Source organism: Clostridium sp. AF28-12, assembly GCF_003435225.1.
In the GTDB taxonomy this organism is placed as follows: Bacteria; Bacillota; Clostridia; order Lachnospirales; family Lachnospiraceae; genus Pilosibacter; species Pilosibacter fragilis.
The window spans coordinates 173,014-403,699 of the sequence record NZ_QWGJ01000001.1; the positions used below are offsets into that span (position 1 = coordinate 173,014).

General features: G+C 49.8%; 210 protein-coding genes, 1 tRNA gene, 1 pseudogene, 2 riboswitches and 2 other annotated features (1 of these 216 cut by a window edge). Of the genes and pseudogenes, 170 read left to right on the forward strand and 42 right to left on the reverse strand.

The window, feature by feature from the left end; genetic code table 11:
• The first annotated feature begins 161 nt into the window (after nucleotides 1–161).
• From DWY93_RS00815 to DWY93_RS00940, 25 genes are all read left to right on the forward strand, one after another.
• Nucleotides 162–1,262, forward strand: a complete 1,101-nt coding sequence (locus DWY93_RS00815; RefSeq protein WP_015553089.1) for a cell wall-binding protein — start codon at nucleotides 162–164, stop codon at nucleotides 1,260–1,262.
• A gap of 184 nt (nucleotides 1,263–1,446) precedes the next feature.
• A complete protein-coding gene (locus DWY93_RS00820; RefSeq protein ID WP_330579494.1) occupies nucleotides 1,447–2,445 on the forward strand; it encodes a rod shape-determining protein in 999 nt (332 codons plus the stop codon).
• A 2-nt stretch (nucleotides 2,446–2,447) separates the two neighbouring features.
• Nucleotides 2,448–4,712 (forward strand): ATP-dependent RecD-like DNA helicase, encoded by a 2,265-nt coding sequence (locus DWY93_RS00825; protein WP_117469072.1) that lies wholly within the window; start codon nucleotides 2,448–2,450, stop codon nucleotides 4,710–4,712.
• Nucleotides 4,713–4,746: 34 nt separating this feature from the next.
• Nucleotides 4,747–5,457, forward strand: coding sequence for a ComF family protein (locus tag DWY93_RS00830; protein WP_117469073.1), 711 nt, complete (start codon nucleotides 4,747–4,749; stop codon nucleotides 5,455–5,457).
• A 160-nt stretch (nucleotides 5,458–5,617) separates the two neighbouring features.
• Entirely contained in the window at nucleotides 5,618–6,541 is a 924-nt protein-coding gene (locus DWY93_RS00835; RefSeq protein WP_117469074.1) for an ABC transporter substrate-binding protein, read from the forward strand.
• Between the two features lie 111 nt (nucleotides 6,542–6,652).
• The gene (locus tag DWY93_RS00840) at nucleotides 6,653–7,363 is read left to right on the forward strand and encodes an amino acid ABC transporter permease (protein ID WP_015553094.1); all 711 of its coding nucleotides are present in this window, start codon (nucleotides 6,653–6,655) and stop codon (nucleotides 7,361–7,363) included.
• Entirely contained in the window at nucleotides 7,347–8,132 is a 786-nt protein-coding gene (locus DWY93_RS00845) for an amino acid ABC transporter ATP-binding protein (protein WP_117469075.1), read from the forward strand. The genes DWY93_RS00840 and DWY93_RS00845 overlap by 17 nt, the downstream gene beginning before the upstream one ends.
• Nucleotides 8,133–8,665: 533 nt before the next feature.
• The gene (gene rpmG / locus DWY93_RS00855; RefSeq protein WP_008726232.1) at nucleotides 8,666–8,815 is read left to right on the forward strand and encodes a 50S ribosomal protein L33; all 150 of its coding nucleotides are present in this window, start codon (nucleotides 8,666–8,668) and stop codon (nucleotides 8,813–8,815) included.
• A gap of 27 nt (nucleotides 8,816–8,842) precedes the next feature.
• Nucleotides 8,843–9,049 carry a preprotein translocase subunit SecE gene (gene secE / locus DWY93_RS00860; RefSeq protein ID WP_117469077.1) on the forward strand — a complete coding sequence of 69 codons (207 nt, stop codon included), beginning with the start codon at nucleotides 8,843–8,845 and terminating at the stop codon, nucleotides 9,047–9,049.
• A 15-nt stretch (nucleotides 9,050–9,064) separates the two neighbouring features.
• Nucleotides 9,065–9,580, forward strand: a complete 516-nt coding sequence (nusG, locus tag DWY93_RS00865) for a transcription termination/antitermination protein NusG (RefSeq protein ID WP_015553096.1) — start codon at nucleotides 9,065–9,067, stop codon at nucleotides 9,578–9,580.
• A gap of 117 nt (nucleotides 9,581–9,697) precedes the next feature.
• Nucleotides 9,698–10,123, forward strand: coding sequence for a 50S ribosomal protein L11 (gene rplK, locus DWY93_RS00870; RefSeq protein ID WP_117469078.1), 426 nt, complete (start codon nucleotides 9,698–9,700; stop codon nucleotides 10,121–10,123).
• A gap of 93 nt (nucleotides 10,124–10,216) precedes the next feature.
• The gene (gene rplA / locus DWY93_RS00875; protein ID WP_015553098.1) at nucleotides 10,217–10,912 is read left to right on the forward strand and encodes a 50S ribosomal protein L1; all 696 of its coding nucleotides are present in this window, start codon (nucleotides 10,217–10,219) and stop codon (nucleotides 10,910–10,912) included.
• A 136-nt stretch (nucleotides 10,913–11,048) separates the two neighbouring features.
• Nucleotides 11,049–11,186: a sequence feature (ribosomal protein L10 leader region), on the forward strand.
• A 54-nt stretch (nucleotides 11,187–11,240) separates the two neighbouring features.
• Nucleotides 11,241–11,753, forward strand: coding sequence for a 50S ribosomal protein L10 (rplJ, locus tag DWY93_RS00880; RefSeq protein WP_015553099.1), 513 nt, complete (start codon nucleotides 11,241–11,243; stop codon nucleotides 11,751–11,753).
• 123 nt (nucleotides 11,754–11,876) lie between these two features.
• The gene (gene rplL / locus DWY93_RS00885) at nucleotides 11,877–12,251 is read left to right on the forward strand and encodes a 50S ribosomal protein L7/L12 (RefSeq protein WP_015553100.1); all 375 of its coding nucleotides are present in this window, start codon (nucleotides 11,877–11,879) and stop codon (nucleotides 12,249–12,251) included.
• Between the two features lie 328 nt (nucleotides 12,252–12,579).
• Complete coding sequence (locus DWY93_RS00890) at nucleotides 12,580–13,206, forward strand: SIS domain-containing protein (RefSeq protein ID WP_242990491.1); 627 nt, start codon at nucleotides 12,580–12,582, stop codon at nucleotides 13,204–13,206.
• 24 nt (nucleotides 13,207–13,230) lie between these two features.
• Complete coding sequence (locus DWY93_RS00895; RefSeq protein WP_117469080.1) at nucleotides 13,231–15,504, forward strand: hypothetical protein; 2,274 nt, start codon at nucleotides 13,231–13,233, stop codon at nucleotides 15,502–15,504.
• Nucleotides 15,505–15,515: 11 nt separating this feature from the next.
• Entirely contained in the window at nucleotides 15,516–17,477 is a 1,962-nt protein-coding gene (locus DWY93_RS00900; RefSeq protein ID WP_117469081.1) for a hypothetical protein, read from the forward strand.
• Between the two features lie 113 nt (nucleotides 17,478–17,590).
• Complete coding sequence (locus DWY93_RS00905) at nucleotides 17,591–19,129, forward strand: hypothetical protein (protein WP_117469082.1); 1,539 nt, start codon at nucleotides 17,591–17,593, stop codon at nucleotides 19,127–19,129.
• Entirely contained in the window at nucleotides 19,119–20,705 is a 1,587-nt protein-coding gene (locus DWY93_RS00910) for a hypothetical protein (protein WP_117469083.1), read from the forward strand. The genes DWY93_RS00905 and DWY93_RS00910 overlap by 11 nt, the downstream gene beginning before the upstream one ends.
• 4 nt (nucleotides 20,706–20,709) lie before the next feature.
• The gene (gene rfbF, locus DWY93_RS00915) at nucleotides 20,710–21,483 is read left to right on the forward strand and encodes a glucose-1-phosphate cytidylyltransferase (protein WP_117469084.1); all 774 of its coding nucleotides are present in this window, start codon (nucleotides 20,710–20,712) and stop codon (nucleotides 21,481–21,483) included.
• 88 nt (nucleotides 21,484–21,571) lie between these two features.
• A complete protein-coding gene (gene rfbG, locus DWY93_RS00920; RefSeq protein WP_117469085.1) occupies nucleotides 21,572–22,630 on the forward strand; it encodes a CDP-glucose 4,6-dehydratase in 1,059 nt (352 codons plus the stop codon).
• A gap of 141 nt (nucleotides 22,631–22,771) precedes the next feature.
• Nucleotides 22,772–24,112: a lipopolysaccharide biosynthesis protein RfbH gene (rfbH, locus tag DWY93_RS00925; RefSeq protein WP_117469086.1), complete on the forward strand. Its 1,341-nt coding sequence runs from the start codon at nucleotides 22,772–22,774 to the stop codon at nucleotides 24,110–24,112.
• Nucleotides 24,109–24,957 carry a LicD family protein gene (locus DWY93_RS00930; RefSeq protein ID WP_117469087.1) on the forward strand — a complete coding sequence of 283 codons (849 nt, stop codon included), beginning with the start codon at nucleotides 24,109–24,111 and terminating at the stop codon, nucleotides 24,955–24,957. Before rfbH ends, DWY93_RS00930 begins: the two co-directional genes overlap by 4 nt.
• On the forward strand, nucleotides 24,950–25,927 hold the full coding sequence (locus tag DWY93_RS00935) for a glycosyltransferase family 2 protein (protein WP_015553109.1): 978 nt from the start codon (nucleotides 24,950–24,952) through the stop codon (nucleotides 25,925–25,927). Before DWY93_RS00930 ends, DWY93_RS00935 begins: the two co-directional genes overlap by 8 nt.
• 230 nt (nucleotides 25,928–26,157) lie before the next feature.
• The gene (locus tag DWY93_RS00940; protein ID WP_117469088.1) at nucleotides 26,158–26,796 is read left to right on the forward strand and encodes a hypothetical protein; all 639 of its coding nucleotides are present in this window, start codon (nucleotides 26,158–26,160) and stop codon (nucleotides 26,794–26,796) included.
• A gap of 230 nt (nucleotides 26,797–27,026) precedes the next feature.
• Here DWY93_RS00940 and DWY93_RS00945 read toward each other — a convergent pair whose 3' ends face one another.
• Together DWY93_RS00945 and DWY93_RS00950 are read right to left on the reverse strand one after the other, a co-directional pair.
• Nucleotides 27,027–27,731: a gamma-glutamyl-gamma-aminobutyrate hydrolase family protein gene (locus DWY93_RS00945; RefSeq protein ID WP_181968462.1), complete on the reverse strand. Its 705-nt coding sequence runs from the start codon at nucleotides 27,729–27,731 to the stop codon at nucleotides 27,027–27,029.
• A gap of 244 nt (nucleotides 27,732–27,975) precedes the next feature.
• The gene (locus tag DWY93_RS00950; protein ID WP_347465601.1) at nucleotides 27,976–28,965 is read right to left on the reverse strand and encodes a zinc dependent phospholipase C family protein; all 990 of its coding nucleotides are present in this window, start codon (nucleotides 28,963–28,965) and stop codon (nucleotides 27,976–27,978) included.
• A gap of 224 nt (nucleotides 28,966–29,189) precedes the next feature.
• Between DWY93_RS00950 and DWY93_RS00955 the strand changes: the two genes are divergently transcribed.
• From DWY93_RS00955 to DWY93_RS01005, 13 genes are all read left to right on the forward strand, one after another.
• Nucleotides 29,190–30,527, forward strand: coding sequence for an amino acid carrier protein (locus DWY93_RS00955; RefSeq protein WP_117469091.1), 1,338 nt, complete (start codon nucleotides 29,190–29,192; stop codon nucleotides 30,525–30,527).
• Nucleotides 30,528–30,842: 315 nt separating this feature from the next.
• Nucleotides 30,843–31,217, forward strand: coding sequence for a hypothetical protein (locus tag DWY93_RS00960; RefSeq protein WP_117469092.1), 375 nt, complete (start codon nucleotides 30,843–30,845; stop codon nucleotides 31,215–31,217).
• 243 nt (nucleotides 31,218–31,460) lie between these two features.
• On the forward strand, nucleotides 31,461–31,979 hold the full coding sequence (locus DWY93_RS00965; protein WP_117469093.1) for a hypothetical protein: 519 nt from the start codon (nucleotides 31,461–31,463) through the stop codon (nucleotides 31,977–31,979).
• Nucleotides 31,980–32,373: 394 nt separating this feature from the next.
• The gene (locus DWY93_RS00970) at nucleotides 32,374–33,153 is read left to right on the forward strand and encodes an SIMPL domain-containing protein (RefSeq protein WP_117469094.1); all 780 of its coding nucleotides are present in this window, start codon (nucleotides 32,374–32,376) and stop codon (nucleotides 33,151–33,153) included.
• A 152-nt stretch (nucleotides 33,154–33,305) separates the two neighbouring features.
• Nucleotides 33,306–33,836 carry a peptidylprolyl isomerase gene (locus tag DWY93_RS00975; RefSeq protein ID WP_021904634.1) on the forward strand — a complete coding sequence of 177 codons (531 nt, stop codon included), beginning with the start codon at nucleotides 33,306–33,308 and terminating at the stop codon, nucleotides 33,834–33,836.
• Nucleotides 33,837–33,975: 139 nt separating this feature from the next.
• The gene (locus DWY93_RS00980) at nucleotides 33,976–34,680 is read left to right on the forward strand and encodes a GNAT family N-acetyltransferase (protein WP_117469095.1); all 705 of its coding nucleotides are present in this window, start codon (nucleotides 33,976–33,978) and stop codon (nucleotides 34,678–34,680) included.
• Nucleotides 34,681–34,917: 237 nt separating this feature from the next.
• Nucleotides 34,918–35,814, forward strand: a complete 897-nt coding sequence (gene ispE, locus DWY93_RS00985; RefSeq protein WP_117469096.1) for a 4-(cytidine 5'-diphospho)-2-C-methyl-D-erythritol kinase — start codon at nucleotides 34,918–34,920, stop codon at nucleotides 35,812–35,814.
• A gap of 14 nt (nucleotides 35,815–35,828) precedes the next feature.
• Nucleotides 35,829–36,539: a GntR family transcriptional regulator gene (locus tag DWY93_RS00990; RefSeq protein ID WP_015553120.1), complete on the forward strand. Its 711-nt coding sequence runs from the start codon at nucleotides 35,829–35,831 to the stop codon at nucleotides 36,537–36,539.
• Nucleotides 36,502–36,696: a hypothetical protein gene (locus DWY93_RS17340; RefSeq protein ID WP_015553121.1), complete on the forward strand. Its 195-nt coding sequence runs from the start codon at nucleotides 36,502–36,504 to the stop codon at nucleotides 36,694–36,696. The genes DWY93_RS00990 and DWY93_RS17340 overlap by 38 nt, the downstream gene beginning before the upstream one ends.
• Nucleotides 36,697–36,775: 79 nt before the next feature.
• Nucleotides 36,776–37,813 carry an aldo/keto reductase gene (locus tag DWY93_RS00995; RefSeq protein WP_242990492.1) on the forward strand — a complete coding sequence of 346 codons (1,038 nt, stop codon included), beginning with the start codon at nucleotides 36,776–36,778 and terminating at the stop codon, nucleotides 37,811–37,813.
• An 83-nt stretch (nucleotides 37,814–37,896) separates the two neighbouring features.
• Nucleotides 37,897–38,028 carry a hypothetical protein gene (locus tag DWY93_RS17755; RefSeq protein ID WP_278286464.1) on the forward strand — a complete coding sequence of 44 codons (132 nt, stop codon included), beginning with the start codon at nucleotides 37,897–37,899 and terminating at the stop codon, nucleotides 38,026–38,028.
• A gap of 354 nt (nucleotides 38,029–38,382) precedes the next feature.
• Entirely contained in the window at nucleotides 38,383–38,856 is a 474-nt protein-coding gene (locus tag DWY93_RS01000) for a nucleotidyltransferase domain-containing protein (RefSeq protein WP_117469097.1), read from the forward strand.
• Nucleotides 38,857–39,027: 171 nt separating this feature from the next.
• On the forward strand, nucleotides 39,028–39,546 hold the full coding sequence (locus DWY93_RS01005; protein ID WP_147324178.1) for a hypothetical protein: 519 nt from the start codon (nucleotides 39,028–39,030) through the stop codon (nucleotides 39,544–39,546).
• A 375-nt stretch (nucleotides 39,547–39,921) separates the two neighbouring features.
• Here the strand turns inward: DWY93_RS01005 and DWY93_RS01010 are convergent, their stop codons facing one another.
• The 5 genes from DWY93_RS01010 to DWY93_RS01030 form a co-directional block, all read right to left on the reverse strand.
• Complete coding sequence (locus tag DWY93_RS01010) at nucleotides 39,922–40,896, reverse strand: bile acid:sodium symporter family protein (protein WP_117469099.1); 975 nt, start codon at nucleotides 40,894–40,896, stop codon at nucleotides 39,922–39,924.
• Between the two features lie 3 nt (nucleotides 40,897–40,899).
• The gene (gene panC / locus DWY93_RS01015) at nucleotides 40,900–41,739 is read right to left on the reverse strand and encodes a pantoate--beta-alanine ligase (RefSeq protein WP_117469100.1); all 840 of its coding nucleotides are present in this window, start codon (nucleotides 41,737–41,739) and stop codon (nucleotides 40,900–40,902) included.
• A gap of 95 nt (nucleotides 41,740–41,834) precedes the next feature.
• The gene (gene panD, locus DWY93_RS01020; protein ID WP_117469101.1) at nucleotides 41,835–42,227 is read right to left on the reverse strand and encodes an aspartate 1-decarboxylase; all 393 of its coding nucleotides are present in this window, start codon (nucleotides 42,225–42,227) and stop codon (nucleotides 41,835–41,837) included.
• 316 nt (nucleotides 42,228–42,543) lie between these two features.
• Nucleotides 42,544–43,563, reverse strand: coding sequence for a M42 family metallopeptidase (locus DWY93_RS01025; RefSeq protein ID WP_117469102.1), 1,020 nt, complete (start codon nucleotides 43,561–43,563; stop codon nucleotides 42,544–42,546).
• A 117-nt stretch (nucleotides 43,564–43,680) separates the two neighbouring features.
• Complete coding sequence (locus DWY93_RS01030) at nucleotides 43,681–45,081, reverse strand: sodium-dependent transporter (RefSeq protein ID WP_117469103.1); 1,401 nt, start codon at nucleotides 45,079–45,081, stop codon at nucleotides 43,681–43,683.
• A gap of 260 nt (nucleotides 45,082–45,341) precedes the next feature.
• Between DWY93_RS01030 and DWY93_RS01035 the strand changes: the two genes are divergently transcribed.
• The 7 genes from DWY93_RS01035 to DWY93_RS17825 all read left to right on the forward strand — a co-directional run bounded on the left by DWY93_RS01035 (nucleotide 45,342) and on the right by DWY93_RS17825 (nucleotide 49,657).
• Complete coding sequence (locus tag DWY93_RS01035) at nucleotides 45,342–46,070, forward strand: helix-turn-helix transcriptional regulator (RefSeq protein WP_117469104.1); 729 nt, start codon at nucleotides 45,342–45,344, stop codon at nucleotides 46,068–46,070.
• Between the two features lie 70 nt (nucleotides 46,071–46,140).
• A complete protein-coding gene (locus DWY93_RS01040) occupies nucleotides 46,141–46,287 on the forward strand; it encodes a CD1871A family CXXC motif-containing protein (protein ID WP_117469105.1) in 147 nt (48 codons plus the stop codon).
• The gene (locus DWY93_RS01045; protein WP_117469106.1) at nucleotides 46,280–47,173 is read left to right on the forward strand and encodes a 4Fe-4S binding protein; all 894 of its coding nucleotides are present in this window, start codon (nucleotides 46,280–46,282) and stop codon (nucleotides 47,171–47,173) included. The genes DWY93_RS01040 and DWY93_RS01045 overlap by 8 nt, the downstream gene beginning before the upstream one ends.
• The gene (locus tag DWY93_RS01050; protein WP_117469107.1) at nucleotides 47,170–48,132 is read left to right on the forward strand and encodes a TlpA disulfide reductase family protein; all 963 of its coding nucleotides are present in this window, start codon (nucleotides 47,170–47,172) and stop codon (nucleotides 48,130–48,132) included. Before DWY93_RS01045 ends, DWY93_RS01050 begins: the two co-directional genes overlap by 4 nt.
• A 63-nt stretch (nucleotides 48,133–48,195) precedes the next feature.
• Nucleotides 48,196–48,996: a threonine/serine exporter family protein gene (locus tag DWY93_RS01055; protein ID WP_242990493.1), complete on the forward strand. Its 801-nt coding sequence runs from the start codon at nucleotides 48,196–48,198 to the stop codon at nucleotides 48,994–48,996.
• Nucleotides 48,993–49,463 (forward strand): threonine/serine exporter family protein, encoded by a 471-nt coding sequence (locus DWY93_RS01060; protein WP_021904539.1) that lies wholly within the window; start codon nucleotides 48,993–48,995, stop codon nucleotides 49,461–49,463. Before DWY93_RS01055 ends, DWY93_RS01060 begins: the two co-directional genes overlap by 4 nt.
• Nucleotides 49,464–49,564: 101 nt before the next feature.
• On the forward strand, nucleotides 49,565–49,657 hold the full coding sequence (locus DWY93_RS17825) for a putative holin-like toxin (protein ID WP_015553195.1): 93 nt from the start codon (nucleotides 49,565–49,567) through the stop codon (nucleotides 49,655–49,657).
• 127 nt (nucleotides 49,658–49,784) lie between these two features.
• On the opposite strand, the gene sufU is transcribed toward DWY93_RS17825, so the two are convergent.
• Genes sufU through sufC form a run of 5 tightly spaced genes read right to left on the reverse strand, consistent with a single transcriptional unit; the run spans nucleotide 49,785 to nucleotide 54,770 of the window.
• Entirely contained in the window at nucleotides 49,785–50,255 is a 471-nt protein-coding gene (gene sufU, locus DWY93_RS01065; protein ID WP_117469108.1) for a Fe-S cluster assembly sulfur transfer protein SufU, read from the reverse strand.
• On the reverse strand, nucleotides 50,248–51,462 hold the full coding sequence (locus tag DWY93_RS01070; RefSeq protein ID WP_117469109.1) for a SufS family cysteine desulfurase: 1,215 nt from the start codon (nucleotides 51,460–51,462) through the stop codon (nucleotides 50,248–50,250). Before DWY93_RS01070 ends, sufU begins: the two co-directional genes overlap by 8 nt.
• Nucleotides 51,449–52,597 (reverse strand): SufD family Fe-S cluster assembly protein, encoded by a 1,149-nt coding sequence (locus DWY93_RS01075; protein WP_117469110.1) that lies wholly within the window; start codon nucleotides 52,595–52,597, stop codon nucleotides 51,449–51,451. Before DWY93_RS01075 ends, DWY93_RS01070 begins: the two co-directional genes overlap by 14 nt.
• Entirely contained in the window at nucleotides 52,594–54,000 is a 1,407-nt protein-coding gene (gene sufB, locus DWY93_RS01080) for a Fe-S cluster assembly protein SufB (RefSeq protein ID WP_117469111.1), read from the reverse strand. The genes DWY93_RS01075 and sufB overlap by 4 nt, the downstream gene beginning before the upstream one ends.
• Nucleotides 53,997–54,770, reverse strand: a complete 774-nt coding sequence (gene sufC / locus DWY93_RS01085; protein ID WP_117469112.1) for a Fe-S cluster assembly ATPase SufC — start codon at nucleotides 54,768–54,770, stop codon at nucleotides 53,997–53,999. The genes sufB and sufC overlap by 4 nt, the downstream gene beginning before the upstream one ends.
• Before the next feature lie 529 nt (nucleotides 54,771–55,299).
• On the opposite strand from sufC, the gene DWY93_RS01090 reads away from it, so the two are divergent.
• The 5 genes from DWY93_RS01090 (at nucleotide 55,300) to DWY93_RS01110 (ending at nucleotide 63,024) form a co-directional block, all read left to right on the forward strand.
• Nucleotides 55,300–55,950, forward strand: coding sequence for a TetR family transcriptional regulator (locus DWY93_RS01090; RefSeq protein WP_117469113.1), 651 nt, complete (start codon nucleotides 55,300–55,302; stop codon nucleotides 55,948–55,950).
• A gap of 105 nt (nucleotides 55,951–56,055) precedes the next feature.
• On the forward strand, nucleotides 56,056–57,198 hold the full coding sequence (locus tag DWY93_RS01095) for an efflux RND transporter periplasmic adaptor subunit (RefSeq protein WP_117469114.1): 1,143 nt from the start codon (nucleotides 56,056–56,058) through the stop codon (nucleotides 57,196–57,198).
• A gap of 15 nt (nucleotides 57,199–57,213) precedes the next feature.
• Nucleotides 57,214–60,270 (forward strand): efflux RND transporter permease subunit, encoded by a 3,057-nt coding sequence (locus DWY93_RS01100; RefSeq protein ID WP_117469115.1) that lies wholly within the window; start codon nucleotides 57,214–57,216, stop codon nucleotides 60,268–60,270.
• A 231-nt stretch (nucleotides 60,271–60,501) separates the two neighbouring features.
• Nucleotides 60,502–61,734: a TolC family protein gene (locus tag DWY93_RS01105; RefSeq protein ID WP_181968463.1), complete on the forward strand. Its 1,233-nt coding sequence runs from the start codon at nucleotides 60,502–60,504 to the stop codon at nucleotides 61,732–61,734.
• Between the two features lie 12 nt (nucleotides 61,735–61,746).
• On the forward strand, nucleotides 61,747–63,024 hold the full coding sequence (locus tag DWY93_RS01110) for a TolC family protein (protein ID WP_117469117.1): 1,278 nt from the start codon (nucleotides 61,747–61,749) through the stop codon (nucleotides 63,022–63,024).
• Here the strand turns inward: DWY93_RS01110 and spoIIR are convergent.
• Nucleotides 63,014–63,796 (reverse strand): stage II sporulation protein R, encoded by a 783-nt coding sequence (spoIIR, locus tag DWY93_RS01115; RefSeq protein WP_117469118.1) that lies wholly within the window; start codon nucleotides 63,794–63,796, stop codon nucleotides 63,014–63,016. The genes DWY93_RS01110 and spoIIR overlap by 11 nt on opposite strands.
• Nucleotides 63,797–64,052: 256 nt before the next feature.
• On the opposite strand from spoIIR, the gene DWY93_RS01120 reads away from it, so the two are divergent.
• The 3 genes from DWY93_RS01120 (at nucleotide 64,053) to DWY93_RS01130 (ending at nucleotide 66,694) form a co-directional block, all read left to right on the forward strand.
• Entirely contained in the window at nucleotides 64,053–65,114 is a 1,062-nt protein-coding gene (locus DWY93_RS01120) for a D-alanine--D-alanine ligase family protein (protein WP_117469119.1), read from the forward strand.
• A gap of 69 nt (nucleotides 65,115–65,183) precedes the next feature.
• Nucleotides 65,184–65,630 carry a DUF1934 domain-containing protein gene (locus DWY93_RS01125; RefSeq protein WP_117469120.1) on the forward strand — a complete coding sequence of 149 codons (447 nt, stop codon included), beginning with the start codon at nucleotides 65,184–65,186 and terminating at the stop codon, nucleotides 65,628–65,630.
• Between the two features lie 122 nt (nucleotides 65,631–65,752).
• The gene (locus DWY93_RS01130; RefSeq protein WP_117469121.1) at nucleotides 65,753–66,694 is read left to right on the forward strand and encodes an AEC family transporter; all 942 of its coding nucleotides are present in this window, start codon (nucleotides 65,753–65,755) and stop codon (nucleotides 66,692–66,694) included.
• A gap of 85 nt (nucleotides 66,695–66,779) precedes the next feature.
• Here DWY93_RS01130 and DWY93_RS01135 read toward each other — a convergent pair whose 3' ends face one another.
• On the reverse strand, nucleotides 66,780–67,241 hold the full coding sequence (locus DWY93_RS01135; protein ID WP_021904524.1) for a hypothetical protein: 462 nt from the start codon (nucleotides 67,239–67,241) through the stop codon (nucleotides 66,780–66,782).
• 398 nt (nucleotides 67,242–67,639) lie between these two features.
• Here DWY93_RS01135 and DWY93_RS01140 point away from each other — a divergent pair, with 398 nt between their 5' ends.
• Nucleotides 67,640–69,088 carry a M20 family metallopeptidase gene (locus DWY93_RS01140; RefSeq protein ID WP_117469295.1) on the forward strand — a complete coding sequence of 483 codons (1,449 nt, stop codon included), beginning with the start codon at nucleotides 67,640–67,642 and terminating at the stop codon, nucleotides 69,086–69,088.
• A 143-nt stretch (nucleotides 69,089–69,231) separates the two neighbouring features.
• On the opposite strand, the gene DWY93_RS01145 is transcribed toward DWY93_RS01140, so the two are convergent.
• On the reverse strand, nucleotides 69,232–70,353 hold the full coding sequence (locus DWY93_RS01145) for a DUF362 domain-containing protein (RefSeq protein ID WP_021904522.1): 1,122 nt from the start codon (nucleotides 70,351–70,353) through the stop codon (nucleotides 69,232–69,234).
• Between the two features lie 351 nt (nucleotides 70,354–70,704).
• Here DWY93_RS01145 and DWY93_RS01150 point away from each other — a divergent pair, with 351 nt between their 5' ends.
• The 6 genes from DWY93_RS01150 (at nucleotide 70,705) to DWY93_RS01175 (ending at nucleotide 79,672) form a co-directional block, all read left to right on the forward strand.
• The gene (locus DWY93_RS01150; protein WP_117469122.1) at nucleotides 70,705–72,366 is read left to right on the forward strand and encodes a hypothetical protein; all 1,662 of its coding nucleotides are present in this window, start codon (nucleotides 70,705–70,707) and stop codon (nucleotides 72,364–72,366) included.
• A 235-nt stretch (nucleotides 72,367–72,601) separates the two neighbouring features.
• On the forward strand, nucleotides 72,602–73,939 hold the full coding sequence (locus tag DWY93_RS01155; RefSeq protein WP_117469123.1) for a dicarboxylate/amino acid:cation symporter: 1,338 nt from the start codon (nucleotides 72,602–72,604) through the stop codon (nucleotides 73,937–73,939).
• 259 nt (nucleotides 73,940–74,198) lie between these two features.
• Nucleotides 74,199–75,896 (forward strand): LytS/YhcK type 5TM receptor domain-containing protein, encoded by a 1,698-nt coding sequence (locus tag DWY93_RS01160; protein ID WP_117469124.1) that lies wholly within the window; start codon nucleotides 74,199–74,201, stop codon nucleotides 75,894–75,896.
• A gap of 207 nt (nucleotides 75,897–76,103) precedes the next feature.
• The gene (locus DWY93_RS01165; RefSeq protein WP_117469125.1) at nucleotides 76,104–76,919 is read left to right on the forward strand and encodes a LytTR family DNA-binding domain-containing protein; all 816 of its coding nucleotides are present in this window, start codon (nucleotides 76,104–76,106) and stop codon (nucleotides 76,917–76,919) included.
• 166 nt (nucleotides 76,920–77,085) lie between these two features.
• Nucleotides 77,086–78,522 carry a carbon starvation CstA family protein gene (locus DWY93_RS01170; RefSeq protein WP_015553217.1) on the forward strand — a complete coding sequence of 479 codons (1,437 nt, stop codon included), beginning with the start codon at nucleotides 77,086–77,088 and terminating at the stop codon, nucleotides 78,520–78,522.
• 139 nt (nucleotides 78,523–78,661) lie between these two features.
• A complete protein-coding gene (locus DWY93_RS01175) occupies nucleotides 78,662–79,672 on the forward strand; it encodes a ferric reductase-like transmembrane domain-containing protein (RefSeq protein ID WP_117469126.1) in 1,011 nt (336 codons plus the stop codon).
• A 259-nt stretch (nucleotides 79,673–79,931) separates the two neighbouring features.
• On the opposite strand, the gene DWY93_RS01180 is transcribed toward DWY93_RS01175, so the two are convergent.
• Nucleotides 79,932–81,116, reverse strand: coding sequence for an iron-containing alcohol dehydrogenase (locus DWY93_RS01180; protein ID WP_117469127.1), 1,185 nt, complete (start codon nucleotides 81,114–81,116; stop codon nucleotides 79,932–79,934).
• 237 nt (nucleotides 81,117–81,353) lie between these two features.
• Nucleotides 81,354–81,468, forward strand: a riboswitch (FMN riboswitch).
• A gap of 302 nt (nucleotides 81,469–81,770) precedes the next feature.
• Between DWY93_RS01180 and ribD the strand changes: the two genes are divergently transcribed.
• The 4 genes from ribD (at nucleotide 81,771) to ribE (DWY93_RS01200) (ending at nucleotide 85,627) form a co-directional block, all read left to right on the forward strand.
• Nucleotides 81,771–82,880 (forward strand): bifunctional diaminohydroxyphosphoribosylaminopyrimidine deaminase/5-amino-6-(5-phosphoribosylamino)uracil reductase RibD, encoded by a 1,110-nt coding sequence (gene ribD, locus DWY93_RS01185; RefSeq protein WP_117469128.1) that lies wholly within the window; start codon nucleotides 81,771–81,773, stop codon nucleotides 82,878–82,880.
• Between the two features lie 22 nt (nucleotides 82,881–82,902).
• On the forward strand, nucleotides 82,903–83,601 hold the full coding sequence (ribE, locus tag DWY93_RS01190) for a riboflavin synthase (protein WP_117469129.1): 699 nt from the start codon (nucleotides 82,903–82,905) through the stop codon (nucleotides 83,599–83,601).
• A gap of 127 nt (nucleotides 83,602–83,728) precedes the next feature.
• The gene (locus DWY93_RS01195) at nucleotides 83,729–84,940 is read left to right on the forward strand and encodes a bifunctional 3,4-dihydroxy-2-butanone-4-phosphate synthase/GTP cyclohydrolase II (protein WP_117469130.1); all 1,212 of its coding nucleotides are present in this window, start codon (nucleotides 83,729–83,731) and stop codon (nucleotides 84,938–84,940) included.
• A gap of 213 nt (nucleotides 84,941–85,153) precedes the next feature.
• Nucleotides 85,154–85,627, forward strand: coding sequence for a 6,7-dimethyl-8-ribityllumazine synthase (ribE, locus tag DWY93_RS01200; protein WP_015553223.1), 474 nt, complete (start codon nucleotides 85,154–85,156; stop codon nucleotides 85,625–85,627).
• Nucleotides 85,628–85,752: 125 nt separating this feature from the next.
• On the opposite strand, the gene DWY93_RS01205 is transcribed toward ribE (DWY93_RS01200), so the two are convergent.
• Nucleotides 85,753–86,178, reverse strand: a complete 426-nt coding sequence (locus tag DWY93_RS01205) for a MarR family transcriptional regulator (protein WP_117469131.1) — start codon at nucleotides 86,176–86,178, stop codon at nucleotides 85,753–85,755.
• A gap of 73 nt (nucleotides 86,179–86,251) precedes the next feature.
• A complete protein-coding gene (locus DWY93_RS01210; protein ID WP_117469132.1) occupies nucleotides 86,252–87,583 on the reverse strand; it encodes an MATE family efflux transporter in 1,332 nt (443 codons plus the stop codon).
• 415 nt (nucleotides 87,584–87,998) lie between these two features.
• Between DWY93_RS01210 and DWY93_RS01215 the strand changes: the two genes are divergently transcribed.
• The 13 genes from DWY93_RS01215 (at nucleotide 87,999) to DWY93_RS01275 (ending at nucleotide 105,642) form a co-directional block, all read left to right on the forward strand.
• Nucleotides 87,999–88,655: an HD domain-containing protein gene (locus tag DWY93_RS01215; protein WP_117469133.1), complete on the forward strand. Its 657-nt coding sequence runs from the start codon at nucleotides 87,999–88,001 to the stop codon at nucleotides 88,653–88,655.
• Nucleotides 88,656–88,839: 184 nt separating this feature from the next.
• Nucleotides 88,840–90,534, forward strand: a complete 1,695-nt coding sequence (locus DWY93_RS01220) for an AAA family ATPase (RefSeq protein WP_117469134.1) — start codon at nucleotides 88,840–88,842, stop codon at nucleotides 90,532–90,534.
• Between the two features lie 153 nt (nucleotides 90,535–90,687).
• On the forward strand, nucleotides 90,688–91,332 hold the full coding sequence (locus tag DWY93_RS01225) for a chloramphenicol acetyltransferase (protein WP_015553227.1): 645 nt from the start codon (nucleotides 90,688–90,690) through the stop codon (nucleotides 91,330–91,332).
• A gap of 236 nt (nucleotides 91,333–91,568) precedes the next feature.
• Nucleotides 91,569–92,489, forward strand: coding sequence for a sugar phosphate nucleotidyltransferase (locus DWY93_RS01230; protein ID WP_117469135.1), 921 nt, complete (start codon nucleotides 91,569–91,571; stop codon nucleotides 92,487–92,489).
• A gap of 274 nt (nucleotides 92,490–92,763) precedes the next feature.
• Complete coding sequence (locus DWY93_RS01235; protein ID WP_133304035.1) at nucleotides 92,764–93,108, forward strand: hypothetical protein; 345 nt, start codon at nucleotides 92,764–92,766, stop codon at nucleotides 93,106–93,108.
• Nucleotides 93,109–93,128: 20 nt separating this feature from the next.
• Complete coding sequence (locus DWY93_RS01240; protein WP_117469137.1) at nucleotides 93,129–95,606, forward strand: hypothetical protein; 2,478 nt, start codon at nucleotides 93,129–93,131, stop codon at nucleotides 95,604–95,606.
• A gap of 121 nt (nucleotides 95,607–95,727) precedes the next feature.
• The gene (locus DWY93_RS01245) at nucleotides 95,728–97,020 is read left to right on the forward strand and encodes a UDP-N-acetylglucosamine 1-carboxyvinyltransferase (protein ID WP_117469138.1); all 1,293 of its coding nucleotides are present in this window, start codon (nucleotides 95,728–95,730) and stop codon (nucleotides 97,018–97,020) included.
• Between the two features lie 318 nt (nucleotides 97,021–97,338).
• Nucleotides 97,339–97,456: riboswitch (SAM riboswitch) on the forward strand.
• A gap of 107 nt (nucleotides 97,457–97,563) precedes the next feature.
• Nucleotides 97,564–98,751 carry a methionine adenosyltransferase gene (metK, locus tag DWY93_RS01250; protein ID WP_015553232.1) on the forward strand — a complete coding sequence of 396 codons (1,188 nt, stop codon included), beginning with the start codon at nucleotides 97,564–97,566 and terminating at the stop codon, nucleotides 98,749–98,751.
• A gap of 450 nt (nucleotides 98,752–99,201) precedes the next feature.
• The gene (locus DWY93_RS01255; protein WP_117469139.1) at nucleotides 99,202–100,689 is read left to right on the forward strand and encodes a HAMP domain-containing sensor histidine kinase; all 1,488 of its coding nucleotides are present in this window, start codon (nucleotides 99,202–99,204) and stop codon (nucleotides 100,687–100,689) included.
• 30 nt (nucleotides 100,690–100,719) lie between these two features.
• Complete coding sequence (locus DWY93_RS01260) at nucleotides 100,720–101,409, forward strand: response regulator transcription factor (RefSeq protein WP_015553243.1); 690 nt, start codon at nucleotides 100,720–100,722, stop codon at nucleotides 101,407–101,409.
• Nucleotides 101,410–101,427: 18 nt separating this feature from the next.
• The gene (locus DWY93_RS01265) at nucleotides 101,428–102,234 is read left to right on the forward strand and encodes an HAD-IIA family hydrolase (protein WP_117471623.1); all 807 of its coding nucleotides are present in this window, start codon (nucleotides 101,428–101,430) and stop codon (nucleotides 102,232–102,234) included.
• A 258-nt stretch (nucleotides 102,235–102,492) separates the two neighbouring features.
• Nucleotides 102,493–103,686, forward strand: coding sequence for an MFS transporter (locus DWY93_RS01270; RefSeq protein WP_021904496.1), 1,194 nt, complete (start codon nucleotides 102,493–102,495; stop codon nucleotides 103,684–103,686).
• A 273-nt stretch (nucleotides 103,687–103,959) separates the two neighbouring features.
• Nucleotides 103,960–105,642 carry a DEAD/DEAH box helicase gene (locus tag DWY93_RS01275; RefSeq protein WP_015553246.1) on the forward strand — a complete coding sequence of 561 codons (1,683 nt, stop codon included), beginning with the start codon at nucleotides 103,960–103,962 and terminating at the stop codon, nucleotides 105,640–105,642.
• Between the two features lie 93 nt (nucleotides 105,643–105,735).
• On the opposite strand, the gene DWY93_RS01280 is transcribed toward DWY93_RS01275, so the two are convergent.
• From DWY93_RS01280 to DWY93_RS01290, 3 genes are read right to left on the reverse strand one after another with little or no spacing between them, the layout of a single operon-like run.
• A complete protein-coding gene (locus DWY93_RS01280) occupies nucleotides 105,736–107,676 on the reverse strand; it encodes an extracellular solute-binding protein (protein WP_117471624.1) in 1,941 nt (646 codons plus the stop codon).
• Entirely contained in the window at nucleotides 107,676–108,497 is an 822-nt protein-coding gene (locus tag DWY93_RS01285) for an ABC transporter permease (protein ID WP_117471625.1), read from the reverse strand. Before DWY93_RS01285 ends, DWY93_RS01280 begins: the two co-directional genes overlap by 1 nt.
• Nucleotides 108,490–109,566 carry an ABC transporter ATP-binding protein gene (locus tag DWY93_RS01290; protein WP_117469143.1) on the reverse strand — a complete coding sequence of 359 codons (1,077 nt, stop codon included), beginning with the start codon at nucleotides 109,564–109,566 and terminating at the stop codon, nucleotides 108,490–108,492. Before DWY93_RS01290 ends, DWY93_RS01285 begins: the two co-directional genes overlap by 8 nt.
• A 315-nt stretch (nucleotides 109,567–109,881) precedes the next feature.
• On the opposite strand from DWY93_RS01290, the gene DWY93_RS01295 reads away from it, so the two are divergent.
• The 7 genes from DWY93_RS01295 (at nucleotide 109,882) to DWY93_RS01325 (ending at nucleotide 117,572) form a co-directional block, all read left to right on the forward strand.
• Complete coding sequence (locus DWY93_RS01295) at nucleotides 109,882–110,934, forward strand: beta-propeller fold lactonase family protein (RefSeq protein ID WP_117469173.1); 1,053 nt, start codon at nucleotides 109,882–109,884, stop codon at nucleotides 110,932–110,934.
• Nucleotides 110,935–110,940: 6 nt separating this feature from the next.
• Nucleotides 110,941–112,068 (forward strand): chorismate synthase, encoded by a 1,128-nt coding sequence (gene aroC, locus DWY93_RS01300; RefSeq protein WP_117471626.1) that lies wholly within the window; start codon nucleotides 110,941–110,943, stop codon nucleotides 112,066–112,068.
• Between the two features lie 314 nt (nucleotides 112,069–112,382).
• Nucleotides 112,383–112,823 (forward strand): ribose 5-phosphate isomerase B, encoded by a 441-nt coding sequence (rpiB, locus tag DWY93_RS01305; RefSeq protein ID WP_015553253.1) that lies wholly within the window; start codon nucleotides 112,383–112,385, stop codon nucleotides 112,821–112,823.
• A gap of 255 nt (nucleotides 112,824–113,078) precedes the next feature.
• Nucleotides 113,079–113,999, forward strand: a complete 921-nt coding sequence (locus DWY93_RS01310) for a PfkB family carbohydrate kinase (RefSeq protein WP_117469175.1) — start codon at nucleotides 113,079–113,081, stop codon at nucleotides 113,997–113,999.
• 5 nt (nucleotides 114,000–114,004) lie between these two features.
• Nucleotides 114,005–114,631, forward strand: coding sequence for a uridine kinase (udk, locus tag DWY93_RS01315; RefSeq protein ID WP_117471627.1), 627 nt, complete (start codon nucleotides 114,005–114,007; stop codon nucleotides 114,629–114,631).
• Between the two features lie 231 nt (nucleotides 114,632–114,862).
• Nucleotides 114,863–115,891: a transglutaminase domain-containing protein gene (locus DWY93_RS01320; RefSeq protein WP_117471628.1), complete on the forward strand. Its 1,029-nt coding sequence runs from the start codon at nucleotides 114,863–114,865 to the stop codon at nucleotides 115,889–115,891.
• 283 nt (nucleotides 115,892–116,174) lie between these two features.
• Entirely contained in the window at nucleotides 116,175–117,572 is a 1,398-nt protein-coding gene (locus DWY93_RS01325) for a nucleobase:cation symporter-2 family protein (RefSeq protein ID WP_117471629.1), read from the forward strand.
• Between the two features lie 141 nt (nucleotides 117,573–117,713).
• Here the strand turns inward: DWY93_RS01325 and DWY93_RS01330 are convergent, their stop codons facing one another.
• The 5 genes from DWY93_RS01330 to DWY93_RS01350 all read right to left on the reverse strand — a co-directional run bounded on the left by DWY93_RS01330 (nucleotide 117,714) and on the right by DWY93_RS01350 (nucleotide 122,312).
• On the reverse strand, nucleotides 117,714–118,586 hold the full coding sequence (locus tag DWY93_RS01330; RefSeq protein WP_158553037.1) for an NTP transferase domain-containing protein: 873 nt from the start codon (nucleotides 118,584–118,586) through the stop codon (nucleotides 117,714–117,716).
• Between the two features lie 334 nt (nucleotides 118,587–118,920).
• Complete coding sequence (locus DWY93_RS01335) at nucleotides 118,921–119,283, reverse strand: LysR family transcriptional regulator (RefSeq protein WP_117471631.1); 363 nt, start codon at nucleotides 119,281–119,283, stop codon at nucleotides 118,921–118,923.
• A gap of 142 nt (nucleotides 119,284–119,425) precedes the next feature.
• Entirely contained in the window at nucleotides 119,426–120,229 is an 804-nt protein-coding gene (locus tag DWY93_RS01340) for an ABC transporter ATP-binding protein (protein ID WP_117471632.1), read from the reverse strand.
• A gap of 6 nt (nucleotides 120,230–120,235) precedes the next feature.
• Nucleotides 120,236–121,246 (reverse strand): iron ABC transporter permease, encoded by a 1,011-nt coding sequence (locus DWY93_RS01345; RefSeq protein ID WP_117471633.1) that lies wholly within the window; start codon nucleotides 121,244–121,246, stop codon nucleotides 120,236–120,238.
• Complete coding sequence (locus DWY93_RS01350; RefSeq protein WP_117469182.1) at nucleotides 121,206–122,312, reverse strand: ABC transporter substrate-binding protein; 1,107 nt, start codon at nucleotides 122,310–122,312, stop codon at nucleotides 121,206–121,208. The genes DWY93_RS01345 and DWY93_RS01350 overlap by 41 nt, the downstream gene beginning before the upstream one ends.
• A gap of 194 nt (nucleotides 122,313–122,506) precedes the next feature.
• Here DWY93_RS01350 and DWY93_RS01355 point away from each other — a divergent pair, with 194 nt between their 5' ends.
• From DWY93_RS01355 to DWY93_RS01370, 4 genes are all read left to right on the forward strand, one after another.
• The gene (locus DWY93_RS01355; RefSeq protein WP_117469183.1) at nucleotides 122,507–123,295 is read left to right on the forward strand and encodes an FAD binding domain-containing protein; all 789 of its coding nucleotides are present in this window, start codon (nucleotides 122,507–122,509) and stop codon (nucleotides 123,293–123,295) included.
• A 61-nt stretch (nucleotides 123,296–123,356) separates the two neighbouring features.
• Nucleotides 123,357–123,839, forward strand: a complete 483-nt coding sequence (locus tag DWY93_RS01360; RefSeq protein WP_117471634.1) for a (2Fe-2S)-binding protein — start codon at nucleotides 123,357–123,359, stop codon at nucleotides 123,837–123,839.
• A complete protein-coding gene (locus tag DWY93_RS01365; protein WP_117471635.1) occupies nucleotides 123,836–126,136 on the forward strand; it encodes a molybdopterin cofactor-binding domain-containing protein in 2,301 nt (766 codons plus the stop codon). Before DWY93_RS01360 ends, DWY93_RS01365 begins: the two co-directional genes overlap by 4 nt.
• Before the next feature lie 181 nt (nucleotides 126,137–126,317).
• Nucleotides 126,318–126,773 carry a prepilin-type N-terminal cleavage/methylation domain-containing protein gene (locus DWY93_RS01370; protein WP_199537909.1) on the forward strand — a complete coding sequence of 152 codons (456 nt, stop codon included), beginning with the start codon at nucleotides 126,318–126,320 and terminating at the stop codon, nucleotides 126,771–126,773.
• A 173-nt stretch (nucleotides 126,774–126,946) separates the two neighbouring features.
• On the opposite strand, the gene citX is transcribed toward DWY93_RS01370, so the two are convergent.
• Both citX and citC read right to left on the reverse strand, forming a co-directional pair.
• Nucleotides 126,947–128,452: a citrate lyase holo-[acyl-carrier protein] synthase gene (gene citX / locus DWY93_RS01375; RefSeq protein WP_117471636.1), complete on the reverse strand. Its 1,506-nt coding sequence runs from the start codon at nucleotides 128,450–128,452 to the stop codon at nucleotides 126,947–126,949.
• A gap of 300 nt (nucleotides 128,453–128,752) precedes the next feature.
• Nucleotides 128,753–129,769 carry a [citrate (pro-3S)-lyase] ligase gene (citC, locus tag DWY93_RS01380; protein ID WP_117471637.1) on the reverse strand — a complete coding sequence of 339 codons (1,017 nt, stop codon included), beginning with the start codon at nucleotides 129,767–129,769 and terminating at the stop codon, nucleotides 128,753–128,755.
• A 307-nt stretch (nucleotides 129,770–130,076) separates the two neighbouring features.
• Between citC and DWY93_RS01385 the strand changes: the two genes are divergently transcribed.
• The 8 genes from DWY93_RS01385 to DWY93_RS17830 all read left to right on the forward strand — a co-directional run bounded on the left by DWY93_RS01385 (nucleotide 130,077) and on the right by DWY93_RS17830 (nucleotide 136,446).
• Nucleotides 130,077–131,138 (forward strand): tRNA-dihydrouridine synthase family protein, encoded by a 1,062-nt coding sequence (locus DWY93_RS01385; RefSeq protein ID WP_242990494.1) that lies wholly within the window; start codon nucleotides 130,077–130,079, stop codon nucleotides 131,136–131,138.
• 14 nt (nucleotides 131,139–131,152) lie between these two features.
• Nucleotides 131,153–131,623 (forward strand): hypothetical protein, encoded by a 471-nt coding sequence (locus DWY93_RS01390; RefSeq protein WP_117469300.1) that lies wholly within the window; start codon nucleotides 131,153–131,155, stop codon nucleotides 131,621–131,623.
• 68 nt (nucleotides 131,624–131,691) lie between these two features.
• Nucleotides 131,692–132,108 carry a PaaI family thioesterase gene (locus tag DWY93_RS01395; protein ID WP_015553277.1) on the forward strand — a complete coding sequence of 139 codons (417 nt, stop codon included), beginning with the start codon at nucleotides 131,692–131,694 and terminating at the stop codon, nucleotides 132,106–132,108.
• 188 nt (nucleotides 132,109–132,296) lie between these two features.
• Nucleotides 132,297–132,665 carry a hypothetical protein gene (locus DWY93_RS01400; RefSeq protein WP_117471638.1) on the forward strand — a complete coding sequence of 123 codons (369 nt, stop codon included), beginning with the start codon at nucleotides 132,297–132,299 and terminating at the stop codon, nucleotides 132,663–132,665.
• Nucleotides 132,666–132,894: 229 nt separating this feature from the next.
• A complete protein-coding gene (locus DWY93_RS01405) occupies nucleotides 132,895–133,704 on the forward strand; it encodes a carbon-nitrogen hydrolase family protein (RefSeq protein ID WP_117469189.1) in 810 nt (269 codons plus the stop codon).
• A 120-nt stretch (nucleotides 133,705–133,824) separates the two neighbouring features.
• Nucleotides 133,825–134,784 carry a threonine/serine dehydratase gene (locus tag DWY93_RS01410; RefSeq protein WP_015553313.1) on the forward strand — a complete coding sequence of 320 codons (960 nt, stop codon included), beginning with the start codon at nucleotides 133,825–133,827 and terminating at the stop codon, nucleotides 134,782–134,784.
• Nucleotides 134,785–134,963: 179 nt separating this feature from the next.
• Nucleotides 134,964–136,121: an AAA family ATPase gene (locus DWY93_RS01415; protein WP_347465591.1), complete on the forward strand. Its 1,158-nt coding sequence runs from the start codon at nucleotides 134,964–134,966 to the stop codon at nucleotides 136,119–136,121.
• A gap of 64 nt (nucleotides 136,122–136,185) precedes the next feature.
• Nucleotides 136,186–136,446 (forward strand): PD-(D/E)XK nuclease domain-containing protein, encoded by a 261-nt coding sequence (locus DWY93_RS17830; RefSeq protein ID WP_347465592.1) that lies wholly within the window; start codon nucleotides 136,186–136,188, stop codon nucleotides 136,444–136,446.
• A 112-nt stretch (nucleotides 136,447–136,558) separates the two neighbouring features.
• Here DWY93_RS17830 and DWY93_RS01420 read toward each other — a convergent pair whose 3' ends face one another.
• Nucleotides 136,559–137,242 (reverse strand): helix-turn-helix transcriptional regulator, encoded by a 684-nt coding sequence (locus DWY93_RS01420; RefSeq protein ID WP_117471639.1) that lies wholly within the window; start codon nucleotides 137,240–137,242, stop codon nucleotides 136,559–136,561.
• 871 nt (nucleotides 137,243–138,113) lie between these two features.
• On the opposite strand from DWY93_RS01420, the gene DWY93_RS01425 reads away from it, so the two are divergent.
• The 5 genes from DWY93_RS01425 (at nucleotide 138,114) to DWY93_RS01445 (ending at nucleotide 146,323) form a co-directional block, all read left to right on the forward strand.
• Nucleotides 138,114–138,923, forward strand: coding sequence for a polysaccharide deacetylase family protein (locus DWY93_RS01425; RefSeq protein WP_117471640.1), 810 nt, complete (start codon nucleotides 138,114–138,116; stop codon nucleotides 138,921–138,923).
• 93 nt (nucleotides 138,924–139,016) lie between these two features.
• Complete coding sequence (locus DWY93_RS01430) at nucleotides 139,017–140,351, forward strand: replication-associated recombination protein A (RefSeq protein WP_117469301.1); 1,335 nt, start codon at nucleotides 139,017–139,019, stop codon at nucleotides 140,349–140,351.
• Nucleotides 140,352–140,685: 334 nt separating this feature from the next.
• Entirely contained in the window at nucleotides 140,686–142,509 is a 1,824-nt protein-coding gene (gene rho, locus DWY93_RS01435; protein ID WP_015553319.1) for a transcription termination factor Rho, read from the forward strand.
• A gap of 140 nt (nucleotides 142,510–142,649) precedes the next feature.
• Nucleotides 142,650–143,426 (forward strand): IclR family transcriptional regulator, encoded by a 777-nt coding sequence (locus DWY93_RS01440; RefSeq protein WP_015553321.1) that lies wholly within the window; start codon nucleotides 142,650–142,652, stop codon nucleotides 143,424–143,426.
• A 1,517-nt stretch (nucleotides 143,427–144,943) separates the two neighbouring features.
• Entirely contained in the window at nucleotides 144,944–146,323 is a 1,380-nt protein-coding gene (locus tag DWY93_RS01445; protein WP_117471641.1) for an MATE family efflux transporter, read from the forward strand.
• A gap of 282 nt (nucleotides 146,324–146,605) precedes the next feature.
• On the opposite strand, the gene DWY93_RS01450 is transcribed toward DWY93_RS01445, so the two are convergent.
• The 3 genes from DWY93_RS01450 to DWY93_RS01460 all read right to left on the reverse strand — a co-directional run bounded on the left by DWY93_RS01450 (nucleotide 146,606) and on the right by DWY93_RS01460 (nucleotide 149,512).
• Nucleotides 146,606–147,379, reverse strand: a complete 774-nt coding sequence (locus tag DWY93_RS01450) for an ATP-binding cassette domain-containing protein (RefSeq protein ID WP_015553323.1) — start codon at nucleotides 147,377–147,379, stop codon at nucleotides 146,606–146,608.
• Nucleotides 147,372–148,262: an ABC transporter permease gene (locus DWY93_RS01455; RefSeq protein ID WP_117471642.1), complete on the reverse strand. Its 891-nt coding sequence runs from the start codon at nucleotides 148,260–148,262 to the stop codon at nucleotides 147,372–147,374. Before DWY93_RS01455 ends, DWY93_RS01450 begins: the two co-directional genes overlap by 8 nt.
• 152 nt (nucleotides 148,263–148,414) lie before the next feature.
• Nucleotides 148,415–149,512: an ABC transporter substrate-binding protein gene (locus tag DWY93_RS01460; RefSeq protein ID WP_117471643.1), complete on the reverse strand. Its 1,098-nt coding sequence runs from the start codon at nucleotides 149,510–149,512 to the stop codon at nucleotides 148,415–148,417.
• Nucleotides 149,513–149,709: 197 nt separating this feature from the next.
• Nucleotides 149,710–149,946: a binding site (T-box leader), on the reverse strand.
• A 320-nt stretch (nucleotides 149,947–150,266) separates the two neighbouring features.
• Between DWY93_RS01460 and ftsH the strand changes: the two genes are divergently transcribed.
• The 15 genes from ftsH (at nucleotide 150,267) to DWY93_RS01535 (ending at nucleotide 174,192) form a co-directional block, all read left to right on the forward strand.
• Entirely contained in the window at nucleotides 150,267–152,117 is a 1,851-nt protein-coding gene (gene ftsH / locus DWY93_RS01465; protein ID WP_021905601.1) for an ATP-dependent zinc metalloprotease FtsH, read from the forward strand.
• Between the two features lie 372 nt (nucleotides 152,118–152,489).
• Nucleotides 152,490–153,701, forward strand: a complete 1,212-nt coding sequence (locus DWY93_RS01470) for a hypothetical protein (RefSeq protein WP_117471644.1) — start codon at nucleotides 152,490–152,492, stop codon at nucleotides 153,699–153,701.
• 240 nt (nucleotides 153,702–153,941) lie between these two features.
• Complete coding sequence (locus tag DWY93_RS01475) at nucleotides 153,942–157,805, forward strand: DNA-directed RNA polymerase subunit beta (protein ID WP_117471645.1); 3,864 nt, start codon at nucleotides 153,942–153,944, stop codon at nucleotides 157,803–157,805.
• 19 nt (nucleotides 157,806–157,824) lie between these two features.
• Nucleotides 157,825–161,496, forward strand: a complete 3,672-nt coding sequence (rpoC, locus tag DWY93_RS01480; RefSeq protein ID WP_117469196.1) for a DNA-directed RNA polymerase subunit beta' — start codon at nucleotides 157,825–157,827, stop codon at nucleotides 161,494–161,496.
• 265 nt (nucleotides 161,497–161,761) lie between these two features.
• Nucleotides 161,762–162,931 carry a cation diffusion facilitator family transporter gene (locus DWY93_RS01485; RefSeq protein ID WP_015553331.1) on the forward strand — a complete coding sequence of 390 codons (1,170 nt, stop codon included), beginning with the start codon at nucleotides 161,762–161,764 and terminating at the stop codon, nucleotides 162,929–162,931.
• Between the two features lie 238 nt (nucleotides 162,932–163,169).
• Entirely contained in the window at nucleotides 163,170–164,240 is a 1,071-nt protein-coding gene (locus DWY93_RS01490) for a hypothetical protein (protein ID WP_117471646.1), read from the forward strand.
• A 261-nt stretch (nucleotides 164,241–164,501) separates the two neighbouring features.
• Nucleotides 164,502–165,668 carry a glycosyltransferase gene (locus DWY93_RS01495; RefSeq protein WP_242990495.1) on the forward strand — a complete coding sequence of 389 codons (1,167 nt, stop codon included), beginning with the start codon at nucleotides 164,502–164,504 and terminating at the stop codon, nucleotides 165,666–165,668.
• Between the two features lie 59 nt (nucleotides 165,669–165,727).
• Nucleotides 165,728–166,639 (forward strand): hypothetical protein, encoded by a 912-nt coding sequence (locus tag DWY93_RS17760; protein WP_181968464.1) that lies wholly within the window; start codon nucleotides 165,728–165,730, stop codon nucleotides 166,637–166,639.
• Nucleotides 166,640–166,947: 308 nt separating this feature from the next.
• Complete coding sequence (locus DWY93_RS01505; RefSeq protein ID WP_015553334.1) at nucleotides 166,948–167,352, forward strand: PaaI family thioesterase; 405 nt, start codon at nucleotides 166,948–166,950, stop codon at nucleotides 167,350–167,352.
• Nucleotides 167,353–167,595: 243 nt separating this feature from the next.
• Complete coding sequence (gene rpsL / locus DWY93_RS01510) at nucleotides 167,596–168,015, forward strand: 30S ribosomal protein S12 (RefSeq protein ID WP_015553336.1); 420 nt, start codon at nucleotides 167,596–167,598, stop codon at nucleotides 168,013–168,015.
• 256 nt (nucleotides 168,016–168,271) lie between these two features.
• Complete coding sequence (gene rpsG / locus DWY93_RS01515; RefSeq protein WP_021905592.1) at nucleotides 168,272–168,742, forward strand: 30S ribosomal protein S7; 471 nt, start codon at nucleotides 168,272–168,274, stop codon at nucleotides 168,740–168,742.
• Between the two features lie 15 nt (nucleotides 168,743–168,757).
• Nucleotides 168,758–170,884 carry an elongation factor G gene (gene fusA / locus DWY93_RS01520; RefSeq protein WP_117469197.1) on the forward strand — a complete coding sequence of 709 codons (2,127 nt, stop codon included), beginning with the start codon at nucleotides 168,758–168,760 and terminating at the stop codon, nucleotides 170,882–170,884.
• A 140-nt stretch (nucleotides 170,885–171,024) separates the two neighbouring features.
• Entirely contained in the window at nucleotides 171,025–172,218 is a 1,194-nt protein-coding gene (tuf, locus tag DWY93_RS01525; RefSeq protein WP_117471647.1) for an elongation factor Tu, read from the forward strand.
• Nucleotides 172,219–172,546: 328 nt separating this feature from the next.
• The gene (locus tag DWY93_RS01530) at nucleotides 172,547–172,759 is read left to right on the forward strand and encodes a FeoA family protein (RefSeq protein WP_015553338.1); all 213 of its coding nucleotides are present in this window, start codon (nucleotides 172,547–172,549) and stop codon (nucleotides 172,757–172,759) included.
• 230 nt (nucleotides 172,760–172,989) lie between these two features.
• Nucleotides 172,990–174,192, forward strand: a complete 1,203-nt coding sequence (locus DWY93_RS01535; RefSeq protein WP_117471648.1) for a pyruvate kinase — start codon at nucleotides 172,990–172,992, stop codon at nucleotides 174,190–174,192.
• A 173-nt stretch (nucleotides 174,193–174,365) separates the two neighbouring features.
• On the opposite strand, the pseudogene DWY93_RS17350 reads toward DWY93_RS01535, so the two are convergent.
• The 4 genes and pseudogenes from DWY93_RS17350 to DWY93_RS01555 all read right to left on the reverse strand — a co-directional run.
• A pseudogene (locus DWY93_RS17350) lies at nucleotides 174,366–174,530 on the reverse strand (sugar phosphate isomerase/epimerase); the annotation flags it as partial.
• A 217-nt stretch (nucleotides 174,531–174,747) separates the two neighbouring features.
• Complete coding sequence (locus DWY93_RS01545) at nucleotides 174,748–175,716, reverse strand: D-2-hydroxyacid dehydrogenase (protein ID WP_117471649.1); 969 nt, start codon at nucleotides 175,714–175,716, stop codon at nucleotides 174,748–174,750.
• A 209-nt stretch (nucleotides 175,717–175,925) separates the two neighbouring features.
• Complete coding sequence (locus DWY93_RS01550; RefSeq protein ID WP_117471650.1) at nucleotides 175,926–177,065, reverse strand: glycerate kinase; 1,140 nt, start codon at nucleotides 177,063–177,065, stop codon at nucleotides 175,926–175,928.
• A gap of 451 nt (nucleotides 177,066–177,516) precedes the next feature.
• Complete coding sequence (locus DWY93_RS01555) at nucleotides 177,517–178,962, reverse strand: amidohydrolase (RefSeq protein WP_117471651.1); 1,446 nt, start codon at nucleotides 178,960–178,962, stop codon at nucleotides 177,517–177,519.
• Between the two features lie 324 nt (nucleotides 178,963–179,286).
• Here DWY93_RS01555 and DWY93_RS01560 point away from each other — a divergent pair, with 324 nt between their 5' ends.
• The 3 genes from DWY93_RS01560 to DWY93_RS01570 all read left to right on the forward strand — a co-directional run bounded on the left by DWY93_RS01560 (nucleotide 179,287) and on the right by DWY93_RS01570 (nucleotide 182,078).
• Nucleotides 179,287–179,991, forward strand: coding sequence for a response regulator transcription factor (locus DWY93_RS01560; protein WP_015553345.1), 705 nt, complete (start codon nucleotides 179,287–179,289; stop codon nucleotides 179,989–179,991).
• Nucleotides 179,988–181,433, forward strand: a complete 1,446-nt coding sequence (locus DWY93_RS01565) for a HAMP domain-containing sensor histidine kinase (RefSeq protein WP_181968465.1) — start codon at nucleotides 179,988–179,990, stop codon at nucleotides 181,431–181,433. The genes DWY93_RS01560 and DWY93_RS01565 overlap by 4 nt, the downstream gene beginning before the upstream one ends.
• A 201-nt stretch (nucleotides 181,434–181,634) precedes the next feature.
• Complete coding sequence (locus DWY93_RS01570) at nucleotides 181,635–182,078, forward strand: hypothetical protein (protein ID WP_015553347.1); 444 nt, start codon at nucleotides 181,635–181,637, stop codon at nucleotides 182,076–182,078.
• A gap of 130 nt (nucleotides 182,079–182,208) precedes the next feature.
• Here DWY93_RS01570 and DWY93_RS01575 read toward each other — a convergent pair whose 3' ends face one another.
• Nucleotides 182,209–182,937, reverse strand: coding sequence for a phosphatase (locus DWY93_RS01575; RefSeq protein WP_117469202.1), 729 nt, complete (start codon nucleotides 182,935–182,937; stop codon nucleotides 182,209–182,211).
• 306 nt (nucleotides 182,938–183,243) lie between these two features.
• Here DWY93_RS01575 and DWY93_RS01580 point away from each other — a divergent pair, with 306 nt between their 5' ends.
• The 8 genes from DWY93_RS01580 (at nucleotide 183,244) to DWY93_RS01610 (ending at nucleotide 190,064) form a co-directional block, all read left to right on the forward strand.
• A complete protein-coding gene (locus tag DWY93_RS01580; RefSeq protein WP_015553349.1) occupies nucleotides 183,244–184,140 on the forward strand; it encodes a S1 RNA-binding domain-containing protein in 897 nt (298 codons plus the stop codon).
• 68 nt (nucleotides 184,141–184,208) lie between these two features.
• Nucleotides 184,209–184,928 carry a GTP pyrophosphokinase family protein gene (locus tag DWY93_RS01585; protein ID WP_021905580.1) on the forward strand — a complete coding sequence of 240 codons (720 nt, stop codon included), beginning with the start codon at nucleotides 184,209–184,211 and terminating at the stop codon, nucleotides 184,926–184,928.
• A 109-nt stretch (nucleotides 184,929–185,037) separates the two neighbouring features.
• Nucleotides 185,038–185,493, forward strand: a complete 456-nt coding sequence (gene dtd, locus DWY93_RS01590; protein ID WP_117469203.1) for a D-aminoacyl-tRNA deacylase — start codon at nucleotides 185,038–185,040, stop codon at nucleotides 185,491–185,493.
• Between the two features lie 141 nt (nucleotides 185,494–185,634).
• Complete coding sequence (locus DWY93_RS01595) at nucleotides 185,635–187,026, forward strand: aminopeptidase (RefSeq protein ID WP_015553352.1); 1,392 nt, start codon at nucleotides 185,635–185,637, stop codon at nucleotides 187,024–187,026.
• Nucleotides 187,027–187,328: 302 nt separating this feature from the next.
• A complete protein-coding gene (gene tig, locus DWY93_RS01600) occupies nucleotides 187,329–188,516 on the forward strand; it encodes a trigger factor (protein ID WP_181968466.1) in 1,188 nt (395 codons plus the stop codon).
• 10 nt (nucleotides 188,517–188,526) lie between these two features.
• Nucleotides 188,527–189,318 carry an HAD family hydrolase gene (locus tag DWY93_RS01605; protein WP_117469205.1) on the forward strand — a complete coding sequence of 264 codons (792 nt, stop codon included), beginning with the start codon at nucleotides 188,527–188,529 and terminating at the stop codon, nucleotides 189,316–189,318.
• Between the two features lie 408 nt (nucleotides 189,319–189,726).
• Nucleotides 189,727–189,873 (forward strand): hypothetical protein, encoded by a 147-nt coding sequence (locus tag DWY93_RS17030; protein WP_015553355.1) that lies wholly within the window; start codon nucleotides 189,727–189,729, stop codon nucleotides 189,871–189,873.
• A complete protein-coding gene (locus DWY93_RS01610; protein WP_117469206.1) occupies nucleotides 189,873–190,064 on the forward strand; it encodes a hypothetical protein in 192 nt (63 codons plus the stop codon). Before DWY93_RS17030 ends, DWY93_RS01610 begins: the two co-directional genes overlap by 1 nt.
• A 128-nt stretch (nucleotides 190,065–190,192) precedes the next feature.
• Here the strand turns inward: DWY93_RS01610 and DWY93_RS01615 are convergent, their stop codons facing one another.
• Nucleotides 190,193–191,515, reverse strand: a complete 1,323-nt coding sequence (locus DWY93_RS01615) for a cell wall-binding protein (protein WP_117469207.1) — start codon at nucleotides 191,513–191,515, stop codon at nucleotides 190,193–190,195.
• 499 nt (nucleotides 191,516–192,014) lie between these two features.
• Between DWY93_RS01615 and DWY93_RS01620 the strand changes: the two genes are divergently transcribed.
• From DWY93_RS01620 to pstA, 10 genes are all read left to right on the forward strand, one after another.
• Entirely contained in the window at nucleotides 192,015–193,991 is a 1,977-nt protein-coding gene (locus tag DWY93_RS01620; RefSeq protein WP_117469208.1) for a thiamine pyrophosphate-binding protein, read from the forward strand.
• 157 nt (nucleotides 193,992–194,148) lie between these two features.
• Nucleotides 194,149–195,102 (forward strand): NAD(P)-dependent oxidoreductase, encoded by a 954-nt coding sequence (locus DWY93_RS01625; RefSeq protein ID WP_117469209.1) that lies wholly within the window; start codon nucleotides 194,149–194,151, stop codon nucleotides 195,100–195,102.
• Between the two features lie 265 nt (nucleotides 195,103–195,367).
• Entirely contained in the window at nucleotides 195,368–196,330 is a 963-nt protein-coding gene (locus DWY93_RS01630; RefSeq protein WP_015553360.1) for a glycosyltransferase family 2 protein, read from the forward strand.
• On the forward strand, nucleotides 196,327–198,525 hold the full coding sequence (locus DWY93_RS01635; RefSeq protein WP_117469210.1) for a glycosyltransferase family 2 protein: 2,199 nt from the start codon (nucleotides 196,327–196,329) through the stop codon (nucleotides 198,523–198,525). The genes DWY93_RS01630 and DWY93_RS01635 overlap by 4 nt, the downstream gene beginning before the upstream one ends.
• Entirely contained in the window at nucleotides 198,522–199,508 is a 987-nt protein-coding gene (locus tag DWY93_RS01640; RefSeq protein WP_117469211.1) for a glycosyltransferase family 2 protein, read from the forward strand. Before DWY93_RS01635 ends, DWY93_RS01640 begins: the two co-directional genes overlap by 4 nt.
• 329 nt (nucleotides 199,509–199,837) lie before the next feature.
• Nucleotides 199,838–201,256: an undecaprenyl-phosphate glucose phosphotransferase gene (locus tag DWY93_RS01645; RefSeq protein ID WP_117469303.1), complete on the forward strand. Its 1,419-nt coding sequence runs from the start codon at nucleotides 199,838–199,840 to the stop codon at nucleotides 201,254–201,256.
• A gap of 16 nt (nucleotides 201,257–201,272) precedes the next feature.
• Nucleotides 201,273–203,033, forward strand: a complete 1,761-nt coding sequence (locus tag DWY93_RS01650; RefSeq protein ID WP_242990496.1) for an LCP family protein — start codon at nucleotides 201,273–201,275, stop codon at nucleotides 203,031–203,033.
• A 533-nt stretch (nucleotides 203,034–203,566) separates the two neighbouring features.
• Nucleotides 203,567–204,523, forward strand: a complete 957-nt coding sequence (locus DWY93_RS01655) for a phosphate ABC transporter substrate-binding protein (RefSeq protein WP_181968467.1) — start codon at nucleotides 203,567–203,569, stop codon at nucleotides 204,521–204,523.
• A 167-nt stretch (nucleotides 204,524–204,690) separates the two neighbouring features.
• Nucleotides 204,691–205,674: a phosphate ABC transporter permease subunit PstC gene (gene pstC, locus DWY93_RS01660; protein WP_117471652.1), complete on the forward strand. Its 984-nt coding sequence runs from the start codon at nucleotides 204,691–204,693 to the stop codon at nucleotides 205,672–205,674.
• A 3-nt stretch (nucleotides 205,675–205,677) separates the two neighbouring features.
• On the forward strand, nucleotides 205,678–206,556 hold the full coding sequence (gene pstA / locus DWY93_RS01665; RefSeq protein ID WP_117471653.1) for a phosphate ABC transporter permease PstA: 879 nt from the start codon (nucleotides 205,678–205,680) through the stop codon (nucleotides 206,554–206,556).
• A gap of 174 nt (nucleotides 206,557–206,730) precedes the next feature.
• Here pstA and DWY93_RS01670 read toward each other — a convergent pair whose 3' ends face one another.
• Nucleotides 206,731–208,002, reverse strand: coding sequence for an IS110 family transposase (locus DWY93_RS01670; protein WP_117471397.1), 1,272 nt, complete (start codon nucleotides 208,000–208,002; stop codon nucleotides 206,731–206,733).
• Between the two features lie 298 nt (nucleotides 208,003–208,300).
• On the opposite strand from DWY93_RS01670, the gene pstB reads away from it, so the two are divergent.
• The 8 genes from pstB to DWY93_RS01710 all read left to right on the forward strand — a co-directional run bounded on the left by pstB (nucleotide 208,301) and on the right by DWY93_RS01710 (nucleotide 216,277).
• Nucleotides 208,301–209,062: a phosphate ABC transporter ATP-binding protein PstB gene (gene pstB, locus DWY93_RS01675; RefSeq protein WP_242990497.1), complete on the forward strand. Its 762-nt coding sequence runs from the start codon at nucleotides 208,301–208,303 to the stop codon at nucleotides 209,060–209,062.
• Between the two features lie 2 nt (nucleotides 209,063–209,064).
• Nucleotides 209,065–209,727 carry a phosphate signaling complex protein PhoU gene (gene phoU / locus DWY93_RS01680; protein WP_117471654.1) on the forward strand — a complete coding sequence of 221 codons (663 nt, stop codon included), beginning with the start codon at nucleotides 209,065–209,067 and terminating at the stop codon, nucleotides 209,725–209,727.
• A 435-nt stretch (nucleotides 209,728–210,162) separates the two neighbouring features.
• Nucleotides 210,163–210,609, forward strand: a complete 447-nt coding sequence (locus DWY93_RS01685; RefSeq protein ID WP_117471655.1) for an ACT domain-containing protein — start codon at nucleotides 210,163–210,165, stop codon at nucleotides 210,607–210,609.
• A gap of 4 nt (nucleotides 210,610–210,613) precedes the next feature.
• On the forward strand, nucleotides 210,614–211,825 hold the full coding sequence (locus DWY93_RS01690) for a homoserine dehydrogenase (protein WP_117471656.1): 1,212 nt from the start codon (nucleotides 210,614–210,616) through the stop codon (nucleotides 211,823–211,825).
• Nucleotides 211,822–212,163: a DUF2752 domain-containing protein gene (locus DWY93_RS01695; RefSeq protein WP_117471657.1), complete on the forward strand. Its 342-nt coding sequence runs from the start codon at nucleotides 211,822–211,824 to the stop codon at nucleotides 212,161–212,163. The genes DWY93_RS01690 and DWY93_RS01695 overlap by 4 nt, the downstream gene beginning before the upstream one ends.
• A 280-nt stretch (nucleotides 212,164–212,443) precedes the next feature.
• Complete coding sequence (locus tag DWY93_RS01700) at nucleotides 212,444–213,610, forward strand: S-layer homology domain-containing protein (RefSeq protein WP_117471658.1); 1,167 nt, start codon at nucleotides 212,444–212,446, stop codon at nucleotides 213,608–213,610.
• A 140-nt stretch (nucleotides 213,611–213,750) separates the two neighbouring features.
• Nucleotides 213,751–215,517 (forward strand): HlyD family efflux transporter periplasmic adaptor subunit, encoded by a 1,767-nt coding sequence (locus tag DWY93_RS01705; RefSeq protein ID WP_117471659.1) that lies wholly within the window; start codon nucleotides 213,751–213,753, stop codon nucleotides 215,515–215,517.
• 67 nt (nucleotides 215,518–215,584) lie between these two features.
• The gene (locus DWY93_RS01710) at nucleotides 215,585–216,277 is read left to right on the forward strand and encodes an ABC transporter ATP-binding protein (protein WP_242990500.1); all 693 of its coding nucleotides are present in this window, start codon (nucleotides 215,585–215,587) and stop codon (nucleotides 216,275–216,277) included.
• Here the strand turns inward: DWY93_RS01710 and DWY93_RS01715 are convergent.
• The 3 genes from DWY93_RS01715 to DWY93_RS01725 all read right to left on the reverse strand — a co-directional run bounded on the left by DWY93_RS01715 (nucleotide 216,172) and on the right by DWY93_RS01725 (nucleotide 219,272).
• Nucleotides 216,172–217,542 (reverse strand): recombinase family protein, encoded by a 1,371-nt coding sequence (locus DWY93_RS01715; protein ID WP_117471660.1) that lies wholly within the window; start codon nucleotides 217,540–217,542, stop codon nucleotides 216,172–216,174. The two genes, DWY93_RS01710 and DWY93_RS01715, sit on opposite strands and share 106 nt — an antisense overlap.
• Nucleotides 217,543–217,685: 143 nt before the next feature.
• Entirely contained in the window at nucleotides 217,686–218,519 is an 834-nt protein-coding gene (locus DWY93_RS01720; RefSeq protein ID WP_117471661.1) for a DUF4236 domain-containing protein, read from the reverse strand.
• Nucleotides 218,520–218,795: 276 nt separating this feature from the next.
• Nucleotides 218,796–219,272, reverse strand: a complete 477-nt coding sequence (locus tag DWY93_RS01725; protein ID WP_117471662.1) for a helix-turn-helix transcriptional regulator — start codon at nucleotides 219,270–219,272, stop codon at nucleotides 218,796–218,798.
• A gap of 194 nt (nucleotides 219,273–219,466) precedes the next feature.
• On the opposite strand from DWY93_RS01725, the gene DWY93_RS01730 reads away from it, so the two are divergent.
• The 25 genes from DWY93_RS01730 to DWY93_RS01840 all read left to right on the forward strand — a co-directional run.
• Nucleotides 219,467–219,667, forward strand: coding sequence for a hypothetical protein (locus DWY93_RS01730; protein WP_117471663.1), 201 nt, complete (start codon nucleotides 219,467–219,469; stop codon nucleotides 219,665–219,667).
• Between the two features lie 64 nt (nucleotides 219,668–219,731).
• Nucleotides 219,732–219,893: a hypothetical protein gene (locus DWY93_RS17035; protein WP_181968468.1), complete on the forward strand. Its 162-nt coding sequence runs from the start codon at nucleotides 219,732–219,734 to the stop codon at nucleotides 219,891–219,893.
• Nucleotides 219,894–219,905: 12 nt separating this feature from the next.
• Nucleotides 219,906–220,043: a hypothetical protein gene (locus DWY93_RS17040; RefSeq protein ID WP_181968469.1), complete on the forward strand. Its 138-nt coding sequence runs from the start codon at nucleotides 219,906–219,908 to the stop codon at nucleotides 220,041–220,043.
• 101 nt (nucleotides 220,044–220,144) lie between these two features.
• Entirely contained in the window at nucleotides 220,145–221,173 is a 1,029-nt protein-coding gene (locus tag DWY93_RS01735; protein WP_117471664.1) for a hypothetical protein, read from the forward strand.
• Nucleotides 221,170–221,355 (forward strand): hypothetical protein, encoded by a 186-nt coding sequence (locus DWY93_RS01740; protein ID WP_117471665.1) that lies wholly within the window; start codon nucleotides 221,170–221,172, stop codon nucleotides 221,353–221,355. The genes DWY93_RS01735 and DWY93_RS01740 overlap by 4 nt, the downstream gene beginning before the upstream one ends.
• Nucleotides 221,356–221,685: 330 nt before the next feature.
• Nucleotides 221,686–222,678, forward strand: a complete 993-nt coding sequence (locus tag DWY93_RS01750) for a hypothetical protein (protein WP_207658689.1) — start codon at nucleotides 221,686–221,688, stop codon at nucleotides 222,676–222,678.
• Nucleotides 222,614–223,348, forward strand: coding sequence for a transglycosylase SLT domain-containing protein (locus DWY93_RS01755; RefSeq protein ID WP_147324179.1), 735 nt, complete (start codon nucleotides 222,614–222,616; stop codon nucleotides 223,346–223,348). The genes DWY93_RS01750 and DWY93_RS01755 overlap by 65 nt, the downstream gene beginning before the upstream one ends.
• A complete protein-coding gene (locus DWY93_RS01760) occupies nucleotides 223,348–223,671 on the forward strand; it encodes a hypothetical protein (RefSeq protein WP_147324180.1) in 324 nt (107 codons plus the stop codon). The genes DWY93_RS01755 and DWY93_RS01760 overlap by 1 nt, the downstream gene beginning before the upstream one ends.
• A 10-nt stretch (nucleotides 223,672–223,681) precedes the next feature.
• Nucleotides 223,682–223,960: a LysM peptidoglycan-binding domain-containing protein gene (locus DWY93_RS01765; protein WP_055285948.1), complete on the forward strand. Its 279-nt coding sequence runs from the start codon at nucleotides 223,682–223,684 to the stop codon at nucleotides 223,958–223,960.
• 93 nt (nucleotides 223,961–224,053) lie between these two features.
• The gene (locus DWY93_RS01770; RefSeq protein WP_147324181.1) at nucleotides 224,054–224,374 is read left to right on the forward strand and encodes a hypothetical protein; all 321 of its coding nucleotides are present in this window, start codon (nucleotides 224,054–224,056) and stop codon (nucleotides 224,372–224,374) included.
• 5 nt (nucleotides 224,375–224,379) lie between these two features.
• Nucleotides 224,380–224,952 carry a hypothetical protein gene (locus DWY93_RS01775; protein ID WP_117471670.1) on the forward strand — a complete coding sequence of 191 codons (573 nt, stop codon included), beginning with the start codon at nucleotides 224,380–224,382 and terminating at the stop codon, nucleotides 224,950–224,952.
• A complete protein-coding gene (locus DWY93_RS01780; RefSeq protein WP_069431140.1) occupies nucleotides 224,952–225,338 on the forward strand; it encodes a hypothetical protein in 387 nt (128 codons plus the stop codon). The genes DWY93_RS01775 and DWY93_RS01780 overlap by 1 nt, the downstream gene beginning before the upstream one ends.
• A 3-nt stretch (nucleotides 225,339–225,341) precedes the next feature.
• Nucleotides 225,342–225,626, forward strand: a complete 285-nt coding sequence (locus DWY93_RS01785; protein WP_117471671.1) for a hypothetical protein — start codon at nucleotides 225,342–225,344, stop codon at nucleotides 225,624–225,626.
• An 11-nt stretch (nucleotides 225,627–225,637) separates the two neighbouring features.
• Entirely contained in the window at nucleotides 225,638–226,042 is a 405-nt protein-coding gene (locus DWY93_RS01790) for an HNH endonuclease signature motif containing protein (RefSeq protein ID WP_117471672.1), read from the forward strand.
• Complete coding sequence (locus tag DWY93_RS01795; RefSeq protein WP_117471673.1) at nucleotides 226,035–226,439, forward strand: VRR-NUC domain-containing protein; 405 nt, start codon at nucleotides 226,035–226,037, stop codon at nucleotides 226,437–226,439. Before DWY93_RS01790 ends, DWY93_RS01795 begins: the two co-directional genes overlap by 8 nt.
• Nucleotides 226,440–226,739, forward strand: coding sequence for a hypothetical protein (locus DWY93_RS01800; RefSeq protein WP_117471674.1), 300 nt, complete (start codon nucleotides 226,440–226,442; stop codon nucleotides 226,737–226,739).
• Nucleotides 226,736–226,987: a hypothetical protein gene (locus DWY93_RS01805; RefSeq protein WP_117471675.1), complete on the forward strand. Its 252-nt coding sequence runs from the start codon at nucleotides 226,736–226,738 to the stop codon at nucleotides 226,985–226,987. The genes DWY93_RS01800 and DWY93_RS01805 overlap by 4 nt, the downstream gene beginning before the upstream one ends.
• Nucleotides 226,968–227,528, forward strand: coding sequence for a hypothetical protein (locus DWY93_RS01810; protein WP_117471676.1), 561 nt, complete (start codon nucleotides 226,968–226,970; stop codon nucleotides 227,526–227,528). The genes DWY93_RS01805 and DWY93_RS01810 overlap by 20 nt, the downstream gene beginning before the upstream one ends.
• A gap of 13 nt (nucleotides 227,529–227,541) precedes the next feature.
• A complete protein-coding gene (locus tag DWY93_RS01815; RefSeq protein ID WP_117471677.1) occupies nucleotides 227,542–227,745 on the forward strand; it encodes a hypothetical protein in 204 nt (67 codons plus the stop codon).
• Nucleotides 227,726–227,890, forward strand: a complete 165-nt coding sequence (locus tag DWY93_RS17045) for a hypothetical protein (RefSeq protein WP_181968470.1) — start codon at nucleotides 227,726–227,728, stop codon at nucleotides 227,888–227,890. Before DWY93_RS01815 ends, DWY93_RS17045 begins: the two co-directional genes overlap by 20 nt.
• Nucleotides 227,887–228,183 (forward strand): hypothetical protein, encoded by a 297-nt coding sequence (locus DWY93_RS01820; RefSeq protein ID WP_117471678.1) that lies wholly within the window; start codon nucleotides 227,887–227,889, stop codon nucleotides 228,181–228,183. The genes DWY93_RS17045 and DWY93_RS01820 overlap by 4 nt, the downstream gene beginning before the upstream one ends.
• Before the next feature lie 136 nt (nucleotides 228,184–228,319).
• Entirely contained in the window at nucleotides 228,320–228,898 is a 579-nt protein-coding gene (locus DWY93_RS01825) for a hypothetical protein (protein WP_117471679.1), read from the forward strand.
• A 2-nt stretch (nucleotides 228,899–228,900) separates the two neighbouring features.
• Nucleotides 228,901–228,973: transfer RNA gene (locus DWY93_RS01830), tRNA-Arg, on the forward strand.
• A gap of 50 nt (nucleotides 228,974–229,023) precedes the next feature.
• Nucleotides 229,024–229,785: a ParA family protein gene (locus tag DWY93_RS01835; RefSeq protein ID WP_117471680.1), complete on the forward strand. Its 762-nt coding sequence runs from the start codon at nucleotides 229,024–229,026 to the stop codon at nucleotides 229,783–229,785.
• A 30-nt stretch (nucleotides 229,786–229,815) separates the two neighbouring features.
• Nucleotides 229,816–230,686: the 5' portion of a ParB N-terminal domain-containing protein gene (locus DWY93_RS01840; protein ID WP_117471681.1), read on the forward strand. 560 nt of this gene lie beyond the right edge of the window; only the first 871 of its 1,431 coding nucleotides appear in the window; its start codon is at nucleotides 229,816–229,818; its stop codon lies beyond the right edge, outside the window.

Below are 230,686 nucleotides of genomic sequence, written 5' to 3' on the forward strand. Positions count from 1 at the left end.
CCGGAGATCTGCCGCATTTTTGCCGAAGTTTGGCAGGAAATTTGAACATAAATTGTCCATAAATATCTGATATACTATATAATAAATTGGTATCAGAGAGGCCAAAAGCTTTTGATCCCAACATCTTGAGATAAGAGAAAAAGAAAACGGGGAGGTTCACAATGAAGAAAGAAAAAATGATATTAGTACCCGCAGCGTTTCTTATGACAGCAATGCTGGCATTTCCGGTTATGGCATCGGAAAGGATCGAGGAGGTCACGATCGATATCAGTGCAGTCCTGACAGATTCCGACAACCTTGAAGTTGAGGCGGAAGTGTCGGATGACGGCTGTTATGTGGATGAGGTGACAGTCACAAATACACCGAGCGGAGACTGGAACGACAGCACAAAGCCGAAGGTAAAAGTTACTCTTGGCGCGGAGAGCGGATATACGTTCTCCACCGGACTCGGTAGATCCGATGTATATCTCGGAAATGATGATCAGACGGTGACATCTGTTTCGAGAAGTACTTCAAAGCTGTCTGTCTATGTGACACTCCCGAAGATCGAAGATATCGACACGGACTATGATTCTGATGATGATTTGGAAGTATATGATCTTTTCTGGGATGACAGCTACGGTGGAGTTGCATGCTGGGAGGGATCTGATTCCGCAAAGAAATATCAGGTTCGTTTATATAGGGACGGAAGCGCAGTGGGCTCCACATATACGACAACGAATGATTACTACAACTTCTGTGGTTCCTTCGCAAAAAGTGGAAGTTATACATTTAAGGTAAAAGCGATCCGGGGAAACAACGAGACCAGCTGGCAGGAGTCTGACTCCAAAGATGTAAACAGCAGCGAGGCATCCGCAATCTACGCGAACCGCACAGCAGCAGCGAAGTATTACGGCAGCGGTTCCTCAGGATCAAACAATCAGACAAGCTCCAGCTCCTCCAGCACCGCAGACGGCGCATGGCTCCGCGACGGCAACGGCTGGTGGTGGTGCAACCCGGATAAGACTTACCCAGTGGCGAACTGGAAGCTGATCAACAACGTATGGTATTATTTCAACCAGTCCGGATATATGACAGAGAACCAGTGGGTAATGAACAACAACCGGTGGTATTACTGCGGAGTGTCCGGCGCGCTGGTCAAGAGCCAGTGGGTACAGACGAACGGCGCATGGTACTACTGCGGAGCTGACGGCGCGATGCTCACGAGCCAGATGATCGGCGGACAGTATTATGTTGATAAAAATGGCGTCTGGGTGCAGTAGAATAAAAATTTCAAAAACCCCTTTAAAAACAAAGGTCTTTCGTATATAATAAAAACTGATATTTCGCGCCCTGAATAAAGCAGGGTTTTCTGATAGAGAGATAAGCGAGGCACATCCCACCGATGGGATGTGGAAATGGATTCAGGAGATTTTCAGTTAGAGAGACAGGAGGAAGACGACAATGATGATGTCCAACGACATTGGAATTGACTTAGGTACCGCCAGCATCCTTGTATACATTAAGGGAAAAGGCGTTGTTTTAAAGGAGCCGTCCGTAGTAGCACTGGACAGAGAGACGAATAAAGTAATTACCTTCGGTGAGGAGGCGCGTCTGATGATCGGACGTACTCCGGGTAATATCGTTGCGGTAAGACCGCTCCGTAAAGGTGTAATTTCCGATTATACCGTAACCGAAAAAATGTTAAAATATTTCATTAACAAAGCGGTCGGAAAGAGAACCTTAAGAAAACCGCGTATCGCTGTCTGCATCCCGAGCGGAGCGACAGAGGTTGAGAGAAAGGCCGTTGAGGATGCAACTTATCAGGCAGGTGCCCGTGAGGTCTGCATTATCGAGGAGCCGGTTGCGGCAGCGATCGGTGCAGGAATCGATATCTCCAAGGCATGCGGAAACATGATCGTAGATATCGGAGGCGGTACTGCGGATATCGCAGTGATCTCTCTCGGAGGTACTGTAGTAAGTACTTCTATTAAGACTGCCGGAGATGACTTCGATGAAGCTCTCGTCCGCTATATGAGAAAGAAACATAACCTCCTGATCGGTGAGAGAACCGCTGAGGAGATCAAGATCAATATCGGTGCGGCTTACCGCCGTCCGGAGCTTGTGACGATGGAAGTCCGCGGAAGAAACCTTGTGACAGGTCTCCCGAAGACCATCGTTGTCACATCTGACGAGACACTCGAGGCGTTAAGAGAGCCGGCGATGCAGATCGTAGACGCTGTACACAATGTATTGGAGCGTACACCACCGGAGCTAGCGGCTGATATTTTTGACCGCGGAATTGTTCTTACCGGCGGCGGATCCCTGATCTCCGGACTTGACGCCTTGATCGAGGAGAAGACCGGAATCACGACGATGATCGCGGAGGAGCCGCTCACCGCGGTTGCGATCGGAACCGGTAAGTTTATCGAGTTCGCACACGGCGGAAAAGGCGCAGAAAAATAAAAATGGCAACTGTAACAGGCTATGTGGAAAGAATCAAATACCGCAATGAGGATAACGGTTACTCGGTCTTAAGCGTGGCGGACGGGGGAGAAGAATATATCCTCGTCGGCACATTTCCCTACATCAGTGAGGGAGAGCGGATCGAGGCGACGGGCCGGATGGTGGAACACTCCATCTACGGTGAACAGCTTGCGGTGGAGAGCTATGAGATAAAGGCTCCCGAGGACACACTGGCAATTGAACGGTATCTCGGCTCCGGTGCTATCAAAGGCATCGGAGCTGCTTTAGCTAAAAGGATCGTAAAGAAGTTCAGGGCAGACACTTTCCGGATCATGGAGGAGGAGCCGGAACGTCTCGCAGAGGTAAAGGGTGTCAGCGAGCGCATGGCGATGGAGATCAGCAGTCAGGTGGAGGAAAAACGGGATATGCGCCAGGCCATGGTCTTCCTTCAGCAGTACGGGATTTCCATGAACCTTGCGGTGAAGATCTACCAGCATTACGGTCCGAAGATGTACTCGGTCATCCAGGAAAATCCTTATCAGCTCGCGGATGATATTCAGGGCGTAGGCTTTAAGATCGCGGATGAGATCGCGGCAAAGGTCGGTATCTTTACCGACTCTGATTACCGGATCCGCAGCGGCCTTTTTTATGCTCTGCTCCAGGCGACGGGAAACGGTCATACATATCTGCCGGAGGAGGAGCTGTTTGCCAATGCGGCGGCACTCTTGAATGTAGAACCGGAGCACATGGAAAAGCATCTGGTGGATCTCCAGATGGAGAAGAAGCTGGTGGTGAAGGAAAAGGATGGGAAACGGATCGTCTATCCGGCGCAGTTCTATTATATGGAACTCAATACGGCGAGAATGCTGCATGATCTGAATATTCACTCGAAGATCAATGAGGAGGACGTGAAAAAACGGCTCAAAAAGATCACGGAGGCGGAGAAGATCGAGCTGGATGAGCTCCAGGAGCAGGCGGTGATGGAGGCGGTGAGCAATGGTCTCCTTATTATCACCGGAGGACCTGGAACTGGTAAAACAACGACGATCAACACGATCATCCACTATTTTGACCGGGAAGATATGGAGATCCTTCTGGCGGCCCCGACGGGGCGTGCGGCAAAGCGCATGACGGAGGCGACCGGATATGAGGCAAAGACGATCCATCGCCTTCTGGAGCTGACCGGAGCGCCTGTCGCGGATCCGAAAAACAACGGCAATTCCGGCGAGAACCGGCTGGAGGGCATGCATTTTGAGCGGAACGAGGAAAATCCTCTCGACGCGGATGTGATCATCATCGATGAGATGTCGATGGTCGACATCAGCCTGATCCACTCGCTCTTAAAGGCAGTAAATGTGGGGACGAGGCTGATCCTTGTGGGAGATGTTAACCAGCTTCCGAGCGTCGGACCGGGAAATGTCCTGCGGGATATGATCGCGTCTGAGGCGTTCCCTGTTGTAAAACTTACAAAGATCTTCCGCCAGGCGGCCCAGAGTGACATTATTGTCAATGCCCATAAGATCAATGACGGAGAGGTGGTTCCCTTAAATAAGAAGAGCCGTGATTTCCTTTTTATTCGCCGTGACTATCCGGCGGACATCGTGAAGGATATGATGGTCCTTGTACAGGATAAGCTGCCGAACTACGTCCATGCGGAGATGTCGGATATCCAGATCATGACGCCGATGCGGAAAGGTGCTCTCGGAGTGGAGGCGCTAAATAAGCAGCTTCAGGAGCGGTTTAATCCGCCTGCACCGCAGAAAGCGGAAAAGGAGTCCGGCGGAACGATCTTCCGGGTCGGCGATAAGGTCATGCAGATCAAAAACAATTACCAGATCGAGTGGGAGGTCCGCAACAGGTACGGGATCCCGGTGGAAAAAGGGGAAGGCGTCTTTAATGGAGACACGGGGATCATCCGGTCCATCAACAGCTTTGCGGAAACTCTGGAGGTGGAGTTCGATGAGCGGAAGATGGTGGAGTACAGCTTTAAGCAGTTGGAGGAGCTGGAACTCGCCTACGCGATCACGATCCACAAGTCCCAGGGAAGCGAGTATCCGGCGGTTGTGATCCCGGTCCATTCCGGTCCGCGGATGCTGATGACGAGAAATCTGATCTACACGGCGGTTACGAGGGCGAAATCCTGCGTCTGCCTCGTGGGAATACCGGAGGTGTTCCAGGCGATGGTGGACAATGAGGTGGAGCAGAAACGGTACTCAGGGCTGAAGGACCGGATTCTGGAGATTGATACATCTATGATGCAGAAATAGACCTGCACTATTTGTTCTAATATTTATATTTAACATGAAATTTAATAAAATTCTTGATGTCCTATATCCCCGCCGCTGTCCGGTATGCGGGGATATCACTGGCAGTTCCGGGCGGATGATCTGTCCGGACTGCCTTCATAAACTATCGTTTGTAAGATCACCGGTATGTAAAAAATGCGGAAAAGAGATTGAAGACGGGAGTCTGGAGTTCTGCCCGGACTGCATGCGCCATCCGCGTGCCTTTGAGTACGGGATCGCCTTATTAAATTACGATGAGGCGGCGAGGCATTCCATGGCGCAGATCAAGTACAATAATAAGAGAGAGTACCTGGATTTTTACGGGACAGCTCTGGCGGCACGGTACGGACGGACAATCCGCCGGATGCAGGCAGATGCCCTGGTCCCGGTGCCGGTCCATGCCACGAGGAAAAAGACCCGGGGATTCAATCAGGCAGAGATCCTGGCACGGGTCATCGGAAAGAAGCTGGGGATTCCGGTGATACCGGAAATGCTGGTGAGAAATAAGAAGACGCTGCCGCAGAAGGATCTTTCGGCAGCGGAGCGGCTTAAGAACCTTTCCGGTGCCTTTGCGGCGGGGGAGATCCCGGAGGGGATCAGGAGTGTGATCCTTGTGGACGACATTTATACAACGGGCAGTACCATCGAGGCGTGCGCGAGAGCCCTGCGGGCATCGGGGATCAGCCGGATCTATTTCGTTGTGATCTGCATGACCGGGGGCAGATAGGACAGGGAAAAGTGATATGCATACAGGTTATAGAATGAGAGATACTGCATAAATATGCAAAAGCATATGCATAAACACTTGCTTTTTGTATAGGCCTGTGGTATAGTGGGTTCCGTCGAAAAAGTTGCAAATCCGTATTGGGTTAGAGGAGGAAAATATTATGAAAAAGGCGATTGCATTATGTCTGACCGCTGCAATGGCAGCATCACTTCTTACAGGCTGCGGCAGCAAAACTACAGAGACAACGGCAGCAGCAGAGAACAAGACAGAGACAACAGCAGGTGCGGCTGCAGAAGAAAAGAAAGATGAGGCAGCCGGAGTTGTTAAGGTGATCGAATATGATCTTACAGATGAGCAGTATGCATTTGGCGTGGATAAAGACCAGCCGGAGCTGCTTGAGCAGGTAAATGCATTCATCGCAAAGATCCAGGAGGACGGAACCTTCGATACGATCTGTGATAAATATTTCAGTGATGGCGAGCCGGCTGCAGTAGAATCCGCAGAGTATGATGCTTCCAAGGATCAGCTTGTTGTTGCGACAAACGCATCCTTTGAGCCGTTTGAGTACGTAGACGGCGACAGCTACAAGGGAATCGATATGGAGCTTGCTTCTCTTCTTGCACAGGAGCTTGGCAAGGAGCTTGTAATTGAAAATATGGACTTTGATGCCGTATGCTTATCTGTTGGTCAGCACAAATGCGATATCGCAATGGCTGGCTTAACGATTAACGAGGAGAGAGAAGAATATGTAACCTTCTCTGATCCGTATTATAAAGCATCCCAGAGACTGGTTACGCTGGCAGATGATACGGCTTTTGATGACTGCAAGGATGCAGCGTCCGTAGAAGAGATCCTTAAGGGCTTAAGTGCGAGCGACAAGATCGGCGGACAGCAGGGAACAACAGCCCAGTACTTCATTGAGGGCAGTGATGACTGGGGCTTTGAAGGATTTCCGGCTGAGTGGGTACCGTATAAGAGCGCATCTCTTGCAGTTCAGGATATGATCAATGGCAACTTGAAATATGTGCTCATTGATGCGGCTCCGGCGGAAAGCATCACAAAGGCGATCAACGCAATGCAGTAAAAATATTGGAAATACTGGTTATAAAAGCGGGGGCAGGATACGGTTCGCTCCCGTTTTTGACTGTACTGGAACATGGCTGGAAACGCTGTGTTTTTGCTATCTGGAGGTATTATGGGAAACTTCGGGAACAAATGGAACAAGTTTGTACAGATATTTATTGAGAAAAACGGTTACGTCAAGGTCGTACAGGGTCTGCAGAATACGCTTCTGATCGCGGTAGTCGGCATGCTCATCGGTGTTTTGATCGGTACCATCATCGCGACGGTCCGCGTCCTGCCGAAATATAAGACACTTCCGCGGGCGCTGAATGCGGTCTGCAGCTTCTATGTGGGTCTCTTCCGCGGAACCCCGATGGTCGTGCAGCTTCTGATCTTCTACTATGTTATGCTGCCGCTTATGGGGATCAAGCTGCCGGGTGTCCGTGTTGCCATGGTGGTCTTTGGCTTAAACAGCGGCGCGTATATTTCCGAGATCATGCGAAGCGGTATCCAGTCCGTTGATCCGGGACAGCTTGAGGCGGGACGTGCAGTTGGTCTTGGCTTTGGTCCTGCGATGATCCGGATCGTAATCCCGCAGGCAGTGAAAAATATTCTTCCGACTCTGGGCAATGAGTTTATTGCCCTGATCAAGGAAACCTCCGTTGTCAGCTTCGTCGGCGCGGCGGATCTTTACGTTGCCTTCAACTATATCGGAAGCAACAGCTACGAGTTCATGGTCCCGTATCTTGTCATGGCGGCGATCTACATCGTTCTCGTGCTGGTGATCTCAATTCTTGTAAAACTGATGGAAAGGAGCCTGAAGAAGAGTGATAGACGTCATTGATCTGAAAAAAACATTTGGTGATCTGGAAGTCCTGAAGGGAATCAATGTGACCATCAATAAAGGTGACATCGTTGTAGTCATCGGTCCGTCCGGCTCCGGAAAAAGTACATTTTTAAGATGCCTGAACTGTATGGAGGATCCGACCTCCGGCAGCATCATTTTTAACGGCGTAGATATCGCCGATATGCGCGTGGACATCAATATCCACCGCCGCCATATGGGCATGGTATTCCAGCACTTCAACCTGTTCAACAATATGACTGTGATCGAGAATATCATGATGGCGCCGGTCTATGTGCGCTGTAAAGAGTTAAAGAAGGCAAAGAGAAAAGGAACGCTGGCACCTGATGCGCCGAAGACAAAGGCGGAGATCAAGGCACAGGCGAGAGAGGAAGCTCTGGAGCTGTTACGCCGCATCGGTCTTGAGGATAAAGCAGACGTTTACCCGTCCACTCTTTCCGGCGGACAGAAGCAGCGTGTGGCCATCGTCCGCGCTCTGGCGATGAAGCCGGATGTGATCCTCTTCGATGAACCGACGAGTGCTCTCGATCCGGAGATGGTAGGTGAGGTACTGGATCTCATGAAGGAGCTTGCAAACGAAGGAATGACCATGGTCGTTGTAACCCACGAGATGGGCTTTGCGAGAGAGGTTGCAAACCGCGTGCTGTTTATGGATCAGGGAAAAATTCTCGAAGAAGCTCCACCGGAAGAATTCTTCGCGCATCCGAAGAATGAGAGAACAAAGGAATTTTTATCGAAGGTCCTGTAAATATTAGATAATGAAAAGCTTCTTGTTGCCTGAAAGATGGAAACGAGAGGCTTTTTTTATTTACGCGACAACTGACCAAAGTCCGCTCTTGCGCAAAATCTTGTTCTCAATAGTGCCCCTTCTCCTTGGCGTGCCAACTACACAGCAGCAGGGAACTTTCAGAAAGCAGTGCCTGGATACAGGGATCTGGTTCCTCTTGGCTCGCAGGTGAATGCGTTGGAAAAAAGATGATGCTTGTCTGAGCGAAGCGAGTTGCATCATCTTTTTTTCGTCCCTAGCAGTCGCCCGCAAGCCTAGAGGAACCAGATCCCTGAATCCCACAAACACTGCTTTCTGAAAGTTCCCTGCCCCGCCAATCAACTAAAACTCCACGAAAACTCTTATTTCTCAAGGAAATGCTTGACGCGCCGCAATTCTTATGTTACAATATTCGGGCGAATGGAAGATATAGGTCTTTTTTTTATGCTCAAAAAACGATAGCAATGAATAGAGAAAAGACCGCCTTACAAAGAAATTAAACGGAGGTGGAAGTCGTGCGCACTAAGATTACACTGGCATGCACAGAATGCAAGCAGCGCAACTACAACATGACGAAGGATAAGAAGACTCATCCGGACCGCATGGAGACAAAGAAGTACTGCAGATTCTGCAAGAGACATACGATGCACAAAGAAACTAAGTAATCCGGTTTGCAAGAAGGACGTGAATTTATGGGAGAAACGGCAAGTAATGAGAAAGCCCCTAAAACGGACTTTATCAAAGGCTTAAAAGCTGAATTCAATAAGATCATCTGGCCGGATAAGGATACGCTTACGAAAGAGACCGCTGTAGTAGTCGTATCAACAGTAATTCTGGGGATTGTTATCGCAGCCCTTGACCTGATCATCAAATTTGGTCTCAATATTGTACTTGGTTAAGGATGAGGTGAAGATATGTCAGAAGCACAATGGTATGTTGTACACACTTATTCCGGATATGAGAATAAGGTAAAGGTTGACATTGAGAAAACAATCGAAAACAGAGGTCTTCAGGATCAGATCTTAGAGGTCTCCGTCCCGCTGGAAGAAGTCATCGAGCTTAAAAACGGTGCTCAGAAGCAGGTCGAGCGTAAGATGTTCCCGGGCTATGTGCTGATTCATATGATCATGAATGATGATACATGGTACGTTGTACGGAACACCAGAGGTGTGACCGGATTCGTAGGACCGGGATCCAAGCCGGTGCCGCTTTCAGAAGAAGAGATGATGAGTCTTGGCTTTAAGGCACCGGATGTCGTTGTAGATTTCGCCGTCGGAGATACCGTCGTTGTTACGGCCGGCGCATGGAAGGATACCGTCGGTGTCATTAGAACCGTCAATGAGTCCAAGCAGTCCATTACAATCAACGTCGAGATGTTCGGCCGTGAAACACCGGTGGAACTGAGCTTTTCTGAAATCAAGAAGATGTGACCGTAAACGGACTAAGATCCGGACCGGTCGTCCGTACCTTTTTTAGGAAAACGGACTTTGTGCCCGCGTGGGAGGGAAATCCCCGACATTACCACATTATTTAGGAGGTGCCTAATTATGGCAAAGAAAGTTACAGGTTATATTAAATTACAGATTCCTGCCGGCAAGGCAACACCGGCTCCGCCAGTTGGACCGGCTCTTGGACAGCACGGTGTTAACATCGTACAGTTCACAAAGGAGTTCAACGCTAAAACTGCTGACCAGGGCGATATGATCATCCCGGTTGTTATCACAGTTTACGCTGACAGAAGCTTCAGCTTCATCACAAAGACTCCGCCGGCTGCTGTATTATTAAAGAAGGCTGCAAAGATCAAATCCGGTTCCGCAACACCGAACAAAGCAAAGGTAGCTACTCTTACAAGAGCTGAAGTACAGAAGATCGCTGAGCTCAAGATGCCAGACTTAAACGCTGCAAGCATCGAGGCTGCTACAAGCATGATCGCTGGTACTGCTCGTTCCATGGGTATCACCGTAACAGACTGATCGTAAGCAACTGAATGGAGGACGGACCTCCATATACAGCAACAATCACGTGGGAGGGAGGACTCCCGACACTACCACAGGAGGTTTTTTATAATGAAAAGAGGAAAAAGATACGTAGAAGCGGCAAAAGCTATCGACCGCGCTACTCTTTATGATACAGCAGATGCAATCGCATTAGTTAAAAAGTCTGCTGTTGCTAAATTTGATGAAACAATCGAGGCTCACTTAAGAACAGGCTGTGATGGCCGTCATGCTGATCAGCAGATCCGTGGTGCAGTAGTTCTGCCGCACGGAACAGGTAAGACTGTTCGTATCCTTGTATTCGCAAAAGGACCGAAGGCTGATGAGGCTCAGGCTGCAGGCGCTGACTTCGTTGGAGCAGAGGATTTAATTCCGAAGATCCAGAACGAAGGCTGGTTAGATTTTGATGTAGTTGTTGCTACACCGGATATGATGGGCGTTGTTGGACGTCTTGGCCGTGTACTCGGACCGAAGGGCTTAATGCCGAACCCGAAGGCTGGTACCGTAACAATGGACGTTACAAAGGCTATCAAAGAGATCAAAGCTGGTAAGATTGAGTACAGACTCGATAAGACAAACATCATTCACGTGCCAGTAGGTAAGGCTTCTTTCACAGAAGAACAGTTAGCGGACAACTTCCAGACGCTTATGGATGCAATCAACAAAGCAAAACCGAGCACAGTAAAGGGCGCTTACTTAAAGAGCGTTACTCTTACTTCCACAATGGGCCCGGGCGTTAAGTTAAACGTAGCTAAGTTAACAAACTAGTCGATTGTGTCATTTTAACTGTCAGACATTGATCTGGTTCTGCGCCCCAGCGGCATACAACCGGATTGACCGTCTGGCAGTATTTTAATGCAAAAAACTAAAAAAGTGATTGACAATCCAAATATATTATGATAAACTATTTGGGTATTGAATGCCGAAGACAGCAGGTGCCGTAAGGCGTAAGGTAAAAACACCTGCCGAGGGACGTACAAAACTCACACAGAATTTTGTAAACCTCTCGGTCTGCGGACAGAGAGGTTTTTCTGATAAGCGAAAAAATGCTGTGACGGCGAATCCAATACTAAATAAAACAGGAGGTAAACCATTCATGGCAAAAGTTGAATTAAAGCAGCCGGTAGTTGCTGAGATCGCTGAAGTCCTCAACGGAGCAAAGTCTGCTGTAGTCGTTGACTACCGTGGATTAACTGTTGAGCAGGATACTGCTCTTCGTAAACAGTTAAGAGAAGCTGGTGTTTCTTATAAAGTATATAAGAACACAATGATCCGCTTCGCTGCAAAGGGAACTGAGTTCGAAGCACTTGAGCCGCATCTTGAAGGACCGACAGCACTTGCTGTTTCTAAAGAAGATGCAACAGCTCCGGCCAGAGTATTAGCTGAGTTCGCAAAGAAAGCTGACAAGCTTGAATTAAAAGGCGGCGTTGTAGAGGGAACATACTACGATGCAGCAGGTATCGGTGTGATCGCAAGCATCCCGTCCAGAGAGGTTCTTCTTGGAAGACTTCTTGGAAGCATGCAGTCCCCGATCACAAACTTCGCACGCGTTCTCAACCAGATCGCAGAGAAGAACGGCGAAGGCGCAGAAGCTCCGGCAGAGGCTTAATCCTCATCCCGGTCCTGCAGGCGGAAACACGCATCGCGTGATCCCGTCAAAGGCAGCATAGATGCTGTATAAAAGTTGTGAAAAACAAACGTGAAATATAAATTATTATGGAGGTAAATTATAATGGCAAAGTTAACAACCGCTGAGTTTATCGAAGCTATCAAGGAATTATCCGTATTAGAGTTAAACGAATTAGTAAAGGCTTGTGAGGAAGAGTTCGGTGTATCCGCAGCAGCAGGCGTAGTAGTTGCAGCAGCAGGCGCTGGCGCAGCAGCAGAGGAAGAGAAGACTGAGTTCGACGTTGAGCTTACAGAAGTAGGCCCGAACAAGGTTAAAGTTATCAAAGTTGTTCGTGAAGTAACAGGTCTTGGCCTCAAGGAAGCTAAGGACGTTGTAGACGGCGCTCCGAAGGTTCTTAAGCAGGGTGCATCCAAAGACGAAGCTAACGACATCAAGACAAAACTTGAGGCTGAAGGCGCTAAGATTACTCTTAAGTAATCAACTTTTATACTTTGAATGTTTTGATCCGCAGGAAGATGACTTCCTGCGGATTTTTTCATGTAACAGGAAATTCCGAGGAATTCCCCGTTACATAAAAAGGCACTGACGTGCCAAAGATGCACACTCGCGCAAAGATGTAGATTGTCGCAAGCGGCCGCGCGAGGCGCGAGAATGTGCTAAGGCACATTCTTTTCATTTTGGGGCGATTGTAAGTAATTTGGCGGTGGAAAGACAGGCGCTTATGTGTTAAAATGGATAGCATGAAAATGGCATTGCCTGCCCATTATGCGTATCAATGATCGGGCGGGACAAAAAGGAGAAAGAAATGATTGAAGAATTAGTAAAGAGATACCCGGTTCTGGAATCCGTAAAGGGGCAGATCGAGGATGCATACAAGATCTTGGAGACATGCTATGAGGACGGAGGAAAGCTTCTGATCGCCGGAAACGGCGGAAGTGCCGCAGACTCTGACCATATCGTCGGAGAGCTGATGAAAGGTTTTGTAAAGCGTCGCCCGGTATCTGCGGAACTCGCCGAGGCGTTAAAGCAGACAGACCCGGAGAGAGGGGAAGAACTGGCGAAAAAGCTTCAGGGCGGGCTCCCGGCCATCGCCCTCACAAACCATGCGGCTCTCTCCTCAGCATTCGCAAACGATGTGGATGGAATGCTCTCTTACGCACAGCAGTTAAACGGCTACGGAAAAGCAGGGGATGTGTTCCTCGGAATCAGCACCTCCGGAAACTCTGAGAATGTGATGTATGCCGCTGTGACCGCAAAGGCAAAGGGACTTAAAGTTGTCGGTCTTACGGGAAAGACAGGCGGAAAGCTCGCAAAGCTCGCAGATGTCGCTATTATCGTGCCGGAGCAGGAGACCTATAAGATCCAGGAACTCCACCTGCCGATCTACCATGCGCTCTGCCTGATGTTAGAAGATAAGTTTTATGCGGAATAAAAAGACCATGACCTGGGGGGAATTATGAAGAGACGGGAATGTGCCTCGTTAATTATTCTGGCATTGGCGGCGGTACCCGCACTGTTAGTTGCCATCGGACAGGTTTATGTGACAGGCGTAGACGGGATCAGGCTCAGAAGAACGGAGACCATCGACCTTCTGACGGAGATCGCGGTGCTGTTCTTTTTATATCTGTTCACGATCTGGAAAATTGAATCGAACCGGATCCGGACAGGTGCGGTACTTCTCATCACAGCCGGATTTCTCTGGATCCATCAGGCATTCACGGCGATGATCCTGTCAGGCGCGTATGTGCTGGTGCTTTTGATGCTCGGCGCACGGATCCGCAGAGGGATGGACCGGGAGCACAGATGGAGGGAGTACCATGTGATCACAGGGCTGGCGGACTTCCTTCTTGGAAGTGGATTTATGATATGCCTGTTCTGCCTGGGATCCCTGTTTTTCGGATGTGGGATCACAAGCTTCCGGTTTCTCACAGTGGTCATCGCCGGACTTCTGGCTGGGTACCGGATGATGGAATTGAGGGCGGCGGGAGATAGCGGAATGCCGTGGAAACGCGTGCCGCAGAGAACCAGGATCTCCCTGGAGATGTCCATCTGTATCGCGCTCATGTTCGCCATGATCCTTTTGCAGGCGGGACGAATGAATATCTGTGCCGACTACGATTCCCTCCATTACGGACTGCGGAATGAGTATGTTCTGGACAACGGCGGCGGAATCTATGAAAATCTCGGAATGGTCAATGTGGTGTACACCTATTCGAAAGGCCTTGAGACATTGCTTTTACCGATCTCCGGGCTGCCGTCCTACGGATTTTTCCTGAGCTTCCAGATTTGGATGACTGTCGGCACTCTGATCGCGGCGGGACAGATCGTGGAGCTGTTTGTCGGAAGAAGGTATGCGGTGAGATGCATGACACTTCTCTCCTGCATTCCGGGAATCATGAACATGTCCATCACGGCAAAGACGGATTCCATGACGGTGTTTATGCAGCTTGTACTGCTGCTGTTTCTTCTGCTCTATATCCGCAGACAGAGGAGCGCGTATCTCGTGCTGGCGGTGGACGCCTACCTGATGACACTCGTGTTAAAGCCAACGGCACTTGTATTTTCAACGGTGGCCGCTGGAACGGCGGGGCTTTATATCCTGCTCACGAGACAGCTGAAATTCCGGCTGAAGGGAAGTTTTCTTCCTTCCTGTATCTATATGATCCCGATGTGGCTTCTCATCTGGTATCGGACATGGCTGCATACGGGACTTCCGCTGACATCCGTGTTTAACTCGATCTGGGCGGCCCTCGGATTTACCGTGAGGTACCCGTACCGGTTTGAAAGTCTGCCGTCGAACGGCGGATCCATGATCTCAATCGAGGGACTAAAGCACATTTTAAAGAGAATTTATGGTGTCCTCATGGCCCCTGTGGGCGAGGACATGGCCCATGTGCGGATTGCCTGGGGCACACCGCTGCTTCTGCTCTTTCTTCTTCTCGTCTGTCTGCCGGTGCTGGCGGATGTGAGAAGATCGAGGCAGAAAGAGAAAAATACCTTGATCTGTCTGGCCTTGGTATTTGTGACGAACGGACTCATGAGTCTCATGGCTCTTTACCTGTTATGGCAGGTGGACGGCAACTATTTCCTGCTTCTCTATGCGCTGTCAGCGATCATGGCGGTGATTGTGGTAGGAAAATTAAAGAGCGGTTTCCTGCGCGGGTCCATATGCAGGATGCTGGTACCGTTTATTCTCTTTAATGTGACCATCACGGCGGTCAGCAACTGGGGCGGAACCCTGGGACTGACACCGGTGAAGTTCATCCACAAGGGATATTATGATCATATGGAAGAGTCCCATGAACTGCTTGCTTTCTACGGAAATGAGAAGATATGGGATATCCTGGCGGAGAACCCGAGAAACCGCGTCGTCGTATTCGGTGAGCAGCCGGAAATGCTGAGGTTCCCGTGCAGCACCCAGAGTTACACGGACATTGAGGGAAGCGGTGGAAACTTTAATCTCTCATCCAGCCCGGAGGCGCTGGCGGACTTCTTTACATTCGCGGGAGTAGATTACATCTATCTCGGAAGCGGATACTTAAAGCCTGGAACGGATGGATTCCGGAACGTGACAGGTCTCTTAAAACAGGGGTATCTTATGGATCTCCTGTATGAAAACGGAAACGGGCTTGCGGTATTCTCGTCTGATCCGAAGAACCTCACCGAGGAGGAGAGTGAGGCGCTTTTAGCGGAGTTTACTGAAAAATACTGGCCCGGAGAACAGCAGTAAGGGGATAAGACATGAATTTACAGGAGAAGATCCTGAAAGTGTGGAGGAGGTGGAGCCCGGAGCTCCTCATCTTTGCGATCTTTCTGGGATTTGGATTTTGGATCAACCGTGGAGTGGAATTAAAGGGACTTTACATGGATGACCTGTATCTCTGGTCCTGCTACGGGAACCAGTCATTTACGGAGTATGTATTCCCAATGGGCAGCAGCCGCTTCCGCTTCCTGTTTTATCTGGCGTCCTGGCTGGAGCTTTTCTTCATCGGGGGACATGTGGAATGGATGGTTCCATTCAACATCATCCTGAATACGGGAATCGCATACAGCATTTACAGGATGGCGGTGTCATTCAGCGACGGGCGAAGGATCATAAGCTTCGCTGTGGGGATTCTCTACCTGTCATCCAGAATGGCATATTATCAGATCGGCCAGTTTTACGGTCTGATGGAGAGCCTGGCGCTCTGGGCAGCGCTGGGGATACTGTGGTTTCTGTACCGGTATGTGAATGAGAAAAAAACGGGGGCCTTTCTCATGGCAAACCTCCTGTATTTCGTGGTCAGCTTCATTCACGAACGGTATATGGCGCTTCTTCCATTGTTGCTTCTGGCAGTAGCCCTCGGATTTGGAAAGGGACTGGCGCCGGAGACTGTGACAGCGGAGACAGGGAGAAATAGTGAACCGAACCGCGCCGCGGAGCCGGGACGAAGCCGCGGAAGAGGACAGAGCCGCGGGGCGCAGAATAAAAAAGAGGCGGCGGCCCGCACAGCAGCGGCTGAGGAGAAGGTTGGTTTCCATCTCCCGAAGCTCCTGCTTTTCGTGATCACGCTTTTCGTGTTCGGCGCGATCCAGATGATCCGCCTTTACACTATCGGAACGCTTTCACCGGCGGGAACCGGCGGAACTGACGTGGCAGATACTTTTAAGTTCACGGACGCCATTGGACAGGCACTGAACCAGGTGGGACTCGTGTTTGGGAGAAACTCCGGACCGCTCCACCTCTGTATCGAACCGTTTGCGGACAGCCCGGATAGAATCAAAAATCTAATCCTGGCGGCGGAGGCAATTCTGGGTGTCGGCGTTCTGGCGGCTGTGATCGGTATGATCCGGGCGCGGGATGAGATCGTCTGCCATTTAAAGAACGCGGTGCTGTTCCTTGTGTTTATCACACTCTGCATCGGCAGCTCCAGCGTGACGATCCGTGTGGAGATGCGCTGGGTCTATGTGGCTTACGCGGCGGCGCTTCTGTTCTTTGCCTACCTGTCACGGGTGATGGGGAAGGCGGGGATCCTGGTGCTGTTGTACGGCTGCCTGATCTTCCCGGTGGAGACATATTACCGGGACAACTGGGACAACCTGTATCTGTGGGCGCCCCAGAGCCAGTATAATTCCCTGGCGGAGAAGACATACGGAACATACGGGGACGATATCTTCGACAAGGAGATCTACATCATCGGGAAGGATTTTGAGATCAGTGATTTTAATGCTGAAACATTCCTGAAAGTATATGCAAAAGATAAAACAAATGTTCCGAAGCTCCAGTTTATCGACAGTGACATGGATCTCAAGGAGATCACGGATGACATGGTGATCCTGTGTGAGGATCCGGAGCACAACGCATACAACGATGTGACGGAGATCGTGAAGAGGCAGAGGTTCGACACGCCCTTCGGCAGCTATTCGGACGGATGGATCGATGAGCACGCGAAGATCGTTCTGACAAACGGGGAGAGCAGCAAGCTGACCTTAAAGTGCTACTACCCGGGCAGGCTTACAGGCGGTGAGACCTGTAAGATCAAGGTGAACGGACGGCAGATGGCTGATCTTGTATTTACGGACAACACGATGTACTACGAGATCCCGGCTGCGCCGTATCAGAGATTTACCGTGGAATTTTCCTGCAACTTCTATGTGAAAGGGGCGAAGGAACACCGCGGGGAGGAAAATCTGGCGATGGTCGTGAAGGTGGTAGACCAGTAAAAGAGGCAGGTCCGCAGAAATTTTTGCGGACCGCCGGGAAAACGCAGGAATGAAATTTTCTGCAAAAGGGCAGCCGGAGAAGGCTGCGACAGTAAAAAAGGAGAATCAGAAGAATGAATGGACAGCAGTGGGCTCCAATGTGCGCGGGCTTTGCCGTTGCTGTGGTCCTGTTCCTTGTACTCGGGTATTTCCTGAGGAAGAGGGACATGACTGCCCATCTTGCTCCCGTAAAGCGGGAACTCAAGAAGGAAAAGCAATGGCTGCGGCGCGGGGAGTATAATGCGGCTATGGTAAAGGGCCGCCAGAATCTGGAACTGTTTCTGAAGCTGGTGGCGGAATTTAATGGGATCGAGCTCGACAATTCTGCCCAGGCGATGGCGAACGCCAAGAGCGGTCCGGATGGAAGAGGACAGCGCGAAACTTACCGGATGAACGGGAGAAAGCGTCAGAGAGTCATGACATTCCAGCAGTTTGGATGGTGGCTCGACGAGAATGGGTATCTGGACCGGGTCGGAAAGTGGGAATTGAACGAGATCCGCGTGATCGGAAACAAGGCGGTTCATGAGAACTATGTTTCTAAGGAAGATGCCTGGAATCAGTACAATTATATGGAAGATGTTCTGCGGATCGTCGCTGACCACCACGCAAACCGGCGGAAACAGAGAGGACCGGCGGTTAAAAAGAGCCAGACGGGGTGCCATGGGGCGAGCGTGAAGAAGACGTCCGTGGCACAGATGAAAGGACGCGGACAGGGGCAGTCAAAGAGTGGAGGACAGAGTCAGGCAGGAAAAAGCCAGGCGAAGAACAGCGGACAGGGACATGCCCGGAAGCGTGAAGGCGGAAAGCAGACCAGTGGCGGGAACGCGAGGCAGGACGCAAAGGTAAGCGGCAATCAGAGAGTGGTTCAGAAGACCGAGGGAAAGAAAACGGCGGAACAGAAAAGCACTGAGAATAAGCAGACATTGAGAAAGCCGCAGAACGGCAGCAATGGGAAGGCAGCTGGAAAGAATGAGACGTCGGAGAGAACTCAGCAGAAGAGAGAAGTAAAAACAGCGGTCAATAAAGCCCAGCAGAGCAGGGAAGTAAAGATTGTAGAGAAGACCGCAGAGAATGCCCAGCCGGAGAAGCTGAGTTCTTCCGCGAAGAGGCGTCAGAGAAGAAAGCGCGCGAAAGCAGCCAGAGAGCAGGCTGAGGCAGCAGGAATGGTTCGCGAGACTGCACCGCAGAGTAAGGCAGCAAAGCCGACAGAAAAAATAGCAGAGCCGACAGAAAAAACGGTAAAGCCGACAGAAAAACGCACTGTGTGTCATGGGAAAGAGACAGATCGCCAACCGCGCCAGGTACAGCCCCAGACTTCCATGAGGATCGTGACACTCAGTCAGCCAACCGGCGGATGGACAGCGGGAACTGATAAGAAAGAGACAGTGAAGTCAGAAAAGTCAAAGAAGAACACAGCACCGCAATTGAAGCGGAAGAGTGGAGAAGCGGAAAAGCGGACGCAGGGGAATATTGCAGCAAGGCAGACACAGAATGAAGGCGCAGCAGATCCGACAGCGAGACGCCGCCGCAGACCGAAAAGAAGACCGGCAGCGGAACATGCAGGAAATAACGTAGGAAGAACCGCAGCAGGCGGAGGAGATCATGAAGAATAAGAAAAGCTATGTCTATATCGGACTTCCAGTTCTGGGGATGATTTTTTATCTGGCATATATCAGGCGCTCCGCCATTGACATGGTGTATTCCGATTATATCCGGCTCATCAATTCCTATCTGCCGGACGTGTGGAACCCGGATAAGTTTTTTGTGGCGGATCTGCTCACAAGAATTCCGGTGAACTTCTTAGAGCGCGGACTGAATGTCATGATCTTTGGATACAGCGTCACTGTGGACCGGATCATGGGCATCCTCGGATTTGGACTCTCCGCCCTGGTCATCGGCCGGTACAGCAGGAAAAAGGAACTCTGCCCGGTCTGGTACGCGGCGATGATGATCGTTATGTTCAGCCTTAATAAGTGGGAGATGCTGTACAACGGAACCGGATGGGCGCATTTCCTGGCATTCGGATTGTTTTTCTGGAATTATGCCCTGCTGGATCAGGTGTACGAAAAGGGATTCCGAAACGCGAAGAAATCGGAGCTTGTACTTCTCTTTGTACTGCCGTTTGTGATCACCATAGGGGCGGCGGGACCGTACTGCGCGATCTACACGGTAACGATCGTGATGGCGTACCTGTTTATTTACGTGCGCGATATTGTAATTGCAAAGAGTTTATCTGGAAAATATCAGGCAAAGGCCGACAGACAGAATTTAAGCAGCACGGATAGGAAAAACGTATCGGGCAAAGGCAGGGAAAACGCTGGCGTGATCGGTGTAATTTCAGATGATCTTGCCGGAATCGGAACCGCCCGCGTGATCGCCCTGATCGCAGTGGCAGTCATTCCGTTTCTCATTTACCTCTGGAGCAACTCCCAGGCGGTTTACGAGTATTCGGGAGCGGTAAATGTGCCGCTCTTTACGGCTTTCCGACAGGATCCGAAATTTTTTATTAAATTTCTTCTTAAGTCTTTTGCTTCCATGGTTTTTGGAGTAGAATTGATTGACAGGAGCTTTGCAGGGATTCCGGGGAAGGTCTGGTGCGCGGTCGGCGTGATCGTCCTGTTTGCGTATTTCTTTGCGCTGTGGATGAATTTTTATTACCGGATCGAGAAACAGACGATCCTGCCGCTGATGCTCCTGGCAGGCGGTGGTATGAACCACCTGATGGTGCTTGTGAGCCGGTATATCTTTATGCCGAATGACAAGTATGGGATGAGTTCCCGGTATGCGCTGCAGTATCAGATCGGTGTGATCGGAATCTTTCTTACGTTCGCTCTGGCTGCGAAGTGCGGATTCTGTAAAAAGGAAGAATGCAGGGAAAGCAGAGGCACAGAGCCGAAAGGGGCACAGCATATCAGCAGGACTGAAAAGGATCCTTTGCCAAAGCTGGTAAAGAGATTATCGATCGCCCTCGCCGCCATGTTCCTCATCGGAAACGTGATGACGACGGCGGAGGAATTCCGCTTCGGAAAGTACCGGAAAGAACATAACCGGGACGAGGTAAAACAGATCGTATTAAATTTTGAAAACGAGTCAGACAAAACACTGGAGGACGCGCTGGAGTATCACAAACCGGGATGCCGGGAAGCACTTACGGTCCTCAAAGAAAACGGTTGGAATATATGGAGGTAAACCTATGAAAGTAGTAATCCTGGCAGGAGGATTCGGAACAAGGATCAGCGAGGAGAGTCATTTAAAACCAAAGCCGATGATCGAGATCGGTGAGAAGCCGATCATGTGGCATATCATGAAATATTATTCCCAGTTCGGGTATAACGAATTTATTATCTGTCTGGGATACAAACAGTATGTGGTAAAGGAGTTCTTTGCGGATTACTTCCTTCACACATCTGATGTGACCTTCGATCTTGCGAACAACAGCATGAAGGTCCACAACAACTATGCGGAGCCGTGGAAGGTGACTCTGATCGACACAGGACTCAACACCATGACCGGCGGACGCGTAAAGAGGATCAAAGAGTATGTGGGAAATGAGCCGTTTATGCTGACCTACGGCGACGGTCTCGCAAACATCGACTTAAAGGCACTGGAAGAGTTCCACAGAAGCCATGGAAAGCTCGCAACCATCACGGCAGTCAATATCGGACAGCGCTTCGGTGTCCTCGACCTCGAGGATAACGGAAAGATCAATTCCTTCCGCGAGAAGAATGACGATGACGGCAGCCTGATCAACGGCGGTTACATGGTATTAAATCCGGGCGTATTCGACTACATTGAGGGCGATTCCACCGTATTCGAGCAGGCACCGTTAAGAAACCTCGCAAAGGACGGCGAGCTCATGGCATACCGCCACGAGGGATTCTGGAAGTGCATGGATACCCAGCGCGAGAAACAGCAGTTAGAGGCGATGTGGCAGTCAGGAAACGCGCCGTGGAAGATCTGGGAATAGGTTCACACGCCTGCTTTCCGGAAGCCGCTGTGAGGATCGCAGAAAACGGCTGCGCGGAGAGCAAAAATCCGTAAATGGAGATACGAAAATGAATTTGGAAGAAGTATTTAACTTTTATAAAGGAAAGAAGGTCCTCGTAACCGGACATACCGGCTTTAAGGGAACCTGGCTTTCCAGGATCCTTGTAAACGCGGGGGCGGAGGTCACAGGATATTCCTTAAACCCGCCGACAGACCCGGCACTGTTCAACATGGCAGGTCTTGAGGGTAAGATGAATTCTGTCATCGGTGACATCAGGGACCTCGCCCATTTAAAGCAGGTATTCGAGGATACAAAACCGGAGATCGTCTTACATCTGGCGGCACAGCCTATCGTGCGGGACTCCTATAAGGATCCGGTCTACACCTACGAGACGAACGTCATTGGCACCGTCAATATTTTGGAGTGTGTCCGCCTGAATCCGTGCGTGAAGTCTTTCTTAAACGTGACGACGGATAAGGTCTACGAGAACAGGGAGTGGGAGTACGGCTACCGCGAGGTGGACCGCCTGGACGGCTATGATCCGTATTCCAACAGCAAATCATGTTCCGAGCTTGTGACACACAGCTACAGGAAGTCCTTCTTTGCGGACGGACACTGCGCGATCTCAACCTGCCGTGCGGGAAATGTCATCGGCGGCGGCGACTTCGCGAATGACCGTATCGTTCCGGACTGCGTCCGCGCGGCGATGGCGAAAAAGCCGATCGTTGTCCGCAATCCGCATTCTACCCGCCCGTACCAGCATGTGCTGGAGCCGTTAGCGGCATATCTCATGGTTGCGAAGGCCCAGTATGAGGACGGAAAATACGCCGGATACTACAACGTGGGACCGGATGACAAGGACTGCGTGACCACGGGTGAGCTTGTGGACATGTTCTGCAGCGCTTGGGGAAATGGACTTTCCTGGGAAAACAAGAGCGACGGAGGTCCTCACGAGGCAAACTTCTTAAAACTCGACTGCTCCAAGTTGAAGACCACATTTGGATGGCATCCGCGTTATGGCGTGAAGGAAGCCATCGGACTCACCGTTGAGTGGTGCCAGGAGTATGAGAAGAACGGCGATGTTGTGGCTGTCATGGACAGACAGATCAAGGAGATGTTCCAGTAGAACAGAAGAAAATAGTCCACTATTTGAAAAAGACAGGAAACCTGGAGGTGCGTGCAGAAACTTCCCGGCAAATGAAACATTGTATACAGCAGGAACGAGTTCAGAAATTGGTCTGCTGTATCATCAGGAAAGGAAAAAGTTATGTTTGAAAACAAGACAGAGGCGGAGGCAAGAAAAGAGATCCTTGACCTCGTAGCCGAATATGCCGATAAATTCCATAACCAGAAAAAGGAATTCCATGAGGGAGACCGTATTCCGTACGCGTCCCGTGTGTACGACAGCAGGGAGATGGTAAACCTTGTGGACAGCTCCCTGGAGTTCTGGCTTACATCCGGACGTTACACGGATGAGTTCGAGAAAAAACTCGCGGAGTACCTTCGTGTGCGCTACTGCGCCCTCGTAAACTCCGGTTCCTCCGCAAATCTGATCGCATTCATGACACTTACATCCCCGCTTCTCGGCGAGCGCCGTGTAAAGCGCGGGGACGAGATCATCACTGTTGCGGCAGGTTTCCCGACCACCGTAACTCCAGCGATCCAGTATGGCGCTGTCCCGGTGTTCGTTGACGTGACGATCCCGCAGTACAATATCGATGTCACGAAGTTAGAGGCGGCACTTTCCGATAAGACAAAGGCAGTCATGATCGCCCATACACTCGGAAACCCGTTCGATTTAAAGGCAGTGAAGGAATTCTGTGAGAAACATAACCTGTGGCTCGTTGAGGACAACTGCGACGCGTTAGGCTCCAGATACACCATCAACGGTGAGGAGAAATTCACCGGAACCGTAGGCGATATCGGAACATCCAGCTTCTATCCGCCGCACCACATGACCATGGGTGAGGGCGGAGCCGTTTACACGGACAATCCGCTGTTAAACAAGATCATCCGTTCCTTCCGCGACTGGGGCCGTGACTGTGTCTGCCCGTCCGGACATGACAACCTCTGCGGACACCGCTTTGACAGACAGTACGGTGAGCTTCCGCTTGGCTATGACCACAAATATGTATATTCCCATTTCGGATATAACCTGAAAGCCACAGACCTCCAGGCAGCCATCGGATGTGCCCAGCTCGAGAAATTCCCGACCTTCGTGGAGCGCAGACGCCACAACTTCGACCGCCTGAGAGCAGCTCTCGCTGAGACAGAGGACCGTCTGATCCTTCCGGTACCGGCTGAGAATTCCAGACCAAGCTGGTTCGGCTTCCTGATCACATGTAAAGAGGGAACTGACAGAAATAAACTCGTCCAGTACATCGAGAGCAAAGGCATCCAGACGAGAATGCTGTTTGCCGGAAACCTCATTAAGCATCCGTGCTTCGACGAGATGAGAGCAGAGAAAAAGGGCTACCGCGTAGTAGGAACCCTGGAAAATACGGACCGGATCATGAGTGACACCTTCTGGGTTGGCGTTTATCCGGGAATGACAGACGAAAAGATCGACTATATGGCAAAAGTGATTAAAGAGGGGCTGTTACAGTGAGCGGAGAAAAATCCTTTGACCTGACGAAAGTCCATGAGGTCAACTTAAAGCTTTTAAAGGAGATCGACCGGATCTGCAGAAAGTACAAGATCAAGTACGCACTGGATTCCGGCACGCTTCTGGGCGCGGTGCGCCACGGCGGCTTCATCCCGTGGGATGACGATGTGGACGTCATGTTCACGAGAAAGAACTACGAGATGTTCGCGAAGGTCGTAAGACGGGAGCTGCCGGAGGACATGTCCTTTGTGGAGCCGAACGAGTACCATGGCGGAAAGGCGTTCTACGACTTTATCTCCCGTGTGACATACAATAAGAGCCAGAAGTTCGAGGACTCCGGAAAGATGGAGTTCTATGACGATAAGATCAGCCGCCTGAATGTGGACCTGTTCATCGTGGACGGACTTCCGGAGGGAAAGCTCGCGAAGAAGCTCACAAAGCTCTCCCACTGCGTTCTCTACGGATTTGCCCTGGGACACCGGTATGAGATCGATTACAGCGATTACAAGGGCGTTATGAAGCTTTTTGTGGCAGTTCTCGCGACCATCGGAAAGCTGATCCCATTCCCGGTGATCTGGAAGCTGTGGAATGCCCTGTGCCATATGGACAGCAGGAAAGAGCGCCCGTTATATTTCTACACGGGTTACGCGCCGAACTGGTTCTATGTGGAGATGAAGAGAGAGTGGGACGATGAGGTCGTTGAGATGCCTTTTGAGGACACAAGGTTCTACGCTCCGGCCGGCTGGGATGAGCTTCTGACGCAGCTTTACGGCGACTACATGAAGCTTCCGCCGGAGGAAAAACAGATTCCGGAACATTCCGATATGGAGATCAAAATTTATGACTAAACTGCTTTCGGTCGTTGTATCGGTATACAACGAGGAGCTGGCGCTAAGAGAATTCTATGCAGAGACAGGGAAGATCCTGAAAAGGCTGCCGGGAAACTGGGACTATGAGTTCCTGTTCGTGAACGACGGCAGCAGGGATCAGTCCCTTTCGATCCTAAAGGAGTTCGCGGCGTCGGACGAAAAAGTGAAGATCGTCAATTTTTCCAGGAACTTCGGGCATGAGGCGGCGATGATCGCAGGGCTGGACTATGCGGGCGGTGACGGTATCGTCTGCATGGACGCGGACCTGCAGCATCCGCCGGAGTGCCTGCCGGAGATCGTGGAAAAATTTGACGAGGGATATGAAGTGATCAGCATGGTCCGCACGAGGAATAAGACGGCTGGGCTGGTGAAGAATGTCACATCCGCGGCGTTCTACAAGCTGATCAACCATCTCTCCGATGTGAAGTTTGAGGCCAACGCCTCGGACTTTTTTGCGGTGAGCAAAAACGCGGCGGAGGTTCTCAGGAACAACTACCGGGAGAAGGTCCGCTTCCTGCGGGGCTATGTCCAGAGTATCGGTTTTGAGAAGACCACCATCGAGTACGAGGCGAGACCGCGTTTTGCAGGGGAGAGCAAGTACAGCTTAAAGAGTCTGTTCAAGTTTTCCATCAACACGATCCTGTGCTTTTCTGATCTGCCGTTAAAGCTTGGAATCTATTCCGGTGTGATCACAGCGCTTTTCGGACTGATCATGGTGATCTATACCGTCTATACCTGGAAAATCTATGGGGCGCCGAACGGCTATGCGACCATCGTGGTACTGATCTCGTTTATGTTTTCCGTGTTGTTTGTGATCGTGGGGATCATCGGCGAGTATATCGCGATCCTGTTTGCGGAGATCAAGGACAGGCCGGTGTATATCGTGAAAGATACTGCTAATATCAAAAAAAACCGAAGCAAAGATACAGATGGACAGGATGTCCGGTAGGTTCTATGCATGGAAAATGATCCTGGCAGGAACTTTTTCAGCTGTGATCGGCGGACTCCCACCGGAACCACTGGAAAAACATTACAAAATCATGAATTATTTGTGTAAATTTGAGAAAAGGACTTCAAAAATAAAAGGGAATCGTATATAATACGTGAGTATGCCGATTTCCCGGAAAATTCTATTTAGCATAATGGGAGATCCGTTGAATTCAGAGGAGGAATTTTATCATGAAATTATTAAAGAGAATGGCTGTGCTGTCTTTAGTAGTTCTTGCCCTTGGCGGATGTACAAAGAGCAGCATTTCAACAGATGCACCGGTATCCGGAAGTGAAGAAGTCGATCCGGCAAAAATGGAGACGGATGACGACGACGAGACACTTCCGAGAGACCAGAACTTCCTTGTAGAGGATGAGACTGTAGAGACGACCATGTACGACTGGGAGCAGGCACAGAGCGAGTGCGACGGACTGTTCAACGACACATCTGCATTCCCGCAGTCTGTAAAGATGGAGTTCACTTATGATGAGTCCGCATTAAACATCGGTCTCACATGGACAGTAAAGAACGACACAACAAACGATGACGCTATGGAATATGCTGTGACAATGGTTAAGCAGTTCAACGATATCATCGCTGCACAGAGCATGGATCTTGAGAATTCCAGCGCGGATTCCTTCGGAACACTCTGGAACCAGTTCTCCCTTGACGTGAAGGTTGTTACAGAGGGCGGAAAGGCACTTGTAGATAAGAGCTACAAGGCCGGAGAGAAGATCGACCTCAAGAGCAACGAGACTGCTGCAGAAGGTCCGGAGGACGTTGCAGACGATTCACCGAAGAAGCTTGACGAGACAAAGGCTTCCAAGTAATTAGTTGGAATAATTTTAACAGAATAAATAATTAAGACAATATAATGGCAGAATGCTTTTCAATGTGATCCAGAAAGCGTCCTGCCATTTTTTGTTGTCATATTTTCTTATGGTCTGCACAGACCTGCTGAACAGTAACAAACGCCGCACTATTCCTAACGGCAGAATAAATGCGGCGTTTATAGTATGGATTCAGTTTTAAATTTCAGACCAGCGTTTATTGACGCGGCTTATTTTGCACACTGCTTCACGAAGTACTCAAACATCGGAAGAGAGTCGGCACATTCCTTCGGGTTTGTAACCGGGCCGGTCATGCGCTCCGGGTGCCACTGTACGGACCAGATCGGAAGAGTCTCGTGCTGCACAGCCTCTGTGAAGGTGTGTCCGTTGGACTCGCCCCATGCGATGGCCTGGAGACCTTCGCCGAGCTTGTCGAGGGCCTGGTGGTGGTAGCTGTTTACTTCCATGGACTCGCCGTAAAGGTTTCCTAAGATGGAATCTTTCTTGAGCGTCACCTGATGGCAGACACCCTTGGAGTGATCACCGCCGAGCTGTGTCGGGATATCCTGGGTGAGAGTACCGCCGAAGTATACGTTTAAGATCTGGATTCCGCGGCAGATGCCCCAGATCGGTTTCCTGCGGTCAACGAAGGCCTTGATGATCTTGTATTCCAGATCGTCGCGCTGTGGGTCTGTGATGACGAAGTCAAACATCTTTTCCTGACCGTAGAGCTTTGGTTCAACGTCTTTACCGCCGCTTAAGAGAAGTCCGTCAGCGAGATCCGCGTACTCCTCAGCACAGTCGTTGCTGACTGCAAGGATCGGGATGCCGCCTGCGCGGCGGATATTCTCAGCATAGTTCTGGTTTAATGCCCATGTCGGTGTTCCGTTGGCTGCTGCGCCGGTTCCTCCGGTCAGTAAGATCAATGGTTTCATAATGTAATTCTCCTTTTCCATTTCTGCCGTCTGCCTGTCCCCGTAGTGAAATCTGACGGAATGGATCCGGCTGTCTCTCATACAGACAGAGCGGAAGTTGATAGATGGCAGCTGTTTAAAAAGTGAAACAGCTATGATAGTATATGATAATTCTGCAGCACAGGGCAGAAATCATCCGTTTTAAGCGATATGCCCCGGAAAGCGAAGCCTCCCGGGATCCGTGTCTGGCATCAGATGATGCAGGTCATCCCACATCAAGCCCGCTGTGGTAGGAATAGTTTCCAAGCTCTGCCAACAGCGCGGACATATCCGGCGGCCCGGATGGGACATTCGCGATCAAGAACGCATTGAGGTAATAGTAGACTGCATTGCATTTCTTCAAGGTCTGATGGTACAGATCCGGGAATGACGTCGTCGAGGCGATGGAATTATCCCATGGATTCGTCCAGACCTCATGGTCCAGGTTCAGGATATCGCGGACCTGGGCGGAAAGCTTATCCGTCACAAGCTTTTTAGAAGCGATCGGATGCTTGAGGAAGATGGATTCCAGAGAACCGATCACATGGGTCTTATGTCCCTCGGGATCGGACAGGATCCGGCTTCCGAAACGGATCGCGAAGATCGAGCGGGCAACCATTCCGTCTGTGACCTGGAAGTTGTTTTTCTCTGTGATCTGGTAGTAGGTGCGGTTGATGCACCGGCTGAGATATCTGGAGATAAACTGGCTCTCCTGGGCGTTTAAACAGAGGGAAGCGGTCTGGTTGAATTCGGACGGCTTTTTGTGCTTGAACTTCCAGAGCAGGATCGCGTCGATATCGTTTTCCAGGGCGGCATGGAGTCCATGACACTCGGTCTTTTTCTTATCGGTGCGGTACTTGATCCGCCCGTAGACGAAGGGGTGGCAGATCGAATCAGAGATATAGTGGCACATGAATCCTGCGAGGAATGCCGCCGCCTCCTCTTTCTGCTGTCTCGAGTGGATCTCGGTGAGCTCTAAGAGGCTGTTCTTAAAAAAGTCGTTTACCTGATACTCATGCATATGGGAGCCGACGTTGCGGTAGTCCCTGTGACGGAGGATCGGGATATTATAAAAGAAGATATCAGGTCCCTGGAGACCAAGCTGGTAGAGCCAGCGGTATTTGGATATCACATGTTTCAGGTAGTTGTTCGGAAGGTCATTGTAGGCCTTTACACCGAACAGGTAGTGAGTCGTAAATCCGGGCACAAGAATCATCTCCTTTGAAAGAAAATGCCAAGGTCCTGCTCCGGCGCGGACTTTGGCTTTCTGCTTGTGCAAATAAAAGCTGCCATGGGCAGACACAGTGTTTATTATAGCATAGATGTGTGGAAATGGGAATAAAACGTAGTAAGAAATAGAAAAGGTAAAAACGCGGCGGGCGGCGGTAATGCGCGGCGGGATAGAAAATGAGGCCGTCAGGCTGCAGGGCGTGATATGGAATGAATATGATTGGGGAGATCCATGATATTGTCTGGGGACCATGGACACCGGTACTGTTTTTGATGGTGGGGACCGTATACAGTGTGCGGATCCGGTTCTTTCAGCTCAGGAAGATCCCATGCTGGTGGAACGCGACGATCGGGAACCTTCTCAGGGACAGGAAGAGTCATCAGGGATCCTTCCGGTCGGCATGTACGGCGCTGGCGGCAACCATAGGAACCGGGAATATCACGGGGGTGGCGGCGGCTGTGATCGCCGGAGGACCAGGTGCGGTGTTCTGGATGTGGGTGTCCGCCTTCCTCGGAATGGCGACGGCTTACGGGGAGACAGTTCTCGGGATCCGGTACCGGGAAAAAGGACAGGACGGCGGATGGATGGCGGGACCGATGATGTATCTCGAAAAGCGGCTGGGCTGTCCCAGGGCGGCAGTCCTCTACGGATTTTTCTGTATTCCGGCGGCTTTCGGCATGGGAAGCATGGTGCAGGCAAACGCGATCTCGGAGACGGTGTCCTATGTGTACGGAATCCCAGAGGCTGCAGTGGGGATGATCCTTGTGGTCCTTGCGGGTATCGTGCTGGCAGGCGGCGGACGGCGGATCTTTCTCGCGGCGGAGCGGCTTGTTCCATTGTCTGCGGGGCTTTATACGGCAGCAGCGCTGGCAGTGATCATTCTGCATGCCGGGAATGTGCCGGGAGTGATCCTGGGAATTCTGGTGGATGCATTTTCCTTCCGCAGCGCTGTTGGCGGAGTCGCGGGTTACGGGATCTCCCGATGCGTCAGCTATGGGATCGCCAGAGGTGTCTTTTCCAATGAGGCGGGGCTCGGGAGTCTTGCAGTGTTAAACGGGAGCGCGGAGATGGCATCGGAGGAGCTTCAGGGGCAGTGGGCGATCTTTGAGGTATTTTTTGATACCATCGTGAGCTGTACGCTGACAGCGCTTGTGATCCTCTGCGTGGCGGGCAGCGGGACGGCCTCAGAGTTCGGGGCGGAGAACGGAGCATCGCTCACAAGTCTCTGCTTTTTTACAGCGCTTGGGAGTCCCGGCGGGTATGCGGTGGCGGTCTGCGTGGTGCTGTTCGCGTTCTCCACGATCATCGCATGGTACTATATGGGGCGGCAGGCGGCGGAGTATCTTGGCGGGAAGATCTCGGGAAAGATCCCGGCAGTCTATGCGGTGGGATATCTTCTGGCGGCGTTTCTCGGGTGTCTCGGGGCGATGGAGACGGTGTGGGAGGTCTCGGACATCTTTAATGGACTGATGGCGGTGCCGAACCTGGCGGCGCTGGTGCTGCTGGCGGGGGAGATCTATGCGCCGGGGGAAAAGCGGGATCCATAGCTGCTGCCTCACGCCGGAGAGGGGTGTGCGATACGTCTTACGGCGGTACAAAATTGCCCTTTTTCGTGTTCATATCTTGTTCAAAAAGTCTTCAAAATTCTTTTACACAATTCACACGATTTCTTCATGTTTTATGGATATCATATAACCATAAACAGAAAGACATCTGATATAGATGCTGCTTATAAGATTTTTTTCATAATACTCGAGCTGATAAGTGATTATCAGCTCTCCTCCCTTTTTCAAATAATTATTTTGTTGAAGAAAAGCACTCGGCGGGGTGCTTTTTTTCATGTATATAAGGAGAGATGCCGGATGGAAGAGAAAGTTTATGAATATTTAAAGAGACTCGTATCGGTTCCTGGGATTTTGGATACGGATGAAGAGCGGAAGACGGCGGAGGCAATTAGGAAGATCCTTGCGGAGCAGCCGTATTTTCGGGCATACCCGGAAAACTTCGGTACGGTGGAGATCCCTGGGGACGCGAGAAAGCGTCCGTTGGTTTACGGGCTGGTGCGCGGAAATAGGAAATCCGGACGGACGATCATTCTGACGGGACATGCAGGATGGATGGAAATGTACTGTTTTTGTCGGTTCCGGATGAGGAGTCTTATTCCGTCGGCATGCGCGGCGCAGCTGGATTTCTTGCGGATCTTCGGGAGCGGGAAAAGCTTTCCTACGACCTTCTGATCGATCTGGAACCCATGGGCCGGGACGAGAAGGGACAGGAAGCAATGTGTAAAAACCGCAGAACTTCAGGCGGAAGCTGATGGAAGTACAGATACTGCAGACCCGGCATCGGAAAAATATGCGGACAGCGACAGTGAAGAAGATGCAGAAAAGAACGAAGCGCGGCAGAAATTTACAGTGCTCTCTTTCGCGGAACTCTCCGGACAATGCAGCGAAAAGGATGCGGATGGTTTTGAATGCTTTATGGCGGAATTGAAGGTCCGCACAGAAGCGCGGATCCGCAGCGGAGAGACAAATTACCCCCAGGCGACTATCGACATGATGACGGAGGTCCTGGACTGGTCCGGACTCACAGAGCCGGTGATGGTCATCAGCTTCGCCCCGCCGCTCTACCCGGCATACCACAGCGATCAGATGACCGGAAAAGAGGGCGCCGGAAGCTGGCAGTTCAGAAAGATCAAGAAAGCGTCTGAGGCAGCCGGATGCATGGTGAAGAAAGTCCACTACTTTACAGGAATCTCCGACCTCAGCTACTGCGGCACCTGCGGGGATATGGACTTTTCCGGCTACGCCGCCGAGACTCCGCTCTGGGGCGGCGGCTACCAGGTAGACTTTGAAGAGATCGGAAAGCTGAATATCCCAGCCGTCCTCATGGGCCCATGGGGAAAGGACATCCACAGGAGAACAGAGCGGGTAAATCGAAAAAGCCTGCTTGTGGAGCTGCCGGAGATCCTGCATACGTTGATAGAAGACCAAGCTTAAAAGAATAATGAAAAGGCACAGTAAAAAAGAACAATATCAAATATGATTGACATTGTTCCGAATTCAAATGACATTGTTCCAGATTGTGTTGACATAGTTCTCGAAAATAACGGCATAAGGCTGTGTATAAATATGGTGAAATCGGTCAGCAGTATGCGGATATCGCTTCAATAGAACAGAAGGAAAGATCAATTATCGGATGCCATTTTTTCTACAGGAAAATGTCCTAAAAAAGTAAGAGAAAAGATAAAACGCTGCAATGTTTTTCTGTTATACTCCTTAATATAAAAGACGTGTTTTCGTATGGTTCACAGTCAACGCAGGAAATACGCATATCTGCAGGCATGTTTTGGAGTGTGAAACCATACCATTCAGGGATAAGGAGGAATCCAGTATGAAGAAAAGAACATTGGCGGCGGCAGGTTTGGCGATGATAATGGCAGTTTCTCTTGCGGGATGCAGCACGACGGTGTCTGTGCCGGATACCGTGAAGGTCGAAAATGTGGGAGACAGCTCGGACGGAAAGATCACCATGGACAGCAGCGAGACGGTGAAGATCGTGCCGGATATGGCGAAGATCGTGTTTGCGGTGAGATCTGAGGCGAAGGCTGCAGATGAGTGCCAGCAGAAGAATACGGAGAGCTTAAATTCCCTGACCGAATACCTGAAAGGACAGGGGATCGATGAAAAGTCCATCACGACCTCCGGATATTACCTGAACCCGCGGTATGACTGGAGCAGCAACACGAGGAAGCTCATTGGATACGAGATGCAGACCGAGGTGACCGTCTCCGATGTTGCGGTGGACCAGGTCGGCACGCTGCTCTCCAACGGTGTCGGAAACGGGGCGAATGAGATCTATTCCGTGTCTTACTATTCCAGCGGATATGATGACGCGTATGCGGAGGCGTTAAAGAAAGCAGTTGATCTTGCCCGGACGAAGGCGGAGGCACTTGCGGAGGCCAGCGGACGGACACTCGGATATGTGGTGAGTATTGAAGAGTATTCGGACAGCCAGTACGGCAGATATGTGGACGGCGGCGTGAACCTGAAAAAGGAAAGCGCTGTAATGGAGGCAGCCGGGGCAGAGGACACCGCGGCAGATATGAACGTGATGCCGGGAGAGATGGAAGTCAGCGCGAATATTAAGATCGTGTTCTCCATGGGAGACTAGGTAATTCACAGGGCATGGACCGGAAAACAGTGGACATCCAGGACCATGCCCTGTATAATATAGGGTACGATCAAGTGGCTGTCCAGTATCCTGGCAGTCATGTAAATTACTGTTCAGGCGGTAAAAGCCCACAGTTAAAAAGGAGAAAGACAATGGCAGAAAAGAAAAATCCGGTCATTACCATCGAAATGACAAACGGCGATATCATCAAAGCTGAGCTTTACCCGGACGTTGCTCCGAATACGGTAAACAACTTTTTAAGTCTTGTAAATAAGGGATTCTATAACGGACTGATCTTCCACCGCGTGATCAAGGGATTCATGATCCAGGGCGGATGCCCGGACGGCAACGGAATGGGCGGCCCGGGATACTGCATCAAGGGCGAGTTCTCCCACAACGGCTTCCAGAACGATCTGGCGCATACCGAGGGCGTTCTCTCCATGGCCCGTGCAATGAACCCGAACTCCGCAGGCTCCCAGTTCTTCATCATGCACAAGGACGCTCCATACTTAAATGGTGAGTATGCAGCGTTTGGTCAGGTCATCGACGGTATGGACATCGTCAACAAGATCGCTGAGGTCCGCACCGATTACAGCGACCGTCCGATGAAGGAGCAGAAGATCAAATCTATCACAGCAGAGACCTTCGGCGTAGAGTATCCGGAACCGGAGAAGTGCCGATAAAAATGGCAGTTGGATTCCAGACATGGAAGAGTACTGTTTTTGAGCTGTCATGCATTCGGAAGAAGCTGCCGGAGGAGATTCGTCAGGTGTGCAGGCGGAGCAGGAACAACTGCCGCAAATATAAAAAAGGAGACGTGCTATGCAGGAGACCCGTTATGCAGTTGTAGACGGTGAGAAAATTCCTGTCCTGCTCTCCGATGAAAACGAGGCTCTCCTGGCGGCAAAGGCTGCCGGGAGGGCCATTGTTGGCTTATGGAGAGAAGACACACAGGGGAATGAGTGGTGCGCGGCGGACACATTGATCGCGGATGTGGAGGATGCGGACGAAGAGTTTTTGGGGCGGATCGCGAGAAGGCACCTTGGGCTGCCGTGGGCGATCTGCGAGACGGAGCGGCTTAAGATCCGGGAGATCGCGGAAGGCGATTATGAGGAGATCGTGGAGAACCATGTGGATGCCGACCTGGATACGGTGGAGAAGGTAGCCGGTTACACAAAGCACCATTATGAGGTGTTTGAGTTTGGATTCTGGGCGGTCGAGGAAAAGAAGAGCGGAAATCTCACAGGTGTTGTGGGGTTCCGGATCCCGCAGGATGACGGCATCGGGGATGTGGATTATTATGTCCTGTCCCTGGATGATGAGAATATTCTGGATGACACGCTGGAGCTGGGCTACCATATTTTCCCGGAATACCGGAGAAAAGGATACGCGAAAGAGGCATGCCGGGCGGCGATCGAATACGCTGAGGAAGAGTTTGGAACTGTCCAGTTTATCGTCAGGATCGGGAAGGAAAACATCGTGTCAAAGAAGGTCGCGGAAAGCCTGGGATTCGTGCGGACGGAATAAAGGTTTATTGAGGAAAAAAGTCATTAATTCCGCAAGATTTCTCTTGTCAAATGGTGTATCAATCATGTATATTAAACATTGTATACAAACAACACAAATACAATTTGATGATACCAGGGTAACAAGTTTAAAGGTTCGGCTCAAGCCTGCCTGCAGGAGAAGCTTTAAATTTGTTCCTGGGAATGCGAAGCATTCCGATGGTAGGACTCGCGTGTAGAAAATATAGAAGGTGATAACATGAAAGACCATTTAGACCTCAAAGCATATGCCAAGATCAACCTTGGCCTGGATGTGGTCCGGAAGAGAGAGGATGGGTACCACGAGGTCCGCATGATCATGCAGACCGTGAACCTGTACGACCGGATCGAGATGGACCGGACCGAAGACGGCGTGATCAGGACGGAGACGAATCTCCCGTTCGTTCCGGACGGGGAGGGAAACCTTGCGTGGCGCGCGGCGAAGCTGCTTCTCGATGAAAAGGGGATCAAGGACGGCGTGACCATAAAGATCCGGAAGTTTATTCCTGTTGCGGCCGGCATGGCCGGCGGCAGTACCGATGCGGCAGCCGTTTTAGTCGGTGTGAACCGGATGTTTGATCTTGGATTCACGAAAAAAGAGCTTATGGAGCGGGGCGTAAAGCTCGGCGCGGATGTTCCGTACTGTATCATGCGTGGAACGGCCCTGTCGGAAGGAATCGGTGAGATCCTGACAGAGCTCCCGGCACCTCCGCAGTGCCATCTCGTGATCGCGAAGCCGCAGATCTCCGTGTCAACGAAAGCGGTATACGGAAAACTGCGCGTGAATGAGCTTGCACCGGAGGAACACCCGGATATCGATGGCATGATGGCGGCGATCAAAAATGGTGACCTGGACGGTGTGATCGAACGTCTTGGAAATGTCCTGGAGACCGTGACGGTACCGGATCATCCGGAGATCGCGAGGATCAAGGAAATGATGATGGAGAACGGCGCCTGCGGCTCCCTGATGAGCGGCAGCGGGCCGACGGTATTCGGTATATACAAGGACAGGGAACTGGCAGAAAAGGCCTGTCAGGCCCTCAGGGAAGCGGACGGCGGACGTCTGACCCGTCAGGTGTACCTGACTGAATTCTACAACCGGAAGAAAGCCAGATAGAGGAGAGAGACACGATGACGAATCATTTTGAAGTAAATATGGATGAATATCTGCCGTTACGGGATGTTGTGTTCAAGACTCTGCGCCAGGCAATTTTAAAGGGAGAGCTGGAGCCGGGCGAACGCCTGATGGAGATCCAGCTTGCGGAGCGGCTTGGCGTGAGCCGTACCCCGATCCGTGAGGCGATCCGTAAACTGGAGCTCGAGGGCCTGGTCCTCATGATCCCGAGAAAGGGTGCGGAGGTTGCGAAGATCTCTGAGAGCAACCTGCGGGATGTTCTGGAGGTGCGCCGTTCCTTAGAGGAGCTTGCCATCGACCTTGCATGCCAGAGAATCACCGCGGAAGAGCTGGAATCATTAAATAAAGCGGAAGTTGATTTCAAGGCAGCCATCGGGAACGGGGACGCGATGCAGATCGCCCAGACTGACGAGCAGTTCCATGAGATCATCTACAACAGCACGAAGAACCAGAAGCTGGTCCAGATCTTAAACAATTTAAGAGAGCAGATGTACCGCTACCGCCTGGAATACATTAAGGACGCGGACAAGCGCCAGATCCTTATGGTGGAGCATGAACATATTTTAAAGGCACTGACGCTGCGCCATATCCAGGAGGCGAAGATGGCTGTGCGGGAACACATCGACAATCAGGAGATCACGATTCTCAAGAATCTGAAGGAGCAGGAAAATGACATTCAAAGAAAAGTACCAGGCAGGAGAAATTGAATTTGAAGCCATCGATGACTATGTGGATGAGTGGAACAACAGCGATGACGAGAGAACGCTGGCGAAATTCCTCGGTCTCAACGCGGACGAAGAGGACGCGTGGATCGATGACGGGGATGAAGCGTTGAAGGAGATGCTGGACGCCGGAAAACAGTAGCTTTGGTATGCCCGTAGCTTAAGGTCACAGATATGTGAAAAGGTTACGGGCAAACGTATAGTAAGAAAGGAGAGTCTTCATGACAACAGTTACACTTGGAAAGACCGGGATCACGGTGAACAAGAATGGATTCGGCGCGCTTCCGATCCAGAGAATCACGAAGGAAGAGGCCGCGAAGCTTTTGAGAAAGGCATATGACGGCGGAATTACATATTTCGATACGGCGAGAGCATACTCTGACAGTGAGGAAAAGATCGGATATGCCTTAAGTGATGTCAGAAACCATATCTATCTGGCGACAAAGACAGCGGCAACGACAGCAGAAGGCTTCTGGAAGGATCTCGAGACCAGCCTTCGTCTTTTAAAGACGGACTGTATCGATGTATACCAGTTCCACAACCCGGCAGTCTGTCCGAAGCCGGGCGATGAATCCGGCCTCTATGACGCTGCTTTAAAGGCAAGGGAACAGGGAAAGATCCGGTTCATCAGCATCACGAATCATCGCCTTGCGGTTGCAAACGAGGCGGTGGATTCCGGTCTGTACGCGACGTTACAGTTCCCGTTCTGCTATCTCTGCAGCGAGAAGGATCTGGAGCTCATGGAAAAGTGCAAAAAGGCAGATATGGGCTTTATTGCCATGAAGGCATTGTCCGGCGGCCTGATCAACAATTCAAGAGCCGCTTACGCGTTTCAGGCACAGTACGACAGTGTACTCCCGATCTGGGGGGTCCAGAAGGAACATGAGCTTGACGAATTTTTAAGCTATATCGACAATCCGCCGGTGATGGACGACGAGATCCGCGAACTGATCGAGAATGACAGAAAACAGTTATTCGGAAGATTCTGTCGTGCCTGCGGCTATTGTATGCCATGTCCGGCAGGGATCGAGATCAACACCTGCGCGAGAATGTCCCTGCTTCTCAGAAGATCCCCGTCCCACCTCCAGCTCACACCGGAGGTACAGGCGAAGATGATGAAGATCAAGGACTGCCTCCACTGCGGCCACTGCATGAGCAAGTGCCCGTATGGTCTGAATACGCCGGAGCTGCTGCAGAGAAACCTGAAGGATTATGAGGAAGTTCTTGCGGGTAAGGAGATTCTGCCGGGGAATTTCTAAGAGAGGCTGAAGCGGCTGAGCAGCCGGGCGACAAGGAGGAGATCGGCCTGACGCTCCACTTAGAACGCGACGGAGACCCGACTGTGGAGATCAGTCTGTATCGGTACGATGGAAGCAATTGTCTTGCCGTTGTGGACGGCGCGCCGGTATCGCTGGTTACAAGATCGCTCATGGTGGATCTTGTGGAGGCGGTGCATGGGATCGTGCTGAAATAAGAGGGTATATTTGGAAAGTGGATAAAGGATAAATGGATCAAGGGGACGGGGGACCGTTCCCTTTTTTCTGTTGGGAAATTTTGCGTTTTATGTGCGGTTTTATACGGGAGGCGATTGTGTAGGGAGAAGGTGGAGTGTATAATGGAAGGGAACTTAGGAATGGGGGGAGAATATGTAAGGTAGATTATGGTAAAGTTACGAATAAGCGTCATTTAAAAGAAAATAATATATAGTGCATAGTGGTTACAGTGCGTGTGCAGAATTTACATATAAAAACTTTTGACATGCAAAAATTGCATATTAAAATTGACAATATGCAAAAAATGCACTATGATGAATATAGAGGTGCAAAATATGATGACGCTGAAAGAATTGAGAGTAGAAAAACAATTAACACAGCAGCAGGTGGCTGATCTTGTTGGGATTTCTCTGCGCTCATATATCTCATACGAGAATGATGAGAAAAAAGCAGGAACATTTAAATACAAATATATTGCTGAAAAGTTGGAGAAAATAAATCCAATTGATGAAGAACATGGAATTCTCGAGATTGAATTTATAAAGCAGAGATGTGCCGCTGTATTTAAAAATTATGAGGTAAACTTCTGCTATCTTTTTGGTTCGTATGCAAAAGGCAGAGCAACAGAGACCAGTGATGTGGATCTTTTAATTTCGACAAATGTGAGAGGACTAAAATTTTATGGTCTGGTTGAGGAAATAAGGACTGCGCTGCATAAGAAGGTGGATATCCTGGATCTTAATCAACTGAAAGACAATCTGGAATTGACGAAGGAAATATTACAAGATGGGATAAAAATATATGGATAATATCAAGAATGATCATTACTACATTCAAAAGCTCCAACAGGATCTGACATTTATTGTAATGCATATGCGGAATGTGGATATAGAGGAGTTGTTGCTCAGTTTACGACGATGGGATCTGATTATATCGCTGAGTTGACATCTGAATTGGAAAGTGTTATCAACAAAGAAGTAATGGAGACCAGAGAACGTATTCTCACAGAATACCAGGAAAAATTATCTCGAATTGATGAGGATGCTACGGATAAACAGCTTGACTTTGGAACTGTTGATCTGATTAAAGGTGTATTAAGCAATATGAGAGAAAATGCGGCTGCCTGGTGTTCTGATGACTTTGCGTCTGAAACGGTTGATGATGTCGGAGAGACTACATATGAAGAAAAAGTATATTATGAGAAAGTAGGTCAAGAAGAGGAAAAGGTTGCTGCAGGAACTGAAAAAGTAAAGGTAGGCACCAAGAAAGTTAAGGTTGGATCACATCGAGAAAAAACAGGTACGAGAACTGTGAAAAACCCGAAGAAGAAAGGATTCCTTGGATTCTTAAAATTCTGGCAGAGTGATTATATTGAGGAAGATGTATATGAAACTGTAAATGATTATAAAGATGAAGATGTTTATGAGACAGTTATCAAGTATAAAACTGTCATGCATTGGAAATTCCACCTGAAGAATTGGAAAGTATCTATCAAGTAGTGCTGGAAGAAGCACCGGAATTTAATGTCGAAAAGATATATCGGAAAATATTAGAGGGTAGATAGTAATAAAGAGCAGGCGGATATGGGAAGCACCTTCGTAAACACGAAAACGAGATTTTCTATACCATATATTTTACACGAAAACAAGATTTTTGATCAGCGTGGAGGTGTATTTATGGAACCATTAAAAAATTTTACAGTCCATTTTGACAGTAAAAAGAGGATAAGAAAAATTCACTCTGAAAAAGAGTTTGAATAAACGAAGCCAATAAACTACCCCCGCAGATCCTTTTTTACGAGGCTCTGCGGGGGTAGTTGCCTTAGCCGGATAATCTTCCCGGCACGTTCATATGGTGAATCATAACAGATTTATTTATACAGTAACTTTCTGATAGGTCTCTGTCATACCGGTTCCGTCTTTGCGGATTCCGGCAAATAATGAGCCTGATATATTGTGCCATACGCTGAAGATCGCTCCGGGAAGCGTAGCCAGTGGATTGGCTGCAAAATTAGCGGTTGCAAGGGAAATGGCAAGTCCGCTGTTCTGCATTCCGACTTCAATTGCAATCGCAGTGGCTTTATTATATTCGATATGTAAAAGTTTTGCGGCGCCAAGTCCGATCCCCATTCCGCAGAGATTGTGAAGTGCCACAACTCCAAGCACGAGCAGACCACAGCTTATGATCTTCTCTGAATTGACAGAGACGATTCCGCTGATGATCATGACGATCGACACAACAGAAATCAGAGGGAGTACTTCTGATATTTTCTGGATCTGCTTTCCGAAGCAGCAATTGATCAGAATACCAAGAAGAACCGGAATCAGTACAACCTTCACGACAGAAATTACCATCGCAAGGAAAGATACTTCTACCCAGGCACCGGCCAGCAGATACACGAGTAATGGTGTCATCAGTGGAGCTGCAAGGGTGGAAGTGATCGTCATTCCAACCGAAAGCGCTACATCACCTCCGGCAATATATGTAATGACGTTGCTTGCTGTTCCGCCGGGACAACATCCCACCAGAATAACGCCAAGTGCAAGATCGGTCGGAAGCTGCATCAGCCTGCATAACCCCCATGCCACAATAGGCATGATCGTATATTGTGCAACAAATCCGATAACGATTTCTTTGGGTCTTGAAAAAACCCGTTTAAAATCTTCGATCTTAATGGTCAGTCCCATGCCGAACATGGCAACACCTAAAAAGGTGGAGGTATACCTGGTTGTCCATGCGAATCCGTCATGCCAGAAAAATGCGATCACAGAGAAACAGATAATGATGATTCCAATATGTTTTGTAAGGAAAGAGCTGGCTTTCCCAGCTTTTTTCATTAAGTGTTCCATCCCTTATACCTCGTAGCTGAAGTTGTCGATCAGTCTGGTTTTTCCGATATAGACTGCCATAGCGACCAGAACATCTTTTTCTACGCTTTCTACCGGCTGCATATCCAGTGCATCTACCATAGATACATAATCGATCTTTGCCAGAGGCTCCGCTTCAATGATCGCACGCATTTTTGCTAATACTTCTTCTGCCTTGATTCCCTTACAGATAGTATCCTGACCGGCTTTTACGGCTCTTGAAAGACAAAGAGCGGCTGTTCTTTCTTTTTCACTTAAATATGTATTTCTGGATGATTTGGCAAGGCCGTCTTCTTCACGGATGATCGGGCATCCTACGATCTGGATATCAAAATTCAGATCCTGTACCATTTTGCGGATGATCGCCAGCTGCTGTGCATCCTTCTGACCGAAATACGCTCTGTCCGGTGCTACAATGTTGAATAACTTGGAAACGACCGTACAAACACCTTTAAAATGAATGGGTCTTGTTTTACCGCACAGGGTATCGGATAAAGTATCAATGCTTACAAATGCATGCGGATCATGGTACATATCTGTTGGTTCCGGGTGAAAGATGAGATCGGCTCCAAGGCTCTCGCAGAGTTCGCTGTCACGTTTGAAATCTCTTGGATATGCTTCCAGATCTTCGGTCGGTCCAAACTGTGTCGGGTTTACAAAATCGGATACGACAACGATATCATTTTCTTCGCGGCACCGTTTGATCAGACTTGCATGTCCTTCGTGCAGGAAGCCCATTGTCGGCACAAGTCCGATGGTTTTTCCTTCTTTTTTCCAGTTCTTGATTAAAGCTCTTGTTTCCTGTACTGTTTTTGTTACCTGCATGATGTTCTCCTTTTTAAAAATAAATTAGGAGATAGCCTCTTGTTCTGAATTCAACAAATTTCATTTTTATTGATAAGTTACAGTCAAGCTTATCATTATGCCATATCTTTCAGTAATCCGTGCTTTTCATAGTTTGTAACACGGCTGATCTTATTCGCATCATCTACAAACACAACCTGTGGTTTATGTTCCTTGGCTTCTTCAGCCTCATATTGTGCGTAACACATGATAATGATCTTGTCACCATTGCTTACGCATCTTGCCGCAGCACCATTCAGGCAGATCATTCCGCTTCCGCGTTTGCCGCAGATCGTATAAGTTTCAAACCGGCTTCCGTTGTTCACATCCACGATCTGAACTTTTTCATATTCCATAATTCCTGCTGCTTCCAGCAGCTCTTCATCGACAGTAATACTTCCGACATAATCCAGTTCGGCCTGTACCACGGTAGCACGATGAATTTTTCCTTTTAACATCTCAACAGTCATTTCTTATTGGTCTCCTTATAAAAAAAGCATTCGTCAAGGCATACTTGTCCCTGCAAATGCTTTTGCTATTCTTCGTATTCCCTGAGTCTTATTTTATGTCTTGATAAATATAAGCTTGATTTCCACCGGTTCCGGCGGGGTAACTTTTCAATATGAAATTGTTGTGATTCAGTCAGAGTATAGTTTTGTAGTATTCCAAATACTATCTCCGCGGCTATTATGACATTTTAGAAAAGGAATGTCAATACGAAGATGGAAATGAACGGTAACCAGTCAGCGCAACAAGTGTACAGACCTGTTCACAGTTACAAAGAAGCTATCTTGTGATATAAGCCTTCAACAGCTCGAAGGTATTGCGAACTCCGTCCATATGGGAACGTTCGTAATTATGGGAGGCATAGACTCCCGGGCCGATGAGACCGTGACGGATATCATATCCGGCGCGCAGGGTAGTCTCCACATCGGAGCCATAATGAGGATAAATATCAATGGCATAATCCAGCTTTTTCTCCTTCGCAAGGTTGGAAAGAGCCGTGATCAGATCATAGTTATAAGGACCACCGGAATCTTTGGCGCAGATCGAAACCATCCGTTCGGTGCAGCCAAGGTCGCTGCCGACACAGCCCATATCGACAGAAATCATCTCCTCTGTATCATCAGGAACGACACTTCCGCCGTGCCCTACTTCTTCATATACTGTAAATAATAAAGAAACCTTGCGGTTCAGCTTCCAGGCATCTTCACGTACTGCTCTGGCAAGACCCAGCAGGATAGCGGCGGAAAGCTTGTCATCCAGAAAACGGCTTTTGATGTATCCGCTTTCTGTCACAACCGTGCGGGGGTCCATGGCGATGATGTCACCGGTCTGGATTCCAAGCGCCAGAGTATCCTGATCGGAAGTGACATTTTCATCCAGCAGGATCTCCATATTTTCTTCGATCAGCTCGGTCTTCTGATCAGCCACGTGGGAAGAAGGTTCCTTGTTCAGCACTACACCGGTGTAAACTTTGCCGTCACGGGTGTGGATCGTGCAGTTCTCGCCGTCCGCCGTGGACCACTGATGACCTCCGATGGTTGTGGGCCGGAGACGTCCGTTCTCCTTGATGGAGCGGACCATAGCTCCCAGTGTATCCACATGGGCTGCCAGTACCAGAGGAGAGCCGGAACCACCCAGAGTAACGAATACATTCCCCTTATTGCTGCGCTCCGGGGAATACCCCAGAGAAGATAATTCGGACAACAGGTAATCAGTCACTTTTGCTGTAAAGCTGGACGGACTTGGGATAGAAGTCAAGGTGTATAACTGCTCTTTGATAAAATTCATATGAGAGTTCATGTCTACATTCCTCCTGAAGGATATTTCTGATTACTATTGTAGCGAACCGGAGAAAAAAGGTCAACAAAGGACCTGACGAAAAGAAGAACGATCCGGCTCACCGCCAACCGATAACGATCAGAAAATGAGGTCTGCAAATCCGGTGGATACCAGGAATAAGACGAGCATTACGACCGGTACGACATAGCGGATCATGAAACGGTACAGACCGGCGCGCTTGAAGGATTCTCCGTTTCGTTCCACTTCACCGATGATCCAGTCAGGCCCGATCACCCAGCCGATCAAAATACTGGTCAGGAGGGAGATGAACGGCATCAGGAAGCTGTTGCTGAGATAGTCCATAACATCGAGCAGCTGTGCGATGGATCCGTTTGGAAGCTTCAGCTCAAAATAAAGCTTGTTGTAACCAAGACAGATCAGTACGGCAGTAATGAGTGAATAAATACCAACGGCGCCGCACATGCTCTTACGCGGTTTGTGATATAATTCCATGCAGTTTGCGACCAATGTTTCCATAACGGATACGCAGGAGGTCAGCGCCGCGAAGCCCATCATCAGGAAGAATGCGATCGCTGCAGGACGTCCGAATACTCCCATGGAATTAAAAACCTTAGGCAACGAGATAAAGATCAGGCTTGGACCGGAAGCCATTCCGTCATTTCCGAGGAATACGAATACGGCCGGGATGATCATCATTCCCGCAAGGAATGCAACACCTGTATCAAAAAGCTCGATCTGATTGGTCGCCTTGTTTAAATCAATTTCATTTTTTACATAAGAGCCGTAGGTGATCATGATTCCCATGGATACGCTTAAGGAGAAGAATAACTGGCTCATCGCGTCCAGAAGGATCTCTAAAAAGCGTTTTACGGTCAATCCATGAAAGTCCGGCTTTAAATAAATAAAGAGCCCCTGTATACCGGTACGGACTGTACCATCGGCATCTGTATGGGACAAGGTCAGGCAGAAGATTGCAATGACCACGATCAAAAGGATCAGTCCCGGCATGATGATGCTGGAAAACTTTTCGATTCCTTTTTCAACACCGCGAAATACGATCCACGCAGTGAGTGCAAGGAAAATCAGCATAAATACGATCGGTGCGACATCGGATGTGATGAAGGAGGTAAAATAACCATCCGCCGCAGCTTCTGTTCCGTCAGAAACAAGATAAATAAAAAAATACTTTGCGATCCATCCGCCGATCACAGAATAGTAAGTCATGATCAGGGCCGGAACCAGAAACGTTAAGCGTCCCAGAAATTTCCATTTCGGATCAAGTGCTTCGAAGGCTCTCAGTGCATTTTTCTTTGTCTTTCGTCCGATCGCAACGTCAGTTGTCAGCAACACAAAGCCAAAGGTCAATACGAGCACAAGATAGATCAAGAGAAACAGACCGCCCCCATCCTTCGCACAAAGATACGGAAATCTCCAGATATTTCCGACACCTACAGCACTTCCGGCAGCCGCTAAGACAAATCCGATGGACCCGGAAAAACTACTTCCTTTTTCTTTCATTTTTAAATCCCCTTTTCCAATACATGTTGATCTCAGTTGAGAACACTCCCACCTCTTTCAGGTGATGAGATAAACGCTGGCGCCCCACAGCCAATAGCTCTATTCTATATGAAAAAAGATAAAGTGCAAATCGGAGAAGTTTCTTTACGAGAAATTTTGCACGCAAAAAGTTTCGTATCGCTTTACAAATCACCGGGTTCTCCGATATAATTGTTTGAGAAATCAAGGAATAAGAAGAATGGATAGTTTAAGGAAACAATATGAGTGAATTTACCTGTTATGTAGGAGAACAGATACGAAGATACCGGAAAGCCGGAAATATGACATTGCAGGATCTGGCAGATGCCATCCATAAAAGCAGGGCGACTATATGCAAGTATGAAAACGGGGAAATCTCCGTTGACGTTGAAACATTATATGAGATCAGCCAGGTTCTTCAGGTATCGATCTCCCAGCTTACCACATATCTTCCGGAATCCGGGAATGAACCGGTCAGTATCCCGGGGAGAGGACAAAAGAGCCCGTTCTTCCAGGCGCAGAGATTATACTTTTACTTTTATGATGGACGATCCCAGCGCACAAAGGACGGTGTCATTGATATATATGAAAAGAGAGGCGAAACCGGAAAATACGAGGCGACCCTGACGATCTGTACGGTTTCTGCCAATGGAAGAAGCAGCGAGATCTTTTACACCGGAAGAGTCGTTTACAGCGATATGCTGATCCGTTTTTCCTTCGTCAATCAGTATAATCCGCTGGAGGAGGATCTTTTGTATATTTTCAATCCTCTGGAGCGGAGAGATTATACGATGGGACTTTTGTGCGGAATTTCCAGTGCGGATCTCATGCCATGCGCATACAAATGTATGGTCACGTTAAAGCCGCAGGAGCATTCGGAAAGCTTCCGAAGCCAGCTGCTTTTCACAAAAAAGGACCTGAAACGTCTGGAACAGCTCAATATGCTGCTGGTAGATAATATTGAGAAGTAGAGATTCAGACGGGAATGGAAACAGGAAAACAGGGTGACAATAGGATATCAAAGGAGAAGGAGAGAAGAGATTGTTGCGAACAAAAAAGGCATTTTTTCAAGGTACTCTGTTGATCGTCGGTATGGTCATGCTGTGCGCCGGCGTCATGCGGGGAGAGGCGGATACCGTGTTAAGTAAGGCGATCAGGCTGTGTTTGGAGTGTGTTGGAATTGGATAACAGAAAACATATCATATCAAAGAGCCTGAGCCGGTTTCGCGGTTGGATTCAGGCAGCGGCGGCGCTTCTTACGAACCTTCATCTGCCGAATTTTTTTAAAGGCGGGATCTATCAGGGAAAGGCAAAGGCAGTCTGCGTGCCGGGTCTGAACTGCTATTCCTGTCCGGCGGCATCCGGTGCCTGTCCGATTGGCTCCTTTCAGGCGGTGGTCGGCTCATCGAAATTCAGCTTTTCTTATTATATAACCGGATTTCTGATCCTGGTTGGTGTCCTTTTAGGGCGCTTTATATGCGGATTTTTGTGCCCCTTTGGCTGGCTGCAGGATCTTCTTCACAAAATTCCGGGAAAAAAGTTGTCCACGGAAAGGCTTAAGCCTCTGACTTATCTTAAATATGCCGTGCTGTTTTTTACCGTGATCGCACTGCCGGCGCTTGTTGTAAATGATGTGGGAATGGGGGACCCATTCTTTTGCAAGTATCTTTGTCCGCAGGGAGTTTTAGAGGGGGCAATTCCCTTGTCAGTCGTTAATCCGGGGATTCGGTCGGCATTGGGACAGCTGTTTACCGGAAAGCTTATGATCCTGATCGGAGTTTTCGTTCTAAGTGTGCTGTTTTATCGGCCGTTCTGCAAATGGATCTGTCCCCTCGGTGCGTTTTATGCGCTGATGAACAAGGTATCCCTGCTTGGGATCAAAGTGGATGAACACAGATGCATCTCCTGCGGAGCATGCAGAAGAGTCTGTCAGATGGATGTCGATGTCACAAGCTCACCCAATCACACGGAATGTATCCGGTGCGGGAAGTGTATCAATGCCTGTCCCACGGATGCCGTCAGCTTTTGCTACGGTTTTGCGTCCGACTCAAATAGAAATGGAGAAAAGAAATGAAACGATCATATATGACAGCGATCCTGTTCATCCTTGTGCTGGCATTTGGCCTCACAGCGTGCGGGGGAGCAAAGAATAACAAGGAAACTGCCTCCGGGCAGACGTCAGAGAGCGGAACGTCACTGTCCGCGGAGCCGGGAGATGCCAAAGAAGCAGCAGACCTGTATCAAAAGCTGATGCAGAAGGAGGAGGACATCCAGTCAGCCAATGCAGAGCTCTGGGAAAAGCTGTTCCTGACGATCGATAAGGATCAGGTGGTAAGTGGAGACAATAATAATTACGGCGATTTTCTTCTGAAGGCGATCGAAGCTGCAAAGGATCAATTTACAGCAGATGAGTTGAAAATTCTGAATGACGGAGCCGGACAGATCCGGGAGATCGAGGAAAAAATGATGGCTCTGGAGGAGAAATATCCGGATTGCGTCAAGATGCCGGGGGAAGGTGAGAGTACTGCGGCAGGAAATGCTGGGAGCGGTCAGGAAAAGTTCCCGGACTTTCAGGGAAAGGATCTCGATGGCAAGGAGGTAAACAGCAGTGAACTCTTTTCCGGCAATACCGTAACCGTCGTGAATTTCTGGTTTACGACCTGCAAGCCCTGTGTCGGAGAGCTTGCGGATCTGGATGCGCTGAATCAGGAGCTGGCGCAAAAGGGCGGTGCGGTCGTAGGAATCAATGCATTTACGCTGGACGGCGATGAGGGTGCGATTGCCGAGGCGAAGGAGATCCTGTCAAAAAAGGGAGCAGCCTATCAGAATCTCTGGTTTGACTCCGATAGCGATGCCGGTCGTTTTACCGCCGGACTGTATGCATTCCCAACGACCTATGTCGTTGATCAGAACGGGAACATCGTGGGACAGCCGATCGTAGGCGCGGTCACATCCCCGGAGCAGACGAAGGCGCTTAATGCCCTGATCGAGCAGGCGCTTGCTACTTGTAAAAGAAATCCCCGCCCCGTATAATAAAAGTCAGGGAATGGAAACATGATTTCCAGGAAAACATTTGAATGGAAAAGGTGAAAAAAGGTGCAGACAGACCAGAAAACAGGCACACAGGCGGCGGACCCGATGACGGGGGAAGAGGTGCTGACTTGTGCGATCAATATTGGGGAGCAGCTTTTGGTGAGTGGGGCGGAGATCAGCCGTGTGGAGGACACGATCCAGAGGATCTGCAATGCGTACGGGATCCGGCAGAGCCATATTTTCTCCATCGCCTCATGTATTATCGTGACGCTGGAGACGAAGGAGCGGCAGTGGATCACGCAGACGCGTAGAATTCTGAGCTACGGGACGGACATGTGGAAGCTTGACCGGCTGAATGATCTTTCCAGGCGGATCTGCGCGACACAGCCGTCCTTTGAGGTGATCGACCGGGAGTACGAGAAGATATTGAAGGGGCCGACCTATTCCCCGGCGGTGCAGTGCGCGGTCTATGCGATGACTGCGGGGGCGTTTGCGGTATTTTTCGGGGGGAATCTCTGGGACGGATTTGCGTCGCTGTTTGTGGGGGCGCTGATCCGGGTGACGTTGTACGCGTTTGCGGCGATCCATATGAAGGCGATCTTCTCAAATATCCTCTGCTCCCTGATCTCCGGCATCGCGTGTATTCTCGTATGCTATATCGGACTTGGGCGGCATGTGGAGATGATCATGATCGGAAATATCATGCTGTTGATCCCGGGTGTTCTGATGACGAACTCGTTCAGGGATTTTATCAGCGGGGACATGATCAGCGGACTTCTTCATTTCTCGGAGGCGATGATCACGGCGGTCTGTGTGGCGGTCGGGTTTATTATGTCTAAAATGCTTCTTGGAGGTATGTTATGATTCAGGATGTGATGTCCGTTATCGCGGCGTTTTTTGGTTCCCTGGGATTTTCTATCATTTATAACATCCGGGGGCAGAGGCTCTGGATTCCGTCTATCGGCGGCGCCGTTTTCTGGGCCTTGTATCTGGTGTTTCTGTATTTTGTGGATAATGAATATCTGGGATTTTTCGTGATTGCGATTTTGATTACGATCTACTCGGAGATCTGGGCGAGGATTTTAAAGACTCCGGCGACGACGATTTTGATGCCGACGGTCATTCCGCTGATTCCCGGAGGATCCCTGTATTACGCGATGGATGCGGCGCTTCGCCATGATGCTCCGGAGTTCATCCTGAAGGCCCAGAAAGCCATCGGGCTTGCGGTTGCGCTTGCGGCCGGAATCATGATCGTTACGTCGTTAAGGCGGCCGATCGAGGCAGTGATGCATGTTATAAAAAGAAAACAATTGACGAACAAATGTTCGTAATATATAATAGTGATGTGGGAAAGCAGAATACATGAAAGGCGGCCTGCCCTCCGGTTTCGGAGGGACTAACCCTCCAGACGAAAGAAAGGAGGGCGATGCCAATGTACGTTACATATTCGGATTTAATCCAGATAGGTATCTTCATTGTCGCTCTCGTTGGATTGTGTTACACAATCTTCGGGAAAAGAAAATAGCCGCCACTACTGCAATAGTGACGGCTGTTACAATGTAACAAACTAAACTATGAAGGGTAGGCCACATGGATCTGACTTTCCCCTTTGTATTTATAGTGTAGCATATTTGAAAATTGAATTCAAGTCTTTATTTATTTTCCGTCGACACCGACATTACAGGTACAATCTTCCCTTCAGCAGCCTTCTTAAACATCTCCTCCATCGTATGCCATCCCAGCACTGCGCACTTAACACGCGCCGGCATATGGGACACATCCTGTAAGATGGAAGCTTCCTCCAGAGGTTCCAGTTCATCGCCCTTTGCAGTTCCTTTGATCATCTCAAGAAACAGATTCGCGAGGCGCAGCGCCTCATCCTTTTTCTTTCCAATGATCAAATCTAACATCATATCCGCGGAGGCCTGGGAGATCGCGCAGCCGTCCCCGACGAAAGCTCCGTCGACGATCTCATCGTTCTCGACTTTTAATTTCAGCCAGATATCATCACCGCAGCTCGGGTTTACGCCCTCTAAGACGAGGTTTGCGTCCGGCAGCTCATGCTTGTGGGTCGGATGAAGATTGTGTTCAATTAAAATTTCATTATAAAATGTATTACTCATATCCCATTTTTCTCCTTAATCCGCCAAGACTCTCAAGGAATGCCCGGATCTCCTCCTCGGTATTGTAGAACGCGAGGCTCACACGCGTCGTGGAGGCGGTTCCAAGGTACTGTAACAGCGGCTGTGCGCAGTGGTGACCGGCGCGGACACAGATATTGTCAGCGTTTAAGATCTCTGCCACATCATGGGGGTGAACGCCGTCGACAGCGAAGGACAGGATTCCGTGATGGTTGTCCGGATCGCTGCTCCCGAGAACACGGATTCCGGGAATATTCATCATGCCCTCGTAGGCGATTCTAGTGAGCCTGTTCTCCTGTGCCTCGATCGCGTCGAAACCGATATTTTTCATGTAGCGGACTGCCTCAGCCAGCGCGTAAGCGCCTCCGGCATTGACGGTTCCCGCCTCGAACTTATGCGGAACCTCCGCCCAGACAGCGCCCTCTCTTGTGACAGATTCGATCATCTCGCCTCCGGTGAGGAAGGGCGGAAGCTTCTCAAGAAGCTCTTTCTTTCCGTAAAGAGCGCCGATTCCCATTGGAGTCAGCATCTTGTGACCGGAGAAAGAAAGGAAATCCACCCCCAGATCCTGCACGTCAACAGCGATATGCGGAACACTCTGGGCACCATCGCCGACCAGGATCACACCGTGGCGGTGGCAGATCTCAGCGAATGTCTTTAAATCATTCCTGCATCCGAGAACATTGGAGATCTGCGTGATTGCGGCGATCTTCGTGCGGTCCGTGATCATGCTCTCCAGACGCTCAGCCGGGATCGTTCCGTCCATGTCGCATTCTAAATATTTTACCGTCGCGCCGTAACGCTTTGCGGCCTGCTGCCACGGAAGAATATTGCTGTGATGCTCCATGATGCTGACAATGATCTCATCGCCCGGCTTTAACAGGTACTCAGAGAGGGTGTAGGCCGCAAGATTCAGGCTCTCTGTGGCGTTTCTCGTAAACACGATCTCCTCCGGACATGACGCGTGAAGGAAGTCAGCGACCGTCTTTCTCGCGTCCTCATAACATTCCGTTGCCTCTTCACTTAACTCGTAGAGACCGCGGAACGGGTTTGCGTTATATTTCTCATAAAACCGCTTTTCCGCATCCAGAACACATGCAGGCTTCTGGGAAGTCGCCGCATTGTCCAGATATATGATATCACGGTTTTTTAACAGCGGGAAATCTTCCCGGATCTTATTTACATCCATTGGAACCCTCGCTTTCTAAGTAGGAGGCAACGTCTGCCTTCGTCTTCTCATCAGGTACGAAACGGAGAACCGCGTCGATCCTTGCTTTCGCCATCATTTTGTAGATCTCGGCGAGAGCCATGCCGCGGCTTTCCAGATAGAATACAAGGTCCTCATCCAGCTTTCCGATGGTGGCACCATGGTTTCCTTCCACATCCTCCTCGGCGCAGAGGATCAGCGGGATCGTCTGGTTGACCACGTCATCGTCGAGAAGAAGAACGTCCTCTTTCTCGTTTCCGACAGCCCCCGCAGCGCCCTTCTTAAAGTCGATGGTCCCGCGGAACAGCTTTCTCGCGTTTTCATGGAGCACGCCGTCGGTCCTGATCTCACTGACGGATTTCTTTCCCTCGTGGAGTGCCACGTAGTTCATATCGAGCACGCAGTCATCGGCAACTGTGTAGGCGATGTCTGCTGTAAAATTACTCTTTTTGCCGATAAGTTCAGCCTTACAGCCGTTGTAAACCCGGTCACCGCCAAGGAATAAGTGGATGACGGAGAGTTTCGCACCATCAGCAACCTTTGCCCCGATATCATTCAAAACGGTCTTCGCGTTTTTGTTGCGGATGATCTGGACAAGAGTCACCTTCGCGTCTTTTTCCAGAATTAATTTTGTCTGCACGGCGGAAAGCCCGGTGTGTTCAGACTGGGAGACGGCAGCAGGATTTTCTCCGACCGGGCTGGGACTTCCGGTCCGTTCAGGATCGACGCTTCGTTCAGCCGCCATATCCATGATAACGGTCATATTGCTTCCTTCTTTTGCCAGAATTCCAAAGGTGTTCAGGCTGTGCTCAAAAGCACCGTAGGCAAATCTGATCCGCGCCGGTTCCCCGGAGACATCGCTGTCAGCAGAGAGCAGTACCGCGCCTGCGGCACTTTCCTTTACAAGCATGTCCATATCGGATCCCATGCCGCCTGTGACATCCTTAAAACGGTCCGGAAGACCGGCAGGGCAGACAGTCTTTGCGATCCCTTCCGGGATCTCAAGGTTTCCTTCATGCGCTCCGGAGACAGAAATCCCGGAGATCGCAGTCTCATTCATTTTCAGCCAGTTCCATGTCTTAGAAGGGAGCTGGTTGATCTTCATGTTCTCCATCATCCAATACTTCCTTTCATTTCCAGATGGATCAGATTGTTCATCTCCACCGCGTATTCAAGCGGAAGCTCCTTCGAGACATTGTCGGCGAAGCCGCTGACGATCAGGGCTCTCGCGTCCTCCTCGGAGATTCCGCGGGACATCAGATAGAAGACGGCATCGTCGCTGATGCGTCCGATCTTTGCCTCATGTCCGACATCGGCGTCCTTTGTGCGGATATCCATCGCCGGGATCGTGTCGGAACGGGAGATATCGTCGAGCATCAGGGACTGGCAGGAGACAGCGGATTTGCTGCCCTTTGCCTTTGCGGATACGACAACGGAGCTTCGGAAGGTGCTGATCCCGCCGTCCTTGGAGATCGATCTCGTATTTACATAGGAAGAAGTCTTTGGAGCGTTGTGGACCACCTTACATCCGGTATCGAGGTTCTGTCCCTTACCGGCGAATGTGATCCCGGTGAATTCGGATCTTGCGCCCTCACCGTTTAACACGCTCATCGGGTAGAGGTAAGAAACATGGGAACCGAAGGAACCGGATACCCACTCGATGACTCCGCCTTCCTCGACCTTCGCCCGTTTTGTGTTTAAATTGTACATATTTTTCGACCAGTTCTCGATTGTGGAGTAGCGGAGCTTTGCGTTCTTTCCGACGTAAAGCTCAACGCATCCGGCGTGAAGATTGGCCACATTGTACTTCGGAGCGGAACATCCCTCGATGAAATGTAAGGATGCGCCCTCATCGACGATGATCAGGGTGTGCTCAAATTGTCCGGCACCTGCGGCATTTAAACGGAAGTAGGACTGCAGCGGGATCTCGACGGAAACTCCCTTCGGAACATAGACGAAGGAACCGCCGGACCAGACAGCGCCGTGCAGGGCTGCAAATTTGTGGTCATGAGGCGTCACGAGCTTCATAAAGTGGTCCTTTACCATATCGGCATATTTGCCGGTCAGGGCGCTCTCCATATCTGTGTAGATGACGCCCTGCTCCGCAACTTCCTTGCGGACGTTGTGGTAGACGAGCTCGGAGTCATACTGGGCACCGACGCCTGCGAGAGAGGTGCGCTCCGCCTGCGGGATCCCGAGCTTTTCAAAGGTATCCTTGATCTCCTCCGGGACCTCGGACCAGTCCCCTTTCATCTTTGTGTTGGCACGGACGTAGGTCGCGATGTTGTCCATGTTTAAGCCTTCGATGGACGGGCCCCAGTCCGGAACCTTCATTTCATTATATACTTTTAAGGAATTTAACCGGAAATCATGCATCCACTCCGGGTCATGTTTCTCCTCGGAGATCTTTTCCACAATGTCCTCGGTGAGACCGTTTTTAATACGGTAAGCGTCCTTCTCGTCATTGCGGAAGTCGTACATGTTGCGGTCAACGTCCTCAACATACGTCTTTTCCTTCATTCGTTGTTCTCTCCCTTCTCGTTCGCGGAAGCGATAAACTGCTCGAAGCCGTTCTCATTGATCTCATCGACGAGAGAACCCTCGCCCTCGGCAACCAGGCGGCCGTCTACGAGAACATGGGTCTTGTCCACGTGGAGAGACTCCAGGATCCTTGTGCTGTGGGTGATGATGAGGAGTGCGCCGTCCTTGCTCTTCTGGTACTCCTCGATTCCCTTGGAAACGGTGCGGACCGCGTCGACATCGAGACCGGAGTCTGTCTCATCGAGGATCGCTAAGGATGGATTTAAGAGGAGAAGCTGCAGGATCTCCGCTTTCTTTTTCTCACCGCCGGAGAAGCCGACGTTCAGATCACGGAAGCCGTAGGATGGATCCATGTCGAGAACCTCCATGGCTTTCTGGAGTTCTTTATTGAAATCCCAGATGCGGACATTCTTTCCGGTTCTCGCGGAGAGGGCGCTGCGGATGAAGTTGGAGAGGGAGATTCCCGGAACTTCAAGCGGATTCTGGAAGGAGAGGAACATGCCGAGCTTTGCACGCTTGTCAGCGGCTTCTTTCGTGATGTTCTCGCCTCCGAAGAAGATCTCACCGTCTGTCACATGATAGTTCGGGTTCCCCATCAGGGTGCAGCCGAGTGTGGATTTTCCGGCACCGTTCGGTCCCATGAGTACGTGGGTCTCGCCTTTGTTGATCGTTAAGTTGATCCCGTGAAGAATGGATTTGTCTTCCACATCCACGGAGAGATTTTTTACATTTAATAATGGTTCTGACATATCGGATTCCTCCATGTATTTTATATAAGGTAAAAATGTAGGTTTCAGCAATTTCCGGACAGATATGAACCGGCACCGGAGCTGATCTCCGGGATACGTTCCGTCTGCCGGGACTAAACCTAGTCACTTACTAGGTGATGCAATGATATTATACCTGTATTGAGAAAAATATGCAAGAAGCAATTCCTACAAACATGCTATGAATTGGTATTTATTCCTGTACAATCCGATATTTCCGGCAAAATCTGCAGGATTCATGAAACTGCAACAATCGGAAAACAATTCTGAAACATGGGCATGGTAGGCTGAGCAAAACAGCGGAAATCACAGACGGGATCGGACCGGAGGCAGGAGGTTCTATGCAGAAATTTTGCAAACCTTACGAAAATATAAAATCATTATAAACTGGAAAAACAGATATTGACAGAATGACAGGGTGTCACTATAATGTTGACAGGTTGTCACTTTTACAAAAGAAGGGAAATGTCAGAAATACGTTTTGTGATTTCGACAGAAGGGAGATGGAATTATGCCGACCGAGCGGTTTTTGCGGCTTCCGAAAGAAAAAATTGAAGCAATTCGGATCGCAGCGGTAAAGGAGTTTATGAGAGTGCCTCTCGAGGAGGCATCGATCAACCGGATCGTCCACGATGCGGATATATCAAGGGGAAGCTTTTATACATATTTTGAAGATAAGCAGGATCTGTTGAGGTGGCTGATCTATGCCCAGGCAGAACAGCATTTTAAGAACTATATCGAGCGGCTTCAGGAAAACGGAGGCGATCTGTGGGATATGCTTGAGAATGTGTTCGACCGCGGAATGGATCTTATGGAGCGGGCCGGATTGATCGAAATTTTCCAGAATCTGATCAAGAGCGCGAAGTTCATGGAAATTTTCAGGGGCGATCCGGAGTCTGACCCGCAGGTATGCCGGGAAAATCAGAGGTTTATGAAGCTTTTATATGAAAATATCGATCAGGACAAAGCACCGATCAGCAGAGAGGCCTTAAATGAACTGATCGAAATGCATATGGTAGTATTTATCATGTCGATCAAGCGCTTTTTCCGTGACGGGGAGGCGAGAGAGGAAGCTTCCGAGTATTACAAACGTCATATCCATATGCTTCACTACGGCATATGTGCATATAGATCAGACAGCAGGGAAGAGGAGCAGCGGTAAGGAATAGAAAAGCTGCCCGCGAAACAGAACATGCGGATTGGAAGACAAAAAAGGATCCGCAGGAGAGATCAAAAAGCAACAGGTTGCAGAAAATGAGGAGGAACCATGAAAAAAGCAGGTAAGATCGTAATCGGGCTTGTATGCGTCGGCGCATTTGGAGCCCTGATGTTCACAAGATTTACGAAAAAAGAAGAGCCGATTGAGGCCGTTCCGAACCCGACCGTCGTCGTCCAGACACCGGAGACAGGAAATATTGAACTTTCCACAGGACTGACCGGTACCGTGGAACCGGCCGATCAGGTGTACATCATCCCGAAGGGAAGCGGAGAAGTACTGGAGGTCTATGTAAATCAGGGCGATACCGTACAGAAGGGGCAGAAGCTGTTCCGCATCGACAACAAGCAGTTAGACGCGGCAAGAATCACGTTAAATACGACCCAGGTATCCTTAAATGATGCCCAGACATCTGTAAACAGGATGAAGGCGCTCTACGAGAGCGGGGATATTTCCGCCCAGGCCTACGAGCAGGCGGTAAGCGGTCTGTCCATGGCGAAGCTCCAGTATGATTCCGCAAAATTAAACTATGATACCCAGAGCGAGAACACGGTCGTTACCGCGCCGATCGCCGGTGTCTTAGAGCAGTTCGGCGTGCAGGTGCATGATATGTCTGCGGGCGGTTCTGTCGCAGGCGTTGTATCCGGTGCAGGCGGAAAAACACTGACCTTCAACGTGTCGGAGCGTGTCATGAAGGGATTAAATATCGGTGATCCTGTGACGGTGGAGAAGAACGGAACGGATTACAGCGGCGCGATCTCCGAGATCGGCAGCATGGTGGACGCGTCCACAGGACTTTTCAAGGTGAAAGCGACCTTGGGGGACGCGGACGGACTTGCCAGCGGAACGATGGTAAAGGTTTATGTGACAGCGGAGAAGGCGGACAACGTCATGGTCGTTCCGGCGGATTGTGTCAACTACAGCAACGGAGATGCCTACGTCTATACATATGATGCTGCGACAGCAACAGCGAAAAAGACTCCGGTGGAAGACGGGCTCATCGATTCCGACAAGATCCAGATCGTTTCCGGACTTTCCTATGATGACGAGGTCATCACAAGCTGGTCCAAGGAGCTTTATGACGGCGCCGCTGTGAATATTCAGGGCAGTGATGACAGTGCGGAAACGACAGTCGACAGCAGTGAGACAACAGCAGAAGAGACTACAGAAGCCGCAGAAACGGCAGCAAAATAAGGAGGCACAAGGAACATGGGACTTACCAAAAAGGTCTTAAAACGGCCGGTCACAACTGTTCTTGTTGTGCTCTGCCTGATCGTATTCGGTCTCAGCTCGATCTTTTCATCCCAGCTTGAGCTGATCCCGGAAATGGAGATGCCGATGCTTATCATCAGCGCAGTCTACCCGGGAGCGAGCCCGGATGACGTGGATCAGCTTGTGATCAGTAAGATAGAGGATGAGATCGGAACGCTTTCCGGTGTCGATTCTGTCACCAGCATGTCTTCGGAAAACTTCGGAATGGTTCTGGTCCAGTATGACTATGACCAGAATATCGATAAAGCCTACGATGACTTAAAGAAAAAGCTGGACGGGATCAAGTCGGATCTCCCGGATGATGTCGATACCCCGACGATCATCGAGATGGATATCAACAGTACACCGTCCATCACCCTCGCAGTCAACAATGACAGCGTGGATAACCTCTATAACTACGTAAATGGCGATATCGTTCCGGAGATCGAAAAGCTGACCTCCGTAGCCAGTGTCGATGTATCCGGTGGCCAGGAGGCTTACATCAAGGCGGAGCTGATCCCGGAAAAATTAAGCCAGTATCATGTGAACATGAATACGATTGTTGCGGCTTTAAAGTCTGCGGACTTTTCCATGCCGATCGGAAGTACCTCCGTTGGAAACAAGGAGCTTTCCGTGACATCCGGAACATCCTTTGACACGATGGAGCTTTTAAAGAAGATCCCGATCACACTGGGTAACGGAAATATCATCTATATGGAAGATGTTGCCAATATCTACAATACCGTTGAGGCAAAGGACAGTATCGGACGTTACGACGGCAAGGACACGATGACGATCGGTGTCAAGAAAAATCAGGACAGCGACCACATTACCGTTTCCAGGGCAGTCCAGGAGACAATGGAAACGTTAAAAGCACAGGATCCGTCTCTGGAGTACGTCGTTGTCAACGATTACAGTGATCAGATCAGCGATTCCTTAAAAAGCGTATTCCAGACCATGATCATGGCAGTCATTATCGCGATGTTCATCATCTGGCTGTTCTTCGGGGATATCAAGGCATCCCTGATCGTCGGAACTTCCATCCCGGTATCAATTTTAGCGGCCCTCATCCTCATGAAAGCCATAGGCTTTACGCTAAACGTCATCACCCTGTCGAGTCTGGTCCTCGGTGTCGGAATGATGGTTGATAACTCGATCGTAGTTCTGGAGAGCTGCTTCCGCTTTACGGATAAGGGCGGCGGCTTTATTGAAACGAGAAAAGCCGCGATCGATGGTACGGCAGCCGTTCTGGAATCCATCATCGGTGGTACCGCTACGACCTGTGTCGTATTTATCCCGTTAGCCCTGATCTCCGGAATGAGCGGACAGATGTTCAAGCCGTTAGGCTTCACGATCGTATTCTGTATGATCGCGTCCTTGATCTCCGCGATGACGCTTGTACCGCTCTGCTACGTGTACTACCGTCCGAAGGAGAAGGAAAATACCCCGGCATCCGGCATCATGAGAGCTCTGCAGAATGGATACCGTTCCCTGATGGAGAAGCTTTTAAAGAAAAAAGCGATGGTCATGGGAACCGCCGTTGTGCTTGTGATCTTCTCCCTGTTCCTTGCGACAAAGTTAAAGACAGAGCTTATGCCGGCAGATGATCAGGGAACGATCGCGGTGACGATCGAGACCCAGCCGGGTCTTAAGATCGAGGAGGTCGATAAGATCCTCCAGAGAGCAGAAGACTATGTGACTCAGGATCCGGATCTTGATTCCTACATGCTCTCCTACGGAAGTTCCGGACTTTCCATGAATATGGGCGGAAGCGGAGCGACCCTGACGGCATATTTAAAGGATGACAGAAGCAGAAAGACGGATCAGGTGCTCAAGGAATGGAAACGCGATATGCAGAAATGGTCGGATTGTTCGGTCAGTCTGGAAAGCCAGAGCTCTCTGGGCAGTGGGATGTCCATGGGAAATGCGGAGGATCTCGAATATATTCTTGTCAGCACACAGTACGATGACTTAAAGAAAGTATCGGATGAGATCGTTTCCGAGCTCCAGAAGCGCCCGGATGCGACAAACATCCACTCTTCCCTTGAAAACAGCGCTCCCCTTGTAAAGATCAATGTGGATCCGGTCAAGGCGGCAGCGGAGGGACTCTCCCCGACCGCAGTTGCTTCCCAGGTATACATGATGGTCAGCGGAACGACGGCAACGACCCTGAATGTTGACGGAAATGATATCGATGTAAAGGTTGAGTACGCGGATGATGAGTACGATACGATCGATAAGCTTCAGGGGATCGTTCTTCCGACAGCGACCGGCGGATCCGTAGCTCTTATGGATATCGCGGATATCGGCTTTAAGGACAGCCCGCAGAGTATCACAAAGAGCGATAAGCAGTATCAGGTGACCATCACCGGTACGCTGACAGAGGGAGCGGACAGCACGACAAAACAGAAGATTCAGAAGGATGTGATCGATAAGCACTTATCCGGCACGATCTCCATGCAGGAAAACACATCCACAAAGATGATGAACGAAGAGTTTGCATCCCTGGGACAGGCGATCGCCACAGCCGTATTCCTCGTATTTGTTGTAATGGCTGCACAGTTCGAGTCACCGAAGTTCTCCATCATGGTGATGACGACGATCCCGTTCGCCCTGATCGGTTCCTTCCTGTTCTTGTGGTTAGTTGACTGCCCGATCAGCATGACCTCCCTGTTAGGCTTCTTAATGTTAGTCGGAACGGTAGTAAACAACGGTATTTTGTACGTCGATACGGCGAACCAGTACCGGGCAACGATGGACTTTAAGGAGGCGGTCATTGAAGCCGGCGCGACACGTATGCGCCCGATGTTCATGACAACGCTCACGACGATCGTGGCAATGATCCCGATGGCGGCGGCTTACGGAAATGCAGGTAAGACGATGCAGGGACTTGCACTTGTGGATGTCGGTGGACTGATCGTCTCCACGGCGATGGCACTTCTTGTTCTTCCGGTCTTCTATGTGATCATGAGCGGAAAGAATACGGATAAGGAAGAAATCGTTGACGTAGATTAAGCTTTGAACATTGAAAGCGGATCCCTGCAGAGTCTGCAAGAGACGGCCGCTGCCCGGTCGGGAGGCGGTCAGCCGGAATGCGGAATGCTCTGCGGGGCTTCCTGCTTTTGGAAGCGGAAGTCGGGGTGAATAAAATTGCCACCGGATTGCCGTATTTGGAAAGAAAATGTAAGAGAAATGTTATTGCGTTTCTGCGATGAAATCGTTATGCTCATAGATGGAGGGAAACCTATGAGACAGAATCAATGGAAAAAGGCAGGTCTGACCGTGCTCTCAGCCGTTTTTATGGGAAGTCTTTCCCTGGCGGCAGCGGGTACCGGAATTCCTGCGTTAGCTGCGACGAAGGACGTCGCGGTCACAGAATATGACGAAGCAGCGCTTGAAAAGTTTAAGGACAATACCCTGGAATACTGGGAGCTCCCGGGACTGATCGAGAGGTATAATACGGATTATCAGAACCAGCTGCAGAAGTATTATTACAATCCGGGCGGATCCACGGGCCTTACAAAGGACCAGATGTTAGCGCTGGCGGCGGATCTCCGCGCGGAGGCGGATGAGCTGGAGAATGACGCGGGTGATCTGAAAAATGACAGCTCAACCCGCAGAGAATATAAAGAATATAGGACAAACATGCATGCCCTGCGCGCTTATGCGCAGCAGCTGGAAGATACCGCAAATGGAAAAAAGAACGGCGGCTCAGCACTCCGCGGACTTCGTATCGCGAGAAATGAGAAGACAAAAACCGCAAGGGAAGCGATGCGCACTTATGAGACATTAAAGGATCAGTATGATATTGCTGTCTTAAATCAGGAGATCGCAAAGCAGAATTATGAGGCGGCACTGAAGAAAAAAGATCTCGGAATGATGTCAACGGAAGATGTTCTGACCGTAGAAGATGCCTTAAATTCCGCAAACGGAAGTGCGCTTCAGGCGGCATCCAGTCTAAACAGCCAGAAGCAGACGCTGATCACGATGTTAGGCTGGGAGTACAACGCGGACCCGGAGATTACAAAGGTTCCGGAACCGGATCTTGCGGTGATCGATTCCTTCGATCCGAAGAAGGACGAGGCGAAGGCCATCGAGATGAACTATACGCTGTATGATACAAGAATGGCAAAGGCCAGTTCCTCCGGCGGAGCAGTAAAGAAAGCCAGAAATATCAAGGACCAGGAAGATTCTATCCGTTCTTCCCTGGATCTTATGTACCAGGACGTAAAGCAGAAACGGAAAGCCTACGAGGCATCTGAGACGCTTTACGGAGCCGCAAAGGCCGACAAGGCAGCTGCTGACAGGAAAAATGCCCTCGGAATGATGAGCCGCCAGGAATACCTCCAGGCGGAGTCCGCATGGCTTTCCAGTGAGGCATCCCACACAGCGGCAAAGCTCGACCTTACAGGAGCAATCGAAAACTATCAGTGGGCGCTTGAGGGACTTCTCGATATCGGTTCCTCATCGCAGAGCTAAAGGAGAATCAGAATGAAAAGAAATTTGACAGGACGTGTGATTCCGGCAGCACTTGCGCTTGCGCTTGCGGCAGCGCCTGTGAACGCTTTCGCAGCGACGAAGGCGGTTCAGGCGACCGGTGTTGCGGATGAGAACGGATTTATATCCCAGCCGGGAAATGAGTACGATGACGCGACGATGAAGAAGCTCGCGGATAACATGCTGGAATATGACGAGATCGGGAAGCTTGTTGAGGTCTACAGCCCGACGTTTAAGACAGTGAAAGAGACATATTCCGATAAGAAGGACGCAGCAAAGGATGTCGTGAAGCTGAAATCAAAATTACTGGATAGTTCGGGAGAGCTTGCGGATACGGCAAGTACACTGAAAGGCTCTCTTGACGCAGCCAAAGAGATGATCGGTAAAGTTCCGGCAATGACTCCGACAAACTACGCACAGCTCTATTACAGTTCAGAACTCATGGACTACCAGGCAGACGCAATTGCGCTGCAGGGCGACAGCCTGGAACAGGTATCCCCGGAGCAGATGCATATCAAGCTTGTGGACAGCACCCGCGCGGCGCTGACCGCCGGCGCCCAGAGCGCCATGATCGGCTACAAGCAGTTAAAGCTCAACGAGGAGAGCTTAGAGAGCGGACTCACACTCTTAGAGGCAGTCTACCAGTCCACCCAGAACCAGGCAGCCAACGGTCTTGCGACCCAGAGCCAGGTCCTTTCCGCGAGACAGCAGCTGGAGTCCACCCAGGCAACGAAACTGACACTGACATCCAGTGAGCAGAAGCTCCGTCAGACTCTCTGCACGATGCTCGGATGGAAGTATGACGCAAAGCCGGAGATCAAGGATGTCCCGGCAGCTGATCTCACAAGGATCGACGGAATGAACCCGGAGAAGGACAAACAGGCGGCGCAGGACAACAACTTTACGATCCGATACAACGTGCTGGATCTCGACAACAAGGACGCAGGCTCCGTCGAGTACCAGAACTTACAGCGCACGATCAAGCAGGAGAAGGAAGAAGTCGCGTCCTCCCTCGTAAACCTTTACAACGACGTTCTCCAGAAGAGAAACGAGCTCCAGACAGCAAAGGCAGCTTACGAGCTGGAAAAGACGAAGATGGAGACTGCCGAGAGAAAATGGCAGTTAGGAACCATCGGACGCCTTGAGTATATGCAGCAGCAGAACTCCTTAAAGACAAAGGAGATCGCGGTGAAGACCGGAGACCTCTCATTGTTCCAGGCGATGGAGACCTATGACTGGGCGGTTAAGGGAAACTTAAGTCTTAGTCAGTAAGCTGCGGATGCGCTGAAAATAGTTCAGCGATCCGAAAACGGACTTTCACAGTGGGCAGGGAAGATGTTTCCTGCTCACTTTTTTTACCCGAAGTTTTGGCAGTATTATCAGGGGTGGCTGCAGAGACGATAGCTGTATGGGAAGTGTGTTCGCCAGTGGCCGCTGGGCTGGTGCTTTTCAGGAAACAGGCCGGTCTTGCCTTTAGCAGCGACTGAAAATCGTCCTCCGGGATCAGATTTTTCAACATTTCCTTCGATTCCTCCGGCATCGACGCATGAACGCTGTCCGTGTAGCATAAGGATGGGTACAGAACGCACCAGAAGTTGTGCCCGGCACCGTTCCCGATGGTCACCCGGACGGCTTCATACATCCCGGCGGGAAATGTCATGTCCCCGTAGGTGCGCACCGGAAACCTGCAGGTCTCGATCCCCACATGTACAGCGTAATCATACCCGAAGCTGTGGATAAAGTCTTCTGCTGCGGCTTCCAGTGTGGAAGATTCAGACAGGATATATGCTTTCAGCTCCTCTTTTCCGGCGATCTGACCCGCGGCGGCCCCGTCCCGGATCTTTTCCAGAAGAAGATCCTTCACCCGAAGCTTTAACGCCTGGTCTTTGGCGGAATCACTGTTCGCGAGAACATGGAACCGCAGGATCTTTGGGGCAATATCCGCCGCCAGAGCCTCGTCCCGCGCCCGGATGCCGGACATGGAAAGAAGAAAACAGATCAAAAAACACAGGAAAGAGAGACTGAGCTTACAGGTTCGTTTCATAGATACACCTTCTTTGCTTTTTACTTTTTATGTCAGAGGCAAATGTTATTTCCTGTTTGTAATTATTACCAGTTGTGCTATAATCTAAACGATAACATGTAAAAACAGCCCGTCCAGTGCCAGTGCATCGGGGGAAATGATTCGGGTGCACAGTGGTCCTGTAAGGAATCTGCCGGCTTTGCTGACCGGGATCACGCGCCAAATCTCACGGACGTTCGACTTGAATAGAAAATCAGAGAGGAATCAAAAAAACATCATGGAAAAGAAAAATATCGTTGTCCTGTTTGGCGGACAGTCATCTGAGCATGTAGTATCCTGTATGTCTGTACAGAATGTGGCAGCAAATATCAATGAGGAGAAATATAATGTGATCCTCGTCGGGATCACGGAGGACGGACACTGGGTAAAGGTGGACTCCTTAAGCCAGGTCAAAGATGATACCTGGAGAGAGTCAAAAACTGGGGCGGTGCTGTCTCCGGACGCAAAGGAGAAATGCCTGATCGTCACAGAGAACGGATCTTTTGAGAAGATTCCGGTGGATGTGGTATTCCCGGTCCTTCACGGTCTCTACGGTGAGGACGGAACCGTACAGGGAATCCTTGAGCTTGCGAAGATCCCGTACGTCGGCTGCGGCGTTCTCGCTTCCGCGGTATCGATGGATAAGCTTTCCACAAAGCGCATGGTAAGCGGACTCGGCATCTGTCAGGCAGCTTACGTTTCCGTTATGAAAGCGGAATTAAAGGATATGGATGCGGTTATCGCGAAAATCGAAAAAGAGATCCCATATCCGGTATTTGTAAAGCCGTCTAACGCCGGTTCCTCCAGAGGTGTTACAAGAGCAGACAACCGAGAAGAGCTGATTACCGGTTTAAGGGAAGCAGCTGACAATGACCGCCGTATCCTCGTAGAGGAGATGATCGTGGGCCGTGAGATCGAGTGCGGCGTATTCGGTGACGGTGATTCCACGAAAGCCTCCGGCGTGGGTGAGATCCTTGCTGCGGCTGAGTTCTATGATTTCGACGCGAAATACTACAATGCGGAGTCCAAGACCGTCGTTGACCCGGAGCTTCCTGACGGAGCCACAGAGCGTGTCCGTGAGGCTGCCGTTAAGATCTTCAACGCGGTGGACGGCTACGGCTTATCCCGCGTGGATTTCTTTGTAAAGGCCGACGGAACGGTCGTATTCAATGAGATCAACACACTTCCGGGCTTCACCGCCATCAGCATGTATCCGATGTTGTGGGAGGCAAGAGGTGTAGACAAGAGACAGCTGATCGACGATCTGATCGATCACGCGTTTCGGAGATATGAGAGATAAAAATGTTCACAGCGGTCCGTGCCTGAAGCCGTGCGGACCGTTCAAAATGATATATCAGGGGAGATTTACATGACAAAGGATATTTTAGTCCGTGTCCGGGGGGTACAGACGATCGGTGAGGAAGAGGACACGGTCGAGATGATCACCCCGGGGACGTATTATGTGAAAAACGGCAAGCAGTATCTGATCTATGATGAGTCGCTTGACGAGACGGGCACACCGACCCACAATACGGTGAAAGTGATGGAGAACCGGATCGAGGTCATGAAACGCGGACTTGTGGAGAGCCACATGATCTTTGAACCCGGAAGACGGACGACAGCAAACTACCGGACGCCGATGGGACTGTTCCTGATGGGGATCACGACTTCCCTGCTTGAAGTTGAGGAGGACGAAGAGTCCATTCTTCTAAGAATCAAATATTCCATGGAGATGAACGGGGAGTATGCATTCGACTGTAATACAGAGATCCTGGCGTCATCAAGAAAAGAAGAGGTATTGGGAATCCCGATGTAACGGAAAACGGATGTGAGGTATTGGAAGGTTACAGGATAAAAAAGAAAGGACGCAGCGGGTCCCGCGGACTGTATTTGGAAAGATCGCGGTCAAAGGGGAAGCTGTGAGAGGACAAACGATGTATGGAGAGTTTTTTAGTCGCGGTTAATGCGGTCATCCCGTTCTTCTGTTATCTGGCGCTCGGATATACGATGAAGATCAGAGGAGTTGTGAAAGAGGAATTTTTACAGAAGCTGAACCAGATGGTCTTCCGGGTATTTTATCCGTTTATGACCTTCTACAATATTTATAAAGCCGATGCCGAGTCGCTTCCGAGACCATTGCTTTTGATCTTTACGGGGGCCAGCATCCTGATCGTCGAGGCGATCCTGATCGTGATCATTCCGAAGATCGTAAAGGAAAACCCCAGAAGAGGCGTTATCATCCAGGCGATTTTCCGAAGCAACTTTGTTCTGTTCGGACTGCCGCTCACGATCGCGGTATTTGGAGATTCAGCGGCATCGATCGCGGCTATGATGGTTACGGTCGTTGTGTCGATCTACAATACCACATCGGTATTTATTCTTGAAATGTTTAACGGAGAGGGAAAATCAGATATTAAGAAGACACTGAAGGCGGTGGCAACGAATCCGCTCCTGCAGGGTGCCGTCGTGGGTCTGATCTTCTTTTTCCTCGGGATCAAGCTTCCGGGAAGTCTTGTGACCCCGATCGCAGCGTTCTCCAATATGACTTCTCCGTTAGCGATCTATGTGCTCGGTGGAACCTTACAGTTTAAGGCAATCCGGAAAAACCTCAAATATCTGGTTCCAACGCTTACCTGCAAGCTGTTTATCCTTCCGGCGATCATCATCGCGATCGCTTACGCCTTTGGACTTCGTGGACTTGAGCTGTTCCTTCTGATCGCTGTCTACGCGACACCGGTTGCAGCCGCATCCTACCCGATGGCGCAGAATATGGGCGGTGACGGAGAGCTTGCCGGACAGTTTGTCGTGATCAGTACGGCGGTGTCCATGTTTACACTGTTCTTATGGATCTTCTTTATGAAGTCTGTAGGATTGATTTAAAATCAAATAAAAAAGCCCTGTCTTCTGGATGAAACTAAATTCATCAGAAGAGGGGGCTTTTTTATTTTGTCTTTTTCTTGTCGATTCAGTCTTTTTTGAAAATTCCTTTGATACGCTGACCGATCGTTTTCTTCTTTGGAAGCGGGATCAGTCCTCCGCGCGGAACGGACTTGATCGCTGTGATGTAAAGACCGCTGATCTCAACCTTGATCTCAGTCTTTAACGGGAGTTGAAGGAAAACCTTTTCATCGGCGATCATAGTCATAATCTTTGTACCGATCTTTGCTTTTACTACCGGAACCTTCATCCGCTTTGCATACCATGGAGTCTGCTCATAAACGATCGGCGGGAGTCCGGCTTCCTTTATTTTCAACTTTTTCTTGTCGATCGCCATCAGACTCACGGTCTGCTTAGCGGCATCGATCGCGCTCTGCTGTTCTACCTGGCGCTTTTCCATCTTACGTCCGAGGAAGTAAAGCACAGCGAGGACAACGACAAGGATCAGGAGAATGACAAGAATGACATTTGCTACGATACTCCAGTTCATGTGGATACCTCCAGTGTGTTCACGTTCGCCCTGTATCACAGGGCATTACCTGTAAATTATACCATCGCAGGTATAAAAGCGCAAGCTTAATTTGATTCAGCAGAAAGCCAGCAAAAAGCCATGTCCAAAAAACTCCGAAGCCGGAAGCGGCTGTGAAGAGCAACATAAATAGAGGAGAAAATTTGATATAATTAAAACGGAAAATTTACTTTACACACAAAAGAATAAAAAGGTTGCGCATCATGGAATAAAATAGTATAATTATAGATAACTGGTTGCGTATTGTGCAAAAAATCAGAATAACTCGAATATGCAAGTTCGAGGGCCGCTTTTAGAAAAAATGAAAAAAGCAGTGCGGACAACAGCCGGAAATCATGTACAGGAAAGGTGATATGGAGATGGGAAAACAGACAGCTTGGGAAGAAATTGATAAGAAATCCAGCGAGATCTTTACCGCCAGCGACGAGATCTGGGGCTGCGCGGAGACTGCCTTCACGGAAGACAAGTCGATGAAGATTCTCTGCGATGTTCTGAAAGCAGAAGGTTTTACAGTTGAGACAGGTCTTGCGGATGTAAAGACGGCATTTAAGGGCACGTTTGGTTCCGGAAAACCTGTGATCGGTATCTTAGGCGAGTTCGATGCCCTGTCCGGACTGGATCAGGAAGCGGGAGCTACCGAGAAGATCGTTGTGCATGATGGCGCCAGCGGACACGGCTGCGGACATAACATGCTCGGCACAGCGTCCCTCTCCGCGGCGATCGGAATCAAAAAATATCTGGAAGAATGCGGAAAACCGGGAACCGTGATCTATTTTGGCTGCCCGGGTGAGGAAGGCGGATCCGGAAAGGCATTTATGGCGAAAGGCGGAGTGTTCGCAAACCTTGATGCCGCGATCACATGGCATCCGGGAGATTTAACGCAGGCCGACACGGGAAGCTCCCTCGCAAACTATCAGGTAGCGTATAAATTCTATGGAAAGAGCGCCCACGCAGGCGGCGCACCGCATCTTGGACGAAGCGCCCTTGATGCGCTGGAGCTTATGAACATGGGTGTCCAGTTCTTAAGAGAGCATGTGGTTCCGGAGGCGAGAATCCACTATGCGATCACAAACACCGGCGGATACTCCCCGAACGTTGTACAGCCGTACGCGGAAGTTCTGTATTTGATCCGTGCCCCGAAGAACAGTCAGGTGGAGGAGATCTATCAGCGTGTCAACAAGATCGCTGAGGGCGCTGCCCATATGACAGAGACCCGCGTGGAGATCGATTTCGTAAAGGGCTGCTCGAACCTTATGAGCAACAAGGTGATCGCGAAGGAACTCTGGGACAACCTTGTGGAGCTTGGCGCTCCGGAGTACACGGAAGAGGAGATGAAGTTTGCCAAAGCCATCAGCGAGGGTGTTGGCGACAGCCGTTTTGAGTCCTTAGAGAAGATCGCAAAGAACTGCAAGGACAAAGCAGCTAAGGCGGAAGTCCTTTCCCATAAGGGCGAGAGCATGTACCGCTTTGTCGCTCCGTTCAACCCGGACGGAATCATGTCCTTCGGTTCCACGGACGTCGGTGACGTGAGCTGGAACTGCCCGACTGCCCAGGCCTACGTTGCTACATGGGCGGCTGGAACACCGGGCCACTCCTGGCAGGTTGTTTCCCAGGGCAAGAGCGGACTGGCACACAAGGGACTGATCTACGCGGCAAAGGCAATGGCAGGCGCAGCGATCGATATGTATGAGGATCCGGAGATCATCGCAAAGGCGAAAGCGGAGATGGAGGAAGAGCTGGATGGCGACACCTATCACTGCCCGATTCCGGACGGATGCAAGCCGAGAGCGATTGGAATGAAGATGTAAAAAATTGATGGATGCGATTGAGCGGGAATAGATCTTTCCGGCGAACATGAAAGGAATGACGCATTGTAATCGTACATAAAAAGTGGGGAGAAGTTCCGTAAAATGGAACTTCTCCCCGTTTTTTATTTCAAGGAAGATCCTGATCAGATCCGTTTCAGCTCATACTGTCTTGTGCCGAGACCGATCTTTTCCGCCTGATCGAGAGTCGCCTGCCATTCGATATTTGGGTTGGAATCCTTGAAGTGATCATGGTGGCAGTGCCATCCCGGCTGGGAGAGATGTTCTCCAAGCTGGCTATTGGCGATTGGAGCTGCCTTCAGACAGGCATCCGCGCAGGCCTGGTCCAGAGCGACCGGATCGAAGCTCGCGAACATTCCGATATCCGGAAGGATCGGGGCATCATTTTCACCGTGGCAGTCACAGTTCGGGCTGATATCCTGCACAAGGGAAATATGGAAGCACGGGCGGTCATAACAGACAGCCTGCGCGTACTCTGCCATCTTGCGGTCTAAAAGCTCGTTGGCATTGTAGTTCGGGTTGTAGATAGCATCAAAGCTGCAGGCACCGATACAGCGGCCGCAACCTTTGCACTTGTCATAATCGATGACGGCTTTCTTATTTACATATGTAATAGCATCGCTTCCGCACTCCTTCGCACAGCGTCTGCAGCCGCGGCAGAGCTTCTCACGGACGGACGGCTTTCCGCTTGCATGCTGCTGCATTTTTCCGGCACGGCTTCCGCAGCCCATACCGATGTTTTTGATGGCACCACCGAAACCGGTGGATTCATGACCTTTGAAATGGGTCAGGCTGATAAAGACGTCGGCGTCCATAACCGCGTGGCCGATGAAGGCCGTCTTGCAGTATTCTCCGTTTACGACCGGAACCTCCACCTCGTCAGTTCCGCGAAGACCGTCACCGATGATGATCTGGCAGCCGGTGGAGATCGGGTTGAAGCCGTTGAGGTTTGCACAGTCTAAGTGATCCAGGGCATTTTTTCTGCTGCCCGGATACAGGGTGTTGCAGTCGGTCAGAAACGGCATGCCGCCCTGTTCCTTACAGAGATCCGCAACGGCTTTCGCGTAGTTCGGACGAAGGAAAGCGAGGTTTCCGAGCTCACCGAAATGCATTTTGATCGCGACGAATTTTCCGTCCATGTCAATGTTTTTGATTCCTGCAGCAACGCAGAGCTTTTTCAGCTTGTCCAACTGGCTGGTTCCAACCGAACACCGGAAATCGGTAAAATAAACCGTTGATTTTTCCATGCTTATAAAGTCCTCCTTTAATAAATGATTCGTAACTATTTAGTACCTTCATAGTTACGTGCAAAAATCCATTCCAGATCAGCTTAGCTGATGGCATTTTTGCCTTCCAGCCTATGTTTTCTTACGGTCAGCGCAGCAAGTGCGCAGACCTACTGAACAGTTACAATGATTCCTAATAAAAGTATCCCCGCAAGTCCCGAATTAGTCAAGGATAAATTTTGCAGTTTTTTTTCAAAGATAACTTTTGCAGAATTTTTTGTCTTGTGGTATAGTAAACGGGAATCGGTGTGTGCCGATGCATACCAGAAACAAAAAAGGAAGCTGTGAAGAACAGTTATAAAAGGTGATTGTATGAACATAAGAAAACTGGCAAGACCAGCGGCAGCGCTTTTGGCCGCCGCAGCCCTGATGGCGGGGATCCCTGAACTTCGGATGGAAGCGCAGGCGGCATTTCCGGAATACTTAAAATCCGTGACCTACTTCGGCGATGCCTGGCCGATCAACTACTGGGGAACTGAAGATGATAACATGGGGGCAAATTTTGCCCGCATCAAGGCGGACGGCTTCAACAGCATCATTCTCGTGATCCCGTGGAGAGAGTTTCAGCCTGGGGATATGGGAAATATGTACAATGAGGCTGCTTTCGCCAAGCTCGATCAGGTCATGAAGTGCGCGGATGATCACGGACTTATGGTGACGCTGCGGATCGGTTACTGCTGGGATTACAGCGGTGAAGCGTCCCTTCCGGAGCGATATGCCGGTGTGGTGCAGGACGGAAGCAATGACAGGAAGATGTGGATAGATTACTGTAAGACGATCTATGACCGGGTATCCGACTACGGGAACTTTCAGGGTGGATTTATTACCTGGGAGGACTTCTGGGACTATACGTCAAACATGGACCGGGATCTCACTAGAGCCCTCAGTATCCGTCTGGCATCCAGATGCGGATATCAGGATTACCTGAAGGCCCACTACTCCCTTGCGGAGGTCGGCGCGGTCTACGGAAAGACATTCCAGGATTATTCCGAGATCTGGATCCCGGAGAGAAAGCGCCCGGAGGCGAAGCTGTTTTTTGAGTTCTATGACAGCTTTTTAAATAAGCTCCTCTCCGAGAGTCAGGAAGTGTTCCCGGGACTATCCATGGAAATCCGGTCCGACGGCGACCCGATCTACCAGCTGGACGGAAGCCATACCTACTATTCCCACTCCGCCACGTATCCGTGTGCCGATGCAGAGTACTCCGCTCTTATGTACAGCGTGTCCCTCGGACAGCAGAACGTAGGAGACCATATTTCCGCGGAAACAGCGCTGGCATCCATGCAGAACAGCATGAACGGTCTGGTGGAAAAGAGCGGAAAGAAGTATTTTATGGAGCAGTTCCTCTATGCGGATTCCACAGAGGCATTCTCCTACAATACCCAGATCGAGGAGTCCCAGGTGGCGGACTTTGTGAAGAATACCGCTCCGATCTTAAAGGATACTACCTGCGGCTACGGTCTCTGGGTATACCGGAATTATGTAAATGATTGTGTATACAATGGCCAGTTCGCTCTGGGACTCACGGGGTGGGATACTACCGGAAATGTTGAGAAAACGGAACATGACGGGTCGAAGGCAGTCACCCTGTCAAAAGACAGTGTGCTCAGCCAGAATGTCCATGGGCGTCTTGGAAAAATGGACAAGATCTATGTAAAATTCTGGGCGGCACCGAAGAACGGTGCAGCGAAGGTCACCTTCCAGATCGGTGACGCTAAAAAGTCGGTCCAGGTGACGGAAGCGGGAAATTATGAGTGTTCCATCCCGTGGCAGGAAAACTACAATCTCTCGATCACGACAGACCGAAGCGTGACACTGGACAATATTAAAATGTATTCCCACGAGCAGTACGGCAGGATCTATGACACAGACGGCAACGAGCAGGATCTCGCGGCGGCGTTCCGGGAGTTAAATGCGGCACTGGATCAGACACAGACTTTGGAGCCTGTTCCGGCAGCCGATTCCAGTAAATAAAATTTCTGTAAAAAAAACATAAAGAAATTTGAAATTCCTACTTGCGGAATTGCTCAGACTACGATATAATCTCCGGGATAGTTTGACAGGGATCGAGAAAAACCTGTCAGTGTCCCGGAGATTTTTATGCGGGCAATGAGTCTAAGCCTGTGTCTGCATATCAGGAATGTTTTGGAGAGCCGCCCCAAAGCTTATGTTTCCGGGTGTGTTGCGCGGTTAAAAAAAGGAGGATTACATGGAGAAAAAGAAAAGTTCACTCGCTGTCAGAATGAGTATTTCCCTCGTCTGCGGTCTGGTAGCAGGTCTTCTGTTAATGTTCTTAAGAGAAAACCTCAACAGCACAGGCAAGGAAGCCGTATGGGCAACGATCAACAGCATCCTGTTCCAGGACATCACAGCGGCAGGCGCTGAAAAGGCACTCGGTATCTTCTATATTATCGGTCAGTTATTTATCCGTTCTTTACAGCTTGTCATCGTACCGATGGTATTCACATCCATCACACTTGCGATCGGACAGATTTCCGATACAAGAACTCTCGGCAGAATTTCCGTAAAAACGATCGCAGGTTTCCTGATCTGCTCTTTCTTCGCATTACTTATGGCGTGCGTAGTCGGAATCATGATCTACAATGCCGGTGTGTTCAATATTCAGGTGGAGGGTCTTGAAGGTTCTGCCGGATCTACCGGTTCCAACCCGTTAAATGTGATCCTTAACATTGTTCCGTCCAATATCACAGCGGTATTCAGTACAAACACTTCCGTTCTCGCGATCGTGTTCTTAGCGGTTTCCCTCGGTCTCTGCATGAAGGCAGTCGGCGACGAGAAGAGCGCAACATTAAAGAAGCTCATCACAGAAGTAAACGATATCGTTGTTGTATTCTTAAACTACGTTGTTACAAAGTTCGGTCCGTTCGCGATCTTCGTTCTCCTTGCAAGAACATTCGCGACATACGGAATCAACCACTTAAAACCGGCTCTGGCATACGTTGTCGTAACTGTTATCCTGCTTCTCTTATTCCTCTTCGTAGGATACCCGATCTTTGTAGCAGTTACAACAAAGCAGAATCCGGTGAAGTTTGCAAAGAAGATCTTCCGTGTAGCAGTATTCGGATTCTCCACTTCCTCCAGTGCGGCTGCTCTTCCGCTTAACGTGAAGACAACTACAGAGGAGCTCGGTGTTGATGAGAAGATCGCTTCCTTCGTACTTCCGCTCGGTATGACCATCAACATGAATGGTACCGCGATCATGCAGGTCGTTGCGACTCTGTTCATCGCAGGCTGCGCAGGATACGATGTAACCCTGTCCCAGCTCATCGTGATCGCTCTCTTAGCCCTGATCGCATCCGCCGGTACACCGGCAGCTCCGGGCGCAGGCGCGATCATCCTGTTCACAATCCTTTCCGGCCTTGGCTACATCAACGACGGTGCACTCTTAGCATACAGCCTGATCCTTGCGATCAACCGCCCGATCGAGATGTTAGTAACGGCGCTTAACGTTGTCGGTGACTCCGCAACCGCGATCTACGTTGCGAAATCCGAGGGAATGTTAAACGAGGATATCTACAATTCATAAGGAAAATACCGGCCTGGTTTACGGTCGGTGTGCAAAGCTCCGGAAGACCTGAGGGAAGAAGCCCAGGTCTTCCGGAGTTTTTTTATGTAACAGGAAATCCTGGGGAATTCCAAAGATGTGCACTCACGCGAAGATGTAGATTGTCGCAAGCGACCGCGCTTCACATTTTCTGAACAAATAAACAGAAAAATATGATATGATAAAAACATGTGAAAGAGGCAGACAAGAACATCCAGTCTGCGGGGACAGGGGGAGCTTTATGACAGGAACCATGTTTTTCAACATGCTTTTAAATATCGGACTGCTGGTGCTTCTGGCAACGCTGCTCACCAATATGGCATCGGTGCGGAAGCTGTTCCGGGGAGAGAATAGCACGATCGCCCAGAAGATGGCGTTGGCAGTGATCTTCGGTGCCATCAGCATCGTGTCGACCTACACAGGGACAAAGACCGGCGGGGCCATCGTCAATACCCGCGTCATCGGCGTTCTGACTGCGGGGATCATGGGAGGACCGTTTGTCGGAATGATGACGGCACTCATCGCCGGAGCCCACCGGTTCCTGTTTGATATCGGCGGCTTTACAGCAGCCTCCTGCGCGGTCTCAACGCTGGTGGAAGGCGTGCTGGGAAGTCTGGTCCATAAAAAATATAAGGCGGGGGAGATGGACAGCGTCGATCTGTTTTTCCTGACTGCAGAGGCGGAGATCCTGCAGATGGTGATCATTCTGATGATCTCGAAGCCTCTCGGTGCGGCGATGGAGCTTGTGGGAAAGATCGCGGTTCCGATGATCGTCATGAATTCTGTGGGAATGGTGCTCTTTTTCAAGACCTTTGATATGGTGTATATGCGCGAGGACAGCCTGTTTGCGGAGCGGATGCGCCTTTCCATGGGAATCGCGGACAAGAGTCTCGTCTATCTGAGAAAAGGTTTCGGAAAGCGGGAAAATATGGAGGCTGTGACTGATATCATTTTTGGTGAGATTCCATGTCAGGCGGTGATCATCACGGATGAAGAGGAAGTTCTGGCGGTGAGCTCCCTGATCGATGACAGCCGTTTCCGCCGGGAAAAGTTTCTGGAACATCTGACAGGACCGGCAAAAGGAATGAAAGCAGAATGTATCTGGGAGGAAGATCTCGAAGAGGAGATACGGCCGCTGTTTCACGCCCTCGTGACGGTGACAGTTCCGGTCATGGCCGGAGATGAGAAGATCGGAAGCCTGTCCATTGTCGTAAAAAAGAGACGCCGTGTGGAACGGAGCATCGGGGATTTTCTGGAGGAACTTGCGAAGATGTTTTCCACACAGTTAGGAGTCTACAATGTGGAATATCAGAAGAAATTGCGGAAAAAAGCGGAGTTTAAGGCGCTGCAGTCCCAGGTAAACCCACATTTTCTCTACAACGCGCTGAATACGATTTCCTGCATCTGTGATGAGGACGCGGGAAAGGCCAGTGACCTGATCTTAACGTTAGCGTCCTACTACCGCCAGACTCTGGAGAATGACCAGTACATGCTGGATATCGATACGGAGATCAATCATGTCCGGACGTATCTGGAGATCGAGGAGGCGAGATTTGAGGAAAAGCTTCGGGTGGAGATCAACGTGGAAGACGGTCTCTCCTGTCAGGTTCCGTCCTTTATCCTGCAGCCCATCGTGGAGAACGCTGTCCGGTATGGAAACAGCGCGGACGGGGTGCGCAGAGTGGAGATCTCGGCAAAACGGATGCAGAGCGGGACCGGGGAGGAGCTGGTGAGGATCGGGGTCAGGGACCATGGAAAAGGTTTTGAACCGGAAGAGGCAGAGAGGATCCTGACCGGAAACAAGACCGGCAGTGTGGGATTAAAAAATGTGAATGAACGTTTGAAGAGTACATACGGAAAGCGTTATGGGCTGGAGATCCGGAATACGGATGACGGGGCGGATGTTTCGTTCTGTATTCCGTATCAGGCAGAGAGCTGACAGGAAAATACTGTGACCGGACGTAACTATTCAGTACCTTCATAGTTACGTGCAAAAATCCATTCCAGATCAGCTTCGCTGATGGGATTTTTGCCTTCCAGCCTATGTTTTCTTACGGTCAGCGCAGCAAGTGCGCAGACCTACTGAACAGTTACGACCGGGCTATTTTATACATTGGGGAAACTATGAGAGACAGGGGGAGATGTTTTGAAGATCGCAGTGATCGATGATGAGAGACCGGCAAGAAAAATGCTGATCCGCAGGGTGAAGGAAGTGCGTCCGGACTGTGAGATCACGGAAGCAGAGAGCGGATCGGACGCCTTAAAGATGTTTAATGAGGCGGATTCGTTTGATCTGATCTTTGTGGATATGGACCTCGGGGACATGGAGGGGACGACGCTGGCGGCCACGGCAAAAAGACTGTTTCCCGGGGCGAAGATCGTCTTTGCCACCGCCTATTCCCAGTATGCCGCGAAAGCGTACGAGATGGAGATCGATGATTATATTTTAAAACCGTTCGATCCGGAGCGGGTGCACCATGTTGTGAAAAAATGCATTGGGGAAGGAAAACTTGATCCTGCGTGGCAAATGGAGGAGCAGGAGGGAAAAACGGAACCGGCAGCAGCAGAAAAACAGGGAGCAGAGCAGGAAAACACAGGTATGGAAGAGAGGCGCGAAGCAGCGGTATTCGGCAAGATCCCTGTGACGGCCAGCCGCGGAATCCTGTTTCTGGAGATCGCCCAGATCGTGTATGCGGAGACCGACGGACACGGATGTGTGGTCCACACCACATCGAGATCCTATGAGGTCAACCAGCTTTTGGGAGAACTTGAGAAAAAGCTGGCGGACTTCGGATTCTTCCGGATCCATAAGAGTTATCTCATAAATCTGTCATTTATTTCGGAACTTTTTGCAGGCAGCGGAAACGGACTTTCCGTACATATGAAGGGGTATGAGAGCCGGGAACTCCCGGTGGGAAGAGAAAAACTGAAAACATTAAAACAGCTGCTGAAGATCAGCTGACAGAAAGAGAAGCTGCGGCACTCCGTTCATGGCGAAAGGAGTGCCGTTTGTGCAGATAACCATGCTGTTCATGCAGGCCATCTTTAAATATTGTGCAAAATATACTATAATATATTTGCTTAAAGAAAAAGAACTAAGCATAATGTATATTCAAGGAGGGATTTGTATGATTAGTTTTCTCGTCTGTCTGGCACTTTTAATCGGAGGTTACTTTGTCTACGGCAACCTCGTAAATAACATTTTCAGTCCGGATGACAGAGAGACACCGGCAGTCAGAATCAACGATGGTGTCGACTACGTAGTCATGCCCCAATGGAAACTCTTTCTGATCCAGCTTCTGAATATCGCTGGTCTGGGCCCGATCTTCGGAGCCATGCAGGGTGCATTGTGGGGACCGATCGTATTTCTGTGGATCACCTTCGGTACGATCTTTGCCGGCGGTGTTCATGACTTCTTCTCCGGCATGATGTCCGAGAGAAATGATGGTGCTTCGATCTCAGAGGTATGCGGAATCTACCTCGGCGGCCTGATGCAGAACGTGATGCGTGTATTCAGTGTTGTACTTCTTGTCATGGTCGGTACTGTTTTCGCAGTTGGTCCGGCCGGTCTGATCGTAACCCTGTTCAGCAACGGCGGAGCACAGGGCCTTGTCGTAAACAAAGAGATGTGGCTCTGGATCATTCTGGCTTACTACTTTATCGCAACCTTTATTTCTATCGACAAGATCATCGGTAAGATCTATCCGATCTTTGGTATCTGCCTGATTATCATGGCACTCGGTGTTGCTTTTGGTATCTTCACAAAACCGGAATATGTGATCCCGGAGATCTGGAGCAATTTCAGAAACATGCATCCGAGCGGAACACCGGTATGGAGCTTCATGTTCATCACCGTTGCCTGCGGCGCGATCTCCGGTTTCCACGCAACACAGTCACCTCTTATGGCGCGCTGTATGAAATCTGAGAAACAGGGTCATTTCGTATTCTACGGCGCAATGGTATGCGAAGGTATTATCGCCCTGATCTGGGCAGCAGCAGGATGCTCTCTCTACGAAGTGACAGGTGGTTTAAACACAGGTCTCGCAGAGATCATGAAGAACGGTCAGTCCGCAGCCATCTATGATGTCTGCCAGAAGACCATGGGCGGTGTTGGCATTGCTCTTGCTATGTTAGGTGTTATCGCCTGCCCGATCACTTCCGGTGATACAGCATTCAGAAGCGCACGTTTAACACTTGCTGACTGGTTCAAGGTTGACCAGAAGAACTGGAAGAACCGTCTGCTTCTCTGCGTACCATTACTTGGAATCGGCGCTATCGTTGGACATATGGATTACAGCATCGTATGGAGATATTTCAGCTGGACCAACCAGACACTGGCTATGATCGTTCTCTGGACAGCAAGCATGTACCTCTACAAGGCAAAGAAGAACTACTGGCTCACAGCAGTTCCGGCAACCTTCATGAGCGCTGTTTCCATGACATATTTCTTCTGTGCAAAAGAGTGCTTAAACCTCGGTACTGCAGTTGCGTACCCGGTAGGTATCGTACTTGCGGTTGTATTCCTTGGAATCTTCATCCGTGCAACGAAGAAACAGACAGCATAATGTAAGATTATAATGACACGAAAGACAGGCTGCAAAGCTGGGAGTGTCTGACTGCAGATGATGCAGAAAGTATAAGCTGCCCCGGTGAAAGGCTGAGGGCAGCTTATACTGGTTATTCAGTATTTGGGAGGCGAGAGTTATGTTCTTAAAACCGGCAAAACTTGGAGAAAAAGAGATTCCGGAGAGTATTCTTTCAGAGGACAAAAAGCACTGTAAGAAGATCGGTCCCTGCGGAATCGGAAAAGAGGCACTGTACCTCAACAGCTTTTATCTGGAGCGGCGGTATTATGTCCCGGCAGCTTCCGTCTCCCGTGTTTTTAAGCGTGTGGCAATGAGCAAAGGCGGATTTACCGGAAAAGGCCTATTTGCCACCATGCCGTATCTGGTGGTTGTCTACGAGGATGGGAAGGAAAAACAGTGCAACTTTAAATATGAGGATCAGGTGGACGCTTTCGTGGCATCCGCGAAGGAACGGTTCCCGCAGATAAAGACCGTGAGTGAAGCGGCGGAAAAGCGCCTTGCGGAAGCTGAGAAAAAGCAGGCGGAGAAATGTCTCACTCCTCTTTCTGAGCAGGCGAAGGAGACGGTAAATGTTCTGGAACAGGCAAAGGCAGCTCTCACGAAACGGTTGTCCCTGTTCACAGAGCTCACCAACGCGGCAAAGAAAAAGAGAACGTATGAGAAGACAAAGCCGTTTTACAAATGGCTCGCTTTATTCATGGTAGTCATGGGGGTGGCGGCGCTTGCATATGGCGTATTCTCCTTTATGAATCACGATGCGTTTGCCGTATACTTTGTCCTCTTTGGAATGGCGGCGATCTTCCTGTTCTCCGGAGCGAATGTCATGCCGACGAGTACGAATAACCGGAAAGCCATTGAAAAACGTCTTACAGCGGCGGAAGAAGCCGTTACGGGCTATGTGGACAGTCTCCATCTCGGACTTCCGGTTCCGGCCTGTTATCTTCATCCGGTGACCGTAGAGCGGATGCAGCGTGCTGTCCGTGAGGGGCGCGCCGAGTCTGTGGAGGACGCGTTTGACGTTGTAAAAAATGATCTGAAAAAGACCAACGCGGATGTATCCGTCACCCAGGAGGAATTCGATGAGATCATGGCGATCAAGCCGGTCTTTCTGGTCAGAGATTACGTGTAGATGAAAAAATTGACTGCCGTATCAGTAGGCTTATGCTGGACGGCAGTCTTATTTTATGTAACAGGAAATTCCGAGGAATTCCAAAGATGTGCACTCACGCGAAGATGTAGACTGTCGCAAGCGACTGCGCGAGGCGCGAGAATGTGCCAAGGCACGTTTTTTTATAAAAAACAAGGATTCATGGTATTATATGAAAACCGGGATGCTGCGCAGATAGGCGGCATCTCGGTTTTCTTCATGCGATTTTGATAGATTTCTGCTATTTTCCTGCAGCCATCTGATAGATCTTAAGCATATCTTCCGCTTCCAGCTTCTTCGCGGATCCCTTCGGGCCGCCTGCAGCGATTCTCGCGTTTTTCGCCATGGTCTCAAGCTGTTCTTCTGTCGGATCGATGCCGAGTTCCTTTAAGTTTGTCGGCATACTGATGGCACGGTAGAAGTCTTCCATGGCCTCGATCCCCTTTAAACCCGTCTCCATATCATCTTTTCCAGGTTCAACACCCATGACATTCACTGCGAATTTCGCAAAACGCGGAGTGCAGCTGTCGATCACATATCTTGCCCAGCTGCCCCAGATCGCCGCCAGTCCCGCACCGTGGGCAACGTCGAACATTCCGCCGATCTCATGCTCTAAGAGGTGGGAGGCGAAGTCTCCGCCGTCGTTTCCGCAGCCGGTGAGGCCGTTGTGGGAGAGACTTCCGGACCACATCACCTCGGCTCTCGCGTCATAGTTGTCTGGATCGTCCACAAGGATCTTCGCGTTCGTGATCACGGTGCGCATAAGACCTTCCGCAATGGCATCGGTGATTTCCATATTTCCGCCGTTTGTGAAATAGCGCTCCATGGTATGCATCAGAATATCGGTGCAGCCGCAGGCTGTCTGGTATGGCGGGAGAGTCATTGTGATCTCCGGGTTCATGACAGCGAATACAGGGCGGGAGATATCATTGTTGTAGCCGCGTTTTTCCAGTGTTTCATCGTTTGTGATGACAGAGCTGTTGCTCATCTCACTTCCGGAAGCAGCGATGGTCAGAACAACGCCGATCGGAAGGCATGCGGATGCCTGACGGGCGTGTTCATAGAAATCCCAGACGTCACCGTCGTTCGCGAGACCGTAACCGATGGCTTTTGCGGAGTCGATGACACTTCCGCCGCCTACCGCCAGAAGAAAATCAACGCCCTCCTTTCTGCAGAGCTCGATTCCCTCGCGGACTAAGGAAAGACGTGGGTTTGGGACAACACCGCCAAGTTCCACATAGCTGACTCCGGACGCGTCCAAAGACTCTTTAATGCGTCCGAGAAGACCGGAGCGGATCACGCTGCCGCCTCCGTAGTGGAGCAGGACTTTTTTACAGTTTACATTTTTTACAAGCTTTCCGATCCGGTATTCGGTTTCTTTTCCGAATACGACACGGGTCGGGGTATAGAAATTAAAGTTGAACATGGAATTTCCTCCTTATGCTGTGAAAATAGCAGTGCTTAATATATCAAGTATACTGGAAAATCAAGCACATTGCAAGGATTTTGAGCAAAAGGATCCCCTGCATCGATTTTACATAAATTTTAGATAAGCCCGGATGACAAAAATTCCTGTTAAAAACACTTTACAAATTTAAAATACAGGAGTATATTGTAAACAACCGCTGATGAATATGACGGTCAGCGATAGGACAATTCAATAATAAGTCTTCAGGGCAGGGTGCAAGTCCCTACCGGCGGTAAAGCCCGCGAGCCGAGAGGCATGATCCGGTGAGATTCCGGGGCCGACAGTATAGTCTGGATGAAAGAAGAATTTCAGGTTTGTTTGTGATATGCGGAAGCGATCCGGTGCTCGAAAAAGAGGACGGGATTGAGGAATTCCGGATCACGGAAGATCGGATCAGTAGCTCTGGAATAGGAAACTGTTTCAGGGCTTTTTTAATGAAAAGGATCCGGGAAAAGCTGGGAATAACGGAAATTTATATTTCCGGATGAAACAACGGATCGAATATGGAAAACCCTGTAGGCATCTACTTTACAGGTTTTTTTAACAGAAAATTCCTATGGAACTTTCTGATTGCGCCTGTAAGGCAGGTTTGCGGAAAGAGGAGTGAAAAAGATGACGGACCGGGATTATATGCTGCGGGCCATTGAGCTTGCAAAGGGGGGACTTGGCTGGACGAGCCCGAATCCCCTCGTGGGAGCTGTGATCGTGAAAGACGGAAGGATCATAGGGGAAGGTTATCATGAGCGGTGCGGAAAACTTCACGCGGAGAGAAACGCCATTGCATCGCTCACGGAAAGTGCGGAGGGCGCGACACTCTATGTGACGTTAGAGCCGTGCTGCCATTACGGAAAGACACCGCCCTGCACGGAGGCGATCCTCGAGCAGAAGATCGCAAGAGTTGTGATCGGTTCAAGAGATCCGAATCCCCTGGTAGCAGGAAAAGGAGTGGCGATCTTAAGAGCAGCGGGAGTCCGGGTGGAAGAGGACTTTATGCGTGAGGAATGCGATGCGTTAAATCCGGTATTCTTTCATTATATCACAAAGAAAACGCCCTATGTGGTCATGAAATACGCCATGACGGCGGACGGAAAGATCGCTGCGCGGACCGGCGACTCCAAGTGGATCACAGGAGAAAGCGCAAGGAAAAAGGTGCAGGAGCTGCGCCACCAGTATATGGGGATCATGGCTGGGATCGGCACGGTCCTGGCAGACGATCCGATGTTAAACGTCCGGATCCCCGGGCTGAAGAGTCCGGTGCGGATCATCTGCGACAGTGGGCTCAGGATCCCAATGGATTCACAGATCGTGAAGACGGCAAAGGAGTACCGGACCATCGTAGCGTATGCGGGGGAGCATTCCGGGGAAGGCTGTAAAGAAGCGGAAGAGAAAGAGGAACAGCTTCACACGGCCGGCGTGGAGACCGTGTCGGTCCCGGACGCAGACGGGCGTGTGGATCTTAGAAAGCTCATGGAATATCTTGGAAAACAGGGCATCGACAGCGTGCTTTTAGAGGGCGGAGGTACCTTAAATGACGCGGCGCTGTCAGCCGGGATCGTAAACGAGATCTGCGCGTTTATCGCACCGAAGATCTTCGGCGGTGCCGGTGCGAAGACTCCGGTTTCCGGGATCGGTGTGGCGCATCCGGCGGAAGCCGTGATGCTGACACTGAGACAGGTGGAGACGATCGGGGATGATCTGATGCTCAGATATTCAGTAGATTGAAAATGGGAAAGGAAATGAGAGCATGTTTACAGGGATCGTAGAAGAACTCGGACAGGTGAAGGCACTTTCCCTGCGCGGAAATTCCGGTACGCTGACGGTAAAAGCGAAAAAAGTTCTGGAAGGAACAAAGATCGGCGACAGCATCGCAGTCAATGGTGTCTGCCTTACGGTCACAAATATGAAAAATAACGAGTTTTCCGCCGACGTGATGGCGGAAACTGTGAGGAGAAGCAGCCTCGGAGCACTGCAGGACGGAAGTTATGTAAATCTGGAGCGGGCCATGGCGGCGGACGGCCGGTTCGGCGGTCATATCGTTTCCGGTCACATTGACGGAACCGGGCAGATCGAATCGATGAGACGGGAAGAGAATGCAGTCTGGGTCACAATCGCATGTGCGGATAAGATCCTGGATCTGATCGTGGAAAAAGGGTCGATCTGCATCGACGGGATCAGCCTCACGGTGGCGGCGGTGACAAAGAGGAACTTTTCGGTGTCGGTAATCCCGCATACCGGCGAGGAGACAACGCTTTTGAAGAAAAAAGCAGGAGATCCGGTCAATCTGGAAAACGACATTGTGGGGAAATATATTCAGAAATTTGTGGATATCGGAAGAAATTCCGGTGCGGACAGGGGAAAAATGCCTGACGGTGAAAATGCCGCAGGAAATGTGAAGGGAAACTCGGGGCTCAGCATGGAGTTTCTTCAGAAATATGGATTTTAAAACATAGGCTGGAAGGCAAAAATCCCATCAGCGAAGCTGATCTGGAATGGATTTCTGCGTGTAACTATGAAGGCACTGAATAGTTACGAAAAACTTTTAATAAAGGACTCTGGAAAGGCAGGAAAATATGAACGAGCAATACAACACAATCGAAGAAGCGATCGAAGATCTGCGGGCGGGAAAGATCATTCTCGTGACAGATGACCCGGACCGGGAGAATGAGGGAGATATGATCTGCGCGGCAGAGTTTGCGACACAGGCAAATATCAATTTCATGGCAAGCCACGCAAAGGGACTGATCTGTACGCCGATGAGCGCGGCAGTGGCAGAGCGGCTGGGACTTCCGCAGATGGTATCCGAGAACACGGATAACCACTGCACGGCATTCACGGTCTCCATTGACCATGTGGACACGACAACAGGAATTTCCGCGGCGGAGCGCTCCTACACGATGATGAAATGCGTGGACCCGGCGACAAAGCCCCAGGATCTCAGAAGACCGGGACACGTATTCCCGCTTGTAGCAAGACGGGGCGGAGTGCTCGTGAGAAACGGCCATACCGAGGCAACTGTGGACCTCATGCGTCTGGCGGGACTTTCCGAGTGCGGCGTGTGCTGTGAGATCATGGAGGAAGACGGAACCATGATGCGGACCACGAATCTGTGGAAGCTGGCGAAGGAGTACGGACTGAAATTTATCACGATCAAGGCACTGCAGGATTACTGCCGTGTCCATGAAAAACATGTGGTGCAGGAGGCCTGCGCGGACATGCCGACCCAGTACGGACACTTTAAGATCTACGGCTATGTGAACGATATTACCGGCGAGCACCATGTGGCGCTTGTGAAGGGTGATATCGGGGACGGCGAGGATGTGCTCTGCCGCGTGCATTCCGAGTGCCTCACCGGAGATGTGTTCGGTTCCATGCGCTGTGACTGCGGAAAACAGCTCCAGACCGCGATGCGCCAGGTGGAGGCGGAAGGCCGTGGCATCATCCTCTACATGCGCCAGGAAGGCCGCGGCATCGGTCTGATCAACAAACTGAAGACGTATGTGCTTCAGGAGCAGGGCTTTGACACGGTGGAGGCCAATATCAAGCTTGGTTTTGCTCCGGATCTCAGGGAATACTGGATCGGGGCACAGATCTTAAAGGATCTCGGCGTGAAGTCCTTAAGACTTCTCACGAACAATCCGGAGAAGATCTACGGACTTTCCGGCTTCGGACTTGAGATCCATGAGCGCGTGCCGATCGAGATCGATCCGCAGCAGTACGACAGCTTCTATCTGAAGACGAAGCAGGACAAGATGGGACATATCTTTACAAAAATTAAAGTGTGATAGGGTGGAACGTCCATTGCTGAAAGTCCTGTACACCGGCGGCATGTATTCCGCACGGACGGAAGTGCTGAGATGATTACAGCCGCGCAGGCGGCACAGATCTACGGGCATGCATCCCGCACGGATGGAAGTGATGGGCAATTGGAAATAGAATTTTGCATGTAATTATGAAGACTTCTGAATAGCAGTAAGCATAAGAAAAGGAGAAACATCATGAAAGAGATCAAAGTATTAGAAGGAAAAGTTGTAGCACCGGAAGGTATGAAAGTGGGGATCGTAGCTTCCCGTTTCAACGAGATCATCGTAAATAAGCTTTTAGGCGGAGCAGTTGACGGACTTGTCCGCCACGGTGTGGAGGAAGAAAATATCACGGCAGCCTGGGTTCCGGGAGCGTTCGAGATCCCGGTTGCGGCATCTGCCATGGCAAAGTCCGGCAAGTATGACGCGATCATCTGCGTTGGCGCTGTGATCCGCGGTGATACCACACACTATGATTATGTGTGCAGTGAAGTTTCCAAGGGAATCGCTCAGGTGGGACTGGCAGAGAAGATGCCGGTACTCTTCGGCGTCCTGACAACCGAGAACATTGAGCAGGCCATCGCCCGTGCCGGAAGCAAAGGTGGAAATAAGGGATATGACTGTGCACTTTCCGCGATCGAGATGGTAAATCTTATGAGACAGTTCTAATTTCAGATCATATAGACGTAAAAGATCAGCGCCTGAAAACATTTTTCAGAGGCGCTGATTTTTGCGTAATAGGGATTCCGCGGAATTTCCTATTACACAAAAGGCACATTCTGCTTTAGCAGAGCTTATAAGGTTTTCGTCTCCTCCATGAATTTAGCCGCGAAATCCCGGTTCAGTTTCATGAAGAGCTGCTGCTCCTCGGGAGACCAGCTCTCAAAAATCGCATTTTCGATGGCGATCAGGCGATGGGCGGTATTTTTCATGAGTTCCTCTCCTTTTTCCGTGAGAAAAACACAGGTGTTCCTCCCAGTTCCGGGTTTCAGATACAGATAGCCGGCCTGTTCCATCCTGCGTACTGCAGAGTTGATCGTGGATTTTGTGGTGCCGGTCTCTTTGTAAAAAATACTTTGATTGCAGCCGGAGCCGTGTTCGTTGAGAGAGTAGAGAATATCAAGCTCGCTGTCCGTGAGACCGAGCTTTAATGCAGCGTCATGGTAGGCACTGTCGACCTGGCTGAGCAGGTTGTAGAATTCTTTAAATGCAGAGTACATGGCAGATCTCCTGAAAATATAAGTGTATGGGGGGCAGTGCAGGGCTTTGCATCCGCCTGCACGGGCTATCAGTCTATGTGTATCCGTACTTCTTTGCCTTCCGGATCAGGAAGAAGAGCGACAGGCATACCGCCATAAATTCCGCCGCGATGATGGAATACCAGATCCCGGAGACACCGAGGAAAAACGGCAGTATGATCACAGCCCCTGTTTCAAAGATCATGGTACGGCAGAAGGAGATTACAGCGGAGACGAACCCGTCGTTGAGTGCCGTAAAGAAGGACGATGCGTAGATGCTGAAGCCCATGAACAGGAAAGAGATCGAGTATGAGCGGAATGCATGGACCGTTATGTCTAAGAGGTTCGTGTTATAGCGGACGAAAATTCCCGCAAGAAACGGGGCACCCGCTTCTGCCACGATCGTCAGGATGATCTGGAAGGTCAGGATCAGCCGGAAGCTTTTTCCGAGCAGATTCTTTAACTCGCTCTTATTTCCTGCACCGCAGTGATAGCCCACGATCGGGGCACTTCCCATAGAGTAGCCGATAAAGAGCGCCGCGAAGATAAAGCTCACATACATGATGACGCCGTATACGGCAACACCGTCGGAACCGGAAAGGCGCATGAGCTGCCAGTTGTAGAGCATGTTTACGATGGACATGGAGATGTTCGTCATAAACTCGGAAGCGCCGTTTGTACAGGACTTCAACAGGGCACTAAAGTCCATATGGGTCCTTCCGAGGCGGAGTCGGCTCTTGTTCGGAAAGATAAAGTAGAGCAGGGGAATCAGTCCGCCGATGGACTGGCTGAGCGCCGTTGCGGCTGCAGCGCCCACGACGCCGAGACGCAGAACGGCGATAAAATAAGCATCGAGGATCATATTTGTGAGTCCTGACGCGATGGTGATCAGGAGTCCGAGCTGTGGGCGTTCCGCAACAACGAGAAAGCTCTGGAATACATTCTGCAGCATGAAGGGAATCAGAGCCAGCAGGATGATCCGGCCGTAACGGACGCAGTAGGGGAGGAGTATCTCATCAGCGCCTAAGAGTTTTGCCATCGGGGCTAAAAGGATCTCGCCGCCTACCGTAAAGAGGAAGCCCACCGCGATCAGAACGTAGACGAGGAGGGAAAAGATCTCCTTTGCCTTTTTTTCATTCCCGGTTCCAAAGGTCAGAGCCACCAGGGCACTGCCGCCGCTGCCGGTCATAAAGCCGATGGCACCGAGGATCATGAGAAACGGCATAATGATATTGATGGAGGCGAAGGCCTCGGAACCCACAAAGTTCGAGACGAAAACACCGTCCACAACACCGTAGATGGACGTTAAAATCATCATGACGATAGACGGAAACGTGAACCGCAGGAGTTTTTTATAGGTAAAGTGGTCGGAAAGTGAAATATTCATTGTGTACCCTTTCAGTTTTTTTACTGTGTCTGCCCGAGGGAAAATTCATGTGTTTCCTATCGACAGTTTTGCAGCTGTTGATGTACGAAATCGTACGTAGAATCATAGTACGATTTCGTACATATGTCAAGAAGAACTTTGCAGTTGCTGTTCGCGCCTTGCACAAACAGTAACTGATTTTGCCGATGCTTCGCATTCCAAATCGGCAAAATCCACTACTACCACTGTATTGTACGGGATTTTCAGTTTAGAAAATTCCTACTCGTGTACAGCAACACTTTACACAGATTTTACATTCTTTTACCGGAGCGTGATTGTTCGTTTCTTTTTTCTGCTATATGCTATAGAAGTGAAAATGAGAGAAAAAAGAAAGAGCAGTCACGAGCTGGGTCGACTGCGGCAGAGGAAAAAGAATATGACATATAAGGAAATCAAGAAAAACGAGGAAGTTTTAGCTTACCTGAAAAAAGGAAACGACAATCTGGGGACTATGGGATTTACAGATCATTCGGACGCGCACTGCGCGATGGTTGCGGAGCGGGCAGCAATGATCTTAAAGAAATTCGGTTACTCAGATCACGATATCGAGCTGGTGAAGATCGCCGGTTTCATGCATGATATGGGAAATGCGATCAACCGGCATGCCCATGCGGAGTATGGTGCCCTTCTGGCATCCCAGATCCTGGAAAAGACGGATCTTCCGATCACAGACCGCGCGATCATCGTCTCCGCGATCGGAAACCATGATGAGTCAACGGGCGGAGCCGTAGATCCGATCTCCGCGGCGCTTATCATCGCCGACAAGACGGATGTACGCAGAAATCGCGTCCGCCAGAAGGAGATGGCCTCCTTTGATATCCACGACCGTGTAAACTATGCGGTTACAGAGGCAAAATTAAAGGTAAACGAGGAAAAGAAAGTGATCACCCTGAACCTGAAGATCGACGAAAACATCTGCTCCATGCTGGAGTACTTCGAGATCTTCTTACAGAGGATGCTCATGTGCCGCCGCGCGTGTGAAATGCTCGGAGCGAAATTCAAGATGACAGCGAACGGAAGTAAGATCGTATAAAATAAAATATGGAATATGCATCAGAGACACTCTTGGAACAGACCGTAATCGGCCTGTACTGAGAGTGCTTTTTTGTAACAGGAAATTCCGGCAGAATACGAGTGGAGTGAAATGATTCAACTTGCATGTGCAAATGCCAGATGGTAAAATGAAGAAAACAGCACAGGGAAAGGAGGAGATACATATGACAGAGCTTTTGAAACTTCCGGTAGGAATCGAAAATTTCGAAGAAATAAGAAGAGATAATTTCTATTATGTAGATAAAACAAAATTGATCGAACAGCTTTTGAGCCAGTGGGGAAAGGCTAACCTATTTACACGCCCGCGGCGTTTCGGAAAGTCACTGAATATGAGTATGCTCCGCAGCTTCTTTGAAATTGGGGCGGACCCTGAACTTTTCCGGGGATTGTATATTTCGCAGAAGTCAGCACTATGTGAAAAATATATGGGTCAGTTTCCTGTGATCTCCATCAGCCTGAAAGGTGTAAATGCCAGTGATTTTTCAGGTGCCTGCAGCAGCCTTGTAAAAATCATGAATGCAGAGACGAGGCGGGCATTTATTTCCCTGGATAGTCAGAAACTCAGTGATGTCGACAAAAAGCTGTTTGAAGAATTAATGGACCGCGGTATGACGCAGGATACACTTGTATACAGTTTAAAGGAACTTTCGGAATTGCTCGAACGAAGCTATGGCAGAAAAGTCATTGTCCTTATTGATGAGTATGATGTTCCGTTGGCAAAGGCAAATGAGAATGGATATTATGACGAGATGGCATTGCTGATTCGGAACTTATTTGAGAATGTTCTGAAAACAAATGATAGTTTGAAATTTGCGGTCCTGACTGGGTGTCTGCGTGTCGCCAAGGAGAGTATATTTACAGGACTTAATAATTTTAAGATATTTCCAATCACAAAAGTTGCATTTGATGAATATTTCGGTTTTACAGACGATGAAGTGAGAGATATGCTTCACTATTACGAATTGGATTCGGATTATGAAACAGTAAAGAACTGGTATGATGGATACCGATTCGGAAAAGCGGATGTTTATTGTCCGTGGGATGTGATCAATTATTGCAGTGACCATATTGAAGATCCATATCTTCCGCCTCAGAATTATTGGCTGAATACAAGCGGAAATGAAATGATCTACCACTTTATTGATGGACTGGAAGATCAGACGGGAGTAACGAAAGAAGAACTGGAACTTCTTGTCAATGGCGGTTCGGTTCAAAAAAATATTAATCAGGAACTTACCTATAAGGAATTGTATTCATCTATGGACAATCTCTGGAGTACTTTGTTTATGACAGGGTATTTAACGCAGAGAGGGGAACCGGTTGGAAACCGATATGATCTGGCAATTCCAAATCAGGAGATCCGCAACATCATCACAGAACATATTTTGCAAATGTTCCAGAAAAATGTAAAGAACGATGGAACGATGGCCGATTCATTCTGCAGCGCATTGGAAGCGGGAAACGTAGAACAGGTAGAAGCTCTATTTACAGAATATATGAGACAGACGATCAGTATCAGAGACACTTTTGTACAGCACTCGCGGAAAGAAAACTTTTATCAGGGAATCCTGCTTGGAATTCTGAGTTATAAGAGTGACTGGATCGTCAGATCCAACCGGGAGTCAGGGGACGGATTCAGTGATATTACGATCCGGATCTCAAATTCTGGCACAGGAATTGTTATTGAAGTGAAATATGCGGAAGCAGGCCATGAGAAAGAAATGGTTCAAAAAGCGTTAAAGCAGATACAGGATAAAGACTATGGATATGAGTTTCGACAGGAAGGGATGAAAAGAATCCTGTATTATGGAGTCGTATGCAATAAAAAAACATGCATGGCAGAAGTACTGGAAAGGTAAGAATTGTATAAAATGTAAAGGGATCTTGCAGGCAGCAGAATGTTTGGTATTAGGAGTTAAATATTCGTTGTAAACGCAAGATTCTGTTTTTATATAAGTTAATTACCAGTTTTTATAGAAAAGAAAATCCGGGTACTTTTAAAGGAGATTCATATGAAATTTACACCGATCGACCGAACCACCTGGGAGAGAAACTCCCATTATGATTATTATACAAACCTGTTAAAATGCGGCTACAGTGTGACTGTGTCCTTAGATATCACGAAGCTGCACCAGCAGGTAAAAGAAAAAGGACTGAAGTTTTATCCTGCCTTTGTCTACTGTGTCTCAAAACAGATCGCAGTGACAAAAGAATTCCGCATGGGACGGGACAAGGAAGGAAATCCGGGATACTACGATATCCTTCATCCGAATTATACGATCTTCCATGAGGATGACCATACCTTCTCCGATGTCTGGACCGGATACACGGAAGACTTTAAAACCTTCTATAAAAATATGAGAGATGACATGGAGACCTACAAAGACGTAAAAGCCGTAAAGGCAAAACCGGGACAGCCACAGAACTTTTACTGTATCTCCATGGTGCCGTGGTTAAACTTTACTGGTTATTCCGCCTACACAGAGAGCGGAACCCCGATGCTGTTTCCAATTATTACCTGCGGTAAGTTCACAGAGCATGACGGGATACTTACAATGCCATTCTGCGTCAACATCGCCCACGCAGCCGCTGACGGATATCACACATCCATGTTTATCAACGAACTTCAGAAACTGATCGACATGATCGAACTTTAAAGCGCAGCTTTCAAGCTTCCTGCCACACAGAAAAAGCTGTTTTACAGAATCCGGTATTACAAAGAAGAAGTTCGCAGATTATGAATAAAAATTCGAGAATATATAAGTAAAATAACAGTTACGATTTTCTTAAAAAACGCGGGGAAGCACTTGTCTGATTGAAAACCCACGGGGTTTGTGTTATGATGTCTTCAAGTGAGTGTGAGAAGAATCATCAGATAAAGGAGGACTGTTACATGAAAAAGACATCTCTTGTCATCATGGCAGCAGGAATTGGAAGCCGTTTTGGCGGCGGGATCAAGCAGCTTGCCCCGGTTGGACCGAGCGGTGAGATCATTATGGACTATTCGATCCATGACGCCCTGGAAGCAGGATTTGATAAAATTATCTTTATTATAAGAAAAGATTTGGAAAAGGATTTCAAGGAGATCATCGGAAACCGTATCGCGAGGATCGCTCCGGTAGAGTATGCGTACCAGGAGATGGACGATCTCCCGGAGGGATTTTCTGTTCCGGAAGGAAGAAAGAAGCCGTGGGGAACCGGTCAGGCGATCCTTGCGGCGAGAAATTTAATTAAGGAGCCGTTCCTTGTCATCAATGCAGATGACTATTACGGAAAAGAAGGTTTCAGGATCGTCCATGATTACATGGTAAATGAGATGGATGATACGAAGGACACCTTCGATATGTGTATGGCAGGATTTATCCTCTCCAACACCTTAAGCGAAAACGGTCCTGTAACCCGCGGCGTGTGCACTGTGGACAATAATGGATACCTCTCCAAGGTCACAGAGACATATGATGTATATAAGGCCGAGGACGGCATGCACGCGGCAGACCACGACGGGAATCCGGTTATCGTGTCAGAAGATCAGCATGTCTCCATGAACATGTTCGGTCTCCCGGCATCCTTCGTAAAGGAACTGGAAAAGGGATTCCCGGAGTTCCTTTCTAATGTGAAAGAGGGAGATCTGAAGGCGGAGTATCTTCTTCCGGCAGTGATCGACGAATGCATCCACAGTGGAAAAGGAACTGTCCGTGTGCTTGAGACAAAGGATAAATGGTTTGGAGTTACTTATAAGGAAGACAAACCGGCAGTTGTCGCATCAATCCAGAAGCTGGTAGATGCAGGCGTTTACCCGAAGAAACTGTTCTAAGAGCATTGCGCTGAGAGGATGTACGTTTACAATATTGTCTGCAAACAGATAAGAACAGCCTGATCAGCCGATCATGGTACGATCATAGTAAAGTGAAATGGTAGCTTTCCCGCTCTTTTTGCATATGATAATCCTGTATAGGGATCAGCAAAGGAGCGGGAACGTTTTTATGGAGAAGATTTACCGGGGATATCCCCTGGAAGTAAAAAAGGGTTACGGAATTTTTAACCCAGAAAGGACCTGTTCGTCCGAAGGGCCAAAGAAAGTCCCCTGGATGCTTTACCGTAGAGAGGAGCAGAGCGGAAAAACGGAGCTGACCGGAAATGAATCCCGGTCAGAGATAGATTATCTTCGAGGTCTCTATCCGGCATCGGCAAAGCAGAACCAGATCCTGGCGGAGGAGGCATGCGATCTTCTGGAATACCCTGGAAGTCCCATGTATGACGAATACCCGGACCGGGAATTCTTATACCGGGAGCTTTCAAAAGTGAGACAGCGTCATCCGGAGGAGACCGCAGGTGGTAAAGAAGGACAGGATCTTTTACAGGTACTGTTTATAAATGAGATCTACAGGAGACGGATCTTAAACAGAATGGAAAATCAGAGCAGTGACAGATAGACAGAGCGAGGAACAGTAAGATGAAGACCGGCAAGAAAGTCATGATCCTGCTGCTTATTTTTGTGGCGGCAGTGATCGTTTATTTTATACACCCAGTTGGGAAGAAAGAAGAGCATGGAATCACGGAGTACACGGCGATGGAGAAAGCGAAATTTCCGGTACTCTATGCGACGATGGGAGAGCGGGAGATGGCGCCGGTGTTCGGCCAGACGGAGGAGCGCGGTGTGACCGCAGACCGCGGCAGCCTGATCGTACTTCCGGAAGACCGGAAACTCAAGGTACGGTTTGCCGGTACGACAAAGATCCAGGGACTGCGCTATGAGATCCGCAGCCTCGACACAGAAAATCTGATCGAGCGCACCCAGGTCACATCTCTTGATGCAGCCATAAATGGAGACAGCGAAAATGCCGTAAGTGCAGAGCTTCTGATCCAGAATCTTCTTGAGACAGGAAAAGAGTATCTTCTCGGCGTCTGCGCGAGTCTTCCCGACGGATCCGAGGCCTGGTATTACATGCGGATCGTGGAGCAGGACCAGGGCCATGTGAACGAGATGCTGGCACTGGCGGAGGAGTTTTCCTCAAAGACATACAAGTACAGCGATGCCCAGAGCCTGGCCATGTATATGGAGACATCCCCCAGCGCAAACAGTTCGGCACTGGGAACTGTGACGTTAAAAGACACTTTCACCCAGCTCACATGGGGCTCTCTGGGCGTGGAGCGGACCGGTGAGGCATACACGAAATTAAAGGAACTGTCCGGAAATCTCGCCAATGTGGAGATCGCGACCCATGTGACGGCGAAGGATGGCGAGAAGACGGAAACCTACGAGGTGACAGAAAACTTTACAATGAAGTGGGCATCCCAGCGAATCTACATGATGGATTACGAGAGGACCATGACGGAGCTCTTCACAGGAGATTCCGATCTGTTCTCTGGAAAACGGATCATTCTGGGAATCGGAAACGGTGACGGAGTCCATGCCGTAAAGAGTGCTGGGGGCCAGTACACAGCGTTTGTGACAGGCCGGGAGCTGTGGGCATACGACAGTGGCGAGAATGTTGGAGCCAGAGTGTTCGCCTTCGGCGGCGCGGCATCCGACGATATCCGTGACAACGTGCCGGAACATGGCGTCGAGATCCTTTCTGTGGATGAGGACGGCGGAATCGATTTTATCGTCTACGGAAGAATGAACCGCGGAACCCATGAGGGCAGCACGGGAATCGCCTACTATCACTATGCGATGGACCAGAATGCCCTGGAGGAGAAATTTTTTATTCCATCCACGGAACCTTTTGAGGAGCTGAAGGACGATCTCTCCGTCCTCGCACACCGCGGAACGAACGGAATCTTCTATTTCTATATGGACCATGGAATCTACGGGATCGATCTGAAGAGCCTGGAGTATGTGGCGCTTGCTTCCGGTCTCACAAAGGCCCAGTTTGCGGTCAGCGCGGATCACTCCCGGGCGGCATGGCAGGAAAATACAGGAATCTGGGATTCCCAGACGATCCAGATCATGGATCTCGACACCGGGGACAAGGCCCAGCTCGGCGGACAGGCGGGGTCCGTATCAAGAATTTTCGGCTTTGTCGGAAATGACTGCATCTACGGAACCGGAGACAGCGGGGATTACCTGATGTCCAACGGCCGTGTAATGGGAGTCTATTTAAAGAGCATCGATATCGTGGACAGGGAGATGAAGTCCGTGATGCACTATGAGAAGCCAGGTTCCTGGATCCGCGAGGTGTCTGTGAATGACAGCCGGATCCATATGAAGACTGTGACAAGCAAGGACGGATTCTTCGGGACATATTCCGCGGACACGCTGGTCTGCAACGCGGAGATCCTTCCGGGAAAGGCCGACGATATCGGCTGGTACGCGTCGGATCAGAAAGGACAGGTCCTGTTTGTCCAGCTCGACAGGGATATCGAGACGGCAAAGAAGATCCGCCAGACATCCCCGAAGCTTGCGGAGAGCAGCGAGACTGTAAAGCCGATCGCGACAGCAGCCTGCAGGGAAACAGAGTTTTACGCCTACGGACGGGGCAGATTCCTCGGACGGTTTGTGGAGTTCTCGGACGCGGCGGAGACGGCGTACAACAGTATGGGATTCGTGACAGCGGGACGTGACCGGATCATCTGGGTGCGCGGAAACAGGGCGAGCGCTTCCTATATCAGGGATATCACATCGGCGTCAAGGCTGATGGAGCGCTACCTCGATTCCTTTGAGATAAACCAGACGATGGAGGATGGAACCTTCCTTCTGGACGCCTCCGGCAGCACGATCATCCAGGTGTTATACTTTGTGGGACAGAACATTCCGGTGTTAGCCTACACTGGAGAGGGAACGTCCATGTACCTGACCGGCTATGACCAGACACATGTCCGTGTGTATCATCCAGAGAGCGGGGCAACAGAAGTGCTGTCCATGGAGACGGCGAACCAGGTGCTTGGGGCAGCGGGGTATGATTTCATATGCTGCGTGCCAACCCTATAGGTTTCGTTCCTTAAGAAAAACTTTACATTTTTCCCAGATATGTTATAATCATAACGAAAACAAGCTGGGACGAATGCGGGATAGCTCTGTCCCTTTTTAGATATATAGATAGAGGTGCGTAATGGAACAGTACATCATGAAGGGCGGAAATCCGCTTGTAGGAGAAGTAACTATAAGCGGCGCAAAAAATGCGGCTCTGGGAATTTTAGCGGCGGCGATCATGACCGATGATGACGTTGTGATCGATAATCTCCCGGATGTCAGCGATATCAATGCTCTTTTAGAGGCAATCAGCCATCTTGGAGCGAAGGTTGAGCGTATTGACCGCCATACTGTAAAGATCAATGCGGAAAATATCCACGCGGTGACCGTGGAAGATGAGCATATGAGAAAAATCCGCGCGTCATATTATTTTATCGGCGCGCTTCTTGGAAAATATAAGAGTGCGGAGGTTCCGCTTCCCGGCGGATGTACGATCGGAAGCCGTCCGATCGACCAGCACTTAAAGGGATTCCGTGCACTGGGATCTGATGTGAAGATCGTCCGCGGTGCTGTTGTGGCCCACGCGATCGATCTTGTGGCAAGTCATATCTATCTGGATGTGGTTTCTGTCGGCGCTACCATCAATATCATGATGGCCGCAACGATGGCGGAAGGCGAGACGATCCTTGAGAACGTGGCAAAAGAGCCGCATGTTGTTGATGTCGCAAACTTCTTAAACAGTATGGGCGCAAACATTAAAGGCGCAGGTACGGATGTGATCCGTATCAAAGGTGTAAGACGTCTTCACGGAACAAACTATTCGATCATCCCGGATCAGATCGAGGCCGGAACATTTATGTGTGCCGCAGCGATCACCCGCGGTGATATTACCGTAAAAAATGTGATCCCGAAGCATCTGGAGGCGATCTCCGCAAAGCTCACCGAGATGGGCTGTGAGGTCGTTGAGTTCGACGAGGAGATCCGCGTAGTCGGAAAACCGAGACAGTGTCACATGAACTTTAAGACACTCCCGTATCCGGGCTTCCCGACCGATATGCAGCCTCAGATGACGGTGGCACTTGCCCTGGCAGATGGGACAAGTGTTGTGACGGAGAGTATCTTTGAGAATCGCTTCAAATACGTGGATGAGCTTTCCCGCATGGGCGCGAATATCAAGGTGGAAGGCAGTGTTGCCATCGTTGACGGTGTCGGAAGCTTCACAGGGGCTCAGGTCGTTGCGCCGGATCTTCGCGCAGGCGCGGCTCTTGTGCTTGCAGGTCTTGCCGCAGATGGATACACGACTGTGGACGAGATCGGCTATGTTGAGCGCGGCTACGAGAATTTTGAAGAGAAACTCCGCTCTCTCGGTGCTGTGATCGAGCGCGTGGATTCCGAGAAGGAAGCGCAGAAATTCAGACTGAGAGTCGGCTGATGAGAATTTGAAAGCCCGAAGGTTCTGGTATACCGGGAAATTTTCCCGATTTTTCAGGATTTTCGGGCTTTTTTGCGATTGCCGCTTGACATTCCCGTATGAATCGTATAAGATACAGTCCGTGGGTCATTTTTGGGGTGGCTCACAGTATAATAAACGTAACTATTCAGTAGGTCTGCGCACATGCTGCGCTGACCGTAAGAACACATAGGCTAGAAAGAAAAAATCCCATAAGCGAAGCTGATCTGGAATGGATTTTTGCTCGTGACTATGAAGGTACGGAATAGTTACCAATAAACTTAAAAAAGTTCGCAATATCCCTTATTCAGAGTGATGGAGGTACATAGGACCGGTGAAGTCACGGCAACCCCTGTTAATCGCAGACGCGAGAGGGCAGGAAGGTGCCAACCTGAGCGAGTAAATCGAGCAATAAGAGGATTTGACCACGTAAACCAGTCAAGTCCGCTTAGCATGAGCGGACTTTTGTTTTGCCGTAACTGCGGGGAGCAGGTGCGGTCTTCCTACAACTTGAAAGGAGCTACAATGGAAAAAAGATTATTTACTTCCGAGTCCGTAACTGAAGGACATCCGGACAAAATGTGCGACGCGATCTCCGACGCGATCCTCGACGCGTTAATGGAACAGGATCCGATGAGCCGTGTTGCATGTGAGACATGCACAACAACAGGTCTTGTTATGGTAATGGGCGAGATCACAACAAAGGCATATGTGGATATCCAGAAGATCGTCCGCGAGACCGTCCGTGAGATCGGCTATGACCGTGCAAAATATGGTTTCGACTGTGATACCTGCGGTGTTCTCACTGCAATCGACGAGCAGTCCAGCGATATCGCTATGGGTGTTGACAAGGCGCTTGAAGCGAAAGAGAACAACATGACAGACGATGAGCTGGATGCGATTGGTGCTGGTGATCAGGGTATGATGTTCGGTTTCGCTACAAACGAGACCCCGGAGTACATGCCGTATCCGATCGCTCTTGCGCATAAGCTTGCAAGACGTCTCACCGAGGTCAGAAAGAACGGAACTCTTCCGTACCTGAGACCGGACGGAAAGACCCAGGTTACAGTTGAGTACGATGAGAACGGAAAGCCGTTCCGCCTTGACGCAGTCGTTCTTTCCACACAGCATGATGAGAATGTGACTCAGGAGCAGATCCATGAGGACATCAAGAAATATGTATTTGATGAGATCCTTCCGCAGGAGATGGTAGACGCAGATACAAAGTTCTTCATCAACCCGACCGGACGCTTCGTGATCGGTGGACCGCATGGAGACAGCGGACTGACCGGAAGAAAGATCATCGTTGACACCTACGGCGGATATGCCCGTCACGGCGGCGGAGCTTTCTCGGGAAAGGACTGCACAAAGGTAGACCGTTCCGCAGCATACGCAGCGCGTTACGTTGCAAAGAACATCGTAGCGGCAGGACTTGCAGACCAGTGTGAGATCCAGCTCTCCTACGCGATTGGTGTGGCTCATCCGACCTCCATCATGGTTGAGACAGAGGGAACCGGAAAGGTATCCGATGAGAAGTTAGTTGAGATCATCCGCGAGAACTTCGACCTCCGCCCGGCAGGAATCATCAAGATGCTTGATCTCCGCCGTCCGATCTACAAGCAGACCGCAGCATACGGCCACTTCGGAAGAACGGATATTGATCTTCCGTGGGAGAAGCTTGACAAGGTTGAGGATTTAAAGAAGTATCTGTAATAGAGAAAAAGAATAGAACGATCATGAATGTTCAGGGACAGAAATAATCGAAAAGCTGCGGCGCAGTTTCCAGAAAGGTCAGGAAACTGCGCCGCTTTTTTATGTAACAGGAAATTCCGAGGAATTCCCTGTTACATAAAAAGGCACTGACGTGCCAAAGATGCGCACTCGCGGGAAGATGTAGACTGTCGCAAGCGACCGCGCGAGGCGCGAGAATGTGCCAAGGCACATTCTTTTTTAGAATACTTTTATAAATTACCCACAAGAGTTGTGTTATACTTATCATATGCTGTTGGGGTCAAAGGATCCTTTGCCCCATCGGATACCGGATCGCTTTGCACCGGCCGGTGCGGGGCACAGACGTAGGGGCACGTAGTGCGGAGCGATCAGAAAGCCGGTATGTCCTCTCAGACTGGCGGACAAAAATAAGAAGGGAGCGCGCAGCCGCTCATGAAAATACGTACAAAATTACTTATCACATTTCTGACGATCACGGTGGTACCGATCTTTTTGATCTATATCTCGATTTTAGGACTCAGTTCCTATCAGAACCGGGTGTTCCGGGAGACCTACGACGTTGGCCAGGTGGATCTCTCTGCCGGCGCGTCGATCCGGGTATTCAGCCACCTGACTGAGAGCATTCAGAAGGAGATCGAAGAAAAGATCGCGAAGGATCCGGAGATTTTCACGGACCAGTCGTATCTGGGCGACTTGAACGCCCGGATGACTGAAAAACACTCCTTTCTGATGGTGACGAAGGATGGAAAACTGATCTATATAGGAAACGACGAGACAGCATCGAGCCTGGAGAGAGAGATATCGGACTATGCGGAGATCAATGACTCTGATTCCTGGGGCAATTATCTGGATAAAAATACGGAACATCTGATCAAACAGAGAGAATTTGAACTGGCAGATGGGAGCCGGATCGCGGTCTACCTTGTGACAAACGTTGTGGATGTGATCCCGGAGGTAAAATCCATGATCACAGAGATGTTCTTCAGCAGTGTGCTGATCCTTTTTATCACTGGCGGTATGTTGACAGCCTGGGTCTACCGGTCGATCTTATGGCCGATCGGAAAGCTTCAGGAGGCAACGAAACAGATCCGCGACGGAAATCTGGACTTCACTCTCGATGTGGAGGACGATGATGAAATCGGGCAGCTCTGCCAGAACTTCGAGGAAATGAGGATCCGTCTGAAAGAATCGACGGAAGAAAAGATCCAGTATGATAAGGAGAGCAAGGAGCTGATCAGCAACATCTCCCACGATTTAAAGACCCCGATCACAGCCATCAAGGGCTACGCGGAAGGTCTTATGGAAGGTGTTGCGTCCTCGCCGGAGAAGCGGGATAAATATATCCGGACGATCTACAACAAGGCGAACGATATGGACCGTCTGATCAACGAGCTGACATTCTACTCAAAGATCGACACAAATAAGATCCCGTATACCTTCTCGAAGATCAATGTGGCAAACTACTTCCGCGACTGTGTGGAGGAAGTAGGACTGGAACTCGAGGCGAGAGGAATCGAGCTTGGCTATTTTAACTTTGTAGATGAGGACGTGATGGTGATCGCCGACGCGGAGCAGATGAAGCGCGTCATCAACAACATCATCGGAAATTCCTTAAAATACATGGATAAAAAGAATGGGATCATCAATATCCGGATCCTGGATGTGGGTGACTTTGTCCAGGTGGAGATCGAGGACAACGGAAAAGGCATCGGACAGAAAGAGCTTCCGTATATTTTCGACCGTTTCTACCGGACGGATTCCTCGAGAAATTCCAGCAAGGGCGGAAGCGGCATCGGCCTTTCCATCGTAAAGAAGATCATTGAGGACCATGGAGGAAAGATCTGGGCCACCAGCAAGCTGGGAATCGGAACAGAGATCCACTTTGTACTCAGAAAGATCGCGGGGGACGCGCAGCAGTAAAATATAATACCCATAACAGGAGGAACTTATATGAGCAAAATTCTGATCGTAGAAGATGAGGAGAGTATTGCAGAACTCGAAAAGGATTATCTGGAACTGTCCGGTTTCGAGGTTGAGATAGAAAATGACGGAGAAGCCGGTTTAAAGCGGGCGATTTCGGAGGAGTTCGACCTCTTTATCCTGGATCTTATGCTGCCGGGAGTGGACGGATTTGAGATCTGTAAGAAGATCCGAGAGACGAAAAACACACCGGTGATCATGATCTCCGCAAAGAAAGACGATATCGATAAGATCCGCGGCCTTGGTCTCGGTGCTGACGACTATATTACAAAGCCGTTCAGCCCGAGCGAGATGGTGGCGAGAGTCAAGGCCCACCTGTCCCGCTACGAGAGACTCATCGGAAGCGGAACCCCGGTGAACGATATCATCGAGATCCGCGGTTTAAAAATCGATAAGACAGCCCGCCGCGTCTATGTAAACGGCGAGGAGAAGAACTTTACGACAAAAGAATTTGACCTTTTGGCGTTCTTAGCCCAGAACCCGAACCACGTCTTCACGAAGGAAGAGCTGTTTTCCAAGATCTGGGACATGGAATCCATCGGTGATATTGCGACCGTTACAGTCCACATCAAGAAGATCCGCGAGAAGATCGAGATGAATACCGCGAAACCCCAGTATATCGAGACGATCTGGGGTGTCGGATACCGGTTCAAGGTATAAGGCAGGGAGAAAGGGAAGATGGACAGAAAAAAACTTTTGGAGGAGACAGAGCTTTTCGTCCTGGACATGGACGGAACCTTCTATCTGGACACGCAGATCCTGGACGGATCCCTGGAATTTTTAAGACAGGTGGAACGTCTCGGAAAGCGGTATGTATTTTTTACAAATAATTCCTCGAAATCTCCGAGGACCTATATTGATAAGCTGGCGAAAATGGACTGCCATATCCGCCGGGATCAGATCATTACATCCGGCGATGTGATGATCGAATATCTGAAAATGTATTATCCGGGAAAAAGGGTTTACTTAGTTGGAACCCCGGACCTGGAGGAAAATTTCCGGGAGAACGGCATTCTCCTCACAAAGGATATGCCGGATGTTGTGGTCATCGGATTTGATATGACTCTGACCTACGAGAAGTTAGAGAGGGCCTGTACCTACATCCGGAGCGGGGCAGTATTCCTGGCAACACATCTGGATATCAACTGTCCGACGCGGGATGGATTTATCCCGGATTGTGGTGCTATGTGTGCGGCAATCTCACTGTCTACGGGAAAGCAGCCGAAGTATGTGGGAAAACCATTTAAGGAAACTGTGGATATGGTGCTGACACTCACGGGAAGCGAGCGGGAGAAGATATCCTTTGTGGGAGACCGTCTCTATACCGATGTGAAGACCGGCGTGGCAAATGGAGCCCACGGGATTCTGGTGCTCTCCGGGGAGACGAAGGCCGGTGATCTGGAGAACGCTGACACGGTGCCGGATGCTGTGTTTACAGGATTAAAAGAGATGGCGGAAATTATGGCAGAGATGCCGGGAAAATAGAAACCGAAAGCTAAGAGTAATAGGCACATCCTGATGTTTGGGGTGTGCCTTTGCTGCGGGGAGAAAAATCCTGATAAAGTGTTACAGAGAACATACGGTTGTTTGCGCTTGACATTCAGCGGATATAAGTTTAAACTTGAATTATGCGAATTTTCTGCAAAAATAAAGCAAAATGCAAAGAAACGAAACAGTTTCAGCGGGACGTGAAGAATGACAGAAGTCTGGAACTGAAAATTAAGACAAAGGAAGACAACGCTTATGAAGTACAAATTGAGATTTGCTGCCTTTTTCACTGCCATGATCGTATTTAACCTGGCAGCCAACTTTGCCCACCCGGTCACACCGACGGTAATCCAGGAGCTGCACCTCCACGACTACATGTTTGGAGTGGCGTTAGCAGTTATGCTGATCACAAACTTCCTGTTATCTCCGTTCTGGGGTAAGATCAATAACTATATTTCTTCAAGGCTTTCCTTATTGATCTGCTGTCTGGGATACGGTGTGGCCCAGGTATGGTTTGCCTACGCTACGACGGAACTCATGATCATTCTCGCGAGAATGTTCGCGGGACTCTTCACCGGCGGTATCTTTGTAAGCTTTCTGACCTATATCGTAAACAAGTCAGACCCGGAAGACCAGGGGAAATACCTGACATACAGTGCAACGATCAAGAGCGTGGCCAGCGCTTTCGGCTACATGATAGGCGGATTTTTAGGCGAGTTTTCCGTGCGTCTGGCGTTCTTAGTCCAGGCGGGAACCCTGATCGCGGTGGCAATTGCTTTCTTCCTTATCTGTGAACCGGACAGCACGGCGAATTTAAAGGATATTCCGGCAAAGCAGCTCATGAAGGAAGCGAACCCATTCCAGGCGTTCATCGACAGCAGGAATTTCATGTGCATGGCTTTCGTGTTCCTGTTTGCGATCAACATCTTTATCAACTTCGGAAATACCGGTTTCGACCAGGCTTTTAACTACTACTTAAAGGCACAGCTGGGCCTGACTTCCTCCTACAACGGAATCATCAAGGCGGGCGTCGGTTTCGTATCCTTTATCGCGAACATGAGCCTCTGTATCTGGATCATCAAGAAGACGAACGTCAAAAAGTCTATGGTGGTTCTCACAGCGTTTTGTGCGCTGGCTTCCATCGGAACATTGATATCCGTGAAGATCGGAATCTTCATCCTGTTCAGTATCCTTGTTTACGCTGGCTATTCCGTCAGCGTCCCGGTTCTCCAGAACATGGTGGCAGACCAGGCATCGCCGGAGCAGAAGAACCTCGTCATGGGATTCTTCAACGCGACCCAGTCATTGGGAAGTATTGCGGGTTCCCTGACAGCGGGATTTATCTATTCTGTGAATGCGAAGCTTCCGTTTGCCTGCACCTTCGTGATCTACTCGGTGGGCGTTGCGGCGGCGTTTGGATATCTGTGCTACCACAAAAAAGAGGCTTGATACTGGTTTAAATTAACATACACCCCGGAAGGGCGTGGTACTTAAAAAAGTACCTGCCCTTCCGTTTTTTTAGACATCGTCGCTTGACTTTTTCCTCCCTATGTTATAAGATATTTTACATTTGCACCCTGTATGGCTTGAAATATTAACGAGCCGTCAGTATTGTATATAGAATTCTGTGACCGGTATAGAGATCTGGGAGTCCGTAGGAGTCGTCGAATGAATGTATCCTGGCATGGAATCGTTATGCAGACAACATAGAAAGGATATTGAATGGAAACAATCAGATTTGACGAACTTAATTTAGACCCGCGGATCCTCCGCGCAGTTACAGATATGGGATTTGAGGCGGCGTCCCCGATCCAGGCCCAGGCGATCCCGGTTGAGATGGAAGGCCATGACATGATCGGCCAGGCGCAGACCGGAACCGGTAAGACCGCAGCTTTTGGAATTCCGCTTCTCATGAAGATGGACCCGGAAAACAGAAAGACACAGGCAATGATCCTCTGCCCGACGAGAGAACTTGCGATCCAGGTAGCGGAAGAGCTTCGCCGCCTTGCGAAATACATGTCCGGGATCAAGATCCTCCCGGTCTACGGCGGACAGGAGATCGTAAAACAGATCCGCTCCTTAAAGGGCGGTGTCCAGATCATCGTTGGAACCCCGGGACGTGTGATGGATCATATGAGAAGAAAGACGATCCGCACCGACGCGATCCACACGGTGGTTCTCGATGAGGCGGACGAGATGCTGAACATGGGATTCCTCGAGGACATGGAGACGATCCTCGGTGAGCTTCCTGAGGAGCGCCAGACCGTAATGTTCTCCGCGACAATGCCTCACGCGATCGCCCAGATTGCCCAGAAGTTCCAGAAGGACCCGAAGATGGTTCAGGTCGTAAAGAAGGAACTGACGGTTCCGAAGGTGACCCAGTATTATTATGAAGTAAAACCGAGAAATAAAGTGGAAGTTATGTGCCGTCTGCTGGATCTCTATTCCCCGAAGCTCTCCGTTGCGTTCTGTAACACGAAAAAGCAGGTGGATGAGCTGGTGCAGGCACTCCAGGGCCGCGGATACTTTGCGGAAGGTCTTCACGGAGACTTAAAGCAGGAGCAGCGTGACCGTGTAATGGGAAGCTTCCGAAATGGCGCTACCGAGATCCTTGTTGCGACGGACGTTGCGGCGAGAGGTATCGACGTTGACGATGTGGAAGCCGTATTTAACTACGATATTCCGCAGGATGACGAGTACTATGTACACCGTATCGGACGTACCGGACGTGCCGGAAGAGAAGGACGCGCATTCAGCCTTGCGGTGGGAAGCGAGGTCTACAAGCTCCGCGACATCCAGAGATTCTGCAAGACAAAAATCGTTCCGCAGCCGATCCCGTCCTTAGATGATGTGACTGCGATCAAGGCAGAGAAGATCTTAGATGATGTTCAGCAGCATATCGGTGACGACAGCAATTTAGAGCGCATGACAGATATTATCGAGAAGCGTCTTCTTGCTGAGGATTACACTTCCTTAGAGCTTGCGGCAGCGTTCCTGAAGATGGCCATGGGCGACGATTACGAGGATATCGCGGATGAGGGAAGACCGCTCCGTGACCTTGACGATCTCGACCGACGCGGCGGAAGAAATGACCGCGGAAGAAACGGACGCAGACGCCAGAGAGGCGATGACGAGGAGTACATGGACAGAAAGAACGCCAGAGGCGGCATGACAAGACTGTTCATCAACCTCGGAAAGAATCAGAACGTGAAGCCGGGCGATATCTTAGGAGCCATCGCCGGTGAATCCGGAATTCCGGGCCGTCTCGTTGGAAGTATCGATATGTATGACAAATATACCTTCGTGGAAGTTCCGAAGGAGCAGGCCGATATCGTTATGGACGCAATGAACCATGTGAAGATCAAAGGTAAGAGCGTGCATGTGGAGAAGGCGAACCGGAGATAAGGGCAGTATTGATGTAAAATGTGGAACTATAGAAATCAAAAACGGGAACCCGGCAGAGTTTGTTTCTGCCGGATTCCCGTTTCCTTTCATATATTACTGTGATTTAACTTCCTTCCAGAGTGCATTATAGAGATCATCCGCCTCGGTTCCAAGATAACTGTAGACCTCAGAATTCTCCAGCTCATCTGTATCCGGGAATACAGATTTATTTTCCTGATATTCCGGATCCAGGATCTCGAACGCTGCCTTGTTCGGGGTTGCGTAGGTGATGTACTCGAAGTTCTTCACCGCGATATCCGGGCGGCAGAGGAAGTTGATCCACTTCTCCGCGTTCTCCTTATTCTTCGCGTTGTCCGGGATGACCCAGGAATCGATCCACAGGTTTGTTCCCTCTTTAGGAAGAACGTACTCAAGATCATAATCGAGATCCAGTGTCTCCGCCTCTTCCTGGAGGTATAACAGCTCACCAGAGTAGATAACACCTACCGCCGCCTCGCCGTTTAACATCTTATCGCGGACCTGGTCCACAACATATGCCTGTACTAACGGCTTCTGCGCCAGGAGAAGCTTCTTCGCCTCCTCCAGCTCTCCCACGTCTGTGGTGTTCATGGAATATCCAAGTTCCTTTAATGCAACCATAAACGCGTCGCGGACGCTGTCCTGCATCAGGATCTCGCCCTTTAATCTTTCATCCCAGAGATCCGACCACTTTGTCGGCGCCGGGACTCCAAGCTCTTCCAGCTTCTGGACATTGTAGATAATTCCGACCGTTCCCCATGTATACGGGACAGAATAGCGGTTCTCCGGATCAAACGCCTTTGATTTTTCAAGGTAGACCGGATCGATATTCGCAATATTCGGCACATTCTCAAAGTTGATTTCGGCGAGAAGTCCGTTCTCCACCATCTTCTGGATCATGTAGTCCGACGGACATACCGCGTCGTAGCTGACTGCTCCTGCCTCGATGACCGGATACATCTCCTCGTTTGTCTCAAAGAGGTCATACGTCACATGAATTCCGGTCTCCGCCTCAAATTCATCGATAACACTCTCATCAATATACTCTCCCCAGTTGTAAACATAGAGTTCGTTGGAGTGGGATGACGTAAAGTGAAGATAGCTTGTATAGCAGACGCTTCCAACGATCAGGAAGGACGCCAGCACGATGGCTGTCTTTCCGTTCCACAACGGCTTCTTTTCCTTATCCGGTACCGCGTTCGGACCGAAGCTTCCGGCTCCCGCCTTCGCCTGCGGTTTTGCCGGGGCAAAGTTCGTGATGAGAAGCAGCGCGAGGATCGTCACGAAGATCACGGTGGACAGGGCGTACATGGACGGCTTGATGCCGCGGCGCACCTCACTGTAGATCAGGGTGGAAAGTGTATTGATCCCGGCGCCCCTCGTAAAGTGGGTGATGATAAAGTCGTCGAGAGACATCGTAAACGCCATCAAAAAGCCCGATAACACACCAGGCATAATATCCGGGAATACTACCTTGAAAAATGCCTGTAACGGACCGGCGCCCAGGTCCATGGCCGCCTCGTAGGTGTTCCGGCTCGTCTGCTTAAGCTTCGGCATGACGCTCAGCATCACATAGGGCACGTTGAAGGTGATATGGGCGAACAGGATCGTCTTGAAACCAAGGGAGATTCCGAAGGCGATGAACATCAGCATCAGGGAGATACCTGTCACGATATCGGAGTTTAACATCGGGATATTGTTGAGTCCCATGCAGATCGTCCGCGGAAGCTTCTTCATCGCGGAGAGTCCGATGGCCGCCGCTGTTCCGAGGATCGTTGCGATAAGCGCCGACAGGAACGCGATCAGTAACGTATTATAGAGGGCATCCATGATCGTGGCGCTCTCAAACATCTGTGTGTACCATTTTAAGGTGAATCCGCCCCACTGGGATCTCGATTTCGAGCTGTTGAAGGACAGGACCATCATGACGAGGATCGGCGCGTACAGAAAGACCAGTACCAGCACCAGATAGAAATCCTCAATAAATTTCTTAAATCTTTCTCTTGCGGTTTTCATCAGAATGCAGATCCCTCCCCATCCTTATCGTATTTTGCGATCATGGTCATGCTGAGAAGGATGAATACCATGAGCACGATGGAAAGTCCGGCGCCGAGGTTCCAGTTGCTTCCCTTTGTGAATTCCTGCTCGATGACGTTTCCAATAAGCAGGATCTTGCTGCCGCCCAGGAGGTTCGAGATCACGAAGGTGGTGAGCGCGGGCACGAATACCATCGTGATCCCGCTGACGATTCCAGGAACGCTTAGTGGAAGCAGGATCTTTGTGAGCGTCTGGTAGTTGTCCGCCCCCAGGTCCCTCGCCGCGTTGATCACGTTGTCATCGATCTTCGCAAGGGTGTTGTAGATCGGCAGTACCATAAACGGCAGGAAGTTGTAGACCATGCCGAGGATGATGGCCGCCGGTGTGTTGATGATCGCAATGTTCGGCAGATGCAGCATCGTGAGGAAGGTGTTGATCACGCCGTTCTTCTCGAGGAGTGTCTGCCATGCCATGGTTCTTAAGAGGAAGTTCATCCACATCGGGAGAATGAAGATGAATACCACGAAGCTGCCTTTTCCGATATGGCGTTTTCTTAAGATCAGCGCTAACGGATACGCCAGGACGAGACAGATCACGGTGCTGACTCCCGCGAGCGCCAGGGAGAGCCAGAGGGCCTTCAGATGCTCAGAGGAACTGATGGCCAGGATGTTTGCCAGGGTGAATGCCCCGCTGCGGTCCGTCAATCCATAGCAGAACACCATGAGCAGAGGGATCACCGTAAATCCTGTCATCCATATAATATAAGGATAAGCCAGAAATCTGGATGCTTTTCTATTCATTGACTCCAACGGCCTCCTCGTCCTCGGACTCCGGCTTGTTCATGATCTGGATATCGAAGGGATCCACATGAATGCCGACCTTCTGTCCGACCGGGAACATGTCCGTGCTGTGGACCAGCCACTCGTAGCCGTCCGGGGTCGTAACCTCCATCTCGTAGTGGACGCCCTTGAAGATCAGGTGCGTGACAACGCCTTGAAGCGTGCCGTCCTCCGGCTTCACAAGGTCGATGTCCTCCGGTCGGATCACAACGTCCACGGGTTTATTGTTTCCGAATCCCTTATCCACGCAGGCAAACTTCGCGCCGAAGATCTCAACAAGCTCGTCGTGGATCATCGTACCGCCCACGATATTGCTCTCGCCGATAAAGTCCGCGACGAAGGCGTTCTCCGGCTCGTTGTAGATCTGCTCCGGGGTTCCCATCTGCTGGATATAGCCCTGATTCATGACGATGATGGTGTCAGACATGGTCAGTGCCTCTTCCTGGTCATGGGTGACGTAGATAAAGGTGATTCCCAGCTCATTCTTCAGCCGGATCAGCTCGTACTGCATGTCCTGGCGGAGCTTTAAGTCGAGGGCTCCGAGCGGCTCATCGAGAAGAAGAAGCTTCGGTTCGTTTACGATGGCGCGGGCAATGGCGATCCGCTGCTGCTGGCCGCCGCTCAGGGAATCCACGCTGCGGTTCTCGAAACCGTCCAGGTTTACGAGCTTCAGCGCATACTTGATCTTATCGTCAATATAGCTCTTTGATTTGCCTTTGATCTTCAGACCGAACGCGATGTTCTCCGCAATGCTCATGTGGGTGAACAGGGCGTACTTCTGGAAAACTGTATTTAACTGGCGTTTATTCGGCGGTGTGTTTGTGATATCTTCGCCGTCAAAGATCACCTGGCCTTTGTCAGGTTTTTCGAATCCACCGATGATCCTTAAAGTTGTGGTCTTTCCACAGCCGCTCGGACCGAGCAGTGTCACAAAGGAATTTTCCTTTACAGAAAGGCTCAGATCATCAAGGATCAGATCGCCGTCATAGCTCTTCCAAATATGGGACAAATCAATGAGCGGATGCTCCATTCTTTTTTCCTCCTGAATGTAAAAATATTCAAACGTCCTGCTGCCTTTCGACGCAGAACAGCACAAAAAATGACTGTGCGACAAGAATTTCATCTTGTATATTTACTCATGATTTCCATGTTCTGTCAATAGATTTCCGACCCCGTTTCGAAATAAAATCTGAGGTATGTTTTTTCTTTCATACGATTCCCGGAGTTTTTCAGATTTCGATTAACAAACGTGGCAGATTATGATAAAATGAGCATATCTATGAAATTCCGAAACGCTGCCGGACGAGGCATTTTCGGAGAATTGAAAGTAAAGGGGAAATTACCTATGACTGGAAAATACATGGCCTATGTGGGGTCTTATTCCTACACGGGAAAGGCAAAGGGAATCACTGTATATGATGTGGATGTTGAGGCTGGAAAATTCATCTACCGCTGCGAAGTGGAGGTCGATAATTCTTCCTATCTGAAAGCGTCCCAGAACGGACAGATCCTCTACTCCATCGCCGATGAGGGTGTTGTGGCGTTCCGCGTTCTTTCGAACGGAAGCCTTGCCCGCTTAAACAGCGCAAATATCAGGGGCATGCGCGGATGCCATCTCTCAACAAGCAAAGCCGACGACTATATCTTTATCTCCGGTTTCCATGACGGAAAGATCACGGTCCTCAACCTGAATAAGGACGGCGCCGTGGGCCAGATCGCCGACGGCGTTTTCCACAAGGGCCTCGGATCCGTTGCGGAGCGCAGCTTCCGCCCGCATGTGAGCTGCAGCCGCCTGACTCCGGACGAGCGTTTCTTAATGGTGGCGGACCTTGGAATCGACCAGATCAAGGTCTACCGTTTCGACCACAAGGACGGAAAGATCACTCTCGTGGACACGATCCGCTGCGAGCTGGAATCCGCTCCGAAATACTTTATGTTCAGCTCCGACGGACGTTTCTTCTATGTTCTCTATGAGCTGAAAAATATGATCGAGGTTTATTCTTATAAGGAGGGTGAGCGCGTTCCGATCGTGGAGAAGATCCAGACGATTCCTTCCACAGGAAGCAAGCCGAACCAGCTGACCGCAGCCTGCGCGATGCACCTCTCCCCGGATGAGAAGCACTTATTCTGCAGCAACGCCGGAGACAATACGGTATCCATGTACGACCGCGATGATGAGACCGGCATGCTGACAATGCGCTTCTGTCTCCCGATCAGCGGTGATTACCCGAAGGACATCGCGATCTTCCCGGACGGAAAGCATCTGGCATCCATCAACCACGAGGGAAGTATTTCCTTCTTTAAGATCGACTATGAAAAAGGTCTTCTCGTCATGAGCGACCGCAGCATTACGGTCAATGAGCCAAACTGCTGTGAAATTGTAAAGATTGGAGATTAACATAACATGGCAGCAGGTTCTACCATCGGCACAATATTTAAAGTAACGACCTGGGGAGAATCCCACGGGAAGGCCATCGGAGTTGTCGTCGACGGCTGCCCGGCGGGTCTTCCACTGGACGAATCCGATATCCAGAAGCTCTTAGACCGCAGAAAACCTGGCCAGAGCCGCTTTACGACCCAGAGAAAAGAGGGCGATGAGGTCGAGATCCTCTCCGGTGTCTTCGAGGGAAAGACTACGGGAACACCGATCTCCATGATCGTCCGGAACACGGACCAGAGATCCAGGGATTACTCCAATATCGCTTCCTGTTTCCGCCCGGGTCATGCGGATTATACCTTTGAGGAAAAATACGGGTTCCGCGACTACCGCGGCGGCGGACGTTCCTCCGCCCGGGAGACCATCGGCCGCGTCGCAGCAGGTGCCATCGCAGAGAAGTTCTTAAAACAGTTGAATATCTCCGTGACCGCATACGCGAAGTCTATCGGACCGGTGGAAGTCTCCCCGGAGCGGATGGATCTCGCTGAGATCCAGAATAACCGCTTTTGTCTTCCGGATGCGGAGGCAGCAAAGGCAGCAGAGGATTATCTTGACCAGAAGATCGCGGAATGCGACTCCGTCGGCGGTGTCGTCGAGTGCGTGATCTCCGGTCTTCCGGTAGGTCTCGGCGAGCCGGTATTTGAGAAGCTGGACGCGAACCTCGCAAAGGCGATCCTCTCCATCGGTGCCGTCAAGGGCTTTGAGATCGGTGACGGTTTTGCCGCAACAAAGGCATGCGGATCTGAGAATAACGATGAGTTCCGAATGGACGGGGACAAGATCGTAAAGGAGACGAACCATGCTGGCGGCGTTCTCGGAGGAATCAGCGATGGGAGCGATGTGGTATTCCGGGCGGCCTTCAAACCGACCCCGTCTATCGCAAAGTCCCAGGAGACCGTCACAAAGGACGGCGCGAATATCGATCTCGTGATCCACGGTCGCCACGACCCGGTGGTTGTTCCGAGAGCTGTCGTTGTGGTGGAATCCATGGCCGCTATCACCGCCATGGACATGCTCTTAGTGTCCATGACATCCAGACTCGACCTGATCCAGATATTCTTTCAGGTTGAGAATGCGGATGACGGCGATAATTAAATATTCCCATGAAGCCGGACAGTTTTCTGGACGGATTCAAAATATTATGATACCAGGGTCAAAAGGTCAGAAGTTCGACGCAAGCTTGCTTGCAGGAGAATTTTTGACCTTGGGACCCGCCAAAAACATGAATAAGTAGCCATTTTTCGCAGAAAAATGAGCGAATTATGAATGTTTTTGATGATTGCGGGAGTACGAAGTACGGAGCAATCCGGTATCATAGGGGTCAAAATACCTTTTGACCCCAACATCATATTATAAAACTGGCAAAATAATTTCCGGTTACACTATCACAATCATAGGAGAAGAAAGAAATGAAAATCGCAATCGCAAATGACCATTCTGCAGTAGAGCTGAAGAACATCATCAAAGAGCATCTTGAGAGCAAAGGCTACGAAGTATTAAACCTCGGAACCGACTCCACAGAGAGCTGTGACTATCCGGTATACGGTGAGAAAGTCGGCCGTGCTGTCGCTGACGGCGAGGCAGACCTCGGAATCGCTATCTGCGGAACAGGCGTTGGTATCTCCCTGGCAGCAAACAAGGTAAAAGGCATCCGCGCATGTGTCTGCAGCGAGCCGTACACAGCAAAGCTTTCCAGAATGCACAACAACTCCAACATCCTCGCGTTTGGTGCACGCGTCGTTGGAAGCGAACTGGCAAAGATGATCGTCGACGAGTGGCTTGGCGCAAGCTTCGAGGGCGGACGTCATCAGAGACGTGTTGATATGATCATGGATATTGAGAACAAGTAACTGAATCGTAACTGTGAGGGTACTGAACAGTTACACGGAATCTTATTTTATATAGAAGAAAGATCCTGTCTGGAAGCAGCAATGTCTCCGGTCAGGATCTTTTTTGGATATGACCTCAAGAGAGAAGATCATGACAGAACTGACTCTTGCCACGCATTTTAACATGTGTTAAGATTACACCACAAAGGATCATATCCCAAATGACCCAACAGGATAAAGGTCAGAGATAAAGGACATAGATAAAGGAGAATTACGATGGGAATTGTAGTAATCGGAGATGTGTTTATAGATATTAAGGGGTATTCCCTGTCCCCTTATATTCCGCAGGGAAGAAATGCCGGAACTGTGATCCAGATCCACGGCGGCGTTGCGAGAAACGTGGCGGAGAACATCGCAAATATCGAGCTGAAACCGACATTTATCAGTGCGGTGGATGACAACGCCATGGGAGACGATGTGATCCAGAAGCTGAAACGCCATAAAGTCGAAACGAAGTATATGAAGAAGGTCAAGGACGGCATGGGAACATGGCTGGCCGTCTTTGATCATGAGGGAGACGTGGTGGCATCCATCTCAAAGAGACCGGACCACAAGCCCATCGAGCAGATCTTAGATGAGCACGGGGACGAGATCTTTAAGGATGCGGACAGCATTGCGATCGAGATCGATACGGACAAGGAGATCGTGAAAAAGACCTTCATGTATGCGGAAAAGTATCACAAAGAGGTCTATGCGCTTGTATCCAATATGACGATCGCTGTGGAGAGAAGAGATTTTATCCGCAGAACCGCATGTTTTGTGTGCAATCAGCAGGAGGCGGGAATCCTGTTCTCGGAAGATTATGACCATATGACTCCGGCAGAGTTAGCGGCAATTCTTCCGGACCGGATCCGTTCCGCCAAGATCTCCCGCATGGTGGTCACCATGGGAGGAGACGGATCTGTCTTTGTTGATTCGGACGGGCACACCGGAATTTATCCGGGACGTAAGGTAGATATCGTGGACACGACGGGAGCCGGGGATGCGTTCTTTTCCGGCGTCTGCATCGGACTTACCTACGGCAAGACGCTGCAGGAGGCATGCAGAATTGGTACAAGACTTGCGGCAACGGTGATCTGCACGACAGAGAATATCTGTCCGAGATTCATGCCGGAAGAATTTGGACTTACGAGGTAATCGATATGGAACCTATTATTATCGGAATTGCCGGGGGGTCTGGCTCAGGAAAATCGACATTTACGAACAGGCTCAGGCAGTACTTCGGGGATGATGTTGCCGTGATCTACCACGACAACTATTACCGCAGACAGGACGGGATCCCGTTTGAGCAGCGTGTGAAGGTCAACTATGACCATCCGGATTCCCTGGAGACAGATCTTTTGGTGGAGCACCTAAAGGAGCTGAAAGCCGGAAAGACCATCGAGTGTCCGGTCTACGACTACAGCCAGCACAACCGATCCAGCGAGATCATCAAGATCGAGCCGAGACCGATCATCCTCGTTGAGGGCATCCTGCTTCTCGCCGACGAGCGGATCCGTAGCCTCCTGGACATCAAAGTCTATGTGGAAGCCGACGCTGACGAGCGGATCCTCCGCCGCATCGTCCGCGACGTAGAGGAGCGCGGCCGCGACCTGAAAGGAATCATCACTCAGTACTTAACAACCGTAAAACCCATGCACTACATGTATGTAGAGCCCACGAGGGCTCTCGCCGATATCGTTATCAACAGCGGAAAGAACGATGTTGCGTTCGATCTGTTTGTTTCGAAGATCGGGCAGCTGCTGGAGAGTGCGGGGAATAAAATATGAATATGTGAAGACCGCCTGTTGTCAGTGTTGTGCTGGTGATGGGCGGTCTTCTTTCGCTTTGCGCGGACGCACGAGCCAATTCTGCGTTGACGCACTGGCGCACAAAAATATTAAACCTTACAACGATTGTACAGTTAATGTTTTTCCGCAGAATTTAACTGGAAAAGCATTTACAAATACGTTATACTGAGTCGGGTAAATTTTTAGAGATTTGAAAGGATCACAACTATCATGGAACCATTTTATTATAATCACATGGACAAAGAGCGACAGGCTGTTTACCGTGCCATGCAGCAGGGACTGTTAAGCCTTGCTGACTCTTTCCAGATCCCCCGGATCGACGGTCACGCCTTAAGCGATATTTTTTTTGAGCTCCGCCTTGACCACCCGGAGATTTTCTGGGTGTCCAGCTTTAAATACCGGTATTTCGCGGATTCCCCGAATCTGATCTTCATCCCGGAATACCTTTTTGAGAAGAGCAAAATCAAAGACCACCAGAAAGCCATGAATGCCCGGGTGGAAAAGCTCGCAAGACCGGCGGCAAAGCTCCCGGAGCTGGAAAAGGAAAAGTATATCCACGATTTTATCTGTGAGAATATCCACTACGATAAACTGAAAAAGCCCTATTCCCATGAAATTATCGGACCGTTGGGTCATGGTGTCGGCGTCTGCGAGGGGATCGCAAAGTCGGTCAAGATCCTCTGCGACGCGCTTGGAATCTGGTGTATGATCGCCTTATGCGGAAACAATCCGGAAAAAGGGATCAAGTACCGCCATACATGGAATATCGTGAAGATCGGTAAGACTTGCTATCACCTGGATGCCACCTTCGACAACAGCCTTGGAAAATGCGTTGAGACCGGCGGTGAGATCCGCTACGACTACTTCAATCTGGACGATAAGGCGGTCTTCCGCGACCATGAGCCGTTGATCGCCCCCGCCCCGGCCTGTACGGACGGTGATCACTTTTACTATAAAGAGAAAAAACTTTCCTTCACAAAGACGGAGGAAGTTTACAAGCGCTCCCTGCAGACTGCAAAGAAGAATAAAACACTTACATTCCACTGGCGCGGCGGCTACCTGACCCGTGAGGTTCTGAAAGAACTCATTGAACTTATCGAAAAAGCCGGAGCCGAGCAGAACAAGACCGCTCATATCCAGTTCAACTGGCCTCAGGCAGTTCTGCGGATCCATTATACGGATGAAAGATCCCAGGCTGTCGTCACCATGGAAGAAGCCAATGAGGGGGAAGAGTCCTGATCTCGTTACTCCACATAGATAAGGATTTCCGAACTGAAAAGTCTGCATGCTGCAGCGGAGGCATCCGGCACTGACGATCCAGAACGAAAAAAGAACATATAAATTTTCGACAGCATATTTACATGCTGTCTTTTTTTGCTTATAATGACGGTACAAAAAATAATCATTGTTAATAAGTGAACCTGTCGATGGCAATCGTGCCGGAATTCAGATGGGACAGTGGAAAATTACGGCTGTACATACACAGGCAGCTGAAAAAATTTACATCAGGGGAGAAAAACGTATGGGAAAAGAAAAGATAACGGATCAGGCGATGTATGATTTCTATGGAAAAATGCCGTTGAAACGTGCGATTCCACTTGGACTCCAGCATGTGTTGGCGATGTTTGTCGGAAACCTGACCCCGCTTCTTATTATCTGCGGCGCATGCGGAATCAGTGGAAGCGAGGAGTTCGCCCATCTTCAGGTCTGTCTTTTACAGAACGCGATGTTTGTAGCGGGAGTTGTGACTCTGGTCCAGCTCTATGCGATCGGTCCGATCGGAGGTAAAGTTCCGATCATCATGGGAACCAGCTCCGGTTTCATCGGAGTTTTCAAGAGTGTGGCGGACACTATGGGCGGCGGACTCGCCACCTATGGCGCGATCATGGGAGCGTCAATTCTCGGCGGTCTTTTTGAGAGTGTTCTCGGATTCTTTATCAAGCCGCTGCGTAAATTTTTCCCGGCGGTTGTAACGGGAACGGTTGTATTGTCCATCGGACTGTCCCTGATCTCCGTAGGGATCAATTCTTTCGGCGGCGGAAGCGGCGCGAAGGACTTTGGCTCTATGGAGAACCTTCTCCTGGCGATCTTTGTCCTTGTGGTGATCCTTACTGTGAAACACTGGACCAACGGAATGGCAAGCAACTCCGCAATTCTCATCGGAATCATTGCGGGATATATTGCGGCATTTGTTATGAGCCTGGTTCTTCCGACAACGGGAATCACGGCAGACGGAGCCGAGTACACGAAAGCATGGGTACTGAACTGGGATAAAGTCGCCCAGGCAAGCTGGATCAGCATTCCGGAATTTCTTCCGGTGAAGCCGGTGTTTGATGCCCGTGCCATCGCGCCGATCCTCATCATGTTTATCGTAACAGCTGTTGAGACGGTCGGAGATATCTCCGGTGTTATTGAAGGCGGAATGAACCGTGAGGCGACAGACAAGGAGCTTTCCGGCGGCGTGATCTGCGACGGTATCGGATCTTCTTTTGCGGCACTGTTTGGAATTCTTCCGAATACCTCCTTCAGCCAGAACGTCGGACTGGTTACGATGACAAAAGTAGTGAACCGTACCGCTCTCGCGACAGGCGCGGTATTCCTGATCCTCTGCGGTCTTGTTCCGAAGCTGGGCGCCATCGTTTCTATTATGCCGCAGGCTGTTCTCGGCGGCGCAGCCGTTATGATGTTCTCATCCATCGTGATCGGCGGAATCCAGCTGGTCACAAAGGAGAAGATGACAGCGAAGAACCTGACTATCGTTTCTGTAGCGCTTGGAGTTGGTTATGGAATGGGAGCGAACACGGCAATCTTAGCACAGACCCCGCAGGCGATCCAGCTGATCTTCGGCGGTTCCGGAATTGTTCCGGCGGCTATGGTTGCAATTTTGTTGAATATTGTGCTTCCAAATGATAAAAAATGATGGGATTTGCGCTGAACGTTTATAAAATACTTGAAATCGTTAAAATGACCCGATCAAGTACGTTGAAAATTTTTTGATAAGAAATCTGTGCGCAGGGTTAATAAAAAAGCGGAATTTATCCGGGCGATACCGAGGTGTCGCTTACCGGTTAAATTCCGCTTTTTTTAGTTGCTCCAGTTCTGCCGGGGTGTCCGCGTCAGCGAGTTCCAGAGGATCACCTGCGGGGAAATACCGGACAACGTCGGGATATTTTTTCAGCAGAACATTGCCGCCGTGATTGTCCGGGAGTGTGAGAAGCTCCTCAAAATATCGGTTCCCGAAAAGAATTGGGTTTCCAGGAATTATAGAATCATCCTCAGCGATAGCTGCCAGGCGGAAAATCGGAGAGGCAGTTTGATAATACTGAGAAAATGTTATTACCATAGCTTCAAGTGTCTCTTTTGTTAACAGCGGCTGATCCCCCAGCGCAAACATACACCCCGCAAGTTCCGGATATTCCTTCAATAAGGCAGACAGTCCAAGAAGGACCGTGTGATTTCTGTAGGGCATTGCATGCAGAAGGACCGGAATCTTTCGCTCTCGACAAAATGCTTCAACTTCCCTGGATCTCGTCACAACGATCCGGGCAGCAAAAAGTGCACCGTCGGTGGCGGATAAGATCCGGTAGATCATTGGCTTTCCATTGAAATCTGCCATAAGTTTATTGGAACCAAATCTTTTTCCAAGCCCGGACGCCATGATCACGCATCCGATGGGCAGAAGCGGATGATCCAGGTCGTAAAGGAACACGTCGTTCCGTGCCCGCAGTGCATCGAGAAACGGTGTGGATTGGCTGCGGAGAACAGCGATGACCTGTTTCTGGTCAAAAAGACGGAAAACAGCATCGCAGAATTCCGGGCAGGAGCTTTCCAGATAGCCGAGTTCGTCGATTACCGCCCATTGGGAAGCGGACTCAATGGAGCGGGTTATAGAAGTGATGCCGAGCCCAAGGAAGCCATCCATAGCCGGTGTCATTTGGTTGCCGGATCGTTGAGCATCAGGATGCGCAGAATCAGCAGTACAAGCTTTTTGTACAAAACTATCTGCAGGGAAATTTGGAACAGCGAAGGACTTAGGTGGATGGCAGGATCCGATTCTCGCAGTTTCACCAGTAAGATTATCTGTCAATTCCACACGGTCGCGCGGAAACGCCTGCGTTGTAAATCCTGGAAATGGTCCTAAATCAGAAAAGTACGGCAGTGCCAGAATTTCTCTCAGCAGCGTGCTCTTCCCGATTCCCCGGCTGCCAGTTATGACCAAATGCCGTTTTTTATGAATACCTGCAGCTGCCGCTGTTTCAGACACAAATTTATTCCCCGTCTTCTCCCCCATCTGTATATTTAGAAAAGATCTGAGTATAGAGCTCGCGGCTGCTCTGAATACAGGCGTCACGGTAGGTTTCATAGTCATGTAAAAACTCCTTTGCTTTCGGCGTCAGGACACTTCCTCCGCCGCCTTTTCCGCCGATCCGGCGGGCCGTGAGCGGAAAACCGAGATTCTTTTCAGCTCGCCTCGTGATGGCAAGTGCCTTCGTATACGCCATCCCCATAGACATCGCCGCCGCCCGCAGCGAACCGGTCTCCTCGATCAGATGGAGCAGACGGCAGGGACCTTCACCAAAGAATCGGAGGTGGTCATCGTCGCAGAGAAAAACTCGGATGTCGGATATCATGGAGAACACCTTCTTTCAAGAATTATTATGATCATAATATGTGACTGTGAGGATACTGAACAGTTACCATAATATCATAAATGCCAATCTGGAAACAGTAAAATTATTCAGCACTGCGGGAGAAAGATCCGCAGCAGAATAATTACAGAAGGGGAAGCAGGATGAGCCGCTTATGGTTCGAGATTTTCGGATCCGCAACAGCAACAAGTCTTACCGCCCCATAAATTTCAGAAAACGCCTTTTCCATATCATGGACAGAGTCAGTTTTTGGCTGCAGCGTGCAGATCAGGCGGCCATCTTTTAAAAGCATCAGCGTGTCACAGCAGGCAAGCGCCAGAACCGGGTCATGAAGGCAGATCAGACCAGCTTTTCCAGGACGCCCATGCACTAATTCCATGATCATCCGCACCATCCGGTACTTATTTCCGAGATCCAGCGAGCTGTCCGGCTCGTCGAAGAGCAGTAGCTTCGTGTCTTCCACCAGCGTCCGGGCCAGGATCACAAGCTGCTTTTCTCCACCGCTGAGCGTCAGATAATCCCGGTCTGCGAGACCAGCCATCCCGACCTGTTCCAGAGCCCGGAGTGCCGCCGCTCTCATATCCGCGGACGGCTGGCTGAGCAGCTTTAATTTTGGATAAAATCCCATCAGCACCACATCTATGGCACTCATGGAGATCGAGATCCCGCTCTGCTGCGGAATATAGCTGACTCGCCGTGCCAGTTCCTTTGAACGCAGTCCGGCGAGCTCAGCACCTTCAAGAAAAACATGCCCGTCATGGGGCAATTCCCCGCAGATGGCCCGGAGAAGTGTGGTCTTTCCACCTCCGTTTGGCCCCAGAAGTCCGATCACACGCCCTGGTGTGTCAACAGAAAAGGAGACATGATCCAGGATCTGCCGTCCGCCGAGACAGAGGGAGATATCCTGAACAGAAAAAAAATCAGCCATTTTGACTCAGCTCCTCCTTTCCGAGAGAATCAGATAGATCAAAAACGGTGCACCGAGAAGCGATGTGAAGATACTCACAGGCAATTCCACCGCAGTCAGGGACTTCGCCAATACGTCCGCAGTGAGCAGCAGGACACTTCCGATGATCCCGCTCAAAAGACAGGATGACCGCCTGTTGTGCCCGGTGAGAAGTCTCGCCGTGTGCGGGGCGAGAAGACCGATAAAACTGATAAGCCCCGTGACGCTGACTGCGGCAGCCACCGTGAGTGTCGCGAGGAAAAGCACGAAAAACCTGGTCTTCTGGACAGAGACACCCAGCATTCGTGCCTCGTCCTCCTGCACCGACAGCGCCAGTATATGGCGGTGGAGCAGGAAAATAACGGCGGAGCTAAACTGAATGATCACAACAGGGAACGGGATCTTCGAGGCAGTGACGCCCGCAAGACTTCCCATGATCCAGTATTCGATGGAAGCCAGCTGTTTTTCCGGGTCAGCCATGAGCTTCAGCACCATGAGAAATGTCTGCGCCAGGGAGTGGACCGCGATCCCCGCGAGAACAATGGAAGCGTGTTCCTTTACTGGGGAAAGGGCGGTGAGTCCAAGGGACAGACAAACTGCGAGAAGTCCGCCGACAAACGCGAAGACCGTGGTGGACGGCGATGCAGCGGAGGTAAAAAGGATTGCGAAGGCGGCACCTGCGCTGGCACCGGAAGAGACGCCGATGATATCGGGGGACGCCAGCGGGTTCCGGAAGACCGTCTGGTAGACGAACCCGGCCACACCGAGGCCAAAGCCGCCGACGAGTCCCATGAGGGCGCGGGGCAGGCGGAGTATGGTAAAAGTGCGGACCGCCATCGGTTCCCCTGCGCAAAGATCCGCCAGGGAGATCGGGTACTTTCCGGTAGTCAGTGCTGAAACAAAGGCGATGACAAGAAATGTCATCGCCAGAGTTAAAATTGCCATTGTCCGGTTGGAATCAGTTTGCGCTTTCCGGAGTGAAGCCATAGAATGTTTCATAGAAATTCTTTTCTGTAGTCTTGAAATCGTCTTCAGTTACAACGTCCGGGTGAAGAATGGAAGCGACATAGTAGCTGCCTAAAAAGCTTGCCGGTACCGGGGAATCGAGAGCTTCGATGTCGCTCGGGATCTGGGCAATGTGTCCTTCTTTTACAGCTGTGCAGTCAGCGAGAGCGGAATCGTTCAGAACAGAGTCAACATCGTAGTCAGCGTCAGCAGCGAGTACGATGTAGTCTGGGTTCCAGGAGAGAATCTGCTCGTAGGAAGTATCTGCCCAGTATGTATCAGTGATGTCGGAAGCCGCGTTCACGCCGCCGGCGTTCTCGATCAGGGTGGACTGATACATCTCCGGACCAGCGGTCTGTAACAGAGCGCTGTTGCCTGCAAGGTATACGGACGGAGTCTCAACGCCGTCGAGGGATTTCTTTAAGCTCTCAAGAGCGTCGGAGATCCAGTACTCCAGCTCCTGGCCTTTCTCAACTACGTCTGCGGCTGTGGAGATCATGTCGATGGTCTCGAATAACTTTGTCTGGTCTTCCGGATTTACAGCGATTACGGTGAGACCAAGCTCTTCCATAGCCGGAATGGAATCTTTTAACTTTGTCGGAACGATCACAAGGTCCGGCTTTAATGCGGCACAGCCCTCAAGGTCAAACTCTTTCGCTGTTCCGACAGACGGGAGTTCTGTGAGTTCCGGAGCGCTTAATTTGTAGATGTTTCTCTTGTCGGCCTTTGCCTCAACGCCGACTAACTGGTCATCGAGACCAAGGGCGATCATCAGGCTTGTGGAGATATAGTAGCCGCTGACGAAGGATTCCGGCTGTTTCTCGATCGTAACCTCACGGCCAAGATGGTCGGTGATGGTGACTGGATAGGTGACAGTCATTTCGTCGCCGGCCGCCGCAGATGTCTCAGCTGCGGATTCGGATGCGGCTTCTGTGGTAACTTCAGCAGCTGTCTCAGCCGCGGTCGTCGTGGATGCAGTGCTGTTTCCACATGCAGTTGTGCTCACGGATAATGCGAGAGCTAAGAGCAGGGCGGAAAGCTTCTTGAGATTTTTTTTCATGATCTTTTGTCCTCTTTCAATATTTTTGTGTTGAAATTTCGTTATGTTTTTTTAACTACAACGGAATTATAACAGAAAGTATGTTAAAATTAAAGTATATTTTACAACTGTTCGATAGGGATTACACGCTTGTCTGCGCAGGCTGTGAAAATGCTGGACAGATATGAAGTTTTTGTAGCGACAAGGAGCAAAGAATGAGAGTTATCAGGGAATATAAACGTGCGGAAAGCCTGGAAGAGGCATGGCAGTTAAATCAGAAGAAGAGCAACCGCGTGCTCGGCGGTATGGTCTGGCTGAAAATGGGAAAGATGCAGATCGGTACGGCGATCGACCTCTCCGGTCTCGGACTTGACACCATCGAGGAGACGGGGGAGGAATTCCGGATCGGCTGCATGGTGACACTGAGAGACCTGGAGCTTGATCCGGGACTCAATTCATACACGGACGGCGCGGCGAGGGAGTCCGTGCGCCATATCGTCGGGGTCCAGTTCCGGAATCTCGCGACAGTGGGTGGAAGTATTTATGGAAGATACGGATTTTCCGATGTGCTGACGATGTTTTTGACCATGGACAGCTATGTGGAGCTTTATAAAGGCGGGATCATTCCGTTAAAGGAGTATGCGAAGATGCCGTATGACAGGGACATCCTGGTGCGGCTCATCGTGAAGAAAGAAAAGGCAGCGTTCGATTACCAGTCTGTCCGCAACAGCCAGACAGACTTTCCGGTACTGACCTGCGCGGCGGCAAAGACGGAGGCAGGATACCGGTTTTCCATCGGGGCGAGACCTGGAAAGGCAGTACTTTTTGAACTTGCAGACGCGGATATTCAAGCCGCAGATGTGGAAAACATGGCAGAAAATGCGGCGAAATGTGTAAAAGAACAGGTCGAGACCGGCTCCAACACGAGAGGAAGCGCGGAGTACCGGAAACACCTGGCGGGAGTTCTGGTAAGGAGAGCTGTCTGTAAGCTGGCGGGAAAATAAGGAAGAATTCCAGCCGGATCAATCAGATGAAAGTGAAAAAAATTTATAGAGGAATTATATCATGAACATTACCATGACATTAAACGGAAAGAAGATCTCCGCCGACATCGACGCGGACATGCTTTTGATCGATTTTGTGCGGGATCACGGATGCTACAGCGTGAAGCGCGGCTGTGAGACATCAAACTGTGGTCTCTGCACCGTATTTTTAGACGAAAAACCTGTTCTCTCCTGCTCTGTGCTGGCGGCGAGAGCGGATGGAAGAACGGTTACAACACTGGAAGGCCTCCAGGAAGAGGCGGCAGAATTCGGTGCGTTTATCGCCGACCAGGGAGCGGAACAATGCGGATTCTGCAACCCGGGATTTATCATGAACGCCCTGGCGCTGTTCCGGGAAATAGAATATCCGAATGAGGACGAAATCAAGGAATATCTGGCGGGCAACTTATGCCGCTGTTCCGGCTACGAGGGACAGCTCCGCGGCATCCAGGCGTTCCTGGAATGGAAGAAGGAAAAGAACGGAAAGGAGGCGGCGGAGGCATGAAATATGTAAACAAGCCGGTGCGCAAAAAAGACGCTATGCAGCTCGTGACCGGAAAGCCGGTCTACATGGATGATATCGCGCCGAAGGACTGCCTGATCGTAAAGCTTCTCCGCTCGCCCCACGCAAATGCGATCGTGACTTCTATCAACAAAATCGCGGCGATGAAGGTGGACGGCATCGAGGCGATCTACACCTGGGAGGATATCCCGCAGGACGGAAGACGTTACACACAGGCAGGCCAGACCTACCCGGAGATGAGTCCCTATGACCGCCTGATCATGGACCGCCATGTCCGGTATGTGGGCGATGTGGTCGCCATCGTGGCAGGACGGGATGAGAAGTGCGTGGACAAGGCGCTGAAGCTCATCAAGGTCCAGTATGAAGTTCTTGAGCCGATTCTGGATTTCCACAAGGCGAAGGACAATAAGATCTTAGTACACCCGGAAGACAACTGGGAGAGCCTTGTTCCGGTTGGGGCGGACAATAAGAGAAATCTTTGTGCCCACGACGAGACTGGATCCGGGGATATCGAGGAAGTCTTAAAGAACAGCGATGTGATCATCGACCACGTCTACCACACAAAGGCATGTCAGCAGACTATGATGGAGACGTTCAGGACCTTCTGTACCATCGACACCTACGGGCGTCTGAACGTGGTGAGCTCCACCCAGATCGTGTTCCACTGCAGAAGGATCCTCGCGAACGCCCTGCATATTCCAAAATCCATGATCCGTGTCAGCAAACCGAGGATCGGCGGCGGATTCGGGGCGAAGCAGACTTCCATCAGTGAAGTCTACCCGGCATATGTGACATGGATGACGAAGAAGCCGTCGAAGATCATCTTCACCCGGGAGGAGAGCATGACCGCCTCCACTCCGCGGCACGAGATGGAAGTCCATGTGCGCCTCGGCGCCAGCAAGGACGGAATCGTCAACGGAATCGACATGTACACGCTGTCCAACACCGGTGCCTACGGTGAACATGGACCGACGACTGTGGGACTTTCCGGACATAAATCCATCCCGCTTTATGGAAAGGCGAAGGCATTCCGATTCGTCAGCGATGTCGTGTATACAAACGTGATGTCCGCCGGCGCCTACCGCGGATACGGTGCCACCCAGGGTCTTTTCGCTGTGGAGTCTGCCGTGAATGAGCTGGCGGCGAAGCTGCATATGGATCCGTTTGAACTGCGGATGAAGAACATCGTCAAAGAGGGCGATGTGATGCCGGCGTACTACGGGCAGGTAAACACCAGCTGTGCCCTGGACCGGTGTCTGGAGCGCGTGAAGAAGATGATCGACTGGGATAATAAGTACCCGGTCCGCGATATGGGAAACGGAAAGGTCCGGGCCGTCGGCATGGGAATGGCGATGCAGGGCTCAGGTATCACATCGGTTGACGTGGGAAGTGCGACGATCAAGGTGAATGACGACGGATTTTATACATTAGCCATCGGGGCGGCGGACATGGGAACAGGCTGCGATACGATCCTGGCTCAGATCGCGGCGGAGGTCCTGGACTGTTCCATCGATGAGATCACGGTATTCGGCGCAGACACGGATACATCGCCTTACGATTCCGGATCCTATGCGTCCAGCACAACGTATGTTACCGGTAAGGCAGTAGAACAGTGTGCGCTGAAGGTGCGGGAGCAGATCTGCAAGCTAGGCGCGGAACTGTTAAAGTGTCCGGAAAGTGAAGTCGTGTTTGATGGAAAATTTGTGAAGCACGAGAATTCAAAGGAGATACAGGTCTCCCTCACAGATATCGCCACCGCCTCCCAGTGCGGCAACAATATCGCCCTGGAAGCCACCGTGACGAACAGCTCCCCGCTTTCTCCGCCGCCGTTTATGGTCGGCGCTGCGGAGGTTGAGGTGGATCTTGAGACCGGAGAGGCGAAGGTCATCGATTACGCGGCTGCGGTAGACTGTGGAACACCCGTAAATCCGAACCTTGCGAGAGTCCAGGCGGAAGGCGGTATTCTCCAGGGAATCGGCATGACACTGACAGAAAATATTACCTATAATAAGAAGGGAAAACTTGCGGAGAACTCCCTGATGCAGTATAAGATCCCGACCCGTATCGATATCGGACATATCTGTGTAGAGTTTGAGAGCAGCTACGAGGATGCGGGACCGTTTGGCGCGAAATCCATCGGTGAAGTCGTGATCAATACACCGCTTCCGGCTGTGTCGGATGCGATCTTTAACGCCACAGGAACCAGGTTCTACGAACTCCCGATCACACCGGAAAAGATCGCCATGGCAGTGGCAGAACGGGAGAAAGAACAGGCCTGATCTGGTGACATAATTTGGACAATAGAACGCCATGTGACCATATGTTATAAACAAAGAGTACAATTGTCTGTAACTTTACAGTTACAAGTACCCAATGTAACAAATAACCAGCCGGGGAATAACAGAATAACGGAAAATGTCATCGGGTACCCCGGTTCAACGAAGAAAGCTGGGGGTGTGTATGGCGAAAAGAAAGCAGAAAATGAAGAGACTGGATCATGGAGGATACTCGTTAGTAGAGCTGATGGTGGTAATTGTCATCATGGTGATCCTGGCTTCTGTGAGCATTGGAGTTTATAATGGTTACGTAAATCGCGCGAGGAGCGCAGTGTTCTATGAAAAGGGACATCGGATCGCGGAAGCGTTTAAAATTTGTGAAGCAGAACATGGTCTTTCCGGAGAATTCGATAAGCGTGAGATGGCAGAAGAAATCGGAAATATAATGAAAAAGCCGAATGATCCGGACAGCCCGCTCTATCTGTATGTGGGAGAAGACACGGATGACTGTACTGATTTCACCCTTTCCTTCAAGAATACCGGAGATGGAAAAATGGAGATCAATGGATTTACCTACACTGCAGATACGTATGAGATCAGATGGACTGAGGACGACGGCGTGAAGGTAACGATGGAGTAAGAAAAAGGTCAGCAGCTCTTTAGATAAGCAGAGCTGCTGGCCTTTTCGGCAGTCAGGTATTTAGAAGAAGCTGCCAACGGTGGAAGCTGCCGGTCTCACATACTCAGAAGAAATTACTGGCAGGGTGGAAAGAAGCGGTCCCCACGCGGCATGAGCAGCGCCTTTGGACCATCTTAAATATCCGCAATCATACCGGCAGATTCCAGAAAATAGAACATCAGGCTGACGGCGAGAAGGTCTGCGCAGCCGCCGGGACTTAAGTTGTCTGTGATGTACTGATGGTCCAGGGAGTTCAGGGTCTCTTTAAAATTTTCTTTTGTGACAGTGGAGAGCAGGCGCTTTGCCTGCTCTTTGCTTTTTTTCGCAAGCTCCGGCCCTCCCCGGTGAACCATATTGGTGTCGTCAACTTCAGAGATCAGGGTGAGAAGAGCCATGGCGGCGGCGTCATTTAAAGAGAAACCGGAGAAAAGCCATTTTTTCAGGGATGGCAGACCGATCTGGACTGCGGATGGGAAACCGGCAGCCGCCTCACCGCGGGCACCCTGGATACCGTAGGCGGTAAAGATGCGTTCCCCGTTCGTAGAAAGTGATACGAAATGTGTTCTGACGTCGGGGGCAGAAGCGCTTTGCGGATCGGACTGCATCTTGTCAGGTGTATGTCCGGAAATATGTTGGATTTCGGAACCGGGAAGCGGAGTCTGCACGTTCGGAAGTCGATGCAGATCTGCGAGAGAGCACTCCCCTAACTTCCTGCATTCCTGAAGCACATTCTCCAACGGCGGCGGAAGCTCCTGACCCGCGTGAACTTTTCCAAGCGCCCCGCAGAGGATCGCCGAGGCAAAGACAAGCCCCTTGTGGGTGTTGATCCCGCCCGTGGCGGAGAACATAGCGGCTTCGGCCCGTTGTCCGGCGTAGCGCAGCCGCTCAAAAAGCTGCCTGTCCGACTCACTGCTGTGATCCCATCCCAGGCAGAAGAATTCCCGGAACCAGGGGATCAGGGAGGCGCTGCTGTCAAGGAATGAAAAAAAGTCCATATCTTTGTGGGAGCCGGAGTTGTTCCGGTCCACCAGTCCCGGCTTCGGGGTGGTTGAAACCTCGTAGAGCAGTCCCCGTACCGCCGCGGAAGCCGCCTGATCAGCCGCCCGGTCCCGGAAGAATTCATGGAAGAGCTTTGCCGTCTGCCACTGGATCAGCTCTATGGAGTGGGACTTTTTTTGTGCGCAGACATGGGCATCTTCCCCGCAGACAAGACAGGTTCTGGGGAGAAGTCCGAGATCATGCCGCTTTACGGAAATTCCATCGGGACCGCAGACGTCAAGGTTGAAGAGACGGCCCAAAGGGTGGCTTTCCTCGACGGAGACGAGAAATTTTTTGACCTGTATGGCCTGGGACTTTAAAAGAAAGAACGCGCAGTCACCGGTATTTTTCTCATAAACCTCCGTTTTCAGAACAGAGAAACGGGAGAGGCGGTCAGACAGTTCCCGTACTTCCTCCCGGAATGCCGCCCGGGCGAAGGGAAACGTCTTGACTGTCCCGGCAATATTTAAGGAAAACTCCACAAGACAGATCTCCCCGCCGGGGGTAAGAAGTTCCCATTTTTTCAGGACACGCTGGTCTCTGACGGCGCGAAGTTCCCCGGAAGTCACCGGTGAGCCGGTAATTACATTATTTAGGTTCATAAAAAACACTCCATTTGGAATTTAGTTCGAACTTCCTAAATGCAGAAAATGCTGTGCAAAGACTTTTTGAACGCAGATAAGCATTCCCCCGCTTCAAGTGCGCGGAGCACTAAGCGGTGAGTGAGTGGGATGCTTATGTCAGTGGGTGTTGAAAGCTCCCACTGACAGATCGCGAAGCGACTGCGTTCATGAGCAAGTAGCGAAGCGGATTGCGAATGTCCGCTTTACTTTTGCACAGCATTTCAGCTATCATGCATCTGAAAAAACGTCAGAGAACAGGATCTGCAGGAGAATTCGCAGTTACTTAAAGCTTTCCTTTAAATACTTCGCCGTACACTCCGGCACCAGCGACAGAACTTCGTCGGTCACGCCCTGCTCATCCAACAATTTCCGAACTCTGGAAGCACTGATGACCTCCGGCTTTCCATCCGGTCCCTCTGTGGTGATCCGGTCGATCTTGATGAAGGAGATGCCGTATTTTGGGAGAATGCGGATCATCGCCTCGTTGTAGCGTCTTGTTACCGGATCAAAAGGCTCTTCTCCGGCGAAACGTTTTGTAATATGAAGGATCGGAGCGATCCTCGACGCGAACAGTGTGATGTCGAGCTCACTCTGGATCTTCGCCGCGTCCTCGCAGTCCTTTAAGAAGTAGGTCGGGAATGTAGCGTTGGAGATCATATATGGTCCTGATGGATGTACAATGACGTTCGGAAGATGATCCGTACCTTCCCGGACAAGCTTCAGACGGTCCGCAAACGGGAACCTGGACCGGTTCTCCTCAACCACGAAGATATGGAGCAGGGAACATGCCTTAGCGGCGTAAGTGATCAGGGCGAGATGACCTTTCGTGAAGGGATTGCAGTTCATGACGATACAGCCCACGTTCTCATCGGTATCTGTCCCAGCGAGAAATTTCTTATAATAGTTGTCCAGTCCGGATTTCTTATTCTCCAGCATCAGGACAGCTTCTGTCTCTGCCAGAGGATAAAATCCGCAGGATGTGAAAAGCACTTTGTTCTTCGGTCTGGTGATCACAAAAAGATCGTAATGCCCTGCCTCAAACCGGTTTTCGACAAGTCTGGACACGAGACTTCCGAGAGCATTCTGACCTCTGAGACTCTCATCTACCGCAAAACATTTTAAAAGATTTCCTGCGCAGCATCCGCATCCTGTGAGATTCTCATCGGAATCAAACACTCCGAACGCCGCCTCGATATCGTCCTCACAATTTAAATGATGCTTTGCGAGAAACTCCACAAGCATCTGTCTGTCATGGGAAAAACCAAGGGATAATTCATGAATACTGAGTTCTGTCATATAAAACACCTCTGCTTTCTGTGTATCTATAGTATAGATGAAATAATAACAGTTTTCCAGAGAAAAGGCAGAGAAAAAAAGGGAAAATTGTAAGAGGAAAATCCGATGCGGGGCATAAGAAAAATATATGGGAAGAGATGAAAATAGGGGTGAAAAAACATGGCAGGAAAATGATTAAGTGGACGAGTAGGTCCAGATGAGTCAGAGAAAAAGATTTATAATTTGCCCTGGCGTTCCAAATGTGGTACGATAAGAAAAACAGTTCAGGAAGAACTGTGAGTTTACGAAAAGATACGAGGAACATGACATGCTGCATCTATATTTCGCCCCATTGGAGGGAATCACAACATATCCATACAGGAATCTGCACCACAAGTATTTCGGTGGTGTGGACAAATATTTTACACCGTTTCTGGCACCGGGACCGGAGCAGGGGATGAGCGTGAAGGAGATGCGGGATGTGCTGCCGGAGAATAATGCGGGGGTACCGGTGGTGCCGCAGATTTTGACGAACCGGGCGGGAGATTTCCTTCTGGCATCAAAGAAATTGGCAGAGATGGGATACCGGGAGATCAACCTGAATCTTGGATGTCCGTCAGGGACGGTCACAGCGAAGAAAAAAGGTTCCGGTTTTTTACTTTACCCGGATGATCTGGATCGTTTTTTTGATGAAGTGTTCTCGGATGCGTCGGTGAGAAACGGGGAGTTCCAGATCTCTGTTAAAACCAGGATCGGAAAGAATGAAGTGGAAGAGTGGCCGGAGATCATGGCAATCTACAACCGGTATCCGATCAGCGAACTGACGGTGCATCCGCGGATCCAGAAGGAGTTTTATAAAGGTGTTCCGCATCTTGATGTATTTGCGGATATTTTAAAGGAAAGCCGGAATCCTATCGTGTACAACGGAGATCTGTTCACGGCAGAGCATATGAAAAAGTTTCGGGAGAAATTCCCGACGGTGGAAAACGTGATGATCGGGAGGGGACTCATCAGAAATCCGGCACTGGCAGAGTTGATAAAAATAGAAGAAGCCGGTGTGGAAAATGCCCAGGTCTGTGCAGGAACAGAAAACGGAAACAAAGAGACATCACCGGAGCAGGCGGAAAAGACAGTACCGGAGTCCAGAAACACGGGAGACAATCTCATGCCCCGGATCCGTGCCTTCCACGATGAGATCTTTGAATATTACCGCGAGACCATGTCCGGCGACAGAAATCTTCTTTTCCGTATGAAAGACCTCTGGAGCTATATGTTAGAGGAGGTTCCGGACAGTGAAAAATTAGCCAAAAAGATCCGCAAATCCCAGCATGTGCCGGAATATCTGGCGGCGGTGGATGAGGCGTTTGCGGGATGGGAGCGGACGTTTTAAGAAAGGAGAAAACGATGCAGCTGCTGATCAAACAAAGAGTTTTTTCATGGACCGATACATATGACGTGTATGATGAGAAGGAAGAACCGAAATATTTTGTAAAAGCGGAATTTTTTGCACTGGGGCATCAGATCCACGTATACGACAAGAGCGGACGGGAAGTCGGCATGGTGAAACAACGCCTCCTTACCCTGCTTCCGGCATTCGATATCGAGATCGATGGAAAAGAATTCGGAAGTGTGCAGAAAGAGTTTACCTTCTTTAAGCCGCGGTATGAACTGGATTACAACGGATGGCGGTGTGAGGGCGATTTTCTGGCCTGGGACTACGATGTGTATGAGGAGTGCTGTGCGGTGGTTCATATTTCAAAGAAGCCGTTCCATTGGGGCGATACCTATGTGATTGACATTCTGGATCCTAAGGACGAAATTATGGCACTGATGCTGGCGATCGCCATCGATGCTGCAAACTGCACGAATAAATGATCATCGTCATAGACAGAAGATCATGTGAAAAAGCAGAAGAACAGAAGTAGAAATATGGAGGAAATGATATGGAGAATCCCGGAAAAGAAACGTATGTAGAACAGATGGAGCGTGTGAATCAAACAAACCCATTTATGCTTCACAACAGGATCCGTGCGGTCGCATTATCGGAAGACCGGGCCGAGGTCCGGGCTGAGATCACAGAGGATTCCCTGAATGCCATGCAGACCGTCCACGGCGGCCTGATGTTCGTGATGGCGGAGGTTGCCGCGGGACTTGTGACGAGAAATGACGGAAGAAAATATGTGACTCTGGACAGCTCCTTCCGTTTCCTTCGCGGCAGCAGCGCAAAAAACATTCAGGGGCTGGCGAAGATCACAAAGCGCGGGAAGACCGTCTGCTTTACAAAAGCCGAGGTCGTGGAGACCGATACGGGGAAGCTCCTGGCAGAAGGAGAATTTACGTTTTATTGTATGGGTGAGTAGGGATAAAAACAAAAATCCGGCAATAACCCGTGTTTCCGAAACCTATCTCGGCGAGCCCTGCGGGGAAAAGTCACACAATCAACAGTTCATATCAGATCCGCTTTTTTAGGATTGTTGAAAAAATACAATTTGAGGGGGGGATTTTTATCACAGAAAAGGATTATTATCAGGCGGGAAAGGCGGTGTATATGATCCAGAATATGAATCAGACATTAAACCAACCGTTTGGTGATGGGGCACATATTCTATATGTGAACGGAGAGTACCGTGACGATTCCGCCATTGGAAAGCTGATGCATGATTTCAACTGCGCAGATGCAGATGACATGCATTACGGATTGCTGGCAGAAAGAACAAGGTATCTCAAGGAAAATTCGAAGGGAGTGAACGAGATGTACCGGACAATGGATGAGGTGGAAAAAGAGTGTTATGAGGAAGGACGAGAGACGCAGGCTGAATTGACGGCCATAAATCTTCGAAAACTAGGATTGCCGCTGGAGCAGATAGCCCATGCTGTTGGATTCCATGTGGAAAAGGTTGAAAAGTGGGTTAAGTAGGAAAAGAAAGATGGTGTGGGGATAAAGATAATCGGTCGATCGTAAAGAGCTGATAATGGGGGAAAGAACTGTGTACGATAAGAAAGAGACGGGGATGCCTGTCTCTTTCTGTATTCTGTCGGAATCTAAAAAATGGCTTTTTAGGGCCAAATAAAACACTGAATCTGTATATAGAAAAAGTGTGTGATATGTAGTATGATAAGGGAAATAAATTCTGTGGGAGAAAGACATGGAAAGCTTATTTGTTATGGCACAGGTCGCACCAACTGAATATCCAAAAGATAATCTCGAGAAAGCTGACAGCTTAGTAAAGGAAGCAGCAGAAAAATATCATCCGGGTATGATTATTTTTCCAGAAACTTTTATGAGCCGTTTTCCGGCTGGTACAGACATTGCAACAGCAAATGCGGTTGCGGAACCGCTGGACGGAGAATTTGTGCAGGGAATGAAAAAATTAGCCGCAGATCATGATGTATGGCTCACATTCGGAATGAAGGAGACCATTGAGGATCCGGCTGATCATCGCTGTTACAATACAGTTGTTATGGTGAATAACAAGGGAGAAATCGTACAGACTTACAGAAAAACGCATTTATATGATGCGTTCGGATACAAGGAATCCAATGAGTATAAAGCTGGAGACAAGTTCTTTGAGCCAGTAGATACTCCGTTTGGAAAGCTCGGTTTATTTGTCTGCTACGAAGTTCGTTTCCCGGAAGTAGCACGTTACCAGAAGGCCAAAGGAGCCGAGATTGTCATTATGCCGACTGCATGGTTCAAAGGCGATTTAAAGAGTCATCAGTTCCGTACACTGATTACCTCCAGAGCACTGGAAAACACATTTTTCGTACTTGCGTGTGATCAGTGCGGAGGCACAGCGATGGGTGAGAGTGTAGCAGTCGATCCGATGGGGGTTGCCTTTGCAGCTGGAAATGAAAGAGAAGAACTGATTCCGGTATATGTAGATACGGATCGGATCAAGGAAGTGGAGAGCAAACTTCCATCCTTTAAAGACAGAAGACCTGCCCTTTATATTTAGCTCAATCTCATATGTTTAAATACCCCTTTTTTGGAGCCAGAGAAATCTGGCTCTCTTTTGTTTTACATCTGGGGTTTCGGATGGTACAATCAAAGCATCAACGCAGAGGAGGAAAAACATATGTCTCTTACCTTGGAAAAGATTTTTGAAGCGAAAAACAGGATCGCCCCGTACACGACGAGAACACCGCTCATCCGTCTGGAAAAGCTGGACGAGTACCTTGGCTGTCAGGTGTATCTGAAGGCGGAGTGCATGCAGATCACCGGCGCATTTAAGCTCCGCGGAGCAGTCAACAAGATCAGGATGCTGACACCGGAGCAGTTAAGCTGCGGGATCGTCGCGGCATCTTCGGGAAACCACGGAAAGGCAGTGGCGTATACTGCAAAGAAGCTTGGTGCAAAGGCGACGATCGTGATGCCGTATACGGCACCGGCTATTAAAGTAAATGCGATCAAAGAGCTGGGAGCGGAGGTCGTTCAGTGTGAGACATCTGAGCGGTTTGACGTTGCGGAGCGGATATGCAGGGAGAAAAATGCGACCATGGTTCCGCCGTACAACGACGAGGAGATTATGGCCGGACAGGGAACCGCGGGAATCGAGATTCTGGAACAGTGTCCGGAGATCGATACGATCATCGTTCCGGTCAGCGGCGGCGGACTCATCGGCGGTGTCTCAACGGCGGTAAAGGGTATGGATAACAGTGTTAAGGTCTACGGGGCAGAGCCGGCAGCGCTTCCGAGATACAGCGCAAGTCTGGCGGCCGGAAAGCCGGTGAAGGTTGAACAGAAGAAGTCTATCGCGGACGCTCTTGTGTCCCAGATGCCGGGAGACCAGTGCTATCCGTATGTGGCGGCGAACGTGGACGGATTTTTTGATGTGGAGGATGAGTATCTGTTAAAAGCATGGAAGCTGCTCCTGACAGAGGGAAAGATCTTCTGCGAGCCGTCCTCCGCCATCACCGTCGGTGCGGTCTTACAGGGACTTGCGAAGGTGAAAAAGGATGAGAAGGTCTGCTTCCTGATCTCAGGTGGAAGCGCGGGGCTGGATCAGCTGAAGGTGCTGGAGGATGTGACGATCTGACAGAAAATTGAACCTGCCGGTCTGGCAGACGTTCGGCTGATCATCGGTAGCTCGTGATCAGGACACTCTGTTATCGGAAGGGGTTTCATAAGGCATAAAGGCGGACGGTTCTTGTGATCTCAATCAGAATCAGGTATAATAAGAGTAAATATAAATGTATTTCGCAGGGAGGGAGTCACATGGGAAGCTATCTGAATCCGGGAAGCAAAGGATTTCAGGAAAGTTTAAACTCGGAAATTTATATGGATAAAACAGGACTGATCGAGAAGACAAATGCGGTTCTGAATACCCGGCAGAAGTTCCTGTGTGTTAGTCGGCCAAGGCGTTTTGGAAAGTCAATGGCAGCAGATATGCTGGCTGCGTATTATGACCGGGGAGAGGATTCCTCCAGCTTGTTTGCGTCTCTAAAAATCAGCGGGGCAGCTTCTTACCATGTTCATCTGAACCAATATGATGTCATCAAAGTCAATATTCAGGAGTTTCTCAGCATGACCCACGACATGGATGATATGCTGGCCATGCTGCAGAAATACCTGATGTTTGATCTTGTGGAACATTTTGGAGATATTCGGTTCCGGGATGAAAATAATCTGATTCAGGTGATGAAAGATATCTATGCGAAAACAAAGCGTTCTTTTGTGATTCTGATCGATGAGTGGGACTGCCTTTTCTGGGAGTATCAGCAGGATCAGAATGCGCAGAAAAAATATCTGGATTTTCTTCGCGCGTGGCTTAAGGACAAGGATTATGTTGCTCTGGCTTATATGACAGGAATTCTGCCTATAAAAAAATATGGATCCCATTCGGCACTTAACATGTTTACTGAGTATTCCATGACAGATCCTGGTGATATGGCAGAATATTTTGGATTTACAGAGCAGGAAGTATCGGACCTGTGTAAAAAGTATCAAATGAGTTTCGATGAGGCAAAACAGTGGTATGATGGATATGATCTGATTGCTCATCATCAATCGGGTGACAGATATTACTCCATGTACAGTCCAAAGTCTGTTGTTGAAGCCATGCTGCGGCACAAATTCGGTACTTATTGGAATCAGACAGAAACATATGAAGCTCTGAAGATTTATATCCAAATGGATATGGATGGTCTGCAGGATTCAGTGGTGAGAATGTTTGCAGGTGAGTCGGTATCAATCAATATTGGAACCTTCAGCAATGATATGACCACATTTGCGACAAAAGATGATATTCTGACATTACTGGTTCATCTTGGATATTTAACCTATGACAGTATCAGAGAAACTGCAGCGATACCAAACAAAGAGGTTTCACAGGAGTATGTAAATGTGATCAGTACAATGAACTCTTCAATATAATGACGAGAATTCGCTCAGTTGCACGGTCAATCTTGCATTCTATTTTGCACGGGAATACTATACGATGATCCGCGAATTACCTTCAGGAAAAGGTTTTGCTGATATATGTATGATTCCGCGCAAGACGCATCTGGATAAACCGGCGGTGGTGATTGAACTGAAGTGGGATAAAAGCGCAGCCGGTGCGCTGAACCAGATCAAAGAAAAGAATTATGGAAGTGCTTTAAAAGATTATCAGGGAAATCTGCTATTGGTTGGAATTAATTATGACAGAGTGACTAAGAAACATGAATGTGTTATTGAGGTGGCACAGAAACAGCTCTAATAGAATGGGCTTTTTGTTCGCAGCTATGCAGGTACTGAACAGTTGCGAGAAATGTAAACCGGAGTACAAGTATATCAAGATGCCTGTACTCCGGTTTTTTATGAGAAGCGAGCTATTCTTCGCTGCCATTATCCCCGCGTCCGCTCCGTGCTTCCTCAAGGTAGTTGTAGAGCGTATATTTTGATACCTGAAGCGTCTCGCAGAGAAGAACGCTGGTCTTGGAAATTTTGAAGACACCCTTCTGGTCGAGGTAGTCCAATGCGCGGATCTTTTCCTCCTTGTTCATCAGTCCCATCGGTTTTCCGACCAGAAGCTCCGCCTGTTTCATGTAGTACTTAAGAATGTCATCCACATTTTTTGTGGCCAGGGCATCGATATCATTTGTCGGCGCGTGATGGGTCATCGGGTACTGAACAAAAGCACCCAGCGCACGCTGCGCATTCAGGAGATCCGAGACGTCCAGATTCACACAGACAGAGCCAACGATCTTTCCGTTTTCGTCCGGGATCAGTGTGGTGAAAGATTTATAGAAACGGTCTTTCGGTCCATTGGAGAAGGTCTGGATGCTGTCTTTCATCGGCTCGATATCTTTTCCGAGCTGCGTGATCATTCCGCCCTTCGGTGAACCGCCAACCGCACGGCCACTGACCGCCGGGTTTAAGGCGTAAACGATGGTGTGATCGTATCCTTTCCGATAATCGTGGATCAGGATCTCACTGTTTTCGCCTAAAAATTTCTGGAGTCCCTCGAGAAAACGGATCAGAAAGTCAAAGTCAAGATACTGGGAAATTTCCATAAATGTACCCCCATAAGATAAGCGTCAAAAACGGACATCTCCCCCGGGGTGTTCGCCGTATATACGCTATGTGAAAAAAATAACAAAACAGAGGTATAAAGAAATGCCTCTGCAGGCTTCGATGTAAGTCCAGAATAGCATATGACAAACTGTTTGTCAACAAAATAACATTAATGCAAACAAAAAGTTTGAAATAACTATTGACATTCCATATAGTATGGCATATAATGAAGACACCAAACAAAAAGGAAGGAAAACAAACTTTTAGTTATAAATACCCATCCTTTTCCGGACCAGGGATCCACTCACAGGGATCCCGAGTCCACCCACTTGAGACAGATGTATTTCACTCCTTGTTATAGAAAACATGCAATGATAGCGGTACTGAACAGTTACGAGATCATGCAGCTATGAAGACGCCGGATCGTTGCAGAATCACATCGTGGTGGATGTGATAGAGACCGGTTTTCTGGCAGATTGGATGCCTGCCAGGAAAATGGAAGGCCGGGAGGCCCGCTGTCTCGCCACGGCGAAAAAATTCATGTTCCCGGTGTGGATTTCCCTGAAAAGGGAAATATTATGGTACATATTGAGCAGGCAGAGCCCCTGAAGCAGCTTATCCCCAATACAGCTGTTTCAGGGGCTTTGTCTTTTTTGAGGGAGAAAACAGAGCGGTAAAGTGTGGGGCGGCCGCATATATTGTATCGATGTAACTGTTCAGTAGGTCTGCGCATTTACTGCGCTGACCGTAAGAAAACTTAGAATAGAAGGAAAAAATCCTATCGGCACAGCCGATTTGGAATGGATTTTTGCGCGTAACTGTGAGTACCGAACAGTTACGTATCGGTAATACATGCAGCTGGAGGAGCGTATGAAATTCAAACAGAAAGTTTTTATTTTTATTGTGATCCTGATCGTGGATATGATCCTGGCTTGGGGGGCAGTGCGGATGTGGAAGGGAAGAGGGGAAATATTTGATACGCACGAGGGAAAACCGGTCGATACGGGAAGAATCCCTGTGCCGGGCGAAGGGATGACCACTGAGGTTTCGGGACATGATCACAGCGGAGCCGGACGATCGGAAAAGGCTGTATCAGATCTGTACGGCCAGCAGGAAGACATCGCAAAAAAGTATACGGCACTCACCTTTGATGACGGCCCGAATCCCAAATACACAAAGCCGCTCTTAGACGGCCTCAGGGAACGCGGAATCCGCGTGACCTTTTTCCTCGTGGGCGAATGCATCGACGGAAATGAAGATCTCGTAAAGCAGATGGCAAAGGACGGACATCTCATTGGTGTTCACTGCCTGACCCACAAAGACCTCACAAAAGAGAAGCTTTCCGACGCAGCGAAAGAACTCTGTGACACACGGGAGAAGATCCGGGCAGTAACCGGGGACTGGCCGGAGTATGTCCGTCCGCCATATGGGAGCTGGAATGCGAAGCTGGAGGAGGCTGTGGACATGATTCCCGTATTCTGGGATGTGGACTCCATCGACTGGCGGTTGAAAAATACGGAGAAAGTCACCGCAAAAGTGGTGAAAGATACGGAGGACGGGGACATTATCCTGATGCATGACGAGTTCAAAACCTCTGTGGAAGCGGCGTTCCGAATCATTGACAACCTGACAGCGAAAGGGTATACTTTTGTTACAGTAGACGAACTGATGGTCGATTAAGACCTGCAAAAAGAGCGGTAATGGATGCAGCGCGCAGATGGGTGATATTTCATGCGGAAACGGAGCGCTGCAAAACGCAGAAAGGCAGCTGCCATGGATTTATTTGACTATATGAGAGCGAACACGATGGAAAAGGAGTCGCCGTTAGCATCCAGGATGCGTCCGACGACTCTGGACGAGGTGGTCGGGCAGAAACATATTATCGGGAAGGACAAGCTCCTCTACCGTGCGATCAAGGCGGATAAGCTTGGATCCGTGATCTTTTACGGCCCGCCGGGAACGGGAAAGACGACTCTGGCGAAAGTGATCGCAAATACGACAAGTGCCCGGTTCGAGCAGATCAATGCGACTGTAGCCGGGAAAAAAGATATGGAAGAGATCGTAAAGAACGCCAAGGATTCCATCGGTATGTACGGGCAGAAGACGATCCTCTTCGTGGACGAGATCCATCGCTTTAATAAGTCCCAGCAGGACTATCTGCTTCCGTTTGTTGAGGATGGAACGATCACCCTGATCGGCGCGACAACGGAGAATCCGTACTTTGAGGTGAACAACGCCCTGCTGTCAAGATCCAGGATCTTTGAGTTAAAACCGCTGGAAAAGCAGGATATCCGGGAACTTGTGATGCGGGCGGTTTATGATACGGAAAAAGGAATGGGAACCTACGGCGCCGATATTACCGACGAGGCGGCGGATTTCCTGGCGGATGTGGCGAACGGCGACGCAAGAGCGGCGTTGAACGCAGTGGAGCTGGGAATCCTGACGACAGATAAATCCGATGACGGAAAGATCCATATCACGATCGATGTGGCGGCGGAATGTATCCAGAAACGGGTGGTGCGCTATGACCATGACGGGGACAACCACTACGATACGATCTCCGCGTTCATTAAGAGCATGCGTGGTTCTGACCCGGACGCTGCGGTCTACTACCTGGCGCGGATGCTGTATGCCGGCGAGGACGTGAAATTTATTGCCCGACGGATCATGATCTGTGCGTCGGAGGACGTGGGGAACGCGGACCCGAACGCCCTGGTGGTGGCGGTGAGCGCGGCCCAGGCCGTTGAGCGGATCGGCATGCCGGAGAGCCAGATCATCCTCTCCCAGGCGGCAGCTTATGTCGCCACCGCGCCGAAGAGCAACGCGGCATACATGGGGATCGCAAAAGCGATGAAGACCGTGGCGGATACGCGGACCATGCCGGTACCTGCCCATCTTCAGGACAGGCACTACAAGGGCGCTGAAAAGCTTGGACATGGTCTCGGCTACAAGTATGCCCACGACTACCCGAACCACTATGTCACCCAGCAGTACCTGCCGGACGGAATGGAGGGAATGCGGTTCTATGAGCCGTCGGAGAACGGGTATGAGAAGAAGATCCGGGAGCATATGGAGTTTATCAAGAGAGAAGCCGGGGAGACAGAATAAGGAATTTTGTGAAATAATTCGCTGAGCTGCCTGAGCGCTGTATACGCGGTAAGACAATTAAGCTGTAGATGCTGCAGACAATAAAGAAAGAGGGAACTGTGCAGATGCTTCGTATTCCAAATCTGTAAAATTCCCTCTTTCTTTTTTATAATGTGTGCGTTATAATGAGATATACTGATCCTCCGATACTGCGTAATTGCGGTGATCCCATCGGAGAAGAGTTTCAAATCTAATGGTTCAAAGGCAGCCGGTCCGGGGACGGAGAGGCTGTTACAATCTTTTATGATTCCCAACGAGACGATAAAACCGGAATAAGAATGAAGGAGTATCCATTATGCGTGAAAAATTAGCGACATTACCGCTGACTCAGTTAAAAGAGCTGGCAAAGAGCCAGGGAATCAAGAATATCAGCGGCTTACGAAAAGCAGAATTAATTGACCGTCTCTGCGAGACAGCGGAGAGCGCCGACAGCCAAAAGGCAGCGGCGGGAAACAGTGAAAATAGAGAAAGTACAGCAGTGCCGGCACAGGGGACAGCTGTAGAGGCAGCAGCTTCTGGAAACGGTTTTGGAAGCGCGAGAACGGAAAGCGCGGCACCGGAGAGGGCGTCTGCGGCATCGGAGCGTGCAGACCGTCAGGAACATACAGGACGTCAGGAGAGAACCGAACGCTATGAGAGATCTGATCGTCAGGACCGCGGCGAGCGCCAGATGAGAAATGACCGCCAGGGCGGATACCAGAGCCGCCAGAATAACTACAGAGAACGCCAGAATAATTACCAGGACCGTCAGGGCAGCTATCAGGACCGTCAGAGCGGCAGTTATCAGGACAGACAGAACAGCCAGTCCGCAGGTCAGGATGCACAGACACAGGGCACTTCCTATCAGGACCGCCAGAGCCAGAACAGTGTCCAGGACGCCCAGGGCATCCAGGAGAGCACAAGAACCTACCAGGCAGGTTACCAGACAAGAAACCAGGGAACCCAGAGCTACACTGCGGACCCGAAGAACGACCTCCAGGACCTTGACAGCGGCATCGAGGCAAACGGAATCCTGGAAGTTATGCCGGATGGCTTCGGATTTATCCGCTGCGAGAACTTCCTCCCGGGCGACAACGACGTCTATGTAGCTCCGTCCCAGATCCGCCGCTTCAATATGAAGACCGGTGATATCATCCGCGGAAGCCGCAGAGTGAAATCCGCAACAGAGAAATTTGCGGCACTCCTCTATGTGAAGACGATCAACGGCTACCCGACAAGTGTCGTGGAACGCCGCCCGAACTTTGAGGACCTGACCCCGATCTTCCCGAACCAGAGATTGAATCTGGAAGTCAGAGGCGGAAAAAATACGACGGCCATGAGAGTCATGGATCTTCTCGCCCCCATCGGTAAAGGACAGCGTGGTCTTATCGTGTCCCCGCCGAAGGCAGGTAAGACGACCCTGTTAAAACAGGTGGCAAAAGCCGTGACGACAAACTATCCGGACATGCATATGATCATCCTCCTGATTGACGAGCGTCCGGAGGAAGTCACAGATATCAAGGAATCCGTTGTGGGACCGAACGTGGAAGTCATCTATTCCACCTTCGACGAGCTCCCGGAGCGCCACAAACGCGTTTCTGAGATGGTGATCGAGCGCGCGCGACGTCTTGTAGAGCATGGACGCGACGTGATGATCCTTCTGGATAGTATTACGAGACTGGCGAGAGCCTACAACCTCGTTGTTCCGCCTAGCGGACGCACACTTTCCGGCGGTCTTGATCCGGCGGCTCTCCACATGCCGAAGCGATTCTTCGGTGCAGCGAGAAACATGAGAGAGGGCGGAAGCTTAACGATCCTCGCAACAGCCCTCGTCGATACCGGAAGCCGTATGGATGACGTGATCTACGAGGAATTTAAGGGTACCGGCAACATGGAACTTGTACTCGACAGAAAACTTTCCGAGAAGAGGATCTTCCCGGCCATCGATATCTTAAAGTCCGGCACAAGACGCGACGACCTCCTGCTTACGAGCGAGGAAGCGGAAGCTGTGGATATCGTCCGCAAGGCGACAAACTCCATGAAGGCAGAAGAATCTGTGGAGAAGATCCTGGATATGTTTGCCCGCACAAGGACGAACAGAGAGTTCGTGGAAATGACGAAGAAGACACGGTTTATATGATCGGCAGTGGACTGCACGGCAATCCGCAGATTTGCCAAACAGGCATAAATTAAGAAATTGCGCAGGAAGCTGCAGTTATATCTGCGCGAATACCCGGCTGGCAGGAATGATCTGCCGGGTTAGATAGGAGAACAAGCAGAATGGAAGAAACAGGAAAAAATCCGATCCAGGTTGCGGAGCGCCTGTTCCAGGTGATCGAGCGTCTGGCGGAAAATGGTCCTATGGGGATCATGGATCTGAGCGCTGAGCTTGGATTTCATAAGAGCACGACGCACCGCCTCGTGACATCGCTCCAGTACATGGGCTATATCCGTCAGGATGAGGAATCCTTAAAATATGCGCTGTCCTTAAAATTTCTGGAAATCGGAAGTAAGATCCTGGAACAGACGAATATGGCGTCCCTGATCCATCCGTCTCTGAAGAAGCTCTCGGAGCAGACGGGAGAGACGGTACATCTGGTCCGCAGAGAGGGAACGGAGGCCGTGTATATCGATAAAGTGGAGTCCACAGTCAGCTCGATCCGCATGGTGTCGAGAGTTGGGAGCCGGATCCCGTTATACTGCTCCGGTGTCGGCAAAGCGCTGCTTGCGGAATTGCCGGATCCTGAGATCGAAGATATCTGGAACAGTTCTGAGATCACCTCCCTGACACCGTATACAGTGACGAGTCTGTCAGATCTCATGGATCGGATCCGCGGGGTTCGGGAAGCCGGATTCGCGATGGACGATGAGGAGAACGAGGAAGGTGTACGCTGTATTGCGGTCAGCATCCCGGACTACCACAAGGAACCGGTCTATGCCCTCAGCATCTCCGCCCCTGTAAGCCGCATGACTGATGCCCGGATCGCGGAGCTTTCCACAGATGTGCTGACGTTTAAGAAGGATCTGGAGAAGACACTGGGATTTTCCAGAAGTTGAGAATAATGGTGCAGGCAGCAGATAGTTACTGGACACAGGCAGAAATTTTCTGAACTGAAAATTCCGTACAATACAGTGGTGGCAGTAAATTTTGCCGATCTGGAATGCGAAGCATCGGCAAAATCAGTTACTGTTTGCGCAAGGAGGAACAGTAACTGCATATAAAAATACAGCTTTAAACGTGTGTTGGGATATTGCAAATAAAAAACACATATGATATAATGCCGTTAGGCAAAGAAAATAAAAACTGCATATAGCAAAAAAGAATGAACCCCTCAGTACTGCGAATACTGAGGGGTTCTTCTTATTTTTTATGATGGACAAGAAACCACCAGGCTAGTGTTGCCCTACTTGTCTCCATCTAACCATTTGATGATGTAATGGCAGGTTACACCAGCCGCACAGGAGACAAGAAATGAAAATAAAAACTGCATAAAGCTCACCTCCTCCCGCTGCCGGGTATCGGTTGGACAACATAAATATTATACGGTAGAACCACAAATGAAACAAGATTACATAAAACTATATTTATTGTAACTGTTTGGTACCGGTCAATGTGCACGGGCAGGAATTTTCTGAACTGAAAATTCCATACAATACAGCGGTGGCAGTGGATTATGCCAATCTGGAAAGCATCGGCAAAATCAGTTACTGTTTGCGCAAGGAGGAACAGTAACTGCATAGTTACTGTACACGGGTAGGAATTTTCTGAACTGAAAATTCCGTACGATACACTTCTGGTAGCAGATTTTGCCGATTTGGAATGCGAAGCATCGGCAAAATCACGTTACTGTACACGCATGCGTGTACAGTAACACTGCATATAAAAATACAGCTTTAAACGTGTGTTGGGATATTGCAAATAAAAAACACATATGATATAATGCCGTTAGGCAAAGAAAGTATCAGATTCAAAGGACAAAAAGAATGAACCCCTCAGTACCGCGAATACTGAGGGGTTCTTCTTATTTTTTATGGTGGATAAGAAACCACCAGGCTAGTGTTGCCCTACTTGCCTCCATCTAACCATTTGATGATGTAGTGGCAGGCTACACCAGCCGCACAGGAGACAAGAAATGAAAGTATCAAATTCAAAAGACTCACCTCCTCCCGTTGCCGGGTATCGGTTGGACAACATAATAATTGTACGATAAAAGTGCTGATGAAGCAAGATTACATAAAACGTAACTGTTCAGTAGGTCTGCGCACTTGCTGCGCTGACCGTAAGAAAACATAGGCTGGAAGGCAAAAATCCCATCAGCGAAGCTGATCTGGAATGGATTTTTGCACGTAACTATGAAGGTACTGAATAGTTACCATAAAACTATATTTATTGTAACTGTTCGGTACCGTTACTGTTTACGCCCTCAGTGTTAGAAATTCGGTACCTTCACAGTTACTAATTTTTACTTTGATTTTACATTCACCGTATTGTATAATAAATCTAATAAGAATCAGAGCAACACACCGAAAAATATTTTAAAGATGCCAAAAGCAGACATACAGGAGTGATGAGAATGCCGGAAAACGAAAAGACGAGACTTCAGAAATTTATGGGTGGAGGAAAACAAGGATACCAGATCGCATTCCAGATGGCTTGGCCCGCGGTGATGGAGTCCTTTTTTATTGCCCTGGCGGGCATGGTGGACTCGCTGATGGTGAGCTCCATCGGCGCATACGCGGTGGCGGCAGTAGGTCTGACAACGCAGCCGAAATTCATCGGCTTGTGTATCTTTATCGCCATGAATGTATCCGTATCTGCCCTGGTGGCGAGACGTCGCGGTGAGAAAGACCGGATCGGCGCGAACCAGGTTCTCCTGATGGCGCTGATCTTCACAGTCGTTGTCGGAATTTTGATCAGCATAGCGGCGGTGGTTTTTGCGGAACCGATCATCCGCTTCTGCGGTGCCAACGAGGACACTCAGGAGAGCGCGGTCCTGTATTTCCGGATCATCATGGGCGGCATGATCTTCAATATCATCTCCATGGCCATCAACGCCTCCCAGCGCGGTGCCGGAAACACGAAGATCGCCATGCGAACCAACGTGACCTCCAATGTGGTCAACATGATCGGAAATTATCTCCTGATCCAGGGACATCTCGGCTTCCCGGCTATGGGAATCGCGGGCGCGGCGCTGGCTACCGTCTTTGGAACCATCGTTGCCTGCATTATGAGCATCTGCTCCCTGATCCCGAAAGACAATTTTGTCAGCATTCCCTACATTATAAAAGAGCGCGTCCGCATCACCCTGGAACCGGCAAAGAATATGGCAAAGATCGCCTCCAGCGTTTTCATCGAGCAGGTGTTCATGCGGACCGGTTTCCTTCTTGTATCGATCATGGCGGCGAGACTAGGAACCTCGGCCTACGCGGCGCACCAGGTGGCCATGAATGTCATGAACCTGTCATTCTCCTTCGGCGACGGCATGCAGGTGGCTGCCGTTGCGCTCTGCGGGCGGAGTCTCGGGGAGAAGCGCCCGGATCTGGCGGTCATGTACGGAACAATCTGCCAGAGGATCGGAAACATGATCTCCATCGTATTGTCGATCCTGTACCTGACGTTAGGAAACTGGTATTTTCACCTGTACTTTGTTGAGGAAGATATTATCGCCATGGGTGCCCGGATCATGCAGGTCATGACTGTGATCGTACTCCTGCAGATCTCCCAGGTCATTTACATGGGTTGCCTCAGGGGTGCGGGAGATGTGGTGTTCACCACCTGTGCTTCGACCCTCAGCATCACCATCGTCCGCCCGTCCTGTGCGTACCTGTTCTGCTATGTACTGGAGATTGGAGTTGTCGGTATCTGGCTCGGAATCGTGTGCGACCAGATCGTGAGAGTGTGCCTGACGAACTGGAGATTTAAGAGTGGAAAGTGGACGAAAATAAAGATATAGCGAGCGCAGAGGAAAAACAAGCGGCGCCTCCGGCGACATTTGTTTTTCCTGCGCCGCTAACGAGCAAACTGTCTGCGAAGCAGACAATAGAGCGCGAAGCGCGTGTTTGCGAGTGAGCGATTCGACTCAATGAGTCAATACCCCCAAAAACGAAAAGAGCCATATGCCCCGAAAACTGGTCATTCCAGTTCCGGCCGCATACAGCTCTTTTTTATGTAACAGGAAATTCCGAGAAATTCCCTGTTACATAAATTTGCAAGATCAATTCAGACAATACGCGGACTAGTTGCCGCACTCAATACTGATCGCGTTAAACATGTCAAGGATATCATCCACCTTCGTGTTCGCCTTTTCCTCGCCTTTCTTATCCATGACCGCATGCCCCTGATGCATCATCAGAAGACGGTTTCCGTACTCTACAGCGAACCGGAGATTATGTGTGACCATAATGGTCGTCAGGTGCTTTTCCGCAACGATCTTTCCGGTCAGTTCCATAATAATATCTGCCGTCTTCGGGTCAAGGGCGGCCGTGTGCTCATCAAGGATCAGAAATTCGATGGGAGTCATGGTTGACATTAAAAGAGCCATTGCCTGACGCTGTCCACCGGAGAGAACACCGACTTTTACCCCCATCTTATCTTCAAGACCGAGACCGAGGATTTTCAACTGGTCGCGGTAGAAGTCAATGCGGGCCTTATTTGTTCCGGGGAGAAGATTGAACGGCTTTCCCTTATTGTCCGCGAGAGCCATATTCTCGAGGATCGTCATATTCGGACAGGTTCCCATCGCCGGGTGCTGGTAGACGCGGCCGATGCGGCGCTGGCGCTTGTACTCCGGCATTTTTGTGATATCGGTTCCGCCCATGACGATGGTGCCGGAATCCACCGGAATGCTGCCGCAGATCAGATTCAACATGGAAGTTTTACCGGATCCGTTGCTGCCGACAACGGAAACAAACTCGCCGTCATCGATGCTGAGGTTGAAATCGTTAAAGAGGCACATTTCATTTACAGTGCCTGCGTTGTAATATTTACTGATGTTTTTTAACTCAAGCATGGTGTGCCCCCTTTCTCTTCATGGAATCACTGACGATCAGGATCAGAAGAAGAATTGCCGCAGTGATAAGTTTCAGGTCGGTCGCCTTTACGATCCGCATGGAAATAACGAAAGCGACACACGCTTTATAGAGGATCGCACCCGCGATAACTGCGGTGGTTGCCTTCAGCTTTCCGAAGCGGTGGAACAGCTGTGTTCCGAGAATCACGCTTGCGAGACCGAAGACCATGGTTCCGGTTCCGATCGAGATGTCGAAGAACGCCTGCTTCTGGGCGAGCACTCCGCCTGCAAGAGCGGCGAATCCGTTGGCGATCGCAAGGCCGATGATCTTCACCCGGCCTTTGTCTTCTGCCAGGGATGTAACGAGAGCATCATTGTCACCGGCTGCCCGGAGAAGATAGCCGGATCTCGTATTTAAGTACCAGTCGAGAACGAACTTGCAGATCAGGGCGATCACAGCCAGAATGATCACAACGATGTACGGTCTTACGGATGCCGGAAGACTGTTTCTGGTCCACTCGTTGTCAAAGATCGTATCCTGGGACAGGAACGGAAGGTTTGCCTTCATTCCGGCGATCCTTAAGTTTATGGAGTAGAGAGCTGTCATGACAATGATACCGGAAAACAGGTCGCGGACCTTACATTTTACATGAATGACACCGGTCACGCATCCGGCGAGAACACCCGCAAAGAAGGAGAGCGGAAGTGCCCACACTGGGGAAACTCCTTTTACGATCAGTCCCGCGGTCAGCGCTGCGCCCAGAGGGAAAGTTCCGTCAACCGACAGATCCGGGAAGTCCAGGATCTTGTAGGTGATGTAGACGCCCAGGGCCATGATCGCGTAGATCAGCCCTTCCTCAAAGATTCCTAATAAGATTGCCATGATATCCTCCGAAAATCAGTAACTGGGGAAAATCCCGCAATTACATGTTGCTGCAAAGTCCGGCAGAAGCGGAAAATCGCTTTGCCGGACCATGATGGTTTATGTTGCCGATCATCCGACTTCCTTATTAAAAGTGGATGAAATTTGTTGAACTACTGTGTGATCTCAGTGAATAACTCTTTTGCGTTGGAAGCAAGATCCTCCGGGAAAGTGATTCCAAGATCCTCAGCGACTTTGGAGTTTCCGTAGAAAGCAGCAGTCTCGATCACCTCGAAGTTCAGTTCACTTGCTTTCTTCTCGCCCTTTAAAACTTCTGCAGCCATGCGTCCTGTCTGCTTTCCGAGATCTACATAGTCAAGTCCCATAGCAGCGAGGCAGCCAATCTTGACCTGCTCGATCTCACTTCCGAATACCGGGATGTTTTTCGCATTTGCCTTGGAAAGGATCAGCGGAAGGGAGGCAACGACGGTGTTATCTGTTAAGTTGTTTAAGCAGTCGACCTGCTCTAAGAGGCTGTCAGCAGCGAGTGGAATGTCTGCTGTGGAGGAAACGCCAGATTCAACGATCTCGAAACCGTAGTCAGCGGCTTTTTCCTTGTACTCAGCCAGAGTGGAAGCGGAGTTTACTTCGCTTGTTGTATACATGATTCCGATCTTTTTCGCATCCGGAAGGATCGCGCGGATCATTTCGAGCTGCTGCTCGACCGGAAGCTTGTCGCTGGTACCTGTCACTTCGCCAACCGGAGTTCCGTCAGCGTTTGCGAGCTCGGCTGCAACCGGATCCGTAACGGCTGTATAGATGACCGGGATGTCGTTCTTTCTGCCGACGCTGTATGCACTCTGGGCGCTCGGTGTTGCGATCGCGCAGATGAGATCCACCTTCTGTCCGGCGAAGTTTGTGCTGATCTGTGCTGCTAACCCTGGGTCAGCCTGTGCGTTCTCTTCTAATACGGTAAGGTTCTTTCCTTCAACGATACCGTTCTCTGCAAGCCCCTCAAGGAAGCCTTCGCGGCAGTTGTCGAGAGAGCCGTGGACTGCGAATTGGTTGATGCCGATGGTGTAGGAACCGTCTGCAAGAGCTGTATCTGCTGCGTCTGCGGATTCAGCCGTTGTTGTCTCTGCGGCAGCTTCTGTTGCTGTGGCTGTCGTTGTCTCAGCAGCTGTTGTGGTGGAAGCTGTGTTAGAAGAGCAGCCTGCAAGGAGTGCTGCGGTGAAGGTTGCTGCGATGATTGCTTTGATGGATTTTTTCATAATTTTGTTCTCCTCTTCTACTTTTGATAAAGATGTTTTGCAGCTGCGGCAGGTCCTGTTGCGGCGACCGCCGTTTTGCCGAGTAGTTGTTGGAGGTGTGGAGCGAAGGTTTTTGGGGATCGGGATGTTGTACGGTGCAGAGCACTTATTTTTGTAAAAAAAAATCCCAAGCATCAGATATCGATTTAAAATCTGATGCTTGAGACGAATTTCATATCCGCGGTGCCACTCAATTTGACCTTTCGGTCCGCTTTTTTCGTATACCAACATATACGCCGCTCTCTTAACGACTGCGGTAGCCGTCAGTCCATACTAAAATTCAGGACTGCCCTCGAAAGTCCATTCCATTTCCAGTGCAATACTGCAATCCCACCGCCTGCAGCTCTCTGTGAAAACACGATCGAAAATGTACTCCTCTTTCTCAACGGTTTTTCTTGTTTGGTTATGGGTATCATAGTACGAAAAGGATTGTTTGTCAAGAAGAACAATAAAAAAAGTTTGGAAACCTGCAAACTCTGCCGGGCAGAAAGAAAAATGGTAATTTCTAAAAAAAATATAACATTTCAGAAACTTCCATAAATTCCATTGACTTTCAATGTTTCCTGATATAGGATAAATATCACACGAAATGACAGGGTGTCATCTCACGCAGATCTTCAGAAAACAAAGCATGTAAAAGGCAGAAAAAGTAACAGCAGAGGCTCGGATGCGATGAAAAGCTCTGCAGAAAAATGAAAATCAAGGAGGCAGACGTATGGGTACAAAAGACGGCGGAAAAAAGCCGAACCCGAATGATCTCAATTCATTTAAGGGATTTTTCTATTATATGATCATAATTCTGGTCATGACGGTCCTGTTAAATGGACTCGTATTCCCGTCCGCACTGAAAAGCCAGGTAAAGGAAGTCGGCTACAACGAGTTCCTGACCATGGTGGACAACGGACAGGTCGCACAGGTGGAAAAAGATGACACGAACGGCGAGATCGTATTCATCACAAAAGACAGCAATGGGAAACAGCAGATCTACAAGACAGGTCTCTGGGATGATCCGGATCTGACAGAACGGTTATACAGTAAGGGAGTGACCTTCGACAAGGTGATCCCGCGGAAGGAATCCGCTATCATGGCAGTCTTCACAAACTGGATCCTTCCATTCATGATCATGATCGGACTTGGACAGATCTTAAGCCGCAGCATGGCGAAGCGCATGGGCGGAAACGCGATGACATTTGGAAAATCGAATGCAAAGATCTACGCGGAGAGTGAGACCGGTGTTACATTCGCGGATGTCGCAGGTGAGGAGGAGGCGAAGGACGCCTTAAAGGAGATCGTTGATTTCCTTCATGATCCGAAAAAATATTCCGATATCGGTGCCACACTTCCGAAGGGCGCGCTCCTCGTAGGCCCTCCAGGAACAGGTAAAACATTACTTGCAAAGGCTGTTGCCGGTGAGGCGCATGTTCCGTTCTTCTCAATCTCCGGCTCTGAGTTTGTTGAGATGTTCGTCGGCATGGGTGCCGCGAAGGTCCGGGACCTCTTCAAGCAGGCAAATGAGAAAGCGCCGTGTATCGTCTTTATCGATGAGATCGATACCATCGGTAAAAAGCGTGACGGAAGCGGCATGGGTGGAAACGATGAGCGTGAGCAGACCTTAAACCAGCTTCTTACAGAGATGGACGGATTCGACGGACGAAAGGGTGTTGTGATCCTGGCGGCCACAAACCGTCCAGAGACCCTCGATAAGGCTCTTTTGAGACCGGGCCGTTTCGACAGAAGAATTCCGGTGGAACTCCCGGATCTCAAAGGCCGTGAGGCGATCCTGCGGGTACATGGAAAAGATGTCAAGATGGATGAGTCCGTTGACTTTAACGCCATCGCGAGAGCGACTGTCGGAGCCAGCGGTGCCGAGCTTGCGAACATTATCAACGAGGGCGCGCTCCGTGCCGTCCGCATGGGACGCCGCGTTGTATCCCAGGCTGATCTGGAGGAGAGCGTTGAGACTGTTATCGCCGGTTACCAGAAGAAGAATGCGTCCGTATCTGAGAATGAACGCCGGATCGTCGCCTACCACGAGATCGGTCACGCCCTCGTTGCAGCGTGCCAGAGTAACTCTGCTCCGGTCCACAAGATCACAATTATTCCGAGAACATCGGGTGCTCTCGGCTATACGATGCAGGTGGAGGATGGCGAGCGCCTTCTTATGAGCAAGGAGGAGGCACTTAACAAGATCGCAACCCTGACCGGCGGCCGTGCGGCGGAGGAATTTATGTTCCACTCTATCACGACCGGTGCCTCCAACGATATCGAACAGGCCACAAAGCTTGCCCGCGCTATGGTGACCCGCTACGGTATGAGCGACCAGTTCGGTATGGTTGCCCTTGAGACCGTGACGAACCAGTACCTTGGCGGAGACACCTCCCTCGCATGCTCACCGGAGACAGCGAAAGCCATCGATGACGAGGTGATCGCTACCGTGAAGGCACAGTACGAGAAGGCAATGGGAATCTTAAGAGACCATGCAGCAAAATTAAACGAACTTGCCGGATATCTTCTCGAGAAGGAGACGATCACAGGAGAAGAATTTATGGAGATCCTGAACCGGTAAAAGCAGTATATCAGTGTGAGAAGACTCAGAGACCATGCAAAGTGGCTGCTCTGAGTCTTTTTTTGTTTTGGGAAAAGAATCAGTTACTTTTCATGGGTAGGAATTTTCTGAACTGAAAATTCCGTACAATACAGTGGTGGTAGTGGATTTTGCCGATTCGGAATGCGAAGCATCGGCAAAATCCTGTTACAGTGCGCGGGCAAGGAGTGCCCGTGTACTGTAACAAGAATCAGGCATCGGGCTGACGATGTAAAATCTCGATTGTGTATACCGGAAACCTATGTTAAAATGAGAGTGGAAATTTAGCTGTTGGGCTTAAAATACAAAATTAAAATGACCTGAAAAGAGGAATACCGACAGGAGGAACAACGGATGAAACAGAAATATTGTCCATACTGCGACCAGAAAATGACATCGGGTCTATACTGCAGCGGATGCAAAAGGATCGTGTGGCATCCATATGTACAGGATGTGGATTACTACTTAAATGAGAGGCATCCTCGCCATGAGTCAGACTGCCTGTACCATGATGGCGGAAGCGAATACCCTGGAAGCAGCACGTCCGGTACAGATTCGTACGCGGGCATATTTAAAGGGAATGGGACATCAACCAGAATACAGGGCGGAAAGAAAAAGACAAATCGGGAGAAGAAGACAGCGGATCCATTCCAGAATATGGGAAACCGGATGACGGGACAGCGGAATGCGTTCGAACGTATGAAGAGCCAGCTTGAACAGTACCGCAGCCAGGCAGATACCTGCCAGAGTGGAACTTACAGCAGCCAGTCCGCGAAGAACATCATGGACCGCGTAAACTCCGAGCGGGGACGGAAGAAGCCGTTTACCAGCATTCTGATCGTCGTGATCATCTGGCTGGTATTTTCCGTCGGCGGAAACCTGCTGTTTCTTATCACCCATGCGATCAGGGAATCGATCTACGGGATCGAGAACATCTTCGACTCGTCCAGCGGCGATCTCTGGTCCTCTGCAGATTCCAATGCCGTGGGGGTCCTTGGAGAGGGCGAGCTCTCCGACGAGGAGGTGCGGGCCATCGGAACAAACTGTACAAACTACGGTCACTATGACGCCCAGCTTGCGGATGTGACGGCCGCCCTGGACCGGCTCCTGCCGCAGTACGGATTTTCTGAGTGGTCGATGGAGGACACATACAGCTACAACTATGCTTCGGACGATATGAGCTGGTACAACACAGATCAGGCCTATTATCTGAGTCGTGACGGGGAGTATGTGGGAAGCATTACCATCTACGCTGACACGGCAACGGACGATCTCCATGGGATCGGTGCCTACAGCAGCAATGAGGAGGCCTTTTACCAGATCGTGGACGTGCTGGAAGCTGCATTTCAGGAATTCGGCTATCTGGATACGGATCTAAGCGGACAGGAGGTATATCAGGAACTGATCAATACCGAGGATATGATCGTTAGTAAGACAGATGACAGTGTCAACGGATTTACCACAGCTTATGGACCGGAGATTTTTGCAAGTAAAGAAAGCCCGTCAGGGGATGATTTTTATTCGATCCAGATGTATGCGCCGGGGTATTACACAAGCGTAGAGTAGAATGGTAAAAATTATATAGACTGATAAAAGATGTGCTGCAGGATCATCTGAAAGATTCTGCAGCACATCTTTTATTTACGTGAACAACGTCCAGGAAAACCTTGTAAAAAAGTGCTTGACAGATTGACAAACCCATGATAGTATGAAATGTGCACTATTGTGGTATCATGTGCATATGGTACCAGTATGCCCAAAATTGGCTATTGATTATAGAGAAAGAAAACAGGGGTGAAACGTCAAATGGAGAAAAGCAGAATGCGTCCGGTGCCGGCCGGCAAGAGCGTAAGAATGAGCTTCTCAAGACAGAAAGAAGTTCTTGAGATGCCGAACCTGATCGAGATCCAGAAGGATTCTTATCAGTGGTTCCTCGACGAGGGCCTGAAAGAGGTCTTTGACGATATCTCTCCGATCGCTGACTTTGCTGGACATCTGAGCCTGGAGTTTGTAGACTTCACGCTGTGCAAAGATGACATCAAATATACGATCGAAGAGTGCAAAGAGCGTGATGCGACTTACGCGGCACCTTTAAAGGTTAAGGTGAGACTCTGCAACAAAGATAAAGATGAAATCAATGAACATGAGATTTTCATGGGCGATCTGCCGTTAATGACAGATACCGGCTCCTTCGTTATTAACGGTGCCGAGCGTGTTATCGTCAGCCAGTTGGTACGTTCCCCAGGTATATATTATGGAATCGATCATGATAAGATCGGTAAGGAATTATACTCCTGTACCGTGATCCCGAACCGTGGAGCATGGTTAGAGTATGAGACCGATTCCAACGACGTGTTCTATGTCCGTGTAGACCGTACGAGAAAGGTCCCGGTTACAGTCCTGATTCGTGCGCTCGGATATGGAACAAACGCCGAGATCATCGATCTCTTCGGTGAAGAGCCGAAGCTTCTCGCAAGCTTTGGAAAAGATACATCCGACAACTATCAGGATGGTCTCCTTGAATTATATAAGAAGATCCGTCCGGGCGAGCCGCTGTCCGTTGACAGCGCTGAGAGCCTGTTAAATGGTATGTTCTTCGACCCGAGAAGATATGATCTCGCGAAGGTCGGCAGATATAAATTCAACAAGAAGCTCCACATGAAGAACCGTATCGTAGGACAGATTCCGTCCGAGGATATCGTCGATACATCTACAGGTGAGATCCTTGCTGAAGCAGGAAAGGCAATCACAAAGGACCAGGCGATCGCGATCCAGAATGCAGCGATCCCGTACGTATGGATCCAGACTGAGGAACGCGTAGAGAAGGTTCTCTCCAACCTCATGGTAGACCTTTCCGCATACGTAACATTTAATCCGGAAGAAGTAGGTATTACGGAATTAGTATACTACCCGGTATTAAAAGAGATTCTGGAAAAAGCAGGGGATGACGAGGAAGCGTTAAAAGCAGAGCTCCACCGCAACATCCACGAGCTCGTTCCGAAGTGCATCACGAAGGAAGATATCCTTGCTTCCATCAACTACAATATGCACCTTGAGTACGGCATCGGCGTAAAGGATGATATCGATCATCTTGGAAACCGTCGTATCCGTGCAGTCGGCGAGCTGCTTCAGAACCAGTACCGCATCGGTCTCTCCAGAATGGAGCGTGTGGTACGCGAAAGAATGACGACACAGGACATCGACGGAATCACTCCGCAGTCCTTGATCAATATCAAACCGGTAACCGCAGCAGTGAAGGAGTTCTTCGGAAGCTCCCAGTTATCCCAGTTCATGGACCAGAACAACCCGTTATCCGAGCTTACGCATAAGAGACGTCTCTCCGCGTTAGGACCGGGCGGTCTGTCCAGAGAACGTGCGGGATTCGAGGTTCGAGATGTACACTACACCCACTATGGCCGTATGTGTCCGGTCGAGACTCCTGAGGGACCGAACATCGGTCTGATCAACTCCCTTGCGAGCTATGCAAAGGTAAACCAGTACGGTTTCGTTGAGGCTCCGTACCGTGTCGTAGATAAGACTGACCCGGCAAACCCGCGTGTTACCGATGAAGTCGTTTATATGACCGCGGACGAAGAGGATAACTACATCGTAGCACAGGCGAACGAGCCGCTCGATGAGGAAGGCCACTTCATCCACAACAACGTATCCGGTCGTTTCCGTGAGGAGACTTCCTCCTTCCAGAAGAGACAGATCGATTTAATGGACGTATCCCCGAGAATGGTATTCTCTGTCGCTACATCCATGATCCCGTTCTTACAGAACGATGACGCGAACCGTGCCCTGATGGGATCCAACATGCAGCGTCAGGCAGTACCGCTTCTTTCCACAGAAGCTCCGGTCGTTGGTACCGGCATCGAGGGCAAGGCTGCCGTTGACTCCGGTGTCTGCGTTGTTGCAAAGAATGCTGGCGTTGTTGAGCGCTCCGCGTCCAATGAGATCGTGATCAAGAGAGATTCTGACGGAAACCGCGATGTTTACCGCCTGATCAAATTCTCACGAAGCAACCAGTCCAACAGCTATAACCAGAAGCCGATCGTTTACAAGGGAGACCATGTAGAGAAGGGCGAGGTTATCGCAGACGGACCGTCCACAAAGGATGGAGAGATCGCACTTGGTAAGAACCCGCTGATCGGATTCATGACCTGGGAAGGTTACAACTACGAGGATGCGGTTCTCTTAAGCGAAAAACTCGTTATGAACGATGTATATACATCTGTTCATATTGAAGAATATGAATGCGAATCCCGTGACACCAAGTTAGGACCGGAAGAGATCACAAGAGATGTTCCGGGTGTTGGTGAGGACGCATTAAAAGACCTGGATGAGAGAGGAATCATCCGCATCGGCGCTGAGGTACGTGCCGGTGATATCTTAGTCGGAAAGGTAACTCCGAAGGGAGAGACCGAGCTGACTGCAGAAGAAAGACTTCTCCGCGCAATCTTCGGTGAGAAGGCAAGAGAGGTCCGCGATACATCCTTAAAGGTACCGCACGGCGCATACGGAACCATCATCGACGCGAAACTCTTCACAAGAGAGAACGGCGACGAGCTTGCTCCTGGCGTAAACGAGACAGTCCGCATCTACATCGCACAGAAACGTAAGATCTCTGTCGGTGATAAGATGGCCGGCCGTCATGGTAACAAGGGTGTTGTCTCCCGTGTACTTCCGGTAGAGGATATGCCGTTCCTTCCGAATGGCCGTCCGCTCGATATCGTATTAAACCCGTTAGGCGTGCCGTCCCGAATGAACATCGGACAGGTCCTCGAGATCCACTTAAGCCTTGCTGCAAAGGCACTCGGCTTTAACGTTTCCACACCGGTATTCGATGGCGCGGACGAGAACGATATCCAGGATACACTGGAGCTTGCAAATGATTATGTAAATATGGAATGGGATGCATTCCAGGAGAAGTATAAGGATATCCTTCGTCCGGATGCGATGGAATACCTCGGCGAGCACCTTGACCATCGTGCTCTCTGGAAAGGCGTTCCGATCAGCCGTACCGGTAAAGTACAGCTCCGCGACGGACGTACAGGTGAATACTTCGATGGTCCGACTACGATCGGACACATGCACTACCTGAAGCTGCATCACCTGGTTGATGATAAGATCCATGCCCGTTCCACAGGTCCATACGCACTGGTAACACAGCAGCCGTTAGGTGGTAAAGCACAGTTCGGCGGACAGCGTTTCGGTGAGATGGAGGTTTGGGCTCTTGAGGCTTACGGTGCGGCTTACACCCTTCAGGAGATCCTGACTGTGAAGTCCGATGATGTTGTAGGACGTGTAAAGACCTACGAGGCGATCATCAAGGGCGAGAACATTCCGGAGCCGGGTATTCCGGAGTCCTTCAAGGTACTCTTAAAAGAGTTACAGTCTCTCGGACTGGACGTAAGAGTGCTGCGTGACAACGGTGAAGAGGTCGATATGTCTGAGAACATCGACTACTCCGATACCAACTATGACCTTCGTTCCATCATCGAGGGAGACCGCCGCTACAACGATAAGGAAGACTTATCCGACTATGGATTCCAGAAACAGGAATTCAAGGGCGACGAGCTCGTTAATGTGGAAGAAGATGACTATACAAACGACGGTGCCAAAGACGACTATGTCGATGACGATTATACCGAGGATGACGACAAATAATTAGAAGGGAGTACCGTTCATGCCTGAGACAAATGAAACTTATCAGCCGATGACATTTGACGCGATCCGTATCGGACTTGCCTCTTCGGAAAAGATTCTGGAATGGTCCCATGGTGAGGTTAAGAAACCGGAGACCATCAACTACAGAACCTTAAAGCCGGAGAAAGACGGTCTGTACTGTGAGAGAATCTTTGGACCGACCAAGGACTGGGAGTGTCATTGTGGTAAATACAAAAAAATCAGATATAAAGGTGTTATCTGTGACCGCTGCGGCGTTGAGGTAACAAAATCCAGCGTCCGCCGTGAACGTATCGGACACATCGCGCTTGCCGCTCCGGTATCCCATATCTGGTATTTTAAAGGTATTCCGAGCCGTATGGGCCTGATCCTGGATATCTCTCCGAGAGTCCTCGAGAAAGTCCTGTACTTCGCTTCCTATATCGTTCTGGATGCCGGAAACACCGGTCTTCAGTTAAAGCAGGTCCTTTCTGAGAAAGAGTACCGCGATGCTGTTGAAAAGTATGGCTACGGCACATTCCGTGTGGGAATGGGTGCTGAGGCTGTTCAGGAACTTTTAAAGAATATCGATCTGGATAAGGACTCCGAAGAGCTTAGAAAAGCTCTTCAGGAGGCATCCGGCCAGAAGAGAGCGAGAATCATCAAACGCCTTGAGGTCGTAGATGCATTCCGCAGCTCCGGAAACAGACCGGAGTGGATGATCATGAATGTGATTCCGGTTATCCCGCCGGATATCCGTCCGATGGTTCAGCTTGACGGCGGACGTTTCGCGACATCCGACTTAAACGACTTATACAGAAGAATCATCAACCGTAACAACCGTCTTGCAAGACTTCTTGAGCTCGGTGCTCCGGATATTATCGTCCGCAACGAGAAGAGAATGCTTCAGGAGGCCGTTGATGCCCTGATCGATAACGGCAGACGCGGAAGACCGGTTACAGGCCCTGGAAACCGTGCGTTAAAGTCCCTTTCCGATATGTTAAAGGGTAAACAGGGACGTTTCCGTCAGAACCTTCTCGGTAAACGAGTTGACTATTCCGGACGTTCTGTTATCGTCGTTGGACCGGAACTTAAGATCTATCAGTGCGGTCTTCCGAAGGAGATGGCGATCGAGCTCTTTAAACCGTTTGTTATGAAGGAACTCGTTGCTAACGGAACCGCGCACAACATCAAGAACGCGAAGAAGATGGTTGAGCGTCTCCAGACAGAGGTCTGGGATGTGCTTGAGGATGTGATCAAAGAGCATCCGGTTATGTTAAACCGTGCTCCTACTCTTCACCGTCTTGGTATTCAGGCGTTCGAGCCGATCCTTGTAGAAGGTAAGGCGATCAAGCTTCATCCGCTTGTTTGTACCGCATTCAACGCGGACTTCGATGGAGACCAGATGGCGGTCCACCTTCCGCTTACCATGGAAGCTCAGGCAGAGTGCCGTTTCCTTCTCCTCTCCCCGAACAACCTGTTAAAACCGTCCGATGGTGGTCCGGTAGCCGTTCCTTCCCAGGATATGGTCCTCGGTATCTATTATCTGACACAGGAGAGACCGGGCGCAAAGGGCGAGGGAATGTTCTTTAAGAGCCCGAACGAAGCACTTCTTGCATATGAGAACGGTGCCGTTACTCTTCACGCAAGAATCAAAGTCCGTGTGACAAAGACTCTTCCGGATGGAAGAACAATGACTGGTATCGTTGATACAACTGTCGGACGTATCCTCTTCAACGAGATCATCCCGCAGGATCTTGGATTTGTAGACAGAACGATCCCGGGCAACGAGTTAAAGCCGGAGATCGATTTCCTCGTAAAGAAGAAACAGTTAAAGCAGATCCTCGAGAAAGTCATCAATACACACGGAGCGATCCAGACAGCGATCACCCTGGACGATATCAAGGCGATCGGTTACAAGTACTCCACAAGAGCAGCTATGACCGTATCTATTTCCGATATGACTGTCCCGGCAACAAAGAAGCAGCTCCTTGCAGATGCAGAAGCTACCGTTGACCGTATCGCTAAGAACTTCCGCCGTGGTCTTATCACAGAGGAAGAGCGTTACAAAGAAGTTATCGATGTATGGAAAGCAACCGATGACCAGCTGACACATGACCTTCTGACAGGTCTTGATAAATACAACAACATCTTCATGATGGCGGACTCCGGAGCCCGTGGTTCCGATAAGCAGATCAAGCAGCTTGCCGGTATGCGAGGACTCATGGCGGATACGACCGGTCACACAATCGAACTCCCGATCAAGTCCAACTTCCGTGAAGGTCTTGACGTACTTGAGTACTTCATCTCCGCACATGGTGCGAGAAAAGGTATGTCCGATACCGCTCTTCGTACAGCCGACTCCGGTTACCTGACAAGACGTCTTGTTGACGTATCCCAGGACCTTATCATCCGTGAGACAGACTGCTGTGAAAGCAAGGGAACGATCCCGTACATGGAGATTGAGGGCTTTACGGACGGTAAAGAGACCATCGAGACGCTGCAGGAGAGATTGACAGGCAGATATATCGCTGAGACGATCACAGATCCGGATACCGGAGAAGTTGTTGTTAAGGCTAACCATATGTGTACACCGAAACGTGCCGCAGCCGTTATCAAGGTTCTTGAGAAGCTCGGCAGAAATACTGTTAAGATCCGTACAGTCCTGACATGTAAGTGCCATATCGGTGTCTGCTCCAAGTGCTACGGCGCAAACATGGCGACAGGCCAGCCGGTACAGGTCGGAGAGGCGGTTGGTATCATTGCCGCACAGTCCATCGGTGAGCCTGGTACACAGCTGACCATGCGTACATTCCACTCCGGCGGTGTTGCCGGCGGCGATATCACACAGGGTCTTCCCCGTGTCGAGGAGCTTTTCGAGGCCAGACGCCCGAAGGGACTTGCGATCATCGCTGAATTCGGTGGTGTTGTTACAATTAAAGATACAAAGAAAAAACGTGAGATCATCGTTACGGACCAGGAGACAGGAAACTCCAAGACTTATCTGATCCCCTATGGTTCCAGAATCAAAGTTGCGGACGGACAGGTTCTCGAGGCCGGCGACGTTCTTACAGAGGGTAGCATCAACCCGCACGACCTGTTAAAGGTTAAGGGCGTTCGTGCCGTACAGGATTACATGATCCGTGAGGTACAGCGTGTTTACCGCTTACAGGGTGTAGAGATCAACGATAAGCATATCGAGATGATCGTGCGTCAGATGTTAAAGAAGATCCGTGTCGAGGAGAGCGGCGATTCCGACGTTCTTCCGGGCGTATCCATGGATGTTCTTGATTTCAACGAGATGAACGAGGAGCTCATCGCTGCAGGCAAACAGCCGGCAGAGGGCAAACAGGTCATGCTCGGTATCACAAAGGCATCCCTTGCAACCGATTCCTTCTTATCCGCCGCATCCTTCCAGGAGACCACAAAGGTTCTTACTGAGGCTGCGATCAACGGTAAGGTCGATCACCTGATCGGTCTGAAAGAGAATGTTATTATCGGTAAGCTGATCCCGGCTGGTACCGGAATGAAGCGTTACCGCAATATCAAGCTCAGCACAGGCGAGATCGAGGATAAGATCCAGGAGCAGGAAGCACCGGTTGCTGAAGAGCCGCAGGAGGAGACGGATGCTCCGCTTGAGGAAGCAGATAAAATCATTCTCAACGAGGATGATACACAGGATGTCGATGAGTGATCGGTATTTTGACAAATAAATATATCGGAAAGCTTTCTGGAAACAGGAACTTTTCCGTATGCTGAGGCATATAAGAACAGCGAGGAGAACATGAAAGATCATGTTTTTCCTCGCTGTTTGAGTATACAGATGGTTAGAAGAAAGCAACTTGTAACGATTCGGCGGGCCGATGGGCTTTCTGTGCTGAATGTGAGAAGACCTGAATTACAATTTCTTGATTTTTGGCTTGGCGCGGCAAGTGTGCGGACCGATGGAGGTGTTTTACATGATTACGATACTGTCCGGCTTATTTATTAAAAACAGAGATCAATTCGGGAACAGCGATGTGCGCCGTGCCTACGGCATGCTCTGCAGTATTGTGGGCATCGCGCTCAATGTATTTCTGTTTGCCGGAAAATATCTGGCGGGTGTGATCAGTGGATCCATCGCTATTACGGCGGATGCATTCAATAACCTGTCAGATGCAGGATCATCCTTTATATCTCTTGTGGGATTTAAATTTTCCGGCATGAAGGCTGACGCGGATCACCCCTTTGGACACGGGCGCATCGAGTATGTCTCCGGATTTGGAGTTTCCATGGTCATCATTCTCATGGGAATCGAGCTTTTCAAAACTTCCATAGAGAAGATCTTTCATCCGGAGCCGGTGGAGACTGGCGCTCTGGCGGTGGGGATCCTTGTGGTCTCCATCTGTGTAAAGGGATACATGTGCTTTTACAATCGGACAGTCGGCAAAAAGATCCAGTCGGAGACAATGAAAGCGACGGCTATGGACAGTATGAGCGATTCCATCGCGACAACGGCGGTTCTGATCTCCATGGCTGTGGCCCATGTGACAGGCATTAGTATCGATGGATGGTGTGGCTGCCTTGTGGCATGCTTTGTATTGTATGCAGGATTTGGCGCGGCGAAGGATACCCTGAATCCGCTTCTCGGAGAACCGCCTTCCAGAGAATTTGTAAATGAGATCAGGACGATCGTTATGGCTCATCCTGAGATCCTTGGGATCCATGATCTAGTGGTCCACGATTACGGCCCGGGGAGACGCATGATCTCCCTTCACGGGGAAGTGTCCGGGGATTGCGATATCTTCGAGATCCACGATGTGATCGATCGGATCGAGAAAGAATTGAAGGAAAAACTTGGCTGTGAGGCCGTGATCCACATGGATCCGATCGTGGTGAATAACGAGGCGATCAATGAGACAAAAAAGGAAGTTGTTGACATGATCAACGAACATTTTCCGGGCGTCACCATCCATGATTTCCGCATGATCCAGGGGCCGACTCATACGAACCTGATCTTCGACGCGGTGGTCCCATTCCAGTATGGGAAAACGAACGAAGAGGTAAAACAGGGGATCGAGAAACTGATCTCAGAGAAATGGGATGATTATTACGCAGTCATACAGGCAGAGCAGTCATATCTGGAATAAAGAAAAAAGATTGAATCCGGCAGAGTGTGCAGAAGCGCTTTGCCGGATTTTTGCAGTTAAAGAAAACGTAAGAAGTCTACAGGAAAAAGGGTTTGCGATTGCATGGTTGAACTGCTATACTTGAGATATGGAACTCACGGAAGTATGTGGGCAGATGGGTGACAGAACAGGCGCTCCGGCATCTGGAAACTTGTGCAGATGACCGACGCGGTTGTTGAATTTTAAGGAGGTCTCTCTTATGAAAAAGTGGAAAATGATCCTTACTGCAGCGATGCCGTTAGCAATGGCACTGTCCTTCCCGGCATTCGCGGGCGAATGGCACGAGGATATGAACGGCTGGTGGTATGAGAACGATGACGGTTCCTATTGCCGGAACGGCTGGTACTGGATCGATGGTGATCATGATGGCTGGGCACAGTGCTATTATTTCGGAAATTCCGGTTATCTGCAGATGAATGCCGGATATGCGCAGACAAATACGAGTCATGCGGACGGATATGAGATCGACAAAAATGGTGCCTGGAGCGTAAATGGTGTTACCCAGGTAAAGGCAGTTCCGATCGCTGTCGCGGAGAACGATCCGGAGGCGCTGAAGGTCTATGAGGAAGCACAGCAGCTTAGCGAGTCTCTCCCGAGCGCGAATATCGATGTGGACTATACGATCACCATGTCTTATCTCGGACAGAATATTGATATGTCCATGAATATGAAACTGATGATGAAAGAGGACGCGAACGGAGACATGCAGTTTGTATGCAAGGGTACCGCGGATACGCTTGGAACCGCAGTGCCGATCGACATGTTCTACACAGACGGATACATGTATGTGAACACTATGGGCATCAAGTACAGGCAGGCCATGGATCTGGAAGCTGCGAAAGCTCAGGCCACACAGATCAACATGGATCTGGATACGGATGTTGTCAAAGGCTTGAGAATGTATACAAGCGGTGACACAAGGAAACTTGCATTTACCATTGATGACCAGAAGATCAACGAGATCCTGACCGCAGTTACCAGCGCGACCGCAGAGACCTACAAGGAGCTTGGGGTCACTCTGGACATGAAGATCAATGAGTCGAACGGCGAGATGACGGTCAACAAAGATGGCTATTGCGAGGCTATGAAGATGTTTATGGACTACGGAATGAGTGTTACAGATCATACAACATCCGAAGCTGATGAGATGAACTATAAGATGGATATCAATATGACATATAAGAATCCGGGCAAGGAAGTTTATTTTGAGATCCCATCTACAGATGGCTACGAAGATATTGCTGTAGCTTATGTGGCAGATGCGGAATAGGGGCAGTAGAATCGGAACCGGTCTGGTTTGTTAAAAAGTGAAGTGTAAATGGGCGCTGGTTTGCGTATGGCTGAGAGGTCATGGCAGATCAGTGCCTTTTTGTGCCACAGGAAATCCCTGTTCACAGATGACTGCGGCAGGCTTTGCAGAAATGTAGTTTCATCTGTAATGAGATCTGCACGTTGCTGCGTTTGGGAGAATAGCAGATTGGAGCATCTCTCATATATTAAATAGAAGAAACAGGACAAAGAGGGAGAGATTATGGTATCCATCAGCCTATGCATGATCGTGCGCAATGAGGAAAAGGTCCTCGGAAGATGCCTGGCCTGCGTGCAGGGATTTGCGGATGAGATCATAATTGTGGACACGGGATCTACGGACCGGACGAAGGAGATCGCATTTTCTTTTACGGACAAGGTTTATGATTTTAAATGGAAGGATGACTTTGCAGCGGCGAGAAATTTCGCGTTTTCCAAGGGAACAGGGGATTACCTGTTCTGGCTGGATGCAGATGATGTGATAAGGCAGGAGGAACGGAGAAAATTAATGGATCTTAAGAGACAGCTGGATGACGAACGGCCGGATGTGGTGATGATGAAATACGCGGTTGGATATGACGGGGATGGCGCACCGTCATTTTTCTTTTATAGAGAACGCCTTTTAAGACGGTGCGGAAAAGCAGTGTGGAAAGGGCGCATCCATGAGGCGGTAGAACCCTTTGGAAAAGTAGTGCGGGAAGATATCATGATCGAGCACAGGAAAGTGGGGATAGGGGATCCGGACAGGAATCTTCGGATATTTGAACGGATGATCCGGGAGAAGGGGAAACTATCTCCGCGGGATCAGTATTATTACGGAAAGGAATTATATTACCACAGAAGATACCGGGATGCCGCTTCCGTATTTTCGGAATATCTGGAACTGCCGGATGGCTGGCGGGAAGACCGGGTGGATGCCTGCAGGCATGGGGCGTACTGTATGTACCGGATCGGAGATCGGGACCGGGCACTAAAGTTTCTGCTTTCCGGACTTTCTGAGGGGATCCCGAAGCCGGAGCTCTGCTGTGATCTCGGATGGTGGTTCTTTTCGGCCGGGCGCTATCGCGACGCAATTTTCTGGTACGGGCAGGCAGTTCAGACCGGAAGGTGGACCGGGGAGGACGGTTTTGTGATGCCGGAGTGCCGGGGATATATTCCGTATCTGCAGATGTGTGTCTGCTACGACAGGCTGGGGGAATGGAAAACGGCGGAACGGTATAATGAGCTGGCGGAGAGGTGCCGGCCGGGGGCGGAGACATGCCAGTTAAACAGGAAATATTTTGAGAAAAGAAAAGTGCAGCAAATTGAACGGAGACAGAGAGGTGACAGTCGGAGTTTTGGACAAAAAATCGCAGAAGTAGCAGTTTCGGACGGGCAGCATAGATTATAGTAAGCGAACAACCTGTATGGGATGTCCGCAAGGAAAATATGCTGAAAGGGGAATTGATCATGCGCAATTATGAATATGATTTCTGGGAGAACGAGGATTGCAGAGCAGAGAGCTGCCGGGGGGGAGACGAGAGAGGACATTGGGATGGGAACTGTTGCTGCGGCCGAGACGGAAGAGACCGCTGGGACGGAACGCAGGGCTGTGGCGGAGATGGAAGAGGTGGCTGCGGTGGGAATTGTGGCTGCGGTGGGAATTGTGGCTGCGGAGGAAACAGAAGAGGCGGCTGTGGCGGAAATTGCGGAAGCGGCTGGGGATATGGCTGGAGACACGGAACCTGCTGCTGCCGGGGACCGCAGGGTCCGAGAGGCCCTCAGGGATGCCCGGGGCCTGAAGGACCGAGAGGTCCACAGGGGTTTCCGGGATTTGACGGAGCGCCGGGAGCGACAGGCCCGATGGGCCCGATGGGACCGGCAGGAGCGCCGGGGGTGACAGGTCCGATGGGCCCGATGGGTCCGGCAGGAGCAGTGGGAGCGACAGGTCCGATGGGTCCGATGGGTCCGGCAGGAGCGCCGGGAGCAACAGGCCCGATGGGACCGATGGGTCCGGCAGGAGCAGTGGGAGCGACAGGCCCGATAGGCCCGATGGGTCCGGCAGGAGCAGTGGGAGCGACAGGTCCGATGGGACCGATGGGTCCGGCAGGAGCAGTGGGAGCGACAGGTCCGATGGGTCCGATAGGTCCGGCAGGAGCAGTGGGAGCGACAGGTCCGATGGGCCCGATGGGTCCGGCAGGAGCAGTGGGAGCAACAGGTGCGATGGGTCCACAGGGGCCAACCGGTCCGACAGGTCCCGCAGGGACAGTGACAGCGGCCGCTCCGGTGGCAAATGCCACAGACTCGGAGAACGTGGTGAATCAGTTTAATGAATTACTTGCAAATCTGAGAACGGCTGGACTTCTGGCACCCAATCCCTAACGAAGGATAGATTAAAAGAGGAGACCGCAGATGCGGTCTCCCTCAGGATCGAAAGAGATTTGTAACGGTTCCGCCCGGGAGCGGTATCGTTCCAGAATGTGTATCGGATGTGGACTAAATCGCATCGGGGGGGATCAAATCGCACCGGGGGTCTTGCATGAAAATTTCCGGTATGGTAAAATCCTGTCTGAAAATATACAGTGCTTGTAACAGTTCAGTACCTTTGCAGTTGCGGGCAAAAATCTATTCCGGACCGGCTGTGCGATGGGATTATTGACACTGCCGGAACGCAGAAGGAGGAAAAAGTCATGAAAGAAACATGGAACGTCCTCGACCCGGACGAGTATGTAAAACACAATCCATTTATGGGATATACCAATATGAAGATTGAAAAGATCTCCCCGGAATGCAGTGAGATCAGTATGAAGATCACTCACGGCGTGACAAACCTGATGGGCATGGTCCATGGCGGAATGCTCTATGCTCTGGCAGATGTGGTAACAGGCCTCACGGCCAGAGCCGACGGAAGAAAATATGTGACCCAGAGCGCCCATATAAACTTTATCCGGAACGTATCGGAAGGAACGGTCTATGCAAAAGGCATCCTGATCCGCCGCGGCAGATCCATCACAATCGTCCGCAGTGAAGTGACAGATGAAAAGGGAGATCTTCTCGCTGATGTGACCGTGGACATGTTCTGTCTTGGAGAGTAGTCTCCTGGCAGGAGAAAAACAGGCCAAACCTGTCAAAATCACAAGAGAAAAATTTGAGACAACTCATCCAGGCGTGTCATGATCGAAAAACGCCGTATTTTCAAAGAAAATTTAAGGTTTCTCCTTGACATGCAGAAAAACTCTGTATATAATAATGGGGCGTGCATCGGGTACGTCCCGTTTTTTGTGCGCATAAAGGCTGAAAGCAGCAACCAACAGTCAATATCACAGGAGGTGAAAAGAATGCCAACATTTAACCAGTTAGTAAGAAAAGGTAGAGAGACATCTGTAAAGAAATCTACAGCTCCGGCACTCCAGAAAGGATACAATTCCCTTCATAAGAAAGCCACAGATACATCTGCTCCGCAGAAGAGAGGTGTATGCACAGCTGTTAAGACTGCAACTCCTAAGAAGCCGAACTCCGCTCTTAGAAAGATTGCCAGAGTACGTCTTTCCAACGGTATTGAAGTAACAAGCTATATCCCGGGTGAGGGACATAACCTTCAGGAGCACTCCGTTGTTCTGATCCGTGGTGGTCGTGTTAAGGACCTTCCGGGTACCAGATACCACATCATCAGAGGTACTCTTGATACTGCAGGCGTTGCCAACAGAAGACAGGCTCGCTCCAAGTACGGCGCAAAGAGACCGAAAGATAAAAAATAATTGCGAAGCAATTATTGCTACTCAAACGTAGCGAAGCGGAGTTCGAGTTTCCCGTCTTAAGTGGCGGTCGATAGAAACTTGAACAACCGCATAGGGATCACTAACAGGAATAAAGTGAATGCGTACAACGCATATTAGTGCCGGTGGTATTTGACCTGTGGTTGCAGGAGATAGATAGAAAACCGCGCGCGAACACATTTTATGGAAACATGTGAGTACCGATGATATAATTTTTATAATTAAGGAGGGAAGTAACGTGCCACGTAAAGGACATACTCAGAAAAGAGACGTATTAGCAGACCCGCTTTACAGCAACAAAGTTGTAACCAAGCTGATCAACAACATCATGCTTGATGGTAAGAGGGGCGTTGCTCAGAAAATTGTTTACGGCGCTTTCGAAGAGGTCGCTGAGAAGACCGGTAAGGACGCTGTAGAAGTATTTGAAGAGGCTATGAACAACATCATGCCGGTTCTCGAGGTTAAGGCAAAACGTATCGGTGGTGCAACATACCAGGTACCGATCGAGGTTAAGCCGGAGAGAAGACAGGCATTAGGCCTTCGTTGGATCACTCTCTATTCCCGTAAGAGAAGCGAGAAGACCCAGGTAGAGAGACTTGCAAACGAGATTATGGATGCAGCTAACAACACTGGCGCATCTGTAAAGAAGAAAGAGGAAATGCATAAGATGGCTGAGGCTAATAAGGCATTTGCTCACTACAGATTCTAATAGGAGGAAAAATCCTTGGCTGGAAGAGAATATCCGTTAGAGAGAACCAGAAATATCGGAATCATGGCTCATATCGATGCTGGTAAGACAACAACGACAGAGCGTATCCTTTATTATACTGGTATTAACTATAAGATCGGTGATACTCACGAAGGTACAGCTACCATGGACTGGATGGAGCAGGAGCAGGAGAGAGGTATCACGATCACATCCGCAGCTACGACTTGTCACTGGACACTTCAGGAAAAGACAAAGCCGAAGGCTGGCGCACTTGAGCACCGTATCAACATCATCGATACACCAGGCCACGTAGACTTCACTGTTGAGGTTGAGCGTTCCCTCCGTGTACTTGATGGCGCTGTTGGCGTTTTCTGTGCAAAGGGTGGTGTAGAGCCGCAGTCCGAGAACGTATGGCGTCAGGCTGATACCTACAACGTACCGAGAATGGCATTCATCAACAAGATGGATATCCTTGGTGCAAACTTCTACGGCTGTGTAGATCAGATCCGTACAAGACTTGGCAAGAACGCGATCTGCATCCAGCTCCCGATCGGTAAGGAAGACGAGTTCAAGGGAATCATCGACCTCTTCGAGATGAAGGCTTACATCTACAATGATGATAAGGGCGATGATATCTCCGTAACAGACATTCCGGAAGATATGGCAGATGATGCAGAGCTTTACCACAGCGAACTCGTTGAGAAGATCTGCGAGCTCGATGATGACCTCATGATGCAGTATCTTGAGGGTGAGGAGCCGACCGTTGATGAGATGAAGAAGGTTCTTCGTAAAGCAACCTGCGAGTGTCAGGCAATTCCGGTATGCTGCGGTACAGCATACAGAAACAAAGGCGTACAGAAGCTCCTTGATGCGATCATCGAGTACATGCCGTCTCCGCTTGACATCCCGCCGATCAAGGGCGTTGACCTTGAGGGCAACGAAGTAGTTCGTCATTCTTCCGATGATGAGCCGTTCTCCGCACTTGCATTCAAGATCATGACAGACCCGTTCGTAGGTAAACTTGCATTCTTCCGTGTTTACTCCGGAACAATGAACTCCGGTTCCTACGTATTAAACGCAACAAAAGATAAAAAAGAGCGTGTTGGCCGTATCCTTCAGATGCATGCGAACAAGAGACACGAGCTTGACAAGGTTTACTCCGGTGATATCGCCGCTGCAGTTGGATTCAAGTCCACAACAACTGGTGATACAATTTGTGACGAGCAGCATCCGGTAATCCTTGAGTCCATGGTATTCCCGGAGCCGGTTATCGATATCGCAATCGAGCCGAAGACAAAAGCCGGACAGGATAAGATGGGCGAGGCTCTTGCAAAGCTTGCTGAAGAGGACCCGACATTCCGTGTTCATACTGATACAGAAACAGGCCAGACCATCATCTCCGGTATGGGTGAGCTGCATCTGGAAATCATCGTTGACCGTCTCCTTCGTGAATTCAAGGTAGAGGCTAACGTTGGTGCTCCGCAGGTTGCTTATAAAGAGACAATGACTAAGGCTGTTGACGTAGACAGCAAGTACGCGAAGCAGTCTGGTGGTCGTGGACAGTACGGTCACTGTAAAGTACACTTCACACCGATGGATCCGAACGGCGAAGAAACATTCAAGTTCACTTCTTCCGTTGTCGGCGGTGCTATTCCGAAGGAATACATTCCGGCTGTCGGCGAAGGTATCGAAGAGGCTACAAAGGCCGGTATCCTTGGCGGATTCCCGGTACTCGGCGTAGCTGCAGATGTATATGATGGATCTTACCATGAGGTCGACTCTTCCGAGATGGCATTCCACATCGCTGGTTCCATGGCATTCAAGGATGCTATGGCGAAAGGTAACCCGGTACTTCTTGAGCCGATCATGAAGGTAGAGGTTACAATGCCTGAGGAGTACATGGGCGACGTTATCGGTGACGTTAACGCACGTCGTGGACGTATCGAGGGTATGGAAGATATCGGCGGCGGCAAGATGGTTAAAGCATATGTTCCGCTTGCTGAGATGTTCGGCTACTCCACAGACCTTCGTTCCAGAACACAGGGTCGTGGTAACTACTCCATGTTCTTCGAGAAATACGAGCAGGTACCGAAGAGCGTTCAGGAGAAGATCATCGCTGAGAGAAAGGGCGCTGCGAAATAATCCCACGGGATTATTTCCGGTTTCCTCTTGCATATAGCAAGAATAGGCTTGAAAAAATTTTTCGAATAGAATATAATAGTATTCAGCCTAAGTTAAATATGATAGCCCAATGGGCGCAAAATTAAGGAGGACGTTTTAAAATGGCAAAAGCTAAGTTTGACAGAACCAAACCGCATTGTAACATTGGTACCATTGGACACGTTGACCATGGTAAAACAACATTAACAGCAGCAATCACAAAAGTTCTTGCAGCAAGAGTTGCAGGTAATACAGCTACAGATTTCGAGAACATCGATAAAGCTCCGGAAGAGAGAGAGCGTGGAATCACTATCTCTACTGCACACGTTGAGTACGAGACAGAGAAGAGACACTATGCACACGTTGACTGCCCAGGCCATGCTGACTATGTAAAGAACATGATCACTGGTGCTGCTCAGATGGATGGTGCTATCCTCGTTGTAGCTGCTACTGATGGTGTTATGGCTCAGACAAGAGAGCACATCCTGCTTTCCCGTCAGGTAGGCGTACCGTACATCGTAGTATTCATGAACAAGTGCGATATGGTTGACGATCCGGAGCTTCTTGAGCTCGTAGAGATGGAGATCAGAGATCTTCTTAACGAGTATGAGTTCCCGGGAGACGACACTCCGATCATCCAGGGTTCTGCTCTTAAGGCTCTTGAGGATCCGATGGGCGAGTGGGGCGACAAGGTTATGGAGCTTATGGACGCTGTTGACAGCTACATTCCGGACCCGGTTCGTGACACAGATAAGCCGTTCCTTATGCCGATCGAGGATGTATTCACAATCACAGGTCGTGGTACAGTTGCTACAGGCCGTGTAGAGCGTGGTACTCTTAAACTCAACGATGAGGTTGAGATCGTTGGTATCCACGAGGAGACTCGTAAGACAGTTGTAACTGGTATCGAGATGTTCCGTAAACTTCTTGATCAGGCTCAGGCTGGTGATAACATCGGTGCTCTTCTTCGTGGTGTTCAGAGAACTGAAATCCAGAGAGGACAGTGCCTTGTTAAACCGGGTTCTGTAAAGTGCCACAAGAAATTCACAGCTCAGGTTTACGTTCTTACTAAAGACGAGGGCGGCCGTCATACACCGTTCTTCAACAACTATCGTCCGCAGTTCTACTTCAGAACAACAGACGTTACAGGCGTTTGCGAGCTTCCGGAAGGTACAGAGATGTGCATGCCGGGCGACAACGTTGAGATGACAATCGAGCTTATCCATCCGGTAGCTATGGAGCAGGGTCTTCGTTTCGCTATCCGTGAGGGCGGCAGAACTGTTGGTTCCGGTAGAGTTGCTACAATCATCGAGTAATCAACGAATCTAATACCGAGGTGCTTTGCACCGAAAAAATAAATATAGTATCTCCGTGAGATATTTGTGTCCAAGCGCAAGATGCCCGCAGAACTTTGTTCTGCGGGTTTTTCTGTTACAAAAACAATATATGCTATGTTAGCAGTACCGAATTTGTGATTTTGCCGTAGACGAAAAGATTACATGCACCTAACTGATTTTACGCTTGACTAACCAATAGTTTGAGGAGTATTCTATAAAAAGAAGATACAAAATAAATAAATTCATATAAATTTACAGACAATATCCGATAAAACAATTGTAAAGCATAGGATCAGGGGGCGTTATTATGCAGGCTTTATCAACGGCAAAATCAGGGGAACGTTATACAATTAAGTGGATGCTCGGAAACCAGAAGGTGATGGATTTTCTTCATCGCCACGATTTCTGCGAGGGAAACCCGATCGATGTGATCCTGCGGAACAATGACTGGATGATCATTGGAAATGACATGTGCAGAGTCGCGATCGGATGTGAAGTTGCGGACAGGATCCAGGTTTAAGGTTTTTGAAAGATAAATAAAGAATGGGATCTTCGATAAAAGAAGGTGTGGCGGACAGAGAAAAAAGGTCTGGCGCACCTTTTATATTGCCATGCATCTGGAAAAAGCTGCCGGTGGCAGGTTCTGTAGCCAGGAAAGTCGGGAAAAGTTCTTCCCGCCGGGAAACTGGATGACAATCCCGTCGCCTTATGATATGCTTGAGGAAGAATAAGGATCAGGAGGACGTTTAGATGGTGAATATATACGGAACGCTGGGACCGGCATGCGCAAGCGAGAAGGTGCTGGCGGAGATGTTTTCACTGGGAATGACAGGAATGCGGCTGAACCTGTCCCATGTTACGCTCGCAGAGTCAGGGGATCTGATTGGAAAGATGAAGCGCGCAGCAGAAAAATGCGGGGTAAAACCGCAGCTTCTCGTGGACCTTCAGGGACCGGAACTGCGAACTGGAACCATCTCTGAGCCTGTTTCGTTGAAGAATGGGGACATTGTAGAGATATGCGGAATCCCAGAAAAAGTGAAGGATTCCTCAGTAAGTGGGGCAGATAGAAAAGAAATCGCACAGAAATCTGAAAATAAAGATATCGAGAAAATACCAGCTGAGAAAAATATATGTGGAAAAGGTTCTGGAAACGCTGATCGGTCCCAAAATAAACGTGACCATGTGAAAGCACCTGGAGAGTATGCGAAGATCATGCTGCCGGAACTCACCTTCCCATACCTGATTCCGGGTCAGGAAGTTCTTCTGGACGATGGGAAGATCCATTTAAAAATTGTGGAAAAAGCGGAAAATGTGACCGAGAATGGTGGAGAAAACACTCAGGAAAAGCGTTATTTCGCAAAGGTCCTCTGGGGCGGTCTCCTAAAGAGCAGAAAGAGCGCGGCTCTTCCGGGCGCGAAGATCTATCCGCCGACGCTGACAAATTCTGACCTTGCAAACATTAAGATCGCAAAAGAGATGGGCGTGACCGGTGTCATGCAGCCATTTGTGAGAGATCACAGTGATTTGGAGCGCGTAAAAGAGGCGCTTCGGGAGGCGGGAGCGGAGGATATCAGGCTCTTCGCGAAGATCGAAAACATGGATGGCGTCCGGAAACTGGAGAAACTTCTTCCGGCGGCGGATGAGATCGTGATCGCCAGGGGTGACCTTGGAAATGCCGTTCATCTCTGGGACCTTCCGGGTGTCCAGCGCCAGATCTCCGAGAAGTGCCGGGCGGCGGGAAAGCCGTTCATGGTAGTGACCCAGATGCTGGCCTCCATGGAGCGTAGCCCTGTCCCGACCCGTGCGGAGGTAAATGATATCTTCCATGCTGTGATGGATGGCGCTGCTTCAATCATGGTGACAGGGGAGACTGCGGTCGGAGATTACCCGGTGGAAGTCATCCGGTATATGGTGAATACGGTGAGAAGCGCGGAGAAGGAAGAAAATAGATAAACAATTGCAAGTGTTTAACAAATTTATGCACTTGACGTGCGAAAAATTCAGAAAGAAAAAATAAGTAGAATGACTAGAAAGCGAAAAAATACGTTCCATATACGGCAGGTACGATTCTTTCATCCAGAGCTTAGAAAGAACCGTTGGCACACCGGGATGGAACGTATTTTTAAATGGGTGATGTAAGGGCGGAGCGTGTGGAAGACGAACTGGCTGGTCTCAGGGGTGACCGGGATGTGGGAGAGATCTACGAGAAGACCGAAATTGTTGTGGGTCATCCGCATCTCGGCGCCGAATTTTGCCGCGTATGGAGCCGGTTCCATGAGGGAGGCTTTGTCGGGAAAACTCATCCATTGGAGCGCACCGACGCGGAAATATTTGTGGATCGATTCATTCATAATTTTAAATGTAGTTCAGTATCGTAAGGATCGGAACATTTCCTTTCTCCTGGATAGCAAATGACGACAGGAATTTTTGAAATGAAATGTCACAGGAAATTCCAGATAATTTCCTGTGACACAGTGGCGCTAAAAAGCCTGATATGCCCAGTCAAAATTATTTCATGTTCACTACATGAACCGGTTTTCCGTTTAAGAACGCCCGGATATTCTCCACAGTGCAGTCCATGATCCGCCTGCGGCTTTCCTTCGGAGCCCATGAAATATGCGGGGTGATGATGCAGTTTGGAGCTTTTAAGAGCGGGTTGTCAGCCTTGATCGGCTCAGTGGAAACGACATCGAGACCGGCGGCAGCGACTTTGCCGGAAGCAAGCGCTTCTACGAGGTCCACCTCGTTGACAAGCTGCCCGCGGGCATTGTTCAGAAGAATCACGCCGTCCTTCATTTTCGCGATATTTTCCCGGTTGATGAGTCCTGCGTTTTCCGGGGTCAGATTGCAGTGCAGGGAGATCACGTCAGCCTTCGCGAAAAGCTCATCCTGGGTAACGTAATCCGCGATCGCGCGGCCGGATTCATTCGGGTAGAGGTCATAGGCGATGACGTTCATGCCGAGAGCTTTCGCGATGCGTCCCTCAGCCTGACCGATGCGCCCGAAGCCGATGATGCCCATGGTCTTTCCCTCCAGCTCGATCAGCGGATAGTCCCAGTAGCACCAGTCAATGTTTTCAGCCCATTTTCCTTCATGGACAGTCTTGTCATGGTGGCCGATGTGATGGCAGATCTCAAGGAGAAGAGCGATGGAGAACTGGCTGACAGATGCGGTTCCGTATGTCGGAACATTTACGACAGGAATCCCCTTTTCAGCGGCGTAGTTATAGTCGATGACATTGTAGCCGGTGGCGAGAGCCGCGATCAGCTTGATACGCGGACACTTGTCGATGGTCTCACGGGAGATCGGGGTCTTATTTGTGATGATAATCTCGGCATCACCGATACGTTCAGTGATCAGAGGTGATTCTGTGAAGGAAGTTCTGTCATAGACGGTGAGGTCACCGAATTCTTTTAACGCGTTCCAGCTTAAATCGCCCGGGTTTTCTGTATATCCATCTAAAACTACAAGCTTCATATATAATCGTCTCCTTTTTTGAAAAAATTGTGGGCAGATAAAACACAGAAGAGTATCCGCCAAAAGGCTCAGAAAGTGAAAATATAAGTTTCATGCACCTGATTTGAGGCTGATAAAAATTTTGAGTTCCCAATTCCCGGTAGTCTTTCTCGGTTATGAAGTGCCTACAGGTTATAAAAACCATCGAAAGAAATCAAAGACCGCTATATTTATCTTAAATTTCCAATCTGAAACAGTCTAAGCACATTCTCTGCAGTATTCAGCAGATTCTCCTCCGCATGACTCATCACATCCTCCAACGACATGACGCCCGGAACCGTGTCGAAGATCGCATCGATCCCGAAATTATAAAGCGTTTCGCATCCGTCGCCTTTCGCCCCGGCGATGGCAACCACCGGAACATTCCTGACTTTTTTTGCGCGTTCCGCGACACCGACAGGAACTTTTCCCAGCGCGGACTGGAAGTCAATCCGTCCTTCGCCCGTAATTACAAGGTCCGCCTGCTTCACATGCTCATCGAAATCCGTGAGATCCAGAACCAGGTCGATTCCCGAGCAGATCGTCACCGGGAAATACGGGAGAATTCCGCAGAGCAGGCCGCCTGCCGCTCCGCTCCCGTCGGTGTCGGCGGCAGCGCAGTGGAGTTTATCCTTCAAAACTGCGGCATAGTGAGCGAGCGCCGCGTCAAGAATCTTCACCTGCTCCTCATCAGCCCCTTTCTGAGGTCCGAACACGGTAGCTGCTCCGAGGGCTCCGCAAAGGTGATTTTTTACATCGCAGGCAACCAAAAACTCGCATCCGGCGGCTTCCCTCAAAAGCCCATCCGTGGAGATCGAGGCAAGTTCCCTTAAGTGGACACCGCCTGGTTCCAGTTCCTTCCCATCCTTATCGAGAAACGAGATTCCAAGGGCGCCTGCCAGCCCGGCACCGCCGTCGGTGGTGGCGCTTCCGCCGAGACCTAAGATGATCTTTTTAACTCTATGTTCCAGGGCGTGACGGATCAGCTCGCCCGTTCCAAAGGTGGACGCGTGCAGGGCATCCCGCTCCTCAGGTTTTAATAAGGTAAGTCCGGACGCCGCAGCGGTCTCGATCACGGCGCTGCCGTCCGGGAGAAGTCCATACTCGGCGGTTATTGGGCGCCCCAAAGGATCATGGGCAGGAACGCTGACTTTTGTTCCTTTCATGGCAGCAACCAAGGCATCAACGGTTCCCTCTCCGCCGTCAGCGACAGGAATCTTTGTGATGGTCACATCCGGGATTACATTTTTTGCGGCACGTTCAATGGTATCGGTCACTTGTCTGGCAGAGCAGCTTCCCTTAAAGGAATCTGCGGCGATCAGTATGTTCATGTTCCATTCCTCCCTTGTATACACAGTAGAACCACTGTATTGAGTGGCTGATAAAGCATGGATTTTAAGTCGAGAGCTTATACTTTCCGGTTAGTTCCGTATAGGAACAGGCTATTGAAATATTATCATTATAACAGAAAATCAGGGTACGAACATGTACCCTGATCAACTTACTGAAAAATATCGTTACAGTTCAGCCATTACATCTTCTTGTTTTCATATTCATGAAAACAAGAAGCTTGGTGGTTCCACCATATGCTGATTTGGATGAAAAAGTGCTTATGCAAGCAAGCTTGCAACACACTTTCTCATTCAAACCAGCGCATGGCTGAACTGTAACAAAATATCCGTTTTTTGTATGAAAGACTGAACTCACGCAGACAAGATTTTACAGATAAAGCAGTTTCAAATTGTGAAAGATGGAGTCTGCGGAGAACCGTGAATCGACGATTTAGTATGTATCTAACGGCGGCTCAACAGAATCCGGCAGCGGGCAGGTATAGTGTCCACCGTTTCTCTTGTGGAGTTCTTTCTTTGCGGCTTCGATCACATCCGGGCGGTCCATGGTGCGGATGCAGGAGAGAGCCAGGACTTTTGCTGCGGTCAGGAGTCCCTTGTGGGCTAACGGGCTGCAGGACTGGGCAACCATCTGCCAGGAGTGTCCGACATTTCCGACACATGCGGTGGCAATATTGATATTTAAGGTCGGGGCGGCGTATCCGACATCACCCACATCTGTAGAGCCGGCGGTCAGCTTGATCTTATCCGGGTTGAACGGGTGGATCTCGGAATCCAGCGGCCTTTCAAGAATCTCCTCTAATCGGTCTTCCCCGTAAGTCTCAATGATCTGGGATTTGATGTTTTCCAGGGTGGTCGCCGGGTAGGTATTTAAGAATTCCTTTGCCATCCTGTAATCCGCGTCATCCCATTTCGGAGCGCCGACTTCCTGTAAACACTCGTCCGCAACCGCCGCCAGGGCGTTGTTTGGAAGATATTCGGTGAACGCCATGGAAAGCTCGCACTCAAAGGTGGTATCGGTCATGATGGATGCACCGCGGGCAACATTTTTTACGCGCTCGAAGAGCTCTTTTACCTGGTAGACCCACGGAGAGCGGACCTCGTAGCGGATCGTCGCGTGATCCTGTACGACGTTCGGGGCGGTTCCGCCGGCATCGATGTAAGCGTAGTGGATCCTCGCTTCCGGGATCATGTGCTCTCTCAGGTAGTTGCAGCCCACGTTCATGAGTTCAACGGCGTCCAGGGCACTTCTTCCGAGGTATGGGGTTGCGCCTGCATGGGAGGCAACACCCTTAAAATAGAAGTTTGCGCCCATGATGGCGTTGCTGTGATTGCACTCGACGGCGTTCTTTGTTGCCGGGTGCCAGGAGTATACGAAATCGACATCGTCGAACATGCCTGCGCGGGCCATGAACTGCTTGGAACCTGCGCCTTCTTCAGCCGGGCAGCCGAAGTAGATGATGGTTCCGTCCTTCTTGTTGGCGATCAGGTATTCCCTGACAGCCAGGGCAGCGGCGAGAGCGCCGGTACCGAGCGCGCAGTGGCCGCAGCCATGTCCCGGAGCGCCTTCCTTTAAAGGTTCCTTGTGCGGGTCAGCGGCCTTCTGGCTTAAGGAAGACAGGGCATCATACTCGCCGAGGATTCCCATGACAGGTTTTCCTGTTCCGTAGGAAAAGGTTCCGGTAAAGCAGGTCGGGATTCCGGCATCGCCTTCCGTCAAGGCAAAGCCCTCTTCTTTTAAGATTGATTTTAACAGGGCAGCCGATTTTGTCTCATGGAACGCCAGCTCGGCATACTCCCAGATCTTATCGTTGGCATCCAGGATCTTCGCGGATTTTTCGTCGATCACGCGGGTGAGAAATTCCAGGTCTTTATTCATGTGAGATTCCTTCCTTTCTGAAAATTTAGGATGGCGAGTGGGAAAATTATTTCTTTCACACTGCGCTGTGATATAGAGTTAGTTTACAACAGTTTGCGGAAAAGTACAATGGAAAAAGAAGTTTTGCGGAAAATTTTCTGCGAAGTTTTGTCCTCTGTTCCGGGCGGTCGTGCGGCAATTCTGCGGCAGGTATTTACCATGCAAGGAAAGGCATGGTATAATGGGCGTTAACAAAGAAGCTAAAACTCGGGAACGCAGACTGCCGAAAGGCGGCGGAATGGGCTGCGCATCCTGGCAGATAATAGAAATACAGGAGGGAAAATTATGCCAAAGCTGATCTATGTGGCGGATGATGAAAAAAACATTTGTTTTCTGATAGAAAATTTCCTGGAAAAAGAGGGATATGAGGTGGAGTGCTTCGGGGATGGCGAGTCCCTTCTTGACGCGTTCCAGAAAAAAGCGCCGGATCTCTGCATCCTCGATATCATGATGCCGGGGATGGATGGCCTCACGGTCTGCACCCAGATCCGGAAGACGAGCCATGTTCCGATCATCATTGTCTCCGCGAAGGATTCCCCATTAGACCGGATCACCGGAATCACTCTCGGAAGCGACGATTACATGGTAAAACCGTTCCTGCCGCTGGAACTTGTGACGAGAGTCAAGGCGTTATTCCGCCGCGTGGACACATTCTCCGGACAGGAGGAAGAGGCGAAGGATTCCTATGAGATCGGGGATATCAAGCTCTACCCGAAGCGCCGTGCCGCGAAGTTAAAGGACGAAGATTTTGCCCTGACACCGCTGGAATTCGACTTCCTGTGCCATATGCTGGAGCGCCAGGAACATGCGGCGAGCCGTGATGACCTGTTAAAATCTCTCTGGAAGGTGGACAGCAGGGAAGTTGACACCCGCGCCGTGGATGACATGGTGAAGCGTCTCAGGAAGAAACTGAAGGACCAGAAGAGCACCGTGAAGATCGAGACCGTATGGGGCTACGGATTCCGCCTGACGAGTGGAGGAGAGGCATGAAATTAAGTATCCGGATGAAGATATTCCTTCCGGTGATGCTTCTTCTGATCGCGTTCCCGGTTGCGGCGTGGTTCGTGTTCAGCTATGCGCTGGACGGACATATGAACTACAACGCGAAGCGTGACCTGGGGCAGATGGTGAAGACGGTGGAGGAATTGGCGGACGAGTACAGGAACCTGGACGTGCCGGACGAGACAAATGCGCAGGATGACAGGAGAAGTCTCCTAAATGCCCTGCGGAACGCGGCCCAGACGGAGTCCGGGGAGTCGAAGATGCTGGTGATCGGAAACAAGTACCGGGTGCTGTATCCGAAAAACTATGATGACCAGCCGGAGATGACCCAGATGTACTCGGAGTTCCTGACGAGAATGACCGGAAATGATCCGGCGTTCGAGAGCGGGGAGATCACGGAGGAGACCATCGGTGACACAAAATATATGCTCTATTTCCTGGATGTGGGTCAGAACCGGCCCGGTCATGTCCAGAATGTGCTCTTATACTGTCCGATCCACGATACCAGCGTGATCTTAAATGAGGTGTCGAGACTGGTGTTCATGATCATGGGAGCGATGGCGGGCGTGTCCATTGTGCTGTTCTGGTTCGTCACGGGAAGTATTTCGACTCCGGTGAGCCGTCTCTGCGAAGCTGCGCGGGGAATCGGTGAGAAGAAGTTTAAGAAAGTCGAGACCGGAACCAACGTAAAGGAGCTCTACGAGCTGGAAAATGAGATCAACCAGATGCAGGATAACCTCTTAAAGGCGGACGAGGCGGAGCGTGTGTTTTTCCAGAACGCGTCCCATGAGCTCAGAACGCCGCTTATGTCCATCAGCGGTTATGCCCAGGGAATCCAGAGAGGCGTCTTTGAGGACGTCTCTCAGGCAGCAGGCGTGATCCTGGACGAGAGCAGCCGCCTGACGGAAGTTGTTGACGGGATCCTGACGTTGACGAGAATGGACCAGATGCGGTACCAGGTTGTGCCGGTGGAGATGGGGATCCGGGAGTACATCGAGGACCAGATCGAGCGCCTTGAGGGACTTGCGTATCAGAAAAAAATAAAATTGGAATTTTTGCCGGGGGATGAGCATAAAATTATCTCGGATGTGATGCTTTTAGGCCGGGCGTTCTCGAATGTGACATCAAACTGTATCCGATACGCAAAGGAGATGGTCTGGATCTCCGTGGAGGAGAACGGGGAGCAGCTAAAGATCACGATCCGGGACGACGGGCCGGGAATCCTAGAAGACGATCTTCCTCATCTGTTCGATCGCTTTTATAAAGGGAAGAACGGAAATCACGGGCTGGGGCTTTCCATCGCAAAACGCTCCATGGAGTACATGGGAGGCGATATTGCGGCAAAAGCCTCGCCGGAAGGTGCCATATTTACGATCATACTGCCGCAGGATTGCCGCAGCTTTGCCGTAGAAGAATGGACAGAAGTGTGATAAGATGATAACAGTTCAGAGAGTGGACTTGTAAGTGTGATAAGCAGACATTTGCAGATATTCTTTGAATGAACGGAACATGGAAAATATCCACCTATTGAATAAAAAGTAAAATCGGGTGGGTTTCAGATGTTTTAGTATCTCGGGAGCACGAAAGTGTCAAGAGATTGATTATCAGCTTGCAATGAGGAGGACACGAAGATGAAGAGGATTTTATTTTTATTCGGTCTTCTGGTATGTCTTGCGGGAATGCCGTTGACAGCTTTTGCGGATAATAAGACTGCGAAGCAGACGTATGAGACGGCGATCTCGGACAACTGGAAAACGATGTTAAAGAACAGTATTGCACTGGATACGATCAACGCGGAGAACAACACCCACCTTTTAAACTGGCAGGATGTAAAGAACCCGTCGGACGAGGCGGTAAAGCTTGTGGAGAAGATCCGGAAGCTCCAGGCAGAGCAGGAAGAGGATCAGGAGAGCATGGACCCGTACACAAAGGCGAAGAAGACCTGTGACGAGAAGTTAAATGCGGACGGCGCGAATGCGGCGCTGGAGAATATTATCCGGATCCAGAAAGACCGTCTGAGCGATCAGAAGGAACTGCAGGCACTGTGGGCGAAGGTCGACAAACTGCTGAAGTAATTCTGGAATGATTTTTACGAAAGAGGAAACGGCTGTGAAGTGAAATAAAACTTCGCAGCCGTTTTTTGTGCTGTCAGACAGCTGAAATATGCTGCCAGCAGTAAAGGCAAGCCCCCTTTTATCAGATGATTCAACCCTGGAAGTCAGCTAAATCCGGAATATATTCCTTCAGGATCTCCGGATGATAGTTTGCGATCAGTTCCTCCGGAAAGTTTAACTCCTTTAAGAGGGCCTCCGCCCGTCCATGTTCCCCGACAGCCGTCGTAAAGTGGGCATCGCTGTTCATGATAACCGGAACCTTGTATTTCGCACAGAGCGGAAGAATGATCCGGTCATTTTCGTATGCGTGGATGCGGGATCCGCCCGGGGTCAGGGATGTGTTGTTGAGCTCGATCATCCGGTGGTGCTCCTTTGCGGTCTTCACTACCGCCTCGTAGTCCAGCGGGAATTTTCCGTCATCCGGGTGTCCGAGGATCGTGACATATGGATTTTTTAATGCTGTGACGACAGCGAAGGTGTTTTCTTCCCTTGTTCCCGGCTTTAAGCAGAGGTCATGGAGACTGGCAACGGTGTAGGATAACCGCTTTAACATCTTTTCCGACAGGTCGATGGTTCCTTTATAATCTACGATATTTAACTCACAGCCGAATAAAAGGCGGACGCCCTCCAAGACCGGCGGGATCACTTTGAAGTTACAAAACTGCATCTCCCCACAGCTTCCGGGCATGGACGGGGCGTGCTCGGTGATGCCGAGGATCGGCAGGTCCTTTAAAGCGGCGGCATGGACCATCTCCGTGATGGTTCCATAGGCATGTCCGCTGGCGATGGTATGGGTATGCAGGTCAGCATAATCTTTCATGGTGAGTGCCTCCAAAATATATACTATGCGTTACTGCTCACGCTTTGCGCAAACAGTAACTGATTTTGCCGATGCTTCGCATTCCAGATCGGCAAAATCCACTACCGCCACTGTATTGTACGGAATTTTCAGCTCAGAAAACTCCTACCCGTGTACAGTAATTACTATGCACATTTTATCATGATTTTTTTGTGAAAACTATGGCAAATATTCACAGAATATGGTTAAATAGAGAAAGGAATTACTATTCATAATTATGCCGTCCGACGGCGTAAGGGCAGATGGTGAGAAAAGGAGAGATGACATATGGAATCCATGGACGATTACAAAGAGGAGCTGGAAGCCTCCCTTAAAAAAATTAGAGTTGGCGATGTTGTGACAGGTACCGTGATCGATGTGACAGATGACGCGGTGATCGTGGACTTGAAGGCTTACGCGGACGGCGTGATCCGCAAGGACGACCTGAGCGAAGATCCTGATTTCAACATGGCAGAGATGATCCATCCGGGCGACGAGATCACAGCCACCGTGATGGCGACAAACGACGGCGAGGGAAATATGGTCCTCTCAAAGAAGGAAGCAAATCAGGTCCTCGCGTGGGATAAGCTGAAAAATATGATGGAAGAGCGCACCGTTGTCCCGGTAAAGATCGCAGAGATCGTAAACGCCGGCGCCGTTGCGTACCTGGAAGGAATCCGCGGATTTATTCCGGCTTCCCGCCTGAGCGACGAGTATGTGGAAGACTTAAAGGAATTCGACGGAAAGACCATCGAGGTAACCGTTATCACCGCCGACGAGGAGACACACCGCCTCGTATTATCCGGCCGCGAGGCAGCCAGAGAGAAGAAACAGGAAGAGACAAACAAAAAAATTGCAAAATGCGAAGTCGGCGCTGTCATGAAGGGTACCGTCGAGACCTTAAAGGACTACGGCGCATTTGTAGAGCTTGAGAACGGACTTACCGGTCTCCTCCATATCTCCCAGATCAGCACAAAGAGGATCAAACATCCGGGCGCTGTTCTGAAAGAGGGACAGGAAGTACGTGTAAAAATTATCTCCACCGCAAACAACAAGATCAGTCTGTCTATGAAGGAGCTGATCGAGGAGGAAGAGGAGAGAGAAGCTGAGGACACCTACGGATATAAGGAAGAAGGTCAGGCAAGCACAGGTCTTGCGGATCTCTTAAAGGGTCTGAAGCTGTAGCAGAGAACGCGTGAAGACATGGTCGCATGGACGGAACGTTCCCGGCTGCAAAGAAAGGGGGCGTCAGCATGACGAAAGAGTCTGGAGGCTTTGATCAGATCGATCAGTGGAAATCAACAATGTTTTTATACAGCTCCGCGTTAAAATCCATCAACACGAAGATCGAGATCTTAAACAATGAATTTATCCAGTTATACAATTACAATCCGATCGAGCATATCACTTCCCGCTTGAAGACACCGGAGAGTATTGTGAAAAAGCTGAAGAATGATGGATGTGAAGTCTCGATCGACAATATGGTGGAGCACTTAAATGATATCGCGGGAATCAGGATCATCTGTTCCTTTATGTCCGACATTTATCCGATCGCGGATATGATCGCAAGACAGGCAGATATCACGGTCCTGCATGTCAAGGACTACATTAAATACCCGAAGACGAACGGATACAAGAGCTACCATATGGTAGTGACGATCCCGGTCTATCTGTCGGAAGGAAAGCGGGACACGAAGGTCGAGATCCAGATCCGGACTATCGCCATGGACTTCTGGGCATCCTTAGAGCACAAGATCGCTTATAAATTTGAAGGAAAAGCGCCGGATTATCTGGAGCGGGAGTTGAAGTCCTGTGCCGATATGGTGGATATGCTGGACATGAAGATGTTCTCCTTAAACCAGGCGATCATGGCGGTCGAGGAGGAAGAGCGGCGTGTTGAGGAAGAAAAGCGCCGCGAGCGGGAAAAGGCAGAAAAAAGACAGGAAGAACTTGCAGGAAACGGTCCAACGTAGGCCGTTTCCGTTCGTGTTAAGTCAGGTAATTCCAACAGCGAAAATATAAAATTTATGGGCGGATCTGCCGGTACGGAAAATGGAGCACAGGCAGAGCGCCGGAGGAAACATGAGAGTCGTATTACAGAGAGTAAAACATGCGTCGGTCCATGTGGACGGACGGGAGACAGGAGCCATCGGACAGGGATTCCTGATCCTTCTCGGCGTCTCCGACACGGATGACGAGAGCATTGCGGACAAGATGGCGGACAAGATCTGCAAGCTCCGCATTTTTGAGGATGAGAACGGAAAGACGAACCGCTCGCTCCAGGATGTGGACGGCGAGATCCTTGTTGTGAGCCAGTTTACGCTGTACGCGGACTGCAGAAAGGGCAACCGCCCGAGCTTTACTGACGCCGGAGCGCCGGATCATGCGAACCGCCTCTATGAATATTTTATGGAGCGGTGCAGGATGCATGTGGAGAAGGTGGCACATGGGGAGTTCGGGGCAGATATGAAGGTGGACCTGTTAAACGATGGTCCATTTACACTGATGCTCGACAGTAAAGATCTGCTTACAAAGTAAGAGATAAGACACGACAGCTGCATGCAGGGATTTGAACATGTGTCCAGGTCGAAAATGGTTTCCATAAAACAGACTGATTCGGACCAGGCAGCGTGAGTGAGTTGTTATAATTCATAAAATACACATACGGAGGTTTTTAGCATGAACGGCAAAGATCTGGAAAAAGCACTTCTCTGGGAAGCTCCGCACATCGGAGAAAAAGCGCCGGAACAGATTCCGGAGGCGCAGAATTTCTGCGAGGGATACAAGACATTCTTAAATGAGGGAAAGACCGAGAGGGAATGTGTGAAAAAAGCGGTATCGCTCTTAACGAACGCCGGATACAAGGAATTTGACCCGAAGGCGTCCTACAAGCCGGGCGACAAGATCTACTGGGTAAACCGAAAGAAAGCGATCATCGCTTCCACCATCGGAACAAAGGATCTGAACGAGGGATTGCGCATGAACGGCGCCCATATCGATTCCCCGCGCCTGGACTTAAAGCCGAACCCATTATTTGAAAAGGACGAGATCGCCTACTTAAAGCCGCACTACTACGGCGGAATCCGCAAATATCAGTGGGGCACTGTGCCGTTATCCATGCACGGCGTTGTTATGAAGGCGGACGGAGAGACTGTTGAGGTCTCCATCGGCGAGAAAGAAGGCGACCCGCAGTTCTGCGTGACAGACCTTCTCCCGCACCTTGCGGCAGAGCAGAACGGAAGAAAGCTCGGCGAGGGCTTAAAGGGCGAGGAGCTGAACATCATCATCGGCTCCATCCCGTACCATGACGAGGAGAACGAGAAGATCAAGAATCCGGCGAAGCTCCTTGCGATGAAGTTATTGAATGACCGCTACGGAATCACGGAGAAGGATTTCACCCGTGCGGAGATCGAGATGGTTCCGGCATACAAGGCCGTTGATATCGGACTGGACCGCGGCCTCATCGGTTCCTATGGACAGGATGACCGTGTGTGCGCGTATACAGCGCTGATGGCGGAGATTGCTGCGGAGAACCCGGAACACACCACATTCACGATCCTTACAGATAAGGAAGAGATCGGCTCCGTCGGAAATACGGGACTTCACTCTGACTACGTCCACCATGCGGTTGAGGATCTTGCGGAGAGCTTTGGGGCGGACACAAAGACCGTTCTGCGCCATTCCATCTGCCTCTCCTCCGATGTAAACGCGGCATATGATCCGACATTCGCAAGCGTTTACGAGAACAGAAACTCCAGCTATGTAAACAAAGGCTGTGTGCTCACAAAGTACACAGGCGCGAGAGGAAAATCCGGCAGCAGTGATGCCAGCGCGGAGACCATGGCGAAGGTCATCGGTATCATGGAAGAGAATGGCGTTTACTGGCAGACTGGCGAACTCGGCGCCGTTGACGCGGGTGGCGGCGGAACCATCGCCCAGTTTGTGGCGATGATGGATGTGGATGTCGTGGATCTCGGTGTTCCGATCCTTTCCATGCATGCGCCGTTTGAGCTGGCTTCGAAGCTTGATGTGTACAATACATATAAGGCGTTTTGTGCGTTCTACAAATAAGAGATAGTAAAAAGCATCCTGGCGGGATCATGATGATATGATCCTTACAGGATGCTTTTTGATTTTCTCTTAAAATGATGTTGAGGTCAAAAAGTCTTTTGACCTCTCTGATACCAAGATCCAAAATCCTCCTGCAAACAAGCTTGCGGCGGACTTCAGACCTTTGGACACTAATATCTTAAAATTCTGTGAACACCCTTTTTTTTCGCGTGGCGGTATGTTAGAATAAATATCACGCGCGGGTGACCCGGAAAATGGGCGGTGCGCGGGGAAATTGAGACAGAATGGAAGGAAACGAGAACATGAAAAAAATTATAAAAGCAGGCATCTGTGTTGCTGCAGCTGCAATGATCATGACAGGATGCGGAAATAAGAATCAGAATGCTGAGAGCAGCTCCGCGGCTGTAGAGGAGACAGCATCCGCGCCAACTGAGACTGAGACAAAATCTGAGGAAGAACTTCACGACGAGGAGAGCGTCACTCTCGGAGATTACAAGAACCTGACCTTCTCCGCAAAGGAAGAGGAAGTTACTGACGCCAAGATCGAGACAAGATTAAAAGAACTCTGCGCGGAGTACCCGGTAACCATCGAGGGACGCCCGGCTCAGGAAGGTGACACCGCGAATATCGACTACTCCGGCACAAAGGACGGCGAGGCATTTGCAAACGGAACCGAAAAGGGCTTTGACCTGAAGCTTGGCAGTGGCACATTTATCGACGGCTTTGAGGACGGCGTCATCGGCATGAATGTCGGCGATGAGAAAGACTTAAACTTAAAATTCCCTGACAACTACGGCAGCGCTGACCTCGCAGGCCAGGAAGTCGTGTTCCATGTAAAATTAAACCAGTTAAAATCTGAGTCTGACAGCAAGGTGGATGATGATCTCGCAAAACGTTACTACAACGACGATACAGCAACTCTTGACCAGTTAAGAGAGGAAGTACGTGCGGAGCTTCAGGCAGAGGCTGACAGCCAGTTCTTCAACGCGGCAGGAAGCGAGCTCTTAAACGAGGTCATCAACAACTCCGAGGTTACAGCAGACCCGGATGCCGTTGATGATATGTTCAACCAGTTAAAGAGCACATATTCCAGCTATGCAAGCAGCTATGGACTTGAGTTCGATCAGTTCCTCAGCATGTTCCTGGGAACGGACGAGGACGGACTCCGCGACACAGCAGAGAACCTTGTAAAACAGCAGATCATTTTAAATGCGATCCAGGCAGAGGAGAACCTTTCCGCGACAGATGAACAGAAAGATAAGCTCGCTGTTATGAACTACTTCAAGAACGCGGCGCAGATGATCACGACCTACGGCGAGGATTCCGCAAACCAGATCTTCGATATGGGCGCTGTTTACTACTACCTGATCGACAACTCCACATATGTAGAGGCACCGGAGACAGAAGCCGAGACAACAGAGGCTGAGAATATTCTCGAAGAGAAAGAGACTGCTGCAGAGGAGAGCGAGAGCAGCTCCGCAGTGAACTAATACGGAGATCATGAAGAGAAAAGCATTATTTTTTGATATCGATGGGACGCTCCTGGTGGATGCGTCGAAGGAACTCCCGAAGAGCGCGGCCCTTGCTTTAACGGAGGCGCGCCGCGCCGGACATCTGGTATTTATCAATTCCGGCCGGACGAGATGCCTGATGAAGGATGTTGAGGGAAAAGTACCGGTGGACGGCTACCTCTGCGGCTGCGGAACCTACATAGAGGCGGAGGGAAAAGCCCTGCTCCACAGAAAGATCTCCGCAAAACGCCGTTGGGAGCTCCAGAAGGCGATCCTCGAGTGTAAACTTGACGGAATCTTAGAGGGACCGAAGGCGTGTACGGTGCAGGTCGGTGTCTCCCACATGGACGAGATCGAGCATGTGAAAAATGTGGTCTACAAGAACCAGGGATTGGCCAGCGCGGACTGGAATACGGAGTTAGTGGATTTCGATAAGTTCTGTGTTCTTGCGGATGAGAACAGTGACGAGGAAGGTTTTTTAAAGATCCTGGCACCGGACGTGACCGCCATCGACCGGGGACACGGACTCTATGAGTGCGTGCCGACGGGGTACGATAAGGCGACGGCGATGGAAGTGATCTTAAAGAGATATGGGATCGCGAGGGAAGATTCCTACGCCTTTGGGGACAGCATGAACGATCTGGCGATGATCCGGTATGCCGGAAACAGCATTATTATGGAGAAACATGCGAAGGGGCTTGAGCCCTACGCAACTTTCATCACCAAAGATGTCGAAGACGACGGGATCGCCTGGGCGTTTGAGCAGCTTCATATCATATAAGAGAAAATCTGGCGGCAGTCTTGCTTTTTTTGGCGGGACTGCCGCTTTTTTATGTAACAGGAAATTCCGAGGAATTCCCTGTTACATAAAAAGGCACTAACGTGCCAAAGATGCGCACTCGCGCGAAGATGTAGATTGTCGCAAGCGACCGCGCGAGGCGCGAGAATGTGCCAAGGCACATTCTTTTTTATATTGATTTCGCTGTTGCACGAGGTCTGCCGTTTGTGGGCAGCAGGAGTCTTGCGGCGCAGAACTTTGTCCATGCATATCGTGTGTCCTTCGAACCGTGTCGAAACTTGCGTTCAAAAACCACTTTTCAATTGCCGGAAAATGTATTATATATTTAAGTAAAAGGAAGTGGACGCAGGAAAGGGCGGCTGCTGACGAGGCGTAAGGGGGACGAAAACAATGAGCATGGAGAGACATTGCAAAAATGCTCTGGAAGAAGAAAACCAAAGGCTTCGCGAAGAGAACGACAGGCTGATGGACATTGTGGTACAGATGAAATGCACACTGAACCGCCTGGTGAAAGAGTATATTACGGAAAGTAAATAGTGAGGAAAGGCAGCGCAGGCGAGTATCACTGGGAGAAGATCAGCGGAAGATGGCAGTTCATCGATGGAAGGTGGTATTATCTGAATCCTGTCTCCGACGGAACCAGAGGAATTATGTGCGCAAGGAAGAGAACTCCGGACGGCTGGCTTGTAAAAGAGGACGGCAGTTGGGATGAAGAAGCAGGAAGATAAAAGGATAATTACAGTATAGAGATAAAAGGTGCCGGACTCTGAGCGAGAGAGTCCGGCACCTTTGCAATTATGCATTTTGTAAGAGTCCCAGAGGACTCAAACTTTATCTATGGTGTGGATGGTCAGCGTTACTGCACGATTCCGGTCGTATCCACGGTCCAGATTTTGCCGTTCGCGTCTTTGATGTCCTTATATCCGCGCCCTAACTCCGGCTTCTCGGAGGAAGTGGAGGAAGCGGATGCTTTCTGCACGTTTCCGGCGGTCCCTACGAGGTAGGTCACACCGTTTAAGACGGCCGGTGCATATCTCTGGTCGGCGGTGGCGTCCTGTCTTTTTCCGTAGACGTAGAGGATGCCGTCGCGGAGCCCGTGGTAGCCCTGTCCTTTCTTGTCACCGTCGGTGTGGAAAAACCAGTTCTCGGTCTCACCGGTCTCCTCGTTGTAGATCGCCTGTTTTCCGGTCTTTACGATACCGTCCTCACCGAAGTAAAAGTTTGCGATCTCATCGTTCGCCACGTTCGCGATCTGTCTGCCTGTCTGCATGATTCCCAGGTCACTGAACGCATACTTTTTCGCGTTGATGGTGAACAGGGAATTTCCCTTTTTATCGGAAACATACGGCTTTCCGGCCTTAAAGTAGAAGGTGTAGACCTCATCTGCAGCGTGGATCCCGGAAATGCCCTCGATGGAGCGGAAACCTTCGGCGCGCTTTCCGTCCCCGGCTGTTCCGTAGTACTGGTAGTCGGTGATCTTCGGGGATGCGGCGTTGCTGTCTGTCACGTCAGACTTGGACGGCATCAGGACCCAGCCCGTCTGCATCTTTCCGTCGATGAAGGTGTAGTAGCTTCCGTCGATCTTCTTATCGTACTGGGTGGTCACCATCTTGCCGTCGGAATTGAAGTAGTACCAGCTCTCGGAAGCGCCCGGTGCGTGGCTGTTTTCCTCTAAACGGATCCAGCCGGTCCGCATGAAACCGTCTTTTTCTGTTCCGAGGTAGTAGGTCGCCCCGTCAATCTCCGTCTTTCCTGTTGCCATATGGCCGGATTCATCGAAATAGTACCATTTGGAGTCGAATTTCACCCACTTGGAGACAGCGGACTTCCCGTCCTTCTCAAAGTAGTACCAGAAGGTATCCGGTGTCTCCGGGGAGTCCGGATCTTCCTCATTCTTTAACTCCACCCATGCGTTTGTGACCATCTTTCCTTCGTCATCCACATAGTACTCGTCGATCTTCGCGCTTTTTACGATCTGTCCATCTTCACCGAGATAGAACCAGTCTTCTCCGCGCTTTCTCCAGGCATCGGTGGTGAGGTACCCGTCCTCATCGTAGTAGACCTTTGCGTCGCCTTCTGTCACCCAGCCGTAGGATGCCGCATAGACCGGCAGGCCGGAGACCATCATCATAAATGCTGCCGCGGACAAGACCGCAGCAATCTTTGTCTGTTTTTTCATAATCGTTTTCTCTCCTTTTTGATATGAAAATTGAAATGTTTTGTCGTGGTGTTTTCGTTTACGGGCTGATTATAACAGGCTGTGGAGGCCGGATTCCAGTGTAGGTTCCTGGCATATCTGGAACGCCGTGGAAAGCATTTCATGGGATGGAAAATGCGGAAAATTAAGGCGGAGAGTGCCGCCGGGGAAGACCTGCGAAAACCGTAACTGTTCAGTACCTTCACAGTTACATGCAAAAATCCATTCCAAATCGGCTACGCCGATGGGATTTTTGCCTTTTAGCCTAGGTTTTCTTACGGTCAGCGCAGCAAGTGCGCAGACCTACTGAACAGTTACTGAAAACCTTACAAAAATATGATCTACTGGACGGTATGCGGTCCGCATGGTATAATCTAGAAAGGTATATTTGGTACAAATTCAGCCATGCACCCAGGTAAATGAAAACGAGAAGAGTTGTAGGGTTGAATTTGTCGATTTGAGAGAGGAGAAGGTTTCACTTATGAGAATGAAGGTTTCTGATTATATTGCCCAGAAGCTGGTAGACGAGGGCATCACCGACGCGTTTATGGTGACGGGTGGAGGCGCGATGCACCTGGATGACGGGCTTGGACACCAGCCGGGACTGCATTGCTATTTTAACCATCACGAGCAGGCCTGTGCCATCGCAGCCGAGGCCTACGCGAGAATCCATAACAAGATCGCGGCTCTCTGCGTGACAACAGGTCCTGGCGGAACAAACGCGATCACCGGAGTAGTCGGCGGATGGCTCGATTCGATCCCGATGCTCGTCTTATCCGGACAGGTCCGCTATGACACGACCGCCCACAGCACAGGACTGGGGATCCGTGCGATGGGGGATCAGGAATTCGAGATCACAAAGGCGATCGACTGCATGACAAAGTACAGCGAGATGGTGCTGGATCCGATGCGGATCCGTTTCTGTCTGGAGAAATCGCTTTATCTGGCGCAGACAGGAAGACCGGGCCCGTGCTGGCTCGATATTCCGTTGAATGTTCAGGGGGCTTACATTGAGACGGAAGCGCTTCTCGGATTTGATAAGGACGATTACGAAGCAGGCGGAACCGGCTGGTCCGGTCACGGAACCGGATGTTCCGGATGTACGATCTGCATGATGAATAAAGTTGAAGGAAAACCGGCAATGATCCCGTCCGATGTGAGCGGACAGGGCGAAAAACGTGTGAAACTGCCGGATCCTGTGACAGTAGAGCAGGCGAGAGAAATCTTAAAGAAGGTCCGCGAGGCGAAGCGCCCGGTGATCAATGCCGGAAACGGAATCCGGATCGGAAAGGCGTTCGATGTATTCGCGAGAGTCGTAAAGAAGCTTGGGATCCCGGTTGTCACTGGCTGGAACAGCATCGACTGCATGTATGACACAGACCCGCTCTATGTGGGACGTGCCGGACATATGGGTGACCGTGCCGGAAACTTTGCAGTACAGAACAGCGATCTCTTATTGTCGTTGGGAAGCCGTCTCTCGATCCGTCAGGTGGGCTATAACTACCCGACCTGGGCGAGAGAGGCCTATGTGATCTACAATGATATCGACGCCGAGGAGTTAAAGAAACCGACGGTCCATGTTGACATGCCGGTCCATGCGGACGTCAAGGATCTTCTTGAGAAGCTGGAGCTCGTCCTCGACGAGGAAGAGTTCGATCCGAACGGCGGAGCAAAGGACAAAGAAGCCGTAGACTGGTGGATCAGACGATGTCAGGAATGGAAAGAAAAATATCCGGTCGTTCTTCCGAAACACTATGAGGCTGGAGATGACGAGCCAGCAAATGTTTACGCGGCGATCAAGGAGATCAGCAGGCGCGGCGAGGAAGATCAGATCACCGTTGTGGGAAATGGCTCCGCGTGCGTGGTAGGCGGACATGCCTATGAGATGAAGAAAGGACAGCGGTTCATCAGCAACTCTGCCATCGCGTCCATGGGCTACGATCTTCCGGCAGCCATCGGTGCCTGGGTCGCAGACCATACAAAGGACATCATCCTTGTGACAGGTGACGGAAGTATCCAGATGAATCTTCAGGAGCTCCAGACCATCGTTCACCATCATATGGGAATCAAGATCTTCCTGATCAACAACGGTGGTTACCACTCCATCCGCCAGACCCAGAAGACCCACTTCCATGAGCCGTTAGTGGGAATCGGCGTGGACAGCCACGACTTAAGCTTCCCGAGCATGGAGAAGCTTGCGTGGGCATACGGTTATCCGTATGTGGCAGCCCACCACAACAGCGAGCTCGGCGAGGCGGTGGAGAAGACACTTGCCATGGACGGTCCGGTGATCTGTGAGATCTTCGTAGATATGAAACAGGGCTTCGAGCCGAAGGCAGCCGCAAAGATGCTGTCGGACGGAACTATGGTATCCGTACCGCTCGAGGATCTGGCTCCGTTCCTTCCGGAGGAAGAGCTGAAGGAAAATATGATTATTCCGTTAGTAGAGAATAAATAAGAAGGTTCAGTGTGCCTGGGACATGGAACTTAGAAGAAAATGCAAGATGGTTCAGAAAATTCCTACCCGTGTACAGTAACATCATGTACAATATACTGGCAATCGGGAATAAGATGGATGATTGATCAGTGTTAAATGAGGAAAGGGGCAGCAGAATATGAATATCATCATGACAGGTTCGACGAGCTTTGTCGGCGCGGCAACGGTGCGGGAACTCTTACGGAGAGGGCACACGGTGACCGCCATTGTGCGCCCCAAATCCTCAAAACTTGATACGATCCTTGAGGGAAATGAGGAGGCACTTTTATCCGGGCGTCTTCTCGTGACGGAAAATGATCTTTCCGAGCCGGAAAAACTTTTAGAAAAAGTGACAAAACCGCAGGACGTGTTCTGCCATTTCGGCTGGGGAGGATCCGGGAGCGCGTCAAGAACGGACAAGGCGCTTCAGGAGAAGAATATGGAGATCTCCCTGGAGACGATTCGGACGGCGAAAGCCCTAGGCTGTAAAAAGTTCCTGTTCTCCGGCTCCCAGGCGGAGTACGGAATGCACCAGGATCTGATCACGGAGAACACGGTCTGCGAGCCGAAATCCTTGTATGGAGAGGCGAAGCTTGCCATGCGGGAAAAGGGAGAAAAACTCTGTGATGAACTGGGATTGCGGTACATTCACGCCAGGATCTTCAGCGCCTACGGCCCCGGGGACCACCCGTGGACGTTAGTGGAGTCCTGTTTGGACATATTCTTAAGTAATAAGGAAATGTCCCTGGGGGCATGTACCCAGAAGTGGAATTTCCTCTATATCGACGATCTGGCTAGAGGGATGGCGGCACTCTGCGAAGCCCCGGAAAGTGCGTTTGAGGGACTTGAAAATCCTGTATTTAACTTCGGCGGTGCTGAGACAAAGGTATTAAAGGAATTTGTGGAGGAGATCCACGAACTCTGCGGCGGACAGGGCGAGAGCCAATACAACACCCGCGGGGAGAACGCCGAAGGTCTGATCAATCTGATGCCGTCCATCGAAAAGCTGGAGACGGTGACGGGATGGAAGCCAGAGGTCGATTTCAAGACCGGAATTACAAGGATGATCGCGCTCAGAAAGAGAACCATTTAACTGAACGAGAAAGCAATTCTGGGGTGGCAGAGAGGGCAGCAATCAGTTGAAAATGCAGACCGATCACAGATTGGGAAAAAATGCCGCGAAATACGTCGAGTATTGACAAAACAGAAAAAATGGTTACAATGATAAAAGTTAAAGACTAGGCAACAATTTAGAAAAAAAGTTCAGCAGATCGGCGCCCGCCGCACTGCTGAAAGAAACTGACAAAGGTGCCCGAAGGTACCGGTCAGGTAAAATTTAAGGAAGAAGAAAATATAACATGAAAAAAATCAGCGTTTTGATTCCATGCTATAACGAGGAGGAGAATGTCGTTCCGATCAGCGAAGCTGTCATCGGCATTATCACAAAAGAACTGCCTCAGTACGACTATGAGCTGGTCTTCATCGACAACGACTCCACCGATAAGACGAGAGAACTGCTCCGCATGCTCTGCGCGAAGAATCCGAAGATCAAGGCGATCTTCAACGCGAGAAACTTTGGACAGTTCAATTCTCCATATTATGGAATCCTTCAGGTAACCGGTGACTGCGTGATCTCCATGGTGGCGGATTTCCAGGATCCGGTGGAACTGATTCCGAAGTATGTCCACGAGTGGGAGAATGGCTATAAGATCGTCATCGGAATCAAGACGAGCAGCAAAGAGAACCCGGTGATGTACTGGCTCAGAAGCTGCTACTACAAACTGATCCGGAAATTATCCGACGTGGAGCAGATCGAGCACTTTACAGGCTCCGGACTCTACGACAGACAGTTTATCGAGGTCTTAAGAAACTTAAACGATCCGACCCCGTTCCTTCGCGGGATTGTTGCGGAGTTGGGCTTTAAGAGAAAAGAGATCCCGTACGAGCAGCCGAAGCGCCGCGCGGGGAAGACCCACAATAACTTCTATAAATTATATGACGCGGCGATGCTCAGCTTTACGTCCTACACAAAAGCGGGCCTGCGCCTGGCAACCTTTTTCGGCGCCTTCTGCGGTGGCGTGAGCTTTATCGTAGCAGTCATATATCTGATCATGAAACTCTTATATTGGGACCGCTTTATGGCAGGTATGGCGCCGCTTCTCATCGGAATGTGTTTTCTTGGATCTGTCCAGATCTTCTTTATCGGCCTGCTTGGCGAGTATATCATGAGCATCAATACCCGTGTGATGCACCGCCCGCTCGTTGTGGAGGAGGAGCGCATCAATTTTGATACACCGGCCGGTGCACAGGAGGAAGTATGAGGTACAGTGTTGAAGTGATGAGAGTCCGGGAGCAGACGATCCAGTTAAATGGCTGGGCTGTTGAGAGCAACCCGGATTCCGTGATCACCTACCGGGTCGAGGATGAAGTGGGACAGCCGGTGGAGGCAAAGATCGTTCCGACGAGAAGAGATGACGTGAGCCAGATCTATTATAAGAAGATCATCGACCGTGATCTCGGCTTTGATATCCGTTTTCCGTATGAACATGGAAAGAATTATTATCTTGTGATCTGCGGCGGGAAGAAGACGACCCGTGTGAAATACAGCGATATGACGATCCGCAGAAAGACCGGCGCGGCAAACCGCAAGGTACAGAAGCTCATGAACCTTATGAACATGGAGACAGTCCATGTTGCCTGGGACTTCTTAAAGGAAAATGGCCTGAAAGCCCTGATCTTAAAATCCAAGCACAAGATCCAGGGGATTGATGACGATTACGACTACGCAGAGTGGTGGAATCTCACGAAACCGTCAGAGGAAGAGCTGGAAGAGCAGAAGAAAAAGAAGTTCGATTATATGCCGAAATTTTCGATCGTGATCCCGGTCTATAAGACTCCGGAGAAATTCCTGAAGGAAATGCTGGACTCCATCGTGGAGCAGACCTACGCGAACTGGGAACTCTGCATCGCGGACGGCAGCCCGGCGGGTGAGAGTGTCGAGACTGTTTTAAAGAAATATGCGGAGAAAGACGCGAGGATCCGCTATCAGGTACTGGGGGAAAACCGCGGTATCTCCGGAAATACGAACGCCGCCCTTGAGATGGCAGAAGGTGATTTCATTGTTCTTGCGGATCATGATGACCGTCTGACACCGAACGCGCTCTTTGAGTGCGCGAAAAAACTGAATGAGAATGAAAACTGCGATGTCCTCTATTCCGATGAGGACAAGCTTGACATGGATGGGGATGAACTGTTCGACCCGCATTTCAAGCCGGATTTCAATCCGGACCTGTTGACGAGCGTCAACTATATCTGCCATCTGTTTGTGGTGAAAAAAGAACTGCTCGATAAAGTCGGCGGTTTCCGGGCGGAATATGACGGAGCTCAGGATTACGACTTTATTTTCCGCTGTACAGAGAATGCAAAGCAGATCTGCCATATCCCGAAGGTGCTCTATCACTGGCGCTGCCACCCAAATTCCACGGCGAGCAACCCGGAGAGCAAGCTTTATGCCTTCACAGCCGGTTCCCGTGCCATCATGGACCACTATAAGAGAGTAGGAATTGAGGCAGAAAAGGTAGAAAAGGGCGTGGATTACGGGATCTATCACACGACGTTTAAGATCAAGGATGATCCGCTTGTCTCTGTAATTATCCCGAACAAGGACCACACCGTGGATCTCGACAACTGCATCCGCCCGATGCTGACGGAGGGAACCTATAAGAACCTGGAGTTCGTCATCGTGGAGAACAACAGTACGGAACAGGCGACCTGGGATTACTACGAGAAGATCCAGAAGGAGTTCCCGAACGTGCACGTTGTCCGCTGGGAGAGAGAGTTCAACTACTCCGCGATCAACAACTTCGGCGTACAGCACGCAAAGGGCGAGTACCTTCTGTTTATGAACAACGATATCGAACTGATCGCAAAGAATTTTGTGGAAGAGATGCTTGGCTTTGTCCAGAGGGAGGACGTGGGGATCGCCGGTGCGAGACTGCTCTACGAGGATGACACGATCCAGCACGCCGGTGTTGTTATCGGTTTCGGCGGTATCGCCGGTCATACGTTTATCGGACTTCATAAATCCGAGAACAGCTATTTCAATCGCGCGATGTGTGCCCAGGATTACAGCGCGGTCACAGCGGCCTGCATGATGAGCAAGCGTTCCGTATTTGACGCTGTGGGGGGATTTACAGAAGAGCTCGCGGTGGCTTTCAATGATATTGATTACTGCATGAAGGTGAGAAAGCTCGGAAAACTTGTAGTATACGCGCCTTATGCGGTGCTTCACCACTATGAATCTAAGTCCCGCGGACTTGAGGACACACCGGAGAAGGTGGAGCGATTTAACCGTGAGATCGCCACCTTCGCGAAGCGCTGGCCGGAGATCCTGAGAGACGGAGATCCGTACTACAATCCGAACCTGACACTGAGAAAATCAAATTTTGCGCTGCGTGACCTGAAAAAGGAAAAAATCGGGGAACCATATAAACTGGAGGTACCGTTAGACGAATGAAGACAACGATCATAATTCCGAATTACAACGGACTTTCGTTTATGGAACCGTGCTTTGAGGCACTGGAAAAGCAGACGACAAAGGATTTCAAGATCCTGGTGGTGGACAACGGTTCCATGGACGGCAGCGTGGAGTGGCTGAAGGAGCGGGAGATCCCGTCGATCTTTCTTCCGGAAAACACTGGCTTTTCCGGTGCGGTAAACGTGGGGATTAGGGCGGCAGATACGCCTTATGTGATCTTATTAAATAATGATACAAAAGTGGCTCCCCACTACGTCGAAGCGTTGGAGAGGGCCATGGACCGGTCGGAGAAGATCTTTTCCGTCAGCAGCAAGATGATCCAGATGTACCATCCGGACCTCATGGACGATGCCGGAGACATGTACAGCGTCCTCGGCTGGGCGTTCCAGCGGGGCGTCGGGCGTCCGGAAAAGCTTTATAAAAAGAGCTGCCGCGTCTTTACGGCGTGTGCCGGTGCGGCAATCTACCGCCGGGAAGTGTTTGAGACCATCGGATACTTCGATGAGATGCATTTCGCCTACCTCGAGGATATCGATGTGGGATACCGGGCGAAGCTTTACGGATATGACAACGTATTCTGCCCGGAAGCTGTGGTGTACCATGTAGGCAGCGGGACAAGCGGATCGAAGTATAATTCCTTTAAGGTGAAGCTTGCCGCGAGGAATAATGTGTATCTGAATTACAAAAATATGCGCACCTGGCAGTTACTTTTAAATTCTCCGTGTCTTCTCGCGGGAACATTTGTAAAGTTCCTGTTTTTTAAAAAGATGGGATTCGGAAAAGACTATGTGTCCGGATTCCTTGAGGGGATCAGAACATTAAAGAACTGTAAACGCGTCCCTTCCTTTAAAGGAAGAATACAGCGGGAGATCGGGATCCAGCTTGAGCTGATCGCCGGAACCGCAGTCTATGTTTATGAGTTTTCCAGGAGACAGGCGGCGAAGCTTGGAGCGAAAGTCTGAGATTCTTCGCCGGACGCTGTGGGGCCGGCTCAGTGCGGATAGGCTGAACGGCTGCTTTTATGCAAAATAAACGAATAATTTACGGAAATCTCAGATTTTCTTAAGAAATCGTTTATATGCAAATGGGTAAATTTTATGTATACTATGTATGCATATTTTTTATGATGGCGGTACTATGTCCGGAGGAGTGACCTTAGAAAGGCAGTCTGCCGGGGCATGGTATAGTTGAAAATACCTGCCGTGGGGAATTGGCTGGCGCAGCTGTGCATGCGCTGACCACGGAAAGAATTCTGACCGGCATGTTCCTTGGAAAACAGGGTGAAAATTATATGATCAAAGATAATCAGAAGAGCCTCAACCGTTTTCACGTTGTGCTTGACGCCTTCGTGACCGCATTCTCTTATCTGCTTGCATGGTTTATCGTAATCGGAAGCGGATGGGCGAACCTGCTCGGAAAACGGACACTTGAGGTCGGTTTTTATTTTGGCGCGCTCCTTGTCATTATTCCGGCGTATCTGCTTTTGTACTCCTTTTTTGGACTGTACACGCCGAAGCGTGTACTCGGACGCAGAAATGAATTCGGAAAGATATTCAAGGCAAACACGATCGGACTCCTTATTTTTGGTCTGATCCTGTACTTTGGAAGAAAAGAGCCGCATCTCTACAACTTCTCCCAGAGACTGGTCGTATATTTCTATGTGCTGAACGTGGCGTTTATGACCATTGAGCGGAATGGAATCCGGATCGTGCTTCGTTCCATGCGCTCAAAAGGATACAATCAGAAACATATCCTGTTAGTTGGTTACTCTTCCGCAGCGGAAGGGTTTATCGACCGGGTAAACAAGAATCCGGAATGGGGGTACACGATCCGCGGGATCATTGATGATACGAAGGAACGCGGAAGTGAGTATAAGGGAGTAAAGGTCATCGGTTGCATCGAGGACCTCGACTATATTTTAGAGCAGAACAGTCTCGATGAGATCGCCGTCACACTGAGCCTGAGCGAGTATGAAAAACTCCGCCATATCGTTGCTCTCTGTGAAAAATCCGGCGTGCACACGAAGTTTATCCCGGATTACGGGAACATTATCCCGACGATCCCGTATATGGAAGATCTCCAGGGCCTGCCGGTGATCCATATCCGCCGCGTTCCGTTGAATGATCCGATGAACGCGATGGTAAAGAGAGCCGTCGATATCGTGGGTGCGATCGTGGGGATCGTACTTTTCTCCCCGATCATGCTGATCGTGGCAGTGCTCATCAAGCTGACATCTCCGGGACCGATCATTTTTTGTCAGGAACGAGTCGGCCTTCACAACCGGCCGTTTAAAATGTATAAATTCCGTTCCATGACGGTTCAGGATCCGGGCAAGGAGAAGAGCCGCTGGACAACAAAGGGAGATGCCCGTGTAACTCTCATCGGAAAAATTATCCGCCGTACAAGCATCGACGAGGTGCCGCAGTTCTTTAATATCCTGATTGGTGATATGAGTCTTGTGGGTCCGAGACCGGAACGGCCATTTTTCGTTGAAAAATTTAAGGAAGAAATCCCGCGATATATGATCAAGCATCAGGTCCGTCCGGGCCTTACCGGCTGGGCGCAGGTGAATGGTTACCGTGGAGACACTTCGATCATTAAACGGATCGAGCATGATCTCTATTATATCGAGAACTGGACACTTGGTCTTGATTTCAAGATCATGTTCCTGACGGTTTTCAAGGGATTCATCAATAAAAACGCTTACTAAGACGAGGACAAATGACATGAATTATGAAGACGAATTAGACCGTTCCCGCGCCAGAAAGAGCAGACGGCGTGAGAGCGAGAGTGAGACGTCCGCAAAACGCCGCACTCACAGGACGGAAGATCTGTATTCTATGAGTGCTGACCCGGGAAGCCGTGCAGGCCGTGCCGCAGCAAAGAGCCATGGGGCAGCTTCCTACAATCACAGAAGACGGAAAAACGGAAACAAGAAGAAAAAGATCATCATCGGTGTTCTGATCGCCCTGATCGTTCTGGTCCTGGGTTTTGCCGCAGCGGTATACGGCTATATCCAGCACAACTTCGGAAAGATGAACGGACAGAATAATTTTGATATTGCGGACGTTCGGAATGAGAACATCTCTCTGGAAATGAGAGATAAGATGGAAAAAGGCTACTGGACCATTGCGGTATTTGGCCTGGACTCCCGTGACAATTCCACAGGAAAAGGCAACCAGTCCGATGTTATCATGATCGTGAACTTAAATCGTGAGACCGGAGAGATCAAGCTGGCATCCGTATTCCGCGACACTTACCTGAATGTGAGCGACAAGAACACATACAATAAGATCAACGCGGCATATGCGATGGGTGGTCCGGAACAGGCCGTAAAAGCCCTGAATAAGAATCTGGATCTCAACATCACCCACTATGTAGCGTTCAACTGGAAGGCAGTCGCAACAGCGATCAACATCCTCGGCGGTGTCGACATCGATATCAGTAAGTCCGAGTTCTACTACATCAACGCGTTCATCACAGAGACGGTAAAAGGTACCGGAATTGGTTCTGTACAGTTAAAGAAAGCAGGTGTGAACCATCTGGATGGCGTACAGGCCGTTGCCTATGGACGTCTTCGTCTGATGGACAGTGACTATGCGCGTACAGAGCGCCAGAGACTTGTAATCCAGAAGGCATTCGAGAAGGCGAAAAAGGCAGACTTTGCGACATTAAACAGCCTGATCGGCAATATGTCCGCGATGTGCGCGACAAATATCAATATGAATGATATCCTTCCGATGGCGAAGAATGTCACGAAATACCATCTCGGTGAGACGACCGGATTCCCGGCAGCCCGCGGAGAGCAGAAGATGAAGATCGGCAAGCTGAAATTGTCCTGTGTTATCCCGCAGACACTCGTGAGCAATGTTACAAGCCTTCACAAGTTCCTCTATGGTGAAGAGGACTACAAGCCATCCAGCACGGTCCAGACGATCAGCAATAAGATCGCTGAACTTACTGGACTGAATAAGGCTGGCAAGGAAATCGATCATGTAGCGACGGATCAGGGATATATCCCGAAGGGCGAGACGGAGGCCACGACACTTTCCGCTGAAGAGGAGAGTAAGAAAGAGAGTCAGGAAGAATCCCAGATGGAGTCCATGCTCGAAGAATCCAAGAAGGAATCTGAGAGCACGGGTGAAACTGAGACAGGACCGGACGGCAAGCCGATCGAAACTTCTTCCGGAAGCCATGAGACCAGCGCCGCTTATGAGACGGATGAGCATGGAAATATCTATGTGAAGCCGACAGAGAGTCACGCAGTGAGCCCGACAGATGAGGCGGAGACTTCCACGGAGGAGTTCCGTCCGTCAAATCCGCAGGAGACCACAGCGGAGAATCCGGTGGGACCGGGATATGAAAAGTCCACCGCTGTTCCGGAGGCGACCACAAGCGCCGGCCCGGCAGCCCAGACAGAAGGACCGAGTTCTGTGACTGTTCCAGGCGGAACAGTTGCACCGGAAGGTCCGGCTGCTGGAGTTTAGGAACAAGGGCCAGGCAAAAAGGTTATAAAGGAAATATAGGATCTTAAGGATCAAGACGCATCGTCTGATTGATTTGGAAGAAATATTCCAGACTACCAGATGGTGCGTCTTTTTTTGCGTGCAGCGGGCCATATCCATACCTGTGCGATAACGGTACTACTGTGAAAAATCTCGACAAATGGCTGATTTTTTTGAATTCGCGGTAGTCCGGCACAGTGGAAAGGTTTTACCCGGCTATATTTTCAAACGAAAATCTGAATTTACAATTTACATAGATTATACAAAGTAGTTACCGAACCATGGTTTTTGGTTTCGGGGATTCGTGATAAAAATAATACTGTACAGAGAAAGAAAAAACGTAACTATTCAGTACCTTCATAGTTACGTGCAAAAATCCATTCCAGATCAGCTTCGCTGATGGGATTTTTGCCTTCCAGCCTATGTTTTCTTACGGTCAGCGCAGCAAGTGCGCAGACCTACTGAACAGTTACGAAAAAACAAAAACAAAGACCTTTGAGGAGGAGAAAAGAATTATGAAAACAAGAAAAGTAATGGCACTTGCAGGTGCAGGAGTATTAGCAGTCAGCATGATGACAGGATGCGGAAGCAGCAGTAGTACAGCATCCACGACAGCAGCAGCGACAACAACTGCGGCAGCAGCAGAGACAGCAAAAGAAGCAGCGACAACAGCAGCAGAGAAAAAAGCAGATCTTACAGGATCGATCACAGCGGCAGGTTCTTCCGCATTAAAACCGCTGGTTGACGATGCAGCAGACATGTTTATCGAGAAATACCCGGACGTTTCCATCACGATCGACGCAGGAGGATCCGGAGAGGGCTTAAAGCAGGTTTCCGAGGGAACCGTAAATATCGGTAACTCCGATGTTGAGGCCTCCGCAAAGCTTGACGAGACACAGGCAAAAGAGCTTGTTGATCATCAGGTATGCGTAGTCACAATGGCTCCGATCGTAAACAACGATGTAAAAGAAGGCGGCGTTGAGGATCTTACAAAACAGCAGCTCATCGACATCTTCACAGGAAAGACAACAAACTGGAAAGAGGTTGGCGGACCGGATGAGAGCATTGTCCTTGTAACAAGACCGACATCTTCCGGTACAAGAGCAACCTTCCAGAAATACGCTCTCGACGGAAACGAGGAAGCTTCCAACACTTCCATGGAAACAGATGATTCCGGTGTTCTTCTTCAGAATGTAAAAGATACAAAGGGTGCGATCGGATATGTAGCACTTTCCTATCTGACAGGTGATGCGGGAGTTGCAACTGTAGCGATCGATGGCGCAGAGCCGACACTTGAAAATACATACGCTGGAAAATATCCGGTATGGACATTTGAGCATATGTATACAAAGGGTGAGCCGGACGAGGTAACAAAAACATTCCTTGACTATATCATGTCCGATGAGTACGGAGCAAAGATGGAATCCTTAGGATACGGCGTATCTTCCAAGATGACAAATACTGAGCATTAATTGAGACAAAACTTAAGACCGGGCAGTGAGCCATGATCCGACCGGATGAAAGAAAAAAGAGGACATGGACAAGAGAGCTGCGAAACAGGGGCGGGGCAGACGAATCTGGCCCGCCCCGATATGATTTATGATAGAATTTGCTTCGAATATCGGAAGCAGGAGGACTTATGAAGAATGGTAAAGAAAAAAGCATGTTCGTCAGAGAATATCTGTGGCGGGATCTGATGACCGTCTGTGGACTGTGCGTAATTCTTCTGACGATCGTGATCGGCGCGTTCCTTGTATACAAGGGATCATCCACATTCCTGGTTTACAGACATTCCTTCCTGGAATTCTTAGGATCTGCAGACTGGGCACCGGAAGATAATATGGCAGGCGGCGGCAGCATCGGTGCGCTGATCTTCATCGCTGGGTCGCTCTGCACCTGCGGCCTGGCACTTCTTATCGCGACTCCGTTTTCCCTGGGATCAGCGATCTTCATCACGGAGATCTCCCCGAAGTTCGGAGAGAAATTCTACCGCCCGGTAGTCGAGATCTTTGCCGGAATCCCATCGGTTGTCTACGGATGGGTGGGACTCACAGTGCTTGTACCGGCGATCAAGACCGTGTTTGACCGTCAGGTGGGACATTCTATCCTGGCAGCGGGGCTGGTCCTCGCGGTCATGATCTTCCCGACGATCACAAGTGTTGCGGCGGATGCCCTTCACTCCGTACCGAAGGAATGCAGAATGGCAGCGTACGGACTTGGCTCCACCCGCTGGCAGACCATATACCGGATCGTAGTTCCGGCGGCAGCGCCTGGAATCATTTCCGGCGTGATCTTAGGTCTCGCGAGAGCCTTCGGTGAGGCCCTGGCGGTTGCCATGGTCATCGGTCAGACAACAGCGCTTCCCACAAGCATTTTTTCAACGACAAAGACTCTGACCACCGAGATCGCGGCCCAGATGGGCAACGCCATGGAGGGCGGCGAGATGAAATCCGCACTCTGGACCATGGCACTACTGTTATTCGCAATCTCCCTGTTCTTCATCTTCCTGATCCATCATGTGACAGCGGTGAAGCCGGAGAAAGAAGAAAAAACAAGCACTTCCGTGAAAATAAGCACGACCGCGGTGCCGGTAAAGCAGTTCGCAGCAAAGGGGGAAAATTAGACCATGGAAAGTAAGATCAGACGTTCACGCGATGTGGACCGTGTTATGACAGTCATTTTCTACCTGGTTGCGATCTTCTTCTTCGCTCTTCTGATCGGCTTTGCGGGTAAGGTCATCATCGGCGGTCTCATGGGGGCAAAGCCGGAGATGTTCCGCTTCGCGAGAAAAGGAAGCATCGGAAACCAGTTGTTCAACACGATCTATCTCGTATTTATCTCCCTGCTGGTATCCATCCCCCTCGGTGTCTGCGCCGGAATTTATCTGGCCATGTATGCGAAACAGGGAAAAATGACAAAGTTTCTGAGAATGTGTATCGAGACACTTTCTTCCCTTCCGTCCATCGTTGTGGGCCTGTTCGGATACCTGGTATTCCTCGTATTCTTCGGAATGGGAAAGAGCCTGATGGCGGGTGCCCTCTCCGTATCGATCCTGACACTTCCGCTTATCACGACGACCACCGAGGATGCCATCAAGGGACTCCCGGCGGGATATTTTCAGGCGAGTTTAGGTCTTGGAGCGACAAAATGGCAGTCCATCTTCCATGTACTTCTCCCGGCATGTCTCCCGCGCATCATGACAGGCGTCATCCTGGCGGCAGGACGTGGATTCGGTGAGGCGGCGGCGCTCCTCTACACCACAGGATCCGGAAGCGACCTGCGCTGGGGCAACTGGAACCTGGCAGCCCCGACCTGCCCGTTCAACCCGTTCCGCCCGGCAGAGACATTGTCGATCCAGATCTGGAACCTTCAGGTAAACGGTCAGGACAAGGCACTGGCAAACACCGCCTCCGCGGTCCTTATGATCCTGGTCCTGGCATTCAGCATTGGCGCGAACGTGTGGAGCCATCACCTGAAGAAAAAGAGCTCCGGCGAGGCAGCGTAAGAAACATTCGGAAAAGGACCTCAATGACAGATTCTTGAGGGAGAAGTAATGAAACTCTGAGGATGGCATATGAGAGCTTTAGAGAGGAAAACAAGAGTGAAAATAAAGCAGAAATTGAGACGCACTTAAATAAGGGGACATAATTCCCCCATTTGAAAAACTATAGAATAGAGATTAGTAATCGTTGCGTTTTACTAACTGAGAACTATCGTACCCAAGAGATTCAAGGTAAGCGAAAACATTGTTTTCATTTAATACAACTCTCTCTACATGATTTTGAGGGTCCATCAATTCCTCGTAATCCGTAGGAGAGAAAGGTTTCTTTTCGGAAACCATGTGGTAGATGCAGACCATCATCATTCGTGCAATGGCAATAATGGCTTTTTTATGACCACGACGTTTCTTGATTCGCCCATATTTGATTGCAAAGTAAGGTTCCTTTTTGTTTTTGATCGCTGCAAGAGCACACTGAACCATCATAGGTTTCAAATAGGCACCAGCTTTTGCAATACGGACGGATTTTTTCTTGCCGGCAGATTCGTTGTTAGCCGGTGAAAGCCCACACCAGGAGCAGAGATGTTTCACATCGTCAAAGATATCCATGTTGATACCGATTTCTGCCAGTATAATCGTGGAGCTGAGTTCGGTCATGCCAGGCATAGAGGAAACAAATTCAACAAACTCATAATAAGGCTTGATACGAACATAAAGTTCCACTTCTGTTTGGGTAATCATATCATCAAGATAATCCAAATGGGCACGAGCCAATTCGAGTTTTTTAGCCTGATCCGTTTCGATATTGTAACCTTTGATAGCTTCAATGATTTCATCGGATTTTGCTTTTGCTCCTTTTTTGATGAGCTTACGGACTGCTTTTTCGTCCATAGATTCTGAGGTGTGTTCCAGCAAATAAGACATAATCTCAGTGGCTGTTTTACCAAAAGGGTCGGAGAGAATGCTTGCAATGCCGATATTGGAAACGGTCATACAGTTTTGGATTCTGTTTTTCTCAGAAGATTTCATACACACCAGTTTGAAGCGGTATCTTGCGAGTTCTCTAAGCTGGCGAAAATCCTTCGGAGGAATAAAGGAGCATCTGACCAAATCGAATTTATAAAGGTCAGCGATCCATTTGGAATCCTTTTTATCAGTCTTCTTGCCTTTGATGGCTTTGACGTATTTAGGGTGTGTAAGACACACCTCAATGTCGTTTTCGAGATAATTAAAAATAGGAATCCAATACTTTCCAGTGGATTCCATACAAACGTGATAACAATTATTCTCAATAAGCCAGTCGTGAAACTTTTGAATATCTGAGTTGATGGTAGAAAAAGATTTTTGAAGGTATTCAGATATTCCTTGTGAGTTAGTAGTTACGATAGTTGCAACGATAACATTTTTGTGGACATCAAGCCCACAGCAGATGGAGTATTTTAACTTCATCATAGGTATATCACCACCTTAAATAAAAAAGGAATAGCAACATTGACTGTCATCCTGCGACTAAATAAACATGGTTTATTACCAATGATAAGAGTCCGGGCTCAAAGTCCCACTTGTTTGTGCTTGTAAGGATGACGGCACATATATATATGCGGGGTCGAAAAAAAATCGCCACTCCTCCTCCCGTGCTCTGTAGTGTATTGCTATTCCATATAAGAATTATAATTCAAAAAGTGGAGGGGCACAACATTTTTCATAACTTGTTTGTGCCTTGAGCGAAGCGAAAGGAATGAAGAAATATATGACTGATATGAAACCGAAATTTGATATCGAAAAGCTGAATCTGCATTACGGCTTGTTCCATGCGCTTAAGGACATCAACATGCAGATCAGCGCCCATGAGATCACCGCGTTCATCGGACCGTCCGGCTGCGGAAAATCTACATTTTTAAAGACATTGAACAGGATGAACGATCTTGTGGAGAATGTAAAGATCGACGGAAAAGTGGAGCTTGACGGACAGAACATCTTTAAGGATATGGACGCCATCACACTGCGCCACAAGGTCGGCATGGTATTCCAGCAGCCGAACCCGTTCCCGAAGAGCATCTACGACAACATCGCTTACGGCCCGAGGATCTTCGGAATCACGAAAAAGGCAGATCTCGACGAGATCGTTGAGAGAAGCCTGCGTCAGGCAGCGATCTGGGATGAGCTTAAGGACCGCTTAAATAAAAGCGCCCTGGGACTTTCCGGCGGACAGCAGCAGAGACTCTGCATTGCGAGAACCCTGGCGGTGGAGCCGGAGGTGATCTTGATGGATGAGCCGACCTCCGCCCTGGACCCGATCTCCACATCGAAGATCGAGGATCTGGCGATGGAATTGAAGGATAAATACACCATCGTGATCGTCACCCACAACATGCAGCAGGCGGCGCGTATCTCTGACAAGACAGCGTTCTTTCTGTTAGGTGAGGTCGTCGAGTACAATAATACAGGTGATCTGTTTGCGAACCCGAGGGACGAACGGACAGAAAGCTACATCACAGGGAGGTTTGGCTGATTATGAGAGATGCGTTTTTAAAGCAGTTGGAAGAGCTGCATAAGATGCTGGCGGAGATGGGACTGCTCTGCGAGAAAATGATCGACGGGACTTACGAGGCATTGACGAACATGGACCGGGAGCAGGCGGCGAAGATCCTGCAGGACGATGCGAACGTGGACTTAAAGGAGAGAGATATCGAGAGCAAGTGCCTGAAGCTTCTCTTAGAGCAGCAGCCGGTGGCGAGTGACTTAAGAAAGATCTCTTCCGCATTAAAAATGATCACAGACCTGGAGCGCATCGGTGACCAGGCGGGCGATATCGCGGAGATCATCAAGACCGCAGACCTTCTTGAGCCGGTAAAGGCGACAGGACTCGGCGAGATGGCAAAAGCCGTTGCGTCCATGGTCCGCGAGAGCATCGAGAGCTTCGCAAACGAGGATCTCAGGAAGACAAAGGAAGTCATCGCCTACGATGACGTGATCGACGATATGTTCTCCCAGGTAAAGAAAGAACTGGCAGACGGCATCTTAAACGGCGGGGCAACCCAGGAACAGATCCTGGACATCCTCATGATCGCCAAATACTACGAGCGCATCGGCGACCACGCCACAAATATCGCGGAGTGGGCAGAGTATGCGATCACTGGGGTGCATAGGAACAGTGAGCTGGAAGATCATCTGTAAAAAGAGAAAAATTCTGAAACTGGAATTAAAACTGAAAAATTGGTAAAAACGATCCGAAATGGAAATAAAAAAGTGGAGAACCTGATCTGCAGGTTCTCCCTTCTTGTTTTAAGAGCAATAACGTTACTGTACACGGGTAGGAATTTTCTGAACTGAAAATTCCGTACGATACACTTCTGGTAGCAGATTTTGCCGATTTGGAATGCGAAGCATCGGCAAAATCACGTTACTGTACACGCATGCGTGTACAGTAACGCAATAACTGTGGATTTTGCCAGACAGCGAACATCTGCTTGCATAAGTATCCAAAATATGCTAAGATTCTTGCGTACACATGTTTTTCTGGGACGCACATATGGTAACGTGCCAGAGCAATCGATGAAACGTATGATTTCGGTAATAAAAAAGAAATTTTTAGCTTGCGAGGTCTGATATATGGAGAAAAAAAACAAATATTATGTGGTACGTGACAAAGCGCTGCCGGAAGTCCTTCAAAAAGTCGTTGAGGTGAAACGTCTGCTTGAGGCGGACAAAAAACTGACAGTGCAGGAGGCGGCAGAGCAGGTGGGATTAAGCCGCAGTTCCTTCTATAAATATAAGGATGATATTCTTCCGTTTTCCGATAACACGAGAGGAAAGACCGTGACTCTTGTGATCCAGATGATGGATGAACCGGGGCTTCTGTCTGACCTGCTCCACATCGTTGCGGATTACCGCGCGAACATCCTTACGATCCACCAGACGATCCCGGTAAACGGATCCGCGACGGTAACGCTCAGCGTGGAAGTCCTCTCCGACACGGGAAATGTTGCCGGTATGGTTGAGGAGATCGAGCACTTAAAAGGCGTACAGAATGTGAAAATTTTAGGAGTGGAGAAATAGACGGATGAAAGCGGCGATTATGGGATACGGAACCATCGGTTCCGGCGTGTATGAGGTTCTTGATAAGAACTGCAAAAGCGTAGAAAAAAAAGCTGGAGAGCCGATCGAAGTAAAATATATCCTGGATCTCAGGGAGTTTCCGGGAAGCCCGGTGGAGAAGCTTGTGATCCACGATGTGGAACAGATCATAAATGACCCGGAGATCGGGATCGTTGTGGAGACCATGGGCGGGACAAAACCGGCCTACGAGTTTGTAAAGCGCTGCCTGCTCGCGGGAAAGCATGTGGTGACTTCCAATAAGGCACTGGTTGCGGCCCATGGGACAGAACTGATCCGGATCGCTACGGAAAAGAACATCAGCTTCTTGTTTGAGGCGAGTGTCGGCGGCGGTATTCCGATCATCCGCCCGCTTGTGGAGTGTCTCGGCGGTGAGGAGATCCTGGAGATCTCCGGTATCTTAAACGGAACCACAAACTACATCCTCACAAAGATGAATGAGGAGGGATGGAGCTTCGAGGAGGCGTTAAGGCGCGCCCAGGAATTGGGCTACGCGGAGCGCAACCCGGAGACGGATATTGAGGGATATGATACCTGCAGAAAGATCGCGATCCTGACCGCGGTGGCGACAGGAAAAGAAGTGAACTACGAGGAGATCCCGACCCAGGGAATCACAAAGATCACCTTCATGGATTCCAGTTATGCGGCACATATGGGGGCGGCGATCAAGCTCCTCGGAACCAGCGTGAATAAAGACGGAAAGATCTATCTGGAGGTTTCACCGGTCCTTGTGGACGCGAAAGACCCGCTGTACGCGGTGACAGATGTATTTAACGGAATCCTTGTTGTGGGAAATATGCTGGGGGCGTCCATGTTCTATGGAAGCGGAGCAGGAAAACTGCCGACCGCCAGTGCCGTTGTCGGGGATATGATCTCCGCAGTCCGTTTCGGCGATGAGCCGGAGAAGATCGGCTGGAGCAGCGAGAAGCTTGAGGTACATCCGGCGGCTGAGCTTTCCAGAAAGTACTTTGCACGGTTTGAGGGTTCTGAGAGAGCAAAGAAAGAGGCCGTTGCGGCAGCTTTCGGTGACGTGAAATTTGTGACACTGGAAGGAACAGATGAGTTCGCGGTTCTGACCGGTGAGATGACAGGGGGAGAGTTCGACTCGGCAGCAGCAAAGGTCGGTGGACTGCGCCAGAAGATCGCAGCCAGATTATGATCCCGACATGGTTCCGGATGCCATGCCTGTTTCAGATGATGACCGGGCTTTACTGTCCGGGATGCGGGGGAACGAGAGCCGTCCGGGCACTCCTTTCAGGGCATCCGGTACTAAGCTTTCTGTACCATCCGGTGGTGCCGTATATGGCATCGGTAGCTGTGTGGGCTGCGGCTTCCTGGATCCTGTATTTTGCCACGGGAAACAGGAGATTCCGACCGGAGTTGGATGACCGGATCGCTTACGCAGCGGCGGGGATCGTGATCTTAAATTTTATCATAAAAAACGGACTTCTGGTGTTCGCCGGGATCGATGTGATCGGGCGGCTGCCGGGGGTGTGAGAATAGGGAGAAGACCTGGAGCGGGTACCGAAAGTGGTATCTGTTCTGGGTCTTTTTTGTTTCATGCCACAATTTTGCCGCAGATATGCCCTGTTTTGTGTGACATCCTTCACAGTTTGAACACAGGTCGAACACAGAGGAATCACAAGTTTCTGATAGAGTTTATTGCAGAAACGTAATAAACAGTAAGAAAAATGCAAGGAACCAGGAGTATATGTACTTTAAAAGTACAAAGATCCCGTGATGACGAGTGTACGCAGCAGTCAATGGAAATCAGGCAATGGATCTGGAAAGAGATGACCTGCAGGGGGCTGATGATCTGGCGGTCAAGGCGGATGAAAGGAGAACGGAAATGAGAAGAGGAAAGATAATAGCGGTCAGTCTGACGGTTTGTGCGGTGGGGGCCGGAATGACGGTGAACGCTTACGCGGCCAGCACCACATTTGAAATGAGGAAGAAAGCGGTGAGCCTGCTTGGAATTATAACGACGAGTAATTACCAGGCGAATGTGACGAGAGGTGAATTTGCGGAACTCCTCGTAAAGGCATCGGACTACAAGGAGGCGGCAAACGCGGCGGGAACCGTATCTGTATTCGCGGATGTCTCCTCAAAATCCCAGTATTCTGCGGCGATCCGCACGGCGGCGACGAACTCCTGGATGTCCGGTTATCTCGGCGGAAACTTTAAGCCGGACGAGGGAGTTACGATGCGGGATGCCATCAAGGCAGTCCTGGGAGTCTTAGGATACACAAACGAGGATTTCTCCGGAAGTCTTCAGGAGAGCCGCCTTGCGAAGTTCAAGTCCCTGTCCCTGGATTCTGGGATCTATCGTGATCTTGACGAGGTCCTCACGAGGGAAGACTGCATCAACCTGTTCTATAACCTGATGAAGGCGAAGACAAAAGAAGGAAACCAGTATGGCAGCAAGGTATTTGACCTGACCTACAATTCCGACGGCGAGATCAACACATCCTCGATCCTGGATAACAGTTTAAAGGGACCGAAGATCTTAGACAATGACAGCCGGAACTTAAAGAGTCTTGTTCCGTTTTCCATGAAAGACGCTACCATGTTTTTAAACGGCGAGATGTCCGATGAGAGCGAGATCAACGATTACGCCACCGTGATCTATTACCACGAGGAGACAAAGATGATCTTCGCCTATTCCAACGGCGGCGAGAACAAAGGCGCCACGGAGGGCCGGATCAAGGCAATCTACTACGATTCCAGCGACCCGTTCACACCGGTGAAGGTGGTCTTAAACACCGATTACCAGGACAACGGCGGTGAGGGCGATGAGTTCCAGATCAGCGGGTCGGAGCTCCAGTATCTGTTCTCCGTCTACGGAGAGTTTGAGGTGGGTGACAAGATCGCAATCGTGTGGGAGAAGAGCGGAAGCGACGAAAATGCGACTTATACGGTTGTAGATGTTGTTGGAGATTATTGATTAGTTACGAATATACATATAATACATGAAATAGAAATACCGCAGAAGGAATGCGGGTGAGAAAATTAAGGCAAGGAAATTCAGATCTGGAACATAGTTAAGAGAAGCGGAAGATTTCAATAGACAGGAAAGGAACGAGTATGGAGAACGAAAAGGTGGACGTAGAGAAAAAGCGGAAAAAACGGAAAGGAAAAAGCGGAAGGATCGTGATCGTGCTTATAGTGGTTCTGGCAGCGCTGCTTGGCGGATTTTTCCTCTATAAGAAAAAAACCTCGAGCCAGAAAAGTCAGGGTGACCAGTCCGTGTCAACGGCGACAGTGAAGCGGACGGACATCAGTTCAGAGCTCACGGCGTCCAGCTCCCTGTCACCGAAGGACACCTACGAGGTGACATCCCTGGTGGAAGGCGAGGTCATCGAGGCGAACTTTGAGGAGGGCGACGTGGTGGAAAAAGGCCAGATCCTCTACCGGATCGACGCGTCTTCCATGGACTCTGACCTGAGCTCCGCAGAGACAAGTCTCCAGCGCGCGAAGGAGAGTGCCCAGACGGCACAGTCCGATTACGCCGAGGAGATAGCGCGGATCGCCGGAAATACATACCGCTCCACAGCGTCCGGATATATCAAGACTCTCTATATCAAAGAGGGCGATAAGGTAAATAATGGAACGAAGATCGCGGATCTCTATGATGACTCCGTTATGAAGATCACAGTCCCGTTCCTCTCAGGCGAGGCGGCGGAGATCAACGTAGGTGACGAGGCGGCAGTGACTTTGGAGGACACCGGCGAGCAGATCTCCGGAACCGTCACGGTTGTCAGCAGCATGGAGGAAACACTTTCCGGCGGACGCCTCGTGAAGAACGTGACGGTCGAGGTATCAAATCCAGGCGGACTCACGACAGACACCGCGGCATCCGTGACCGTTGACGGATTTGTGTGCAGTGCCGAGGGAACATTCACGGCGAAGACGGAGACGACCCTGAGCGTGGAAATCTCCGGAAACAAGAGCCTTGAGATCGAGAACCTTCTGATTCATGAAGGTTCTTATGTGGAGAAAAACTCCGAGTTGTTCCAGGTGACCGCGAAGACGGCGGAAGAGTACTTAAAGGAATTCAAGGACGCGGTGGAGAGCGCAGATGACAGTCTGGAAAACGCGGAGAACAAACTGAGCAATACCCAGGACAGCGTGGATGACTACACGATCACAGCGCCGATCTCGGGGACAGTGATCACGAAAAACGCGAAGGTTGGGGATAAGATCTCCAAGAGTTCCAGCGGAACGACCACCATGGCGGTGATCTACGACCTGTCCACCATGACACTGGAGATGTCCGTGGATGAACTCGATGTCTCAAGCATCAAGGTCGGACAATCTGTGGAGATTATGGCAGACGCGGTGGAAGGTGAGACATTCACAGGAACCGTCACAAATGTGAGTCTGCAGAGCAGCTACTCCAACGGTGTCACAAACTATCCGGTGACAGTGACTCTGGACGATACGGGAAGTCTTCTTCCGGGCATGAACGTGGATGCGAAGATCATTCTCGACAGTTCTGAGAATGCGCTGGTGATCCCGGCCAGCGCGCTGATGCGTGGAAACAGAGTGTATGTGAAGAAGAGTTCCGGCTCCGGAAAATCCGGCAGCAGCAACGTCCCGGACGGCTTCGAGGCGGTCCAGGTGACAACTGGAATCATCAACGACGATTATGTGGAGATCCTTTCCGGTCTCTCTGAGGGGGACGAGGTCTACATTTCCTCCGATTCCGGAAGCTCGACGCAGACCAATCAGATGCAGATGGGCGGCATGGGCGGTCCTGGCGGTGATATGGGCGGAGGCGCACCGGGCGGTCCTGGCGGAAACGGAGGTCCTGGCGGCAGCAACGGTGGCAGCGGACGAAGATCCCAGTAGTGTATAGGAGATAAATTGTATGGAAAAGACTGAATTCTCAATACAAATAGATACCGCAGAAGAGCCGATGAAACAGGAAGAGGCAGTTTCAAAAGTTCATGAGAAGTTGGAAAAGCAGGAACCTCTGATAGAGCTGCGCAATATCTACAAGATCTACTACATGGGCGACGAGGAAGTCCACGCCAACGACGGCATCAGCCTTTCCATCAACAAAGGCGAGTTCGTCGCCATCGTCGGCAAATCCGGAAGCGGAAAATCAACCCTGATGAACATCATCGGAGCCCTGGATGTCCCGACGGAGGGCGAATATTTCCTCGGCGGCGAGGACGTGGCGGATATGTCCGACAACGAGCTGGCGGAGATCAGAAACCGCATGATCGGCTTTATCTTCCAGCAGTATAACCTGCTTCCAAAGTTAAATCTCTTAGAGAACGTGGAACTCCCGCTCCTTTACGCCGGTTACGACAAGAAAGAACGGCGGGAGCGGGCCATGAATTCCTTAAAAAAGGTCGGTCTCGACGAAAAATGGAAGAATCTTCCGAACCAGCTTTCCGGCGGCCAGCAGCAGCGAGTCTCCATCGCGCGGGCTCTCGCAGGGGACCCGTCCCTGATCCTGGCGGATGAGCCCACGGGTAGTGTTCAATTAGTACAACACTACCCAAAAACAACACCCGTGATATTCTGGTCATTGTCAATCCTTATTTCTTTAATGACCGAACGCCAAAGCGTGCGTTTTTCTTCACGGGTCAAAGTATCGTAAATGGTTCTAAAGCTATTATCAAGAAGCCTGCGCACAGCTGCAAAGTCTGGCGGTGCTTCCTGCGCTGGTTCCGGTATCTGGTTTAGTGCAGAAACATATATTTGATAGTCCTTTTTATAGTCTTCAATGTCGATAAGGTCATTCACATATAATTCTTTTAATTTAGTCAGCTTCCGTTTCAATGCGGCTTTGTCAGTCCGGGCAACGGACGCTTTCTTTTTGGCTGCTTCCACGTCCCATTCAAGCTGGCAGCGTTCCAGTTCTTCCCCTAAGTGTTCAAACAACCATTGTTCCACGACGTCTTCACGGGCTGAATGGTTATGAGAGCAGCGCCCACGCTGGAAATGCTGGTTGCAGCGGTAATAAAAATAATCACTGGATTTGTAGCCAACAAGTTTGTGCCCACATTCAGCACAAGTCAGAATGGAAGTGAAAATATAAACCTTGCCAGATGGAGCAGAACGCACGTTGCGTGTCAGAAGTGCTTGCACACGGTCAAACTGCTGTCTGTCTATGATTGCCGGGCAGAACTGGTCATTATATCTGCCGCCCCGGTCATACACGCCAGTGTACAGCTTTTCTTTCAGCATACGCCGAAACGTGGCGTCACACCAGTTCACGCCGTATGTTTCCCGGACATAACGGACAGTAGCCCGCTGGGAAACTGTGTTTTCAAAATAATTAAAAGCGTCTTGCACAATGGCTGCGTCTTCCGGTACGACTTCCAGCCGCTTTTCTTCATTCACACGGAAGCCGAACGGAGCAGAGCCGGAAACAACGGTGCCGTGTGCAATCTTGCTGTCAAACACAACGTCTATTCTTTCACCGTCTATGTCGGCTTCATTCTGCGCAATGGACAGCTTCACATTGATATACAGACGCCCGTTTGCGGTTGTCGTGTCGTACTCTTCATCAGTGGTCTTCCAGTCGCAGTTGTGCGCCTGCAATATTTCCATAACTTTGTAATAATCAGCAACGGAACGAAACCAGCGGTCAAGGCGGGCAAAAAGCAAAATGTCCACTTCATCACGCTTCACGCTGTCCATCATGCGTTGAAATTCAGTTCTTTTGTGAATGTTCTTTCTGGCGGTTTTGGCAGCGTCAATGTAAATTCCAACAATGACCCAGCCACGTTCCCTTGCGTATGCTTCCAGTCGTTCTTGCTGGGCTTCCAGTGAAAGACCTTTTATTTTCTGTTCTTCACCAGAAACACGGATATATAAAGCAACCCGGACTAAATCCGGGGCAAGTTCTTTTTTATACACAATATCACCACATTTCTTGTCAATTTCCTTTAATTTCCCGTCCGCAGGTGGTAATATAATAAATGCAGACGGTATGTTGTATCTGGTATGATATATCTTTGCACCGCACCCGGAGTGTTCCCAGCACTGCGGGTGTTTTTATATTAGACATTCAAAATATCGTTGGTAAAGGTTGCTATTTTATTGCTTACAAAAGAAGAATATTCTTCTAAATCCTGCTTAGGGCTATCACCTTGCAAAATAACAAATTCTGACAAAGCGACAATCTGGTTTTGTACATCAATCAAGGCTTCACCGTAGTATGAAATATCTGGACCAAAACTGACGGAAGAAACCTGCTTATAATGCCACGCTGCACGCTCCTTCAAATCAACCAGAACAGGAACGGACGCTTTTTGCAGCTGAGAAACGGTCTTTGCGTCGGAGTGTACCAGCTGTCCCCAACGTGTCAGCTGTTCTTCCGTGATGTACCGTGGGTCTTCTGGGTGTCGCTTTATGTGTATGAAGCTATACAGACAGAAGACGCCGAACAGAGCAGCGACAACGGAAAAAATAACATGAGAAGAAGCAAAGAGGAACACGGCACCAGCCAGAGCAACGACGCCGAACACAACAAAGCTGGCGTCTGGTCTTTCCTGCAAAACAGCCGTGGTCTTTGGCAATTTCTCTTTTGACTGCACTGCTGCTTTATGAACCTTAGAAGAAACAGAAGCAGGCGTGACAACAGAGGAATTGACGACGGCAGCAGTGGACGAAGCACGGTTGCTGGCTGCCTTTTTCTTTTTACTTTTCAAATTTTCAGTCTTGACATAAGAAACACCAGCAACGGGGGTTCCTATGCTGGTTGTGACCCTACCGCTACTATTTATACTTTTTCGATACCCTTTGACACCAGCACTGATACCGACACTTTTCTTGCCGATATTAAGACGGACGCCCGGGGCAATTTTTACACTTTTTCTAAAACGTAATCCCATACAAAACCACCTTTCTTACAAAATAAAATGCCAGTATTTGACAGTATTTTTCAGAGTGCCACACCTTTATAATTGAGAAGCGCCCAGCTTTTCCGCAAAAAGAAAGGTCGTGGGAGATAATGAGAAAAAAATACATATATCACCGCAGCAATAAAATATATGCAATATATTACAGCAGCAATAAAACAATGTATATCAATCTTAGCTTCACAGGTACGACACAACTAATAATATACAAATAAAGCGGGGCTGCTGGGCGTCCCCATTAAGGGGGGACTACCCAACGTCGCTTTTGCCGTCTTTTTCTACTGGCGGGAACTGCTTTTCTAATTCTTCCGGCGTGTCCGGTATGTCTTCATAGTCCGGCACGGCTTCTGCATTTGCAACATTAAGATATTTTTCAATCATAGCTTGCAGCGCTTCCCAGTCTTTTTCATCAAAAAGCGCAAAGGTCTTGAAAATGTTTTTTGCAAATTCATTTTCCCCGGTCATTACACGGTCAATCAAAGTGCCGTATTCAGCTTCTTTATTGTCCCACATATCACCAGTGCCATTCAGCAGCCATTCTTCACTTACGCCAAATTCACTACATATAAGTTTGTACAATGACATTTTCTGGTCTGGTCTGGCAAGTCGGTTCAATTCAATATTATTGATAGTGTCACGACTAACGCCAAGACGCTTTCCGAAAACTTCCATGCTCATTTTCAAATGCTTTTTTCGCAGTTCACGTATTCTTTCATAAATTTCCATTGAATAGATACCCCCTTTCTTTGCTTATCGTGATTTTAATATACAACACAAAAATCTGTTAGTCAACACAAAAAAGAAAAATAAATATAGAAAATGTGTTGACACACAGAAAATAAAATGATAATATCTGTATATCAACAGAAGTTGAGGAAAAGAAAATGTGTTGACAACACAAAGAACGGAGGTGGCAGCAGATGGCAGAGGTTGAGCGCACACGCAATGAAGTTATTTACAAAAGAGAAATCACGACAGACGAACCAAATGCACACGCTGAATTGATTTTGAAAGTGGACGGACTGCCGGAAGAAACATTGGACATTTTAAGAAAGAAATTCAACGCACTGGCAGAAATGGTGGAAAGAGAAGTGAGAGAAAAAACAAGATTGACTGCATAAAGTCAATCTGGCAGCAGGTCACTTTATAGCAGAGGACCACAACACAGAAAAGGAGGAAACGAGCATGGCAGCAGTTGCAATGGAAGATAAGAAAAAAGAAATGATTGAGAAGACCGCACAGCAGTTCCAGCAGTTGAATGAAGACAACAAAATGTTCATTCTGGGCTATATGCTGGGTATTCAGCAGGAAAGACAGAGAACCACACCACAGCCACAGACGGCATAGGAGGTGGCAGGAATGGAAGTGCAAGGAACATTCAATGCCCAGCGCTTCTTTGACACTTTGGCAATGATTATTTCACAGCGGGAGGGCGTAAAAGTCACCGTGACTGTGAAGCAGCCGGAGCCGGAAGAGAAAAAGCAGCAGTCAGCATAAGCGCTGGGCACAAACCAAAGGTTTTTCAAAAGTCAAAATGTGAATAGTAGCGCAAAGCTATTCAAAATAAATCATACCAGATACAAGGAGGAAAAGCGCAAATGAAAGAATTTGTGAAGAAAAAAGCGGTCATTGTCAAAGACAGACTGGGACTGCCAAACTACATGACCATGTTTTACATGGAGCCGGGAACGTACAAAGAAGAGGACGTGCCGGAAATGTTCAAGATTAGAAATAAGATTGTCCCGGCAATCCTTATTTCACAGTATCACAACACCGTGATTGATACGCTGGACGGTGGCGTTGCAGTATCACTGCCATTCCAGCAGCCAAAGCACACAATCAACATGAATGACGCAGCCAAAGCCTGCGCAAGAAAGGGTGACGGCTGGCACCTTATGACAAATGCAGAATTTGTCTACTTACTGCATGAAGCAGAAGAACTGGGGCACACAATAGGCGGCAACACCAATTATGGAGCAAATGCAGACAACCCGGACGAAAAGGGCGTGAATTACGACAGAGGACGCACACTGACCGGACTTGACCCGCTTACATGGTCACATGACGGAACCGCAGGCGGCGTGTTCGGACTTTGCGGCAATTTCTATGAATGGGTAACGGGCTTACGCCTGCACTACGGCGTTATTGAGTATACAAAGAACAATGACGCAGCAGTGGACGGCTACACGACAGAAGCCCCAGACTGGCAGGTTGCGACAGCAAACGGAAAGCCACTGCGATTATACGGAAACGACGGCGTGACACTTTCAACCAAAGAAGACGTTGAAGTGGCATGGGACGGCTGCCATATTAAGGACTTGCAGCTGGAAGAACTGGAAGAAATGCCAGAAATTGCGTACAAGCTGGGAATTGTACCGCATGACTGGAAGAACGAAACAGCCGGAATATGGGCAGACAACGAACTTGAAGAAGCCGTGCCTGTCCGGGGTTCGAGTTTCGACGACACTTCCTACGGTGGCGCTGGTGCGCTGGACTTGTACGGCGCCCGTTCTCTCGTCATCGGCAATGTTTCGTTCCGTTCCGCTTTGTTCTTGGAAAGCTGGGAACTGGTAACTGATTTACTGAAAGCGGGTGCGAAAGCACACGCAGGAGCGCAGAACGAATGAGCGCAGATAATTTCCCATACGTCGAGGGACAACCAGCGGAAATCTATTTTGACGGTAAATGGCACCGGGGCAAGATAATTGCCGGGTACAGATTTAGGGACGGAATAGTGACCGTACAGACGGAAGATGGGAAGAAAATCTGGTGCGGTGAGAGCCGCAAAGAGTTGTACAGAGCATTGTAAAAATGGCAAGCAAAAAGCCTTTGAAGCTGTGCCGGAAACACAAAATCAAAGGCTTTTCAAAAGTCAATATGTTAATAATTCAATACATGTTTATTATACCATATTGGCGGTTACAAGTCAAACATTTTAGGGCTGAAAAGTCCTTGAAAATAGCGGGTTTTATCCCTGCTAAACGGGCTTGTATGGGGTATTAACATTCCTACGAAATATATAAATTTATATATATGCTGGTATGGAGATAATAAGCAGGATTGATGGGGGATAGGAACCACCACTTCTGGTATACCCTTATACGCTAAAAAGGTATCAGACAGAAAAGGAAGTGCAGTGGTGTTTATCAGAGAGAAGAAGACAGACTGTGCCAATTATAGAGAAGTGGACATAATACCACGAACAGAAGCAGCAGAGCAGGCAACCAGAGGGAAGAGGGGCAGAAAGAGAAAGAGCAACGCCCCAAAGCAAAAAGACCTTAACGACAAGAACGCCAAACGCTATCTGGTACAGTTAGGCAATGGCAATTTCAGCATAGGGGACCTGCACACGTCCTGCACATACAGTGAAGAGAACCTGCCGGGCACAGTAGAAGAAGCAGAAAAGATAGTGACAAATTACCTGCGCCGCATAGCGTACCGCAGAAACAAACTGGGACTTGAACCACTTAAATACATACTGGTAACAGAATACAAGTACACAAAGGACGGTCAAAGCATTAAGCGTATACACCACCATATCATTATGAATGGTGGACTTGACCGTGACGACGTGGAAATGATGTGGACAAAAGACCGTATCAACTGGAAGAAGACCAGTGACCCGGAATACAGAGCAAGTATAAAGCAGCTGGGCTGGGTAAATGCAGACCGCCTGCAAATGAATGAAAACGGCATAGAGGGTCTTTGTAAATATATTGTCAAGGACCCACAGGGAAAGAAACGCTATTCCAGCAGCAGGAACCTTGACCGCCCGGAAGTAACCAGAGAGGACGGCGGGGAGAAGCAACAGCGTGACCAAAACCACTGGAAGTATAGCCGAAATCTGACAGCACCGGAAGAAAAGTGCAATGATTTTAAATACAGCAAACGCAAAGTGGAACAGCTGGCAAAGTCACCAGATGGAGGGCTGGAAGAGTTCAGAAAGATATACAGCAATTACAACATTGTATCTTGCGAACCCGTCTACTATGAGCAGACCGGGTGGCATATTTACTTGAAGATGTGGAAAAAGGAAAAGCCAAAGGGCAGAACAGGAGGAAAGAAGCGTGAGAGGAAGAACATCGCAGATACGCCGCATATTAAGGCGAAAGAGGATAAAAAGGGCAATTAAGGCATACGGCAATTACATTGCAGCAGGACTGCTGGCAGTGGTTGTGATTGTGTTTACAGTAGGGGCAGCAGTAAAGCCAGCTGCAAACAGCCTGCCGGAAAATACCAAAGAACCGGAACCGACACCGCCGACCACGGAAGCAGTGCAGCAGGAACCATACCCATTCAACCTTATGTCCCTTGACTGGTCCGGTGAGGAATTAGAGGGCTGGACAAGATATGAAGTGCCGGAGGACTACGCAGACAACGGCGGGTATTTACCGGAATGTATGCAGCAGTACACATACATAATCTGCAAGCAGTATGGCGTTGAATATACGCTGGTGCTGGCAATTATCGAGATAGAAAGCGGGTACAGATGGGACGCCAGCTGCAAAGAGGGGTCAACCGGATATATGCAGGTATTACCGAAGTGGCACAAAGAACGTATGCACAGACTGAATGTTGATAATGTGGAAAACCCATATTTCAACGTGCTTGTCGGTGTAGATTATCTGGCAGAACTGCAAGAGAGGTTCGACACAGAAGCAGAAGTGCTGACAGCCTACAACTACGGCGTTGCTGGTGCCTATGAACACGTATGGAACAAAGGATTGACAGAAACAGAGTATTCAAGAGAGGTGCAGCAGGCGAAAGAAAGAATTGAAAGAAGAATGAGGGGTGAATGGTGATGGAAAATGAAATCAGACTGGGCGACATTATGGACAAGCTGACGCCCAGTGACAGAGTGGTGATATATAACGCAGCCAGACAGGTTGTATACCGTGGATATGCTGCAAACGCAGCGCATGGAACATTGAACCCGCAGCGACGCATTAAGAAAATGGGGCTGGGTATGGAAACATACAGAGCCACGGAACAAATGTGGGACTGGGAGAAAACAGACAGCCTGCCGGAGCAGGTGCCAGTTGAACAATTCACACAATACCGGGTGGAAGACCTGCAACACATTCTGTATATCAGAATTGAATTGAAAAGCGAATTTGAACAGTGAGGGTCAGAACATGAAGTGTAAATTTTGCGGGGCAGAAGTAAAACTGGGCGAACGGTGCCAGTATTGCGGGTCAGTCGCAGAAGCGTTCTACTACAAGCCAGAGGAACCACCGGAGGTTGTAGGGAAAAACTTAACAGACCAGAAAGAATATACAGTGCAAAAGGGTGACAGTCTTTGGAGAATTGCGCAGAGGTTCTACGGAAACGGTGCCGCCTGCTACGCACTGGCACACAGAAACGGCATTAAGAACCCAGATTTGATATATCCGGGGCAGGTATTGAAGATTTAGGAGGAAAAGAGCATGAAGCAGCAATGGGAACCACCGGAACTGGAAGAAATGCAAGTGGTCATATTATCACTGCACCAGAAATGGTGGCAGAAAATGGCAGCAGGTGAAAAGGTTCTGGAACTGCGGAAGACAAAGCCACAATGCAAAGCGCCGTTCCGGGTGCTGGTGTACGTCACGGGCGGCGTGGGAATAGTTGGTGAATTTATCTGCCCGGAAGTTCTGGAAATCAAGAACTTTGAAGAAGCAGAGAGAAAAAGCAAGGTTCCTGCACATGATATTCACAATTATGCAGCAGGGAGCAGAAACAAGGTGTACGGCTGGGAAGTTTCCACAGTCAGAGAGTATGAAAAGCCACTGACGCTTGAAACACTGGGAATAAAACGGGCGCCGCAGTCGTGGCAGTATGTGAGGTAAAAGACATGGACCAGATACAACGTGACAAGATAGCTGCAAAGCTAAAGAAAATAAAAGCCCTTGCAGAACGTGGCGTGGGCGGTGAAAAAGAAACCGCAATGCGAATGTATGAGGACTTAAAAGCCAGATACGAACTGGAAGACGAAGAAATAATGCTGGACACAGTGACGCTTCACTGGTTCGGATATGCAGACGAATTGGAAGAAAGGGTGCTGCGCTGGATTTTCTACAAGGTGACAGGTGACGCAAGTTACCACATATACACTGGAAAATACAGCCGCAGGAAGAAGCGTGGTTGTGACTGCACAGAGATTGAAGCGGCAGAAATAACACTGCTTTACAATTTCTACAAAGAGGAATTGAAAAGAGAACTGGAAGCGTTCTTGGTGGCGTTTAGGTGCGGCAACGACCTATACCCAGACGAAACGGCACGCTGCTATAAAGAAAATGACGTAGAAGCGCCGGAGAGGACAGACGAAGAAAAGCGAATGTTGAAAAAGGCTGCGTGGTATTCAAATTTTATGGACAAGAGAAAACCGCCAACGGCACTGATAGGAGAACCGGAGGAAGAAGACTGATGGAAGATAGACAGAAAATCATTGCAAAGTTGGTGAAAATAAAAGCACTGGCAGAACGTGGCATAGGCGGGGAGCAGCAGACAGCGCAGGTGATGTATACCACGTTGAAAGAAAAATACAAAATCACCGACGCAGAAATTGAAAAGGCGGCAGCAGTCCCGGTGGACATTTCAGAAATTGACTTGAAGAAATTCTGGGGCATAGCTTTTCAGCTGGCAGCAGTCGCAAAGACATTGCAGGAAGAAACGGACATTTGCACCGCCTGCCCGTACACATACACGGACGAACAATGCACGGGCTGCGGTACATACTGGAATATGCGGGACTTACGGCTGGATTTTGAAGCAATACAGCAAAGATTGATAAAGGCGGCAACGGAGGGATAAAGCATGGCAGTGAGGAAAGCAAGAAAACCAAAACACCAGAAAAGCGAATACCCAACATTACCGGGGCAACTGGGGTATCTTAACAGCTACTATTGCCCGGTATGCGGAAAGCATTTGTTTTCAGCATACGACAAGGACATGAAGAAAGACCGGGAAGACGGCTATTACTTCCATGTGTCAAATGACTTCAACTATTGCAGCAAATGCGGGCAGTTGCTTGACCTTGACGAATGGAAGAGAAAAGAAGAACCGCCGGAAGCGGCAGAAGAATTGAAATTTGATGATTAAGAGGTGCAGGCATGGCAGAGGGAAGAAAAGCAATATCAAAGGCAATGCGGCAGCAGGTGTATGACAGCTTGAACGGTCACTGCGGGTATTGCGGTTGCAAAATCACAATCAAAGAAATGCAGGTTGACCACATAGAAGCCGTGTACTTGCACGAAAAGGAACTGAAAGCCGGGAAAGTACAAGAGATAAACAGCATTGAAAATTATATGCCAGCGTGCCGGGCGTGCAATTTCTATAAATCGACAATGAGCGTTGAAAAATTCAGAAAGCAGCTGGAAACATTACCGGAACGGCTGGAAAAAGTATTCATATACAGACTGGCGAAAAAGTACGGAATTGTGAAAGAAAATTGCGGAAAAGTAAAGTTTTACTTTGAGAATGTAAAGACAGGAGGTGAAAACGAAGCCAATGAGTAGAGCATATTACAGAAAGCGCAGTGAAGCCACAGAGCAGGAAAGAGTTATAAACTGGGCGACGTTCTACGCAAAGGACTTCCCAGAACTGGACTTGCTGCACCATATCCCAAACGGCGGCAGCAGGAACCAGCTTGAAGCGGCGAACCTTAAACGGCAGGGAGTAAAAGCAGGCGTGCCGGATTTATGCTTGCCAGTAGCCAGAAACGGAAAACACGGGCTTTATGTTGAAATGAAGTGGGGAAAGAACAAAACCACAGAGAAACAGGACTGGTGGCTGGAACAGCTGCGGCAGCAGGGATATGAAACGGCGGTTTGCTGGTCAGCAGAAGAAGCAATGGACGCAATAGCGGCTTATCTGGGAGTTATGGAGCAGACAGGAAGAAAGGTGGAAGAGTAAATGGGAGCAATGGACCACACATTGAAACAGACAGTGCCATATTACAGCGCCATGAAGCGTGCAGGGGCGTTCAGACAGCCACAGAAGCCACAGAAGCGGCAGAAGAGAACGACGCTGACGGAATACAGCCAGAACGGGCAGAAAGCCATATTAAAACCACACGTCACAGTCAATCAAGCCGCAAAGAAACTGTATGACTATGAACAAACCGGATTGTCACCACATGAGGTTGCAAACCTTGTTGAGCAGGTGCAGAACTTGACAAGGCGTGTGAAGAAATACGAAAGCTGGGAAGAATGAACGACGTTGACCGCTGTTTGATATGCGGTGAAGTTATCCCGGAGGGTTCGCAGGTCTGCACCACCTGCCGCAATAAATACGACATTGTGACCGGGGAAACAGAAGAAATGGCACAAGAACTGCGGGACATAGCAGACGTGCTGAAAATCACAGAGGGCACAGACACAAACATTAGAAAGTCAATGGAAAGCATATTGAGGATTGCAGACAGACTGGAAAGGACAAGCAATGGCAAGAAAAGAAGATAAACAGCCACAGTATTTGCCGTTAATCGTAAAAGCAAAGTTACATACTGGCGGCAGGGACTATGAGAAAATCAAAGAGGAATTAAAGGGGCAGGGCTTCACCTGCAAGCAAATGAAAGGCATGGTGCGTGAGGGCAACTACTTTGACGGAATAGTGTTGTATTTGTCAAAGTGGAACTGGGACAACCACGAAAGCTGGCACCTTTACAACTGGGACGACAAGGACGACAAAGAAGTTATGCTGGGCATATATGAAGCCGAACAGTACCACCCACAGGCACCGTATAGATACAGAGATAATTTTGAGAAGTTCCAGAAAGACTGGACAAGCGGAGAGTATGACCCCGGTATGACATTCACTTTCAAGGACAGCGAAGTTGAAGTGCTGGAAGTCCTGCAAGAAGAGGTGGACAACATAGACCACGAAGCAGTCAAAAGGCAGGTGACAGCAGCAGAAGACGCCCAGTACCAGAAGAGAAGAAAACAGCGCCAGCGACGCAAACAGGCAAGCAAGGGCAGCAGATACCATAGAAAGTTCTTTTGATGGAGGAATAAAGATGGCGAAAAAGAAGCGGAAGTATTACAGCGGAAAAGAATTGCTATACCGCCGACAGCTGCAACGGCAGCAGGCAGAGGAAGAAGAAAAGACAAATAATATCAGAGTACGCCAGCTGCACCAGATAAACGCAAGCAGCCGGGCTATTGGCTGGGCAAAACAGAAAATGAGGGAGGGAAAGAACAATGATTGCATTTCTGATTGAGATTGTAAAAGCACTGGTAACATTCTTTGCGGTCTGCGTGGGGCTGGGTATTTTATATCTGGTCTTTGTAGTAGTCAGAGAAGTTGGCTGGGAGGTAAGAAGACAGAACAGGGAGAAGCACAAACAGGAGGACAAAGAGGAATGAAAGCAGAATTTTTCAAGGCGGTGTGTCCGTTAGAGATTGGAGACACGGTAGCAATCAAGGTATCAAAGGACGGAGAAGCAAAAGAAGCACTTTATCTGCCGCAAGGTTGCACGGTGATTACAACGGCAGCAGTTGCACTGCATAAGGTTACAGACATTGCGACGCTCCACTATCTGAAAAAAGGTGAAACACAGTTCTTGTATGAACTGGACGGCTGCGGGAAGTATGAACCATTGACCGTGAAAGTTCCAGTCAGAGAATTTGCAGACGAACTGAAACGCCGTGACAGATAATAACAAATACTTACGGAAGTATACAAAATATACAAATATACTTCCGTAAGATTGTGCAGAATGTCAATAGATTTTATACTTCCGTAAGTATATAATAAAGACAGTTAAAGAAGTAAAGCAAACGGAGGTACACAAAATGACATTGCAGGAAATCAAAAAAGAATACCAAAAAATGAGCAGACAGCTTAAAAAACAAAATCTGAATTACACTTGCGTAATGAACGCTAAACAACAGAGGTTAGGCACTGCAACAATTTGTTTCTTTTCTTCAATGGACCATGAAGCAAGAATAAAAAAAGCAGAAGCGCAGCTTGCAGATACAGCAGACACAATGAAAGAAGCTAAAAGGTCAGCAAAACAATGGGGAAAAGACATTGACAGACTGCGTAAATGGGCAGCTGACGAAAAATGCAGCACACGTCAAACTTGGATTGATATTGTAGAAGCATACGACAACGGCACATTAGTTGACAGAGAGTATCAAAGAGAAGAAAACGAAAAAAGTTCATGGTTAAATAGTTGCAAGGAAGATTTTGAAAAATACGGAACGCTTGAAGAACAGAACAAAAGAGGAATGGAAAGGCTGGAAGAATTAAAGACAGCAGACCCCGTAAAGGTATTTTGCAAGAACGCAGGAGCGACAATGCGGCTGGAATACAAAGAAGACGGAAATATGACACTTTGGTATTTAAGGTTTTTCTATAAAGAAAATTAAAAGCACGGGTGGCGCAATGGATAGCGCAGCAGCCACCGAAGCTGCCGGGTGCGGGTTCAAGTCCCGCCCCGTGCATTACTGGGAAGCAACTATAAATTCATACCAGATACAAGGAGGAATACCACATGAAAACATTATCAATTATCAATCTCAAAGGGGGAGTGGCAAAGACCATTTCAAGCGTAAATATGGCACACATTCTGGCAGCAGTCAAAGGCTGCAAAGTCTTATTGATTGACAATGACAAGCAGGGAAACGCCAGCAAGATTTTGAACCGCCACAGCTATGACCATAAGGGCACGGCAGAGGTAATGACACAGCGGGGCATTGACCCGGCAGAGGTTATCCAGCACACGGACTTTGAGGGGTTAGACATTATCACAGCAAACATGAATTTGCTTACAGCCAACCTTGAAGTCATGCTGGACCAGTCAAGACCGCAACAGACACGCTTCAAAAAGTTTCTGGACGGTTTACAGAATGAATATGACTACTGCATTATTGACAACGCCCCAGACATTAACATTTCAACCATAAATGCGCTGGTAGCTTCACAAGACGTCATGGTGCCTATAACCATTGATGATTTTGCAATAGATGGGCTGGCAGAACTGAAAGAACAGATTGACAACACCCGTGAGGACTTAAACCCACAGTTGCGCTTCTGCGGTTGCTTTGTCACACAGTACGACAGAACCAATGAAGCAGACACACAGGGCGAAGAGTTCTTGAAGACGCTTGAATATCCGGTGTTTAAAACACATATCAGAAAGACACCAAAAATGAAGCCCAGCACATTTGAAAGATTACCAATCATTTTATATTCCCCACGCTGCGGCGCAAGTGCCGACTATAAAGCGTTAGTGGAAGAATGGTTGAGAATGTGACCAATTCGGACACGTTAGGAGGGAAAGACAATGGCAGGAGCAGCAAAGAAATTCAACTTGACAGAGCTATTAAACCAGCGGTCAAAGGAAGCTGGGGAGCAGCAGAAAACAGAACAGCAGCAGGCGGCAGCAGGCGCAGAGGTTGTCACGTCCGAAGAGGGCGTGAGCAGCACTGCCGATATTTACGACCTTATACCGTCAAAGGGCAATTTTTACAGCGTGGAAGACGTGCAGGACTTAAAACAGTCTATTGAACTTCTGGGAGTGCTGCAACCACTTCTGGTGACTGATGAAGAGGAAGACGGCAAGCGCCGTATCATTGCAGGACACAGAAGACGGCTGGCGGTCATGCAGCTGGTGGACGAGGGAAAAGAGCGTTTCAGACGGGTTCCAATCTTAATCAAGCCGAAGAAAAACGCAATTCTGGACAGACTGGCACTGATTATGGCAAACCGTTTCCGTGAGAAGACAGACTGGGAACGCATGACAGAAGCACTGGAAACAGAAAAACTGGTACTGGAATTAAAAGAAAGCATGAACATTCCGGGCAGAACCCGTGATTTACTGGCAGAGATTATAGAAACGTCCCCGGCACAGGTAGGAAGATACAAGGCAATCTATAACAATATCATTCCAGAACTGATGGCAGAATTTAAGGCAAACAGAATTGTTGTATCTGTCATTTATGAAGCGTCCGGGTTGCCGGAAGATTACCAGAAGCAGGCGGCAGAGGTATTCCGGGAAAATGAAGTGCTGACATTATCAGACATTAAGCAGTTAAAGAAGAACTGGGAAGCGTCGCAGCAGATACCGGGACAGATGGACATTAGCCAGATGGAAGAGAAGCAGGAAGCCGCAGGAACGGCAGAAAGTGCCACAGGCAATGAAACAGACCGGCAGC

Bases quoted from the DNA above. Each gene is read 5' to 3' on its own strand.
- DWY93_RS00815 (WP_015553089.1), top strand. From the start codon at position 162: ATGAAGAAAGAAAAAATGATATTAGTACCCGCAGCGTTTCTTATGACA.
- DWY93_RS00820 (WP_330579494.1), top strand. From the start codon at position 1,447: ATGATGTCCAACGACATTGGAATTGACTTAGGTACCGCCAGCATCCTT.
- DWY93_RS00825 (WP_117469072.1), top strand. From the start codon at position 2,448: ATGGCAACTGTAACAGGCTATGTGGAAAGAATCAAATACCGCAATGAG.
- DWY93_RS00830 (WP_117469073.1), top strand. From the start codon at position 4,747: ATGAAATTTAATAAAATTCTTGATGTCCTATATCCCCGCCGCTGTCCG.
- DWY93_RS00835 (WP_117469074.1), top strand. From the start codon at position 5,618: ATGAAAAAGGCGATTGCATTATGTCTGACCGCTGCAATGGCAGCATCA.
- DWY93_RS00840 (WP_015553094.1), top strand. From the start codon at position 6,653: ATGGGAAACTTCGGGAACAAATGGAACAAGTTTGTACAGATATTTATT.
- secE (WP_117469077.1), top strand. From the start codon at position 8,843: ATGGGAGAAACGGCAAGTAATGAGAAAGCCCCTAAAACGGACTTTATC.
- nusG (WP_015553096.1), top strand. From the start codon at position 9,065: ATGTCAGAAGCACAATGGTATGTTGTACACACTTATTCCGGATATGAG.
- rplK (WP_117469078.1), top strand. From the start codon at position 9,698: ATGGCAAAGAAAGTTACAGGTTATATTAAATTACAGATTCCTGCCGGC.
- rplA (WP_015553098.1), top strand. From the start codon at position 10,217: ATGAAAAGAGGAAAAAGATACGTAGAAGCGGCAAAAGCTATCGACCGC.
- rplJ (WP_015553099.1), top strand. From the start codon at position 11,241: ATGGCAAAAGTTGAATTAAAGCAGCCGGTAGTTGCTGAGATCGCTGAA.
- rplL (WP_015553100.1), top strand. From the start codon at position 11,877: ATGGCAAAGTTAACAACCGCTGAGTTTATCGAAGCTATCAAGGAATTA.
- DWY93_RS00890 (WP_242990491.1), top strand. From the start codon at position 12,580: ATGATTGAAGAATTAGTAAAGAGATACCCGGTTCTGGAATCCGTAAAG.
- DWY93_RS00895 (WP_117469080.1), top strand. From the start codon at position 13,231: ATGAAGAGACGGGAATGTGCCTCGTTAATTATTCTGGCATTGGCGGCG.
- DWY93_RS00900 (WP_117469081.1), top strand. From the start codon at position 15,516: ATGAATTTACAGGAGAAGATCCTGAAAGTGTGGAGGAGGTGGAGCCCG.
- DWY93_RS00905 (WP_117469082.1), top strand. From the start codon at position 17,591: ATGAATGGACAGCAGTGGGCTCCAATGTGCGCGGGCTTTGCCGTTGCT.
- DWY93_RS00910 (WP_117469083.1), top strand. From the start codon at position 19,119: ATGAAGAATAAGAAAAGCTATGTCTATATCGGACTTCCAGTTCTGGGG.
- rfbF (WP_117469084.1), top strand. From the start codon at position 20,710: ATGAAAGTAGTAATCCTGGCAGGAGGATTCGGAACAAGGATCAGCGAG.
- rfbG (WP_117469085.1), top strand. From the start codon at position 21,572: ATGAATTTGGAAGAAGTATTTAACTTTTATAAAGGAAAGAAGGTCCTC.
- rfbH (WP_117469086.1), top strand. From the start codon at position 22,772: ATGTTTGAAAACAAGACAGAGGCGGAGGCAAGAAAAGAGATCCTTGAC.
- DWY93_RS00935 (WP_015553109.1), top strand. From the start codon at position 24,950: ATGACTAAACTGCTTTCGGTCGTTGTATCGGTATACAACGAGGAGCTG.
- DWY93_RS00940 (WP_117469088.1), top strand. From the start codon at position 26,158: ATGAAATTATTAAAGAGAATGGCTGTGCTGTCTTTAGTAGTTCTTGCC.
- DWY93_RS00945 (WP_181968462.1), bottom strand. From the start codon at position 27,731: ATGAAACCATTGATCTTACTGACCGGAGGAACCGGCGCAGCAGCCAAC.
- DWY93_RS00950 (WP_347465601.1), bottom strand. From the start codon at position 28,965: ATGATTCTTGTGCCCGGATTTACGACTCACTACCTGTTCGGTGTAAAG.
- DWY93_RS00955 (WP_117469091.1), top strand. From the start codon at position 29,190: ATGAATATGATTGGGGAGATCCATGATATTGTCTGGGGACCATGGACA.
- DWY93_RS00960 (WP_117469092.1), top strand. From the start codon at position 30,843: ATGGAAGAGAAAGTTTATGAATATTTAAAGAGACTCGTATCGGTTCCT.
- DWY93_RS00965 (WP_117469093.1), top strand. From the start codon at position 31,461: ATGGCGGAATTGAAGGTCCGCACAGAAGCGCGGATCCGCAGCGGAGAG.
- DWY93_RS00970 (WP_117469094.1), top strand. From the start codon at position 32,374: ATGAAGAAAAGAACATTGGCGGCGGCAGGTTTGGCGATGATAATGGCA.
- DWY93_RS00975 (WP_021904634.1), top strand. From the start codon at position 33,306: ATGGCAGAAAAGAAAAATCCGGTCATTACCATCGAAATGACAAACGGC.
- DWY93_RS00980 (WP_117469095.1), top strand. From the start codon at position 33,976: ATGCAGGAGACCCGTTATGCAGTTGTAGACGGTGAGAAAATTCCTGTC.
- ispE (WP_117469096.1), top strand. From the start codon at position 34,918: ATGAAAGACCATTTAGACCTCAAAGCATATGCCAAGATCAACCTTGGC.
- DWY93_RS00990 (WP_015553120.1), top strand. From the start codon at position 35,829: ATGACGAATCATTTTGAAGTAAATATGGATGAATATCTGCCGTTACGG.
- DWY93_RS17340 (WP_015553121.1), top strand. From the start codon at position 36,502: ATGACATTCAAAGAAAAGTACCAGGCAGGAGAAATTGAATTTGAAGCC.
- DWY93_RS00995 (WP_242990492.1), top strand. From the start codon at position 36,776: ATGACAACAGTTACACTTGGAAAGACCGGGATCACGGTGAACAAGAAT.
- DWY93_RS01000 (WP_117469097.1), top strand. From the start codon at position 38,383: ATGATGACGCTGAAAGAATTGAGAGTAGAAAAACAATTAACACAGCAG.
- DWY93_RS01005 (WP_147324178.1), top strand. From the start codon at position 39,028: ATGGAGACCAGAGAACGTATTCTCACAGAATACCAGGAAAAATTATCT.
- DWY93_RS01010 (WP_117469099.1), bottom strand. From the start codon at position 40,896: ATGGAACACTTAATGAAAAAAGCTGGGAAAGCCAGCTCTTTCCTTACA.
- panC (WP_117469100.1), bottom strand. From the start codon at position 41,739: ATGCAGGTAACAAAAACAGTACAGGAAACAAGAGCTTTAATCAAGAAC.
- panD (WP_117469101.1), bottom strand. From the start codon at position 42,227: ATGACTGTTGAGATGTTAAAAGGAAAAATTCATCGTGCTACCGTGGTA.
- DWY93_RS01025 (WP_117469102.1), bottom strand. From the start codon at position 43,563: ATGAACTCTCATATGAATTTTATCAAAGAGCAGTTATACACCTTGACT.
- DWY93_RS01030 (WP_117469103.1), bottom strand. From the start codon at position 45,081: ATGAAAGAAAAAGGAAGTAGTTTTTCCGGGTCCATCGGATTTGTCTTA.
- DWY93_RS01035 (WP_117469104.1), top strand. From the start codon at position 45,342: ATGAGTGAATTTACCTGTTATGTAGGAGAACAGATACGAAGATACCGG.
- DWY93_RS01050 (WP_117469107.1), top strand. From the start codon at position 47,170: ATGAAACGATCATATATGACAGCGATCCTGTTCATCCTTGTGCTGGCA.
- DWY93_RS01060 (WP_021904539.1), top strand. From the start codon at position 48,993: ATGATTCAGGATGTGATGTCCGTTATCGCGGCGTTTTTTGGTTCCCTG.
- DWY93_RS17825 (WP_015553195.1), top strand. From the start codon at position 49,565: ATGTACGTTACATATTCGGATTTAATCCAGATAGGTATCTTCATTGTC.
- sufU (WP_117469108.1), bottom strand. From the start codon at position 50,255: ATGAGTAATACATTTTATAATGAAATTTTAATTGAACACAATCTTCAT.
- DWY93_RS01070 (WP_117469109.1), bottom strand. From the start codon at position 51,462: ATGGATGTAAATAAGATCCGGGAAGATTTCCCGCTGTTAAAAAACCGT.
- DWY93_RS01075 (WP_117469110.1), bottom strand. From the start codon at position 52,597: ATGATGGAGAACATGAAGATCAACCAGCTCCCTTCTAAGACATGGAAC.
- sufB (WP_117469111.1), bottom strand. From the start codon at position 54,000: ATGAAGGAAAAGACGTATGTTGAGGACGTTGACCGCAACATGTACGAC.
- sufC (WP_117469112.1), bottom strand. From the start codon at position 54,770: ATGTCAGAACCATTATTAAATGTAAAAAATCTCTCCGTGGATGTGGAA.
- DWY93_RS01090 (WP_117469113.1), top strand. From the start codon at position 55,300: ATGCCGACCGAGCGGTTTTTGCGGCTTCCGAAAGAAAAAATTGAAGCA.
- DWY93_RS01095 (WP_117469114.1), top strand. From the start codon at position 56,056: ATGAAAAAAGCAGGTAAGATCGTAATCGGGCTTGTATGCGTCGGCGCA.
- DWY93_RS01100 (WP_117469115.1), top strand. From the start codon at position 57,214: ATGGGACTTACCAAAAAGGTCTTAAAACGGCCGGTCACAACTGTTCTT.
- DWY93_RS01105 (WP_181968463.1), top strand. From the start codon at position 60,502: ATGAGACAGAATCAATGGAAAAAGGCAGGTCTGACCGTGCTCTCAGCC.
- DWY93_RS01110 (WP_117469117.1), top strand. From the start codon at position 61,747: ATGAAAAGAAATTTGACAGGACGTGTGATTCCGGCAGCACTTGCGCTT.
- spoIIR (WP_117469118.1), bottom strand. From the start codon at position 63,796: ATGAAACGAACCTGTAAGCTCAGTCTCTCTTTCCTGTGTTTTTTGATC.
- DWY93_RS01120 (WP_117469119.1), top strand. From the start codon at position 64,053: ATGGAAAAGAAAAATATCGTTGTCCTGTTTGGCGGACAGTCATCTGAG.
- DWY93_RS01125 (WP_117469120.1), top strand. From the start codon at position 65,184: ATGACAAAGGATATTTTAGTCCGTGTCCGGGGGGTACAGACGATCGGT.
- DWY93_RS01130 (WP_117469121.1), top strand. From the start codon at position 65,753: ATGGAGAGTTTTTTAGTCGCGGTTAATGCGGTCATCCCGTTCTTCTGT.
- DWY93_RS01135 (WP_021904524.1), bottom strand. From the start codon at position 67,241: ATGAACTGGAGTATCGTAGCAAATGTCATTCTTGTCATTCTCCTGATC.
- DWY93_RS01140 (WP_117469295.1), top strand. From the start codon at position 67,640: ATGGGAAAACAGACAGCTTGGGAAGAAATTGATAAGAAATCCAGCGAG.
- DWY93_RS01145 (WP_021904522.1), bottom strand. From the start codon at position 70,353: ATGGAAAAATCAACGGTTTATTTTACCGATTTCCGGTGTTCGGTTGGA.
- DWY93_RS01150 (WP_117469122.1), top strand. From the start codon at position 70,705: ATGAACATAAGAAAACTGGCAAGACCAGCGGCAGCGCTTTTGGCCGCC.
- DWY93_RS01155 (WP_117469123.1), top strand. From the start codon at position 72,602: ATGGAGAAAAAGAAAAGTTCACTCGCTGTCAGAATGAGTATTTCCCTC.
- DWY93_RS01160 (WP_117469124.1), top strand. From the start codon at position 74,199: ATGACAGGAACCATGTTTTTCAACATGCTTTTAAATATCGGACTGCTG.
- DWY93_RS01170 (WP_015553217.1), top strand. From the start codon at position 77,086: ATGATTAGTTTTCTCGTCTGTCTGGCACTTTTAATCGGAGGTTACTTT.
- DWY93_RS01175 (WP_117469126.1), top strand. From the start codon at position 78,662: ATGTTCTTAAAACCGGCAAAACTTGGAGAAAAAGAGATTCCGGAGAGT.
- DWY93_RS01180 (WP_117469127.1), bottom strand. From the start codon at position 81,116: ATGTTCAACTTTAATTTCTATACCCCGACCCGTGTCGTATTCGGAAAA.
- ribD (WP_117469128.1), top strand. From the start codon at position 81,771: ATGACGGACCGGGATTATATGCTGCGGGCCATTGAGCTTGCAAAGGGG.
- ribE (WP_117469129.1), top strand. From the start codon at position 82,903: ATGTTTACAGGGATCGTAGAAGAACTCGGACAGGTGAAGGCACTTTCC.
- DWY93_RS01195 (WP_117469130.1), top strand. From the start codon at position 83,729: ATGAACGAGCAATACAACACAATCGAAGAAGCGATCGAAGATCTGCGG.
- ribE (WP_015553223.1), top strand. From the start codon at position 85,154: ATGAAAGAGATCAAAGTATTAGAAGGAAAAGTTGTAGCACCGGAAGGT.
- DWY93_RS01205 (WP_117469131.1), bottom strand. From the start codon at position 86,178: ATGTACTCTGCATTTAAAGAATTCTACAACCTGCTCAGCCAGGTCGAC.
- DWY93_RS01210 (WP_117469132.1), bottom strand. From the start codon at position 87,583: ATGAATATTTCACTTTCCGACCACTTTACCTATAAAAAACTCCTGCGG.
- DWY93_RS01215 (WP_117469133.1), top strand. From the start codon at position 87,999: ATGACATATAAGGAAATCAAGAAAAACGAGGAAGTTTTAGCTTACCTG.
- DWY93_RS01220 (WP_117469134.1), top strand. From the start codon at position 88,840: ATGACAGAGCTTTTGAAACTTCCGGTAGGAATCGAAAATTTCGAAGAA.
- DWY93_RS01225 (WP_015553227.1), top strand. From the start codon at position 90,688: ATGAAATTTACACCGATCGACCGAACCACCTGGGAGAGAAACTCCCAT.
- DWY93_RS01230 (WP_117469135.1), top strand. From the start codon at position 91,569: ATGAAAAAGACATCTCTTGTCATCATGGCAGCAGGAATTGGAAGCCGT.
- DWY93_RS01235 (WP_133304035.1), top strand. From the start codon at position 92,764: ATGCTTTACCGTAGAGAGGAGCAGAGCGGAAAAACGGAGCTGACCGGA.
- DWY93_RS01240 (WP_117469137.1), top strand. From the start codon at position 93,129: ATGAAGACCGGCAAGAAAGTCATGATCCTGCTGCTTATTTTTGTGGCG.
- DWY93_RS01245 (WP_117469138.1), top strand. From the start codon at position 95,728: ATGGAACAGTACATCATGAAGGGCGGAAATCCGCTTGTAGGAGAAGTA.
- metK (WP_015553232.1), top strand. From the start codon at position 97,564: ATGGAAAAAAGATTATTTACTTCCGAGTCCGTAACTGAAGGACATCCG.
- DWY93_RS01255 (WP_117469139.1), top strand. From the start codon at position 99,202: ATGAAAATACGTACAAAATTACTTATCACATTTCTGACGATCACGGTG.
- DWY93_RS01260 (WP_015553243.1), top strand. From the start codon at position 100,720: ATGAGCAAAATTCTGATCGTAGAAGATGAGGAGAGTATTGCAGAACTC.
- DWY93_RS01265 (WP_117471623.1), top strand. From the start codon at position 101,428: ATGGACAGAAAAAAACTTTTGGAGGAGACAGAGCTTTTCGTCCTGGAC.
- DWY93_RS01270 (WP_021904496.1), top strand. From the start codon at position 102,493: ATGAAGTACAAATTGAGATTTGCTGCCTTTTTCACTGCCATGATCGTA.
- DWY93_RS01275 (WP_015553246.1), top strand. From the start codon at position 103,960: ATGGAAACAATCAGATTTGACGAACTTAATTTAGACCCGCGGATCCTC.
- DWY93_RS01280 (WP_117471624.1), bottom strand. From the start codon at position 107,676: ATGAAAACCGCAAGAGAAAGATTTAAGAAATTTATTGAGGATTTCTAT.
- DWY93_RS01285 (WP_117471625.1), bottom strand. From the start codon at position 108,497: ATGAATAGAAAAGCATCCAGATTTCTGGCTTATCCTTATATTATATGG.
- DWY93_RS01290 (WP_117469143.1), bottom strand. From the start codon at position 109,566: ATGGAGCATCCGCTCATTGATTTGTCCCATATTTGGAAGAGCTATGAC.
- DWY93_RS01295 (WP_117469173.1), top strand. From the start codon at position 109,882: ATGACTGGAAAATACATGGCCTATGTGGGGTCTTATTCCTACACGGGA.
- aroC (WP_117471626.1), top strand. From the start codon at position 110,941: ATGGCAGCAGGTTCTACCATCGGCACAATATTTAAAGTAACGACCTGG.
- rpiB (WP_015553253.1), top strand. From the start codon at position 112,383: ATGAAAATCGCAATCGCAAATGACCATTCTGCAGTAGAGCTGAAGAAC.
- DWY93_RS01310 (WP_117469175.1), top strand. From the start codon at position 113,079: ATGGGAATTGTAGTAATCGGAGATGTGTTTATAGATATTAAGGGGTAT.
- udk (WP_117471627.1), top strand. From the start codon at position 114,005: ATGGAACCTATTATTATCGGAATTGCCGGGGGGTCTGGCTCAGGAAAA.
- DWY93_RS01320 (WP_117471628.1), top strand. From the start codon at position 114,863: ATGGAACCATTTTATTATAATCACATGGACAAAGAGCGACAGGCTGTT.
- DWY93_RS01325 (WP_117471629.1), top strand. From the start codon at position 116,175: ATGGGAAAAGAAAAGATAACGGATCAGGCGATGTATGATTTCTATGGA.
- DWY93_RS01330 (WP_158553037.1), bottom strand. From the start codon at position 118,586: ATGACACCGGCTATGGATGGCTTCCTTGGGCTCGGCATCACTTCTATA.
- DWY93_RS01335 (WP_117471631.1), bottom strand. From the start codon at position 119,283: ATGATATCCGACATCCGAGTTTTTCTCTGCGACGATGACCACCTCCGA.
- DWY93_RS01340 (WP_117471632.1), bottom strand. From the start codon at position 120,229: ATGGCTGATTTTTTTTCTGTTCAGGATATCTCCCTCTGTCTCGGCGGA.
- DWY93_RS01345 (WP_117471633.1), bottom strand. From the start codon at position 121,246: ATGAAACATTCTATGGCTTCACTCCGGAAAGCGCAAACTGATTCCAAC.
- DWY93_RS01350 (WP_117469182.1), bottom strand. From the start codon at position 122,312: ATGAAAAAAAATCTCAAGAAGCTTTCCGCCCTGCTCTTAGCTCTCGCA.
- DWY93_RS01355 (WP_117469183.1), top strand. From the start codon at position 122,507: ATGAGAGTTATCAGGGAATATAAACGTGCGGAAAGCCTGGAAGAGGCA.
- DWY93_RS01360 (WP_117471634.1), top strand. From the start codon at position 123,357: ATGAACATTACCATGACATTAAACGGAAAGAAGATCTCCGCCGACATC.
- DWY93_RS01365 (WP_117471635.1), top strand. From the start codon at position 123,836: ATGAAATATGTAAACAAGCCGGTGCGCAAAAAAGACGCTATGCAGCTC.
- DWY93_RS01370 (WP_199537909.1), top strand. From the start codon at position 126,318: ATGGCGAAAAGAAAGCAGAAAATGAAGAGACTGGATCATGGAGGATAC.
- citX (WP_117471636.1), bottom strand. From the start codon at position 128,452: ATGAACCTAAATAATGTAATTACCGGCTCACCGGTGACTTCCGGGGAA.
- citC (WP_117471637.1), bottom strand. From the start codon at position 129,769: ATGACAGAACTCAGTATTCATGAATTATCCCTTGGTTTTTCCCATGAC.
- DWY93_RS01385 (WP_242990494.1), top strand. From the start codon at position 130,077: ATGCTGCATCTATATTTCGCCCCATTGGAGGGAATCACAACATATCCA.
- DWY93_RS01390 (WP_117469300.1), top strand. From the start codon at position 131,153: ATGCAGCTGCTGATCAAACAAAGAGTTTTTTCATGGACCGATACATAT.
- DWY93_RS01395 (WP_015553277.1), top strand. From the start codon at position 131,692: ATGGAGAATCCCGGAAAAGAAACGTATGTAGAACAGATGGAGCGTGTG.
- DWY93_RS01400 (WP_117471638.1), top strand. From the start codon at position 132,297: ATGATCCAGAATATGAATCAGACATTAAACCAACCGTTTGGTGATGGG.
- DWY93_RS01405 (WP_117469189.1), top strand. From the start codon at position 132,895: ATGGAAAGCTTATTTGTTATGGCACAGGTCGCACCAACTGAATATCCA.
- DWY93_RS01410 (WP_015553313.1), top strand. From the start codon at position 133,825: ATGTCTCTTACCTTGGAAAAGATTTTTGAAGCGAAAAACAGGATCGCC.
- DWY93_RS01415 (WP_347465591.1), top strand. From the start codon at position 134,964: ATGGGAAGCTATCTGAATCCGGGAAGCAAAGGATTTCAGGAAAGTTTA.
- DWY93_RS17830 (WP_347465592.1), top strand. From the start codon at position 136,186: ATGATCCGCGAATTACCTTCAGGAAAAGGTTTTGCTGATATATGTATG.
- DWY93_RS01420 (WP_117471639.1), bottom strand. From the start codon at position 137,242: ATGGAAATTTCCCAGTATCTTGACTTTGACTTTCTGATCCGTTTTCTC.
- DWY93_RS01425 (WP_117471640.1), top strand. From the start codon at position 138,114: ATGAAATTCAAACAGAAAGTTTTTATTTTTATTGTGATCCTGATCGTG.
- DWY93_RS01430 (WP_117469301.1), top strand. From the start codon at position 139,017: ATGGATTTATTTGACTATATGAGAGCGAACACGATGGAAAAGGAGTCG.
- rho (WP_015553319.1), top strand. From the start codon at position 140,686: ATGCGTGAAAAATTAGCGACATTACCGCTGACTCAGTTAAAAGAGCTG.
- DWY93_RS01440 (WP_015553321.1), top strand. From the start codon at position 142,650: ATGGAAGAAACAGGAAAAAATCCGATCCAGGTTGCGGAGCGCCTGTTC.
- DWY93_RS01445 (WP_117471641.1), top strand. From the start codon at position 144,944: ATGCCGGAAAACGAAAAGACGAGACTTCAGAAATTTATGGGTGGAGGA.
- DWY93_RS01450 (WP_015553323.1), bottom strand. From the start codon at position 147,379: ATGCTTGAGTTAAAAAACATCAGTAAATATTACAACGCAGGCACTGTA.
- DWY93_RS01455 (WP_117471642.1), bottom strand. From the start codon at position 148,262: ATGGCAATCTTATTAGGAATCTTTGAGGAAGGGCTGATCTACGCGATC.
- DWY93_RS01460 (WP_117471643.1), bottom strand. From the start codon at position 149,512: ATGAAAAAATCCATCAAAGCAATCATCGCAGCAACCTTCACCGCAGCA.
- ftsH (WP_021905601.1), top strand. From the start codon at position 150,267: ATGGGTACAAAAGACGGCGGAAAAAAGCCGAACCCGAATGATCTCAAT.
- DWY93_RS01470 (WP_117471644.1), top strand. From the start codon at position 152,490: ATGAAACAGAAATATTGTCCATACTGCGACCAGAAAATGACATCGGGT.
- DWY93_RS01475 (WP_117471645.1), top strand. From the start codon at position 153,942: ATGGAGAAAAGCAGAATGCGTCCGGTGCCGGCCGGCAAGAGCGTAAGA.
- rpoC (WP_117469196.1), top strand. From the start codon at position 157,825: ATGCCTGAGACAAATGAAACTTATCAGCCGATGACATTTGACGCGATC.
- DWY93_RS01485 (WP_015553331.1), top strand. From the start codon at position 161,762: ATGATTACGATACTGTCCGGCTTATTTATTAAAAACAGAGATCAATTC.
- DWY93_RS01490 (WP_117471646.1), top strand. From the start codon at position 163,170: ATGAAAAAGTGGAAAATGATCCTTACTGCAGCGATGCCGTTAGCAATG.
- DWY93_RS01495 (WP_242990495.1), top strand. From the start codon at position 164,502: ATGGTATCCATCAGCCTATGCATGATCGTGCGCAATGAGGAAAAGGTC.
- DWY93_RS17760 (WP_181968464.1), top strand. From the start codon at position 165,728: ATGCGCAATTATGAATATGATTTCTGGGAGAACGAGGATTGCAGAGCA.
- DWY93_RS01505 (WP_015553334.1), top strand. From the start codon at position 166,948: ATGAAAGAAACATGGAACGTCCTCGACCCGGACGAGTATGTAAAACAC.
- rpsL (WP_015553336.1), top strand. From the start codon at position 167,596: ATGCCAACATTTAACCAGTTAGTAAGAAAAGGTAGAGAGACATCTGTA.
- tuf (WP_117471647.1), top strand. From the start codon at position 171,025: ATGGCAAAAGCTAAGTTTGACAGAACCAAACCGCATTGTAACATTGGT.
- DWY93_RS01530 (WP_015553338.1), top strand. From the start codon at position 172,547: ATGCAGGCTTTATCAACGGCAAAATCAGGGGAACGTTATACAATTAAG.
- DWY93_RS01535 (WP_117471648.1), top strand. From the start codon at position 172,990: ATGGTGAATATATACGGAACGCTGGGACCGGCATGCGCAAGCGAGAAG.
- DWY93_RS01545 (WP_117471649.1), bottom strand. From the start codon at position 175,716: ATGAAGCTTGTAGTTTTAGATGGATATACAGAAAACCCGGGCGATTTA.
- DWY93_RS01550 (WP_117471650.1), bottom strand. From the start codon at position 177,065: ATGAACATACTGATCGCCGCAGATTCCTTTAAGGGAAGCTGCTCTGCC.
- DWY93_RS01555 (WP_117471651.1), bottom strand. From the start codon at position 178,962: ATGAATAAAGACCTGGAATTTCTCACCCGCGTGATCGACGAAAAATCC.
- DWY93_RS01560 (WP_015553345.1), top strand. From the start codon at position 179,287: ATGCCAAAGCTGATCTATGTGGCGGATGATGAAAAAAACATTTGTTTT.
- DWY93_RS01565 (WP_181968465.1), top strand. From the start codon at position 179,988: ATGAAATTAAGTATCCGGATGAAGATATTCCTTCCGGTGATGCTTCTT.
- DWY93_RS01570 (WP_015553347.1), top strand. From the start codon at position 181,635: ATGAAGAGGATTTTATTTTTATTCGGTCTTCTGGTATGTCTTGCGGGA.
- DWY93_RS01575 (WP_117469202.1), bottom strand. From the start codon at position 182,937: ATGAAAGATTATGCTGACCTGCATACCCATACCATCGCCAGCGGACAT.
- DWY93_RS01580 (WP_015553349.1), top strand. From the start codon at position 183,244: ATGGAATCCATGGACGATTACAAAGAGGAGCTGGAAGCCTCCCTTAAA.
- DWY93_RS01585 (WP_021905580.1), top strand. From the start codon at position 184,209: ATGACGAAAGAGTCTGGAGGCTTTGATCAGATCGATCAGTGGAAATCA.
- dtd (WP_117469203.1), top strand. From the start codon at position 185,038: ATGAGAGTCGTATTACAGAGAGTAAAACATGCGTCGGTCCATGTGGAC.
- DWY93_RS01595 (WP_015553352.1), top strand. From the start codon at position 185,635: ATGAACGGCAAAGATCTGGAAAAAGCACTTCTCTGGGAAGCTCCGCAC.
- tig (WP_181968466.1), top strand. From the start codon at position 187,329: ATGAAAAAAATTATAAAAGCAGGCATCTGTGTTGCTGCAGCTGCAATG.
- DWY93_RS01605 (WP_117469205.1), top strand. From the start codon at position 188,527: ATGAAGAGAAAAGCATTATTTTTTGATATCGATGGGACGCTCCTGGTG.
- DWY93_RS17030 (WP_015553355.1), top strand. From the start codon at position 189,727: ATGAGCATGGAGAGACATTGCAAAAATGCTCTGGAAGAAGAAAACCAA.
- DWY93_RS01615 (WP_117469207.1), bottom strand. From the start codon at position 191,515: ATGAAAAAACAGACAAAGATTGCTGCGGTCTTGTCCGCGGCAGCATTT.
- DWY93_RS01620 (WP_117469208.1), top strand. From the start codon at position 192,015: ATGAGAATGAAGGTTTCTGATTATATTGCCCAGAAGCTGGTAGACGAG.
- DWY93_RS01625 (WP_117469209.1), top strand. From the start codon at position 194,149: ATGAATATCATCATGACAGGTTCGACGAGCTTTGTCGGCGCGGCAACG.
- DWY93_RS01630 (WP_015553360.1), top strand. From the start codon at position 195,368: ATGAAAAAAATCAGCGTTTTGATTCCATGCTATAACGAGGAGGAGAAT.
- DWY93_RS01635 (WP_117469210.1), top strand. From the start codon at position 196,327: ATGAGGTACAGTGTTGAAGTGATGAGAGTCCGGGAGCAGACGATCCAG.
- DWY93_RS01640 (WP_117469211.1), top strand. From the start codon at position 198,522: ATGAAGACAACGATCATAATTCCGAATTACAACGGACTTTCGTTTATG.
- DWY93_RS01645 (WP_117469303.1), top strand. From the start codon at position 199,838: ATGATCAAAGATAATCAGAAGAGCCTCAACCGTTTTCACGTTGTGCTT.
- DWY93_RS01650 (WP_242990496.1), top strand. From the start codon at position 201,273: ATGAATTATGAAGACGAATTAGACCGTTCCCGCGCCAGAAAGAGCAGA.
- DWY93_RS01655 (WP_181968467.1), top strand. From the start codon at position 203,567: ATGAAAACAAGAAAAGTAATGGCACTTGCAGGTGCAGGAGTATTAGCA.
- pstC (WP_117471652.1), top strand. From the start codon at position 204,691: ATGAAGAATGGTAAAGAAAAAAGCATGTTCGTCAGAGAATATCTGTGG.
- pstA (WP_117471653.1), top strand. From the start codon at position 205,678: ATGGAAAGTAAGATCAGACGTTCACGCGATGTGGACCGTGTTATGACA.
- DWY93_RS01670 (WP_117471397.1), bottom strand. From the start codon at position 208,002: ATGATGAAGTTAAAATACTCCATCTGCTGTGGGCTTGATGTCCACAAA.
- pstB (WP_242990497.1), top strand. From the start codon at position 208,301: ATGACTGATATGAAACCGAAATTTGATATCGAAAAGCTGAATCTGCAT.
- phoU (WP_117471654.1), top strand. From the start codon at position 209,065: ATGAGAGATGCGTTTTTAAAGCAGTTGGAAGAGCTGCATAAGATGCTG.
- DWY93_RS01685 (WP_117471655.1), top strand. From the start codon at position 210,163: ATGGAGAAAAAAAACAAATATTATGTGGTACGTGACAAAGCGCTGCCG.
- DWY93_RS01690 (WP_117471656.1), top strand. From the start codon at position 210,614: ATGAAAGCGGCGATTATGGGATACGGAACCATCGGTTCCGGCGTGTAT.
- DWY93_RS01695 (WP_117471657.1), top strand. From the start codon at position 211,822: ATGATCCCGACATGGTTCCGGATGCCATGCCTGTTTCAGATGATGACC.
- DWY93_RS01700 (WP_117471658.1), top strand. From the start codon at position 212,444: ATGGATCTGGAAAGAGATGACCTGCAGGGGGCTGATGATCTGGCGGTC.
- DWY93_RS01705 (WP_117471659.1), top strand. From the start codon at position 213,751: ATGGAGAACGAAAAGGTGGACGTAGAGAAAAAGCGGAAAAAACGGAAA.
- DWY93_RS01710 (WP_242990500.1), top strand. From the start codon at position 215,585: ATGAAACAGGAAGAGGCAGTTTCAAAAGTTCATGAGAAGTTGGAAAAG.
- DWY93_RS01720 (WP_117471661.1), bottom strand. From the start codon at position 218,519: ATGGGATTACGTTTTAGAAAAAGTGTAAAAATTGCCCCGGGCGTCCGT.
- DWY93_RS01725 (WP_117471662.1), bottom strand. From the start codon at position 219,272: ATGGAAATTTATGAAAGAATACGTGAACTGCGAAAAAAGCATTTGAAA.
- DWY93_RS01730 (WP_117471663.1), top strand. From the start codon at position 219,467: ATGGCAGAGGTTGAGCGCACACGCAATGAAGTTATTTACAAAAGAGAA.
- DWY93_RS17035 (WP_181968468.1), top strand. From the start codon at position 219,732: ATGGCAGCAGTTGCAATGGAAGATAAGAAAAAAGAAATGATTGAGAAG.
- DWY93_RS17040 (WP_181968469.1), top strand. From the start codon at position 219,906: ATGGAAGTGCAAGGAACATTCAATGCCCAGCGCTTCTTTGACACTTTG.
- DWY93_RS01735 (WP_117471664.1), top strand. From the start codon at position 220,145: ATGAAAGAATTTGTGAAGAAAAAAGCGGTCATTGTCAAAGACAGACTG.
- DWY93_RS01740 (WP_117471665.1), top strand. From the start codon at position 221,170: ATGAGCGCAGATAATTTCCCATACGTCGAGGGACAACCAGCGGAAATC.
- DWY93_RS01760 (WP_147324180.1), top strand. From the start codon at position 223,348: ATGGAAAATGAAATCAGACTGGGCGACATTATGGACAAGCTGACGCCC.
- DWY93_RS01765 (WP_055285948.1), top strand. From the start codon at position 223,682: ATGAAGTGTAAATTTTGCGGGGCAGAAGTAAAACTGGGCGAACGGTGC.
- DWY93_RS01770 (WP_147324181.1), top strand. From the start codon at position 224,054: ATGGCAGCAGGTGAAAAGGTTCTGGAACTGCGGAAGACAAAGCCACAA.
- DWY93_RS01775 (WP_117471670.1), top strand. From the start codon at position 224,380: ATGGACCAGATACAACGTGACAAGATAGCTGCAAAGCTAAAGAAAATA.
- DWY93_RS01780 (WP_069431140.1), top strand. From the start codon at position 224,952: ATGGAAGATAGACAGAAAATCATTGCAAAGTTGGTGAAAATAAAAGCA.
- DWY93_RS01785 (WP_117471671.1), top strand. From the start codon at position 225,342: ATGGCAGTGAGGAAAGCAAGAAAACCAAAACACCAGAAAAGCGAATAC.
- DWY93_RS01790 (WP_117471672.1), top strand. From the start codon at position 225,638: ATGGCAGAGGGAAGAAAAGCAATATCAAAGGCAATGCGGCAGCAGGTG.
- DWY93_RS01795 (WP_117471673.1), top strand. From the start codon at position 226,035: ATGAGTAGAGCATATTACAGAAAGCGCAGTGAAGCCACAGAGCAGGAA.
- DWY93_RS01800 (WP_117471674.1), top strand. From the start codon at position 226,440: ATGGGAGCAATGGACCACACATTGAAACAGACAGTGCCATATTACAGC.
- DWY93_RS01805 (WP_117471675.1), top strand. From the start codon at position 226,736: ATGAACGACGTTGACCGCTGTTTGATATGCGGTGAAGTTATCCCGGAG.
- DWY93_RS01810 (WP_117471676.1), top strand. From the start codon at position 226,968: ATGGCAAGAAAAGAAGATAAACAGCCACAGTATTTGCCGTTAATCGTA.
- DWY93_RS01815 (WP_117471677.1), top strand. From the start codon at position 227,542: ATGGCGAAAAAGAAGCGGAAGTATTACAGCGGAAAAGAATTGCTATAC.
- DWY93_RS17045 (WP_181968470.1), top strand. From the start codon at position 227,726: ATGATTGCATTTCTGATTGAGATTGTAAAAGCACTGGTAACATTCTTT.
- DWY93_RS01820 (WP_117471678.1), top strand. From the start codon at position 227,887: ATGAAAGCAGAATTTTTCAAGGCGGTGTGTCCGTTAGAGATTGGAGAC.
- DWY93_RS01825 (WP_117471679.1), top strand. From the start codon at position 228,320: ATGACATTGCAGGAAATCAAAAAAGAATACCAAAAAATGAGCAGACAG.
- DWY93_RS01835 (WP_117471680.1), top strand. From the start codon at position 229,024: ATGAAAACATTATCAATTATCAATCTCAAAGGGGGAGTGGCAAAGACC.